Consider the following 230,686-nt stretch of genomic DNA (forward strand, 5'->3'; position numbering starts at 1 on the left):
ACGGCGTCGTGCCAGCGTATAACACGCAGTTGGAGCGGACGGTGATACGTCAACGCGTGCGCGCCGCAAGCATGGCGTGGCCATTGTGCGCTCGCGGCGCGCATGACAGGTCGGCGCGCCGCCGCTCAACTGCACGTTAGGCGTCATTCGAAATGGCGGCAGTAACTTTCGGCGGTAACCACCACGAGCGACTCGAAATCCTGGTCGCGGGGTACGAGCGGCCGACCGATAACGACAACTATTACGATGCCAATTGGCTCAAGGTGCAGGTGAAAGTCGCGGCGGGCGGCTTCCGTGGCGGTTTCGACGCGGCCTTTCTTACAGCCGAGCTGGATGACCTTCGCACGAAGATGACGGAGCTCTACGCTTCGCTTAAGGGCAAGAAGGAGTGGGAAACGATGGAGGGGCAGCTAAGGTTGTCTCGGTGGAATTGAGCTGCAAGGCGATGCGCTAGACCAAGCCGGAATTGGTAACCGTCTAAGTTTTAAGCTGCAGCTTGATCAGACTCAGCTTGCGCAGAGCGTGAGTCAACTCAATGAGCTGATGTCGAAGTATCCAATCCGTGACGTCTAACATTTCGCTGGAGCGGACCCGTGACAGATGAAGTGCCAAACTCAAACGTCGGCGTGCGCGCCGCTCAGCTCAATCGTTAGCCGCACGCTTACCATCACCGCATGACTTCAGCGACCAAAGAGCAACGCATCGCACAATTGGAGGGCTACGCGAAGACACTGGTTCAGGCGCTGCGCGTCATGGACGAGCGCCGACACATTCTGCAGCCTTTGCTTCGGGATGCCGAGATTGCCGCTGCTCTCGCTAACAAGTTCAGAAACACGTTCGGCGCACATGCGTATAACCACCTTGTGCCAATGATGGCTCAGGACCTGGTTCGTGATCTTGCGAGACTATTCATGGATGATGACCGCCGAGCTGCCAGCTTCGTGAACGTATATCGCAAAGCTGCAGAACCGTCATTGCACCGCGAGCTACGAAGAAGGTTTCGAGAAATTCCGGACAAGTGGCATGACCAGCCCGGACCGATACCTGGGCTCCCGGAGGAACAGTCAGATCAGGTTCGCGAACAGTGGCGTGATCGGGATCGGCAGGAATTCGAAGCGTCTTTCGACGAAGGGTGGACTCTTGTAACAGCAGCGGTAAAGGCACTCGAAACAGACGTCGTTGGTCAAAAGATCAAAACCTTCCGCGATAAGTTCCACGCCCATCTGGAAATGGCTCCACTGGGCGCGGATCCGGGTCCATTCGACGTTTCCAGCCTCGGCCTCACCTTCAACGACCTACTAGATTTTGCCGACCGCTACATGGAACCAGCCTTCGAGCTGATGCAGGTGATAACGGGAAGCGTGCACAACGTACAGGATTCACGGAGGTTCATAGTGGGTACGGTACTGACATGTGGCGTATCTTGGCCAGCTTAGGAGAATTGCGGCGTTAGGCGGCACCCATGCGTTACCTAATCATCTTGCTCGGTTCGCTGGCATTTGCTCCTTCGGCGTTCGGCGCGGCGCACGGCATCTTCTCCGGGCTATCGGATCTCATTGGTAATAGCCAGGCGATCGTCGTAGCGCTTGTCGAGTCGCCCCCGAAAACGCCGCGTACCCATTCTGGGAATAGCAGGGCAGTTCAAAAGGTTCGGGTGCTCTATTCGCTGAAGGGTAACTTCCAACCGGAGCAGCGCATCGATGTGGCGCTGGATAGCGAAATCCTATTTCCAGCGAGCACCTACCTGGCGGTGGACGACTATCCGGTCTACGAACGCTACGTGTTGTTCATAGCAAAAGACTCTTTGTCACCTGATGGGTATGGCATCGTGAACGCGGAGGGCGGTGCCTTTTGGGTTCCGCGAGAAGCTGATCTTTCACTGCTCACGCCTGGGAATCTGCGTGGCAATTTGGAAGTGCTGCTGCAGGCCGTGTCGAGTTACGCGGCATCGCGGGATAGAGTTCTTGGCGAACGGCTCCAGAAGTATTTCTCAGAAGAGCCGCAGCGGTGAGCATGCCGCTTGGCATCAAGCAGTTGGAGCGGACCGTGATACGTGACCACGGCGACACCGCGCGCGCTGCATGCGGCAGCGCGCGGCCGCTCAACTGCGGCGTTCGGCGGCACGGCTAGCGTGATCATTAATTCTGATCGATTTGGCCGGGTTCGGGCTGAGAAGCATCACATCGATGCTGAGAGCAATGCCAATCGTGGCGGCTGTCATTTCAGTCACTTTTCCGAGTCTCGGTCACTCCCAAGGAGTCGCCGACATGGAACGCATTGAGGCCGCGGTTCGTTCGTCCGCAGCGGCAGCGAGTGGTTGTCCGCGGCGGCGCCATTTCCGTATTCGCCGGAGTCCTTTCTTCGCATGTATACCGAAGCGTTGGAGAAGCGTGGTGCGTCCCAGTAGGATCGTCGGCGTCACCGCGGTGCCGTCGAACAAGCAGTTGCAGCCGACCGTGATACCGAATCGCATGCGCGCAGCAAGCGTGTCATGCCATTAACCGGCGTTCTTTACCAACTGCTGCGCCAGGCGCCAGTGAACCCAGCAGGAGTTGCCGCTGCGTTCGGTGACGGAGCGTAGCCGCCGCCCTCGAGGTCGAGCTCCTCGCAAACGACCTGCCGGACAGCGCGGGCGTGCGGACGCCGAGCACCGAGGCGCACGACGCTTACCTAAAAAGCCTGCACTACTCGCGAACGCTGCGATCCGAGGACATGCTGCGCGCGTGTGCGTCGTTCCTGCGCGCGATCGAGCTCGACCCCGGCTACGCGGCCGCGTGCGCGGGGACGGCCACGGCGGCCGTGGCGGCGCAGGGCGACGGGCAGCTGGATCGGGAGACCGCGCGCCCCGAGGCCGATCATGCCGTCGCGCGGGCGCTCGAGCTCGCACCGGAGTCGGTCGTCGTTCGATCGGTGAGCGGCGACGTGCTCGCGTCGACGGGCGACTGGGCGGTGGCGGACGCGGAGTACCGCCGTGCGCGAAGCGAAGGCCGTCACCGGCACTCGAAGTTGCCCTCCACCCAGTTCGCCGGATCGTTCTGGCCGCCCGCCGGCCCGACGTACACCGCGCGCTGCGGGTACGGGCAGACGCGGCGCTCGTTGTCGACGACGCCGTTCGTGCGATGCGCAGCCACGAGATACTCGGGCGCGGCGCCTTGCTCGACCCATGCGACGAGCGGCGCGAGCCGGTCCCATTCGCTCGGACCCGGACCGCCGCCGCAGTGCCCCATGCCGGGCACCATGAAGAGCCGGACCTTCTCGCGCGCCGCGTCGAGATCGCCGCCGAACGTCGCATCGACGATCTGCTCGTAGAAGTCGAGCGTCGGCTCGGCCTGGCCTTCGGGGTCGGCCCAGCCGTGATACATCAGCAGCCTGCCGTCCTCGCGGTGCAGGAAGCGCGAGAGGTCCGGGTCGGTCGCGTCGGTGATCGCCATCATGAAGTCGCCGGCGCCGGCGGTCACGTCGTCGACGTCGAACTCCCACCACGCGAACTCGGGCGGATCGGCGCTCTTGTCCGGCGTCTGCGTGACGTCCGTCGGGTTCGACATCGGCACGCCGGGCGACGTCTCGTAGAACAGGAAATTCACGTGGTCCAGGCCGTAGAGAAGCTTGGCCGGAAACATGCCGTTGCCGGCGTGCGGAAAGATCGTTCGGTCCCAGTCCCATTCCGAGCCGAAGTCCATGCCCTTGAAGATCCGCACGCCGCGGCTGTCGTGCGGGCCGCGGTAGAGCGCCTCGATGGTCTCGATCTGCCGCTCGGTGAAACAGTCGTCCGCGTCGGCTCCCGCGGGGCACATTCGATTCGCGAGATCGACGCGAGGCGCGAAGTCGCACGTGCGCGGGTCGTCGATGATGCCGTCGCGGATGCCGTCCTTCGCGTCGCACTTGGCCATCACCGCGTCGCGCAGGATCTCCCACTTCGTCAGGCTCTCGGGCACGCCGTCGCCGTCGGCGTCGAACGCGAGGTTGCCGGCGAACTTGTCCTTGAACACCTGCTGCGCCATCCAGACGTGCGTGACGTTCAGGCGCTGGTAATCGAAGACCGGCGCGCCGGCGACGATGCCGTCGAAGTCGGCCGGGTAGCGCTGCGCCTCCATGAGCCCCTGCCGCCCGCCGGTCGAGCAGCCTTCGAAGTAGGCGTAATCCTCGCCGCGGCCGTAGTAGCGGCGCACGACCGCTTTCGACGCGTTCGCCGTCAAGTGCACGGCGCGATGGCCGAAGTCGATCACGGCCTCGAGGTTCTCGTGCGCGAAGCTCGCGCCCGGCTCCGCGCCGCTGTCGTGGCCCGTGTTCGAGTTTGCGACTGCGTAGCCCTGCGCGAGGCGCTCGTCGGCGAAGTTGAGCTGGCCGTCCTTGCCGCCGTCGCCGATGTTCAAGAGGCGACCGTTCCACGCGTCCGGCAACGGCAGCTGCATGTGGAAGCGGATCCGCCCGCCGATGACGCCCTGCACGTAGCAGTGCTCGGGAGCGGCGCCGTCGGCGCCCTTCAGGACGGCGCGGGTGATCGACAGATTCGGCATGTCGGCGAGCGCTTCGCACGCAGCGCGAAGGTCGGGCTTCTCGCCCGGCGCTTGCTGGGCGCAGACCGGGGCGGCGGTCGCGGCGGCACTCACCGCGGCGGCGAGAGGTAGAAGACGAGCGTATCTCGGCATCGGCTCACTCCGGAGGATGGTCGGCTGACGGCACTGCGCGGGACGAGTCGAGCGGGTGGATCGCCCTCGCGCGCGCCCCGGCGCGGACCGGGGAAGCATGACGGGGAACCGGGGCGAGGCCAAGGGGGCTCGGCGCGTGGAAGTTGCCCGGGTCGCAGCCGCGCACGCCGGGCGGCCGGGGTTCGGGACGTCGGCCGGCGAAGCCTCAAGAGTCGTCGTCGGCGATCTCGGCACGAAGTCGACGCCGCTCGTCGCGGATCCGCGCGAGCCTCGCTCGAAATCGCCCGCGTACGTCACTCCCGCCGCCGTTCGACGTGCGGCAGCAGATCCCGGCAGCGAAGCATGAGCTCGCTGCGGCTGTGCACGCCGAGCCGGCGGTAGAGCCGCTGCACGTGTCGATTGACGGTGTGCAGGCTCAAGCCGAGATGCGCGGCCACCAGCTTCTCGGACTCGCCGGCAAGCAGATGACGAAGCACGTCCTGAAGCCGCCCCGGTAGACTCGTCAATTCCGCATCGCCGGTTCCCGGGAGCGTCAGAGGCCGACCCAGGAGCGGCACGAGATCCTCGTGAAAGAGGCGCACGAGGCGCTCCGCGCGCCGCGAATACGGCCCGTCGGCGGCCGAACGATGCAGCACGATGACCTGTGTCACGGGCGCAGCTCCGGCCAGGTTCACGGCCGACGTGATCCTGTCCTCGAGGCGGCAGGCGCGAACGTACTCGTTATAGTGGCGAGAGCGCCGCCACTCGGCCATGTCCACGACGGCTTCGAGCGAGCGCGTGGTGAGCGCTCCGCTGAACGCGCGGAAGTAACGAAGATGAAAAGGGTCATCGCGGTGTGCGTTCTCGCGCTGATAGTGCGCCCACAGGGCCTTGCCGGAGTCGTCGAGGAAGCCGCTGTCGAGCGCTGCGCCGATCTTCCCGTCGCTCGAACTGACGTCCTCGAGATGCAGATAGAGCGCCACCTGTGCGCCGGTGAGCTGCCTCAAGCCCTCCAGCATGTGGCGCCGCCAGGCGAGCGCATCGTTGCCGAGCTCGCGGCACTCGCCGAGCAGTCGGAACGCCGCACGCACGTCCGCGAGCCGCAGCCGATCTGATTTCGCCATGTCGCCCTTTCCGACGCCGGGCTCGGATGGGTTCGCGCGCCCGCCCGGCCGGGGCACCGGGTTGGTGTGTTTACGGTAATTGACCTTAGCCGTCTGCTGCAACCATCCTAGATTCACTAGCGCCCCATTTGCGAGACCTGCTCGCCTGCTGCTCGGCCTAACAACAACAAGGGGGGCACCGTGAAATCGCTTCGATCCACGATTTTCCTCGCGGCCGTCGCGTCGCTCATGACGGCGCCCGCGCACGCGATCTTCATCGACTTCGACCCCGCCGCGACGACGGTCGCGACGGGCGCCGCTTTCGAAGTCGACGTGGTCGTCGGCGATCTGGACGCGGCCGGCGAGACCGTCACGGCCTTCGACTTGCTGATCGGATATGACCCGCTGATCCTGACACCGACAGCCGTAGCGTTCGGACCCGGTGCAGACGCGCTGCTCGCGTCGGACGCGCTCACGGCACTCGGCGGCACGTTCGATCTCGGCAGCGCGCTCTTCGGTGCGACCGGATTCGGCACGGCCGGGCCTCTCGGCATCGGCGCGCTCGCGCTCGCGCCGCCGCTGCCCGCCGATCAGGCCGACACCGTGCTGCTCGCTCGGCTCACGTTCGACGCTCTCGCGGCCGGATCGAGCGAGCTCGCGTTTCTGACTCCGCTCACCGTCATCGGCAACGATCCGTTCGGCACGCTGACCTTCGACCGGCTGGGCGCCGGCACCGTGAACGTCGTCGCGCCGGTGCCGGTGCCGGAGCCGGGCTCGCTCGCGCTGCTCGCCGCGGGCGTCGCGCTGCTCGCCGCGCGGCGGCGACGATGAGACCTCTCGCACGCGCCCGGCCCAGCGCGCCGGCGGCGCTCGCCGCACTGCTCCTCGCGAGCCCGGCGGCGTTGGGACAAGCGCTCGTCTGCGACGCCGATACCGACGGCGACGTCGATCAGCTCGACATTCAAGCCATCTTCGCCGCACGCGGCACGCCGGCGTCGGGACCGAACGACCCTCGCGATTCGATCCGCGACGGCACCATCACGCTGAACGACGGGGCGGTTTGCGTACGGAGCTGCACGCTCGCGGGCTGCCCCGTGATCACGCCCACGCCGAATACCGCCCCGGTGGCAGACGCCGGCGACGATCAAACCGTCGTCGCGGGCGAGACCGTGACCCTCGACGGCTCGGGATCGTTCGATGCCGACGGCGACCCGCTGATGTTCAGCTGGTCTCTCGTCAGCGCGCCCCCCGGCAGCGCGGCCGGGCTCTCCGATGCCGCGGCGGTGACGCCGACGTTCGTCGCGGACTTGCCGGGCGCCTACGCGGCGCGCCTCGTGGTCAACGACGGCCGGGCCGACAGCATGCCCGACGAAGTCGTGATCGTCACCGAGCCGGTCAACACGCCGCCGGTGGCGGATGCCGGCCCCGATCAGACCGTGCTCGTGGGCGACACCGTGCAGCTCGACGGGTCGGGCTCGACCGACGTCGACGGCGATGCGTTGGCGTTCGCCTGGTCGCTGGTCACGGTACCCGCGGGCAGCGGCGCAGCGTTGTCCGATCCGTCAGCGGTCGATCCGACGTTCACGGCCGACCTCGCGGGCGATTACGTCGTCGAGCTCGTCGTCAGCGACGGGCTCGCGACGAGCCCGGCCGACAGCGTCACCGTCACCACCGGCAACTCCCCGCCGGCCGCGGACGCCGGCCCCGACCAGACCGTCGCGCTCGCCGCGCTCGTCACGCTCGACGGCTCGGCCTCCACAGACGCCGACGGCGATCCGCTGAGCTTCGCGTGGTCGCTGACGGCGGTGCCCGCCGGCAGCACCGCCGTGCTCGGTAGCGCCGACACGCCGGCGCCGACCTTCGTTGCCGACGTCGCGGGCACGTACGTCGCTCAGCTCATCGTGAGCGACGGCACTGCGTCGAGCGCGCCCGACACCGTCGTGGTCACGACGAGCAACACGCGTCCGGTGGCGGATGCCGGCGACGATCAGAGCGTCGAGGTCGGCGACACGGTTCAGCTCGACGGCTCGGGCTCTTTCGACGCCGACGGCGATGCGCTCACGTTCGCGTGGTCGCTCACCGTAACGCCGGCCGGCAGCGCCGCCGCGCTCAGCGACGACGCGGCCGTCGCGCCGACGTTCGTCGCCGACGAGGCAGGCACCTACGTCGCGCAGCTCATCGTGAGCGACGGCGAGCTTGCGAGCGATCCGGACACCGTCGTGATCACGACCGAGGCTCCGCCGGAGCTGCCCACGGTGACCGTCACCGCGCCGGACGACGTGGCCGCCGAGCTCGGCGGCGACACCGGCACGTTCACGATCACCCGCACGGGCGAGACCACCGATTCGCTGACCGTGCGCTATGTGATGCTCGGCACGCCGGTGAACGGTGTGGACTACGTCGCGCTGCCCGGCACGATCACGATTCCGGCCGGCGCCGCGAACGCGTCGATCACGCTCGAGCCGATCGCCGACACCGAGGTCGAAGGCACCGAGTCGGCGCTGCTCGAGATCCAGGCCGATCCGAGCTACCTGACGACCACGCCGTCGCTCGCGTCGATCCAGATCACGGACAGCGTCGTCGTGACGGTCGCGGCCACCGACGCGTCGGCGTCCGAGGCGACGCTCGATCCGGCGGGCTTCACGTTCACGCGCGCGGGCGGCAATCTCGGCGCGCCGCTGATCGTGTTCTACGCGCGCAGCGGCGCCGCCAACAATCCGCTCTTCCCGAACGACACGGCGCTGCCGCTCATCGTGACGATCCCGGCGGGCGAGACGTCGGTGGTCGTTCCGGTCACGCCGGTCCGTGACAACCGCGTCGAGGGCGACGAGGACCTCACGCTGACGATCTCGCCGAACGTCGCTTACGTCGTCGGCGCGCCGTCGAGCGCGACGATCACGATCGACGACGATCCGCCGATCGTGTCGATCGAAGCGACGACGGCGCTCGCAGCGGAAGCGGGGCCGGTAAGCGGCGTGTTCACGTTCACGCGCGTCGGCGGCGATCCGGCTGCCGCGCTCAACGTCCAGTGCGGCTTCAGCGGCACGGCGGGGAACAGCGCCGACTACGTCTTCACGGGCTGCAACACGACGATTCCCGCGAACGCGGCCTCGGCGACGCGCACGATCACACCGCGTGCCGACAACGTCGTCGAGGGCCCGGAGACCGTGGTCGCCACGCTCGAACCGAGCATCTCGCAGACGTATCTCGTCGGCTCGCCGTCGACGGCCACCATCACCATCGCGGACGACCCGGCCGTCGTGGCCATCACCGCGACGGATCCGAGCGCCGCCGAAGCCGGCAGCGACCCGGGCGTGCTCACGGTCACGCGCAGCGGCGGCAACGTCGCGGCCGATCTGCCCGTCGTCTTCTCCCGCGCGGGCACCGCCGCGGGCGCGGACTTCAGCGGCTTCACGCTGCTTCTCGACATTCCGGCGAATCAGGCGAGCGTGGAGATGGTCATCACGCCCGTGGACGACATGCTCGTCGAGGGCGACGAGACGGTGACGGTCACGGTGAGCCCTGCCAACCGCTACGTCATCGGCACGCCGGGCACCGCGACGGTGACGATCGCGGACGACGACTAGGCGGTTCGCGGCGCGCGGGAGGACGCGCGCGTCGCCTGCAGGTGTCTGGCGTCTGCACTTTCCACCTGCTCGTGCTGGATGGCGTCTATCGGCGAGCGGAACGGCATTCGCGTCCGCATCGCGGCCCGCTAGCACGGCCGGCGCCCTCAGGCGCCGCCCCACCCGAGCACGAGCAGGGAGCGCGCAGGAACTTTAAAGGCAGCTACGAGACGGTCAAGCGATTCGTAGCACCGTTGCGCAGCTTGGCCGAGCGCGCCGAGTTGACCGAGAGGCGCTTTGAGACGCCTCCGGGGAGCCAATGTCCAGCGATCGAGGTCGACACGTCGATCACTGGCGCCGGGTCGTCGCAGTGCTCGAGCGTCTCTGTCCGAAGCCGCCCGCGTGCTCTAGCCGACTCCTCGACAAAGCCGGTCGTGCTGCGTCTTGTGATTTCCGTCGTGTCTTGATGCTTCGATCTGCGACGAGCGGCACTGCTTCGGCGGCTTCGGCGCGTACGATGCGACCATTGCTTGCCAGGAACAGCCCATGAATAGCAACGGTCGCTTCTTTCCTCACGCGGCCGCGGCCATATGCGGGTTCGCCGTCTACGTGGCCATCACCTCGGCGACCAGTAAGAACGAGGCGTGGGACGACGGCTCGTACTACACGATCGGCATACCGCTCATGTCCGTCGTCGCTTTCGTGATCGGCTATCTGTTTCCGCATAAGCCGTGGCGATGGGCGCTGAGCATGGCCGGCGGCCAGGTGCTCGCCGCGGTGCTTCAAGGCAGCTCGCTCGACCTCCTGCCGATTGCCATGATCTTCATGGCGATCGTCTCGACTCCGCAGCTCCTCGCGGCGTTCATCGGTTCCAAGCTCTCGCGGAAAAAGATGGCGCAGTGACCACCGCGTTCTTGCACGCCGAGAGACCGTGCCGCCGCACGGCTGCTGCGCTCGATCGGATCTTGATCCAACCGAACGCACTCGCCACGGACCTGCTGCGCGTCATCGAGCGCTCGTCCAACCGATAGACCAGCTCGCGCCGCACCAGTAGCCCGAAAGTCCAATGGCGTGCACGTGGCATCTCGCTACGATTCGTCGGAGTGGGGGGTCTACTGAAGGTCGACTCGCGCACCCGCAAGGGGAGAGAGCACCCTCTGGGCGGAGCAGCCGGTCTACTTTCAGCTCCAGTTCGCGCTCGACCGCGTGAAGACCCTCGCGTCGGAGCGTCCGGAATGGAAAACGACCGAGCCCTTCAGCAGCCTGTTGGCCGGAGACTTGACGCAGGCTCTGGCCGGCGGTGAAGCGTCCGTCGCCGCCGTCCTTGCCGCTTCGCACGCGGGCATGACGACGGAGGAGTTCGCGCAAACCGCGAGAGATTGGTTGACGACGGCTACGCATCCCGAGACTGGCCGGCCCTATACGGAAATGGTCTATCGGCCGATGCTCGAGCTCTTGGCTTACTTGCGTAGCAACGGCTTCAAGACGTTCATCGTCTCGGGCGGCGATCGCCACGTTGTTCTTGTCGCCCGTCCTCGCATTCATGCCCACTCTGATTCGGGTTTGGCGACGCGGTACGTTCGAGTACGGCGCACTCGCCGACAAGCTCGGCCACCGCTTCGAGCGAAAATGGCTTCGACGTGACGTCGAGATCGACGAGGAGGCGCTCGAGGCGTCCGATTTCTCCGCGGCTGCCGATCTCTATTCCGTCGTGTCCAACGTTCACGCCATTCGCTTCGTTCCAATCGGGCTCAAGGATTTGTTCACCCTCGGCGTCGCCTTGTTGCTCCCGTTCGTGCCGGTCGTGCTGCTCGCCGTGCCGATTCAGGCGATCTGGGCGCAGATTAGGAATCTGCTGTTTTGACGCCTCGATCTGCCGGCGCTAGAGCGGGCGGGCGTGAACACGGTAATGCGGCCTGAGCGATCGTCCTAGTATTCATGCGACCGCGTCCGGTCGACGAGCACGAGATGGTCGACTAGGCGTTGCGCAGCTTGGACGCCTGCCTCGCCAACTCGATGAAGTCGAACGCCTCTCTACTGAGCGGCGGCTCGAGGGAACCATCCGCCGTCTTGGCGACCAGCGTCGCGGCCTCGGCCTTCATCTGGTCGTCAAGGGCCGCAACGAAAGGCGTGAGCAGCGCATTCCATCTCGCCAAGAAGCGCTGTGCGCTTTCGGAGGCTGGATCCAGCGGCAACGCCTGCTCGATCTCATGAGCCAGATCGCGCCACTTCTTCAGGTACCCGTCCGGATCTCCCTGTGCCGCTTCGAGCTTCGCCGCCATCCAACGCTCGTTTTCCTCCGGGGTGCAGTGCTTCTCCCAGTACTCTTTCCAAGTCTCGTTCGGCATTTGTCGTTCTCCTTGGTGAATGAGCTCGCACAGCGACTCCGCATCGAGAGTGGCTCCGGCTGCGAGCGCCGCCTTTACGCGCTTCAGGCCGCCGAGAGCCTTGTCGATGGCGGACCGTTCTGCCTCGAGAGCAGCGATTTGAGCTGCTATGATCTCTTTGGCATCGAACGTTGGGGCGCTAAGCAATAGCTTGATGTCGGAGAGCGAGAAACCGGCCCGCTTCAGGACCGTGATGTGATGCAAGGTTGTCAGCTCGGCACTTCCGTATACGCGTCGGCCTGATTCGGTTCGAGGGGGCGAGATGAGGGCATGCTCTTCGTAGAAGCGCAGAGTACGTTCGGTCAGGCCGGTGCGCTCGGCCACCTCGCCGATGTACATCCACTCTTTAGCCGCCATATGCGAAGTCTAGATCCTGACGTAACGTCAGAAGCAAGAGGTTCGTTGGCTCGGATAACACGTTTCAAGTAAGCATAGAGAAGGGGCTCTCGATGTCGATGGGGGCGGCGTTGCGATCCTTCATCGGGACTCCGGCGCGCCGATTGACGGTGAGCGACACCGATGGTGATGGTTTGAGCGATATCCTCACGTATGCCGTGCTCGATGAGAGCGAGCCGGACGGTTCTCCACGTCGTGGATTACGAGGCGGACGGCCAGCTCGACATGCGGCTCGACCACAGGGATGGGTCCTTCGAGATCCGGCACGTCGACAGGTGGTACGCGGTCGAGAGCCGCGATGGCCGCCGTGGAATCGTAGACGGAAAGTTCGTCGAGCTCGAGCAAGTGGACAACCGATGGGTTGTTCCCTGAGGGACGATGCGTGATCGGTCAGAAGCAGGTCCTGAGCCAAACGGAGGTGGAGGCGTTCATCGGTCGACTGCCCGATGCGCAGCGAGTGGACGCCTTCGGATACGCGCTCTACTTCGTCGGTGGCGATCGTCGCTTACCGTTTGCGACGATCGCAAGCTCGGACAGTGAATTCGATAACGTCTCGAACCTCGAGCGGGAAGGCGTGTACCGATTGAACATCGGTGTAAGCAAGGAGACCTTCAGGCGACTGTTCGGCGAACGCGAACCGCAGGTCGTGGACTATACCGAGCTCGACGTCTTCATGCCTCATCCGCACTACTCACGCCAGCACTTCATATGCATCCTGAATCCGCGCGGAGACAATGCGGAGCAAGCCAAACGGCTCGTCGAGGAGGCTCATTCCATTGCCGCGGCACGGTGGAAGCGAAAGCAGAAGGGCTCATGAGCGGCGGTCGCCCGTGCCGCGAAGAAGCCAGCCGGGCGATAGGGCGTGCAGCACGATCACAGCGAGGGAGCCGAGCGCGACGAGCAGAAAGAGATACGCCGGTCAGTGGATGCCGCTTCGATTGGGAAAGAGCACCACCACGCGCTTCCTGTATGATGGCACCGACTTTGTCGCTGAGTACGACGCGGCTGGCATACCGCTGCGACGCTACGTCCATGGGTCGTATGGTACGAGTTGCTCCGAAGAAGTGCCGTAATTGCGGGAACAATTTGGCAGCGGAGAGTTAATGAGAACGGCTATCGAGGTGAGCGCGGCGAGAAGCTCGTGATCGCACTCGCGAGGGGTGTACGAGTCTCGTTCGAACCGGCAACCGGGGAACGGTGCTTCGCGCTCGGCGCGAAATGCTGCCTCATCGCGAAGGCGAGGCGGGCACGCCCGCGGTGCGCGTCTGCTCGATCCACGCCTGCCAGCGCTCGTAATCGCGCTCGCCGAAGCTCTCGCCGCTGATCGTCCTCAGGATGTGGTAGGCGGGATCGTGGTTGTTCGGCTTCTCGAGGCGCAGCAGCCGCAGCACCGCCGGCGCGATCGCGAGAATGTCGTCGCGGTACTCCGGACGATCGGCGAGAGCTGCGATTAGAGACGCCGCCTTGTTGCGGCACCCGCTGTCCGGATCGTCGATGCGCCTTGCGAGCGGCGCGAACGGGATGGCGACCTCGCGGTCTCGCTGCGCGACCATCAGCAGCACGCGCATCGCGTTGTTGCGCACGAGCGAGGAGGGATCGTCGAAAGACGGGACGAGGTCGCGGACGAGCGCGTGAGCGTCCTCGACGTGGGCCAGCACGAACGCCGCGTGGCCACGTTTCTGCGGATCGGCATCCTCGCGCAGCACGCGCACGAGCGCGTCGTGGTGCTCGCGCGCGGCGCGATCGAAGCGCTCGAGGAACGGCGCGAGCGCAGGGTGCTCGAAGCCGAGGATGCAGTGATGCGCCGGGCAGTCCGCGATGGTCGGCTCGATCTGCCGTTTCTGCAGGAGCTCGATGCTCGTCCTCTCGTACTCGGCCCAGGACGCGAGCACGCCGTCGGGATCGGCCACCGAGCCCGTCGGCTCGGGGCCGAACGACAGCCGCGCCGCCGCGTCCGCGGTGTCCACGAGCTCGATCGTCGCGTTCAGCACGTTCTCGTCCACCGCGAACGTCGTCGTGATGTCGAGGGCCACGAAAGCGAAATCGCCGCTCTCCCTGAGCGACTCGACGATCTCGTCTTGGATGCGCGCTCCCGCTTCCTCGTCGTTCGCCGAGATCGCCGCGACGAGCTCGCGGATCGCGGGCGCGTAGCGTCGTTCGACGTCCTCGGCATCGAGCTGCGTCGTCCGGTAGACGTCGATGCTTGCGAGGCGGGTCGGGGGAAGCTGCGCGTCGGTCGGCGCGGCCAGAGCGCCGAGGGCAAGGGCCGCCGCGAGTCGGTATCGGAGCATACCCGGTAAGGGCATCGAGGGGATTCGTCTCGTCATCGGCCGTCTCCTCGCCTCAGGTTTCGATCGGGGCGGAGCGACGCTTCGGCGCTCATCGCCGTGCTACAATATTTTGTTATTGGCGAACGATAATTTTTGTTGGTTCCCGAAGTCAAGAGGACTTACGACTATGACCCGGCCCGCCGCTCCTCTCGCCGTCGCTCCGCCGGCCAAACGGTTGAGCGCCGCGCTGTCCGCGCTTTGCCTCGCATTCGCCGTCGTCCAGCCGGCACTGTCGCTCGCGCTGCTCGTGCTCGAGCCCGAGCTGCTCACGGAGGGACTCGGGCTGCCCGCATCGTCCGCGGGCTCGGCGATTCCAGCCTTTTCCGCGAGTCAGCGCGTCCTCATCGTCGTGATCGGCCTCGTGCCGATCGCGTTCATTACGTACGCCCTCGTGTGCGCGCACCGCTGCTTCAAGAGCTTCGCTCGCGGCGACTACTTCACGTTGCGCGTGGTCCGGAGCCTCAGGGGGCTCGCGGCGGGCATCGCGCTGTGGACGATCGCGGGCGGGCTCACGCAACCGCTCCTCGGCGTTCTGCTCACGCTCGCGGAGGAGGAGCTGAGGGTCAGTGTTTCGTTCAGCACGAGCAATCTCTTCACGCTGCTCTTCGCCGGCATCGTCTGGCAGATCGCGGACATCATGACGAAAGCGGTCGCGCTCGCCGAAGAGAACGCGCAATTCATTTGACGGGAGCCCTGTCCATGCCCATCGTCGTCAAGCTCGACGTCGTGCTCGCCGAGCGGAAGGTCAAGTCGAAGGAGCTCGCGCAGCATGTCGGCATCACGGAAGCCAACATGTCGCTGCTCAAGCAGGGCAAGGTGAAGGGCGTGCGCTTCGAGACGCTCGAGAAGATTTGCGAGTACCTGGACTGCCAGCCCGGGGACATCCTCCGCTACGAGCGCGCCGAGTCGCCCGCGCGCAAGCCTCGGACGCTGCGGCGGGCGTGAGCCGAGCTCCGGCGGTCCGGGAGATCCTCGAGCGACTTCCGCAAGCTCTCGAGCAGATGGAATTCCTCGTCGGCCGCTGCGGGACCGTCTAGCCGGAGCTGCATTGGTACTACGGTTATCCGTTCGTATGGAGCGTCATGCTCGCCGTCGTCCTAGCAATGCTCTGGTACTTCAAGCGCCGGCACTGGCTCTGACGGCAAGCGGGCAGCCGGGCGGCGTGGAGGCCCGATACACGGTCGTTGACGAACGTAGCCCATCTAAGTACTGTAACTAGAACGTCAAGATATTTGTGTATTTGCATAATATCGGCAATCGGAATCAACGTGTGCCGCGGGTCGGGGGGCAGATTCCGGTCGCACGGCCGACTCGAAAGCGGCGCTGCAGGACGATTCGCCGAGGAGCCGGAGATGCGAAGAGCCGAAGCGACAACATGGGGCGTTCGTGCGCTCGTGCTGAGCACGATGCTGCTTCAGACGGTCGCTCTTGCTCAGGACGACTACGATGGGCTGGTGGAGTACGTCTCTGCCGTCCCTTACGAGCTTTCGTTCGCCGGTCCCGATATGTCGGAAGAATCGTGCAGCCGCTTCTTGGCAGCGCTGAAGAACGAAGCTGGGGCAGTGGAGCTGCTGTCGCCCGACCGAAGGTTCGAAAGCTTGCAGGAAGTGCCGGCCGAGCTCCTGAAATACAACGAGGCCTTTACGGACAGGCACTACGAATACAACTACTTGTACAAAGCGACGCGCAGGCTCAGATACTTCGCAGTCGATGTCGACTTCGATGGCGCAGTCGAGCACATCTTCATCGGAGAGAACCTGCATACCGAAGTGGATGCTGTTCCCCGCTGGATTGGAACAAGCGTGTCAATTTTTCGGGACGAAGAGCTGGCGCATTACTATCGACGAACATTTTTCGATAGTAGTAGGTTCAATATTCCCCTTGGTCGTGATACGAACCATTGGAACGGCGTTCTGAAGTTCGAAGGGGATTACTACTTCTTTATCGTGAACGAGTACGACTGGGATCGGAAGCACGAGTCCATTGCCTTGCACAACATTACGCGGCCGTCTCGCACCGTCTCGTGCCGGTTTTGGATTGCCGGATGACGAACGCCCACCGGGCGAGATCTGCCTGGCGGGTTCTCGCCGCGCTCCAACGGTCTCGTGCTGCATCTCGGACCGGGATAGACAACGCCAAGCTCGTGGCGAAGCTCGGCAAATCATCCGTCCCAGTCCCGCGCTGAACGAAAAGCCCGCTTCTACGTCCTGTCCGCCCGCACCTCCTTGGATCGGCCACGGCTGGTGCCGGTCAGTGTGATCAGTGATCCGACAATCAAGATCACCGCGATGACCCATGTCGCGGCGCCGAATCCCGCCGGAGCAAGGCCCGATCAAGGAGCCGCTCTTCACGAACCTGGCCACTCTCGGGGCGCAGCGTCGGGTAAAATTCAACGCAAAATTCCGCGAACTCCAATTCACGATACGTGCACGAACTCACAAGGACCCGACTCATGCACCCGAGGAGACTCAATCGACGCGTCTTTCTGCAAAACGCCGCCATCGCTTTTCCTATCGGCTATGTCGTCATCGAGGGAGTCGCCCAGGCTCAGGATGACCTGCCGCACGTGACTCCGGACGATCCCATAGCCAAAGCGCTTTACTACGTCGAAGACGCCACGAAAGTCGACAAGTCGAATCCGCTAGCCGTGCGCTATACCGAAGGGCAGCATTGTGCCAACTGCGTCCAGCTCCAGGGCGAAGCTGGCGCCGCTTGGCGGCCCTGCAATCTGTTCCCGGGCAAGCTCGTGTCCGCGAACGGCTGGTGCTCGGCCTGGACGAAGATCCCCGACGCCTGAAAATCCGGGTGCCGGCAAGCCTGCGCGGTCGCTCCCAGGTCCGCGCGACCGATGAGCGCGCGATAGATCGTACCAGGCGCCACTTCACGAATCTTGAGACACGGGCGACTGTACCGGGCAGTCGCCCGGCTGGCTCGGCCGCCGGCCGGTTGCCCGTCGAGCCCTTGCCTGTTATACGATGGGGCCGGGAGAATCGCGCTATTTTGCGCTCAGACGTGGGGCTGTCTTCGAGTAAGGGTGCTTGATGCCATGAGAATACAATATCGCTCGTTCCGTCTCGGATTGCTCTTTCCAGCCCTTTTCCTCCTCGGCGTATCCGCGGAAGTTGATGCCCAGCAGGCCGACGGGGCGCTCTGGTCCGATCCTGCCACCTGGCCTTCCGGGAAAGTGCCAGGCGAAGCCGATCAGGTCACGATTGGGCGAGATATGAACGTGGTCCTCGATGTCAGTCCGCCGCCGCTGCACGGTTTGACGATCGACGGCAAGCTCAGCTTTGCAAACGATGCCGACATCGAATTGACCACGGAGTGGATCCTGCTCCACGGGGAGCTGGCGATCGGCAGCGAAAGCAACCCCCACACGCGCAAGGCGACCATCACCCTCACCGATAACGTCCCCAACGAAAACGTAAGTGGAATGGGTGACCGCGGCGTCATGATCGTGGGCGGAACCCTGAACCTGCACGGGGATCGGACGAATGCCTGGACCAAGTTGGCCAAGACGGCCGAAGCAGGCAGCAACACGATAGAAGTCCTGAACGCCGACGGCTGGCGGGTCGGTGACGTGATTGTCCTTGCGTCCACGGATTTCGATCCCTATCAGGCCGAGAGGCGGACCATTTCCGCCATCAATGGCAATACGATCACGCTGGACGAGAAGCTGGACTACATGCATTACGGCAAGATCACGTTCGGCGTGGATGAACGTGGCGAAGTCGGCCTGCTTACGCGAAATATCCTTATCCAGTCTTCGCCTGACTCGGAAGAGACACTCTTCGGCGGGCACGTGATGGCGATGGCCGGGAGCAAGATGTACGTCTCCGGCGTCGAGTTCAATCGCATGGGGCAGCACCTGCATCTGGCCCGGTATCCGATCCACTGGCATTTGGTCGCCGACGCGCAAGGGCAGTACATCGAGAACTCCGCGATTCACGACACCTTCAGTCGCTGCGTGACCGTGCATGGCACCAATTTCGTGCGCGTTGAAAACAACGTCACCTACAACAACATTGGTCATTGCTTCTTCCTCGAAGACGGCATCGAGCACGGCAACGAGTTCGTTCACAACCTGGGGATCCTGACCAAGTGTCATATGGACAAGCCGTGCGTCCCGACAGACCTCGGCCCGTTCGGCGTGGAGGGCGGCACGAACTTCAATACGGCCGGCCAGGACGCCGAGGACATCCTGATCCCTTCCGACAACACGGTGTCGACTTTCTGGATCACCAATCCGGACAACATTTACCGGGACAACGTGGCCGCGGGGTCCGAGGCGACAGGCTTCTGGTTCGCCTTGCCGGTGCATCCGACCGGCGCGTTCGAAGGCACGGATGTCAGCAAGGTAACCTGGCCACGTCGAACCCAGGTGCGGGAGTTCAAGGGCAACATCGCCCATTCGAACTTTGACGGTTTGATGTTGGACCGCGGCCCTCAGCCCGATGGCCATTTCAGGACCGGCGGGCATATCGCCTATGCCGATCCCGCCGACGAGAACGGCCCTCTCGCGGAGGCGGTCTTCGAGGATTTCACCGCCTACAAAAACCGGAATGGCGGCATCTGGGCCCGCGGTGAGATGCACCTGTTCAAGAACTTGAAGATGGCCGACAACGCCATCGGCTACACGCATGCGTCCGGCAACTTCGGTCGTTCCGCCTATACGTCACGGGTCGTCGACTCGCTGTTCGTGGGCGAAACCGACAACATCGGCAACCCCAGGACGCCGGCGGAAATGGCTTACGGCCGCAGCTTGCCGCAGCCCAAACTCCCGGATTTCCCGATCCGCGGCTACGAGTTCTACGACTACCATCACGAACTGGACAATGTCACGTTCGTGAATTTCGCGGACAACGACACTCGTAAGACGGGGGCGATCTCTTACCTGCTGTATACCAGCTTCGGAATGAGCTCCAACAACACGATAGAGGGCGCGAAATTCACGAACGCCAAGCCGGTGTATTTCCCGCCGTTGGAGTTCAAGTGGAGCAACGATGATTACGGCAATGGGAGCTATAAGACCTCGGTGTTCCACGACCTGGACGGCTCGGTGACCGGTGTCCCGGATTCCTTCGTTCTCGTCAACGACGAAGCAAACGGAATCGCAATCGACACGGATGCCTGTCAGATCAAGCCCAGCTGGAACGCTGCAGTGTGCACGGGCGATGTCGGGCGCTTGCGTGTTGCCGGCGGCGGCCCGGGCGGTCCCGGCGGCCCCGGCGCTCGTCGGGCAGGTGCCGGCTCCAGCGCGCCCGGTAGTTCGGGCGGTCCCCGCGGCGCAGCAGCCCGTCCTGGCGGAGCGGGTGGTCAAGGCGGCGCTCTCGCAGGCGTCAGCTTCGCGAGAGGACGGTTCAATGAGGATGGTGCCCGCGGAAGCGGCCAGCCGCCCATCGTTCTGAGCCGCAATGGCAAGGACTACAGCGTGAGCGGAGAAACCAACGTACGTGCGGGTACCGAGATCAAAGTGACCACCGAAAGGCCGTCCCTGTCCCTCAGCGTGAGGGAACTGGACGAAGGGTCATGGGTGATCTTCGAGCTGCCGGGATTCACTACCGCAGCCTCGGGGACGCAGGTGAACAGCCTGCGTGCGCTGCGCAAGGCCAGTGACACCTCATACTACAAGGACGACGGTTCGCTTTGGGTCAAGCTGGTGTCCAGCGGTGACATCCTTGGCAGCGGCCCCAACAGCGGCCCCGGTGGCGGAGCCAGCCTCCAGGTCAGCCGGTGAGCTGAAGTCTCTTGTCTGCGCAAGAGCCCCCGGCCTCGTGGCCGGGGGCTCGACCCCCGCCCAGATTCAAACTTATCCTGCGCCGACGCTAAGCCAAGAACGCTGTTCGCGCCCTCCCTCTCAGGCCATGGCCATGGCGCGGGGCGTGTAACGCGTAAGCGGCTAATTCGACGCCGGCAGCGATCCTCTCGAGCATGCCTATCCCTCTTGACCTCAAGTGCACTTGAAGTGGCACTGTGCAGGCTTTGCTGTGGAGGCAAGTGGAATGGGAACGATGATGGATTACCTGGTGTGCGTGGTGCTCGTCGGCGCCGGCGCAACGGCGACGATGGACCTCTGGTCGGTGGTGCGTACGCGGCTGCTCGGCATTCCGGCGCTCGACTACGGCCTGGTCGGGCGCTGGCTCGTCCACCTGCTGCGCGGCCGCTTCCGGCACGAGCGAATCGCCGCCTCGCCGCCGGTTCGAGGCGAGCGACGCATCGGCTGGACGGCCCACTACCTGATCGGCATCGTGTTCGCGGCCGTGCTGCTCGCCTTCTGGGGCATCGACTGGGCGCGCCGGCCGACGCTCGGCCCGGCGCTTCTTGTGGGTATCGGCAGCGTGGCGGCGCCCTTCTTCATTCTGCAGCCCGGCATGGGCGCCGGGATCGCCGCGAGCCGCACGCCGCGTCCCGCCGCCGCGCGGCTGCAGAGCCTTATCACCCATGCGGTTTTCGGCGTCGGACTCTATGCCGCCGGTCGCCTCGTGGCATTCCTCTATACTGGGTAGGCATGACTGCCGGGCCAGAAGCGTGCCTTTTGTCGGCGGCAGCGCTCTTCGCGGACCGGAACGGGAACGATTCCTACGCGGTTCACCATTCCTCAAAGGGGCCCGTCCAACGGACCCTGCATGGATGATTAGAGGAGGCAATGACCAATGACCGAGTCCGCTGATCCGTTGCCCGGCCTCGGGCTGACTGCGATCCTGGTTGCCGGCGCGCGCGCGTTCGAGAGCGATCAGCCGCATCGACTGTTCGATGACCCGTTCGCGCGCGTGTTCGTCGAGGCCGCCAGTGCAGCCTCGCCGAGGATCGCGCAGGCTTTGGTGCAGGGTTCCCCTGACGAGGCGGTCAATCAGGCGCGGCGTGATTCCGTTGCAATCCGTACGCGGTTCTTCGACGACTACCTGCTCGCCGCCGCACGCGCCGGCTGTCGGCGGGTGGTCCTGCTCGCGGCCGGCCTCGACGCGCGCGCGTTTCGTCTTCCGTGGCCGGCGGGCATCCGACTGTGGGAAGTCGACCTGCCCGAGGTGTTCGCGTTCAAGGAGCGCGTTCTCGCGGATCGCGGCGCGACACTGCGCTGCGAACGAACGGTCGTTCCGGCGGACCTGCGCGAGAACTGGCCTCGCACGCTGCGCGACGATGCAGGCTTCGACCCGGACGAGCCGACCGCATGGTTGACCGAGGGCTTGCTGATGTACCTCGATGAAGGCGAGCGCGACCTATTGCTGGATCGCGTGGCCGGGCTGTCGAGCGCAGGAAGCCGCATCGCGTTCGATCATCGGCCCGGCTTCTTTTCTCCGCCGCCCGTCATCAGTGCGGACGACCTGTCCGGCGATCACGCTGCTGCCCGCTTCGCCGCGCTCGCGGGAGCGGCATCCTCCGATCCGTCGCTGACATCCCCGGAGGAATGGCTCGGCCGCCACGGCTGGCACGCGCGGGTCGAAGAGCCCTCCTCGATCTTCGCGCGGTATGACCGACCGGTGCCGGCGTTGCTCCACTCCGCGGCGGGCTCGGCGCAAGGCTGGATGGCGACAGCCGAACGCATCTGACACACACTGAATCGGCGCCACGCCGATAATCAGATTCGGAGGACATCAATGAAGACACGCAAACTCGGTACGAATGGGCCTGTCGTGTCATGCATCGGGCTCGGCTGCATGGGCATGAGCGATTTCTACGGCGCCGCGAACGACCGGCAATCGATCGACGTCATCCACCGGGCGCTCGATCTCGGCGTTACTCTGCTCGACACGGCCGACATGTACGGCGTCGGCCGCAACGAAGAGCTCGTCGGTCGCGCGATCCAGGATCGGCGGGACGCCGTCGTCGTCGCGACGAAGTTCGGCAACGTGCGCGCGCCGGATGGGACGATGCTCGGGATCAACGGCAGGCCCGAGTACGTGAAGCAGGCCTGTGACGCGAGCCTGAAGCGCCTCGGCATAGACGTGATCGATCTCTACTACCAGCATCGCGTCGATCCGCAAACGCCGATCGAGGACACAGTGGGCGCGATGGCCGATCTCGTGCGCGAAGGCAAGGTGCGCCACCTCGGCCTGTCCGAGGCGGCGCCGGAGACGATCCGTCGCGCACACGCGGTCCATCCCATCGCTGCGCTCCAGACGGAGTATTCGCTGTGGAGCCGCGATCCGGAGGACGAGCTGCTGCCGCTGTGCGCGGAGCTCGGCATCGGCTTCGTCGCCTACAGTCCGCTCGGCCGCGGCTTCCTCACGGGAGCGATCCGCAGCATCGACGACCTCGCACCCGACGACTGGCGCCGCCATAACCCGCGCTTCCAAGGCGAAAATTTCCGTCGCAACCTTGCGCTCGTCGACGCCGTGCATGACCTCGCGAAAGACAAGGGTTGCACGGCGGCACAGCTCGCGCTGGCCTGGGTGCTCGCCCGAGACGAGCGCATCGTGCCGATACCGGGCACGCGCAGCATCGAGCGCCTCGAGGAAAACGTGCGCGCCGCCGACCTCTCGCTCAGCGACGACGAGTTGCGTCGCCTTGACGAGATCCTGCCGCCGGGGGCGGCGGCCGGCACCCGTTACCCGGAAGCCGGCATGGCGACCGTGAACCGATAGCGGCGCGGCGGTACATCACGCTGCCGAGTGGAGGCGTGGCCGACGCCGGTAGCGGCCACGTCTCCGCTCGGTGCTAATCCGCTCGGAGGGCGACGGTCGGATAATGGCCGTGATGCGCAGCCCGACGTCTATTCCGGCAAGTAGGTGACGTAGGGATCTTCGTTGATCAGCAGGATCACGCAGTCGATGTCCGACACGCAGGCATCGCCGTGCATTTGGTCGGCCTTCTGCGTCCAGTACGAGCCGGGGGGAAGCTCGATCCCTTCTCCCTCGCCGGTTTCGGGGACCCAATGTGTCCAGCGCCCCTCGATGACGACGCCGCGATAGTCCGCGGTATGAGCGTGGATCGGCGCTCGAAAGCCGGCCGGGACCTTGAGCAACGTACCGGCAGGCCCTTCCGCCCGGACGCCCCAAAGCGGACCGAGTTGCTGCGGCTGTCCCGGTGCCTCGTAGGAATAGGGGACTTGATCGGCCGGCACATAGACATTGTCGAAAGCGAGCGCGGAGAAAGAGATAGCGATGGTAACGGCGAAGGCCGCAAGGCGAAGGTTTCCGTTCACGTTCAGTTCTCCTGGGGTTTCACGGCCATCAAGTTGGGGAGGGTATGAGCGCCGCTCATCGGCGAATCTATCACAAACCGCTCGAGCGCCCAGCCGCGAACGGCCCGGGTTCGTTCAGACCGGTTCGATCGGCAATCGGAATCCTGGGTAGACGAACGCTGGCGCAATCGTCCTGCAATCCGCCTCGCTCACGCCTTCTCGCCGCGCGATTGTGTACCAGCGATTGCGAACGTGGTTCTCGAGGTCATCGATTATCGTTGCCGCCTCGCTCCGATCGAGCATGAAGCGCGCGCACTGCGACAGCAGATTCTCGGCGTTGGCATAGCGGCCCGCGTCGCCGATCGTCAAGGCAAGATCTCGACGCTCGGTGCTGACAGCCGGGAACGGCGTCAAATCGTAGGCAGGGGATAGCCGCCACTCACGCCCAGGGGCGAGGACTGCGTGATTCCGCGGATGATCGTCGGTGTTCGAGATCAGCGCGTTGAACACCATGCGCCTGAAGAGCTCGCGGGCGTCCTCGCGAGGCTTCGTACTCACCCGTCGAAGCTCTTCAACGAGAAGCGGATAGGACCAGCGGTCACGGTCGCGGTGTGAGTCTCCGGTCCGAAGGAGCGTGAGCGCGCTCAGCATCCGCGCGCGGGTGAAGCCGCTCGGCGTCGGTTCCCGATCGAAGCGCCTGACGAGCAGCACGTCGCGGCCGCCGATGTCGACGACGTGCGCCTCCGCGGAGTGGATGCCGCACTCCCGTGCGAGCTCGAGCATCGCGCGTTCGACACGCGCGTAGTTCCACTGGTCATCCGTGCGATTGAACTTCGCAACCCAAAGCAAGCCGTCGTCCTCGACCACCACCTTCGGCCGCGCTCCGCCCATGGACGTCCCGAGCAGGAGCAGCTCTTCGACCTGAGCGAGCTCGGCATGTTGCGCATCGGCAAACACACCGCCGTCGGCGATCAACTGATCGGCGAGCGCCTGAAGGCGCGGCAGATCGACCGTGCGATTGAACGCTCGAAGCGGGGCGGGCGGCTCGACGTGCAGGCCGAATCCAAGGGCGCCGGCCCGATCATCAGGGGACTGGAGCAGATAGTCGAGCTCGCCTGGCTGAGCGAAGCCCACATGTTTCTCGATGACCCGTCGGCCCCAGTAATCAGGACCCGCGTCGCGGAGCGCGCCAAAGATCCCGTTGAGCCGTGTGGTCTCGAACGTGCCGGCGATGAGGGGAAGCTCGATGGGATCGATCGGTACCGCGTCTGGTCGCTCGAGATACCGCCGACCGTATACGAAGCGCCCTCGGGCCACGCCGCTACGGTTCACGTCGTGGACAAACCGGCCGGCGGTCACAAATTCATGTGAGCCCGGCAGCATCACGTAAACGTAGCACTCAGAAGTCATCGTCAAGGGCGTCGCGGCCGGTAGGGTAGGCCCGCTGGCGAGTGCTCAGCGCCCGCATTGCCTCTGGATCTCGAGCCGGATCCGCGAGGTCATCGATTTGCGAAAGCAGCCCGTACACCCAGAGCAGCCCGAGATAGACTCCAATCGCAGTGCCAGGCTTGCCGGCCTCCGCCGCCGCGACCGCGCGGCGGCCGACACCGAGCTTTGCGGCTACCTCGTCCATCGAGAGATTGCGCACGAGACGTGCCGTGCGCAGATTCGCACCGAGACGCTTGAGACGCGCCTCGACCTCGAAGGGAGGCGCCTTGAAGACGGCGTTGGCTTTCGACACGGCGACTTAAAACACCCGAAAGAGCCTACTACGTACGTTTTAAAGTATAGCAATCCGGGCCGGCGTACTGAAGGGTTGTACGCGTCCTCCACCAGCTCGAAGCGGCATCGGGTTTCGCGGACGCGCAAGAAGCAGCAGCGAGGCGCCGAAGTGCCCATCGTTCGACCGCAAGCCGTGCTAGGACGCAACAGGGCGTCAAACCTTGCCAATCTTGAGATAAGGCGAATGGAGGAAATCTCGCCGACCGCGATCACTTGATAGTATTTGCGAATCCGCAGAATTTGCTTGATCGGAGATTGTTGATGCGCCTTTCCCCTCTGGGGCCGGCCCTGCTGTTGGCCGCCGCCGCATTCGTACGTGTCGCCTCGGCTCAGGACGAGCCGGCCGACTCCTTCGTGATTCGCGACGTCCGGCTCTTCGACGGTGCGCGGGTGATCGAGCATCGGAGCGTCGTCGTCATCGACGGGGAGATCGCTCGCATCGGAGGCCCGGAGCTCGATGACCGCGGGCTGGATGTGGTCGACGGGAACGGACGGACGCTCCTTCCGGGGCTGTTCGACGCGCACGTCCACGTCCCAGGGTTCGACCCGGCGGCCGCGCTCGCGCAGAGCGCGGCTTTCGGCGTCACCACGGTGATCGACATGTTCAGCGCGGGCGAGTCGCTCGAAAAGATCAAGCAGCTCGAGTCCGTGGACGACCCCAGGTATGCCGCGGTGCTGACCGCGGGCACCGGAGCCACCGCGCCGGGCGGTCACCCGTCGCAAATGATGCCGACGCGTTTCGAGACGATCGAGGCGCCCGAGGAGGCGCAGGCGTTCGTCGACGCCCGGATCGCGGAGGGATCGGATTTCATCAAGATCATCTACGACGATCTGCGCGACGGCGATCAGTCACGTCCGATGATCGACCGGGCGACGCTGGAGGCGGTCGTTGAGGCGGCGCATCGACGCGGCATGATGGCGATTGCGCATATCGCCACGGAGACTCAGGCAAGGGAGGCGATCGAGGCCGGGGTCGACGGCCTCGCGCATCTCTTCAACGGCGCTCGTGCGCCGGCCGATTTCGGGAGCTTCGCGGCCCGACACGAGGTTTTCGTCATTCCGACAATCACGGTGCTGCATCTGCGCTGCGGCAGATCCGACGGTCCGGCCATGGTCCAAGATCAACGTCTCGCCTCGCTCATAGCGCCCCAGTGGAGGGCCGCCGCCGGGGCGTCGTTTCCGGGCGCTCAGTCCTGCGCGTCGATCGAGGCGACTCTCCGGCAGCTGGCCGACGCAGAGGTGCCGATGTTGACCGGCACCGATGCCGCGGTTCCCGGCACCGCATACGGCGCGTCCGTCCATGTCGAGATGGCTTCAATGGTCGAGTACGGGCTGTCGCCGATCGATGCGCTGACCGCGGCGACCTCCGCGCCGGCCAGTGCCTTTCGATTGAGCGATCGCGGATCGATCGCGCCGGGAATGCGCGCCGACTTGCTCTTGGTCGAAGGCGATCCGACCGAGGACATCACGGACACGCGAAACATCGTGCAGGTCTGGAAGAAGGGTGTACCGGTGCGGCGGGAACGGCCGCAATAGGGGGCCCCCGCGCCGCCGCCGCGATCGTGGCTGCGAGCGCCGCGACGTAGGCGACAGGGTCCAGCGGCCCGACGCCGAACAACAACGACGTCATCAACCGTGCCAGCACGCCGGCCGCGACGAGGCCCGCGACGGCACCTCCGGCACTCAACGCGAGCCCCTGAAACACGAACATTCCCGCGAGCTGCTTGGGCTCGGCGCCGAGGGCCGAGCGAATTCCGATTTCGCGTGCTCGCTGCGCGACGACGTAGGCGACGACACCGTAGATCCAGACGATCCCGAGCACCAATGCCATGCCGCCGGCGATCGCGAGCAGCACCAGCACGAACGAGGTGCGCTCGAGCGAGCCCGAGTACAGGTCGGCCATCGTGCGCACGTGCGTGACGGGAAGACTCGCATTCACCGACCAAACGGCGTGCCGAACCTCCTCCATGAAGCTCGCCGTGCCAGCGCGCGATCTCGTCGACGATGTCGGCCTCGCGCTCCGGCTTCAAATCGAGCGGCTTGAGCCGCGCGCGGCCTTCGCTCTGCCAGTCATGCATGCTCGGCTCTCGTGATCCTCCGTACGGCCTCGACGAACGTCTCCCAGGTCTTGATTTGCGCGGCGAGCACGCGGCGGCCCTGCGCCGTCACCTTGTAGAAGCGGCGCCGCCGCTCGCCGGGCTTCTCGACCCACGTTCCTTTGATCCAACCGCGTTCCTCGAGCCGATACAGCAGCGGATACAGCGAATCGATGTGGAACGTGATGAGCCCGCCGGAGCGGATGTGAATCAGCTTGCTGAGCTCGTAGCCGTGGCGTGGCCGCGCCTCGAGCAGCGAGAGGATCAGCAGCTCGGCGGAGCCCTTCTTCAGTTCGCGGTCGAACGCGCGCGTGTCGATATCTGCCATAGCCAGATACTATACGCCGGATATAGGCCGTCAAAACGGTGGACGGCTCAAGCCATCGTCCCGGAGCTTCCACGGCGCTCCTGTCGCCTCCTCGTGCCGTATCATGGCGGGCGGCAGACGAAAGGCGCCCGATGATCAGGACGGTTACGGCAACCCGGTACGTGACGCCGCTGCGCGAGGGCGGCTCGCTGCCTGCGATCGTCGAGGCGGACGACGACGGCATGTACGTGCTGAAGTTCCGCGGCGCGGGCCAAGGGCCGAAGGCGCTGATCGCCGAGCTCGTGGCCGGCGAGATCGGCCGCGCGTTGGGCCTTGCCGTGCCGGAGATCGTGTTCGTCGAGCTCGACGGCGACCTCGCCCGCACCGAGCCGGATCCGGAGATCCAGGATCTGATTAAGGCGAGCGCCGGCCTCAACGTCGCGCTCGATTATCTGCCCGGCGCCGTCGCTTTCGACCCGGTGTCCGACCGGCCGTCGGCCGAGCTCGCATCGGCGATCGTGTGGTTCGACGCCTACGTGACGAATGTCGATCGAACCCCGCGCAACACGAACATCCTCACGTGGCACGACCGGCTTTGGCTGATAGACCACGGCTCGGCGCTGTACTTTCATCACGATTCGGCCGGGGACCCGATTGCGCACAGCCGCACGCCGTTCACGAGGATCAGGGATCATGTGATGCTGCCGTTCGCGAGCGCGCTGCCCGATACGAATGCCGAGCTCGCGGCGCATCTCGATGACGAGACGATCCGCCGCATCGTAGCGGTGATACCCGAGGTCTGGCTCCTTACCGGTGAGATCGCACCGGACGCGATGCGGCAAATCTATGTTCAGTATCTTTCGAGCCGGCTGACGGCCCGGCACGTTTTCCTCGAAGAGGCCATTCGTGCACGCTCACACCTATGACTATGCGGTGATCCGCGTCGTGCCGAAAGTCGAGCGCGCCGAGTTCGTCAACGCCGGCGTCATCCTGTCGTGTCCGAGCCTCGATTACCTCGATGCGCTGATCGAGCTCGACGAAGACCGGGTTCTCGCACTCGATCCCACGATCGATCTCGAGACGGTCAAGCGTCACCTCGACGCGATCCCGGTCATCTGCAAAGGCGGCGACGCGGCCGGTGCGATCGGCCGTCTGTCGCCGCGCGAGCGCTTTCACTGGCTGGTCGCGCCGCGCAGCACGATCATACAAGTCTCGCCGGTGCACACCGGACGTTGCAGCGATCCGGCGAAAGCGCTCGAGCGGCTGCTCGAGACCATGGTGCGCGTGCCTCCTCACAGATAGGAGCCCGTCCGACGGCCTTCCGAGTTGCGCTCGCGCGCGACCCGGCTTGCTCGGTCGCCACCCGGCCGAAAGGTTCTGATGTCTCGGAAGATGGATGCGACGGCGGTATCGGACTCCGGCGCGAGTGACCGGTGGGCGACCCGCCGGCTGGCTCTAACCTGGCGGTCGAAGCGCGTGGCGTACAATAGCGAGAACGCGCGTGGCCGCCATGCGCCACGACTCCGAGGTGATCATGCATCGCTCCCGACTGTGTGCAATTCTCATCGACTGCAACACGCCCGACATCGACGCGGGCGCCCGTTTCTGGGCCGACGCGCTCGGGCGCCCGGTGGATCCCGACCATCCCGGCACGCGCGACAACTACCGTATGCTGGAGACGCCGCCAAACGAGCCCATCGTGCAAATTCAACGCGTAGAGCACGAGAGCCGGGTTCACATCGACATCGAGACCGACGACATCCCGGCCGAGGTGGCCCGCCTGGAGAAGCTCGGCGCTCGCGTCGTGAACCGCCTGGAGCGTTGGGTCGTGATGCAGGCACCGACCGGGCAACGATTCTGCGTAGTCCGCGTCCAGCGGCCGGGTTGGCCGAAGAACGCCAACGAGTGGAGTTGACGCGCCCCTCGGCCGATCCCGGTATCGGGACGCTAACGGCGATTGCGGGACGGCCGCGCCGAGTGCAACACTCCCGTCGTTTGATCCCTTTCAGCTACATCAACGGCTTAAGCGGTTCGCCTGCGTTGGCACGTCCGTTGCGTGAACGGACGGCCATTTCGGCGAAGTCCCGTCGGTCGGCTCGCCCGCCCGCTCGGAATCGTCAGGCGGCATCGGGAGGAAATCCGTCGCTATGACCTCCGTCGTCCACGCGCTGCGCCAGATCAGGCTGCGCCCGGGCCTTTCGGCTATCGTGATTCTGATGCTCGCGATCGGCATCGGCGCGTCGACTGCGGTGTTCTCGGTTTTTCACGAGATCCTGCTTCGGCCGCTGCCGGTGCTTGCGGCCGTCGTGCTCGGCACGGGCTACCTGCCGGCGCGTCGCGCCTCGAATCTCGCGCCAATGGACGCGCTGCGCCATGAATAGCACAGTTATCTGCCCTCGCGCTCGTCTCGATCGCGATGACTCGAGCGGAAGCGCATTCATTGAAGGATAATCGGAAGCGTGCCTGACGGGCTCGAACGAGCGTGGGCCTCGATCAGCAGCTCCGCGCGCGCAATCGCTGTTGAATCGGTCATGAACCTCTCGACGAGCTCTCGCGCCGCCTCCTCGTCACGCACCAGCACGTTGTTCAGACTTGCCAGGATCGCGTCGTCGCGAGCCTTGTCGGAGGCGAACGCCTCGAGCAACGAGTGATCGAAGGTCCTCCCGGCCGATTCGAACCACCACAATCTGCCGAGAGCTTTGTCCCGAGCTTCGCCAGGAGGTAGGCCGAGCGCCCAGCTTCGCGCCGCAACGGCGTCCCGCCGCACCCACTCGGAGACCACCGCCTCCGCTGCGACGCCCTTGAGCTTCGGATCCTGAAACGTGCCGACCCAGCCGGCGGCGGCCTCGAATCCCTCCTGAATCCATGCGAACGCCAACCCGCCCACGGCGCGGGAGGCGTACTCGGAGGCGGCGTCGAGCTCGGCGACCAGGCGCGTGGCGGCCGTCAGGTCGTATGTTGCAGCGTACTCGACGAGCGCAACGACTGCGGCCTCGTAGCCGGGCCGGCCGCGCCGCCCCAGAATCCACTGCAGAGCTCCATCGGGATCCGTGTGCGCATAGCGACTGATCACGGCGTGCGTCCACTGAGCGATCGACTCCTCCGGAACGCGGTCCGTATAGGCGAGCGCGAGGGCGAGGTCCAGGTCCGCCACGTGAGGAGCGATCTGCGCGAACAGCTGCGGATCGATGCGATCCTTTTGCGACGTCAACCACGCGATCGCGCCCGAAGGGTCGGCTCGGGTCCAGGCGTCCGCGAGCGCCTGCATGGCATGGTTTCTGAGCTCGCCGTCGTTCAAATCGAATACACGCTGCGCGAGAGATGCCGCGTCGGTGCTGTTCGCGGCGTGCTGGAAAACCGCATCGAACGCGAAGTACTGCACCTCTGCACCCAGGGACAGCGCGAGATCCACCGCGCGCTCCGGATCGATTTGTGCGACGCCCGCCAGGGCCGCATGGATCACCGGCGCGTCGCCCGTGCGTCTCGCCCAATCGAATGCCTCATCCGGATGGAGCCGCGCGTAGCCTTCCGCGATGGCCGCGTATAGATCCCGGCGCTGCGCGTTGCTCGTCGCCCGGCGCTCGACCATCTCGATCGCTCGAAGGGGATCGTCGGCGGCGAGGCGCCTCAGGGCCACGCGCCGTACCCGCTCGGCGGGTTCGTGCGCGAGACCGTCCGCCAACTCGATGAGGCGCAAAGGCGAGATTGCGTCGAAGGGGCGGCCGAACATGTCGACCGAGCTCATGAGCCGCTCCTGCGATAAGGCATCGAAGGTCGCGACATACTGCAACATTGCCTCGCCGTCGGTTCTCATCCAGGTCGACAGCACGACCCCTTCGTAGGCCGACCTCAAGTTGCGATCGCGGATCGAAGCCGACGCCGACAACGCCCCGGCCGGATCCGCTTCCGCCCAGACGATTCCGACTTGTTGCACGAGCCGGAAGCGCACGTCCTCCGCTTCGAATGCCAGTGCATCCTCGAGCGCCGCGGCCGGATCGGCCGGAGCCGACGCGAGGATCGCATCGGCGCGTACCCATTTCCGATCCGCCACCGGCAGGGCAGCCAGGATGCGCCTTGCGATGCGCTCGTCGCCTTCGATCGTGTGGAGGAGCGCCGTCGCGACGCTCCGGCCGTCGCCGCGGTCTTCGATCTCACGCAGCGCGGCGAGCACGGCATCGGTCTCGGGGCGAATCCACTCCGTATAAAAAGAGACGAGCACTGCGCGTTCGACGTCGAGCTCACGAACGGCGCGCAGCGCGGCGTCGATGTCGAGCTCGGCGTAGCGCGTCAGCAATGCGTGCAACAGCAGTCGTCCGGACGGTGTGCGGATCGAAGCCGCGTCGCGCAGCAGCGCGTCGAGCTCGAAGAGCGTCGCGGAAGCGGCGAGCTGGTATGTCTGCATGGCGTCCTCGACGCCCGGCGGTTCGGTCCGGCGGAGCGCCGGCAAACGCGCTCGGATGCTGCTCGGAAGGTCGCGGCCGTCTTCGTCCAGGATCGTTGTCGGCCCGTTGCCCGAGTGACTGCAGATCGAACGGACCAACGCCGATACCATAATCCTGACAGGAGGCTTGTAGCGATGAGTGGCGACGCGAGCATTAAGTCGACATGGACTTCGATTTTCTCGCGGAAGGGTGGCTCAGATACCAGGATCCGCATGTGGGAAGACTGGGATGACGAGAGCAGAACCGAAGCTCTTCGCAGCATCAATCTCCAATCTGGAGAGCTTCCCGTTGTGCTGGCCAAGTCTCCGCTCGGCGCTCCGATCGTGCTCACGACTCGTCGGCTGTTTTGCTTGCCGGATGTCGCAGCCGTGCGAGATATCGTCAGTGTCAAACCACGCGAATTTACCAAGAAGAGCAAGGATCAGCTCAACGAGCTCAATGTCGAATTGGAGTCCGGAAAGACGCTTCGTATCTCAGCCGCGTCTGGACCATCATACTTCGCGCTCTGGAATGTATTACTGCACATCTCTAAGGGCAACGCTCGAAGACGATTAGCCTCGTGATCGCTGCAAGCCATCGGACCCGGTCAGCATTGGGCCGAAAGTATTCGGGCGGCTAGTAACCCGGTCTTGGAACCGGTCGCAAAATGCGGCCGGTTCGGGCGGTCCGGCGTTATCCGAAGAGCGTCGCGATCGTCTCGCGCAAGCGCTGCTGATCGGCGGCGGAGAGCCGTCCGAGGGTTTTGATGACGAGCGTTTGCTCGAGCGTGGCGACCACAGGCTTGATCGCAGAGGGCTTGAGCAGCTTCGCGGCCTGCCAATCCTCGACGACGAGCTCGCCGAAGGCGCCGCTGCCGCAAGGGAAGTTGGCGCGTTCACTGAAGTAGTAAGCGCAACTGCAGCAGGCTCTCGCTATGCCAACTTCGCGACAAATCTGACGGCTCGGGAATTTCAGGCGAACCTCCTATCGAATGGCTATAGGGTTTTACGGCAGACCATGGGGTCGAATGGCCCGGTGACAATCCTTACAAACCGCGAAAAGACCTACACAATCTACACCGGCTGTTCATCAGAGGTGTGCGAGTGGTGCATCTATTGTGAACGAAGCAACGACATGGCGGTGTTAGCAATCCGCCGCGGCGTTTCGACAGAACGCTACATTCCGGTGATCGCGCAATTCAAGGCTGTCCGGCTGGCGGAGGCGCTGAAACAGCCGCTGGCGTATGGATTCTCCCCGCAAGCACTGTCAGAGGCGTGGCGGAGAAAGCTTCTGGTCGAGTACGCAAGCCGCCGATAGATTCTTTCAGGTCTCGATTTCGATCGTGAACACGCGCGTGAGGCGCACGGGAGAACGTTTGTGTCCACGCAGTTGCTCTGGCGCGAGCGGCGAGCACGGCGCAGCGAAGCCTGTTCTATTGGCGTGGTCGGATTCGCGACGTGGCCTTTCTGTTCGACGTCGAGCCCGAATCGAGCTGTTCGAAGCAAATGTACGGAGCTTCCATCTGCGCCGACCCCGTGAATCTCGAGTTTGCGTGCAACGCCGTCGGCGCGGATCGAGTGGCCGGGGGCGCCGTGGTCTTCCGCCCGCGCAACAGCTTCCATTGTTCGGCGGTTTCAGAGGCGTGCCGGTGGGCGATCTCGCGTAGTCCGCCAAAGGAACGCCGGCGCTTGGTTGTTTCCGTTCGACGGCCATCGCTAGACTAGAGTTTTGCCCAAGGCTCGATGGAGCGAAGCGGGCGAGTGAAAGTCTTGCGTATGACGAACTCCGAAAGCGGCGGTACCCCACTCGCCTCGCGCTCGGCGCGTGTGCGGTCGCGCCGGATCGTATGGACGATGTGGGGCCTCGCTGCGCTCGTCGTCCTGCACCTCGTCGTGCCCGTCGTCATGGCGCTGCGATCTGCGGATCTCGCGGCGTCGATCAAGGCGGCGAACCCGGAGCTCTCTCCCGAGAACCTGCGCATCGCGACGTGGGTGGCGACGGGGGCGGCCGCCGCCTTTCATCTCGTATTCGTCGGCGCTTATGTTTGGCTCGGCCTCAAGGTCTGGGCCGGGAGACGCTGGGCGCGCCTCGCGCTGATCGCCGTCCTGCTCGCCGCTACCGCGCTGAGCGCCGTTTCCTTCGTGTCGTCGCCGATGTTTCGAGCCGTCATCCCGTTCGGCGACCTGCTTCAGATCGTGCTCGTCGTCCTGCTTTGGACTTCCGCGCGGGCCCCGGAGGAGGCGCGGGCCTGAAGAAGGTCCGGCGTTACGGGGCACCTCCGCTGGGATCACGTCCCGACTACATGTTCGTCTGATCCGGCGGAACCTCCTGCGGCAGCTCGGCTGCGCCGGCCCCATCTTCGGGGCGGTCACGCTCGACTCCTACGCCGTAGCACGTCATCGAGACCGCGCCGAGGCTGTAACCCCGGACGAGCGCTTCGGCGCCAACGCCTTCTTCCGCGGCGAGCGCCGCGATGTAGAGCAACGGGATGAAGTGATCCGGAGTCGGCACGGCGAGGGGATAGTCCGGATGCCGGGTCAGCTTCAGTATGTCGCCGGGGGCGCGCGCGAGCTGCTCGAGGACCGCATCGTCGAAGCGCTCCGCCCAGTCGAACGCGAAGTCCGGCCGGTCCCACAGCACGCGCCGCAGATTGTGCACGACATTGCCGCTGCCGAGGATCAACACGCCGCGATCGCGCAGAGGGGCGAGCCGCGCGGCAAGCTCGAGATGATATTCGAGAGGACGGAGCGCATTGATCGAAAGCTGAACCACCGGTACGTCCGCATTCGGATAGACGTGCGCGAGCACACTCCATGTCCCGTGATCGAGCCCCCACTGGTCGTGGTCGAGACCGACCCAATGGGGCTTCACGATCTCGACGACCTCTTGCGCAAGCTCCGGCGAGCCCGGCGCCGGATACTGAAACGCGAAGAGCTCGGGCGGGAAGCCATAGAAGTCGTGGATCGTCCGCGGCCGGGGCATCGCCGTGACCGCGGTGGCGCCGAAGAACCAGTGAGCCGACACCACGAGCAGCGCTTTCGGCCGCGGCAGCTCTTGCCCGAAAGTTCGCCACGCTTCCGTGAAGCCGTTGCGCTCGAGGGTGTTCATCGGGCTGCCGTGACCGATGAAGAGCGCCGGCATCCTGGTGCTCATGCGCGTCTCTGTGATCCGAGTCGATTCGTCGGATCACGATACACGTTCGCATGCCGCGGTGCGACGCGGAGGACGAAGGTGTGCAGGAAGACGAGCGGCGCTCGCCGCCCAGGCCGCTCTGCTCGAAGAGCCGCGGCTCAGCCGCCGACGACCGGCACGTGCCGTTCGCGGATTCGCCGCCTCGCCCGCTCAGCCTCGGTGCGCTCGCGCAGGCGCTTCAACGCGAGCGCCATCAGCCGCGCTTCGCCGTAAGGGTCGGGAATCACGCACGGGGGCCGCCGCCGCAGCTTGTGCCATTCGCCGCGCTCGCGCACCCGCAGCAGGAACGTGATGTTCTTGCGGATGAACATCACGTAAGGATTCTGCTCGCCGCCGAAGAACGGCTCGAAGTATCGATAGGCGCCGTTGAAGCCGCGCTCGAGGCGCAGATGCACCGAGCTTCGATAGAAGCCGAGCGTCTGCTCGAGCAGATCGCGGCCCGACCGATAGCGCACGCCGTTCCGCGTGGACTCCAGCGCGATGCCGCCGAGCACGAACTCCGGGTAGAGCCGGTCGCGGCACTTCTCGAGGTAGCACCGGTCCGCCAGCTGCGCGACGAGGTCGGCCGTGCCGAGCAGATGACCCACCGCGACGTCCTTCGGGTCGTCGAGCTCGATCTTGTCGAGCGCGATCTCGTAGCCGGTGAAGTGCACGACGCGCGAAACCACCGGAGTGAAGCGCTCGAGCCCCACCCGCTCGAGATAGCGCTCGAGGAACAGCCCGCTGCGCGTGACGTGCGTGCGGGTGAACTCCGCGCCGTTGGCCACATCGACGTCGCGGACTCGATGACGAAGGTAACCCGAGTCGTGAAAGAGCGACGCGACGAGCGCGAACGTGGCGCGCTCGGGCCCGAGGCGGGAACGCTCAGGAACGGTGGCTTCGAAGCCGGCGATCAGCCGGACGAGCGCAAGGGTCACGTCCAGGCTGTGCTGCATGTCGTGATAGCTCGTGTCGATCGCGTGGTACTCGGGGTCGAAGCCGCCGTAGTAACGCTCGAAATCGTGGAACGCGAGCCACACGCCGTCGAACGAGCTCGAGGGGTAAAGCGACGCGAACAGATCGAGGACGGCCGCCCTCACCCGGCGCGGCGAGCTGACGTTCACGGTGTTCGTGACGTCGTAGTCGTTACGGCGCTCTTGCAGCGCCTCGTCGCTGTTCAACATCGACCGGCCCACCCCGGCTGTTCGCGCGAGTGTACGAGATTATCCGTGCTTTACGCATCGGTCGATGTGACATAAACACTAAAACGCATCGAAAAATGCGACGACGATGTTCGGACGGTCGTTCCGATAGCCGGGTTCGGCGTCGATCGTGCACGGAGGACCTGCGCTTCCGGCTCGTGCAGCGAGTCGGAATCGTCGGCCTGGCCGTGCCCGGCTCCGCGAAGTCCAGCCGAGGCCCGGCGAGCCGTACGCGGAGGATGTCGCCCGGCCCGGCCGGCGATCGTCACCGCGCCGGATTCGGGACCATCCCGGACTGCGCGAGAAGGGGACCGAGCTCCGGGGGCCGCCCGCGGAAGGCGACGAACGCATCGAGCGCCGGCCGGCTGCCGCCGACGCGCAGAATCTCACGGCGAAAGCGCTCGGCCGTCGCGCGGTTCAGCACGCCTTCCTCCCGAAACGCCGCGAACGCATCCGCGGCGAGCACCTCGGCCCATTTGTAGCTGTAGTACCCGGCGGCGTAGCCGCCGCCGAAGACGTGCGAGAAGGTGCTCGGGAAGCGGTTGTATTCCGGCGCCCGGACGACGGCGACTTCGCGCCGGACGTCGGCGAGCAACGCGTAGATTCGCTCGAGGTCCGGCGGCGACTCGCCGCGGTGAAGCTCGAAGTCGAAGAGCGCGAACTCGAGCTGGCGCACCATCGCGAGCCCTGCCATGAAGCTGCGCGACGCCGTCAGTGTCGCGATCTTGTCGTCCGGGAGCGGGGCGCCCGTCTCGCGATGCGCGGAGATGCGCTTCAGCACGTCCGGCTGCCATGCGTAGTTCTCGAAGAACTGGCTCGGCAGCTCCACCGCGTCCCACGCGACGCCGTTGATGCCGGCGAGCGACGGGTAATCGACCTCGGTCAGGAGATGGTGCAGCGCATGCCCGAACTCGTGGAACAGCGTGACGACGTCGCCGTGCGTCAGCAGCGACGGCGAGCCGCCGACCGGAGGATTGAAGTTGCAGACGAGATAGGCCACCGGGTCCTGCGCGCGCCCGCGGAGACGCACGCGGTCGAGAGCCGTGTCCATCCATGCGCCGCCGCGCTTGTTCGGCCGGGCAAAAAGGTCAGTCAGAAGCGCGCCGACCCGCCGGCCGCCGCGGTCCCGGATCTCGTACGACGCGGCGCTCGCGTGCCACAGGCCCGCTGCCGGCGCCGGCGCGATCACGATCCCGAAGAGCGTCTCGGCGAGCTCGAACAGACCGCCGAGCACCTTCGGCAACGGGAAGTAGGCGCGAAGCTCCTCCTCGGAGAGCCGGAAGCGCTGCTGCTTCAGCTGCTCGGAGAAGTACGCGACGTCCCACGGCTCGAGCGCGCGACCCGCGTGCTTGGAAAGCTCTTCGAGATCGCGCTCGGCATAAGGCTTGCTCCGCGCGGCGAGATCGCGCAGGAACTCGACGACCTCGTCCGGCGACTTCGCCATCTTGGTCGCGAGCGAGAGCTCGGCGTAGCTGCGGAAACCGAGCAGCCGCGCCTCCTCGTGCCGGAGAGCGAGGATCTCGGCCATCAGCGGCCCGTTGTCCCAGCGCCCGGCGGAGGGCCCCCGGTCCGACGCGCGCGTGACCCAGGCTTCGTAGTAGCGCTCGCGGAGCGCCGCGGACTCGGCGTGGCTCATGACCGCGAGATACGTCGGCGGGTCGAGCGACAGCAGCCAGCCTTCGAGGCCCTTCTCCGCCGCGGCGGCGCGCGCCCGGTCGAGCACGACATCCGGCACGCCGGCAAGCGCGTCGCGGCGCGTCTCGTGATGCTCGAACGCGTCGGTCGCGTCCATCAGGTTCTGCTCGAACTTGGCCTGGCAGGCCGCGAGCCGCTGCATGATCTCGCGGAAGCGCTGCTTCTCGTCCGCCGGAAGCGCGACGCCGCCGAGCCGGAAGTCACGGAGCGTCTGCGCGACCAGCTCGCGCTCGACGGCGAGCTCCTGCGGCAGCGCCTTTTCGAGCTCGAGGAAGCGCCGGTAGAGCGCTTCGTTCTGCCCGATTTCCGTGTTGAACTCGGTCACGAGCGGCAGGCATGCGTTGTACGCATCGCGCAGGGCGGGCGTCGAGACGACGGCGTTCAGGTGCGAGACCGGGCCCCAAACCCGCTGGACGCGCTCGTGGATCCGCTCGAGCTCCGCGAGCCACTCGACGTCGGGGCGCTCGGCCGCCTCCGCGCGCCGGACGGCGTCGCGCTGCTCGGCGAGCGTCGCGCGCACGGCCGGCTCCACGTGCTCCGGGCGGATGCGGTCGAACCGCGGCAGCCCGTCGGCCGTGAGCAGAGGATTCGGTTCGGTTTCGGTCGGATGTGCCGTCATCGTCGTCGAACGCTCCTTCGATTCGGGCCGCCAATCTAGCAGACCGCAGCCGGCGTCGCCCCTTGGGGCGGCTGCGAGGTCGGCCTCGAACCGGCTCCCGGTGCACCATCATGGTGCACGTCCCCTCGACGGAGGCCGGTCGGATAGACTTCGGGACGCAAGCTCGCGGCGGTCACAAGAGGTTACCCGTGAAGTCTTTCGATCTGATCGTGCTCGGCGGAGGCAGCGGCGGGCTCGCCACCGCGCAGCGCGCGGCCGACCACGGCGCGAAGGTCGTGCTTTTCGAGCCCGGGCGGCTCGGCGGCACGTGCGTCAACGTCGGCTGCGTGCCGAAGAAAGTCATGTGGAACGCCGCAGAGATCGGGCACGCGCTCGCGAACGCCCCGCACTACGGCTTCGACGTCCGGTTAGCCGGACACGACTGGGCGAAGCTCAAAACGGGGCGCGACGCGTACGTCGCGCGCCTGAACGGCATCTATCAGCGCAACCTCGAGCGCCGAAAGGTCACGCTCGTGAGGCAGCGCGGCCGCTTCGTCGGTCCTCACGAGATCGCCGACGAGACGGGCGAGCGGTATTCCGCCGCGCACATCGTGATCGCGACCGGCGGCTATCCGCAAGTGCCGGACCTGCCCGGCGCCGAACGCGGCATCACGTCCGACGGCTTCTTCGAGCTCGAATCGAGACCGGCGCGCGTCGGGATCGTCGGCAGCGGCTACGTCTCCGTCGAGCTCGGCGGCGTGCTGCGTGCCCTCGGCAGCGAGGTCACGATCTTCGTGCGCTTCGACCGCGTGCTTCGGAGCTTCGACACGCTGCTGTCGGACCATTTGATGCGCCAAATGGAAGCCTCGGGCATTGAGATCGTGACCGGCGCCGCGCCGCGCGCGGTGCGCGGCGACGGCCCGCTGACGCTCGATCTCGAGGACGGACGGCGGTACGACGGGCTCGACACGCTGATCTGGGCGATCGGTCGAGCGCCGAACATTGCGACGCTCGACCTCGCGCAGGCCGGCATCGAGCCGACGGACCTCGGGCATGTCCCGGTCGACGACTTTCAAAACACGGCCGTCGACGGTGTGTACGCGGTCGGCGACGTGACCGGCCGCCCGGAGCTGACGCCCGTCGCGATCGCCGCGGGACGGCGGCTCGCGGATCGCCTGTTCGGCGGACAGCCGGACCGGCGGCTGAGCTACGAGATCATCCCGACGGTGATCTTCTCGCACCCGCCGATCGGCACGATCGGCCTGTCGGAGGCGGAGGCCTTGCGGCGCTACCCGGACGAGTCGGTCCGCACGTACGTGTCCGAGTTCGTGCCGATGTTCCACGCGCTCACGGAAGCGAAGCCGTTGTCGGCGATGAAGCTCGTCGTCGTCGGCGAGGAGGAGCGGATCGTCGGCTGCCACGTGATCGGCCCCGGCGCCGACGAGATGACGCAGGGTTTCGCGGTCGCGATGACGATGGGCGCCCGCAAGGCGGACTTCGACGACACGATCGCGATCCATCCGACGAGCGCGGAAGAGCTCGTGACGATGCGCTGACCTCAAAAAAATGGTGTCAGACACCTTTTCCGCGATGGGCTGATCTAAAAAATGGTGTCAGACACCTTTTTCGCGGAAAAGGTGTCTGAACCATTTTCTGGACACCTTTGTTTTAGGTGCCGAGATCCCGCGACAGCTGCCGGATCACGGGCGCGGTCTCCGGGCGCACGCCGCGCCAGATGAGGAAGGATTCCGCGGCTTGCTCGACGAGCATGCCGAGGCCCTGCACCGCCCGCTCGGCGCCGGCGCGCCGCGCCCACGCGACGAACGGCGTATCGCCCCGGCCGTAAGCGAGGTCGTAGCAAAAGGTTTCGCGCCCGACGATCTCGGCCGGGAAGGGCGGAGTCTCGCCACGCAGCCCCGCGGACGTCGCGTTCACGACGAGATCGAACGCGCCGGCGCCGGCGAGCTCGGCGAAGGTCACGATGCGGAGCTCGCCGAGCGCCTGGAACCTTTCGCGGAGCTCCGCGGCGCGTGCCAGCGTGCGGTTCGCGACGACGAGCTCGCGCGGCCGGCTCTCGAGGAGAGGCGGAAGGATCCCGCGCGCGGCTCCGCCGGCGCCGAGCACGAGCACGCGGCGACTCTCGATCACCGCGCCGAGATTCACGGTGAGATCGCGCAGGAAGCCGACGCCGTCGGTATTGTCCGCGCGAATCCCGCCGTCGAACGTCAGCGTGTTCGCGGCGCCCGCCACTTTCGCCTCGGGCCCGGTCCGCTGCGCGAGGCGAAACGCCGCCTCCTTGTGCGGCACGGTCACGTTGAGCCCCTTCCCGCCGGCCGCGCCGAAGCCGCGGACCGCAGTCTCGAAGCTCGCCGGGTCGGCCTCGATCAGCTCGTACGAAAGGTTCTGCCCCGTTTGCCGCGCGAACAGCCCGTGAATCAGCGGGGAGCGGCTGTGGTGGACGGGAAAGCCCACGAGTGCGTAGCGGTCGGGCGTCGGCGATGCATTCATGAGGCTTCTCCCGGCGGGGATTCTCCATGCCCCGCCCAGTATTGCCAAGCGCGCCCGGTTCCCGGAGCATTCTCGGCCCGGCGGCTCCGCGTGTTTTGCGAGGCGCCGAGCGGCTCGCGAGAAGCGCGGGCCGAGGCGGCCGAGACGAGGACGGTAAGACGATGAGCGAAATCGTTCGCTGCGCGTGGAGCGAGGGCTCCGATTCGGAATATCTCGACTATCACGATCGGGAATGGGGCGTGCCGGCGCACGACGACCGCACCCACTTCGAGTTCCTGATCCTCGAGGCCGCGCAGGCCGGCTTGAGCTGGCGCACGATCCTGCGGAAGCGCGAGCATTACCGGCGGGCGTTCGCGGGCTTCGATCCCGAGCGAGTCGCGCGCTTCAACCGCCGCTCCGTGGAGCGCCTCCTCGCCGACGCCGGCATCGTGCGCAACCGTGCGAAGATCGAGGCCGCTGTCGAGAATGCGCGCCGATTTCTCGACGTGCGCGAGGAGTTCGGCAGCTTCGATGCGTACGCGCGCCGGTTCGTCGACGGCCAGATCGTGAACCGCTGGCGCCGACAGGGCGACGTGCCCGCCACGACGCCCGAGTCCGACGCGCTCAGCCGTGATCTGAAGAGCCGCGGCTTCAAGTTCGTCGGCTCCACGATCGTCTACTCGCACATGCAGGCGACCGGTCTCGTCAACGACCATCTCGTCGATTGCTTTCGCTACGCGGCCTGCATCGAGCCCCGTGCCCCGGGCGCCCGGCCGGCTTCCCGCAGAGGTCAGGGCGCACGGACGTCGAGGATCGTCAGCGAATAAGGCCCCGAAGGCGTCGTGTGAGAGATCGCGCCGAGGTAGCGAGTGCCCGCCGCTAGACCGCCCCACTCGACGCCGAGCACCGCCCGGTCGCCGTCGACGACCGCCGTCGGCGCCGAGACGGTGAGGTTGCCGACCACGTCGGCCTTCCCGAAGGACCAGGCGAACAGCGTGTAGTTTGCACCGGGCCCGCCGGCCACGGGGTCGGTCTCGAAGCCGTGGACGAGCACGGTGTAAAGCCCCGCGTCGGGCAGCACGAGGTCGATCTCCTCCTCCGACGTGAAGCCGCCGCTCTCGCCGACTTGAACGCACTGGTTGCCCGGGCAGTAGAAGAGATAAAGGTCCAGATCGTCGGCGCCGTCCGTCAGCTCGTCGAACAGCGCGAAGCGCGCGTAGAGCTGCTCCGGGGGCACTTCGACCAAGTGCGCGGTGACGCCCTGCGCGAAGCGGAAGCTGAAATGGTTCGTCTCGTCCTCGTCGACGAAGCCCTGCTCGACGAACGGCGCGCGCAGCCCGTGAACGCCGGCGACATACTCGCCCGTGTACCCGAACGCGATCGGGACCTCGAAGAAGCCGGCCCCGCCGACGAGCGACACTTCCTCCGGAGCACGCAGCGTGACCGGCATGACGGCGATCGGGCTTCGCACCGTGTGCAGGCCGTCCGTCCATCGAAGCGCGCCGAACGTCCAGAGATCGCGCTCGGCACCGCGGCCGGTGAAGGTCAGCGCAAAGGTCGCCGAATCACCGGTGCCGAGGGTCAGCGTCGGCGGCGCGACCTCCACGTCGATCCCGAGCGGCGGGTCGATCTCGGCGCGGTACGTCCCCGGCGGCCCGACGTTCGTGACGCGCCGCGTGACGACGTCGCCCGTGATCAGCCGCGAGACGCCGACGGTCGGCAGGTTCAGCTCGCGCGGCGACAGCGAATACCCCTCCGACACGAGCGTCTCGCAGTCCTCCGGCGGGAAAGGCGGCCGCTCGAGCCCGCAAAGGAATGCCGCGTGGTCGAGCAGCGTGCTGTCGTAGACGAGGCCCGGGTCCACGGCCGCGTTCGGCTCCACGTGCCCGGCGCCCATCTCGAACGGATCGGCCGCGGTCTCGCCGTCGGACCGGACGACGTCCGTGCGCGCCGTCGTCGTCAGCGCGGACTTGATCATCGCCGGCGACCAGTCAGGGTGCGCCTCTTTCAGCAGTGCCGCAACGCCGGCCGCTTCCGGCGCCGCCATCGACGTGCCCGACAGGTACTGGAAGAGCTCCCCGCGCAGCCCGTTCGCGACGTCCGGAGTATGCCCGCCCAGAATGTCGACGCCCGGAGCCGTCACGTCCGGCTTCAGGAAATCCGGCTCGGACAGCGCCGGGCCCCGCGACGAGAAGTCGGCGATCTCGTTGCCGATCTCGCTGCCTTCGATCAGCAGCCCGCCGATCAGCCGAACCTCGATCTCGTCGCCGTCGACGAGCCGGTCCGCGAGCCGCTGCCCGTCGGCCGTGCCGATCATGACGGCGGGGATGTCGACGCTCCCGCGGCTGCCGTTCATCATGATCGGCGCACCGGTCGTGTTGTAGACGATCACGCCGACCGCGCCCGCGTCCTCGGCGCGGGCGATCTTGACCTCGAAGTCGCAGCCGCCGCGCTCGATCAGCGCGATCTCGCCGGCGAGGTCGTCGGCGTTCGCGAGCGGCTCGCACGCGTCGCGCGTGCTGCCCGGCACGCCGCCAGCGCTCGACTCGACCTCGTCGTCGACGAGCACGAGAGCGCCCTCGATCGCGCGGTTTCGGTCGAGCCGCGGCGTGAAGCTCGCCTCGCGCATCGCGATCCGTCCTTCGAGATCGTCGGGAGACGTGATCTCGATCGCCTCGTCGAAGCGGGTTCCCGTCTGCGTCGCTGCCGCGACCGTCAGCACCCACGGTGCGCTGCTCGGCGAGCCGATCGTGCCGTACGCCGGACCGTCGTTGCCGGCCGCGACGACCGTCAGGACGCCGGCGTCGAACGCGTTCAGCAACGCGAGGTCGTCGGGCGCCGTGAGGTCGGTCTCGAGGCTGCCGACCGAGTAGTTGATGATGTCCACGCCGTCGGCGACCGCGTCGTCGATCGCGCGGGCGAGATCGGAAGTGGCGCACGTCGCGCGCTGCTCGCCGGGCTCCAGCCAGCAGGCCTTGTAGACCGCGACCCGTGCCCGAGGCGCGATGCCGGCGACGCGGCCGATGCGCGTGCCGAAGAGCCGCGCCGAAGTCGGATTGCCGGCCGCGACCGTCGCGATATGCGTGCCGTGACCGTCCGCGTCGCGCGGCGAGCGGAACTCGTTCGGGTCGAGCTCGTGGCGCGCGAGAAAGCCGTCGATGTAGTAGCGGGCTCCGACGATCTTGTTGTTGCACGACGTTGCCGGAAAGCCTTCGCCTTCCTGGCAGATGCCGTGAAAGCCTTCGGGCGGGCCGTACTCGGACGTCGTCGGCGGATCGTGCCGGACCGAGTGGCACAGCCAGCGCCCGAGCCACGACGCCCGGGCCCAGCGGCTCTCGCAGGCGCGCGGCATGTGCGCCTCGACGTCGAGCAGCGACGGATGGCCGGGCGTGATGCCGCTGTCGATGAAGCCGATCACCACGTCCTCGCCGAGCAGGCCGAGATCGGCGCGCAGCCCGCCGACCGGGTTTTGCAGGCCGAGGAACACGGCGCTGTTGTTCGTGTTCAGCCGCTGGTCGGAGTCGAGCCAGATACGCTCGACCTCGTCGCGCTGCGCGAGACGCGACGCTTGATCGGGCGTGAGGCGCGCGGCGAAGCCGTTCATCGCGTAACGGAAGCTGTAGATCTTCGCGGCCGCCGCGCCGACGTCCGCGAGGAGCCGGTCGTGCGTCAGCTCGAGATGCTTCACGTAGCTTTCGACGGCCGCGGAAGTGGCGTCGAGCTTGCCGCCCGGCGCGGGCTTCGTGGCCGCGTACCCGGGCGTGCCGCCCTTGTACGCGGCCGCGCCGGGCCGCTTCAGCTTCACCAGATAGACGGCGCTTGCGCCCTTCGCCGGCCGCACCGGCGCCGCGAGCGAGAGAGGCCCGGTCGGCGTCGCCGGACGCACCGCGCCGCTTGCCGCCGGAAGGAGCACGGCGGTCGCGCAAACGGCGGCAAGCGAGAGACGCAAGACACCCCGTGTAAGCGGGCGGATCGCGCGCGGCACTTTATTAGTTATCGAAGTTTTTCGCTCGCGCGGACGTTACCACAGCTCTGTTGCAAGTCCTAATCATCCGGCGCGTGCCCGGGCGCTGGCCCGCGGGCGGCACCGCCGCCGCTACGGCCGCAGGACGCGGCCGGTCATGCCGTCGCGGATCGTCGTCGGCGACGACAGGCCGCCGAGCGGCCCGTCGAGAACGTCGTCGAGCTCGGCGCCGAGTGCCCGTCGAACCGCGAGCGCCGATCTCAACGGCGGCCGGCCGGACCGATTCGCGCTCGTCGAGACGAGCGCGCTGCCGGCGCGACAGCACAGCGCGCGCGAGATCGAGTGCGCGGTGAGCCGCACGGCAACCGTGCGCCGCCCGCCGGTGATCCACGCGGGCGTGCGCCGCCGCGCGGGGAGCACCCACGTGTGCGGCCCGGGCCAGCTCGCGAGGATCTCCTCCAGATGCGGGCTCGCGTCGATCACGGCGTAGCGGGCGAGCTGCTCGACGTTCGCTCCGACCAGCAGCACGCCTTTGCGCCAGGAGCGGCGCTTGATCCGCAACACGCGGCGAACGGCCTCGGCGTCGTCGGGCAGGCAGCCGATGCCGTACACCGCCTCGGTCGGATAGGCGACGACGCCGCCCGCGCGAACGCATCGCGCGGCGCGCTTCACGCGGAAATCCGCGGCCGGGTCCCGCAAACATCTGTACATGGTGCTTGCCGGGGCCGCCGTGAATGGGAGGCGATGTTAGAGGAGGTCTTCCGCCCGGGCCGAGCGCCGCGTCTTCTTCGCCTTCTTACCGGCGGCCTTCTTTCCGGCCTTCGCGGCCTTCTTTTTCCCGGCGCGCTTGCCCGTGGTCTTGCGCTTCGCCGCGCGCTTCACCGGCGGAGCCGAAGCGCCGTCCGCGCCGTCTTTCGCCGCGGGCGTCTTCGCGACCTTCTTCGTCACCTTCTTCCCTCGCGCGCGCCGCTCCGGCGCCGCGGCGAGCAACGCCTCGCATTCGTCGAACGATAGGCTCGAAGGCTCGCGGTCCTTCGGAATCTTCGCGTTCTTCTGCCCGTTCGTGACGTACGGGCCGTACCGCCCGTTCAGGACCTGAATGTCGCTGCCGTCGAACGTCTTGATGATCCTGTTCGCGTCCGCGCGCTTCTTCTCCTCGATCAGCTCGAGCGCCCGCTCGAGCGTGATCGTGTACGGATCGTCGCCGCGGATCGAGACGAACTTGTCGCCGTAACGGACGTACGGTCCGAAGCGCCCGATGTTCGCGGAGACCGGCTCGCCCTCCGGCGTCTCGCCGAGATCGCGCGGAAGCTTGAAGAGCTCGAGCGCCTCGTCCAGCGTGATGTCGTCCATCTTCTGGCCCGGCCGAAGGCCGGCAAAGAGGGGCTTCTCCTCGTCGTCCTTCGTGCCGATCTGCACGAACGCGCCGTAACGGCCCATGCGGACGCTGACGGGGCGGCCGCTCTTCGGATCCGTGCCGAGGACGCGGGCCTGCGAGGCCTGCTCCCGCGTCACGGAGCTTTCCGTGTGCTCGACCAGCCGGTGGAACGGCTCCCAAAACTCCTCGAGCAGCGGCACCCACTCGCGCTCGCCGCGCGAGATCGCGTCGAGCGAGTCTTCCATCCGCGCCGTGAACTCGTAGTCGACGTACTGGGCGAAATGCTCGGTGAGGAAACGGTTCACGACGCGGCCGACGTCCGTCGGCACGAAGCGCCGGTTCTCCATCTCGACGTATTCTCGATTGCGGAGCGTCGAGATGATGGATGCGTACGTCGACGGGCGGCCGATCCCGAACTCTTCGAGCGCCTTGACGAGCGTTGCCTCCGAGTACCGCGGGGGCGGCTCCGTGAAATGCTGCTCGCTGATCAGCTCGCGGAGCGTGAGCCGGTCGCCCTCGGCGACGGCCGGCAGGATGCTGTCCTGCTCCTCGGGCCCGGAGTCGTCACGCCCCTCCTGGTAGACCGCGATGAAGCCCGGGCTCACGAGCACAGAGCCCGTGGCGCGAAAGACGATCGCGTCGCGCGCCGCGCGCATGTCGGCCGGGCTGCCGTTCGCGGGCGGCGTGCCGGGCACGAGCTCCACGGCGACGGTGTCGTAGACCGCCGCGTTCATCTGCGACGCGACCGTGCGCTTCCAGATCAGCTCGTACAGCCGAAACTGATCATGGTCGAGAAATCGCCGCACGGTCTCGGGCGCCCTCGCGGCCGACGTGGGGCGGATCGCCTCGTGGGCTTCCTGCGCGTTGCGCGCCTTCGTCGTGTAGCGGCGCGGCTCGTCCGGCAGGTTCTCCCAGCCGTAGCGCTCGGCGATGACCGCCCGCAGCTCGTCGAGCGCCTCGTTCGCGATCGTGACCGAGTCCGTGCGCATGTAGGTGATCAGGCCCACCGACCCGTCGCCGACGTCGATGCCTTCGTAGAGGCGCTGCGCGACCGTCATCGTCTTCTGGGCCGAGAACCCGAGCTTGCGCGAAGCCTCCTGCTGGAGCGTCGACGTCGTGAACGGCGCGGCCGGGTTGCGGCGGCGCTGCTTCTTCTCGATGCCGGCGACGGTCAACGCGCCGTTCGCGCGGGCCTCGATCCGCCGCTCCGCGTCGCGCGTGACGCTCTCGTTCGTGAACGTGAATTGCTCGACCTTCGCCCCGTCGAAGACGGCGAGCCGCGCCGTGAAGGCTTGATCGGCCTGCGCGGTGACGGCTTCGATCGTCCAGTATTCCTGAGGCTTGAAGGCCGCGATCTCGTCCTCGCGCTCGACGATCAGGCGCAGCGCCGGGCTCTGCACGCGGCCGGCCGAGAGCCCGCGGCGCACCTTCTTCCAGAGCAGCGGCGAAAGATTGAAGCCGACGAGATAGTCGAGCGCGCGGCGCGCCTGCTGCGCGTTGATCAGCTCTGACGAGAGCGTGCGCGGATGCGCGATCGCCTCCTGGATCGCGCGCCTCGTGACCTCGTGGAAGACCACGCGGTGCACGGCCCGGGAGTCGAGGAGATTGCGGTCCTTCAGCACCTCGTAGACGTGCCACGAGATCGCCTCGCCTTCGCGGTCCGGGTCGGTTGCGAGGTAGACGGTGTCCGCGCGCTTGACCGCCTTCGCGATGCGCTCGACGTGCTTCTCGTTCTTGTCGATCAGCTGGTACTTCATCGCGAAGCCGCGGTCGGGATCGACCGCGCCTTCCTTCGGCACCAGGTCGCGCACGTGCCCGTACGAGGCGAGGACCTCGAAATCCTTGCCGAGGTACTTCTCGATCGTGCGCGCTTTCGCCGGCGATTCGACGATGACTACGTTCTTGCTCATGGCTGAATGGGGTGCGCGGGTCGGAGCATCCGAAGCTCGGGTCAGGCGCGGCGCATGCTCCCCGCGCGATGGACGCGACGGTGCCGGGGCGGAGCGTGCCTCCGCGGCGCGGGACAGGCTGAACCGACGAGACGTCGGGAAGGCGGGGTCAGTGGATCCAGCCCGGACCCTCGGCGAAGACGAGGTCCTCCATTTGCGCGTAGGCCTGCTCGTGGCCGGGCTGGCTGAACAAGACCATCATGACGACCCATTTGATCTGCTCGATGTCGATTTCATCCGTGTCGAGCGCCAGCAGGCGGTCGATCGCAAGTTCCCGTTGCGCCGGCGCAAGGATTCCCACCTGCTCGAGATGCAGGAGGTAGCCTCTCGCGACGGTGTCGAGCCGGTCAAGCTCGACCTGGTCGTAAATGCGGATGGCGGCGGAGCGCGGGGCATCGCCCGACGGGACGTCCGCGGCGTTCAAGCCGTCGAGCCAGTCGAGCGCGCGCTCGATTTCCCGGTGCCCGAAGCCCGCGCGGACGAGCTCCTCCTTCAGCTCGTTGCGGTTCGGCTCGGGCTCGCCCTCGCCCTCGGCGAAGGACTCGAAAAGGTACATCAGCACGTCGAGAACGCTTTCCTTCATCGGCTCCTCGCAGGTAGTCGGCAGTAACGGCCGCCGGGCAGCGCCTCAACGAGCCCCTCGAGTTCCAGCAGCAGGAGCATGGAGGAAAGCTCCGCCGTCGTCAATCCGGAGCGGGCTGCCAAATCGGTGATCGTGACGGGGTCAAAGCCCAAGCAATTCATCAGGTTGGCATACTCGGGATCGATCACGGGCGGCGCCTCGTTGGGTGTCTCTTCCGACGTCTCCGGCCACTCGAGCTCGAGCTGCGGCGCAAGCTCTACCAGCACGTCCTTGCCTTCCTCGACCAGCTTCGCGCCCTGCCGGAGCAGCCAGTGGCAGCCGCGTGCAAGCGGGTTGTGGATGGAGCCCGGGACCGCGAATACCTCGCGCCCGAAGTCGAGCGCGAAGCGCGCGGTGATCAGCGATCCGCTGCGGCGGCTCGCTTCGACGACCAAAGTTCCGAGAGACAACGCCGCGATGATTCGGTTCCGCCTCGGGAACCGATGGGCGGCCGGCGGCACGCCCGGCGGGTACTCCGAGACGAGCAGCCCCGAGGCCGCGATCCGCTCCGCGAGGTCTCGATGCCCGCGAGGGAAGATCGTGTCGATGCCGCAACCGAACACGGCGATCGTGCCGCCCGGCCCGTGCAGCGCGCCTTCGTGCCCGGCGCCGTCGATGCCGGACGCGAGGCCGCTCGTGATCGTGAGCCCGCGCTCGCTGAGGTACCGCGCGAGCTCCTCCGCGGTGAGGCACCCGCCCCGCGTGGGGCTGCGGCTGCCGACGATCGCGAGCTGCGGGGCGTCGAGCAGCTCCGGGCGCGCGCCGCGGATCCAGAGCGCGAGCGGGCGCTGCGGAATCTCCGCGAGCCGGCGCGGGTAGCGCGGCGAGCCAAGCGTGACGAGCGCATGCCCGGGCTGCTCGAGCCAGCCGCGCCAGCCGTCGAGCGTCCCCGGATCGGGGCACCGCAGCCGCGCAATCGCCTCGGCGTCGATGCCGGCGTCCGCGAGGGCGCGGTCGGAGAGCGCGAGCACCGCGTCCGCGCTCGGGGCCGCCGCGACGAGGTCGAGCCAGTTTTCGGGGCTGCGGGCGGCGTAAAGGACCGCGAGCCAGGCGTCGTGGGTCATTCGCCAAGCCGCCGCGGCGGCCGGCGATTCGGGCGCGTTGCCTCGCGGCACGGGCGGCCGGCGGCCGCCCGCGGGTTTCGGCGGCGATGGGGGCCGCGGCTCGCGCTCACCGCGCGGACGCGGGGGCGGCTACGGGTTGCGGACCGCGTCCAACACGCGGATCTCGCTGGTGGCCTCCATGACGAGCGCATAGCTGATGCGGTCGAATGTGCGGAACGTCATCATGAGACCCGCCGGCTCGTCCGGCAACTTCACTTTCTCCCCGAAACGGCGGCGTCCGCGGACCCGGTCCACGATCACGTCGCCGGAGCGGAACGCGCGCAGCACGTGGCCCGGCTCGAGGCCGTCCCGCGCTCCGCGGTTGATCACGACGACCTGGTACTGCCCGATCAGCGAGATCCCGTCGATGACGGAGATGATCCGCCCGTCGATCGGCTGCTCCGGCGCACGCGGCAGGAAGTCCATCGGAGGAATCGTCTCCTCCTCGATCAGGTAGTCGCCGACGAGCGCCTCGCGCTCCGACTCGGTGAGCAGCAGCGTGGCCGGATCGCCGGCCCGACGGATGCGCCCCCGCCCGACGTAGAGGCCCTCGTAGCCGACCACCTCGTCGTCGTCCGGATCGATCAGCGGGTCGCCGAGATGCACGAGGTCGTAGACGCTGCCGACTTCCGCGTCGTCGGTGCCGCGCACGTAGACGCTGCGGCCGGCGCTGCCCATCAGTCCCTTCTCCTGGGCGACGATGTAGGGCAACGTATCGAGCTCGTCGGGGTCCAATACCGCGGGCCGCGACAGGAATGCGCGCACGGCCTCGAACGGAATCGTGGGGATCGCTTCCTCGATCGGCTCGGAGCGCACCCGCGGCGACAGGCGCACGTCGTTCGCCGACGCGCGCTCGAGCTGAATGACCGGGCGCCCGTCCACGTACGCGAGCGACAGCACGTCGCCGGGATAAATGAGATGCGGGTTCTCGACTTGCGGGTTGATCTGCCAGATCTCGGGCCAGTACCACGGGTCCCGAAGGAACAGGGCGGCGATGTCCCACAACGTGTCGCCCCGCTGCACGACGTACGACTCGGGGTGCCGCGGGTTCAGGACGGGCGCCTCGCGGGCGCTTGCAGCCGTGTCGCCGGCCGGCGCCTGAGCCACGCCGGTAGAGGCGGCGATGACGCCGAGCGCGGTAGCCATCACGATGCTGACGGAACGGACGAGCGGCGAGTGCGCGTTGAACATGTCAAGCTCCGTAGGAGGCCGGCATCGATGCCCGGCCGAATCGGGCTGCTATACTGCGCACGCGGCCGCGCCACCCCTTCCCGGCGCGTGCCCGGCGCGTCGCGGCCACACACTATCCCTTTAAAGTCAGAGGGTTAAACTCCGAATTCGCAGCGTTATACACGAAACCGAGGTCCGACCACAATGGCACGACTCCCAATACTCGAGTATCCGGATCCGCGTCTGCGAATACGCGCCGAGCGCGTCACAGTTGTCGACGACGACGTCAAGCGCCTCGTGGCCGACATGTTCGAAACGATGTACGCGGCGCCCGGCATCGGGCTCGCCGCGACGCAGGTCGACGCCCACAAGCGGATCATCGTGATCGACGTGTCGGACGAGCGGAACGAGCCTTATTGCTTCATCAATCCCGAAATCCTCTCGGCCGAGGGCCGCACGAGCGTCGAGGAAGGCTGCCTGTCGGTGCCGGGACTGTACGACTACGTCGAGCGGGCCGAGCGGATCAAGGTCACGGCGCTCGACCGCAACGGGGAGCCGTTCGAGCTCGAGGCCGAAGGGCTGCTCGCGCAGTGCGTCCAGCACGAGATGGACCACCTCGAGGGCAAGCTGTTCGTCGATTACCTGTCGCAGCTTAAGCGCGAGCGGCTGAAGAAGCGCTACCTGAAGAAGGCTCGCCGCGAGCCGGCCGTCCAGAGCGGCGCGAGATCCGTGCCGTCGCTCTGAGCGACGCGGCCGGAGGGCCCCACTTGCCCGTCGGCACGGCGCCCCGCATCGTTTTCGCCGGTACGCCCGATTTCGCCGTCCCGAGCCTGCGCGCGCTCGCCGCATCGGGCGCCGAGATCCCTCTCGTGCTGACGCAGCCCGACCGGCCTGCCGGGCGCGGCCGGCGTCTGTCGCCCCCGCCCGTGAAGCGGGCGGCCGCCGAGCTGGGTCTCCGCGTCGCTCAGCCCGAGGCGCTGTCGGACGCGTCGGCGCCCGAGGCGTGGGGGCTCGCGGACGAACGGCCGGATCTGATGCTCGTCGTCGCCTACGGGCTGCTCCTGCCCCGATGGGCCCGGGACTGGCCGCGGCTCGGCTGCGTCAACGTGCACGCCTCGCTGCTGCCGCGGTGGCGGGGGGCAGCGCCGATCCAGCACGCGATCCTCGGGGGGGATGCGGTCACCGGCGTCACGTTGATGCGAATCGAAGCCGGGCTCGACAGCGGTCCGATCTACGCGGCGCGCGAGACGCCGATCGGCGCGGACGAGACCGCCGGCGAGCTGCACGACCGGCTCGCCGAGCTCGGCGCCGCGCTCGCGGCGGAAACGCTCCCGCGGATCCTTGCCGGCACGATCGAGCCGATCCCGCAGGACGACACGGCGAAGACGTATGCCCCGAAGCTCGACAAGCGGGACGCGCGTCTCGATTGGCGCGCTCCCGCGATCGACCTCGCGCGGCGCGTGCGCGCGTTCAACCCCTGGCCGGTCGCGTACACGGTCGCCGACGACGGCCGCGTGATCCGGATTCTCGCGGCCGCGGCGCGGCCGGCGGCGCCCGAGGCCGAGCGGATCGCTCCGGGCCGCATCGTCGCGGCGGGTCGCGACGGCATCGACGTGGCGACCGGCGAAGGCGTGCTCAGGCTCTTGCGAATCCAGCCGCCGTCGTCGCGCGTGATGGACGCCGCGGCCTATCTCGCCGCGCATCGGCTGGACGGGGTGACGTTTGTCTGAGACGAGCGCGGCCGACTCGGGCGCGACCGCCGGCGCAGCCGCCCGGGCCGCGGCCGCGCGCGCCGTGGCGCGAGTCGTGGCCGGTGCGTCGCTCGACGACGCGCTCGCCGCGCTGCCGCCGCTCCCGGAGCGGGACGCGTCGCTCGCGCGGGCGCTCGCGTTCGGCGCCTGCCGGTGGCACCACCGCCTGGAGTGGCAGGCGTCGCGCCTCCTCGACCGGCCGCTGCCGCGGCGCGAGACCACGCTCGCGGCGCTCATACGCGTGGGCCTCCTGCAGCTTCAATCGATGCGCGTGCCGGATCACGCTGCCGTGTCCGCGACCGTCGAGGCCGCGCGGCTCGTCGGCGCGCCGCGGGCGAAAGGCCTCGTGAACGCGGTGCTCCGCCGGTTCCTCCGCGAGCGCGCGCAGCTCGACGCGGAGATGGCCGCGCACCCGACGGCCCTCCACAGCCACCCGGCCTGGCTCATCGAGCGGATTCGCGCCGATTGGCCGGACGACTGGCCGGCGATCCTCGACGCGAACAACGCGGCGCCGCCGATGTGGTTGCGCGTGAACCTTGCGCGCACGACCCGCGAGCGCTACCTCGAGCGCCTCGAGGCCGCGGGCCTCCGCGCGGAGCGAGGCCCGCCGCCTCCCGGAGCGCCCGCGGCGATCCTTCTCGCCGAGCCGTTGCCGACGGCGCGGCTCCCGGGGTTCGCCGAAGGGGAGGTGTCGGTGCAGGACGCGTCGGCGCAGCTTGCGGCGGAGCTGCTCGATCTCGCGCCCGGTCAGCGCGTCCTCGACGCGTGCGCGGCGCCGGGCGGCAAGACCGCGCACGCGCTCGAACGGTGCGGCGCGCTCGCAGAGCTCTGGGCGGTGGACCGCGACGCTTCCCGGCTCGACACGGTCCGAGCGACGCTCACTCGGCTCGGGCTCACGGCGAAGGCGAAGCTCGTGCATGGCGACGCGGCGCGGCCCGACGAATGGTGGGACGGCCGGCCGTTCGATCGCGTGCTGCTCGATGCGCCGTGCACCGCCCTCGGCGTGATTCGGCGTCATCCCGACATCAAGCTGCTGCGGAAGCCCGACGACGTCCGGCGCGCCGCCGCGCTGCAAGCCGAGCTCCTCGCCGCCCTGTGGCCGCTGCTTCGGCCCGGCGGCCGGCTCGTGTACGCGACGTGCACGGTGCTGCGGGCGGAGAATGGGGAGCAGATCGAGCGCTTCCTGAGCGCCACGCCGGACGCGGAGATCACGGCCGGCCGGCCCCCTTTCGTCACCCGGCCCGGTGAGGCGAACCGTGACGGCTTCTATTATGCTTGCATAGACAAGCAGCGGATGCTCCCTTTGCGTGGATCAGGCTCGAAGCAATAGCGCTCGTGCGGTGAGCCGTCTCGTCAGCTCGCTGAAGCTCGCCGTCGTCCTGCTGCTCGGCGCCGCGATGCCCGCGATCGGGCAAGACGAGGAGGACCCCGGGCGGTTCGACGTTCGGGCCGCCAACGTCGAGCTCGTCAATGGCGTGTATTTTCTCGACTCCTGGATCGAGCTGCGCTTGCCTTCCGAGGCGAGCGAGGCGCTGCGCTCGGGCGTGCCGCTCACGATCCGGCTCGACGTCGAGATCACTTATCGCCGCCGCTTCTGGTTCGACGCGGACGCCCACTCGCTCGAGCAGCGCTATCAGCTCGACTACCACGCGCTCACGGAGCGGTACGTCGTGTCGAACCTGAACAGCGGCGACCGCACGTCGTTCTCGACGCTGTTCTCCGCGTTGAATTACCTGGGCCGCGTCGAGCACTTGCCGCTGATCGACGCCGCGCTGCTCGAGCCGGGCCGCGATTACCTCGTGCGGCTGCGGGCGGTTCTCGACATGGAGCGCTTCCCGGGCCCGCTGCGGCTCCTGGCCTTCTGGCGCCGTAACTGGGCCATTGCGAGCGATTGGTACGAATGGCGTTTGCGCGAAAAATAAAGCGGGCATTCGTCACGATGCTCCTCGCGTTCGGCGTGCTGCTGTGGCTCGTCGCGCTGCTGCTGTTCTCGCGCGTCGCCGAGAACTCGGACGACTTCGCCCGCCTGCAGAACTGGATCCTGCTGGTCAACTCGATCGGCGTCGCGGTCCTCGTCACGCTGATCGCCGTGAACCTGACGCGGCTGATCCGCGATCTCCGGCGTCACGTGCCGGGCTCGCGGCTGAAGCTGCGGATGATCACGCTGCTCGTCACGCTCGCCGTGACGCCGCTCGTCGTGGTTTACGTGTTCTCGGTGGCGTTCATCAACCGCGGGATCGACAACTGGTTCAACGTCGACGTGGAGCGCGGCCTCGACGACGCGCTCACGTTGAGCCAGACCGCGCTGGACGTGCAGAAGCGCCGCAACCTCGCCGAGCTCGAGCGCATCGCGGCGCGCCTGCCGCGAGACGCGGCGACCGCCGACCTCTTCACGCAGCTCGACACGCTGCGCATCGACAGCGGCGCCGACGAGCTCACGGTCTTCGGCGAGAACACGCGCATCCTCGCTACGAGCTCCGCAAACCCCGGCGTCGCGCCGCCGACGTATCCGACCGAGGAGATGATGATTCAGCTCCGCGAGCGGCGCCCGTACGTGAGCCTCGAGCCGCTCCGCGACGGCCATTACCGGGTGATCGCGGCCGTCTCGCTCGACGACGGGATGCGGCCGGATTCCCGGATCCTGCAAGGGCGCTTCCCCGTGGAGCCGCGTCTGTCCGCCCTCGCGAACTCCGTGCAGGAGAGCTACAACCAGTACTCGGAGCTGTCCTTCCTGCGCACGGCCCTGAAGTACAGCTTCACGCTGACTCTGAGCCTCGTGCTGTTGATCTCGGTGCTCGCGTCCGTCTACGGCGCGTTCACGTCGGCCCGGCGTCTCGTCGGGCCGATCCAGCAGCTGATGCAGGGCACACGCGCGGTGGCCCGCGGGGACTTCGACACGAAGCTTCCCGTCCCGGCCCGCGACGAGATCGGGTTCCTGATCAACTCGTTCAACGACATGACCCAGCGCCTCGCGGAGGCGCGGCAGCATGCGCGCTCGAGCGAGCAGAAGGTCGAAAGCGAGCGCCGCCGGCTCGAGGTGATCCTAGCGAGGCTCTCCACGGGCGTCGTGGCCCTCGAGCCCGACATGCGTGTCCGGACGGCGAACGCCGCCGCCGGGATCATCCTGAACATCGACCTCGAGGCGCACGTCGGCGACTCGCTCGTCGAGCTCGCGAAAACGCATCCGCTGCTCGGGCAGTTCCTCGAGGTCAGCGCCGCGAAGCTGGCCGAGGGCAAGAGCGAATGGCGCGAGCAGATCGTGCTCCGCGGCGACGTCGGGCGGCGCGTGCTGATGTGCGCGTGCACGGCGCTGCCCGGCGAGGCCGAGACGCCGAACGGATACGTGGTCGTCTTCGACGACATCACGGCGCTCCTTCAGGCCCAGCGGGATGCGGCCTGGGGCGAGGTCGCGCGCCGCCTCGCGCACGAGATCAAGAATCCGCTGACGCCGATCCAGCTCTCGGCCGAGCGGCTGCGGCGCCGTTATCTGACGTCCGAGGACGGCGGGCTCGACCTCCTCGACCGGGCGACGCGGACGATCATCCAGCAGGTCGAGGCGATGAAGGAGATGGTCAACGCCTTCAGCCAATACGCCCGCACGCCCGACGTCGAGCTCTCGCGCTTCGATCTGAACGAGCTGATCTCCGAGGTCACCGAGCTTTATCGCTCGCCCGAGAATCCGGTCACGATCAAGCTCTCGTTCGACGCTAATTTGCCGAAGATAGAGGCAGATGCCGGCAGAATGCGGCAGGTCTTTCACAACTTGATGCGCAATGCGCTCGAGGCGATGGAGCGCCAGAGCGACGCGCGGGTGGACATCTCGACCCGTTACGTGCTCCGCGGCGGCACGGACGCCGTCGAGATCAAGGTGGCCGACAACGGGCCGGGCTTCGGCGCGGACATCCTCCCACAGGCCTTCGAGCCGTACGTGACCGGCAAGGTCAAGGGAACGGGGCTGGGGCTCGCGATCGTGAAGAAGCTGATCGAAGATCACGGGGGCGAGATCAAGGCCGCCAACCGCGAGCACGGGGGAGCGGAGATCAGTATACTGCTTCCGATATCCGGCGAGGCAGGCGGCTCGGCGGGCCTTCACGGCGGCGAGAATAGGAGGGAGCGCGCATGAAAAATGCGCGGATCTTGGTTGTCGACGATGAAGCGAACATCCGCGCGCTGCTGGACGAGATCCTCAGCGAGGAAGGCTACGACGTCACCACCGCCGCCGATGCCGAGGAAGCCCGCCAGGCGCGCAAGCAGAGCGCCTACGACCTGATCCTGCTCGACATCTGGATGCCCGACACCGACGGCATCTCGCTCCTGAAGGAGTGGTCCGAAAGCGAGGCGTTGGGGCCCGTCGTGATGATGTCCGGGCACGGCACCGTCGACGCGGCCGTCGAGGCCACGCGTCTCGGCGCCGTCGATTTCATCGAGAAGCCGGTCTCCCTCGCGAAGCTGTTGCGCGTCGTGCAGTCCGCGCTCGCGGACCGGCGTGCGTCGGCGCGCCGCCGGAGCCTCGTCCCGCCGATGCTCGCGCCGGTCGGGAAGAGCCAGACGATGCGGCGGCTCCGGGAGCAGGTCGCGCGCGTCGCGCATCACGATGCGCATGCGCTCTTCACCGGCGAGCCGGGCAGCGGGCGCGAGGTCTTCGCGCGCTTCCTCGCGAGTCGCAGCGATCGGGCGCCGGGCCCGTTCGTGACCGTCATGGGCAGCGCGCTGTCGGAGGGCGGCTACCGGGCGCAGCTGCTCGGCGAGCCGGGGCAGCCCGGCGTGCTGAAGCGTGCGGCCGGCGGCCTGCTGTTCATCAACGAGATTCAAAACATGTCGCCCGCGGCGCAGCAGCAGCTGCTCGCGGTGCTCGAGCAAGGCGAGTTCCGCGCGGACGACACCGGGACGACGCACACCCTCGACGCCCGCATCCTCGCGAGCGCGCCGCCCGGCTTCGAGCGTAGCGACGAGTTCAACCGCGAGCTTTTGTCACACCTGTCGGTGATCGTGATTCGCGTGCCGCCGCTCCGCGAGTACTCCGAGGACGTGCCGGAGCTGCTGCGCTACCACGTGGACGCGTTCGTCGACTCCGAGAGCCTGCCGCTCCGCCGCTTCAGCGTCGCGGCGCAGAATCGGCTGCGGAATTATCCGTGGCCGGGAAACGTCCGCGAGCTCAAGAATCTCGTGAAGCGCCTGCTGATCCTGGACGGCAACGAGACGATCGAGCTCGAGGAGGTCGAGGCGCAGCTCGTCACGAACACACCGCAGAGCGAGCCGCTCGTGAAGCAGGATTTGCTCGCGATGCCGCTGCGCGAGGCGCGTGAGCACTTCGAGCGCGCTTATCTGCAGCAGCAGCTCTTGCTGTGCGGCGGCAAGGTCGGCCAGCTCGCGAAGCGCGTCGGCATGGAGCGCACGCACCTCTACCGCAAGCTCCGGTCCCTCGGCGTCGACTTCCGGCAGGCGCTGACGGACGAGTAGAACCAAAAAAAGGTGTCAGACACCTTTTTCCGGGTGAAAAGGTGTCTGACACCTTTTTTATTCGCTCACCTTCATCGTCAAGCTCTCGACGCCCGCGCGCTCGAGGTCGTTGCGGATGCGGTTCAGCTCGTCGAGGTCGGAGATCGGCCCCACGCGCACGCGGTGAAACTCGTCGTCGTCGATCGTGACCCGCTGGATCCGCGACTCGATGCCGAGAAGCGCAAGGCTCGCCTGCATGCGGTCGGCGTCGGCGTGCGATCGGAAGGACCCCGTCTGCAGCACGTAGCTTCCCGGCGTCTCGATCGGCGCGGACGGCGTGGACGGCCCGGAAGCCTCGGTCACCGTTTCGACCTCCGGAATCACGACTTCGTACTCGGGGAGGATCTCGTAGAACTCGAAGCGGGGCCGCCCGTCGTCGGCGGCGCCGGCCGCGGCCTCGCGAACCGGCGCTGACGCCGCGGCGCGGGTATCCGCGGGCCGAGACGCGGCCCGCTCCGGAGCGGCCTGCTCCGGCGCGGGCTCGCGACTCGGCACCGTGCGCGCGGCGGCCGGCGACTGCGCGGGCAGCGCGCCGCTGCGCAGATCGGAGAAGTAGATGCCGGCCGCGACGGCGAGACCCATCGCCAGCCCGACGAGCAGGTACGGCCAGCCGGAGGACCGGGCGCTTCGGGATCTTCGCGAGCGTCTCGTCATAGCTATCGGCGCGGGACGGCCTTGCCGTACACCTCGATCTGCGCCACGTCGGACCAGCCGCCCGGACCGTGACCGCTGCCCGGCATGAGGTCCACGAACCCGACCTCGTCCACTTTGCCGAGATCCGGATGCTCGATCCAGGTGCCCGTCGTCACGGCGCGCTCCGGGTCGAGCTTAAGCCACTTCATGCTCGCGAACGCGAGCTCGCTCTCGAGCCAGCCGATCGTGGATCCGCTCGTTTGATCGCCGACGAGCCAGGTGCCGTCGGCGAGCTTCACGACCGGCCGGATCGCATGCATGCCGGACACCTTCGTGTTCCACTTGATCGACGCGAGCCCGGTGAGGTCGACGTAGTTGTCCTTGTCGCGCAGCGCGGCTCCGCACGGCGTCGTGCAGAGGCCCGTCCAGACGTGCATCGGATTGCCCTTGTTCCCGGGTATTCCCGTGGCTTGGATGTCCGCGGCGCCCGGTCCGATGAGATCGAGCTCGAGATCGGCGTTGCCGACGTTCTGCTGCGTGACGGGCACCTCGGCGGTCTCGACGCTTCCGTCCTTCTTCGTGCCTTGCCGCCAGCTCTCGCTGAAGAAGAGCGGCGGAGGCGGCGTCCGCGGCAGATCGCGCACGGCGGCGTTCGCCGGCCCGGGGGCGCCGGTCTGGCCGTATGCGGCGGCGGCAAAAAGGAGCAGGAGCGATGGGACGGCGGCCCCGACGAGCGCGTGTCGTGACATGAGTGCCTCCTTAGGTGTTCTCTACAGCGCGAGGCTCCGAGCGAGCAGGCGCCGCCGCCGACTATAACTCGCGCCGGCGACGCGGTCAGGCGGCGCGAGGCGGCGGGCTCAGACCTCGAGCGGATCGACGTCGACGGACCAGCGCACGCGCCGCCCCTCGCGCCAATCGCGCGCTTCGGCCATCAGGCGGCCGAGCAACGCGTGCAGCGGGGCTCGCTCCGTGCAGGAGAAGAGGAGCTGCATTCGATAGCGGCCGCCTTTGCGCTCCATCGCTTCCGGCGCCGGGCCGAGAATCTTCACCGCTCCGGGCTTTGCCGCGGCGCTCGCGCGCACGCGGCCGAGGAACTCGGCGACCGGCGGCCGCCGTGCCGCTTCCGCGCGCCACAGTGCGAGATGCGAGAACGGCGGCCATCCCGCCCGCCGCCGCTCCGCGAGCGCGAGCTTCGCGAACTCCGCGTAGCCGTGCGCGAGGAGGCGTGTCAGGAGCGGATGAGTCGGATGATGCGTCTGGATCAGCACCTCGCCCGGCGTGTCCCGCCGTCCCGCCCGCCCCGCCACCTGCACGATCGTCTGCGCGAGACGCTCGCCGCTCCGAAAATCCGTTCCGAAGAGCCCCTGATCCGCGTTCAGCACGCCGACGAGCGTGACGCCGGGAAAGTCGTGCCCTTTCGCGAGCATCTGCGTGCCGACGAGGATGCGCGTCGCGCCGCTTCGAGCGCGTGCGAGCACACTGTCGAGCGTGCCCTTTCTCGACGTGGCGTCGCGATCGAGACGGCCGATGGGCTGGTCCGGGTAGAGCGCATTCAGCTCGTCGTCCACGCGCTGCGTGCCCGCGCCCACCGCAATCCGCTCGCTGCCGCATGCCGCGCAGCCCCAGGTCAAGGGCTTCGTCGCTCCGCAGTGGTGGCAGCGCAGCTCGCCGCTCGCCGCATGCACGGTGAGGCGCGCGTCGCACCGCCGGCACTGCTCGGCCTCGCCGCAGGACGGACAGAACAGGGCCGGCGCGAAGCCGCGGCGATTCAAGAACAGCAGCACCTGCCGGCCGGCTCCGAGATGCGTGTCGATCGCGGCGAGCAGAGGCGCCGACAGACCCCGGCGGCTCGGGTGCCGGGTCATGTCCACGACGCGAACGCAGGGCTCGCCGGCCGCACCGATGCGAGTCGGCATCTCGAGGAGCCGGTACCGCCCGGTCACCGCGTTGTGAAAGCTTTCGAGCGATGGAGTGGCCGACGCGAGCACGACAGGCACGTCGAGGCGGCGCGCGCGCAGCACCGCGAGGTCCCTCGCCGAGTAACGGAAGCCCTGCTGCTGCTTGTACGAGGTGTCGTGCTCCTCGTCGACGACGATCAGGCCCGGGCGCGCGAGCGGCGCGAATACCGCCGAGCGGGTGCCGACGACGACGCCGGCATCGCCCGCGCGCGCTCGCCGCCAAGCTTCGCGGCGCTCGCCGTCGGAGAGGCCGGAGTGCAGGATCGCGAGTCCCTCGCCGAAACGCTCGCGCAATCGCTGCACGAGCTGCGGCGTCAGGCCGATCTCGGGCACGAGGAGGAGCGATTGCCGTCCGGCGGCGAGCTGATCCGCGACGAGGCGCAGAAACACCTCGGTCTTGCCGCTGCCGGTCGCGCCGTGAAGCAGGAATGCGGCGTACGTCCGGCCGCTCGCGCGGACGGCGTCGAGCGCGCTGCGCTGCTCCGGCGTGAGCTCGGGCAGCGCGGGCGAGGAATGCGAATGCGGCGGCGGCGCGGCCGCCGCGGCTTCCTCGATCCAGCCCTTGTCCGCGAGGCGTTTCAGGGTGGCCGGCGCGATCCCAGCGCAGCGCAGCGCTTCCGACGGCAGCGCGCCTGCGGCGAGCAGCGCGAGCGCGTCGGCCTGGCGCGCCGCTTTCGCCCGAACGGCGTCGATCGACTGAGCGCGGCCTTCCGCCGTGAGCCGCCAGCTGCGCGCGGACGCGCCGGCGAGCGGCCGGCCCCGCCGCAGCAGGCCCGGCAGCGCATGGCTCAACACCTCGCCGATCGGGTGGTGGTAGTAGTCGGCCGCCCATCGCAGCGTGGCGAGCAGCTCGGAGGGCAGAAGCGGCTCCGGATCGAGCGCCGCCGAGACGCTCTTCAGCTTCCCGCTCGGCACCGCGGTGCTCTCGGGAAGCTCGAGCACGACGCCGACGCGGCGCCCGCGCCCGAACGGCACGTCGACCCGGCTTCCGGGCGCGGGCGGCGGCGTGTCGCCGGCCCACGCATAGTCGAAGCATTCGGGCAGGGGGACGGGGACGGCGACTCTGAGAAGCGGTCGGGTCATGGCGGGCGCAAGCGCGTGCACGATCTACGATTTCGGCGCGCGGGCGCAAGAGCGCCGCGGCCCGTCGCCGACGAGTGTTGCCGATCCCCCACACCTTCCGTGACCGCGACCACCGCGGCGCGCGGGTCGCAGAAATGCCGCGCTCGACGCCACAAGCAATTGAATGTCGTTCCGAACTCGGAGAAACTTGACTTGTCGGCAACAGCTCGACATGCAGCCATGGAGCGACGAAACCACACGCTGAGCCAGGAAGTGTTGCGAACGGATATCGCAGGCATGCCGCTCGAGTGGGTGGACTACCGCGTCGCGGCGATTCTCTACCACACCGGGCAGGTGGCCTACACCTGCGGGTCGCCGATCTACCGGATCCGCGGCGGTCACAATGCCCGCACCGGATTGCGGAGCTCGATCCAGGTCAGCTCGATCATCGCCACTACCGGCGAAATGCACTCCGCCGCGCGGCGCTCCGCGGATTACGTGCCCCCTCTGAACAATCGCACCTTGTTCCGGCGCGACGCGAATCTTTGCATGTACTGCGGCGTCGTGTTCCGCAGCTCCGAGCTCACGCGCGACCACATCACGCCGCTCAGCCTCGGCGGAACGGACTCGTGGACGAACGTCGTCACCGCATGCCGGCGCTGCAACAATCACAAAGGCGGCCGCACGCCGGAGCAGGCCGACATGCAGCTCGTGGCCGTGCCGTTCACGCCGACGTATGCCGAATACATTTATCTGAAAGGCCGGCGGGTGCTGGCCGATCAGATGGAGTACCTGCTCACGCATTTCCCGCGGACGAGCCCGCTGCATGCGCGGCTGCGGGGCGATCTCGCGCGGGCTGCCTCGTTCAACTAGCCCCCGCGGCCGCCGATGCCGGCCGACGACTCGCTCCTCGCTCTTCGCACGGTCTTGAGGCAATCGGGCCTCGACATCACCGGGGAGCCGCCGTGCGCCGTGGGCGGCGGCAGCATCAGCCGGACCGTGAAGGTCGAGACGACCGCCGGGCCGGTCCTCGTCAAGGTCGAGCCGGCCGCCGGCTTCGACTTGCTCGACGCCGAGGCGGCGGCGCTCGAAGCGTTGCGCGACGCGCGTGCGATCCGCGTGCCCGAAGTCGCGGCGAAAGGCTGCGCGGGCCGTTACGCGTTCCTCGCGATCGAATGGATCGACTTCGGCCGCCCGTCGCCGGCCGCCGAGCGCCGTCTCGGCACGGGCCTCGCGGCGCTCCATCGCGTCACGGCCGGCGACTTCGGCTGGCACCGCGACAACTACATCGGCCGCACGCCGCAGCGCAACGATCGGTCGGGCGACTGGATCGGCTTCTACCGCGAACGGCGCCTGCGCTTTCAGCTCGAGATCGCCCGCCGTAACGGCATCGGCGAGGCGGTTTCGAGCCGCGGCACGGCGCTGCTCGAGAATCTCGAGCGCTTCTTCGACGGCTACCGGCCTGCGCCGAGCCTGCTCCACGGGGATCTGTGGGGCGGCAACTGGGGCGCCGCGGCGGGGGACGAGCCGTGCGTCTTCGACCCGGCCGCGTACTTCGGCGATCGCGAAGCGGACCTCGCGATGACGCGGCTCTTCGGCGGCTTCGGGCCCGAGTTCTACCGCGCGTACGAGGAGGCGTGGCCCCTCGCGGAGGGGTGGGAGCGCCGCGTCGAGCTCTACAACCTCTACCACCTGCTGAATCACTTCAATCTGTTCGGCGGCGGCTACCGGCATCGGGTGGAGGCGACGCTGCGCAGCCTGCTCCGCGGTTGACGGTCGTCGGGCGCGCCCGGCCGCGAAAGCCGCTGCGCGCGGTCAGGCACCGGCCGGCTCTTCCGCGCGGTCGTCCTCGATCAGAAAGAAGCTGACGTCGCCGGGCAGGAACAGCGTGACCGAGCCGCTCGCGTCGGCCGTGATCGGCGCGCCTCGCCGGACCTCGAAGCCCTTCGCGCGAAGATACTCGGTACGGGCGTCGAGCTGACCGGCCCGAAAGGTCAGCGCGCGCGTGAAGCGGCGCGTCTCGTGGAGGCCGAGGACGAGCCCGCGGCCGGCGAGCGTCAGCCACGGATGGGGGGCGTCGCGCCGGGCGACAAAGGAAAGCCCGAGCGCGGTCCAGAAGCGCTCGGCGCGCGCGAGCGAACGGGTCGCGACGCTGAGCTCGACGAACGCGCCGCATGCCGAGACCGTCGTCGCGTGGTCGGCGACGGGCGGAAACGTTCTGGCCTCGAGCAGCAGGATCGGAAGACCGTCGGGATCGCAGAAGCGGACGCGATGGAACTCGTCGTCGCCGAGCTCGGTGCGCTCGAGCTCGATCCCGGCGGCTTCCAGCCTGCGCGCCTGCGCCTTCACATCCGGACGGACGAACGTCGGCACGGGGCCGTCGAGCTCGTTCTCGTGCAAACCGATCGTGAGCCGCCCGTCCGTGGCCGCGGCGTAAGGTTCCGAGACGAAGTCCGCGACCGGGACGCCGCGAAAGCCGAGCGCGGAGTAGGCTTCGACGGCTTCCGCAATCGGGCTCGCCGGCACGGCGAGCTCGAGCAGCTCGCCGATGTCGGGCAAAAGGGGCGCGGCGGCGCGGGCGGCCGTTTCACCGTCAGGACGCTTCGAGCTCATGGAATCCTCACGCTCGCGAATCTGTCAGAATCGCGGTCCCGCTCCGTCGTGAACGGCTTGCCATTTTGCCCTCCGGGACGCTTCGCGGCATCTCGAAGAGGGGTCTCGGGGGAATCGTGGTCGCCGAGCTCGCCGACATCCTGCTTCCGGTCTTCTGCCTCGCGGCCGCAGGGTATGCGTGGCAGCGGCTCGGCGTCCCGTTCGAGCGCGAGTTCGTGACGCGCGTGATCATGAATCTCGCGGGTCCCTGTCTGATCGTCGACAGCCTGTCCGGGCTCGAGCTGCCGCTCGACCTGTTCGCGACGATGGCGGCCGCGTCGGTCGCGATGCTCGCGACGACGCTCGCCGCCGCGTGGCTGCTCTTGAAGGCGCTGCGACTCCCGGTGCGCTCGTACCTGCCCGCCGTCAGCATCGGCAACAACGGCAACCTCGGGCTGCCGCTGTCGCTGCTCGCGTTCGGGCCGGAGGGCCTCGGGCTCGCGGTCGCGGTGTATGTGATCAATTCCGTCGGGCAGTTCACGATGACGCCGATGCTGCAAAGCGGCGTGCCGGTGCTGCGCACGCTCGTGACGACTCCGGTGATTTACGGCGCGGTGATCGGCGCGGGCCTCCTGGCCGGCGGAGTCTCGCTGCCCGACTGGCTCGCGGCCACGATCGGCCTCGTCGGCGACCTGATGATCCCGCTGATGCTGCTCGCGCTCGGGCACACGCTGGGCGGGCTTCGCGCCGGACGGCTGTCGCTTGCCTTCGGGCTCGGGGCGGCCCGGATCGCGCTCGGCTTCGGTGTCGCGCTCGCGACGAGCACGGTGTTCGGTCTCGAGGGCACGGCGCGCGCCGTGCTCGTTCTGCAGGGCGCGATGCCGGCCGCGGTCTTCAACTACCTTTTCGCGGCGCGGTACGGCCGTGCGCCGGACGACGTGGCCGGCATCGTGCTCGTGTCGACGCTGCTCAGCGCCGTGACGATGCCGTGGCTCGTCTCGTACACCCTTCGGCTCGCCGGCGCCTGACTACGGCGCTTCGAGGATCGCGGTGACGCCCATGCCGCCGGCGGTGCAGACGGAGATCAGGCCGCGGCCGCTGCCGCGCTCGTGCAGGAGCTTCGCCATCGTCGCGACGAGGCGTGTGCCCGTCGCGGCGAACGGATGGCCGATCGCGACGCTGCCGCCCTTCACGTTCAGCTTCGAGCGGTCGATCGCCCCCATCGGCTCGTCCCGGCCGAGCTTCTCGCGACAGAACTGCTCGGACTCCCAGGCCTTCAGCGTCGCGAGCGTCTGCGCGGCGAACGCCTCGTGGATCTCGTAGTAGTCGAAGTCCTGGAGCGCGAGGCCCGCGACTTTGAGCATGTCGGACACGGCGTAGGCCGGCGCCATCAGCAGGCCTTCCTTCGCGACGAAGTCGACGGCCGCTTCCCGCGCATACGTCAGATACGCGAGCACCGGGAGGCCGTGCTCGCGCGCCCAGTCCTCGGAGCCGAGCAGCACGGCCGACGCGCCGTCCGTCAGCGGCGTGCTGTTGCCGGCCGTGAGCGTGCCGCTGCCGCTCTTGTCGAACACCGGCTTCAGCTTCGCGAGCTGCTCGAGGCTCGTATCGGGCCGCAGGTTGTTGTCGCGCCGCACGCCTTTGAACTCGACGAGCAGGTCGTCGTAGAAGCCTTCGTCGTAAGCACGCACCGCGTTCCTGTGGCTCGCGAGCGCGAGCTCGTCCTGCTCGAGGCGCGTGATGCCCCATTCCTTCGCGGTGATCTCCATGCTCTCGCCCATCGAGAGCCCGGTGCGCGGCTCGACGACCGCCGGCAGGCTCGGCTTGAAATGCTTCGGGCGGAGCTTGAGCCACGGCCCGATCCGCTCCCCGAAGCTCCGGCCCCGCGAGCTTTCGATCAGGATCGAGCGATAGGCGTCCGAATAGACGATCGGCATGTCGCTGATGCTGTCCGTCCCGCCGGCGATGCCTGCGTCCATCAGCCCGAGCGAGATCTTGCTGCCGATCGCGATCGCCGCGGAGAGGCTCGTGCCGCACGCGCGTTGGATGTCGAAGGCCGGCGTCTCGGGCGCGAGGCCGGACGAGAGCGTCGATTCCCGCGCGAGGTTGAAGTCGCGCGAGTGCTTGATGACCGCGCCGAGCGAAACGTCGCCGAGCCGCTCGCCCCGCAGGCCGAAGCGCTCGACGAGGCCGCGCAGCGCGGCCGTCATCATGTCCTGGTTCGAGCAATCGCGGTAAGCCGTGTGCGCGCGGCAAAACGGAATTCGAACTCCGCCCAAGATCGCGACCCGCCGAGCCGATTGGTTCCGCATCCGTTGACTCCTTGATTCCTGAAACGGATTCCTGAAACGCGCGCTTCGATCCGCGCCGCTACTGGCCGAAGCTCGGGCCGCCGGCGTCGAGAAATTCCCGCTCCTCGGGTGTGTCCCCGCGTCCCAAGCTGCGGTTTCGATGCGGGAAGCGGCCGAAGCGCGCGACGATATCGCGATGCAGCTTCGCGTACTCCGCAAAGCTCTCGAGCTTCCGCTGCACGTGGTCGGGCGTGCCCGGAAGCTCGCACAGCGCGCGGAATTTCCGCACCGACAGCTCCTGGGCGACGAGATCCTCGGCGTGCTGCAGCGGCATGTAGAAGAACGCGCGGCGCAACGGGCCGAGCTCGAGATCCATTCCCGATTCGACTCCGTCGATCGCGAGCCGGAACGCCTTCTCGTCCGAGGCGAACGCGGCGGCGCTCCCGCGGTGCAGCTGCCGCGGAAGCTGATCGAGCAGCAGGATCAGCGCGAGGCGCCCTCGCGCGGTGGCGGCCCAGTCGTCCAGATCGCCGCGCGCGGCACGTTCCGCGAGAACGCCGAAGCGTTGCGCGACCTCGGCATCGGTGGCGCTGTCCGGGCGGAACCAACGCTCGAAGCGCCGATTCAACGCTTCCTCGGTTTCGGATTCGGGGCCGAACCAGTAGTCCAGCAGCCGCGCGATCGCGTCGTCCATCTTCGATTCCACGCCCTACATTACGTGCTGCCGGGGGTAACGCCAAGCCGGGCGCCCGGCAGCCGCTCGCCGCCGCGGGCTCCGTGCCCGAGACGCACGCCGTCCCCGGGCCCTACAATCGGCCCGCACGCTCCCGGAAGGGCCGCGAACCGCCGTATCGATGTCGCTCAGAGCTCAACTCCTCGCCTTCGGGCTGCTGACGCTCGTCCTCCCGTGGGCCGGGTACCGGTTCGTCCAGGAGATGGAAGCCGCGCTGCGCCGCGGATTGGAGCAGGCGCTGGTCGCGAGCGCGGGGACCGTCGCGGCCGCGCTCGACGGTCAAACGCGGTTGCTCGAGCCTCCCGCCGTCAAGTTCGGCGGTCCGCGGGGCGCGACGATCTACGGCCTGCCGCTCGCGGCCGAGCCCCGAATCGACGGACTGCGCGACGACTGGAGCTCCGGAGACGAGTCGGCCATCCTCCTCGACGGCGGGCACCGCTTGTGGGCCGGTGTGCACGAGCGCTCCGTCTATCTCTATCTCGCCGCCGCCGATGCCGACGTGGTCTACGAGGGCGCGCCGGAAGAGGGCCCGCACGGCGACCGGCTGCTGCTCGTCGTCGAGCCGTTCCCGCGCTTGATCCAGCGCTTCCTGCTCGCCACGCGGGCGCCGGGGTCGTTTCGCGCGCGGATCACGAGCCCTCCGCTGTTCGTGCCCGGGGAGGACTTCGAGGACCGGATCCAGAGCGCCTGGCAGGAGACCGAGGAAGGGTTCGGCGTCGAGATCCGGCTGCCGCTCGACCTCGCCGGGCAGGCGCTCGGAGTCGCGCTGATCGACGTCGATCGCGCCGCATCGCAGTACCGCGACGCCTCCGCGTACCCCGGCGATTCCGGCTACCGTGTCGCCGCCGTCGCGGCGAGCTGGCCGATCGGGGACGGCGCACCGGGGCCGTTCGTGTACCAGCGGCCGGACCTCGAGCGATTCGTCCGGCAGTTCAGCCAAGCCGGCGACCGCTTTCGCGTGCTCGACGCCGACGGCTGGGTGCTGTCGGACACGGGCTCGACGACCGAGCCGCTCGCGCAGCAAACGAGCGCGGGCGGCCTCGCCGGCACTCTGTTCCGGTATCTGCTGCGGCGCGACGATCCGGAGTACAGCAAGCTCGAGCATCCGCCGGGCCGGCTCGGCGACGAGACGCTGCGCCAGGCGCTGTCGGGAAGCCCGGCGACCGCGTGGTACCGCGCCGGGCCCGATCAGAGCGCGACCGTCGCCGCGGCGGTGCCGATCCGAGGCCCGGACGGCGTCCTCGGCGCGGTCCTCCTCGAGCAGCGCAGCGACCCGATCCTGACGCTCACGAATCGCGCGCTGCTGCGGCTCATGACGTTCACGCTGCTCGCGACCGTGGTTGCGGCGGTCGGGCTGCTCGGCTACGCCTCGCTCCTGTCGTACCGCGTCCGGAAGCTCGCGCGCGCCGCGGAGAACGCGCTCGGTCCGAAGGGCGAGATCGACGTGTCGCTCCCCGGCCGGAGCAGCCGGGACGAGCTCGGCGACCTGAGCCGCAGCTTCGCGGACCTGCTCGAGCGGCTGCGCGAGCACACGCAGTACTTGAAGACGCTGGCCGGCAAGCTGTCGCACGAGCTGCGGACGCCGCTCGCCGTCGTGTCGACGTCGCTCGACAACCTCGAGCACGAGGTCGACTCGCCCGGGGCGCGGCCCTACCTCGAGCGGCTGCGCGGCGGCGCGAGCCGCCTCGACTCGATTCTCGCGGCGATGAGCGAGGCGACCCGGATCGAGCAGGCGATAGGCGACACCGAGCCCGAGCGCTTCGACCTCGCCGCCGTCGTCGAAGCGTGCGCGCGGGCTTACGCGGACATCTACACCGAGCGGGTGATTCGCTGGCGGATCGCGGTCGACCGCGCCGAGACGATCGGGTCCGGCGAGCTCGTCGCGCAGATGATCGACAAGCTCGTGGACAATGCGGTCGGCTTCAGCACGGCCGGGAGCCCGATCGACATCGAGCTCGACGACGACGGCGAGCTCGTGCTGCGCGTCGCGAACGAAGGCCCGCTGCTGCCCGAGGAGATGCGCGACCGACTCTTCGACTCGCTCGTCTCGATGCGGGACGGGCATGACGACGGCCGTCCGCATCTCGGCCTCGGCCTACATATCGTCGCGCTGATCGCGGACTTCCACGGCGGCCGCGTGACGGCCGACAACCGGTCCGACGGCTCGGGCGCCGTCTTCAGCGTCCGCTTCCCGAAGAACGGGACGCGATACTAAGCCGTCGACGCGTACGGCACGCCGCACCCTTCGAGCCCGCAGTACCCGCCCGGGTTCTTCGCGAGATACTGCTGGTGGTAATCCTCGGCGTAGTAGAACGGCTGGTCGCCGCAGATCTCCGTCGTGATCTTGCCGAGGCCTCGCCCGGCCAGCTGCCGCTGGTAACGCTCGCGGCTGCGGACCGCCTCGCTTCGGCGCGCGTCGTCGCCGACGTAGATGGCCGAGCGGTACTGGGTGCCGAAGTCGTTGCCCTGACGCATGCCTTGCGTCGGATCGTGCGATTCCCAGAAGACTTGCAGGATCTTCGCGAACGGCAGCGTCTGGGGATCGTAGACGACCAGCACGACCTCGGCGTGACCCGTGAGCCCCGTGCACACCTCCCGGTACGTCGGGTTCGGCGTGAAGCCGCCGGCATAGCCCGCAGCGGTCGTGTAGACGCCGGGCAGCGACCAGAAGACGCGCTCCGCGCCCCAGAAGCAGCCCATGCCGAACAGCGCCGTCTCGAGGCCCGCCGGAAACGGCGGCTTGATCGGCCGGTGCAGCACGAAATGCTCGTTCGTCACCTCCATCGGCTCTTCGCGACCGGGGAGGGCCTGCTTTGCGTCGATCAGCGTTTGAGCTTTGCGGCCAAACATGTGTCGGTCCCGTCCCCGCTCTCTAGCGGCCGCCCGCCGGGATGCCGAGCGCGATGCCCGGGGCCGGCAGGCGGGTCGTGCCGCGCAGATAGAGATCCACGGCGCGCGCCGCGCCGCGGCCCTCGTTGATCGCCCAGACCACGAGCGACTGCCCGCGGCGGCAGTCGCCGGCCGCGAACACGCCGGGCACGCTCGTCCGGAAGTCGCCGTGCACGGCGCGGTAATTCGAGCGCTCGTCGAGCGCGACCCCGAGGCTTTCGGCCACGTAAGCCTCCGGTCCGAGGAAGCCCATCGCGAGCAGCACCATATCGGCATCGAGCTGTTGAAGGCTGCCTTCGATCTCGCGCATCTCGGGCCGGGCGCCGTTCGTCCGCCACTCGATCCGCGCGGTCTCGACGGCTCGGACGCGGCCGTTGCCGTCGTCGACGAAACGCTTCGACACGATCGCGTAGTTGCGCGGGTCGGCGCCGAAGCGCGCGATCGCCTCCTCGTGCGCGTAGTCGGTCCGCAGGATCTTCGGCCAGAGCGGCCAAGGGTTGTCCGGCGCGCGCTGCGCCGGCGGCTGATCGAGCAGCTCGAGATTCAGGATCGCGCGGCAGCCGTGGCGAAGGGCCGTGCCGATGCAGTCGGCGCCGGTGTCGCCGCCGCCGATCACGAGCACGGTCTTGTCCTTCGCGCTGATGTAGTCGCCGTCCGTGAGGTTGCTGTTCAGGAGGCTCTTCGTGTTCGCGGTGAGGAACTCCATCGCGAAGTGCACGCCGGCGAGCTCCCGTCCCGGGATCGCGAGATCCCGCGGCCGCGTGGCGCCCGTGGCGAGCAGCACGGCGTCGAACGTGCGCCGGAGCTCCTCGGGGTCGACGTTTCTACCGACGTCGGCGTTCGTGACGAACTCAATGCCCGATTCGCGCAGCACGTTCACGCGCCGGTCGACGACGGCCTTGTCGAGCTTCATGTTCGGGATGCCGTACATCAACAGGCCGCCGATGCGGTCGGCCCGCTCGAAGACCGTGACGGAATGCCCGACGCTGTTCAGCTGGTCGGCAGCGGCGAGCCCGGCCGGGCCCGAGCCGACGATCGCGACCCGCTTTCCGGTTCTCGATTCCGGACGCCTCGGCTTGACCCATCCCTCCGCGAAGCCGCGGTCGATGATCGCGTTCTCGATGTTCTTGATCGTGACCGGCGGGTCGGTGATGCCGAGCACGCACGCGCCCTCGCACGGCGCCGGGCACGTGCGCCCCGTGAACTCCGGAAAGTTGTTCGTCTTGTGCAGGCGCTCGAGCGCGTCGCGCCAGCGCCCGTGGTAGACGAGATCGTTCCACTCAGGAATCAGGTTGTCCACCGGGCAGCCGTTCGCCGACTGGCAGAACGGCACGCCGCAATCCATGCAGCGCGCTGCTTGGATCTTCAGGCTCTCCTCCGCGGGCTCCGTGAAGATCTCGCGGAAGTCGCGCGCGCGCTCGACCGCGTCCCGATAGGGGACGGCCTTGCGCGGGTATTCCAAGAAGCCGGTATGCTTGCCCACGCCGATCCCTCAGCTGCCGAGCGCCACGAACGTCGTGGTCTCGTCGTCGCGGACCGCGGCTTCCATCTCCTCGTCGTGGCGCTTGCGCTCGGCGAGGACGCGCTTGTAGTCCGTGGGCATGACCTTCACGAACTCCGCGAGCACGCCGGGCCACGCGTCGAGCACGGCGGCCGCGACGGTCGAGCCCGTGTAGTCCCGATGCAGCTCGATCATCTCGAGAAGCTCGGCGATATCCTCGTCCGCCTCGACGGCCTCGAGCCCGACGGTGCCGAGGTTGCACTTCGCCTCGAAGTCGCGGTCGCGATCCCAGACGTACGCGATGCCGCCCGACATGCCGGCCGCGAAGTTCCGGCCGGTGGGCCCGAGGATCACCGCGCGCCCGCCGGTCATGTACTCGCACGCGTGATCGCCGACGCCTTCGATGACGGCGCGCGCGCCGCTGTTGCGCACGCAGAAGCGCTCGGCCGACCGGCCGCGGAAGAACGCGCGGCCCGAGGTCGCGCCGTACAGCGCGACGTTCCCGATCAGCACGTTGTCCTCGGCCGCGAACCGGCTCTCGCGCGGCGGGTAGATGATCAGCCGCCCGCCCGAAAGCCCCTTGCCGACGTAGTCGTTGCTGTCGCCCTCGAGCTCGAGCGTGATGCCTTTCGCGAGGAACGCGCCGAAGCTCTGCCCGGCCGAGCCCTTGAGCTTCACGTGGATCGTGTCGTACGGCAGCCCGCGCTCGCCCCACTTCTTCACGAGCGTGTAGCTCAGCATCGTGCCGACCGTGCGGTTCGTGTTCACGATCGGCAGCTCGATCCGCGTCTTCTCGCCGCGCTCGATCGCGGGCTCGGCCATCTCGATGAGCCGGTTGTCGAGCGCGAGGTTCAGGCCGTGATCCTGCTTTCTCGTGCAGTACACGTCGACGTTCTCGTGCGGCTTCGCGGCAGGCTCGAGGATCGGCGTGAGATCGAGGCCGTCGGCCTTGAAATGGTCGATCGCGGCGCGCGTCTTGAGCACGTCAACGCGGCCGATCATGTCGACGAACCGGCGGAAGCCGAGCTCGGCCATGATCTCGCGGGCCTCCTCGGCCACCATGAAGAGGTAGTTCACGACGTGCTCGGGCTGCCCCGCGAACTTCTTCCGCAGCACCGGATCCTGCGTGGCGATGCCGACGGGGCACGTGTTCAGGTGGCACTTGCGCATCATGATGCAGCCGAGCGCGACGAGCGGCGCCGTCGAGAAGCCCATCTCCTCGGCGCCCAGGAGCGCGGCGATCACGACGTCGCGGCCGGTCTTCAAGCCGCCGTCGGTCTGCAGCACCGTGCGGCTGCGTAGATCGTTCATCACGAGCGTCTGGTGCGTCTCGGCGATGCCGAGCTCCCACGGCAGCCCCGCGTGCTTGATGCTCGTCAGCGGCGACGCACCGGTGCCGCCGGTGTCGCCCGAGATCAGCACGTGATCCGCATGCGCCTTCACGACGCCGGCCGCGATCGTGCCGACGCCGACCTCGGAGACCAGCTTCACGCTGATCCGCGCCTCGGGGTTCGCGTTCTTCAAGTCGTGAATGAGCTGCGCGAGATCCTCGATGGAGTAGATGTCGTGATGCGGCGGCGGGCTGATCAGCCCGACGCCCGGCGTCGAGTAGCGGATGCGCGCGATGTTCTCGTCGACCTTGCGGCCGGGCAGCTCGCCGCCCTCGCCGGGCTTCGCGCCCTGCGCCATCTTGATCTGCAGCTCGTCGGCGTTCGCGAGATACCAGATCGTGACGCCGAAGCGCCCGGATGCGACCTGCTTGATCGCGGAGCGCCGCGAATCGCCCGAAGGCAGCGGCTCGAACCGCGCCGGGTCCTCGCCGCCTTCGCCGGTATTGCTCTTGCCGCCGAGGCGGTTCATCGCGATCGCGAGCGTCTCGTGCGACTCCGCGGAGATCGAGCCGAAGCTCATCGCCCCGGTGCAGAAGCGCTTCACGATCTCGCTCGCGGGCTCGACCTCGTCGAGCGGCACGGGCGGCCCGGCGACACCGCGCTCGAAATCGAGAAGGCCGCGCAGCGTGCAGGTGTCGCGCGCGCTCTTGTTCACGTGCGCGGCGAACTCCCGGTACGCGTCGCGGCTATTGCGCCGCGCCGCGACCTGCAACGAGAAGATCGCCTGCGGATCCCACGCATGGCGCTCGCCGGCGCTGCGCCAGTGGTATTCGCCCGGGTTCGGCAACGTCGGCGAGCGGTCCTCTTCCTTCTCGGGGTAGCCGAGCGCGTGGCGCCGCAGCGCCTCCTGCTCGAGCACGTCGAAGCCGACGCCCTTGATGCGGCTCACGGTGCCGGTGAAGCAGCGGTCGACGACCTCGTCCGCGAGCCCGAGCGCCTCGAAGATCTGCGCGCCCTTATAGGACTGGAGCGTCGAGATGCCCATCTTCGCCATGACCTTGAGCATCCCCTTCGCGACGCCCTTTCGATAGGCCGACACGAGGCCCTCGACGTCGACGAGCCCGTCCTCGCGCGCCTTCCACAGCGCCTCGAACGCGAGATACGGGTTGATGCCGTCGGCGCCGTAGCCGACGAGCAGGCAATGGTGATGCACCTCGCGCGCTTCGCCGGTCTCGAGCAGGATGCCGATGCGCGTGCGCTTCGCGCGCGCGACGAGGTGATGGTGAACGGCGCCGCACGCGAGAAGCGCGCTCACCGGCACGCGGTCGGGGCCGACGTCCCGGTCGGACAGCACGACGAGGCTGTAGCCTTCGTCGATCGCGCGCTCGGCTTGATCGCAGATGCGGTCGAGCGCGGCCTCGAGGGCCCCCGGCCCCTCCGAGCGCGGAAAAGTGATGTCGATCGTCGCCGTGCGCCAGCCGCGGTGGTCGAGCTTCTTCAGCGACTGCATCTCCTCGTTCGTGAGGATCGGGTGGCGCAGCCGCAGCCGGTGCGCCTGCCGCTCGCTCGTCTCGAGGAGGTTGCCCTCGGGGCCGATGTAGCACTCGAGGGACATGATGATCTCTTCGCGGATCGAGTCGATCGGCGGATTCGTGACCTGCGCGAAGAGCTGCTTGAAGTAGTCGTAGAGCATGCGCGGCTGGTCAGACAGGCACGCGAGCGCGCTGTCGTTGCCCATCGAGCCCACCGGATCGCGCAGCTCCTTCACGAGCGGCTGCAGCATGAACTGCATGGTTTCGGTGGTGTACCCGAACGCCTGCATGCGCGCGAGCAGCGTGCCGCGGTCGAAGAGCCGTTCGCCGGCGCGCTCGACGACGTCGCGCAGCGAGATCCGCTGCTTGTCGAGCCACTTCGCGTACGGGCGGCGGTTCGCGAAGTCGTTCTTCAGCTCCTCGTCCGGCACGAGCCGGCCCTGCTCGAAGTCGATCAGGAACATCTTGCCCGGCTCGAGGCGCCCCTTTGCCTTCACGTTCGCCGGATCGACCGGCACGACGCCGACCTCGCTCGCCATGATCACGCGGTCGTCGAAGGTCAGGTAATAGCGGCTCGGACGCAGGCCGTTGCGATCGAGCACCGCGCCGATGTACTTGCCGTCGGTGAATGCGATCGACGCCGGGCCGTCCCACGGCTCCATGATGCAGGAGTGGAACTCGTAGAACGCCTTCTTGTTCTCCGGCATCAGCTCGTTCTTCTGCCACGCCTCCGGAATCATCATCATGACGGCTTCCTGAAGCGTGCGGCCCGTCATCAGCAGGAACTCGAGGACGTTGTCGAAAACGCCGGAATCCGAGCAGTCGGGCTCGACGATCGGGAAAAGCTCCGCGAGCTTCTCGCCGAAGAGCTCCGACTTCGCGATGCCTTCACGCGCGCGCATCCAGTTCACGTTGCCGCGCAGCGTGTTGATCTCGCCGTTGTGGGACATGAAGCGATTCGGCTGCGCGCGATCCCAGCTCGGGAACGTGTTCGTCGAGAACCGCGAGTGGACCATCGCGAGGTGCGACGTGTAGTCGGGGTCGGCCAGGTCCGGGTAGAACGTCATCAGCTGCCCGGGCGTCAGCATGCCCTTGTAGATCAGCACCTTCGTGGACAGGCTGCAGACGTAGAACGCCTTGCGCTCGGCGAGGCTCTCGTCCTCGCGCAGCCGCCGGCTCGCGCGCTTGCGGATCAGGTAGAGCTTGCGCTCGAACGCGTCGCCTTCGAGGCCGTCGGCGGCGGCGACGAAGAGCTGCTCGATGTGCGGGGCCGCGTCGCGGGCCGTGCGGCCGAGGTTCGCGCGTTCCGCGTCGGTCGGCACCTCGCGCCAGCCGACGAGCCGCTGGCCCTCCTCGGCGCAGATCTCCGCGACGACGTTGCGGCAATGCTCGCGCTCGCGAGGATCCCGTGGGAGGAAAACGAGCCCGGCCGCGAATTTGCCGGGCGCGGGCAGGGTTGCGCCGAAGGTCTGTTGCGCGACCTTCGCAAGAAACTCGTGCGGCAGCGCCGTGAGGATGCCGGCGCCGTCCCCGGTGTTCGGCTCGGCACCGCGGGCGCCGCGGTGATCCATTCGGCACAGCAGGTGGTCCGCGTCGCGCACGATCTGGTGGCTCCGCACCCCCTTGATATGGGCCACGAAGCCGACGCCGCAGCTGTCGTGCTCGAGCTCGGGGCGATAGAGCCCGCGGCGCTCCGGAGCGTGCGCCGGCCGGCTGTCGACCGCTCTCCGGGAAGGCGCGGGACGCGCCCGCGACGCGACCACTCCGCTGTCATTCTTTTCGCGTGGAGTCATGATTTTCCCTGGCGGAGCCTGGCGCTCCGCGGATGTCGTCTTTCGTCAGGCGGCCGTGAGCCGGGCGATGTGCGCCCGGCGCTCCGATGCTGCGCCGCTGAACCTCTTGATCCGCGCGGAGGAGCCCTCGTCGGGGGCCTAAGCGGACATGGGCCGACCGAGAACTATATGAAACGTCGCAATTGTGCGTCAACGCGGCGCTGCCGCGCGAGGCGCCGTCAACGAGCCGCGCAGGCCCGCCTCGGCCGGGCGCGCGGCGTCGCGTGGCGGGCGAAACGGCGCCGCGGGCGGCCGGGCGTGCCGTCCGTGGCGACCGGGCGAGCGAGTCGCGTGGCGGCCCGTTGTGAAGCGTTCCGCGCGCTACTGCTCGTCCCAGCGGTAGCCCATGCCGTAGACGGTCTGGATCGCCGAGAAGTCGGGATCGACCGCGGCGAATTTTGCTCTGATGCGCTTGATCTGCGACGTGACGGTGCTGTCGTCGAGAACGACGTTCGCCGCGCGCATCAGCTGCTCGCGGTTGCGCACGTGCCCGGGGTGCGCGGCGAGGGCGTGCACGACCCAGAACTCGGTGAGCGTCAGCGGAACGGGCCGATCCTTCCAGTGCGCCGCCATCCGGTCCCGGTCGAGCGACAGCGACCCGCGCACGAGCCGCTCGGCCTCCTCGTCCCCGGACTTGAGCGCCTCGACGCGGCGGAACAGCGCCGCGACGCGGGCGAGCAGGTGCTCCGTGCTGACCCGCTTCGTCAAATAGTCGTCGGCGCCGAGTCGCAGGCCCGAGACCGCGTCGAGCTCGCTCTCGCGCGCGGTCAGAAAGATGATCGGAAGCTGCGCGGAGCGGGCGCGGAGCGTGCGGCAGAGCTCGAAGCCTCCCTCGACCTCGGCGCCGAGGTTCACGTCGATGATCACGAGGTCCGGAAGGCGCGCGTCGAAGGCGGCGAGCGCCTCCTTGCGCGTGGCGTAGCCCGCCACTCGATAACCTTGGCGGCGCAGCGCCGCGGCATAGTTGTCGCGGATCGCGACCTCGTCCTCGACGATCGCGACGAGCTTGTCAGGCGTCGGCATCGGCTCACCTCCCGCCGGGAATGATGCCGGGTCGCGCCGCTCGCGTCATCGGCCGCGCGCCGCGCCGGACGTCCGCTCGAGCGCGAGCCTGAGAATACCGGCGGCCGAGATCGCGTCGGTGATGCGCCCGTCGAGCACCCACCGGCACGCCTCGGCGAACGGCAGCGCCTTGACCGCCAGCTCCTCCGTTTCCTCGAGCGCCTGCTCGCCGGGCGTAAGCTCCTCGGCGACGTAGACGAAGCCGAGCTCGTCGGTCACCGAGTTCGACGGGTGCACCTGCATCAGCTCGCGCCAGCGTTTGGCCGCGAGCCCCGTCTCCTCGCGAAGCTCCCGCTCCGCGGCGGCGCGCGGGTCCTCGTCGAGCGGCGCCCCGCCCATCGGCAGCTCCCACGAGTACTGTCCGAGCGTGTAGCGGTGCTGACCGACGAGGTAGAGGTTGTCCTCCGCGTCGAGCGCGAGCACCGCGACCGCGCGGTTCTTGAAGCAGACCTTGCCGTAGAGGCTGCGGCCGCCGGAAGGGTTGATGACCCGGTGCTCCTCGACCCGGATCCAGGGATTGTCGTAGACGACACGCGACGACAGCATCGTCCACGGGTTCCTTTCGTTGCGCATTGACGTTCCCGTGCCGCGACGGGGCCCTTGTGCCCGCCGTTCGGCGAGAGGTGAAACCGGAACACGGCCGGCGACCGCCGAGCCGAGTCGCGGAATGCCGACACCCGCCGGGCGCCGGCGGCCTGCCGTATGATGCGCGCCGAGCCGGCGCGGCGCCGCCCGCGCAGCCGCCGGTGCAGGGTCGGCCGCGCACGCCTTCGGTCTCGGCGGCGCTCCCCGGCCGCTTCGAGCATACAGCGTAGCGTAATCCGGGCGCCGGTCACGTTTCGTTCAGCTTCGGCCGGGCATCATGAGCGGCCTTCGGGAAAGTCCTTGTGCGAGGAGGATGTGAGTATGAGAACTGACTCGATCCGTGCGGCCGCGGCGGTCGTGGGCATCGCGGCGGTCCTGGTCGCCGGTTGCACGACGATCGACGCGTACACGCGGGAGGAGCGCACGGCGCGCGCGCAGCGCCAGGCCGTGATCGGCGCGGTCTCCGGCGCGGTCGCCGGCCTGATCACCGGCGACAGCTCGATGGAGCGGAAGAAGCGCGCGCTCGTCGGCGCGGGCCTCGGCGCGCTCGCCGGGGCGGCGGTCGGCTCGTACATGGACCGGCAGGAGGCGCGGCTTCGGGCGGAGCTCGAACGCACCGGCGTCAGCGTCACCCGCGACGGCGACAACATCACGTTGAACATGCCGGGCAACATCACGTTCGCGCTCGACAGCGCCGACCTCAACGCCAACTTCTACGACGTCCTCGGCTCGGTCGCGACGGTGTTGAACGAGTTCGAGCAGACCGTGATCGAGGTCGCCGGGCACACCGACAGCACCGGCAGCGAGGCCTACAACCAGCAGCTTTCCGAGCGCCGCGCGGCCTCGGTGGCGGCGTTCCTGCGCACGCGCGGCGTGCTCCCCGACCGGATCATCGAGGTCGGCATGGGCGAGTCGCGGCCGATCGCGTCGAACTCGACGCCCGAGGGGCGCCAGCAGAACCGCCGCGTGGAGCTGACGCTCGTCCCGCTGACGTTGAGCTGAGCCGCACCAAGAAAGGCACAAAAAAAGGTGTCAGACACCGAAAAGGTGTCGACACCTTTTTTGTTGCCGCGGCGCCGGTCAGGCGGCCGCGGTCATCATCGACTTCAGCTTGCCGATCGCGTTCGCTTCGATCTGCCGGATGCGCTCCGCCGAGACACGGTACTCGGCCGCAAGCTCGTGCAGCGTGGCCTTGTTGTCCGTGAGCCAGCGGCGCGTGAGGATGTCGCGGCTGCGCGGGTCGAGGCGCTCGAGCGCGCCGTCGAGCCGATCGTGCGCATCCGCCGCCCAGTCGTCGCGCTCCACGGTGTCCGCCGGGTCCGCATTCGGCGCCGGCAAATAAGCGGCCGGGGCAAAATCGTCGTCGTCGGCCGGATCCGGGTCGAGCGAGAGATCGTGCCCGGAGAGCCGCTGCTCCATCTCGGTGACCTCATGGGGGCTCACGCCGAGGTCCCTGGCCACGGCCTCCGTCTCGTCCTTCGTGAGCCAGCCCAGGTGCTTCTTCGCCTTGCGCAGATTGAAGAACAGCTTGCGCTGCGATTTCGTCGTGGCGACCTTCACGAGCCGCCAGTTGCGCAGCACGAACTCGTGGATCTCCGCACGAATCCAGTGCACGGCGAACGAGACGAGGCGGACGCCGACGCTCGGATCGAAGCGCCGCACCGCCTTCATGAGCCCGACGTTGCCTTCCTGGATCAAGTCGCCGAGCGGCAGGCCGTAACCCGCGTAGCCGCGCGCGATGTGCACGACGAAGCGCAGATGCGACAGCACCAGCCGCCGGGCCGCATCGAGATCGTTGTGATCCCGCAGCCGCGTGGCGAGCTCGTGCTCCTCCTCGGCGCTGAGGACCGGGACCGCGTTGACCGCTTGGATGTAATGCTCCAGGCTGCCGATCGGTCCGATCAGCTGCAAATCGCTGCTTCTCAGAGCTACCGCAGTCGACATGTTCCTCCTCCCTTGACGGGACTCATGTTAGCACTCTAGCCATTAGAGTGCTAAACGCCCCGACAGTTCGCGAACCGAGTGCACGAAATGCGCATTGGATCAAGGGGTTGACCCCTCAGCGGGGCTCGATCGCCCGGAGATGGCGAGCCGTCGCGAGCAGTGCTCCGGCCCATCCGAGGAACGCGCCGCCGCCGAGCAGAACGCCCGTTTCTGCGAGGGTTAGACCGGCGGGCCGGAAATTGCTCCCGTAAAGGTCCGCGAGCGCGACGGCCGGCGCTCGGAGCACGAGCAGGGCGGCGGCGACGAGAAGGGCGGCGACGGCCGCGCCGGCGAGCCCGTAGCAGAAGCCGAGGTACAGGAACGGGCGACGGATGAAGCCGTCAGTCGCGCCGACGAGCTTCATCACTTCGATCTCGGTGCTGCGGTTGTTGATCTCGAGGCGGATCGTGTTGCCGATCACGAGCACGACGCCGAGCCCGAGCACGGCCGTCGCGACGCCGGCGACCCGCGACGCGAGCGCGAGGATCGCGCGAAGGCGCGCCACCCACTCCGTGTCGAGCTGCACGAGATCGACGTCCGGCAGCGCCCGGAGCGCCTCCGCTATCGCTTCGACGTCGCCGCCCGCGCCGCGCGCCGGCCGGACGACGATCGTATGCGGCAGCGGGTTCTCGCCGAGCGCGTCGAGGGCCTCGCCGAAGCCGGACCGGGCCCGAAAGTCGTCGAGCGCCTCGGCGCTCGTGATCAGCATTGCCCGGCCGACGTCGGGCCGCGCTCCGATCTCGTCCGCGAGCGCCCGCGCCCGCTCCTCGGTCACACCGAGGGCGAGGTACACGCTGAAATCCGCGGCGCTCTCCCATGTGCCGCTCAGCTCGGCGACGTTCTCGACGACCACCCGCATGCCGGCCGGCAGCGCGATCGCGATCGCGATCACGAGGACGGTCATCGCCGTCGAGAAAGGCTGCCGTGCGATGCGCCCGACGGCGCCGACGAGGTTTTGCGCGTGGAGCGCCGCCAGACGGCGCACGCCGCCCCTCATGCGCGCGCGGCCCCGGACGGCATGTCCGTGCCGAGCTGCCCGTCGATCAGGCGCAGCCTGCGGCGCCCGAGCCGCTCGATCAGCTCGAGATCGTGCGTCGCGATCAGCAGCGTGACGCCGACCTCGTTGAAGCGCTCGAAGAGCCGCATGATCTCGAGCGAGAGCTCCGGATCGAGATTGCCGGTCGGCTCGTCGGCGACGACGACGTCCGGCCGGCTCGCGACCGCCCGCGCGATGCCGACGCGCTGCTGCTCGCCGGTCGACAGCGTGATCGGCGCATGCCGCTCCCGGCCGAGGAGACCGACCTGGTCGAGCGCGGCGCGCACGCGCCTCGCGATCTCCCGCGGGCGGAGCCCGATGATCACGAGGGGCAGCGCGACGTTGTCGAACACGGAGCGGTCGTAGAGCAGCTTGTGGTCCTGGAAGACGACGCCGATCCTCTGCCGGAAGCGGGGGATGCCGCGGCGGGAGACGCGCGACGTGTTCTGGCCGTTGACGATGATCGTGCCGCGCGTCGGCTTCTCGATCAGCGTGACGAGCTTGAGCAGCGTGCTCTTCCCGGCGCCGGAAGGACCCGTGAGGAACGCCATCTCGCCGCGCCGGAGCTCGAAGCTCACGCCGCGCAACGCCTCCCGTCCGCTCGGGTAGCGCTTGTAAACGTTCTCGAAGCGGATCAAGCCCGCCGCTCCTCGATCAGCGCGGCGCTGAACTGCTCGGCGTCGAACTCGTCGAGGTCGTCCACGCCCTCACCGACGGCGACGAAGCGGATCGGCAGCCGCAGCTTCCTCGCGATCGCGAGCACGACCCCGCCCTTCGCCGTGCCGTCGAGCTTCGTGATCGCGAGCCCCGTGACGCCGAGCCGCTGATGGAACTCGGTGGCCTGCGCGAGAGCGTTCTGTCCCTGGCTCGCGTCCACGACCAGGAGCACCTCGTGCGGCGCCGAGGCGTCGAAGCGGGCGACGACGCGGCGGATCTTCTCGAGCTCGTCCATCAGCCCGGCCGACGTGTGCAGCCGTCCGGCCGTGTCCGCGAGCACGACGTCGACGTTCCGCGCGCGGGCCGCGGAGAGCGCATCGTGCACGACGGCGGCCGGGTCGGCGCCCGGCGCCTGAGCGACGATCGGCACCTTCGCGCGGTCCGCCCATTCGCCGAGCTGCTCGACGGCGGCCGCGCGGAACGTGTCGCCCGCGGCAAGAAGCACCGAAAGCCCGCGCCGGCGCAGCCGGTGCGCGATCTTGCCGATCGTCGTCGTCTTGCCCGTGCCGTTCACGCCGACCACGAGGATCACGAAGGGCCGCTTCGCGGGATCGATCGCGAGCGGCGCCTCGACGGGTCGGAGCAGCTCGAGCAGCGCCTCGCGCAGCGCGCCGACGGCCGCCTCCTGCGATGCGCCCCGGACCTTGCGGAGGCGTGCGACGAGGGACGCGGTGACGTCGACGCCGACGTCGGCCGCGAGAAGGCGCTCCTCGAAGGCTTCGAGCGCCTCGTCGTCGAGGCCGCCGCCGAAGAGCCCTCCCGTGAGCCACGAGGTTCCGCGGTTCAGGCGGGACTTGAGCTTCGCGAAAAAACCGTTGCCCTTCCGAGCTTCAGCGTCGGCCACGTGGGTCTCGAGTGCGGGAGGTGAGCGTGAGGTGCCCGCAAAATTATACGGTGCGTCCTGCACAATGGGAGAGCAGGCGTCGGGAGAGCGGGGATCAGCAGTGAGCGCACGGCGCAAGAACGGCCGGCCGGGCAGCGTGCGGATCGTCGGCGGCACGTGGCGCGGACGGCGCATCCCGATTGCGGCGGGCGCCGACCTTCGACCGACGCCGGACCGCGTCCGGGAAACCGTCTTCAATTGGCTGCGCGACCGTGTGGCCGGCGCCCGCTGCCTCGATCTCTTCGCCGGCACCGGCGTCCTCGGCCTCGAGGCGCTGTCGCGGGGCGCAGCCGAAGCGTGGCTCGTGGAGCGCGATCCGGCGCTCGCCGACGGCCTCGTCGCGATGGTCGCGCGGCTCGCGGCGAACGCGCACGTCGTCCGCGACGACGCGCGGCGCTTTCTCGCCCGCGCGCCGGCGGCGGCGTTCGACCTCGTGTTCGTGGACCCGCCGTACCGCGAGCCGGTCGAGCCGCTGCTCGACGCGCTCGGGCCCGCGCTTCGGCCCGGCGCGCTCGTCTACGTCGAGCGGCCGCTCGAGCCGGGGCTCCCGGTGCCGCCCGGCGGCGGCTGGCTCAAGCGCGGCCGCGCGGGCCACGTCGAGTTCGGCCTCTGGTCGCTGGCGGCGGCCTCGTAGCGCTTCGGCGAAGGCCCGGTTCGCGAAATTGCCGGCGAGATCGCCGCGATTCGCGGCCGAATCGACGATCGTGCGCGTCACGACGGCCGGCCGCGCTGCACGGCCTCCAGGCCCGAGGCTACAATGGCCCCGGTTTTCGGCCGCCGGAGGGCACGTGAAGGTCGGCGCGATGTACCCGGGCACTTTCGACCCGATCACGCGGGGGCACGAGGATCTGCTCCGCCGCTCCGCGCGACTGTTCGATCAGGTCGTCGTCGCCGTCGCGGCGAGCCCTCGCAAGGCGCCGCTGTTCTCGCTCGACGAGCGCGTCGCGCTCGCGCGCGAGGTGCTGAAGGACATGCCGTCGGTCACGGTCAGCGGCTACGAAGGCCTGACGGTCGATTTCGCGCGCCGGCATCGGCTCGAGGTGATCATCCGCGGGCTGCGGGCGGTCTCGGACTTCGAGTACGAGTTTCAGCTCGCGACGATGAACCGGCACCTGACCTCGGACGTCGAGACCGTGTTTCTGACGCCGACCGAGCGCTACACGTTCGTCTCGTCGAGCCTGGTTCGCGAGATCGCCGAGTACGGCGGCGACGTGTCGCCGTTCGTGCACCCGTACGTGGAGCGGCAGCTGAAGGCCAAGTTTCCGGGCCCGCGGTGAGCGCGCGGGGCCCGCAATCGATGGAACGCGGCGTGCACGGCCGGAGCGTCCGGGGCGCGCCGGATGTGGCGCGCGGCAAGGAGTGAGCCGATGAGCGAGAGGCAAGGGGTTTCCGGCGGACGAGCGGCGGCGCGCGCGGCCTTGCGCGCCGGGGCGCTGGCTCGGGCGGCCGCGGTCCTCTGCGTTCTCGCGCTTCCCGTCGGCGCGGGCGCCGACGAGCCGGTGACGGCCAGGCACTTCATGGTCGCCGCCGCGAACCCGCACGCGGCGGAGGCGGGATATCGGATTCTCGAGGCGGGAGGCAGCGCCGTCGACGCCGCGATCGCCGTGCAGCTCGTGCTGTCGCTCGTCGAGCCGCAGTCGTCGAGCATCGCCGGCGGCGCGTTCATGCTGTTCTACGACGCGCCCGAGGAGGCCGGTGCGCCGGGCACGGTCGTCGCGTACTCGGGCCGCGAGACCGCGCCGGCCGCGGCCACGCCGGACATGTTCCTCGACGAGAACGGCAACCCAGAGCCCTTCTCGCGGACGGCCTTCGGCGGCCTTGCCGTCGGCGTGCCGGGCGTGATGCGGATGCTCGAGCAGGCGCACCGCGATCACGGCCGCCTGCCGTGGGCGGAGCTCTTCGAGCCGGCGATCGAGCTCGCCGAGAAAGGCTTCGAGGTTTCGCCGCGGCTCTATTTCCTGCTCGACCAGTTCGAGCGGTTCGCGCGCGCCGAGGGCTTTCTCGCGCTCTACTACGACGAGAACGGCAAAGCGCATCCGACCGGCTACCGCATCGTGAACGAGGCGTACGCCGACTCGCTGCGGCTCCTCGCGCAGGAGGGCGCCGACGCGATGTACACCGGCGAGCTTGCGCGCGCGATCGTCGAGAAGGTGCGCGAGAACCCGTTGCGCGCGGGCCGGATGACGCTCGACGACCTCGCCGCGTATCGCCCGGAGAAGTCCGAGCCGGTCTGCAGCCCTTATCGCGAGTGGCGCGTCTGCGGGCCGCAGCTGCCGTCGTCGGGCGGCATCACGGTGCAGCAGATCCTCGGGATGCTCGGCCGCTTCGATCTCGCCGCGTCGGCCGACGATCGTGTCCGCTCGATCCACTTGATCGCGGAGGCGTCCAGGCTCGCGTTCGCGGACCGCGCGCTCTATCTCGGCGACCCGAAATTCGTCGACGTGCCGGTCGCGGCCCTCCTCGATCCGGCGTATCTCGCGCGGCGCGCGGCGCTGATCGACCCGGAGCACGCGATGCGCGACGTGACGGCCGGGCGGCCGCTCGACGCCGCCGCATCGGTGTTCGCGCCGAGCGGGCCGCAGGAGGTCGTCTCGACGAGCCATTTCTCGATCGTGGACCGCTACGGTGACGCCGTGTCGATGACGACGAGCGTGCAGAGCACGTTCGGCAGCCAGCTCGTCGTCGGCGGATTTCTGCTGAACAATCAGCTCACGGATTTCTCGTACGAGCCCGAGCGTTTCGGGCGGCCCGTGGCGAACCGCGTGGAGGCGGGCAAGCGGCCGCTGTCGAGCATGGCTCCGACGGTGGTGCTCGACGCCGACGGGCGTCTCGAGCTCCTGATCGGGTCGCCGGGCGGGACGCGGATCATCAACTACGTGTCCCAGGCGATCGTCAACGTCCTCGACTTCGGCATGAACGTGCAGGACGCGATCTCCGCGCCGCACTTCGTCGCGCAGGACGACGGCCCGGTCGAGCTCGAGCAGGGGACGCCGATCACGACGTATGCCGCCGGGCTCGAGGATCTCGGGCACCGCGTCGTGCCGCGCACGTTGAACAGCGGCCTGCACGGCATCGTCGTCGAGTACGGCGACGACGGCCCCGTCCTCCTCGGCGGCGCCGACCCGCGCCGCGAAGGCGTCGTCCTCGGCGATTAAGTAAAAGCGAAAAAAGCGTGTCAGACACCATTTTTCCGCAAAAGGTGTCTGACACCTTTTTTCGTCAGCGCTGGCAGCGGGGACAGTAGTACGCGCGCCGCTGGCCGATGGCCTTCGCGCGGATCGGGTGTCCGCAGCGCCGGCACGGGTCGCCTTCCCGATCGTAGACGTCGAGGTCGAGCTGGAAGTAGCCGGGCCGGCCGTCGCTCCCGGCGAAGTCCCGCAGCGTCGTGCCCCCGCGCTCGATCGCGTCGCTCAGCACATTCCGAACCGCGTCCACGAGCGGGTCGAACCGCGGGCGCGCGATGCGCCCCGCCGGTCGCGCCGGGTGGATGCGGGCCCGATAAAGCGCCTCGTTCGCGTAGATGTTCCCGATGCCCGCGACGATGCGGCCGTTCATCAGGTGCTGCTTGATCGCGACCCGACGGCCGCGGCACGCGTCCGCGAGGTAGTCGGCGGTGAACTCGGCCGACAGCGGCTCCGGGCCGATTCCCGCGAGGAGCGGATGGCGTTCCGGCGCCGCCGAGAAATGCAGGCTGCCGAAGCGGCGCGGGTCGTGAAAGCGCAGGCACGCGCCGCCCTCGAAGCGGATGTCCACATGGTCGTGGGCTTGCGGCGGCGGAGGGGAGCCGGCGTGGAAGCGCAGGCCGCCCGACATGCCGAGGTGCACGAGGAGCGTGCCGCCGTCGGTGCCGAACAGCAGATACTTGCCGCGGCGCCCGAGGGCCTCGATGCGGCGTCCGGCGAGGCGGCGCGCGAGTGTCGGCCGGACCGGCCAGCGCAGGCGCGGCTCGCGTACCTCGACCCGCTCGATCGACCGTCCGACGACGAGCGGCGCGAGGCCGCGCCGGGTGGTCTCGACTTCGGGCAGCTCGGGCATCGCCGCGCAGCTTAGCGGGCGCCGGGGACGGCGGCCAGCGGCTGTGAGCCGCTGCTTGGTGCCGGTCCCGGCCATCGGCTATAGTGGCTCGGCCCTACCACTTCGGAATTCCCCGTGGACTTCTTATTCGCGTACTACAACGGCCTGCTCGACCTGGGTCCCGTCGGATACGTCGTCGTCACGCTGCTTTGGATGCACGTGACGATGATGGGCGTCACGCTGTACTTCCACCGGGACCAGGCGCACCGGTCCGTCGACCTGCACCCCGCGGTTCGGCACTTCTTCCGCTTCTGGCTCTGGATGAACACCGGGGCGCCGACGAAGGAGTGGGTCGCGGTGCACCGCAAGCATCACGCTCTCTGCGAGCGCGAAGGCGACCCGCACAGCCCGCGCATCTTCGGGCTCAAGAAGGTGCTGCTCGAGGGCGCGGAGCTCTACCGCGCCGAGGCGTGCAACAAGGAGACTCTCGAGAAGTACGGCAAGGGCACGCCCGACGACTGGCTCGAGCGCAACGTCTACGGCCGCTTCACGTACACGGGCATCGCGCTTCTCGTCGTCACCGACCTCGTGCTGTTCGGCGTCCCGGGGATCATCATGATCGCGCTGCAGCTTTCGAACATGCCGTTCCTCGCGGCGGGCGTGATCAACGGCCTGTGCCACGCGAAGGGCTACCGGAATTTCGAGACCGACGACGCGTCTACGAACCTGTGGCCGATCGGGCTGTTCGTCGCCGGCGAGGAGCTGCACAACAACCATCACGCGTTCCCGACGTCGGCGCGCTTCTCGATGCGCCGGCACGAGATCGACATGGGCTGGCTGCATCTGAAGGTGCTGACGTGGCTCGGGCTCGCGAAGATCCGCCGCGTCGCAACGCCGCCGGTCCTCGCCGACGAGGCGCGCACGATCGATCTCGAGGGTCTGCGGGCGGTGATCGTGAACCGCATGTACGTGCTTCGGCACTACACGCACACGGTCACGGTTCCGGTGCTTCAGCGCGAGATCGAGGCGATCGGCGGAAACGCGAACGCGGTCGTCGCGGCGGTGAAGCGCTGGCTCAGCTGGCAGCCGCACATGCTGGACGAGCACGCTCGGCGGCGCCTCGAGGAGCTGCGCGAGCGGCATCCGCACTTCCAGCGCGCCCTCGAGTTTCACGCGGAGCTGAAGGCGCTGTGGGACGGGGCGCACAAGAGCAACGAGCGGCTGCTCGCCGATCTGAAGGAGTGGTGCGCCCGCGCGGAGGCGAGCGGCATTCACTGCCTTCAGGAATTCGCGGCGTATCTGAAGTCGTTCGGCGCGGCGGCGCAGCCGGCGGGCTGAAGCGGCCTTTATCGAGCCGCCCCTCGTCCCTGGGACGCGGGGCGTGCCCCGGAAACGAAAAGCCCGCCGTTCGGCGGGCTTTCGAGGCGGTCGCGGCCCATGCGGGCGGGCCGTGCTATTTGATCTTCGTCTCTTTGTAGATCACGTGCTTCCGGACGCGGGGGTCGTATTTCTTGACCTCCATCTTTTCCGGATGCAGGCGGCGGTTCTTCGTGGTGGTGTAGTAGTGGCCGGTGCCGGCCGACGACATCAATCTGATCTTCTCTCGCATAGCGGCACCTCCTCGGAATCAAACCCTCTCGCCACGCGCGCGCAAGTTCGCGACGACCTTCTCGATGCCAAGCTTGTCGATGATGCGCAGCCCCTTGCTGGAGACGCGCAGCTTCACGAAGCGCCGCTCGCTCTCGAGCCAGAAGCGCTGCGTGTGGAGATTCGGCAGAAAACGTCGCCGGGTCTTGTTGTTCGCGTGTGACACGTTGTTGCCCGACATCGGGCCCTTGCCGGTCACCTGACAGACTCTCGACATTTCTCGCGGTTCCTTCGGACGGCGGAGAGCCGGCGACTATAGCCCGTCCGGCCACGGCCGGCAAGGCGCGGGCCACGGCAAGGCGCGGGCACGGCCGGCACGGCGCCGTCACGGCCGGCACAGGCACCCGCCGCTTCGCCGCCCGCCATGTGCATGCGTCGCGCCCGGTTCTCAGATCCACCCCCGCTCGGCCAGCGACACGTGGCCCGCACGGCTGACGACGACGTGATCGAGCAGCCTGACGTCGACGAGCGCGAGCGCTTTCGCGAGCTTCAGCGTGATGCTGCGGTCCGCCTCGCTCGGCTCCGCGACGCCGGACGGATGGTTGTGGCCGACGATCACCGCCGAGGCGTTGTGGTGCAGCGTGCGCTTCAGCACCTCGCGGGGATAGACCGTGGCGCCGTCGATCGTGCCGCGAAAAAGCTCCTCGTAGCAGATGATGCGGTGGCGCGTGTCGAGAAACAGGCAGCTGAACACCTCGTGGGGCAGATCGGCGAGCCGAGCCTTGAAGACGCGCGCCGCGTCCCCCGGCGCTTTCAACGCGGCCCGCGCTTCGGTGGGCGCCGCGAGATAGCGCCGGCCGAGCTCGACGGCTGCGAGGACTCGTGCGATGCGCGCCGGGCCGAGCCCCTTCACCTCCGCGAGCCCCGCACTGCCGCTGCGCAAGAGCCCCCCGAGCCCGCCGTGCCGGGCCAGAAGATCGCGCGCGAGGGTGACGGCATCCCCGCCGGCCGTGCCGGAGCCGATCAGCACCGCGAGAAGCTCGCCGTCCGAGAGCGCCTTCGAGCCCGCTTCGAGCAGCTTTTCCCTCGGCCGCTCGGAACGCGGCCACCGATTCACTCCCAACGCCGATCCCTCCCTGCGTCAGCGCGGAGTAACATACTGGGTCGCGGCGTGCCGAAACGCATGCGCGAAATGTCACCGGCGTCGAGAGAAACGGCTCTGGACCGCTTCGGTGGAAAACGAGCCTTCCCCGGCGTTAAGCTCCGAAGCGTTAGCCCGAATCCCGATGACTACTTCCCCGACACGCGAGTCCGCCGCGCGCGCTGCGGGCGGCGGCCCCACGCACGTCCTGCTCGGCGTCACGGGCGGCGTCGCCGCGTACAAGAGCCCGGATCTCGTGCGCCGCCTCGTCGAGCGCCACTGCGAGGTCCAGGTCGTGCTGACCCGCGGCGCGAGCCGCTTCGTCGCACCCGTGACGTTCCAAGCGGTGTCGGGCCGGCGCGTGCGCGACGAGCTGTGGGACGAGGCGGCGGAAGCCGCAATGGGGCACATCGAGCTCGCACGGTGGGCCGACGTCGTGCTCGTCGCGCCCGCCACCGCGCATTTCATCGGGAGTCTTGCGGCCGGTCTCGCCAACGATCTGCTGACGACGCTCTGTCTCGCGACCGCCGCGCCCGTCGTGCTTGCGCCGGCGATGAACCGGCAGATGTGGGCGCACGCGGCCGTGCAGGCGAACTGCAAGCTCCTCGAGAGCCGCGGCGTCCGGCTGCTCGGGCCGACGGCGGGCGAGCAGGCGTGCGGAGAGCACGGTATGGGCCGCATGATGGAGCCGGCGGAGATCGCCGCGGCCCTGCTCGAGATCGCGCACCGCCCGGCCGCGGGCCCGCTGGCCGGCCTCAAGGCGATCGTCACGGCCGGTCCGACGCGCGAGCCGATCGACCCGGTGCGCTACATCACGAACCGAAGCTCCGGCCGCATGGGCTTCGCTCTCGCCGCCGCGGCACGCGCCGCGGGCGCCGACGTCGTGCTGATCACGGGGCCGGTGTCCTTGAAGACGCCGATGGGCGTGCGGCGCGTGGACATCGAGACGGCGGAGGAGCTCTACAAGGCCGTTCATCGCGAGATCGCGGGCACGCATCTCTTCATCGCGTGTGCCGCGGTCTCCGACTACCGGCCGCACGAGATGGCCAAGGACAAGATCAAGCGTAGCGAGCCCGAGATGCACCTCGATCTCGTCCGCTCGCCCGATACGCTCGCGAGCGTCGCGGCGCTGCCGAACCCGCCCTTCACCGTCGGCTTCGCGGCCGAGACGCAGCACGTCGCGCGCCACGCGCGCGAGAAGCTCGAGCGCAAGGGCGTCGACATGATCGCCGCGAACAAGGTCGGGCCGGACTGCGGCTTCGACCGCGAGACGAACGAGCTCACGGTGTTTTGGCGAGGCGGCGAGACGCACTTCGGCGAGAGCTCGAAGGACGTCCTGGCCGAGCGCCTGATCGCGCTGATCGCGGAGCGCTACCGCGAACGGCGGAACGCGGCGCCCGCTCCGGAGGCGGGCGGGTGAGCGCGGCCTGGGCACGCATCGAGATCAAGATTCTCGATCGCCGTGTCGGCACGCAGTTTCCGCTGCCGCAACGGGCGACGTCGGGGTCGGCCGGCGTCGATCTTCGAGCGTGCCTCGACGCGCCGCTCACGCTCGCGCCGGGCGCCTGCGAGCTGATCCCGACCGGAGTCGCGATTCACATCGCCGACCCGGGCCTCGCGGCGATCGTCCTTCCGCGCTCCGGCCTCGGCCACAAGCACGGCATCGTGCTCGGCAATCTCGTCGGCCTGATCGACTCGGACTATCAGGGCGAGCTGATGATCTCGTGCTGGAATCGGGGCGCGGCGCCGTTCTCGATCGACCCCGGCGAGCGGATCGCGCAGCTCGTGATCGTGCCGGTCGTGCAGGCGGAGTTCGACGTCGTCGACGAGTTCGCGGCGAGCGAGCGCGGCGTCGGAGGCTTCGGCCACACCGGCACGCGGTAATCCCACCAAAAAAAGGTGTCAGACACCTTTTTCCCAGACACCCTTTCTCGGGAAAAAGGTGTCGAACACCTTTTTTCGACGTCAGCCGCCCTTCAGCTCCTTGAAGCGCTGAATGTCGCTGTCGAACTGGGCCCTGAGCGTCGCCTGCTCGTCGCGCGTGCGCTGGAGCTGGGCCTCGTAGCTCGCGATGGACGATTCCGTCTGGGAGATGTCGCGCGCGAGCTCATGCGGGATCTGCGGAGCGTCCTCGCGGTCGCTGTAGGGCTTGTACTTGCCGGCTTCGGCCTTCAGCGCGGCGAGCCGGTCGCGAAGGTCGGAAAGGTAGATCTCGGTGACCGTGATCTGCGACTCGAGCAGCTCGAGGCGCCGGTCCCGCAGATCCTCGATGTCCTCGACGCTCAAGTACGTCTCGAGGAGCATTCGGTCGCGCCGCGCGATCTCCGCTTTCGCCGCGGCTTCGGTCTCGGCGGCCTCGCGCTCCCGCTCACGCGCCGCACGCTCGGCTTCGGTGACCGCGCCCTGCTGATGGTCGACCGCGATGCCCTGGCTGTTCAGGACGGCCCGGTCGCGGTCGGCGTACTCGGGAGGGATGCGGTCGCCGTAGTGCACGACGCCGTTCTCGTCGATCCAGCGGTAGAGCTTCTGTGCAAACGCCGCCCCGGCCGCGAACGTCACGGCGGCGAGCAGCAGGATGCGCAGAGATCGGTTCACCTTATGTAAAACGCTTCGATATACCGACGACCGAGATATACCAGATTTCGAGCGGAATAGAACCCGCCCTCCGTCACATTCGGCTCGCGGCCGGCCTTCGGTCCAGCCTGAACGCACGGCGGCGACGCGCTTCCGCCTGCGTTTACGGATCGAACGTGACGCCGTATCGGTTCCGGTACGAGCGCATCGCCGGCAGATACGCCGCGTACTCCTTGTCCTCTTCGAGGTGATCGACGAGATCCGTCAGCGTGACGATGCTGTAGATCGGCACGTTCAGCTCGGCCGAGAGCTGCTGCACCGCGGAAATCCGGGTTTTCGTGCCGACCTCCTCCCGATCGAGCGCGACGAGCACGCCGGCAGGCCGGCCGCCGGCCGCCGCGATGACCTCGAGCGCCTCGCGCACGGCCGTGCCGGCGGTGATGACGTCGTCGACGATGAAGACCCGTCCGTCGATTCGCGCGCCGATCGTGGCGCCGCCCTCGCCGTGGTCCTTCGCCTCCTTTCTGTTGAAGGCGTAGGGGTAATCCAGGTCGTGATGCTCGGCGAGCGCCGCGGCCGCCAGCGCGACGAGCGGGATGCCCTTGTAGGCGGGGCCGAACAGCATGTCGAACTCGACGTCGAGCGCCGCGATCGCCGACGCGTAGCAGCGGCCGAGCTTCGCGGCCGCATAGCCCGTGTTGAACAAGCCGGCATTGAAGAAGTACGGGCTCACGCGCCCGGACTTGAGCTTGAATTCGCCGAACTGGAGCACGCCGAGCTCGAGCGCAAGCTCCAGAAATTCGGTCTTGTATGCCCGCATCGAATGCCGCCTCACGGGACGCTTATCATACCAGCGCTTCGTGCATGCCGATCGATCTTGTGCCGTCGCGAAAGCTCGGCCTTTCTCCTAAAGCAGAGTTGCACGGCGGCAACGCGAAAGGAAGCTCTTCTCTGGCCAAGGCCGCCGGGATCGCGTACGGTCTACGCCGCATGGGGGGGCAATTCTCAGGAGCACGAGCTTTGAGCGGAGCAGGGCGGTCGCTCGTCTCCAGCACCAATGGCGTCTGGGCCGCCATCCGTCCATACACCGAGAAGGAATCGCTCGCCGCTTTCTTCGTCGGCATCTCGTCCGGCTTCCCGTACGCGATGATCGGCGCCACGCTGACCACCCGCCTCGCGCAGGACGGCATCGACAAGCAGACCATCACGGCGTTCAGCCTCGCGTTCCTCGTCTACAACCTCAAGATGTTCTGGGCCTGGATCGTCGACGGCGTGCGCCTTCCGCTGCTCGGCAGGCTCGGACACCGCGTGTCGTGGTTGCTTTTCGTCGGCTGCGCCGTGATCGCCGCGGTCGTGAACCTCGCGCTCGTGGATCCCGCGGCCGGCATCGAAGCCACCGTCATCGCGGCGGTGCTGGTCGGGATCGCCGGCGCCACTTACGACATCGTGATCGACGCCTATCGCATCGAGACGCTGAAGCCGTATCAGCTCGGCGTCGGCTCCGGGATGACGCAGTACGGGTGGCGGATCGGCTCGGCGGCGGCAGGCGCGCTCGCGCTGGTCGTCGCGGCCCGCATGGGCTGGAGCGCGGCCTACGTGATCTGCGCGGCTTTCGCGCTGCCGGCAATGCTGACCGGGCTCATCGTCGGCGAGCCCGCGCGGCACGTCGTGAGGAACGAGAAGCAGAGCCTTGCCGCCGTGTGGAAGTCCATCGTCGAGCCGTTCACGGAGTTCCTGCGGCGCTCGGGCGCGTGGCTCGTGCTGGTTTTCATCCTCGTGCACAAGATCGGGGATACGCTCGCGAATCTCACGCTTCGGCTGCTGTTCAACGACCTGGGTTACAGCAACGACGAGATCGCCCTTTACGATGTCGGGTTCGGGTTCTGGGCCTTCCTCGTCGGCATCTTCATCGGCGGAATCCTCTATACGCGGTTGGGCCTGAAGCGATCCGTCCTGCTCGCGCTCGTATTGATGTGCGTCTCGAACCTGAGCTTTGCGCTGTTGGCGGCCGCAGGCCACAGCAACCTGGGCCTCGCCGGGGCCATCGGCTTCGAGAACCTCGCGAGCGGCTACGGCGGGGTCGTCGTCGTCGCGTACTTCTCGGCGCTCTGCAACCTGCAGTTCACGGCCGTGCAATACGCGCTGATCTCCGCGGCCGCGAGCGTTCTCGGACGCGTGTTGACCGGGACGACCGCCGGCGGCCTGATCGAGGTCATGGGGTACACGAGCTTTTATCTCTTGACCACGGTGCTCGCGCTTCCGGGAATCCTGCTGTTCTGGTTCATGATGCGCCGGGGCATGATCGACAGCGCGCTCGGCACGGCCGGCACGGAGAACGGGACGGGCCGCCCGGGCGGCGGGTCCGAGGGATAGTCTCGCCGCTGAAGTAGCCCTGTGCGCGCAGCCCGCTTTCGCCGCGGCCGAGCGGGAGCCCAGGGTCAGCGGCGCGCGCTCGGAGACGCCGAGGACCGGGTTTTCCGGTAACACAGATCCGCGATGTCGTGGCCCAACCGGCGGCCGCGCCGCTCGAACTTCGTCGGCGGGCGAAACGCGAGCGGATCGCCGGCGAGCGCTTCGATCGAAACCGGCTCGAAGAAGGGCGACGCGGCGAATGCGGCGCGTGTGTGCTCGGCGTAATCCGCCCAGTCGGTCGCGATGTGCATCAAGCCTCCGTGCTTCAGAATCCTGGCGCAGCGGGCCAGGAACTCCGGCTGCACGAGTCGCCGCTTGTGGTGCCGCTTCTTCGGCCACGGGTCCGGGAAGAAAATCGCGATCGCGTCGATTGCCTCGTCCGGCAGCATCGCATCGATCACCTCCACGACGTCGCGCATGATCACGCGCACGTTCTCGAGTCGCGCGCGCTCGAGGAGGAGCAGCAGGTGCCCGACGCCGGGCTCGTGGACCTCGACCCCGAGGTAGTCGATCCCGGGATGGTTCGCGGCCGCCGTGAGCAATGCCTCGCCGTCGCCGAAGCCGATGTCGAGCACGCGCGGCGCATCGCGCCCGAAGACCTCGACCAGGTCGAGCCTGCGCTCCTCGAACTCGATCCCCCAGCGCGGCCACAGCGTCTCGAGCGCCCGCCGCTGCGCCTCCGTCATGCGCCCCGGCCGCCGCACGAAGCTGCGCACCTTCCGCCGCGGGAGGCCCTGCGTGCATCTAATCCCGGACATGCGTCATGTACATAGATTGTCAAACATGCATCGAGCGCATCGGCTGCCGGACATGAATTAGGGCGTCGAGCGCATCGGAGGCCGGACATGGATTCGGACGTTGCGTGCATGCCGGACATGAATACCGGGCATGGTTTCGCCGGCAGCGTAACCGGCCGAGTGGACGGAGGCCACCCGCCCGGCGCCGGCGCCCCGCGAGATCGTGACGGCGCGCGCCGTTGCGCTGTAAAATCCGGCCATCCGGCGGGTGTAGTTCAATGGTAGAACCTCAGCTTCCCAAGCTGATGACGTGGGTTCGATTCCCATCACCCGCTCCAGCTTCCCGCCGCCGCGCCGGCCGAGCGGGTCCTGCTCACAGCTCCGGCCGTCGCTGACGAGCGGCCGGATTTCGACCCGCTCCCCCGACTCGACGCGCAGCCGCGCCGACGCGTCGCCGCCGCGCGACAATTCGTGACGCATGCGCCGCAAGGCGGCCGACGACTCGACCAGGCCGGGTCTGGCACTTCGTTTCCGCTTGCGGGATACTCCCTCGCCGTACCCGCGCCTCACCTTACTAGACGGCGTAGCGATCCGACGCAGCAGCGCGGCTCGTTTGCGAGCACGAATTCTCGCGAGCGCCGGCTCGCGCGGTCGAAACGGCGAGCGAGCGCGGAGACGGAGGAGAAAAGCCAGGGGCAGGCGAATCCATGAGCAACATGGAGCAGGCGAGCAGCCGCGAGCGCAGGGTATACATCGTCGACGATCACCCGATCGTCAGGAAAGGTTTGGCCGAGCTTCTCGAGCAGGAGCCGGACCTGACCGTTTGCGGCGAGGCGGCCGACGTCCGCGAGGCGCGCGTCGGCCTCAGTGAGGCTCGCCCGGACGTCGTGATCCTCGACCTTTCACTGAACGACAGCGACGGCCTCGAGCTCATCAAGGAGATTCGAGCCAAATACGGTCAGCTTCCGGTGCTCGTGCTGTCGATGCACGACGAGACGATCTACGCCGAGCGCCTGCTGAGCGCCGGGGCGAACGGCTACATCATGAAGCACGCGGGCAGCGATCAGCTCATCGTCGCGCTGCGGCGGGTGCTCAGCGGCGGCGTGTATGTCAGCGAGCGGATCGGCGCGAGCATGATCGAGCGCTTCGCGGCCGCGCGGCGCAAGCACGCGATCGATCCGATCGAGCGCTTGAGCAACCGCGAGGTGCAGGTGCTGAACCTGATCGGGCGGGGCAAGAGCACCCGCGAGATTGCGAGCGATCTCAGCCTCAGCGTGAAGACGATCGAGTCGCACCGGCAGCGCATCAAGAAGAAGCTGAGCCTGGACAGCTCGCCGCGGCTCGTGCAGTTCGCCGTGAACTGGTACGCGCGCCAGGATTGACGGCACACGGCCGTCGGTCATGCGCCCGCGGGGCCGCCCGCGTCGCCAGGGGCCGGTGCCGAGCGGAACCAGCGCCCCCAGCCCGTAAGCAAACCGGGGATCGGATCCCCTTCCGGCGGCAGATTTGAGCCCGCCGGGCTGCTACGATGGTCGCCTGACGGTCCACAGGTCCAGAGCCATGGGTCGATTACTCAAGCTTATCGGCATCGTCGTCGCGGCCGTCGTCGTGCTGCTCATCGTCGCTGTCGCGGGCGTGAGCCTGCTCGTCGACCCGAACGACTACAAGGACGAGATCGCGGCGGCCGTGGCGAACGCCACCGGACGCGAGCTTACGCTCGAGGGCGATCTCGAGCTCGACGTCTTTCCGTCCCTTCGCATATCGCTCGGCAATGCGCGCTTGAGCAACGCCGAAGGGTTCGGCGAGCGGCCTTTCGCCGAAATCTCCGGCGCCGCGCTCGAGCTCGAGCTGCTGCCGCTGCTCTCGCGACGGATCGCGATCGGCGAGGCCGAGCTCACCGGTCTCGTGTTGAACCTCGCGCGCGATGCGCAAGGCCGGAACAACTGGCAGGACCTCGGCGGCGGCGGTGCCGGCGCGGCCGAGCCGGCGCCGGCTACCGAGGAAGGCGGCGGGGTCGGCGCCGTCGACCTGAACGTCGACGTCCTGCGGATCACCGACTCCGAGGTCACGTGGACCGACGCGGCGAGCGACAGCGAGTGGACGCTCGGCAACTTCAATCTCGAGGCATCGGGCTTCGGTCCCGACGTCGCGTTCCCGGTCACGATGGACTTCACGCTGTCGGGCGAGGCTGTGAACGTCGCCGTCGGCGTCGAGACGCGCGCCACGCTCTCGCTCGCGGAGAATGCGTATCGCCTCGACGACCTCGCAGTCACCCTCGCCGGGGAAGGCGCGGGCTGGCCCGGCGGCGAGGGTGAAGCGCGGCTCAGCTTCGCGACGTTCGCTGCGAACCTGAACGAGGAGACGCTCGATCTCGACCAGCTCACGCTCGAGTTTCTCGGCGTCACCGCGCACGGCTCCCTCGAGGGGAGCGGCGTTCTGAGCGACCTCGCGCTGACCGGCAACGTGCAGATCGAGACCTTCGATCCCAGCGCGCTGCTCGAAACCTTCGACGCGGCCGTCGAGACCGCCGATCCGAGCGTGTTGAAGAGCGCCTCCGCCGAGGCCACGTTCGTCTACGATGCCGACCAGATCGGCCTGCAGGACATGCGGCTCGCTCTCGACGACTCGCAGCTCGTCGGCAGCGTCGGGCTGCAGAACGAGTCGATCCGTTTCGATCTCGCCGTCGATCGGATCAACATCGACCGCTACTTGCCGCCGGCCGCGGAGGAAACCGAGGCGCCGGCCGAAGAGGGCTCGCTCGACGAGGTGGATCTGCCGCTGGACGCGCTCCGCACGCTCGACGCGGCCGGGTCGCTCGAGTTCGGCGAGGCGCAGTTTGCCGGGCTCACGCTCACGGATGCCGCGTTCATGCTCGAAGCGGGCGACGGCGAGGTGCGGCTGACGCCGAGCGCGAGCCTTTACGGCGGCGAGCTCGCGGCCGACATCCGGATCACGGTCGAGCAAGACGCGGCGCGCGCGGCGCTCGAGTCCGAGCTCACGAACGTCGATATGCTGCCGCTCGGCCGCGATCTCCTCGACTCCGAGATGGTGTCCGGGCGCGGCAATCTCAGGCTGAACCTCACGACGGCGGGCTCGAACGTCGGCCAGATGCGCCGCGATCTCGACGGCGACGTCGCGTTCGACTTGTCCGACGGCGCGTGGGAAGGCTTCGACCTGTGGTTCGAGCTGGTCCGCGCGCGCAGCGTGTTCGAGGGCGAGGGGCGGCCGGAGCGGCCGGAAGGGGAGCGGCGCACGCCGTTCTCGTCCGTTTCGGCCTCTGGCGTCGTGCAGGACGCGATTCTGACGAACGAGGACCTGAACGCGACGCTGCCGTTCATGACCGTCGACGGCCAGGGTACGGTCAATCTGCTGACCGACGCGCTCGACTTCGATGTCGTCGCGACGTTCGTCGACGGCCCGCAGCTTCAGTCCTCGCCGCTGATGGCGGATCTCGCCGGCGATCAGCTGCCCCTCGAGGTCGGCGGCACGCTCGCCGCGCCCTCGGTGGTGCCGGACTTCGCGGCGATGGTCCGCGCCGAGGCGGAGGAGGCCGTCAGCGAGCGCGTGCAGGAGGAGCGCAGCGAGGCCGAGGAGCGCGTCGAGCAGGAGGCCGACGAGGCACGCGAGGAGCTGCGCGAACGGCTGCGCGGGCTTCTCGATCGGTGAACGGAGACGGTTCATGCTGAGAGGCGTCTTCCTGATCGCGGCGGCCGCGGTGAGCCTTCCGGCCTCGTCCGCCGAGATTCACTCCCTCGACATCACGCGCGAGAGCGGCCGCTACGAGCTCACGGCCGAGACCCACATGGCTGCGCCTCCGGACGCGATCTTCGAGGTTCTCGTCGACTACGAGGACGGCCGGTACCGGCGCATTTCGAGCGTCTACAAGGAAAGCGACTACTTGACCCCCGCTCCCGACGGCACGCCGATCGTGTACACGCGGATCAAGGGATGCTTGCTCTTCTTCTGCAAGAGCATGCGGCTCGTCGAGCGTCTCGAGGCCGAGGCGCCCAACTACATCCGCACCACGGGGCTGCCCGAGCGCAGCGACTTCTCGTACAGCCGCTCGGAGTGGATGCTCGAGCCGACGGCGGACGGAACCGACGTCACTTACCGGCTCGTGCTGGAGCCCGATTTCTGGATTCCGCCCGTGATCGGGCCGTTGCTGCTCAAGAAGACGCTGATGCACGGCGGGCCGCGCGTGCTCCGGCGGATCGAGCGGCTCGCGCGCGGGCTGCCGTCCGGGCTCGAGCCGGAAGGCGTGGAGCCGTCGAGCCTCGAGACGACGACCGCCGCCGCGCCATGAGCGCTTCCGCCGCGCGCCCGGCGCTTGCGCCGGCCACGGACGACTTCGCCCGCCGCCTGCTCGACTGGTTCGACCGCTGCGGCCGCCATGATCTGCCGTGGCAGAAACACCGCACCGCGTATGCGGTCTGGGTGTCGGAGATCATGCTCCAGCAGACTCAGGTCGCGACCGTGATCCCGTACTTCGAGCGGTTCGTCGCGCGCTTTCCGACGGTGCACGCGCTCGCGAACGCGCCGCTCGACGACGTGCTCGCGCTCTGGTCCGGGCTCGGCTACTACGCCCGCGCCCGCAACCTCCACCGCGCCGCGTGCATCGTCGTGGAGCGCTTCGGCGGCGAGCTGCCGCTCTCGATCGATGCACTGGCGGGCCTGCCCGGCATCGGCCGCTCCACGGCCGGTGCGATCCTCGCGCAGGCGCACGGGCTCAGGCATCCGATCCTCGACGGCAACGCGAGACGCGTGCTCGCGCGCTATCACGCGATCGAGGGCCGGCCCGGCGAGCGCGACGTCGAGCGCACGTTGTGGTCGCTCGCGGAGGCGCACACGCCGGCCGAGCGCGTCGCGGACTACACGCAGGCGATCATGGATCTCGGCGCGACGCTCTGCGTGCGCCGGCGGCCGGCTTGCACGGTGTGCCCCGTCGTCGAGGGTTGCCGGGCATGCGCGCTCGGGATTCAACCACGGCTGCCGTCGCCGCGCCGCAAGCGCGAGCGGCCGCGCAGGCGCAAGGCCGTGCTCGTGATCGAGGCGCCGGACCGCGGCGTGCTGCTCGAGCGGCGGCCAGAGCGCGGCATCTGGGGTGGGCTCTACAGCTTGCCGGAGCTCGCCGAAGGCGACAGCGCCGCGGACTGGTGCCGGAGGCGTCTCGGCATCGTGCCCGCGAGCGAGCGCGCGCTCCCGTGCATCGAGCATGCGTTCACGCACTTCGATCTCGAGATGGCGCCGTGCTGGGTGAGGCTCGCTACGGATTGCCGCATCGTCATGGAATCGGAGAACCTGCTTTGGTATAACGCAGCGGCGCCATCGAGCGTCGGCATCGCGGCGCCGATCAAGGCGCTGCTCGAAACGCTGCCGGAGCACGGCAAGGAGAGTGCGTGGCCCGAACCGTCCACTGCGTAGTGCTGGGCACGGAAGCCGAAGGCCTGGACCGGCCTCCGTATCCGGGCGACCTCGGCCAAAGGATTTACGAGAACGTCTCGAAGCTCGCGTGGCAGCGCTGGCTGATGCACCAGACGATGCTGATCAACGAGTACCGGCTCTCGCCTGTCGAGCCGCAGGCCCGCCGGTTCCTCGAGCGCGAGATGGAGAAGTTCTTTTTCGGCGAAGGCTCGCAGAAGCCGCCGGACTACCGGCCGGAGTAGCGGCGAAAAAGGTGTGCGAAAAAAAGGTGTCAGACACCTTTTTCTCGAGATACCGACGGGTACTGGCCGGCAAAAAGGTGTCAGACACCTTTTTCGCCACGGGCCGAAAAGGCGTCAGACACGTTTTCCTGTCGGCGAAAAAGGTGTCAGACACCTACCGATTCATCCGATGCTCGATCAAGTCGGCGACGACGCTCGGGTCGGCGAGGGTCGTGGTGTCGCCGAGATCGGCGTAGTCGTCGGCGGCGACCTTGCGGAGGATGCGCCGCATGATCTTGCCCGAGCGCGTCTTCGGCAGGCTCGGCGCCCACTGGATGAAGTCCGGGCTCGCGATCGGGCCGATCTCCTTGCGCACCCAGTCGACGAGCTCCGACCTCAGCGCGTCCGACGGCTCCTCGCCGGCGATCAGCGTCACGTAAGCGTAGATGCCCTGGCCCTTCAAATCGTGCGGGAAGCCGACGCAGGCCGCCTCCGCGACCTTCGGGTGCGCGACGAGCGCGCTCTCGATCTCGGCCGTGCCCATCCGGTGGCCCGAGACGTTGATCACGTCGTCGACGCGGCCGGTGATCCAGTAGTAGCCGTCGGCGTCGCGGCGTGCGCCGTCGCCGGTGAAGTACTTGCCGGGGAACTGCGTGAAGTAGGTCTCGACGAAGCGCTGGTGATCGCCGTAAACGGTGCGCATCTGCCCCGGCCAGCTGTCGAGCAGCACGAGATTCCCCGCCGCCTCGCCTTCGAGCAGACGGCCTTCGCCGTCCACGATCCCCGGCTTGACGCCGAAGTAGGGCCTCGTGGCGGAGCCCGGCTTCAGCGCCGTGGCGCCGGGCAGCGGCGTGATCAGGATGCCGCCGGTTTCCGTCTGCCACCACGTATCGACCACCGGGCAGCGCCCGTCGCCGACGACGCGGTGATACCACTCCCACGCCTCGGGATTGATCGGCTCGCCGACCGTGCCGAGGAGCCGTAACGTCTCGCGTGACGTGCGCTTCACCGGCTCCTCGCCTTCGCGCATCAGCGCGCGGATCGCGGTCGGCGCCATGTAGAGCGTGTTGACCTCGTGCTTGTCGACGACCTGCCACAACCGGCTCGCGTCGGGGTACGTGGGAATGCCCTCGAACATCACGAGCGTCGCCGCGTTCGCGAGTGGACCGTAGACGATGTAGCTGTGGCCCGTGACCCAGCCGACGTCGGCCGCGCACCAGTAGATGTCGCCTTCGTGGTAGTCGAAGACGTGCTGATGCGTGAGCGAGACCCAGACCAGATAGCCGCCGGTGGTGTGCAGGACGCCCTTCGGCCGCCCGGTCGACCCGGACGTGTAGAGAATGAAGAGCGGGTCCTCCGCGTTCATGACCTCGACCGGGCAGTCCGGCGAGGCGGCATCGATCAGCTCGTGGTACCAGAGGTCGCGGCCTTCCCGCCAGCCGATCTTGCCGCCGGTCCGCCGGACCACGACGACCGTCTCGACCGCGCCGCCGAGCTTCGCGCAGGCCTCGTCGACGTTCGCCTTCAGCGGGATGGTCTTGCCGCCGCGGACGCCTTCGTCCGCCGTGATCACGATATTCGACTTGCAGTCCTCGATGCGGCCGCGGAGCGACTCCGGCGAGAAGCCGCCGAACACGACCGAATGGATCGCGCCGATCCGGGCGCACGCGAGCATCGCGACGGCGATCTCCGGGATCATCGGCATGTAGATCGTGACGCGGTCGCCGCGCTTCACGCCGAGCCCTTTCAGCGCGTTCGCGAACCGGCAGACCTGGTCGTGCAGCTCGCCGTACGTGATCCGCCGATCCTGCTTCGGGTCGTCGCCTTCCCAGATGATCGCCGTCTGATTCGCCCGCTTCGGCAAGTGACGGTCGAGGCAGTTCGCGCAAGCGTTCAGCTGACCGTCCGCGAACCAGCGGATGTGGAGATCGCGCGCGTCGTAAGAGACGTCCTTGACCTCGGTGAACGGCTCGATCCAGTCGATGCGCCCGGCGTGCTCGCGCCAGAACCCTTCCGGGTCCTCGATCGATCGTCGGTAAAGCGCCTCGTATTTCGCCTGGTCGATCCAGGCCCTTTTTTCCCAGCCCGCGGGGACCGGGTAGACCTTGTCGTCGCTCATGGTCGGGATAATAGACCGAGGCCGCGACGTTTTCAGCCTGCCGGCGCCAAGGGGGCCCCCCGCCCCGCCGCTACGCCGCCCGCATGAAATGCACACTGAACAGTTTGCGGGCGTCGGTCCACGTGCGCTGCGGGTCGAACCCGGCCGCGCGCGCGACCGCATGGAACTCCTCGATCGAGTATTTGTGCGAGTACTCCGTGATGATGTACTCGCCCCGCCGGAACGGGACGACGCGGTGCGCCAGCGTCACGAGCTGATCCTCGAGGCTCACGAGGCGCATCTCGATCCGGCCCTGCTCTTCGTCGTAGATGGCTTCGTGCCGGAACGACCGGACGTCGAAGTTCGCCCCGAGCTCCCGGTTCAGCCGATGCAGCAGGTTCAGGTTGAACTCCGCCGTGACGCCCTCGCGGTCGTTGTATGCTGCGCGCACGATTTCCGCGTCCTTCTTCAGGTCGACGCCGATCAGCAGCACTCCGTCGTCCTTTGCCTCCGCGCGCATCACCGCGAGAAGGTCCGCCGCCTCCGAGCGCGTGAAGTTGCCGATCGTCGAGCCGGGGAAGAACACGAGATTGCGCTCGGGCATGACCGGGTGCTCGGGCAGCGCGAACGGCTGCGTGAAGTCGGCGAAGACCGGCTGGATATGGACGTCCGGGTAGTCGCGCGCGAGCTCCTCGGCCTGCTTCTTCAGGTAGTCGCCGGAGATCTCGACCGGCACGTACGCGGCCGGCGAGTCGAGCGCGTCGAGCAGCTGCCGGACCTTGAGGCTCGAGCCCGCGCCGAACTCGATCACGGCGGCACGGGGCCCGACGAGCTCCGAGATCTCGACGAGATGCTCGTCCATGATCGAGAGCTCGGTGCGCGTCGGGTAGTACTCGGGCAGCGTGCAGATGCGGTCGAACAGCTCCGAGCCCCGCTCGTCGTAGAGGTATTTCGGCGAGATCTGCTTCTGCTCCGCCAGGAGCCCCTCGAGGATCTCGGCTCGCTCCTCCACGAGGTCGGGCGGCGTCTCGTTCGCCGTCATGAGCTGGGTCAGTCCTTTGGTCATGCGATGATCCTTTGCCGGCTTGCGCGCCGGCGGCCGGCGGGTCAGAGGTCCTTCGCGAGCCTGAAGCCGAGGAACTGCCAGCGGTCGCGGGGATAGAAGAAGCTGCGGTACGTCGCACGGACGTGCTCGGCCCACGTGGCGCACGAGCCGCCGCGCACGACCATTTGATTGGCCATGAACTTGCCGTTGTACTCGCCGAGCGAGCCCGCGAGCGGCTTGAAGCCGGGGTAGGGGCCGTAGGGCGACGCGGTCCATTCCCAGACGTCGCCGTAGAGCTGCACGAGCGGCGACTGCGGGGCCTCGTCCGGCGGCCGGGGCGCGGCGGCGCCGCCGCGCGTGCCGCCCGCGGCGGGCGGGATCGAAGTCGGACGGAGCAGGCCAGTGTCGAGCAGATTCCCGGCGACCGGTTGCGATGCGGCCGCGAGCTCCCATTCCGCCTCCGTGGGCAAGCGCGCACCGGCCCAGCGCGCGAACGCGTCGGCCTCGTAGTAGCTCACGTGGCAGACGGGTGCATGCGGGTCGATCGGGCGCCAGCCGCCGAGCGTGAACTCCTGCTCGAGATCTTCCGACCAGCAGAGCGGGCGGCTCCAGCCCTCCTCGCGAATCGTGGCCCAGCCGTCGGAGAGCCAGAGCGCGGGCTGGCTGTAACCGCCTTGCTCGATGAATTCGCGGTACTCGGCGTTCGTGACGAGCCGGTGGCCGAGCGCGTGGTCGCGCACGAGGACCGCGTGGCGCGGCGTTTCGTTGTCGAAGCAAAACGTGTCGCCGCGGCTGCCGATCTCGCGCAGGCCGCCGGAGCGGGGAACGAAACGAAGCGCCTCGGCTTCCGCTTTCGGCCGCTCGGGAAGCAGCGTGTACGCGGGGCCGAGCGGGTTCGAGAAGAAGACGTGCTTGATGTCCGTCAACAGCAGCTCCTGATGCTGCTGCTCGTGGTGCAGTCCGAGCTCGACGAGAAAGCGGAACGCCGCGTCGTCCTCCCGCCGCGCGATCAGATCCGACATCGCATCGTCCACGCGGGCGCGGTAATCGTGGATCTCGGCGACCGTCGGCCGGCTCAGGAGGCCGCGCCGCGGGCGGCGATACATTTCGCCGACCGTGTAGTAGTAGGAGTTGAAAAGGTATTCGTAGCGCTCGTCGACGCGCGCATAGCCCGGCGCATGCTCGACGAGGCAGAAGCGCTCGAAGAACCACGTGGTGTGCGCGAGGTGCCACTTCGTGGGGCTCACCTCGGGGATCGTCTGGATCACCTGATCCTCGGGCGCGAGGGGGCTGGCGAGCGCGATGCTCGCGCTGCGCACACGCTGGTAGCGCTCCGCCAGCGCCTCGGACTCGAGGGCCGCGGCCGGTGCCGAGGGTGCGATGACCATTTGAATCTCCCTCCGGGCGGGCTCCGCCCGCGCAGAGGATGACCCGAGCCTAAAGCCCCGGTCGGCGCGATGTCAAAACGGGACGGCCCCAGAGTGGCCCGGCCGCTCGCCTTGACTCCGCTCGGAGGCCCCCGGTTTAATACTCGCCCCGCCGCTCCTAAGGCGGGCACGATCGCGCACGGCCAGGTAGCTCAGTTGGTAGAGCAGCGGACTGAAAATCCGCGTGTCGGTGGTTCGATTCCGCCCCTGGCCACCATCTCGCGTGGGTCCATTCCAGGGACTTAGGAAACAGTTAATTCCGGAAATATGGCTTACACCTGCTCCGGGGCGAAGGGGTTGGAGTCGGGTTTGATGCCCTCTCGTCCTTGTCGAAGGAGCCTAAGTCATAGTCGAGGAAGCTGACCAGCCAAGTCTGGTCGTCCACCTCCGGTATCGCAACCTTAAGCGTGGGTGCGGGCGAGCAACTACTGACCGCCTACGCATACGCCTTTGACCTCATCAGTCATCTACTCGCACAAATTGCTGTTCGCGGGGTCGGTTCAAACTGCTGGTGACGAGAAGGCGCGCTAGACGCCGCACGGTGATCCCGAGTCCGCCGTCGAATGGAGAGAGTAGTTCTATGCGGCTGTCGATACTCAAGCTCGAGGCGCGGCAACCGGAGATTCTCACGTCCAGCGTAACGCCTGATGTGACGCAGACCCGTGAATAGGCGCTCCCTTACCCTTACGATCGAGTCACGGCCTTCAACCAGCGGCAACGACGTCATTAGCCCCGCTACCGAGTCGTTCCGCGACAATCCGAGTACCGTCACTATCGCGAACAGATCCATGGAAGTCGCTTACTGGCAAATTTTCGTAATCGCAAGTGTTGCAACTTCCTACGGCCTTTGGGGGAAGAGGCCAGCGACGATAGTTGCAGGCGGTTGGACGGTATGGACGATCGTCGCGGTATACGCGGCTCCGCTGCTTATTTTTCAGGTGGGCTCGGCCTGGGCTACTTGGCTCGTCGCGAATTTGATAGCAGCGCAGCAACAGCGTCTGAATTCTCTCGAGAGCATTCTAAGGGCCTATAGTGTGGAGCGGCAGCGTGAGATTCGATCGCGGGCTGAAAACGCGGAAAGTATCGTTATCGTCAGCGGAACTCACCACTATGAAGAGTTACTCGCTGCCTTGAGGGCAGCGGAGAGCGAACTCTGCATCCTCTCCGGGTGGATCCGTAGCTGCGTCGTGAACAATAACTTCGAGAGGCTCGCGTCCGCCGCATTGCAGCGGGGTGCGTCAATCTGGATTGGATACGGATACAAAGATGGCCAAGGGCAACGTCAGGTGGATAAGAGAGCCAAACGGCGTCTGGAAGCGTTGGCAATGAAGGCTCGGAAGTGCAATTGGCCGGGGCGACTGCACTTTCGGGAATTCGATACCCACGAAAAGGTGCTGACGAAGGACGATCAATACGTTATTTACGGCAGTCATAACTGGCTCAGCAACCGAAGATTTAGAAACCGCGAGCGAAGCGCCAAACTGATGAACGCACCTGCCGCCATTGCAGAGCGTGACCGCATCATTGGAATAGTGGCGGGTGATGAGGCGAGCGGGGCTTGAGACTGTCTCGGCAGTACACGGCGACGTTCTAGCTGGTCGGTGCCCTTAGGCGAACTTTTCCAGCACACGATCGGTGCGACTAAGCACTCTATACGCAAAAGCTTTAGACTCTTCTTTATTCTACTTTCCCGTCAACGATCATTCTCGAAATGACTCCCGAGAGGAAGTTGCGTGCCCGCAGTACTCTGAGCGGGCGAAGTCGCCTGCGCAACCAATCCCGCTCCGAACGGCTTCATGTGACAACGAAGATGATCCTATTCGGCACAAGTCTCGGCAGATTTCTGCCATATGGCCCTGCCAAGCCTGTTGGTTGTACTGCAAGAGACAATTTACCCAAAAAGCCGTAGTTCACGGCTCCTGGTGCAGCTCGATCGGATTCCCGTCCGGATCCTCGATGAGGATTTGCGAGCCTCCCGGGCCCACCTCGACCGCGTTACGGAAACGCACGCCGGCTTGTCGAAGCCGCGCGATCTCCGAGTGCAGATCGTCGACCCAGAGCACGATACGGTTCCACCCGCCGGGCTGCTGCTTGCGACCGTCCGGCATGACGCGCGCACCCGAGGTGCCGGGGACCGCTCAAGATGAGCACGAGGCCGTCGCGTGAGACTTGCGCGAACGGGCCGGCTCGCTTGTCGACCTCGAAGCCGAGCTGTTTCGTGTAGAAGTCTATGGACGGCTCTACTGCCGTCACCTGATACCGCACAGTCGCCGTGGTCTTGTGCTTCCTCAGCATAGCCGCTCGCGAAGCTGGCTCGCTTCGCCGCTCGACCAGAGATCCGCAAGCGCGACATGCCGGTTGAAGAGCGCATCCAAGCGCCCGCCGAGAAAGGTCCGAGCACCGCCGGGCCGGAAGTGCACGCCTACCAAAGAGGCGTGCTCGCGCGTGTCGACCACGAAGCCCCGGCGGTAGGCGCCCGACACGACCACACCCGGGTAACGCGCTACCGCGTCGGCGTCATAGACGCGGATCTGGTCCTCGGCGAGGTTGATCACCAGCTCGAGCGTGCCGCTGGGCACGATGCGCTCTCGAGGGTGCGGCGGCGCATCCTGGAGCAGCCATAGGTATTCCACAAATGCGTCTATCGGCGGCACAGGGCGGTGTGTTACGTAGCGCATGCTCGAACCGCGCATCGCACGCTCACATTCGCTCGCCGGGCAACTCGTCGGCTTGCTTCTGCGATTTGCCGAACGTCTTGCTCACCATTGCGTACTGCCCCCACATGCCCGAGTCACGCAACTTAGGCGAAGGCTGCAAGCTTCAATTGTACCGCTGGCAAAACTTCGAGCGCCTTCGAGCCGAAGGCTTCGACCGCGCTCGCGCCGGCCAGAAGCGGCGCCGGGCCCCATTCCCGACGCACGTCGACGAGAATCGCCGATCCGGACTGACGCCAAATCGCGACATGAATGCAAGCCCACCTGTGCGCGCGGCAGGGAACGCTTCTGTGGAACGAAAGTCCGCTCTTTACGTGTAGATGGTTGCGCATGGCGTATGAAACGAAGGCGTGTTCTAATCGTAGACGACAGGGAAGACAACGCGCTTTCGCTTGCCGCAATACTCTCGTCGGTAGGATACGAAACGAGTGTTGCAACCGGCGGTCGCGCCGCGCTCGACATTGTCGACACGGAGCGTCCTGACGCGGTCGCTTTGGACCTCTGGCTTCCGGATTTGTCCGGCTACGAGGTTTGCCGGCAGCTTCGGGCACAACGTGGTGCGACGGTCTCTTGACCATCGCGCTCACGGGTTGGACGAGGGAGAGTGACCGGGAGGCGGCCGGCAACGTCGGGTTCGACCACTATGTTTTGAAGCCCGTGATGTTCGAAACTTTGGATGCGTTATTACGAGGCGTCGAGCGCCGAGGAGGTCCCGGATCAGCCTGAGGGCTGGATGGGCCGAAAATTCGAATCTTTCTCTCCTCCGGCCGAAAAACCAGAAATTGCGCGAACACCGCGGCTGCCCCTGCGGCGGCGGGTTCGAACGAGTAGAGCATTGAACGCGGTCTTCAGCGGGGTGTTTCGATCCCCGGCGCTCGGTGCAGCGACGATGTTGACGGCGGGCGGATTCGGTTTCGTCCTCGGCAACATCCTGCTCGCACGGCTCATGCTTGCGGAGGAGTACGGCGCGCTGACGCTGTTTTTCGCGCTGACGCAGGTCGGACTCACCGTCGGCCCCCTCGGCCTCGAGATCGTGATCAACCGCCATCAGCTCGACGCGGCCCCCCCGCTGCTCGCCCGCGCGCTCCCGTCGAGCCTCGCGGCCGGCGTCGCGATGTCGCTGATCGGCGCCGTCTTCTACGATCTCGGTTTCACCCTCTGCGTCTGCCTCGCGCTCGCGGCCGCGGGCGCCAGCATGACCCGCATCGCGAGCGCGTTCCTGCAATCGCACGAGCGCTTCGGACAATCGCTGCTGCTGCTCCAGTTGCACAACTACGTCGTCGTCGCCGGCGTCCCGGTGCTGATGGTGCTCGGCCGCGCGGACGCGCTGCCGGTCGGCGTGCTCGTCGCCTCCGCCTACGCCGCAACAGGCGCGATCGGCTGGATCGTCGGCTCCCGGTTGCCGGCCCGAGGCGGCAGCGCGCTGCCGCCCGGCGCGCTGTCGCGCGAGGGGCTCGCCACCGTCGGGATCGGTCTCGCGATTCAGCTGCTCTGGCAGCTCGAGCGGCTCGTGATCCCTCGGGCCCTCTCCGTCGCCGCGCTCGGCAGTTTCGCGGTGATCGCCTCGGTCGCGGCGTCGCCGTTTCGAATGATGCAGACCGGTGTCGGCTATACGCTGCTCCCGGGCTTGCGTCGAGCCGAAGACAAGGCGGCGATGAAGCGACTGATCTACCGCGAAGCGAAGGCGGTTGCGGCAGTCGCCGTGGCGGCGATCGCAGCGCTCTTGTTCGTCACTCCGTTCGTCATGGATCGCGTGCTTTCCGGACGGTACGACTTTTCGTTCGCGCTCCTGGCGGCGGTCATCGCTGCAGGCTTGTTCAAGCTTTGGAGCGGGTTCACGAGCGCCACGGTGCAAGCCGTCGGGAGCTCGCGGCAGCTCGCGATGCTGAACTTCGCAAGCTGGGGCGGCGTTGCGGTCGGCGTGCCGGCAGCGGTCGCCGGCGGCGCTTTCGGCTTGTCGGGCGTCGTCTGGGGGGCGGCTTCGGGATGGCTCGTGCCCGCAGCCGTCGGCACGGTCCTCTCGATCCGGGCGATCCGCCGCGCCGATCCTTATCTGGGCGCGCCCTCCGCGGTACGCGCGAGCGATTAGGCTCAGCAGCCGCGCCCCTCCCTGGGGTGGGTGATCGAAGGCCGGCCGAGAGTCTTGTCGACCGAGATCAGCTCCGCGCCGCGGCGCGCGAGCTGCAGGAGCGCGGAACATCGAGACTGCGGCCGGCGCGTCATCGCGCCGCCGTTCGGGTCACCGGACGGCGGCGGACGCTCGCTCGAAGGTCACCGGCACGCCGCCCTGAACGCTGCTCACGACGCCGACGATCTCGCCCTCGTCGGTGAGCTCGCCGGCGAAGCCCCACGGCTGCCAGTTCGGCAGCTCGAACCGCATCGAGCGGCCCTCGATGCTGACGCTTCGGAGCGGCTCGTCGATCTCCCCGAGGGTCGTGCCGACCAATCGGCCGACGACCGTACGGTCTCCCCTCTTCTCGAACTCGAGCTCGATATCGAGATCGAGCGTGACGACTCGCGGCCGGCCGACCCACCGTCCCGCCAGCGCGTCGGCGACTTCCGGCGAGACCTCGGCGGGCTCCTCCGGGATCGGCGTCGGGTGCGTCCTCTCGTAGCGATTCGTCTCGATGTAATTGCGGACGATCGTGTTGTCCTCGTGGCAGGCGTATTCCGGCATGAAGTAGTCCGGATCGTTGCGCATCGGATAGCGAACCGTGAACGGACGCTCGAGCACGACGGGATCCTCGGTCGTGATCTCGTAGAGCCACCAGTCGTCGTTCAGCCGGACGATGCGCTCCGTCGTCTTCATCCGGTCGCTATACGGGAAGCGGTTGCCCGGCGGCGAGCCGACGACCGCGAGGTTGATCATCGGCGGGCCTTCCTTGTAATGCGTCGTCTCGACGACGAGCGTGGTCCCTTCCCAGTGGCCCCGCGACTCGCCCATCCACTGCTTGATCTCCGGCGGCAGCTCGGCGACGTCGGTCGTCAAGATGACGCGGGCTTCGTGGATCATCTCGAGCTGGAAGACCACGTACCCCGGCGCCTGCATGATCCTGAACCCGCCGTTGTAGCGATAGGGCATCATCGACGAGGGCATGCCGCGCGTGATGCACCGGTCCCAGCTGTCGAAGTCCGTGGCCCAGTCGTACGTGTGGTTCTCGCCCGGCAACGTCCAGCCGCTGCGCATCTCGAGCGCGCGGCGCTTGCCTTCCGGCGTGATCGCGGGCAGCAGGCCGGTCGGCGGATCGACGATGAGGCTCGTCTGCCGTTGCGGAATGTTCGGGTCGACCAGTCCCGTGCGAATGGACGCGCCGAGATCACCCTCCGCGAGCGCCTGCCTGCTAGCGTCGGCTCGGCTGCGCCACTCCTGCATGCGCCGCTCGTATTCCTCCTCCGTGAGCCACGCTTTCGTCATGTCGCAAGGCCGCGCAATCGATCCGCCGCCTCCGGCTCCCGGCTCGGGGCCGAACAGGAACGTGGGTAGCCGCCGCACGGAGTAACGATCGGCGCACCGTTCGAGCGGCAGGCGCGAGGCTTGCATCATGTCGAGCGTCGCCTGAATGTCGGGCTCGCCCCAGGGCGTCATCGGGTGCCGCCACCCGGCCGGAGTCGCGATGAAGTGATTGGCTTCGCTCGGGGCGCCGCGGATGGAGTCGTCGATTTGGGCGTGCGCGGTCGCAAGGAATAGCGGCGCTATCCCGGCGCCGAGCAGGAGGCTCCGGATGGCTGACATGATCGACTGCATGGACGTTTCTCGAGGACGAGGATCAACCGTCTCCGCCGCTCGCCGGCATCTGCCGCTCGGCGGCGGAGTTGTGCGAATACGTCGGCCACGTGGGTACGTAAGACTCGGCTTGGTTGCCCCACGCGGTCCAACCCGGGCGCGTGCCGCGCGCGAAGAGCTCGATCCGAGGCGTGAAGCTGCAGGCTTCGATGATCTCGTAGAGCTCGTCGGGCTTGCGCGAATGCTCGCGCTTGCGGGCGCCGATGTAGTTGACCTGCCTCCTGCCGGGGCCGAGCGTTCGCGCGTTCTTCCCGCGCACGCCGAAGAGGACGAGCTCCGTGACGTTTCTGAAGTAGAACCCGACGCCCCGGCCGTCGCTGCCGCCGTCCTTCCGGAGCTTGTGCCAGACGATGTTCGACTTGTACTGGAATCCCCACGCCTGCAGGACTCGCAGCCCGTCCGGGAGCAATGCATTCGGCACCCACAGGTAGAGGTGGGCCGTGCTCGCCGCAATCCTCGACACGGGCAGGGCCGCAATCTCGTCGGGCGTCATCGTCCCGTAGCGCGACAGCCGGCGATGCTCGGGCGCCATCTTGCCGGTGCGGTTCACGAAGCGCCACGGCGGATCGGCGAGCACGGTTCCGAAGGACCGATCTCGTGCGACCTCGAGTAGGTCTTTCGCCGCATCGATGCCCGCTCGCATGGCGCGCAGAATGGCAGAAGGCTCCGCGGCAGGCAACGCGCGCAGCGACACCTGCGCAGTGTCGCCCCGACGCAACGCCGGGCGCACGCGGCGAGCGGCAAGGGACGCTGAGCGGCCAGGGAATAGACGGGGGTACGGCCACGTCAATACGTGGTGGTACCGATGCAACTTCGGCGCCGCCCGCACGTGTTTGTGTTGCGGTGGTGCGCGCCGAGACGTTCGTTCGGCCACTCGTTCTTCAATCGGAACCAGGGAAGATGAAAAACTTGAGCGTGGAACCCAAAGAAGAATCGCCCGACGCGGTCCTGCTGCGCTTCGTCGAGCGGCTGCCGACCACGATACGGGACATTGTCCTTGCCCGCTGCTGCACGGCCTTCGGACGTCTTCAAGCCGTGCCGAATCAGGATCTCTTCGCGACGTTTCGCGCGATCCTGACGGCGCCCGAGCGCGAGAACCGCGCCTATGTCTCCGCAAAGATGGCCGCGGTGCTCGAGCTGGCTCTCCACGAAGACTCCGCCGACGCCCACGCCGAGCTCGCGCGAGACCTGTACGAGATGACCCGTTCTCCCCGGTTCGAGAACCTGGATCTCGACGGGCCGCTCCCGCAGAAGCATTGGCGGGCGGCGAGGGAGGAGTTCCGCGTGCTTCGGAGGGAGTTCCTCACCGTCGAGGCGCTGCACCGCATGGTCGACGGCGGTCGTGCGCCTCGGCCCGAGGTGTCACAACGGCCCTAGAGCTTGCGGGCGGCATCGCGACGCCGGCCTGCCCGTGCGATCGCGATGCCTGCCCTTGCCGCGACATGCGGCGTCCCACACCGGGGCCGATCGCTGAACGTGCCTTTTTTCCTCGTCGGTCCGTGGTTTGAAAATTGCATGGGCCGTCGTTCCGTACGACCGGCTGCGCGGCCCACGAGACCCGTGCGCCGCGGCGAGGTAAAGGGAATTGCACCGTTTGTCGTTGGGCAGGGTCGAGCTCGCGGTCCTCGAGGACGGCACGTTACCGTTTGCGGCGAAGGCATTCTTCTCGAACGTCCCCGAGCGTCTGTGGCGCGACGAGGTGCGCCCGAACGCGGAAGGGAAGATCGAGGTCGGCCACAATTGCGGCCTCGTGGACACCGGCACCGAGCTGATCGTGATCGACACGGGCTACGGCGCCGACACCCACGGCGGCCGCACCGGACATCTGCTCGAAGAGCTCGCCCGCGCCGGACGCCGGCCCGAGGACGTCACGGCCGTGATCAACACGCACGCGCACGGCGACCACATCAAGGGCAACACGGTCGTGCGCGCCGACGGCGCTCGCGCACCGGCGTTCCCGAACGCCCGCTACGTGCTCGGCCGCGGGGATTGGCAGTGGTTCAACGGCCCTGCGGGCCGCGTTCACGAATTCGCCGAGCAAGTCGCGCTGCTCGACCGGCTCGAGATGCTGGCGCTCGCGGACGGCGAGCTGCAAATCGCGCCGGATGTACGCGTGCTCCCGACGCCGGGCCATACGCCCGGGCACGCGAGCGTCGTCGTCGAATCGGAAGGCCGAACGGCGATCTTCCTCGGCGATCTCTGCCACCACCCGCTCCATGTCTCGCAGCCGCAGTGGACCACCGAGCTCGATACGCACCCGGATACGACACCGCGCACGCGCGCCTCGCTCTTCGATTTCGCAGCCGAGCGCGAGGCCCTCGTGATCTTTCCCCACGCCGAGCCGCCCGGCCTCGGCCGCATCGAACGAAGCGATCGGGGGTTTCGATGGAATGCCCTCGCTTGACGGGGTAAGGAGGACGAAATGCCCGACGACGCGCCGACGATCCTCGGGATAAACCGCACGCAGGACGCGAGCATCACTATGATGCAGGGCTCGCGCGTCGTCTGCTCGGTCCAGAAGGAAAGGCTAACGCGGCAGAAGCATCACTGGGGGAAGCTGGACGATCTGCGCAGCTTCTATGCGCCGAACCTTCGGTGCCTCGACGAGCCGATCGACGTGCTCGTCGAATGCTACTCGTCGGACAAGGAGCTCGAGAGGCTGCCGGAATACGAACGCGAGATCGGTACGACGCTGAAGCTCGCGCCGGACGCGAAGCGGGCGCGCATCTCGCATCATCTCTCGCATCTCTACAGCGTCTTCCACACGTCGCCGTTCGACGAGGCGGCCGTGATGATCGTCGACGGGCAGGGAAGCCCGGTGCGCGATTTCACCGAGCCATGGTCGGACGCGGCGTTTTTTCCGGGCCATTGGCGCGAGGTGTCGTCCTTCTATGCGGCCGAGCGCGGCCGCATCTACTGCCTCGGCAAGCAGCTCTGGGATTGCGACGAGCGCCGGCTCGTCGGCCTCGGCATGTTCTACTTTCTGCTGACGCAGGCGATCTTTCCCGGCGAGGGCAACGAGGGGAAGGTCATGGGTCTCGCGCCGCACGGCGATCCGAACGCCCTCCGCCTGCCGGCGCTCGACATCGACGGCGCCATTGTCACGATCCCCGACGCTTGGCGCGGCATCCTCGGCGAACGCGAGCGCTTTCGTTATGCGGAGAGCGGACGCAGCCGCTTCGCCGACACCGCCAATCTCGCGGCGGCCGGGCAGCGCGCGTTCGAGGAAGCGCTGCTCGAGGTCGCGCGCTGGGTCTACGTGCGCACCGGCGCGAGCGATCTCTGCTTCGCCGGCGGCACGGCGCTCAACTGCTGCGCGAACGATCGGCTGCTGCGCGACACGCCGTTCCGCCGTGTGTTCATCCCGCCGGCGCCGAGCGATGCCGGGACGTCGCTCGGGTGCGCGATATACGGGCTGACCGAGCTTTGCGGCGTGGATTGCGGTTACCGCTGGGAGCACGACTTCCTCGGACCGGAGCCCACCGCAGAGGAGATCGCGGCGGCGCTCGGCGGCGCGGACGATCTCGTCGTCGAGAAGCCTACGGACCTGCTTGCGCGCGTCGTGGACCTGCTCTGCACGAGGAACGTGGTTGCCCTTTACCGGGGCGGCAGCGAGTTCGGGCCGCGCGCGCTCGGCCATCGGAGCATCCTCGGCGATCCGCGCATCGGAGCGGTCCGCGACTGGATCAACTCGAAGGTCAAGGGGCGCGAGTGGTTCCGCCCGCTCGCGCCGGTCGTCCTGCTCGAAGAGGCGCACCGCTACTTCGACATCGAGCGGCCGTCGCCCTTCATGCAGTTCGCGGCGCCGGTGCGGCCGGAGGCGGCGGACGTGATCCCGGCGGTCACGCACGTCGACGGCACGGCGCGGCTGCAGACCGTCGGCGAGAGGGACGATCCGTTTCTCCGCGCTGTGCTCCAGCTGTTCGCGGCGCGGACGGGCGTGCCGGTGCTGTTGAACACCTCGTTCAACACGAGGGACGAGCCGATCGTCGAGACGCCGGCCCAGGCCGTCGCGACGTTCCGCCGCACGCCGATGCACGCGCTCGTGATGCCGCCCTATCTCGTCACCCCGAAAAAGCCGTCAGACACCATTTTACGAAAAGGGGTGCCAGCCACCATTTTTGGCAACTGACGCCTGTTGCCCGCGATGATCCGCGGTTATCCCCGGCCGGCGAGCGTCGCGCCCGGCGAGACGCTCGTGCTGCACGTCGCGACCGACGCGCCGTGCTTCCGGATCCGGTTCTATCGCTTCGTCGATCGCTTCGAACCTGTGGGCGGCTCCGCGCGGCTGCCGGGGCGGCAGGCCGAGCCGCGCGGCGCGGCGGAGGACTGGGATTGGCCGGCGTACCCGTTCGAGATCCCGCGCGACTGGCCTTCGGGCGTGTACGTTGCGCATCTTCAGGAGCACGGCACCCACGAGCCGTGGACCGAAGCGGGTCCGGGCGCGTGGAGCGACCGGGGCGCCGCGCTCTTCGTCGTGCGCGGCGCCGGTGAGAGCGCTTTGCTCTACAAGATCCCTCTCGCGACGTATCACGCCTACAACTCGACCGGCGGCGGGTGCTTCTACGAGCATCAGACGCGCTCTGAGACGCCGCCGGGCAGCAAGGTGTCGCTGCATCGGCCGGGCGGCGGAATCGGCGGCGACGTCTGGGGCGCGGCCGATCATTACGATCCGACCTCGCTGCGGCAGACGTTCGCGCACTGGGACGCGCGCTTCATCCGCTGGCTCGCTCGCAACGGCTACGCGCCGGAGTTCTGCACCGACTTCGACATCCATGGAGATCCCGGTCTGCTCGAGCGCCACCGGCTGCTCGTCAGCGTCGGGCACGACGAGTACTGGACCGAGCCTGCGCGCGATGCGGTCGAAGCGTTCGTCGCGCGCGGAGGCAACGTCGCGTTCTTCGGCGCGAACGTCTGCTGGTGGCGGATTCACGCGGTCGACGCCGGCGCGGCGATCGTCTGTCATCAGGGCGGCCCCCGCGGTGCGCTCGATCATTGGTGGCCGGAGACCGGCGCGAATCGTCCCGAGGATTCGCTGACCGGCGTAAGCTACCGGCACGGCGGCGGTTGGTGGGACGGTCCGCGGCGCACCGGCGGCTTCGCCGTGCAGGACCCGACGCACTGGGCGTTCGCTGGGACCGGCCTCGGTCGCGGCGAGCGTTTCGGCGCGGACTCGTCGCCGCCGCTCGTCGGCTACGAGTGCGACGGCGCGCCGCTCGACGCGTTCGACGAGGCGACCGGCATCGCGCGCCTCGCGGCGGACAGCGAGCGCAGCGGCACGCCGCGAGCCTTCACGCCGCTCGCGGTCGGTGTGCTCGACGGCAATTGGCAGGAGCTGCCGCCGCGCGAGGCACATCCGGCCGGCGCCGGCATTCACGCCGCGACGATCGGTGTCTTCACGCACGGCGGCACGGTGTTCACCGCCGGCACGACGGACTGGGCGCAGGTGCTCGACGCGGGCGAGCCTCGCGTCGACCGAATCACGCGCAACGTGGTCGACCGGCTCCTCGCGGCTCGGCCCCGTCGATACCGCGTCAGCCCTCGATAGACACTGCGTGCCGGCCTGTAAAGCGCTGGGATCATTCGCTCGTGGCCGAGAATTTGCTCGACCAGGTCCGTCACTTGGCTCGAGACGATACACGCGCGCGTATCGCCGCGGTAAGCTCCGGGCCTGGCGGGAAGGCCCGCCCCGCGGGCGGAGTCGTTCCGGATTTCGAAGGAGCTTAAGTCAAATTTCTGGAACGCAACTTCTTTTCAGTCGTTTTAGCCATTAGGCAGACGCGGAAAAACAGCGCACCGACGTACGGCCTCGACGATAAGGAGACAAAAAAAAATGGAGTGGGTACGCATGATGGGGGTACCGTGCCTGGGGATGCTCGTCTGGTGCGGCTCGGCGCTCGCTCAGGAAGTAGACCCCGAGCTGACGATGACCCTGATAAAGGACCCCGACGACTTGCCGTCGGTCGTGACCCATACGCTGGAGCTCCCCGATCCGGCCGCCGAGGAGGGCGTGCTTCACAGTGCCGACGGTCTCGCCACGGCCAACGCGCGGCGCGCGGAAGCGGCCGCGCGGCGGGAAGAAGCGTTGCGGCGCGCGGAGGAGAACCGCGGGCGCGGCCTCGACCGGGCCGCGGCCGCTCAGGAACGGGGCGCCGAGCTTGCAGCGGAGATCGCCGAGACGGCACGAGAGAATCGCGAGAGCGTGGTTCGCGGCGCCGCCGATCGCGGCCTCGTGCTCCCCACGGATTCGCGGCCGGGTGTACCCCCCGTCGAGCGGCCCGAATTGCCCGAGCGGCCGGCCGCCGTGACGGGAGGGTCGGGAGGCTGACGCGACGCGGCCAGGCGGTCGGCAGCAAACGGCCGCCCGCACCGGAGTCCGCGCGGCCGCCGCCACCCGACGCCCTCGCGGCCGCCGCACGCGACGCCCACGCGCCCGCCACACGCGACCCCCACGCGCCCGCCACACCGACGCCCTCGCGTTCGCCGCACCGACGCCCTCGCGTTCGCCGCACCTGGCGACCTCGCGCTCGCCCCGCACCCCCGCCGCGCCTTCCGTCCGCGTTAATTAGCGCTGCTAAGATTTCGTCTGCGAAAAACCCCGAAGACGAAATCGTATGGCTTGCAAGGCCATCTTGACAGATGTAAAAAGGGCATAGAACAACACGATAACGTAGCTCGAAAGGGGGTCGCAGCTATGTACTATCGTTCCAGCCTGGCGGAAGCCGTGCGTTCGTTGTGCGTCCGCGCCCGCAAGCCAAGAACCCTCACCATCGGAGCGGTCGCTGCCCTGTCCGCGTGGGGAGGCGTGGCGGAGGCTCAAGAGCAAGCCCAACAGCAGGTCGAGGAAGTCCTGGTCACCGGATCCCGGCTGCGCCGAGACGGCATGTCGACGCCGACGCCGGTCACGGCCGTCCAGCGGGACGAGCTGCGCGTGATGGCGCCCACGCTGCTCATGGACGCGCTCGATCAGCTGCCGCAGTTTCGGGACAACGACACGTCGCAAACCGGCAGCATCTTCACCACCGGCGGCTCGAACAGCGCGAACCTGCGCGGGATCGGGTCGAACCGCACGCTGACGCTGCTGAACGGCCGGCGGATGGTCAGCGGCAAGCAGACCGCCACGACGGATATCGCGATGATACCCACGGCCTTGATCGACCGCGTCGAGGTCGTGACGGGCGGCGCGTCGGCCGCGTACGGCTCGGATGCGATCAGCGGCGTCGTGAACTTCATCCTCGACACCGACTTCGAGGGGTTCAGAGGCAATGTGCAGACGGGGCAGACGGCCCGCGATGACCACCAAAGCGAGCAGGTCGAGCTCGCCGCCGGCACTCGGATCGGCGACAACGGCCATCTGATCACGTCCTTCGATTACTACAACGTCGACGGCGTCTATGGCCTGCACGATCGCGATTGGGGGCAGCAGGGCTGGGCCCTGATCAACGAGCCCGGTCGAACGCCGCAGCGGTTCTACGCCCGCGACGTCCATTCGACCACGATCACGAAGGGCGGGATCATTCCTTCGGGGCCGCTCGCCGGCACGCAATTCATCGACGGCGAGGCCGTGGCGTTGCCGATGGGTGAGGTGCACGGCAGCGTGATGATCGGCGGCGGCGACCCCGATATGACCGTCGATTGGGAATCCCTCGCGCCGGACGACGAGCGCAAGAGTCTCTTTGCGTACTACTCGCACGACCTCGGCGGCGGCGATCGGCAGGTTTTCGTGCAGGCGCTCAGAGGGTATCACTCCGTCACTTCGACGCCCGTGCCGACCGGCTTCGCGCCGGCCTGGTCGACGGAGATCTTCGTCGACAATCCCTACCTGCCGGAATCCGTGCGGGAGCGCATGATCGATCTCGGGCTCGAGAGCGTGCCGTTCAATCGCGTCTACGACCAGTTCGCCGCCACGCGCCGGGTCGAGGACGATACGACCTCGCTCACGTTCGGGTTCGAAGGCGAAATCGGCAACGACCTGCTTCTGAGCGCGTACTACCAGTGGGGCGAGAACATCGAGTACGCCGATTACAACCCCAACTACCGGTTGCCGCGCACGGATCGCTTCTATCGCGCGCTCGATTCGGCCATCGATCCGGACACGGGCCGAATCGCGTGCCGCGCGAACATTCCTGCCTTCGGCGGCCTCACGCCCGAGGAGGAAGCGCAGGTCAGCCGGTTCATGGAGGGGCCGGACATCAACGTGTTCGCGGACCCCGAGAGCAACTCGAAATGCATCCCGTTCAATCCGTTCGGCCTCGACCTGCCGCAAGAAGTCGTCGATTACATCGCGGGGAGCGGCGCCTACCACCGGTTGAAGCTCAGGCAGGACATCTTCGACGTGACGCTGCAGACGACGTTGGGCGAGAACCGGTCGACGGGGCCGATCTCGCTCGGCGGCGGATTCTCTTACCGCGAAGAGTGGATGAAGCAGGCCGCATTCGGCACGGAGCGGGATCCGCGCAACATGGCGGCCTTCGGCGTCTTCAGCAGCTTCCTCGACCCCGCGGATCGGATACCGATCAGGGGCGTGCCGGGATTCGTTCGGGGGCGAGGCGTTTTCTACACCGGCAACCCGAACAGCGAAGGCGTGATTCAAGGCGAGTTCGACGTCTGGGAGGTCTATGCGGAGTCGATCATCCCGATCCTCGGCAGCACCCAGGGCGTCGGCGTGGACCTTCACCTGGCCGCGCGTTACGCGGACTACGCCGGCAGCGGCGGCGTCTGGGCCGGGAAGGCCGGTCTCGACTGGCAGGCGACCGATACGGTGCGCTTCCGCGGCACCTGGTCGCGGGATACGCGCGCCGGCACGTTGTCCGAGCGGTTCGACACGCAAACCGCAGGCGCCGCGATCGGCACCGGCGACGACCCGTTGCTGCCGAACGCGCCTCCCTATATTGCGGAGCTCACCGTGGGCGGCAACCCCGAGATCCGGCCGGAGCTCGCGGATACCACGACGATCGGCATGGTCTGGCAACCCGCGTGGGCGGACAACTTGAGCATGTCGATCGACTTCTACGACATCCAAATCACGGATGCGATCGATCAGCTCGGCCCGGATGAGATCATCGATCGGTGCTATATCCAGGGCGCTCAGGACATCTGTGCGTTGATCACCCGCCTCGACACGGATCCGCCGCTCATCCTCAACATCTTCGACATCTTCGTGAACGTCGCCGAGGCGGTCACGAGGGGCGCGGATCTCGAGGTCAGCTACGCGCGGCCGATCGAGTTCATCGGCGGCAACGACGAGTCGATCCAGCTCCGCCTGTTCGCGAACTATCTCGACGAGGTCTCGTTCGCTTTCGCGGGCGTCGAGCCGCTGAACCAAGCCGGGGAGCTGGAATATCCGCAGTGGCTCGCGACGGCCTCGCTCACGTACAACCGCGGTCCGTTCAGCTTGACGTGGCAGACCCGCTACCGCGATTCCACGGTCCGCAACATGTTATGGGTCGAAGGAATCGACATCGAGGACAACGGCGTGCCCTCGCGCGCGTATACGAACGTGAATCTGTCCTACGACTTCGAGTGGGGCGGCACGCAAGCGCAGGCGTATTTCTACATCGGCAATCTATTCGACAAGGATCCGCCGATGGTCGCGGGCGGCGTCGGCGGCACGAGCGGGCGTGCGAGCTATACGAACGGCGGCATCTTCGACGTGCTCGGCAGGACCTACAACCTGGGTCTTCAGGTCGGGTTCTAGGCTGGGTTTCGGCTTTTCCGAAAGCTGGAACCCGGCTTTCGTTTCGTCCGTGCATTTCCCGATCATCGCTCCTGCAGTCAATCGCAGCCAAACGCGGTTTCCCTCGACTTTTTGCGCTGGCACAAGACTTGCACCGGGTCCGTCCAACCAGAGGCCGGCCGCGTAGCGAGAAGCGTCCGAGGCACGGCCGCAAGGAGGATCGAGCCGGCCCGAATGAGACGAACACGTCGCTCCGCCCGTTCCCTCACCCGGCGCCGAAGAAGACAGGCTCATTGAGGGCGGCCGGCCGATGTACACGCTGGGAATCAACGCCGCGTACCACGATACATCGGCCTGCCTCGTCCGGGACGGCCGCGTAATCGCCGCCGCGGAGGACGAGCGGTTCACGCGCATCAAGCACGGCAAGCGGCCCCTGCCTTTCACCGCGTGGGAGCTGCCCTACCACGCGATCGATTATTGCCTCGCCCACGCCGGCATCGAGCTCGCCGATATCGATCGCGTCGCCTATTCGTACGACCCTCGCCTGCTGCTCGAGTCGCACGGCGAATCGATCTCGTTGCCGCTCGAGCCGAGCGCGCATCGGCACGCCGGGCTCGCCCCGTGGGAACCGCTCTTCCTCTCCTACATCGTCAACGCGGAGCGTCAGCTCGTCAACGGCGTTCCGCATCGCCTGCGTGCGCGTTTTCGACGCGCGAAGACGGATAGACGCTGGCATTGGCATTTCGTCGAGCACCACCTCTGCCACGAGGCGAGCGCGTTTCTCGCGTCGCCGTTCGACGAAGCCGCCGTGATGACGCTCGACGGCCGAGGCGAGCGGACCGCGACGAGCTACGGCCACTATGCGGGCGGCGAATACCGGCGCCTCGGGCAAGTGCCTTTGCCGCATTCGCTGGGTCTGCTCTACGAGGAAGTCACCGACTACCTGGGCTTTCTGCGATCGTCGGACGAGTACAAGGTGATGGCGCTCGCCTCCTACGGCGAGCCTCGGCATGCGGCCGCGTTCCGCGACATCCTTCGCGCCGGCCCCGCGGGTGCATACGAGGTCCGCGAGCCGCGCCTCGTCGAGCGGTTCGGAGCGCCGCGGCCGCCCGGTGCGCCGCTCGAGCGCCGGCATTTCGACGTCGCTCGCTCGCTCCAGCTCGTGCTCGAGGAGACGGTGCTCGAGCTCGCGGGCTGGCTGCGCCGCGAAACGGGGGCGGAGAACCTGTGCCTTGCGGGCGGCGTCGCGCTGAACTGCGTGATGAACGCGAAGCTCCGCGATTCGGGCCTCTTCCGCCGCATCTGGGTCCAGCCCGCCGCGGGCGACGCCGGCACGGCGCTCGGCGCGGCGCTCTGGATCGACTGGCGCCACAACGGCGGCACGCGCGGCTACCGGATGGACGACGTGTACCTCGGGCCGGAGTTCTCGCCGGCCGAGATCGAGTCGTCGCTGCGCCGCGGCAAGCTGCTGTACCGGCGAATGGACGACGTTGCCGAGGAGTGCGCGGCGCTCCTCGCCGCCGACAAGATCGTCGGCTGGTTCCAGGGACGAATGGAGTTCGGGCCGCGTGCGCTCGGCGCCCGCTCGATCCTGGCTTCGCCGATCAGCCCCGACATGCAGCGGCGCCTGAACGACATCAAGGACCGCGAGGACTTTCGGCCGGTCGCCCCCGCGGTTCTCGAGGAGGACGTCGCGGAGTGGTTCGTGAACGGCGAGCGCTCGCCGTTCATGCTCTTCGTGTTCGACGTCGCGGCGGACAAGGCCGACCGGATCCCGGCCGTTCGGCACGTCGACGGCACGGCGCGCGTGCAGACCGTGAGCCGCGCGCAGCATCCGCTCTATTACGATCTGCTGAAGGCGTTTCGGCGCCGGACCGGCGTGCCGGTTCTCGTCAACACGTCGCTCAACACGCGTGGGCGGCCGATCGTCTGCACGCCGCACGACGCGATCGAGTGTTTCTGGACGTCGCCGTTGGATGCGCTCGTGATCGGGCCGTGGCTGCTCGAGAAGGAGGCCGCGTGAGACCGCGCGTCTCGGTGGTCGTGCCGAGCTACCACCGGCCGGCATTGCTCGAGCGCTGCCTCGCCGCGCTCGCCCGGCAGGACTTCCCCGCCGCCGACTACGAGCTCGTCGTCGTGCACGACGGTCCGAGCGAGCCGGCGCGCCGGCTCGTGGCGGAGTGGGGCCGGCGCTTCGACCGCGACGGAGGCCCGGCGCTCCGCTACGTCGAGCCGGAGCACGGCGGGCCGGCCGCGGCGCGCAATGCGGGCTGGCGCGCGGCGGCGGCCGAGATCGTGGCCTTCACCGACGACGACACGCTGCCCGATCCGTCGTGGCTGCGTTGTGCGCTCGACGCGTTCTCGGCCGACGTCGACGCCGCATGGGGCGCCATCGTCGTGCCGCTGCCGCCGAACCCGACCGACTACGAGGTCGACGCCGCGCGTCTCGCTCGCGGTCAGTTCGTGACGGCGAACTGCTTCTGCCGCAAGCCGATCCTCGAAGCCGTCGGCGGCTTCGACGAGCGGTTCGAGCTCGCGTGGCGGGAGGATTCCGATCTTTTCTTCAGGCTGCTCGATTGCGACGCCCGCGTCGTGCACGTGCCGGACGCGCTCGTCGTGCATCCGGTCCGCACCGCATCCTGGGGCGTCAGCCTGTTTCAGCAAAGGAAGGTGCTCTACGACGCGCTGCTCTTCAAGAAGCACCGCAAGCTGTACCGTCAGTGGATTCGCCCGACGCCGCGCTGGGACTACTACGCGATCGTCGCCGCGCTCGGCGCCACTGCGCTTGCGGCCGCGTCGGGCGCCGTCGCCGTCGCGGCGCCCGCGGCCGTGCTGTGGCTGCTTCTGACCGGCCGCTTCTGCATCGCGCGCCTGCGGCCCGCGACGAAGCGCGCGCCGCACATCGCCGAGATGATCGTCACGTCGGTGCTGATCCCGCCGATCGCGGTGTTCTGGCGGATGGTCGGGGCGCTGCGCTTCAGGGTGGTTTTCCTGTGACTCTCGCCGCCCGCCATACGAGGCCCGACGCTCGATCCCGCGCGAGCGTCTTTCGCAAACGGCGGCCGCGATGAGCGCCGTCCACGCCGTCGCGCTTCCGGAGTACGTCCAGATCGAGCCCGTCGGTCAGTGCAACCTGCGCTGCCGCATGTGCGCCGTCGGGTTCCGCAAGGACGCTCCTACCCGGGGCCCCGCGTTCATGGACTTCGCCCTCTTCACGCGGATCGTCGACGAGATGAATCGGATGACGGCACTGCATCTCCAGGGCCTCGGCGAGCCGATGATGCACCCGAGATTCTTCGACATGGTGGCCTACGCCGCGGCGAAGGGCGTGCACGTCACGACGAACACGAATCTGACCCTGCTGACCCAGCGGCGCGCGGAGCGCTGCGTCGAGTCGGGGCTCGCCGAGCTGCACGTGTCCCTCGACGGCGCGACGGCCGCGACGTACGAGGCGATTCGCGTGCGCGCACGGTATGCGCGCGTCGTCGCGAATCTCGAGCGCTTGATCGCCGCGCGCCGCGCGTTCGGCAGCCCCAGGCCGAAGGTCGTGATCGTTTTCGTCGCGATGCGCGAGAACCTGCGCGAGCTGCCGGAGCTCGTCGAGCAGGCCGCGGCGTGGGGCGTGGAGGAGGTCTTCGTGCAGCACCTCTGTCACGACTTCGGGGAGCGGACGCTGCCGAGCGAGTACGCGCCGATGCGCGAGTTCGTCGCCCGCCAGTCGTTGCTCGGCGTCGAGCCGGCGCGGGTCGAGAGGCAGCTCGACGCCGCCCGGGCCAAGGCCGCGGCGACCGGCGTGAAGCTCCGATTGCCGCGCGTCACGGCGAAGGCGCGGCCCGGCTGCGACTGGCCGTGGCGCGGGGCTTACGTGAGCCATCAGGGCCTTGCGATGCCGTGCTGCATGATCGGCACGCCGGACCGGATGAGCCTCGGGGACATCGCGGCGAGCGGCACGGACGCGGTCTGGAACGGGCCCGCCTACCGGGCCTTCCGTGCGCGGCTCGTGAGCGACGATCCGCCGGACATCTGTCGTTCCTGCTCGCTCTATCACGGCACGTTCTGATGGCGACGGGGCTCGACATCTTGATTCCGACGATCGACCGCCGCGAGTCGCTGATCTACACGCTCGCCGGCGTCGCGCTTCAGGACGACCTCGCCCGGCGGCGCATCGTCGTCGCGGACCAGAGCGATCCCCCGGTCGAGCAATCGCCGGTCGTGCGCACGCTGCGCAGGATCATCGAGGCCCGGGGCGGCGAGGTCGAATGGCATCAACGCGGGCCGTCGAACGGGATCGCCGAGCAGCGCGATTTCCTGCTCGGCCGCGCACGGGCGCCCGCCGTGCTCTTTCTCGACGACGACGTGATCATGGAGCCGTGGGTCGGCCGGCGCTTGCTCGACGTGCTCGAAGCCGAGCGGTGCGGCTTCGTCGGCGCGTTCCCGGCCGGGCTTTCGTTCCGCGACGACGTGCGGCCCGCGCAGCAAGTCGTCGACTACTGGGACGGCCCGGTCGAGCCGGAGCAGATCGGGCCGGCGACGCCCGAGTGGCGCCGCGCGCACCTGCACCGCGCGGCGAACGCGTGGCACGCGAGCCTCGCGCTGCCGCCCGGCGTGCATCGCCTCTACAAGGTGGCTTGGGTCGCGTCTTGTGTGATCTACGACCGCGAGAAGCTGCTCGACGTCGGCGGTTTCGGGTTCTGGCGCAAGCTGCCCCGTTACCATTCCGGCGAGGACGTGCTCGTGCAGAACCTGCTGATGCGCCGTTGGGGCGGCTGCGCGATCCTGCCGTCCGGCACGTATCACGCGGAGGTGCCGTCGACGGTTTTGAACGCCGCGGGCACGGTCGACGGCCACGCGCTCGCGTTGCTCGACGACGCGGCGCGCGCGGCCGAGAGCGGCGCACGCCGTTCGACGAGGAGGCGGGCCTCGGCCCGGAGCTGACCGTGTTGTCGTCGCGAGAGGCTCAATGTCTCGTGACCGGAGGAGCGGGCTTTCTCGGCTCGCACCTCTGCGATCGGCTGATCGCCGACGGCCACATCGTTCTCTGCCTCGACAACTTCTTCACCGGCTCGCGGTTGAACGTCGCTCACCTGCTCGGCAATCCCCGCTTCGAGCTGATCCGGCACGACGTGACGTTCCCGATCCATATCCAGGTGGACCGAATCTTCAACCTGGCCTGCGCAGCCTCGCCCGTCCATTACCAGCGCGATCCGGTGCAGACGACGAAATCGAGCGTGCACGGCGCGATCAACATGCTCGATCTCGCCGTGCGCACGAAAGCGCTAATCCTGCAAGCATCGACGAGCGAGGTCTACGGCAATCCGCGGGTGCATCCGCAGAAGGAGGAGTATCTCGGCTGGGTGAACCCGATCGGGCCGCGCGCGTGCTACGACGAAGGCAAGCGCTGCGCGGAGACGCTCTTCTTCGACTATCACCGCCAGCATGGGCTGGCGATCAAGGTCGCGCGCATCTTCAATACCTACGGCCCGAGGATGCATCCGAACGACGGCCGCGTCGTCTCGAACTTCATCCGTCAGGCGCTCACAGGCAGCCCGATCACGGTGTACGGCAACGGCGCGCAGACGCGCTGCTTCTGCTATGTCACCGACATGATCGACGGCCTGCTGCGGATGATGGCGAGCCCGGACGACTTCACGGGGCCGGTTAACCTCGGGAGCACCGCGGAGCTCACGGTGCTCGAGCTCGCCGAGAAGATCATCGCACTCACCGGCACTCGGGCGAAGCTCCGGCGCATGCCGGCGCCGATCGACGATCCGGTACGGCGCTGCCCGGACATCGCGCTCGCGACCGCGCGGCTCGGCTGGCAGCCGAAGGTCGGGATCGACGAGGGCCTGCGCCGCACGATCGAATACTTCGACGATCTGCTTGGCGGCGGCCGCATCGGCGACTCCCGTTGGGCGGAGCCCGGCGCGAAGGCGGTGATGCCGCTTCCCCGTCCCGCGCCGCGGTGAACTGCCGCCGCGCATCGGCTCCGTCCGGGCCGCGCGGTCGAAGACGCGCCCCGCGGCCGCTCGCGCGGTCGGCGAGGGCCGGGGACGCGACGGTCCACGGCCCCCGGGGCGGACGTCACTTCGGCCGATAAGCCGTACGCGCGACCTCGCCGAGCGGCGCGGGCGCGACGATGGCACGGATCTCGGCCTGCGTGTGCCGTTCGACCGTCGGCTTCGTGGTTCCGCCGCCTTCCTCGCCCCACACGACGGTCACCTCGCGACCGACCTCGGCGTACGTCTCGTCGAGCATCGCGAGAGACACGACCGCGCGCTCGTTGTACGTGTAGCCGGTGTAGGTCGAAAGGCCGATCGTTTTCCCGCCTGCGACGACCTTGTCGTAAGGGAGGGTGGCGTAGTTCGACAGCGGCAGATCGATGTATTTTGCAGCAGGCCCGTTCGCGCGGAACAGCGAGGCGACGACGCGGGCCACATCGTCGCCGTTCCAGACGAGCGTGACCTTTTTTCGGCTCGGCGTACCGGCGCGCTTCTCGAGCGCTTCGCGCCCGATGAAGTCGTGATCGAACTTGATCAGCGGCCCGTAACCGAGATCGTGCGGCGTCAGGTAGTAGTCGGTGATGTCGTCGGAGACGAAGCTGCCGCCGAGCGAGGCCATGGCCTCGTAGCTCGTTCCGCTCAACCACTCCCGGTACGGCTTGAGCTTCTCGCCCGTGTAGATTGCAGGGAGCGGGGACGGGATCCATCCCGACTCGAGCGTGCTCGTCGGATACGTGCGGGAGCCGACCTGCCGGATGCCGAGGTCGCGGCCCGCTTCGAGGAGCGCGGCGCGCACGGCTTCGCCGTCGTCCCACGGCCCGAAGAGCTCCCAGCCGGGCTGCCCGACCATCCCGTGCCGCAGCGCCCGCACCTTGCAGCCGCCGATCACGACGAACTCCATGTTGAAGAACTTGATCTCCGGCGCCGGCTGCCCGGTGGCCTTCTCCATCACGGCGAGCGCGTTCGGCCCCTGGATCTGATAGCGGTACATCTTGCGCCGGCCCTGGTTGACGGCCGAGCGCTCGTCCCGCTCGGCGGTCACGTCGTACCCGCCCGTTTCCGCGTGGAACTGCACCCAGTTCGCCGCCGGCGGGCGGCCGACGAGGCTGTACGAGCGCTCATCCAGATGGAACAGGATGGCATCGCCGATCACGTAGCCGTCGTGATTGCATGCGACGAGCTGCTTGGCCTTGCCGACGCCGAAGCCCTTGAACGTGTTGATCGAGAGATTCGAAAGGAGCTTCTCCGCGTCCGGGCCTTCGACGTAGAGATCGGTCATGTGATGGGACTGATCGAAAAGCGCGCACGTCTCGCGCCACGAGCGTTGCTCGTCTCGCCAGTTCGTGAACTCGCTCGGCACGACCGGAAACGCGTACGGTCCGATTTGCGAGTTGCGCAGCATGGTCACCGGATTGCCGGCCGCCTGCAGGGCTTCTTCGAGATTTCGATGAGTCATTGGGCGCGGTCCCCTTCTCCCTGACGGTCTTCGGGCGAAAACCGGCAGTTTAACACCCGGGCGAAGCGTCGCGGCCGCTGCCGGCACGATGGATGAATGGCCGCGCGTCGAGGCGCACCGCAGCCGCGGCGCCGCAGAAAGCTAGAAGCCGCGCGCGGGCGATGTCTTTCGAGGTGAACGGGGCCGTTCGCGGATCGTCCGCGCGCCGCGCAGGTAAACCGTGCCGTCCACTTCGAGAGTGTCGAGTGCCGCTCGGTAACGGAATCCGTCCTCGAAGCGGACGGCTGCCTCGTGCGTGCGCTCGCGAACGGTGACGTCGCCCGGCGCCGGGCCCCCGCGCAGCAGCTCTTCGAGGACGCGTCCGCTCATGCCCTCGGGCGGCTCGACGCCGAGGAGGTGCAGGATCGTCGGCGCGAAATCCACGTTCCCCGTCGGCACTCGGCTGCGCACGCCGCTCTTGATGTCGGGACCGCTCGCAACGAGCGGGATGCGGAGCTCGTAGGGGCTGTCGGAGCCGTGCCCTGGCCGGCCGCCTCTGGAGCTCGTGCCCCGGAAGCCGTGCTCGTTGACGCCGTCGCTCCATGTGGGCGTTACGATCACGTCCGCGGCGCGCTCGTGATCCCACTGGATGACGGACGTCGAGAGCGAGCCCGGCACGACGCCCTCGTCGGAACCGGGGCGGGCTGCGCGCGTATAGACGTTGCCGACGGCCGGATCGCGCTGCAGCGCTTCCACCGCCCGCGCGAGAACCGCCGGATCGTCGCGGCGCATGAAGATCATGTTGGCGACGACCGTGAGATCGTTCGCACCGAGCCCGGCACCGCGGAGCGTGCGCGCGACATTGAAGCTGCCGGTGTCGGTCGAGAAGCCGTGATCGGCGGTGACGAAGATATTGACGCGGTCGGCGAGGCCGGTCCTCTCGAGCGTCGCAACGAGGCGGCCGATCTGGTCATCGACATGCGCGATCGCGTCGAGAGTCTCGGGCGCTCCGACGCCGTAGCGGTGTCCGGCGCCGTCCACCTCGTGGATCCACAGGATCACGGCGTCGGCCGGCGCTGCGCTCGCGGCTTCGCGCAGGTAGGCGTCGAACGCCCAAACGGTGCGGCCGGCATCGTCGGGCGGAAGCTCGCCGACTGCGCGCAGCGCCTTCTCGCGGGCGGACTCGGGGACGAACAGGCCGGGCGTCCAAATCTCCATTCCGCTGTCGCCGCCGGCGAAAGGGTTTTGCAGCAGCGAGTTGCCGCTGCCGCCGGAGCCGGTGACGAACAGCCGCAAGCCCCGCGCGTGGAGCAGCTCGCCGAGCGTCGGCGCCGTCAACAGCCGGCCGCCGGCGAATTTCGCGAACCGCCGCAGGTTGCGCGCGCTTCCGGTGCTGAACGCCTCGTCGGACATTTCCGCGACGAACATCGTGTTGTGCATCAGCCCGTGGCGCGCGGGATAGCTGCCGGTGCTGATCGACGCGCTGTTGACGCGTGTCACGCTCGGAAAGGCCGACGAATGCCGCTCGCCGAAGACGCCGCTTTCGCCGAGCGCGTACAAGTTCGGCATCAGCTCCGGCGTGACGTAGTCCGCCCGCAGGCCGTCGATCACGATCAGCAGGGACGAGTGGCGGGCGGCCGTGAGCTCGGGCGGGCGGCCGGAAGGAGCCAAGAGGGCCGCCGCGACGATCGAAAGGGCGGCGGCGGCGAGGACGCACAGCGCAAGAACGGCGAGAACGTAGCGCGAGAGAACGAGGCGTCTCGTCATGCCGTTTCCCGGGTCCGCGGCGTCAAAACGCGGCGTGGCCGGTCAGCTCCTTGCCGACGACGAGCGCGTGAACGGTCTCCGTGCCCTCGTACGTGATCACGCTCTCGAGGTTCAGCATGTGCCGGATCGGCGCGTGCTCCGCGCTGATGCCGGCGGCGCCGAGCATATCGCGGCAGTCGCGTGCGACGTCGAGCGCGGCGCGCACGTTGTTCCACTTCGCGAGCGAGACCTGGGTCGGGTGCAGTCGACCTTCGTCCTTCAATCGGCCGAGGCGCAGGGCGAGCAGCTGCGCCGCCGTGATGCGCCGCGCCGCGTCCGCGAGGCGCATCTGGATCGACTGCGTGTGCGCGAGCGGGCGGCCGAAGAGAACCCGCGACGCCGTGTAGTCGAGGAGCTCCGCAATGCACGCTTGCGCGGCCCCGACCGCGCCCCATGCGATGCCGTAGCGCGCCTCGGTCAGGCAGCGGAGCGCGCTCCCGAGGCCTTTCGTGCCCGGCAGCAGGTTCCCGGCCGGCACGCGCACGTCGTTCATGAACAGCGCCGACGTGACCGACGCGCGCATCGACAGCTTGTTCTCGATGTCGCGTGCCTCGAATCCCGGCGAGCCGCGTTCGACGAGAAAGCCGCGCACGCCGTCTTCCGTCTGCGCCCAGATCACGGCGACGTCCGCGATGCCGCCGTTCGTGATCCACATCTTCGCGCCGTTCAGCACGTAATCGCCGCCGGCGCGCCGCGCGCGCGTCGTCATGTTCGCGGGATCGGATCCGCCGTGCGGCTCGGTGAGCCCGAAGCAGCCGATCGCTTCGCCGCGGGCGAGAGCCGGCAGCCATCGGTCCTTCTGCTCGTCCGAGCCGAAGGCGTGGATCGGGTACATCACGAGCGAGCTCTGCACGGAGACGAAGCTGCGCAGGCCGCCGTCACCGCGCTCGAGCTCGCGACAGATCAGTCCATAGCAAATGGCGTCGAGGCCGGCGCACCCGTAGCCGTCGATCGAGCTTCCGAGCAGGCCGAGATTCGCGATCTCGGGGATCAGCTCGCGCGGAAAGCGGTGCGCCGCGAAGCATTCGCCGATGATCGGCAACGCCTTCTCGTCGACGAAGCGGCGCACCGTGTCGCGCACCATGCGCTGCGTGTCGTCGAGCTCGGCGTCGACGGCGAAGAGATCGAGCGGATCGAGCGCGTCCACGTCCTGCTCCTCGGGGCAAAGCGGCCCGACCCTCGTGCGGCCGGTCCGCGGCCGATCACTCCGAAGACTCTACCGGCTCGATGCGCAGGACAGTACCGTCCGGGTTGCCGCTGCCGTAGCGCACCTCGGTCGCGAAATACAGATAGCCGTCCGGTCCCTGCTCCACGTCCCGGAATCTGACGCCGAGCTCGGTCAGCATCGGCGAAGGCCGGCCGAGCAGGCCACGCTCGTTGAACGCGAGCCGGACCACCCGCTGGCCGCTCAGCGCGGTGACGAAGAGATTGCCCTTCCAGCGCGGGAAGCGGTCGCCGGTGTAGAACGCGAGGCTCGACGGCGAGATCACGGGCGTCCAGTGCAGCACCGGCATCTCCATGCCGGGCCGATACCACGGCTGGTCCGACACCCGCGTGCCGCTGTAGTTGCGGCCGAGCGAGACGAGCGGCCATCCGTAATTGCGGCCGGGCAAAAGGATGTTGAGCTCGTCGCCGCCGTTCGGGCCGATCTCGACGCTCCAGAGCTCGCCGGTCTCCGGATGGAAGGCGAATCCGTACGCGTTGCGATTGCCGTACGTGAAAATTTCCGACTTCGCGCCGGCCCTGCCGACGAAAGGATTGTCGTCCGGCACGCCGCCGTCGTCGGTGAGCCTCAGCACCTTGCCGATGTGACTGCCGAGATCCTGCGCCTTGATACGGATGCTGTTGTCGTCGTTCGGGCCGCAGCAGAGGCGGTCGCGATCTCCGACGGAGACGTAGAGCGAGCCGTCGGGCCCGAAGATCATCCGACCGGCCGTCGCGTTGCTCGCGGTCTCCCAGGCGTCCGCGGCGAAGATCTCTTCCGTGTCGACGAGACGGCCGTTCTCGAGGCGGCCGCGCGCGATCGCGAGCGTGAGAAGCGCATTCCGCTGACCCGACGCACCCGGTTGCCCCGAAGCCGACGCGCCGGCCGCCGCTGCCGAGTCGTCGGCCTTCGTGTAGGAAACGTACACGAGCCGGTTCTCGTCGAAGTCCGGGTGTGCGACCACGCCGTGCAGCACGTCGCGGCCTCCGGGCGGCGGGACTTCCCAGACGGGCTCGGGCTGCAGCGTACCGCCGCGGATCAGCCGCAGCCGTCCCGGGCTCTCGGTGACGAGAATGCCTTCGTCGTTCGGCAGGAACTCGATGTCCCACGGCCCGACGAGACCGCCGGCCACGAGCACGACGCTGATCTGCTGGCGGCCCGCGTCGAGCACGAGCGGGCTTCCGGGCTCGGGGAGGCGGACCTCCTGCGCGGCGCCGAATCCCGGCTGCGCGAGCGCGAGCCCGGGCGCCGCGGCCGCAAGCGCCGAGACGGCCGTCACGATCATCGTCCCGCGGGTGAGTCTCATCGGTGAATCCCTCCGTCGGTAACGCGCGGCGTGCGAGCGCGCGGTGTAGAGCCGGGTCGATGCTACAACTTACGGGCCCCTGCCGACCACTGCCGGCGGGCGGCCGTCCCGCCGCTCGACGGCCCGACCCGGCCGCGTCAATATCGACCTTCTCGCCGGAATCGGAACGTCGGCCGAATGCCGCAGCAACGGGAGCTGTTCGATGCGACGGGCCGGCTGCCCGCAGGCTTCACGTATCTTCCGGACTTTCTTTCGCGAGCGGAGGAGGCGCCGCTGCTCGAGGCGCTCCGAACGCTGCCGTTCGACGAGGCGCGATACAAGTCCTGGCGCGCAAAACGCCGGATCGTCAGCTATGGCGGGCAATACGATTTCGACAGCAACGAGCTCGTCCGCGCCGGACCGGTCCCCGATTTTCTCGAGCCGCTGCGCGAGCGCGTAGCGCCGCTTCTCGGGGTGCCCGCGGCGGAGCTCCGGCACGTGCTGGTCGCCGAGTACCGTCCCGGCGCGCCGCTCGGCTGGCATCGCGACGTGCCGAGCTTCGAGCGGGTCGCGGGGGTCTCGCTCGCCGGACCGGCGCGGATGCGCTTTCGGCCGTATCCGCCCGGCCCGAGCCGGCGGACGGTTTTCGCGCTCGATCTCGCCCCCCGCTCGGCCTACTCGATGGTGGGCGAGGCGCGCTGGAAGTGGCAGCACGCGATCTCGCCGACGAAAAGCCTGCGCTACTCGATCACCTTCAGAACCCTCGCCCCGATGGACCGCAAAAAAGGTGTCTGACACTTTTTTTGCGGACACCTTTGCGGGGCTACGGGACGACGACGGGCTCGCCCGTCACCGGATTCGGATAGTGGAACGGAGGCAGGAAGGTCTCCGGGTACATCTCGAACGCGACCGACGGCGGCCGGTCCGGAGGGTTCGAGTCCGAGATGCCGGGCGGGTCGCGCTGCGGCACGTCCTTGAAGCCGACGTCGTACGGCACGAAGTACGTGTTGAACACCTGGTCCTTCTTGACCTTCCAGACGCCGTCCTCCTTGACGAACTCGTTCTCGTAAACGCCGCCCATGAAGAACCCGGTCTGGCCGTAGTTCCCCATGATGCTGAACGCCCGCGAGCGCATGTTCGCCGTACGTCCGTCCGGCGCGACGTGAATCACGGGCTGATACTGCATGTGGTTGTGCTGCACCCCGTAATGAATGCCCTGCTCGCCGTACAAATTCAGGTTCCGGCGCACGCTGGCCTTTCCGACGTACACGCCGCGCTGCGCGATCTCGATCGTGCCGTCGTCGGCGAAGATGCCGGCGAGATCGTCCCATTGGTTGCGCGCGAGGTAGTAGCCGTAAACGGAGTGCAGCCGCTCGATCGCCTCGACGTCCTCGAGTCTCTCGATGCGGCCGGCGATCGAATCGATCGCGGCCGCAACCGCATCGAGGCTCGAATCTTCCGGCACGGCCGCGAATCGGGACGGCGATTCGGCATAGACCGGGCCGCCCGTGACCGGATTCTCGTAGTGGAACGGCGCCGTCGGCACCGCCGGATAGAGCGCGTGCGGGACGGTCGGCGGCCGGTCCGGCGGGAGATCCGACGCGAACGAAGGCGCGGGCAGCGCGGTCTTGCCCCAACCGTCCTCGTAGGGCGTGTACATCCGCGGGAAGACGCGGAGGGCGGCGATCTTCCAGACGCCGCCTTCCTTCACGTAGTCGTTCTCGTACCAGCCGACGCCCCATTCGCCGAACTCGCCGTGCTCGGCTTCTTGCGCGAACAGCCGCCAGCGGCCCTTCGCCGTGCGCCCGTCGGGCGCGACGTGGACGATGGGCTGAAGCTGCATGCGGTCGAACAGCCGCCCGTATTGCGGGTACTCGTCGCCGAGCGAGCGCAGGTAAGCGAGCACCCGCGCCTTGCCGACGTAGACGCCCCGGCCGCCGACCTCGAACGTGGCGTTCTCAGCGAAGAGGTTCGCCGCCTGCGTCCACAGCCCTTCCTCGATGTAGAAGCCGTACGTGCGTTGCAGATTCTCGATCGCGTTCTCGTCCTCGAGAAGCTGCACTTCGTGTGCGAGCACCGCCGCGCGCCACGCGAGCGCGTCGCCGCTCGCGGCGTCGGCGCCGTCGACCGGCGACTCGCGGCCGCCGGCGGCCGCGGACGCCGAGGCGCCGGTGACCGGGTTCGGGAAATGGAACGGCGGCAGGAACGTGGCTGGCCACGTGTCGTACTGCACGGAAGGAGGCGCGTCGGGCGGCAGGCGCTCGGAGACGTACTTGGCGCCCGTCGCGTCTTCGTTGGCCGCCCAGCCGCCTTCGTACGGCACCAGGAAGCTCTGGAACCAGTGCAGCTTCGAGATCTTCCAGACGCCGTCCTCCTTGACGTACTCGTTCTCGTAAGGGCCTTCGCCCCACAGCGCCCCATCGCCGAGCCGACCCGCCATGATCAATCCGCGCCAGCGGGCTTTGGCCGTCGTGCCGTCCGCAGCGATCGTCACGACCGGCATCAGCTGCATGTGCTCGTTCAGCTCGCCTTCGGCAAGCCCCGAGCGGCCGTTGCCGAGCGCATAGAGGTACTCGCGCACCCGTTCCTTGCCGACGTAGACGCCGTCGAGCCCGATCTCGATCGAGCCGTTCTCGGCGAAGAGATCGGCGACCTCGTCCCACAGGCCGCGATCGACGTAATAGCCGTAGGCGCGCTGCAGCCGTCTGATCGCGTTCGCATCCTCGAGCCGCGTCTTGCGGATCTCGAGCGCGTCGAGCCGCCGTTCGAGCGCCGCGGCGCGCGATGCGCCCCCGGATCTCGCCCCGGCGCTCGCGGCCGCGCCGTCCGCGGTCTGCGCCGTCGTCGGGTCACCGCAGCCAAAGAGAGCGAAAGCGAGGCCGGCGACCATGAGCGCAATCGGATATCGGTGCTTTTCCACTGTCAGCCTGCCCGGCGTTCGCCGGCACCGCCCTCGAAGCGGCGTCGGCGCGCGCCATCCGGTGCTTCCCAGCCGCTTCTCGCGCGCGCGTCCGTGCGGCGCAAATCTTTCCCCCGCGTCTAGAGAGCGCGGCGCCCCGCTGCCGCTCGGTCGCGATCAGGTCGGTATCGGTAGCCGGCTCTCCGGCACCCACCATCCGTGTACCTGTCCGACCGCGCGCATCGGCAGCTTGACGACGGCCACGGGGCCTTCGTCGAGGTGCTCGGCGTCGAGGATCAGAAGATCCGCGCGCCCGTTTTCGTTGTTGCGCGTGGCGACGCCGAGGAGATAGCCCTGCGCTTCCGGGGCATCGGCGCTCTTCGGCGCGAAGCAGCATTCAGCGAGATCGGTATCGGGCCCTGCGTTGAACAGCGTGGCTTTGCGGGTCTGGTGGTCGAAGCGCGCGTAGCAGGCGCCGGCGCGGCGCGGATCGGCCGCCGCCGGATCCGGGCACGGCAAGAACCCGTAGCGGTACGGCATCGTGTTGTAGCGGTCGTCCTGCCGCGGCAGCGCGCCGACGTGATCGGGGTACAGCGTCTCGATCCCGTAATTCCGCGGCCGCCGCTGCGACAGATCCGCCGAGAGACGCGTGATGTGACTCGAGCCCGCCACGGGATCCCACGGCGCGCCGTCCCGCATCGGCATGAACGGGAACGGGTTCGACATCGACATCTCGACGTCGACGTACACGCGGTTGCCGTCGTCGAACGCGCCCATCACGTGCGTGGCGCTACGGGTCGGGCCTTCGATCCACACGAGATCCTTGCCGTCGCCGCCGCGGCGCATCGCTCCGAAGTACGTGGGCTTCGTCGAATCCCACGACCAGTGGATGCCGCCGTTGCGCATCTGCTCCTCGTCGATCGCGAGCGGGATCACGTAGAACACGATGTGACGCTGCGTGACGGCGAAGTCGTGCAGCATGCCGACGTACGGCACCTGGATCATCGCGTTCCACACGAGCTTGCCGTCCGGCGTGAACTCGAAGACCGAGACGTCGCGGCTGCCGTGCCCGGTGGCCTCGTACCCGAACGCGACCATGTTGCCGGTCTCCGAGTCGGTCTTCGGGTGCGCCGTGAACGTCTTGCTCGGGAGCTGGCCGTCGAACGTGTAGCTCGCCGCCACCGTCTCGAGGGTGAGAAGATCGAGCGCCGAGGGCGGGCTGTCCTCCTTCAGCGCGAGCAGAACCTTGCGGTGGTCGATGATGTGCGTGTTCGCGGTGCTGCGCGACAGGCCCTTGACGCTCGGATCGTCCATGTACGGGTTGCGGTACATCGGAAAGAGGATGCGCCGCGCCTTGTCCTGGGCGAGGTAGCGGTCGTTGCGCACGTAACGGCTGCGATAGTCGACGCGGCCGTTCTTGATGCGGAACATGCTGACGTGGCCTTCGCCGTCGAACGGGATGTTGCCGGGACGCAGCGGATACTGCGGATCGGGGCCGACGCGGTAGAAGGCGCCGTTCAGATCGGCCGGAACCTCGCCTTCGACCTCGCAATCGTGGACGTCGGCCTCGAGCCGATAGAGCCTCGTCGGGCGCCGCATCGACGGGCGAAGCTCCTCCTCCGGAGGGCCCGCGGGCCGCGCCGGGGCGGCATTCGGCGCCTGCGCCCGTGCCGCGCCCGAGAACACGGCCGCGCCGACCCCGGCCGCCGTGCCCAGTGCGCCCATGAATGAGCGCCGGTCGAGCTTGTCTCGTTCCTCGGTCATCGCGCTTCTCCCGACAACGACGCGGGAAACTATAAACCCCGCTCCGCGGACAGGGAAACCGCGCTTTCCTCCTTCGGAATCGTCGGCGCGCTCGAAGACAACACGGCGCCGACGAAGGCCGAGCTCGAGCGCGAGCGGCTGCTCGAGCGGAGCAGGCCGCCGCTGTTCATCGCGCGCGGACTTCGGCACAATCCGCTGCCCATGCGGGGGGCGATGGGATTCGCGCTGTGGTGTCTCGCGGCGAGCGCGCTCGCGTCGACGCTGCCCCCGCCCGTCGCGCGCGTGCTGCAAGGCCACGGTATCCCGGAGGACGCGGTCAGCGTCGTCGTGCAAGCCGTCGACTCGGCGGAGCCGGTGCTCGCGCATCTGCCGGACGTGCCGCGCAATCCGGCCTCCGTGATGAAGCTCGTGACCACGTGGTCCGCCCTCGAGATTCTCGGGCCCACCTACCGGTGGCCGACCGAGGTGTATTTCCTCGGCCCGCTCGACGACGGCAAGCTCGATGGCGACCTGCTCCTGAAGGGATACGGCGATCCGTATCTCGTGCTCGAGGAGTTCTGGAAGCTCTTGCGCGCGCTGCGCCGCATCGGGCTCGAGGAGATCGCCGGCGATCTCGTGATCGACGACAGCTTCTTCGCGGTGAACGAGCCCGCTCCGGGCGAGTTCGACGGCCAGCCGTTTCGAACGTACAACGTGCTGCCGAGCGCGCTGCTCGTGAACTTCAAGGCGGTGCAGTTCCACTTCTTCGCGAATCCGGCCGACGGCCGCGTCGACATCGTCGCCGAGCCGCCGCTCGCGAATCTCGACATCCGCAACCGCATTCGCCTCGCGGAGGGTCCGTGCCGAGGCTACCAGGCGGGCATCAGTGTCGACGTCGTCGGCGATGATCTCGCGGAGGTCGTCTTCGGCGGCGCCTTCCCGTCGCGCTGTGAGACGTACCGGATGGCGCGCACCGTGCTGCGGCACGACACGTACGTTCTCGGGCTCTTTCGCACGCTGTGGGAGGAGCTCGGAGGGCGATTCGAAGGCAGTTTGCGACGGGGCGTCGCCGCAGCGGGCTCCGAGCCCGCGCTGACGTGGCTGTCGCCGCCGCTCGCCAACGTCGTGCGCAGCATCAACAAGAACAGCAACAACGTGATGACGCGCCAGCTGCTCTACACGCTCGGCGCCGAGAAGCTCGGGGCGCCCGGCACGCGCGAGAAGGGCAAGCACGTCATCGAGGATTTCCTCGTCGCGAACGGCTTCGACACGAGCACGCTCGCGATGGACAACGGCGCAGGGCTGTCGCGCGACGCGCGCGTCTCGGCGGCGCTGCTCGTCGACGTGCTGCGCGCGGCCGCCGCGAGCCCGTACGCGCCGGAATTCTTGTCGTCGCTGTCGCTCGGAGGCCTCGACGGCACGACCCGCGACCGCTTCGACGGCTACTCGGCGGTCATGCACGTGAAGACCGGAAGCCTCGACCACGTGGCCGCGCTCGCCGGTTACGTCCGTGCCGCGAGCGGGGCGGATTACGTCGTGGCGATACTGCTGAACGCCGAGGACGCCCATCGCGGTCCGGGCTCCGAGCTCGAGGAGGCCGTGGTGCGTTGGGTCTATCGAGAGCTCTGAGCGGAGCTTGATCGCGGCCCGCGACCGATGGATTCTTCTTTCAAAAGATCTGCCGCCGCCCGGCCCCGAGTCGATCCATGGAAATAGGCTTGAACAAGGTCGTCACGCTCCACTACAAGCTGACGGACGCGGAAGGCACGTTCGAGGAGAGCTCCGAGGAGCGCGGGCCGATCGCCTATCTTCACGGCCGCGGCAACATCGTGCCGGGCCTCGAGGCGCAGCTTCGCGGCAAGCGCGCGGGCGACGCGCTGACGGTCACGGTCCCGCCCGAGGACGCGTACGGCGAGCGCCGTTCGGACGCGGTGCAGCGCGTGCCGATCAAGCACCTCGTGCGGCCCGGCAAGCTCGGGGTCGGCAAGGTGGTGACGGTCAACACGGACTCCGGCTATCGCACGGCCACCGTGCTGAAGGTCGGCCGTTTCAACGTCGACCTCGATTTCAATCATCCGCTGGCCGGCAAGACGCTCGTGTTCGACGTGAAGATCGTGGACGTGCGCGACGCGACCCGCGAGGAGATCGCGCACGGCCACGCTCACGGGCCGGGCGGCGCGCACGGCTGAGCGGGCTCGAGAGGCACGAGGGCGAGGGCTTCCACGGCGTCGGCGCGCGTTTCACGCCTCGCCGTGCGACCGGCGGCCGCCTCAGCTGCGCGCCGGTCCCGCTTCGAGCGCGCTTCGCACGATCGCGTCGAGCCGCGCGCGATGCGATCCCGACCAATAGACGCGCCCGCATCTGCCGCAGCGCACGAACTCCCGATGAGCGGCGTGAACCCGTGCGGGCACGAGCGGTTTCGCGGCCTCGCGCGACAGCGGCTCGAGAAGACCGTTGCATTCGAGGCAGCGCGTGTACGGCCGCACACGGCGCGCGAGATCGAGCGCGCGCACGAGCTCCTCGAACTGCTCGCGCGGATCGACGGCTCGCAGCCAGTAGCCGTGCGTCACGCGTCCGTCCCGGAGGATGCCGCGGTCGCGCGTCAGGATGATCCTGTGCTCGCGGGCGGCGATCGCGATGATCTCGTCGTCGCCGAGATCGTTGCGCCAGACGGTATCGAAGCCGACGAGGCGCAGATACCGCGCGAGCGTGCCGAGATGAACGTCCGCGACGAAGCGCGTGACGCGCAACGGCTCCGGCCGCAAGCGGGTGAGCCCGGCGACGTCGAGCGTTTCGAACGCCGGGTAGACGGCGACGCGGGCGCCGGCCGGAACGGGATCGTCGAACGCGGCCGAGCGACCGTCGACGAGAATCAGATCCACCTCCGTGTGCGGCACGCCGAGCGCTTCGATCGCGTCCTTCAGCGACGGCGACCCGGTGTACCGGTAAGAGAACGAGCGCTGTCTCCGGGCCTGCGGCAGGAAGTCGTTGAGCTCCGCGTAGAAGCGGAACTCGGCCGCGTGAATCGGCGCGGCGTGCAAGTCCTCGCCGACGCTCATTGCGGTGCGAGCCACCTTGCGCGGTGCGTCCCGGCCCCGCCCGCGAGGACGCGATCGAGCCAGGGCAGCAGTCGCTCGAGCTCGGCGTCCACTCCGAACGGCAGGTTCGCAATGACGAGGCCCGATCCGCGTAGGCCGGATGCCGCCGGGGAGATCTCGAGCTCGACCTCGAAGAGCCGCGGCAGCGGCAGCGCACGCAGCGCGCGGGCGAGCTTTGCGGCGGCGGGCTTGTCGATCAGTGGGTACCACACCGCGTAGACGCCGATCGCCCAGCGGCGGTGCGCGGCGCCGAGCGCGTCGGGCACGCGGACGAAATCATCCCGGGTCTCGTACGAAGGATCGACCAGGACGACGCCGCGCCGCTCCGGCGGCGGCACGACGGCGACGAGGCCTTCGAGGGCGTCGCGCCGGTGAACGTGAGCTTGGCGGTCGCGGCGAAACCGCGTGGCAAGCGCGGCGAAGGCTTGCGGATGAAGCTCGAACAGCTCGAGGTGATCCTGCGGCCGGAGCAACGCACGCGCGATTGGCGGCGAGCCGGGGTAACGGCGCAGCTCGCCGTTCTCGTTGAAGGCTTCGACGACCTCGAGGTAGCGCGCGATCTCGGGCGGCCGCGCGCGCTGCGCGAGCACGCGCGCGATCCCGCCCTCGTGCTCGCGTCGGTGCAGCGCGCGCTCGTCGTCGAGATCGTACACGCCCGAACCGGCATGCGTGTCGATGACGCGGAGCGGCGCGGGCTTCCTCTGCAGCGCACCGATCAGCAGCGTCAGCACGCAATGCTTCAGCACATCGGCGTGATTGCCGGCGTGATATTCGTGTTGGTAGCTCAGCACATCCCGCCCCGCTACGCGTACGGGCGGGACGGTAATCGGTCGGCGAGTCGCCGGGCAAGCGCGCCGGACCGCGGGGACCGGTCACGCCGCCCTTGCGCAACATTTATAGGGCGCGATTATAGGGCGCGATCCCGGGAGGGCTCGCCCGCCCGCTCAGTTGCGCTCGTCCGCCTCGTCTTCGATCGCATCGCCGGCCGCTTCGACATCCTCGCCCACGCCCTCGACCGTGTTGCACGCCGCGATGCCGAGCGTCATGGCTGCGAAGCTCGCAATTGCGAGACGGTGCATCAATTTTTCCAACGTCATCTCTCGCTCCATCCCTGACCTTGAATGACGGCCGCCCGGCGCGCCTCTCCGCGGTCCGCGACCGGCCAGGACGGGCGAGTGCAACTTCCATGCCACGCGATTTTTGGATTACCGGCGCCGTCCGCGCCGCGGCGCACGAAGCGCGGCGTCAATTCCGGTGGCCGCCGTTGCCGTGCGACGGCGCGTAGAAGCAGAACTGCTTTTTTCCCTTACGCTTCGCCACGTACATCGCCTTGTCCGCAAGCTCGAGCAGGGTCTCGGAGCTGTCGGCCTGATCGGGGAATACCGCAACGCCGATGCTCGTCGAGACCGGCACGCAGCGCCCGTTCACTTTCAGCTCGTAGCTCGTCGTCTCGCTCGCTTTCTTCGCCGCCGCGGCCGCGTCCTCGCGGCTGCGCAGCCCCTCGAGGATCAGGACGAACTCGTCTCCGCCGATGCGGCCGATGCTGTCCCCGGCGCGCGCGACGGCGGAGAGGCGCGCGGCGATGTCCTTCAGGACGAGATCGCCGGCCTGGTGGCCGTAGCCGTCGTTGATCTGCTTGAAGTCGTCGATGTCGATGATCATGACGGCGCCGCGATACACGCTGCGGGTCGCGTGGCTGATCGCCTTCGCGAGCTGCCTGTAGAGCTCCGCGCGATTGAGCACGCCCGTCAGCGCGTCGAAGCACGCCTGGCGGCGGAGCGCGGTTTCCTGCCGATGGCGCTCCACGGCGAGCTGCAGCACCTGGTGGATCCGCTGCACGGACGTGTTGCCTTTTTGCAGGAAATCCTGAACGCCGATCCTGACCAGCTCGAGAGCCACGGCCTCGAAGTCCTTTCCCGTGAGTGCGACCAGGGGCAGGTCGGGGGCGACACGGCGAAGTGTGACCGCCGCGTCACACCCGTCGGCGTCAGGCAGCGTGAGATCGATCAAGGCGACCTCGAGAGGCTCGTCCCGCACGACCCGCTCGGCGTCCTTGAGCTGCGTGACGCGGCGGATTTCGTAGCTCTCGTCGAGGTACGTCAGTGCCTCCGCGAGCGACGCGGCGGCATCGACGTTGTCCTCCAGCAATAACAGGCGCACCGAGCAAAGTGGGGCTTCATTTTCCGCTCGCGGAGCAAGAATCGTACCAGGCGTGTGGCGCGCGCGAGACGGCCCGCGGCGGCGAGATGAGCCGCTCGTTCGCTCCCCGGGGAACGGGGTCGGGCGCTGTCCGTGTATGACTCAGGGAGACCGACAAGGGTGGATTGGATGAGCATGTTCGGGATTTGCGCGATGGTCGCCGTTCCTGTCCGTGAAGGCATACCGGGGTGGCCCCTCGAGTGGGTGTCGGGCAGCGGACGCTACTCAGGGAAGACGGAGTCGCTGGTGTTGATCCGCTCCACGGCGATGTCCGTGGAGCCCGGCAAGAAGAGTCTGCTGCTGACGGCCAGGGACCGAAGAAGGCGCGCTTGGTCGAGCGTGCTCACGCTCGAGAGCGGACCTCTGCTCGATGCGTTCGAAGCAGAGCTCGCGCGCAGCGCGAACGTCCCGCTCCGCGAGATCGGCGACGCGATCCTCGATCCGCAACAGTTTCTCGTAAACAAAAGTCTGGATGCTGCGATTGTCTCAAAAAAATTAGAAACCGCCAATCCGCGGCGTCGAGCCCGTGCACGCGCGCGCGATTCCTCGGTGCAGGATGTCGCTCCACGCCCCTCACAATCTGTGTAAACGCCCCCGGGGGCGCGACCGCTCAGAGAGCGTATTGAAGGCGCAGGGTCAGGACGTCGAGGCCGTCGGCCTCGATCGGCAGCGCGCTCGATGCATCGGTATCGGTCACGCGCGTCCAGTCGAGCATCATTCTGACATTCGTGTTCGCGTACCAGCTCGCGCCGATCGTGAACGTCCTCTCGCTTCCGCCGGCGAGCCCGCCGTCGTTCAGGTCGATCGAGGCGGTCCGCGCGGCGAGCTCCCAGGAGCGCGCGAAGCCGGGAGCAGAGCTCGGGTTCCGAAACTCTCCGGCGCCGATGTCGTAGGCGCCGGCCGGCGTGGCGCCCCCGAGGCTGAGCGTGACCGCGGCATGCCATGCCGTGAACGTCGCGTCGGCGCCCGTTCCCTCGAGCCTTGCGCGCGTGTGCTCCGCCGCGACGGAGAAAGGGCCTGCGGCAAACGCGACCTCGGGCCCGAGCAGGGTCACGGTTTCGGCGGACGGGATCGGCCCGGTGTCGACGACGTGCACGCCGGAGGAAGGTGTCGTCTCCGCGCGAATCCGCACGGCGTCGTCCGGCTCGCGGCGCGCGGCGCGGAAGCCGAGATGCAGCACGCGGCGCCCGTCGAGAATCGGCGCATGGACGAAGCGGCCGCTCGCCCCCCAGCCGGACTCCCGATCGCCGGTCGATCCGCCGAACACCCCGGCCGCGGCGAACCAGCGCTTGCCGGCGGCGTCGGCGCGCACGCCGATCGCACGATCGACGAAGGGCGCGAGCAACGCGTTGTCGATGCCGCGCTCGACGAAAGGCAGGTCGTTCGAGCTCATTTCGAGCGCGAGGCTGTAGGGCTGCTTCTGCTGGCCGGCCGTCACCGCGACCCGTGTCCAGCCGTGATAGCCGAGCGAGAAGTCCTTGACGGCGACCGCGTCGCCGGCGAAGTCGGTCTCGGCCGTCCAGCGCCAATCGCGCTCGAGCCGTCCGCCGAGCGCGATTCGAGCACGTCGGATCCGCGCGCCGTCGTCGGCCCCGCCAGCGAGGCTGCCGTGCCGGACCCAATCGGCATGCAGGCGTCCGCCGATCTCGAGCGAGAAGTCGCCGTCCGGGGACAGGATCTCGACGCCGTCCCGGCCGACCGACACGAGCGCGGGCCGCCCGGCCGTCCCGCCGGCTTCGGCGTTGGCGGCGGACGGGCCGTCCGCCGCGGTTTCGGGAAGCGCGGGGGGCGAGGCGCTCTCGCCGGCCGCCGCGGCGAGCGGCGCGGCGAGGACGAGGGCGACGACCGATGAGCCTGGCGTGAGATGCATTTCATGAGTCCTCGAGCCGAATCCCGGCCCGCTTCGGGGAGCGTTCCGGAAGCCACCCGGACGAGCCTATGGCCGGACCTGTGACGGACGCATGACGGCGCCGAGCGGCGCGCATCGGCCGAGCGGCGGCGGCCGGGCCGCGAGCGACGCCGGCGGCCGCGCCTGCCTGGAAGCTGACGCCGACCGCGGTGATCATTCCGGCGGTGGTGATCACGCGCGCCGCGGTCATCGTGCCGAGCGCCGCGGTCATCGTGCCGAGCGCGTAGTCGGCGTCGCCGTCACGGGTCGGGGCGGCGTTCGGCGCGAGGTTGTCGCCCGGCTTCACCACGCCGAGCTGCCAGACCGAGGCCGCCTTGGTCCCAGGCCTCGCTGCGGGCCCGCCTGTCCTCGCCGGAACGGCCGCCCGGCGGCCCGCGCTCGCCGCATTTCGAGCCCTGGCGGGGCGTTGCGAAGCACATTGGAATTTCGGTCGCATTTTTTGCAACCGAATTCCAATTTCTGGGTCGATAGATGTTAGTATCCCCGTCGGAATCCTGATGCCGTGCCGCGGGTTCGCCGCGCAAGTCTTTGGGGGGGCGGAGAATACTTCGGGCTAGAAGCGCGTCGGCGCGGCCGATTGCGGACGCCGCGTGCGCAGCTCGACGACGAACGGAGGCCAGTACTCACGTGGTCGGAGAAGGCACCAAGACGCGCGGCCCGTTGCGTCGCTTCGCCCATGCGGCGGGCGGGCACGGCGGGTTCCGCAGCCTCGCACGACGGCTCCTGCGGGCCGCCGCAGCCGCCGCGTGCCTCGGTGCCGCCATCGGGGCGCAGGCGGCCGAGCTTCCGCCGGACGTGCTGCGCCTGCTCGATGCGCCGCCGCTGCCGAACCTCGCCGAGGGGCCCCGCCACCACTACGCGCTCCTCGTGCACGAGCGCGAGCTCGTCTCCTCCGAGCACCTCGCGAAACCGGTGGTCTCGGTCGTCGGCCTGAAGGTCGACCCGCGCACCTACGGGCGGCATGCTCCGATCGCCTATTACGGCCTGACGCTGGTCGACCTCGCCACCGGCCGGCAAACGCCGCTCGACGTGCCCGACGGCGCCGTGCTCGGCTTTCCGATGTGGGCGGCGGACGGCTCCCATTTCGCGTTCACGGCCACGGTGGCCGACGGCATCGAGCTCTGGGTCGGCGATCCGGTCGAGGGAACCGTGCGCCGGCTCGTCGGGCCGACGCTGAACGGCACGCTGAGCGCCCCGTGCACGTGGATGCCGGACAATCGCCACGTGCTCTGCCGCCTGATCAACGGCGAGAAGCGAAAAGTCGTCGTGCCGACCGCCGACGCGTTGTTCCGACTCACGGCGCCGACGACGATGCAGGCGCTTTCCCAGCACCAGGCGCTCGATCAGTGGACGATCCGCCACCTGATCGAGGCGAACCTGACGATGATCGACGTCGAGACCGGCGAGCGCCGCAAGATCGGCGGGCCGGCCGCGATCGAGGACGTCGAGCCGGCGCCGAGCGGCGCGTTCCTGCTCGTCTCGAGGATGCTGCCGCCGTACCCGCAGGTTTCGGGCGTCACCGAGCCGCTGCGGACCGTCGAGGTCTGGGACCGCTTCGGCCGCGTCGTGAAGACCTTCGCGGCGGCAGGCACGCAGCCGAATGCGCCGCGGGCCATGCAGTGGCATGCATCGATGCCGGCCACGCTCGTCTGGGTCCAGCGCTACGACGGCGGGGACCGGATCGTGATGCAGGGCGCGCCGTATATCGAGCAACCGCGGGAGCTGTTCCGTACTCAGCATTCCTACGCGGGTCTCGAGTGGCTCGAGGGCACCGGGGACGTGCTCGTCTCGGAATACGACTCCCTGCGCCGACTCCGCCGCCACTGGCTCGTTCCGAGCGACGGCGGCGATCCGCGGCTCGTCGCGGAGAGCAGCGTCGACGCGGCGTTTTCGAGGTTCGGCCGGCCGATGCTGAAGATCAATCCGTGGGGCAAGGAGGTCGTCGCCGTGCACGACAACGGCATCTTCCTCCGCGGTCATGTTGCGACGGAAGGCGGCGTTCACGCGTACCTCGACTACATGCGGCTCGATACCCTCCAGACCGAGCGCTTGTGGGAGTCCGACGGCAAGGCGAACGAGGGGATCGTGGGCATGCTGGCCCCCGACGGCAGCGTGCTGATCACGCGCCGCGAGACGTCGCGGGAGCCGCCGAACTATTTCGTTCGCAGCCCGGGCGGCATGCGTGCGTTGACGCATTACGATCATCCGGCGCCCGGGCTGAAGGACGCCCGGCGCATCCCGCTGCGGTTCGAGCGTCCCGACGGCCTCGGGCTCTCGGCGAACCTCTACCTGCCTGCCGCGCACGAGTCGGCCGGCCCTCTGCCGCTGATCATCTGGGCCTATCCACGGGTCTACGGCGAGGACACGCAGGCGATCCAGCCGGTGACCGCAGAGCAGTTCCCGGACTTCGAACGTGCCTTCAAGCTGTTCTACCTGCTCAAGGGCTACGCGGTGCTCGACGAGGTGTCGATGCCGGTGATCGGCTCGGCGGCGACCGCGAACGACACGTTCATCGAGCAGATCGTGACGAACGCGTATGCGACGATCGAGGCGGCGGCGGCCACCGGCTTCATCGATCGCGACCGCGTCGGCGTCGCGGGCCACAGCTACGGCGCGTTCATGGTCGCGAACCTCCTCGCGCACTCCGACCTCTTCAGGGCCGGCGTCGCGCTGAGCGGTGCGTATAACCGGACCCTCACGCCTTTCGGCTTCCAGACCGAGAGGCGGTCGCTGTGGGAGGCCCGCGATACCTATCTCGCGATGTCGCCGTTCCTGTACTCGAACCGGATCCAGGAACCGATCCTGCTCGTGCACGGGCTGCTCGACGAGAATGCCGGCACGCCGCCGATCCAGTCGATCCAGTTCTACGAGGCGATCCGCCACAACGGCGGCGACGCCGAGATCCTGCTGCTGCCTCGGGAGGGGCACTCGTACCGCGGCCGCGAATCGGTTCTGGCCACGGCCGCGGCGATGCTCGAGTTCTTCGACGAGCATTTGAAGGGTGACGACGTTCGGGTGCCGCCGGGCACGCTGCGCGCGTCGACGGCGGCGACCGAGCAGGTGAAGCTCGCGCGCTGACGCGCGACAGCGGGACGGCAGAGCGAGCACGTCCTTGTGCTCTTGAGCTGTTCGTCCTAGCTGATCAGCATGACTCCGATACCCACGGTCTCACGTTAGCCGGCCGCCCGGGACGGTCAACCTGTCTGCCCGCGGCGACATCGGGACCGCCGCCCGGGGCGTCGTCGTCCCCGGCGCGGATGACGGCAGCCGCGCCGCTGTGCGAGCATCGCTTCGAGTCACGGGCGATGCCTCGCGCTCGGCGTTCGGGGCCGGGCGTCGCGAGGTTCGGGCGGAGGCGGCATTGGCGAGCGGCTACTGGCAGGATCTGACGTCCCGCGATCTCGCGGAGATCGACCCCGAGTCCACGATCGGCGTGCTGCCGGTCGCCGCGATCGAGCAGCACGGCCCGCATCTCCCGCTCGCGACCGATGCGCTGATCGCGGCGGCGATCGTGCGGGCCGCCCTCGAGCGCATCCCGCACGGCGTGTCGCTGCTCGCGCTGCCCGGCGTCCCGATCGGCCACAGCCCGGAGCACGCCGCGTTTCCCGGCACGCTCACGGCGCGCGCGGAGACGCTGCTCGCGCTGTGGACCGAGGTCGCCGCCAGCGCGGCGCGCACGGGGTTGCGCAAGCTCGTCATCCTGAACGCTCACGGCGGGCAGCGCAGCCTCGTCGACGTCGCGGCGGTGCGGCTCCGCGCGATGCACGGGCTCCTCGTCGTCCGTGCGAGCTATTTCTCGCTCGGTGCGCCGCCGGGACTGTTCGACGACCGGGAGCTCCGCTACGGTCTCCACGGCGGCGACGTCGAGACGTCGCTGATGCTCCATCTCCATCCCGATCTCGTGCGCATGCATCTCGCCCGCGACTTCGCGGGCTTGCCCGAGCAGCTCGCGGCCGAGCGTCGCGTGCTCGGGGCCGAGAAGCCGGCCGGAATCGGCTGGATGAGCCAGGACCTCCACCCGGAAGGAGTCTGCGGAAACGCGGCCGCCGCGACTGCGGCCAAGGGCAAGGCCTATCTCGACCACGTCGCCGAGCGCATGGCGACGCTGATCGCCGAGGTCGCGGCGACGCCGCTCGCGCTCCTGCGCCGCGGCCCGTTGGACGACTGAGCGCGGCGGAGGATCAGGCCTCCGACTCGTCGGCCAGGTGGCCGGCGCGTTCCCGCTTGGCCCTCAGATAGCGCTCGTTGTGCGAGTTCGTCCGGCCGACGAGCGGCAGGCGGCCGGCGACGTGAATGCCGTGCGCGGCGAGCGCGGCGATCTTTTGCGGGTTGTTCGTCAGCAGCCGGACGCGCGAGACGCCGAGGGCTTGCAGCACCGCCGCGGCCACGTCGTAGTTGCGCTCGTCGGCGAGAAAGCCGAGGTGGCGGTCCGCGTCGATCGTGTCGAGGCCGTCGTCCTGCAACGCGTACGCCCGGAGCTTGTTCGCCAGGCCGATTCCGCGCCCTTCCTGGTCGAGGTACAACAGCACGCCGCCGCCGAGTTCGGCGATCCGGCGAACCGCGGTGCGGAGCTGCTCGCCGCAGTCGCAGCGAAGGCTGCCGAGGAGATCGCCGGTCAGGCACGCCGAATGCAGCCGGACCGGCACCGGCTCGGCGAGGTTCGGCTCGCCGATGATCACCGCAACGTGCTCGCCCAAGCGGTGCTCGTCGCGGAACAGCGCAAGCTCGCAGTGGACCGCGTCGGCGAGCGGCACGCGCGACTGCCCGATCTGCTTCAAGCTGTGCCGCGCGAAGCGCGCCTGGCTCTCGATGTCGTCGACGTCGAGCGACAGCAGGGACGCGTCGGGCGGAGCGTCGGACTCGATCGCGACGAGCGCCGGCAGCAAGCGGCCGGCCTTCGCGAGCTTGAAGCCGGCGGCGGCGAGCGGACCGCAGCGCGGCGCGTGCTCGACGCTCGCGAGCCGCAGATCGGGCTGCCCGGGGCTCGCGCCCGCGAGCGCCCGCAGATACTCGATCTGAGCACCCGGCGGCAGCGCGACCGCGACCGGCCCGCGCGCGTTGCCGGCAATGCCGATCGAATGCGCCCGCTCCTCGGTCAGCAGCACGATCAGCCGGCGTCCGGTGAATTCCAGCCGGCGGACGAGCGGCGCCTGCGCGGTCTCCGCGGCGGCCGTCACGAGCCCCGCGGGCGCGCCGCTCGTGCTCCGCCCGGCGATGTGAATCGCCCGCCCGCGGCGCATCTCGCCGACCGCTCGGTCGATCCCGAGCGCCGCCGGATCGCCGTTGATTTCGCGCGCGCGCCGCACGTCTTGCCTTCGGTATTCGCTCACCGTAGTGCTAGGATACCAACAACCCGCGCCGTCACGGCCGCAACCTCTCGCTGATACCCGCCACGGAGCCGAGCCTCTGTCCGTTCGCCGCCCTACCTCGAGCGAGTCGCCGACGCCGTCCGCGTCGGGGGAGGCGGGCGCGGCGGACGCCGCGCCGGCCGCGGTCCGCGAAGCCTGGAGCCTGCTCCTCGCGCTGCGCGACGCGCGCCTCGACGGCACGGCGCGCGGCTACGCGATCGGCGCCGACGGGCACGCCGCGGAGGTGTCCGCGGACGACGGCCGATGCATGGTCGTGCGCGACGACGGAAATTGGCGGCCGGCCGACGCGCTCGCGCCGGCGGCCCGCGCGCTGCTCGATCTCTATCTGCCCGTCTGCCGCGCGTCGGCCGGCCGGCCGTTCACGGTCGCGCACCTCGGGCAAAGCCTCGACGGCTACATCGCGACCGACTCCGGCGACTCGTATTACGTGACGGGTCCGGACAACGTGCTGCATCTGCACCGGATGCGCGCCCTTTGCGGGGCCGTCGTCGTCGGTGCGGAGACGATCTCGATGGACGACCCGCGCCTCACCGTGCGGCTCGCGAGCGGGCCGAATCCGCTTCGCGTCGTGCTCGATCCGCGCCGCCGCCTCGCCGCGCACTACCGCGTCTTCGCCGACGGCGAGGCGCCGACGCTGCTGATCTCCGCCGAGGACCGCGTCGAGCAGGAGGGCGCCCGGCACGGCCGAGCCGAGGTCGTCGGCATCCCGGCGCCGGCGGGCCGGCTCGCGCTCGACGTGCTCCTCGACGTGCTGCGCCGGCGCGGGGTCCACTCGGTGTTCGTCGAAGGCGGCGGGGCCACGGTCTCGCATTTTCTGCAGGCCGACCTCCTCGACCGGCTGCAGATCGCGGTGGCGCCGCTCGTGACGGGTCACGGCCGCCCCGGCATTCGCCTCGTCGCGCGCCATCACTTGAGCGAGTGCCTGCGCCCGGCGCACCGCGTCTTCCGTATGGGCGCCGACATCCTGTTCGACTGCGATCTCCGCGGCACGGCCGACGAGCCTGCGAAGCCCGGAGACGCCGCCGGCCTGACGCGCGTGCTTTGATCCTCGGCCCCGGAACCCGGGGCCGGGCCGGTCACGGAAGGTAGCCGGCGACGTCGGTGTGCCCGACGACGATTCGCAGGCGCCCGGCGGCGAGATCCGCGTGCCGGCGCCGCTGCCACCGATCGAGCGCGTCCGCCTCGTCCGGTGCCGCCTCCCGTGCCGCGCTGAGCCAGCCGTCGACGAGCGCGCGCTGAAGGGCGGCGTGCTCCGGGCCGAGCCGCCAGTCGGAACGCGACGACGACATGACGTAGCCCTCGCCCGCGAAGCAATCGAGCGCCGCGGCCGGAGCCGACGGGCCGAGCGCCGGGCCGAAGCCTTTGTCGCGGCGTTGATGTCTATTGACGAGAGCGCGGAGGCGCGCGTCGCCGTCGTCGGCGGGCTCTAGATCGATCCGCCCGTCATAGGTCAACGCGAACAGGACCGCGGCCTTCGCCTTCGCGCAGCGCGCGGCGAGCGCGCGCAGCCAGCGCTCCGACACGAGATCGAGCAGCGCCGACGCCGTGACGAGACTTCCGCGCGGGAGCTCCGGGGCGACGACGTGCGCGAGGTCGACGGCGACCGTCGCGACCCGGCACTCGAGCTCCGGGCCGCGGAGCACGAAGCCCGGCGCGCTCTCGCCGCCCGCGTCCTCGACCGCGATCCCGTGCGCCGCGGCCCACTCGGCCGTCGCCGAGCGGGCGAGCGCGAGCAGGTGCGGGTCGTCGTCGGCCAGCGTCCAGCGCTGGCGGCGCGCGATCCACGGGCCGAGAAAGCGCAGGTTCGCGCCGGTGCCGGCTCCGAGATCGACCACGTCGAGGGCGTCGTGCTCGCGGTTCGCGCCGACGGCCTCGACCGGGGGCAAGGCGGAGCGGGCCGCGCGGTCCGCGGCCTCCCGCTGGGCCAGCCACTCCGCCGCGAAGCCGCTCATCGGATCCGGGCCCCTGGAGGGGCGGAATCGGAGGCCGCGCTCACGGCCGCGCCCGTGCCGGTTCCGGCGCGTCGGCCAGATCGGCGATCGCGGCCGCGAAGCGCGCCGCCGCATCCGCCCAGGTCGGCAGACGCTCCCCGGCGGCCCGCGCGCCGGCGGCGAGCCGCGCGCGGAGCCCCGCGTCGTCGAGCAGCGCGCGCAGCGCGTCCGTCAGGGCCGCGCGGTCGCCCGGCGGAACGAGGAGCGCCGCCTCCCGCGGCACCGTCGCCGGAATCGCGCCGGCGGTCGTGCTGACGACGGGCAGGCCGTGCGCAAGCGCTTCGGCAAGCGCCATGCCGTAGCCCTCGAGGTACGACGGCAGGACGAACGCGTCGGCTTCCGCGTAGCACGCCTCGAGCCGGTCGGCCGGCATCTCGCCGTGCACGACGATGCGCCCCTCGAGCCCGAGCCGCTCGATCCGTTCGCACACGGCGCGGGCGGTCGCGGGCTCGCGGGTTACGCTGCCGACGCAGTCGAGTCGCCACGGGCGGTCCTCGAGTGCCGCGAGCGCGTCGAGCAGGAGCGCATGCCCTTTCCGCTCGGTCAGCGTCGCGACGCACAGCAGACGCACGGGGCGCGGCTCCGCGGCGGAGCCGTGACGCGCGCCCGGCTCGACGCCGCCCTGTTTCGCCAGGGGGCCCGCGCCGTTGGGCGGCCGGGCGGGCTCCGCCGGGCGAGACGGCCGGTCGGTCCCGGGCTCCACGACCCGGATGCGATCGGGCGGAACGCCGTCGTCGGCCAGGCGGCGCGCGGTCCAGCGGCTCGTCACGACGACTCGCTCGGCCGCCGCGAGCGCCGCGCGTTCCGCGCGCCGGCAGCTCGAGCGAAGCTCCGGCGAAAGCGACGTCTCGTCCGCGACCGGATGATGCACGAGCGCGACGATCCGCAGCCGCTTCGCGGCGGCCGCGAGTGGCTCGGCGAGGCCCGGCAGCGCGAGGCCGTCGACGATCACGGCGCGTGCGGCCGGGATCGCGGCGAGCGTCCGCTCGGCCGCCGCGACGGCCGCCGCCGTCGGCCGCGGAAAGCTCGCGTCGAGCGCGAGCACCCGGACCGCCCAGCCCCGGGCGCCAAGCCCTTCGACGATGCGCCGGTCGTAGAGGTACCCGCCGGTCGGCGTGGCCGGGTCGCCGGGCACGAGGAGGTCGGCGGCGGCCAAACGCTACGCTCCCGCCGAATCGACGAGACGGCCTTCGTACGACGCCCACGCCGCATGCGACTCGTGCAGCGTGACCCGCAGCGAATGCAGCGACCGCGCGCCGGGGCCGAGCGCTCCGGCGCGAATCCGCTCGGCGAGGCGCTCGAAGACGACCCACGCGAGGAACTCGGTCGTCGTGTTCCGGCCCGCGAAGGCGGGCTCGTCGTCGAGGTTGCGGTAATCGAGATCGGCGAGCACCGCACGGAGCGCGTCGCCGGCCTTGCCGATGTCGACGACGAGGCCGTCGGTGTCGAGCTCGCCGCGGCGAAACTCGGCGTCGACGACGTACGTCGCCCCGTGCAGCCGCTGTGCAGGCCCGAACACTTCGCCCCGGAAGCTGTGCGCGATCATGAAATGGCTGCGGACCGTCACGCTGAACATGGTCACCTCCCGGCCGCGTAGCGGATCCGATGACACAGCGCGCCGGCCGGCGAGCGGCTGAGCTCGCTCATCACGGCCGGCAGCGACTCGAACGGGCTCTCGCCGGTGATCAGCGCGTCGAGGCGCGGGTCGCGCAGCAGCTCGAGCGCGAGCGCGAGGCGCTGCGCCGGCGTCCGGCGGGCGCGCCGGCGCATGGCGACGGTGCCGACCTGGGACGAGACGAGCGCCAGCCGGCGGCTGTGGAAGGCCTCGCCGAGCGGCGCGGCGACGGGCCCGGCGCCGTACCAGCTGAGCTCGACGACCTTCGCCTCGAACGCGGCGAGCCCGAGCGCGACCGTGAGGCCGCCGGCAGTGCCGCTCGCGTGAATCACGACGTCGGCGTCGCCGGCAGCCTCGTCGGGCGAGGCGAAGCGCACGCCGAGCGCGGCCGCCGCCGCGGCCTTGCCGCCGTCGATGTCGACGAGCTCCACCGCGCAGCCCCGGATGCCGGCAGCGAGCCAGGCCGCAAGGCAGCCGACGGTCCCCGCGCCGACGACGGCGATCCGGTCGCCGATGACGGGTGCGGCATCCCAGAGCCCGTTCACCGCCGTCTCGAGGTTCGCCGCGAGCACGGCCCGCTCGGGCGGCACGCCGTCCGGCAGCGGATGCACGGCCGCGGCCGGCACGACGAATCGAGTCTGGTGCGGGTGGAGGCAGAAGACCGTGCGGCCCTCGAGAGCGGACGGTCCCGCCTCGACACGGCCGACGCTTGCGTAGCCGTACTTGACCGGCCCCGGGAAATCGCCGTTTTGGAACGGGGCCCTCATTCGCCCATGCTCCGACGGCGGCACGCGCCCTTCGAAGACCAAGACCTCGGTTCCCCGGCTGATGCCGGAGTACAGCGTCTCGACGAGCACCTCCTCCGTGCCCGGCGCCCGCAGCGCCTCGGCTCGGATTTCGCCGCGCCCGGGCGCCGCGACCCAGAACGCGCGTGCTTCGCCGCCGGGCGCCTTCGTCGTCATCTCTTCTCGGGCTCGCTTCGGAACGAATCGGTAGCAGGCAGGAGGGCCGAGCGGCGCGAGGCTCGCCGCTCGACGCACGGCGATACTTGCAAGCGGCCCTCGAACATGCAAGCGTTTCCGCGCATGTACGCCCGCTCATCCGTCGCGTTCGACGCTCTTCGCCGGCTTCACGATGCCGTCGTCGCCGTGGCGTTGCTGACGGCCGTCCTCGCCGTCGTCGCCGTGGTCGCGCAACGCGGCTTCGCGTTGCGCGGCCTGTACGTGCCGCTGGTCCTCGCGGCCTTTCTCGCCGGCGCCGTCGTCGCGCTGCTCACGGCCGCCCGGCAGCTGCACGGAACCTTCGGTGCGGCCAACCACGTGACGCTCGCGCGCGGCGCGCTGACGTCGCTCGTCGGCGGGCTCCTCGTCGCCGAGAGCTCGACGCCGGTCCTGTGGTTCGCGATCGCCGTCGCGGGCGCGGCGCTCGCGCTCGACGGCCTCGATGGATCGCTCGCACGGCGTCGAGGCGTCGTCACTGCGTTCGGCGCCCGCTTCGACATGGAGACGGATGCGCTCACGATTCTCGTGCTCGCGGCGCTCGTCTGGCGATTCGGCAAGGCGGACGCATGGGTGCTGCTGATCGGTCTGATGCGCTACGCCTTCGTCGCGGCCGGCAGCCGCCTGCCGTGGATGCGCGCGCCGCTGCCGCCGAGCCGGCGCCGGCAAACGGTGTGCGTCCTGCAGGTCGCGGCGCTGCTGCTGTGCCTCGCGCCGTTCACGTCGCCGGCCCGAAGCACGGTGCTCGCGGCGGCCGCGCTCGCGGCGCTCGTCGCGTCGTTCGCGATCGACACCGCCTGGCTCGCCCGCCGAGCCGCTTCGGCCCGCGTCTGATCGCGGCCGAGCGGAGCCGGTGATCCGATCCGCGATGAGCTGGGCCGGCCTCGCCGCCGCGCTGGCGCTGCTCGATTTCGCGCTCACGTTCGACAACGTCTGGCCGACCCTCTGGATCGTCCCGCGAGCTTCGCTGTCGATCGAGATCGCGCTGCTCGTGCTCGGGCTCGCCGCGGCCGGGGCGATCGGGCGGGGTCCGTCGCGTCGCGTCGTGACGGTGCTCGCGGCCGTGCTCTGTGCGATGGCGGTCGGGCGTTACGCCGAGGTGACGACGGCGGCGCTGTACGGTCGGCCGATCCATCTCTATTTCGACGCACCGCATGTTCCGCACGTCGCCGCGATGCTCGCGAAGGTCGCGGCCCCCTGGCAGCTCGGCGCCGGCTTCGCCGTGGCTGCCGTGCTCGTCGCGGCGGTGTTCCTCGGTTTGCGGCGCGCGATCGGGCGCGTCGCGGCCGCCGCCTCGGCGCCGGAAGAGCGGCGCGTGCTCTTTGTTTCCGCGGCCGCGGTCGCCGCGCTCTACGCGCTCGTCCGCGCCGGCCTGCCGCTCCCGGATCCGTTCTCCTCGCCCGTCACCGGCACTTGGGCCCGGCAGGTTCGGCTCTTCGCCGACGCGATGGCCGCGGACCGCGAAGGCCGGCTGCTGCCGCCGCCGGTCGATTTCGGCGACGGTCCGCTGCCGGCCGTTCGCGGCGCCGACGTCGTCGTCGCGTTCGTCGAGTCGTACGGCGCGGTGGGCTTCGACCGGCCGGACATCGCGGCCGCGGTGACGGATGCCCGCCGCCGGCTGGCGGACGCCGTCGCCGGCACCGGCCGGCAGGCCGTGTCCGCGTTCGTCGAGTCGCCGACGTTCGCCGGCGCGTCGTGGCTCGCGCATGCGAGCTTTCTGTCCGGGCTTCGCGTCGACAACGGCGGCGCTTACGAAACGCTGCTCGCGCGAGGCGGCGACACGTTCGCCGCGCGGCTCGAGCGGAGCGGCTACCGCACCGTCGCCGTGATGCCGGGGCTGCGCGAGAGCTGGCCGGAGGGCGACGCCTTCGGCTTCGACACGATCGCGGACGCCGAGGCGCTCGATTGGCGGGGGCCCGAGTTCGGCTGGTGGCGTATCCCGGATCAGTACGTGCTCGGGAAGCTCGACGATCTCGGCGTCGGCGACGGCCGCGGACCGGCGTCGTTCGTGCTGCTCGCGACGATCAGCACGCACGTGCCGTTTCGGCCGACGCCGCCCTATCAGCCGGACTGGTCCCGTCTCGAGACCGGCCGTCCTTACGACGAGGCGCCGCTCGGCGCGAGCCTCGCCGCGCGGCCCGAATGGCTGAACCTCGGGCCGGCCTACGCCGATTCGCTCCGCTATGCGTACGACGTGTGGGCCGGCTTTCTGGCCGAGCATGCCGGCGACGACCTGGTGCTGATCCTGCTCGGCGATCATCAGCCCGCCGCGAGCGTCGCCGGCCGCGGCGCGCGTCGGGACGTGCCGATGCACGTGATCACGAGCCGCCCCGCGATCCTCGCGTCGCTCCGCGACGCCGGGTTCACGCCCGGTCTCGAGCCGCGCGGGTCGGCGATCGCCGAGATGCACCGGATTCCGGAGTTGCTGCTCGACGCGTTCGCGGCGGAAGCTTCGGTCGCGGCGCCGCGGAAGCCGCCGCCCGCGCCGGATCTTCCGCCGGCTTACGCTCCCGGCGGCCCCTGAGCGGCGCACGCGCCGCGAGCCGTGCCGGCGACGAGCAGGCTCGCGTGCCTCCGTATTCGCGCGGGCGCCTACCCGCCGCCGGCGCCGCCGAGCAGCGCGGCGGCGGACACGACGAGGATCGCGATCAGCACCCACCGGACGAACGGCGCGCCGCGGGCGACCGCGAGATGCGCGGCCGTCCATGCGCCGGCCGCGCTGCCGCCGGCGAGGAGCGCGCCCACACCCCACCGGACCTGATCGTTCACGACGAACACGGCGAGCGCCGCGAACGTGAACACGAGCACGATCAGATTCTTCACGGCGTTGCCGCCGACGAGGTCGTAGCCGGCACCGAGCACGAGGCCCGCGAGCAGAAAGATGCCGACGCCGGCTTGAATGAACCCGCCGTACACGCCGATCGCGAAAAAGAGCGGAACCTGAATCCACGCGCTCGCTTCGCGTCCCGTCGCATGGCTCTGGAGCCAGCGGCCGGGACGCAGCAGCACGACGGCGAGCATCACGAGCATCAGCACGCCGATCGTGCGCCGGAGCAGCACCTCGTCGAGGTCGACGGCGAGAGCGGCGCCGACGCCGGCACCGAGCACGGCGGGGACGACGAGCTTCACGGTCCCGACGACGTCGAGCGCGCCCCGCCGGCGGAAGGTCGCCACGGAGACGATCGACTGAACGACGATGCCCACCCGGTTCGTGCCGTTCGCGACGTTCGCCGGCAGCCCGAGAAGGATCAGCAGCGGGAGCGTGATCAGCGAGCCGCTGCCGGCGAGCGTGTTGATGAATCCCGACGCGAAGCCGACGACGGGGACGGCGACGAGGAACAGAAAGTCCGTTTGCTCCATCGCGTGGCCGTCTCCGTCGCCTGCGCCGCGCACGTCGCGGCCGACCCGGACTCTACGGTGCGCGCGGCCGCGTGACCAGTGCGGCGCGAGGCCGCGAAGCATCCGCCGCGGCAATGGCCGCGCATCGCGGCGCGCGGCAGCGGGAGCGCGCAACGCGGGCGAAAGCGCTCCGCGAGGTGTTACCATCGCTGCGATACTTCAAGAAAACGCAACGGGAGGTGATCGCTATGGCCCTCAGACCAGTCGCCGTCGCCGCCGTGGCGGCCTTGATCGTCGGCTGCACCGACGAGCCCGAGCCCACGAGCCCCGCCACCGAGCCCGAAGCCGAGTCGCCCCCGCCGGTCGCCTCTCCTCAGGCCGCCTCTCCGCAGGCCGAGCCGCCGGAGGCCGGCGAAATCCCCGAGATGATCGTCATGGAGCGCGGCGGCGTGATCCCGGAGGGCATCGAGTACGATCGGACGAACGCCCGCTTTCTCGTCGGCTCCCTCGCCGAAGGCACCGTGTTCGAGGTCGGCAACGACGGCAGTCTCACCCCGTTCGTGATGGACGAGCAGCTCGTCTCGTCCGTCGGCATCGAGGTCGACGAGGAACGCAACCGCCTGCTCGTCGCGAACTCCGACAGTGCCGTCTTCCAGGGGCAGGGGCCGGGACAGGCGATGCTCGGCATCTACGATCTCACCACGGGCGAGCAAACCGCGATGGTGGATCTCACGCAGGCGCTCGGCGAGCTGCCGGAAGACGCCGCGTTCTTCGCGAACGACGTCGCGGTGGGCGACGACGGCACTGCGTACGTGACCGACACGCGGATGAACGTCGTCTACAGCGTCGCGATGGACGGGACGGCGTCGGTGCTCCATCGCTTCGAGCCGGAGACGCAGCCGAACGGCATCGTCTACGACGACGGCGGTTTCCTGCTGGTCGTCGCCGCCACCGGCCTCCACAAGATCCCGGTCGACGCTCCGGACACGGCGAGCACCGTGATGCTGGCCGAGCCGCTCGAGGGTGGCGACGGGATGGTGTGGACCGACGACGGGCGCCTCGCGGTCGTCAGCAACAGCCAGAGCCGCGTCATCGCGTTGACCAGCAACGACGACTGGGCGACTGCGGAAGTCGCGGCCGTGGGGCCGTTCGAAGGGCAGGGCACGACCGCGGCCGTCGCCGACGGCGACGTCTACGTCGTGAAGCCGCACTTCCAGGACCAGGAGCCGCCGTCGATCGAGCGGGTCACGTTCCAGTAGCGCCCAAAAAGGTGTCCGCCCAAAAAGGTGTCAGACACCTTTTCCAAAAAAATCGTGTCTGACACCTTTTTTCCGCGACACCCTTTTTCCGCGACGACCAAAATCACGCCGGACGCCTTTTCGATCAGTCCGCTGATCGGGGCGGCAGAAGCCGGTACTCGTCCACCGTCTCGCCGGCGAGAAAGGGCGTCGGCGCGCCGTCGACCCAGTCCTTCTGAAGATCTCGAAAGTGCGGCGACAGGAAGTGGCCGCTCTGACCTTCGGGCATCTCGAGAATCCCGTTCTCCGGCGCCGACGGAGAGACGGCCATTCTCATCACGGCGCCGCGGCGCGGCTCTGCGACGCGCAGCGTGACGGCCGCGCCGGGCTGCGGTACCGGCGGCAGCCGAAACAGGTTTCCGACCAGCGGCAACGCCGAGAACGGATGGCCCACGTCCAGGCGATTCGCGTCGCCCCACGCGGTTTCCGGGCCGAGCCCGGCGGGCGCATGCTCGAGCGCTTGGATTGCATCGACGACGACGTCGCGCAGGAACGCATCCCAGTCGTCGAAGCCTTCCGGCAACCAATCGAGCGGGCGCTCCTCGAGGAGCCGCCGCATCGGCTCGTCGGACAGCGGCCAACGATAGACGAAGGCGGGATCCGCCGCGCGCACGGGCGCGAGCAGCGGCGCGAGCACGCGCTCCCGCAGCGCCCGGTAGCAAACGTACACGAGCCTGAAGCCGACCTCGGTCGCGTCTGCGCGTCCGTTCCAGTCCGCGATCCGTTGCCTCGCCGCCGCGAGCACGGGGTCGGGCTCGGCCTCGTCGAGCACGCGGAGCGCGACGTCGCGCACGATGTCGTAGGCCTCCGCGCGCGTGTCGAGCTGCATCGCGAGAAAGTCGCGCTCCGCGAAGCGCGGACGCGCGGCCAGCAGATCGGCGATGCGGTGCGCGCGGAACGGCGCCATCCACGCGCGGCCGAGCGCTTCGGCTTTCGCGGCGCCCAATGCGCGGTTGTTCGCGTTGAACAGCGCACCGCTTTCCGGCGCGACGATCGACGGAGGCTCGCGATAGCCGATCCAGGCCCGAGCGCCGTCCGCCCACGACTCGGGCACCGACCCGTCGAAGCCCGTGCGGATCGGCAGCGGGCCGGTCGTGATCCAGCCGATGTCGCCGTCTGCGTCGGCCAGCACGTAGCTCAACGACGGCCCGGCCCAGCCGGACAACGTTTCCACCGCTTCCCCGACCGAGTCCGCGAGCATCAGCCGCAGCACGTCGAGATCGACGCCGCCCGGCTCGAGCCACGTCGCGTGCAGCACGAGCGGGCGCCCGAGCCAATCGCGGGCGACGACTGGACCCCACCGGGTCGAAGCGACCTCGACGACGACGGGCTCGTCGCGGCCGCGCACGACGATCTCCTCGCGCTCGATTCGAAACGGCTCGATGCCTTCCGGGACGCGGTACGCGCGATCGCCGTCGGCCGTCTCGACGACGACCCAGTCGCTCTGGTCCGCGTAGCTCACGGTCACGCCGTACGCGATGCGGTCGGTCGCGCCGACGAGGATCCCGGGCACGCCCGGGATGCCGAGGCCTCGGGCGACTCGGCCGCCCCAATAGAGCTCGGCGCGGTGGAAGACGTTCGGCAGGCGCAGCGTGAGGTGCGTGTCGTTCGCGACGATCGCGGTCCCGCTCGCGGAGCGCTCCGCGGCGACGGCCCATTGGTTCGACGCCGCGGCGGCGAGCGGCGGTGCGACGAGCGTACCGGACGGCGGCGCCGGCGCGCCGGGCTCGAGCGATGCCGCCCGAGGGACCGGCAGCGGCGCGTAGCCGCCGGTCGGATCCGGCGAGCCGATCGCGTCGAGCGGACGATCGAAGCGCGACATCGCGGGCGTCAGGAACGCGTACACGTCGTCCGGCAGGGTCGCCCGCATCACGCCTTGCGAGCGCTCGTAGCGGTGATTCTCGGAAAGCATCGTATAGAACGCGTAGACGACGAGGAGCGAGTCCTCGAGGGTCCACGGCTCGGGCTCCGCGCGGAGCACCCAATACTCGGGGGGCCGGCTGCCGAGATCCTCGAGGCCCGCGTTGACGCCCTCGACGTACGCCGCGAGCCAAGCGCGCTGCTCGGCGGGCAGCGATGCCGCGAGCGCTCGCGCGCGCTCGCGGTATCGAAAACGGCGCCGCTCGCGGTCCCGGTCGAGCGCGATCTCGCCGAACAGCTCCGCGAGCTCCCCGGCCGCGTCGCGGCGCGTCAAGTCCATCTGAAAGAAGCGCTCCTGCGCGTGCACGAAGCCTTGCGCGCGGAACGCGTCGGCGAGCGTCGCGGCCCGAATGCGCGGGATCGCGTGCGCGTCGAGCTCGATCGTCACGGGCGCGGACAGACCGCGGACCTCCGCGGCGCCGTCGCGGCGGGGAAGCGACGCCGTCAACGTCGCGGCGACGGTGCCGGCCACGGCCAGCAGGACGGCGAGGAGCAAGAGGAGCGGCTTCTTCATGAGCGTGGGCAATGCGGCACGGACGGCGGTCGGCGCGGGGCACGGCGCCCGCCGACGCGCCCCGGCCCCGCCCTTTGCATCGGCAACGCCCGGCAGCATACTTGACGCGGCCGCGGCTCGCGCGGCCGCAGCGCGCCATTGGCGGCACCACGGCGGCGGAGCGCTCACATGCCTTCGACGACGCTGAAGACCCTCGCCTTTCTGGCCGCGGGGCTCGCGGCGGGCTTCGCCATTGCCACATGGCTCCCGCCGGGACGGGGGGCGGCCGCCCCCGGGGCTACAGCCGACCCTGCCGCCGACGCCTCGCTCCGGGAGCGCGTCGCCGCGCTCGAGCGCCGCCTCGGCGAAGAAGCGGAACGCCGCGCCGCGCTCGAGGCCGAGGTCGGCGTGCTGCGCGAAGCGCTCCGGCAGCCGAGCGGTTCGGCACGGAGCGCTGCCGATCGCGAGCAGATATTCCTCGACGACGCGTTCGACGCCGCCGACGGCGGCGGCGAAGCCGGAGAGGATCGAAGCCTCGGCAGCGAGCGGCGCTTCCGGAACGGACCGACGCAGGCCGAGGTCCAGCAACGGCGCATCGACCGCCTGGTCGAAGCCGGCTTCACGCCGGACCGCGCGGCGTGGATCGATCGCCGCGCGGCAGAGCTCCTGGTGCAGGCGCTGCAGCTCCAATACGACGCGTCGCGCAACGGCGAGGACACGGACTTCTCGCCGGACGACGCGCTTCGGGCCGAGCTCGGCGACGACGAGTACGAGCGCTACCTCGAGGCGCTCGGGAGACCAACCCGGGTCCGCGTCGGCCGCGTGCTGCCGACCTCGCCCGCGGAGCGCGCGGGGCTTCTCCCGGGCGACGAGGTCGTGGCCTACGCCGGTCGCCGCGTCTTCGACATTCGCGAGCTGAACCGCTTCACGCTCGAAGGCCGGCCGGGCGAAACCGTCGTCCTCGACGTCCTTCGCGACGGTCAGCCGATTCAGCTCTACCTGCCGCGCGGCCCGCTCGGCATCACACCCGGCGGCCGCTTCGTCCGCGGCCGCTGACTTCGTCGGCTCGAGCCTTCCACGCGCTCTCGAGGGAAGCCCCGGCCGCGAGCTCGAAGCGCTCGGGCCTACGCGCGCCGCCCGGGTCGCCGTCCCGCCGCGTGTGCCGTGTCGGCCCAACCGCTAAAATGAGCCGCTTTAGCCGGATTTCCGAATGTCGCTCCAGCAGAAATTCCTACGTCTCGAATCTCATTTGAAGACGCTCGTGGTCGGGCAGGAGCGGCTTTTGAACCGCATGCTGATCGCGCTGCTCTGCGACGGCCACCTGCTCGTCGAGGGCGCGCCGGGGCTTGCGAAGACGCGCGCGATCAAGGTGCTGAGCCACAACGTCGAAGGCGACTTCCATCGTCTTCAGTTCACGCCCGATTTACTGCCGGCGGATTTGACGGGCACGGAAATTTATCGTCCGCAGGACGGCTCGTTCGTGTTCCGCGAGGGTCCGCTGTTCCACAACCTCGTGCTGGCCGACGAGGTGAACCGCGCGCCGGCGAAGGTGCAGTCCGCCCTGCTCGAGGCGATGGCCGAGCGGCAGATCACGGTCGGCTCCGTCACGTACCCGCTGCCGAAGCTGTTCATGGTGATGGCGACGCAGAACCCGATCGAGCAGGAAGGCACGTACCCGCTCCCCGAGGCGCAGCTCGACCGCTTTCTGCTGCACGTGCTGGTCGGCTATCCCGACGCGGCCGGAGAGCGCGCGATCCTCGCGCTGAACCGCGCGGAGAGCCGCCACTCCACCGGCGACCGCGAGCTTTTCCGCGCCGCGAATCCGCTGACGCAGGAAGAAGTCCTGGCCGCGCGCCTCGAGGTGCTCGATCTGCATCTCGCCGAGCCGCTCGAGGAGTACATCGTGCAGATCGTGCTCGCGACCCGCGATCCCGCGCGCTACGGCGACGATCTCGCCGGCGTGCTGCAGTACGGCGCGAGCCCGCGCGCGACGATCGCGCTCGATCGATGCGCCCGGGCCCGCGCGTGGCTCGCGGGCCGCGACTTCGTCACGCCGGAAGACATCCAAGACGTCGCGCACGACATCCTCCGGCACCGCATTCTGCTCAGCTTCGAGGCCGAGGCCGCCGGGCGCGCTCCGGACGAGATCGTCGACACGCTCCTCGGGAGGATCGGCGTGCCGTGATCGGCGTCGCCGCCAAGCGGGCCCCGGCCGGGCGGTTGCCGCCATCCGGCGAGCCGTCGGCGGCGCCGGACCGCGTGACGCTCGATCGCCTGATCCGGCTGAAGGCGGCGGGCGAGACCCTGACGCTCGCGACGCCGCGCGTGCGCGCGCTCGCCGCGGGCGGGCACCTCTCCGCGTTCAAGGGCCGCGGCGTCGAGTTCGACGAGTCGCGCCCTTACCAGCCCGGCGACGACCTGCGCACGATGGATTGGCGCGTGACGGCGCGCACCGGCAAGCCGCATACGAAGGTCTTTCGCGAGGAGCGCAATCGCCCGGTCATCGTCTGGCTCGATCTTCGCGCGCCGATGCTGTTCGGAACGCGGGGGGTGTACAAGGCCGTGCGCGCGGCCGAGGCCGCGGCGCTCGTCGCCTGGAGCGCGATCGGGAACGGAGATCGTCTCGGGGGGCTCGTATTCTCGGAGACCGAGCACCACGAGCGCCGGCCGCGCCTCGGCCGGCGCGCCGCGCTGACGCTGCTCCAGCTCATCGCGGAAAACGGCTTCTGGTCGCCGGCCGCTTCCGCCGACGCGGCCTCGAGCGGCGCGGCGGATCACGCGCTAGTCCGACTCACGCGCGTCGCGCGCCCGGGCAGCCTGGCCTTTCTGTTCTCCGACTTCCATGCGCTCGGCGACGACGCCGACCGCCACCTGCGCCAGCTCGCGAGCCATGGCGACGTGTTCCTCGTGCACTGCTTCGACCCGGTCGAGGCTGAACTTCCGCCGCCCGGCCGCTATCGAATCCTGGTCGGCGGCCGGTCGGTCTCGATCGACACGTCGGATCAGGCGCTGCGTGCCCGCTACAGGCGGCAATTCGAAGCGCGGCGGGCGCGGCTCGGCGCGCTCGCGCGGGTGCCGGGCATCCACGTGATCGATTGCGCGACGTCCGACGACCCGCGAGCAGTGCTGGCACAACGATTCAAGAGCCGCCCGGCATGAGACGTTTCGAGGCGACGACGCGATGAATCAGGGCATCGATCCCGCGAGCTTGCCCCTGCGGGACATCCATATGCCGGACCCCGTCTCGTGGTGGCCCCCGGCGCCCGGCTGGTGGCTCCTGATCGCCGCCGCCGCGGCGGCCGTCGGCTATGCCCTGTGGGTCCGCCACCGCTACCGCGGCCGCCGCGTCGCGCTCGCGGCCGTCTCCCGCATCGCGGCCGATCTCGAGCGAGGCGCCGAGCCGGTCGCGTGCTTGCAGACGCTCTCGGTCGTGCTGCGCCGGTTCGCGATCACCGCCGCGCGAGGCGACGGCGGCCTGCCCGGACTGATCGGCGACCGCTGGCTCGAGTACCTCGACGCGCGCTCGCCGGCCGGGGGCTTCGTCCAGGGCGCCGGGCGGAGGCTCGTCGAGGCGCCGTACGCGCCCGCGGGAAGCGTCGGCCGGGCCGAGGCGCTCGAGCTCACGCGGCTGTGCGGCGACTGGATCAAGACGCAACGGCTCGGAGACTGAGGCCGTGTGGACGCTCGCCTGGTGGTGGATGTTGCTCGCGCTGCCCGTGCCGTGGCTCGTCCGGCGCAGGTTGCCGCCGGCCTCGATGGAGCGCGACGTCGCCCTCAAGGCGCCGCCCGGAAGCGCGTTCGCGGATCTCGCCTCCGCGCGACTCTCGGGACGGGGTCCGACGCGTCGTCTGGCGCTGCTGTGGATCGTCTGGACGCTCGCGGTCGTCGCCGCGGCGCGCCCGCAGTTCGTCGGCGATCCCGTGGCCGTGCCGATGACCGGCCGCGACCTCCTGATGGCCGTCGATCTCTCCGGCAGCATGGAGGAGCAGGACTTCCAGCTCGACGGCCAGTGGGTGGACCGCCTCGCGGCCACGAAGGCAGTGGCCGACGACTTCATCGAGCGACGCATCGGCGACCGCATCGGCCTGATCCTGTTCGGCCGTGAGGCCTACCTGCAGACGCCGCTGACGTTCGATCGGGCGACGGTGCGCACGCTGCTCGACGAGGCGGTGATCGGCCTCGCCGGCAAAGAGACCGCGATCGGCGACGCCATCGGGCTCGCGATTCGGACCTTCGACGATGCGGGAATCGAAGAAGGCCGCCGCGTGCTGATCCTGCTGACCGACGGCGCGAACACCGCCGGGGCGGTCGATCCGCTGAAGGCCGCGGAGCTCGCGGCGCAGCGCGGGGTCGTGATCTACACCGTCGGCATCGGCGCCGACGCGCTGACTGTTCGGTCGCTGTTCGGCCTGCGGCAGATCAATCCGTCCGCCGACCTCGACGAGAAGACGCTGACCGCGATCGCGAACATGACCGGCGGGCGGTATTTCCGCGCGCGCGACACCGAGGAGTTCGCCGAGATCTACGAAATTCTCGACGCGCTCGAGCCCGCCGAATCCGAGGCCGACGGCTTCCGCCCGGTGAAGGAGCTTTTCTTCTGGCCGCTTGCGCTCGCCGCCGTGATCGCGCTCGGGGCGGCGTCGGCGGAAGCGCTTTTCGCCGCGCGGTGGCGCTTCGGTACGGGCAGCGAGGCCGCCCATGGCTGACTTTCATTTCTTGAGGCCGTGGTGGCTCGCCGCGCTGCCGTGCGGAGTGCTGCTGGTGCTCTACTTGTTCCGCATGCAGGCGAACGGGGGCGGCTGGCGCAATGTCGTCGACCGCGTGCTTCAGCCGCTCGTGCTCAGCACCGGAGACGCGTACACGGGCCGCCGCTGGCCGCTCGCCGCGGCCGTTGCCGCGTGGATTCTGGCTTCGCTCGCGCTCGCGGGGCCGACGTGGGAGCGCGTGCCGGTGCCGGCGTTTCGCTCCGACGAGGCGCTCGTCGTCGCGCTCGATCTGTCGAGCTCGATGGATGCGGCGGATCTCCCGCCGAGCCGGCTGGCGCGCGCGAAGCTGAAGCTCTTGTCGCTGCTCGAGCGGCGCCGCGGCGGCCAGACCGGCCTCGTCGTGTTTTCCGCGCACGCCTTCACGGTCACGCCGCTGACGACGGACACCGACACGATCAGCGCGCTCGTCGGCGCGCTCTCGAGCGACATCATGCCGAGCCGCGGGAGCTACATCGAAGCGGGGCTCGAGAAGGCCGCGGAGCTGCTCCGCCAGGCGAACGCGACCGACGGCCGCATCCTGGTCATGACCGACGCCGTGCCGTCGGATGGTGCGTTCGAGGCTGCAAAGAACCTCGCGTCGGAAGGCATCGAGATCAACGTGCTCGCCATCGGCACCGAGGACGGCGCGCCGATCCCGCTGCGGGAAGGCGGCTTTTTGACCGACCGCGCGGGCAACGTCGTCGTGCCGAAGCTCGACCCCGGCGCGCTCGCGCGCCTGGCCGACGCGGGCGGCGGGCGCTTCTCGCGGCTCACGGCGAGCGATGCCGACCTCGATCGGCTCGCGCCGCCGCAGGCCGCCGGGAACATCGACCGCTCCACCGACGACGACGCAGAGCTCGCCGAAGCATGGCGCGACGCAGGCCCCGTGCTCGCCGTGCTGCTGCTGCCGCTCCTTGCGCTCGGCTTTCGCCGCGGGATCATCGCGGCGTGCTGCATCGCGCTGTTCTTGCCGATGCCGCAGGCCGAAGCTCAGGACGCTTCCGCGGCCCCGGACGGCGGCGTCGCGTCGGCCGAGGCGCCGTCGTGGCGCGACCGCTGGCTCTCGCTGTGGCAGCGGCCGGACCAGCTCGGCGAGGACGCAATGGCGGAGCAGCGGCCCGCGCGCGCGGCGCGGCTGTTCGAGGATCCGGAATGGCGCGCCGCGGCGCAGTATCGGGCGGGGCAATTCGCCGAAAGCGCCGCGTCACTCGCCGGGATCGACACGGCCGACGCGCAGTACAACCGAGGCAACGCGCTCGCTCGCGCCGGCAAGATCGAGGAGGCGATCGCGGCCTACGACCGTGCGCTCGAGCTCGAGCCGGGGCACGAGGATGCGCGCTTCAACCGGGATCTCCTGCAGGACCTCCTCGACCGCAACCCGTCCCCACAGTCGCAGTTCTCGTCGACGGGCAACGAGCAGAGCGAGCAGCAAAGCCCGACGGAGCCGTCGGGCGGCCAGCCCGAAAGCTCGGAGGAGGGCGAGGCCGGCGACGCCGGTCAGGAGCAGCGCCAAGCGCAAGCGTCGTCGACCCCGGGGCAGACGCCGCAGGACGAGAGCGGGCAGGGCTCGGACGAGGAGACCACTGCGGATTCGCAGACCGAGCGCGGCGTCGGCGACGGCGAGCGGCGGGAGTCGGACGGCGAGCCCGAGGACGCCGAGGCCCTGCAGGCGGCCGAAGCGGAAGCCGGCGCGCCGGGCGCCGACGACGTCGAGCAGTGGGCGTCGGATCAGGCGGCCGAGCAGTGGCTGCGGCGGATCAAGCAGGATCCGGGCGGCCTGCTGCGCCGCAAGTTCCTCTATCAGTATCGACGTCTCGGGGTGGACCAGGACGGCAACCCGGTGTGGCCCGGCGACGAGGCCGAGCCATGGTGACGCGTCTCGTTCTCGCGCTGGGGCTGTGGCTCTCGGCCGCCGTGCTCGCGTCCGCGCAGGACGTCGCCGTGACCGCGAGCGTCGACCGTGCGATGCCGCGCGTGAACGAGTCGTTCACGTACATCCTCCGCGCCGAAGGGCGCGTTCGCGGCGAGCCGAACGTCGCGCCGCTCGAGCAGCTCTTCGAGATCCTGCATTCGTCGCAGAGCACGCAAATTCAGATCGTGAACGGCCAGGCCGAGCAGGTCGCCGAGTGGATCTTTCAGCTGATGCCGCGCAACCCCGGGAAGACGCTGATCCCGCCGATCGAGGTCGCCGGCCGATTCTCGAATCCGGTCGAGATCGAGATTCTTCCTGCGCTCGCGGACACCGGCGTGCCGGACGACATCTTTCTCGAGGTCGACGTGGATCCGGAGACGGCCTACGTGCAGTCGGAGGTCGTCTACACGCTGCGCCTCTTCGTCGGCGTCGCGACCGGGCGCGCGGCGATCACGCCGCCCGAGGTGACCGGCGGCGAGGCGATCGTCGAGCGGCTCGGCGAGGACCGGCGATACCGCGCGACGCGCGGCGGCCGCGACTTCGAGGTCAACGAGCGCCGCTACGCGATCTTTCCGCAGCAACCGGGCAAATTGACGATCGGCCCTGCGACGTTCGAGGCGATGGTGATCCCGAGCCGCGGCTTCTCGCGTGTGCAGCGCTACCGCTCGGAGCCGGTCGAGGTCGAAGTGCGGCCGGCCGTGCCGCCGCCGCCGTCGCATCCGAACGCGGTGTGGCTCCCCGCGAAGCGCGTCGAGCTGCACGAGATGTGGAGCGACGATCCGCCCGAGCTCATGGTCGGCGTTCCCGCGACGCGCACGCTCACGATCGAAGCCGTCGGCCTGCTCGAGACGCAGCTTCCCGAGATCGAGATGGCCCGGACGGATGGGGTGCGCCAGTACGCCGATCAGCCCGAGCTCGAGCGCAACGTGACGCCCGACGGCCTCGTCGCCACGCGCACCGAGCGCTACGCGGTGCTGCCGCAGAGGTCGGGCGAGGCGGAGCTGCCGGGGGTCGAGCTCCCGTGGTTCAACGTCGAGACGGGGCGCTGGGAGGTCGCGAGTCTCCCGCCGCGCTCGGTCGTGATCGCGCCCGGCGCGCCGACGCCGACCCCGGAGCCGCAGGTCGAAGCGCCGCGCGACGCGCCCCCGGCGGCGGCGCCGGCGCCGAGCGCGGGAGCGTGGCCGGCGCTGTCCGCGCTGCTCGGCGCCGGCTGGCTCGCGACGCTCCTTTTGTGGTGGCGGAGCGGTCGGGCGCCTCGCGCCGCGGTTCCGGCCGCGGAAGAGCCGCCGCGCCGACCCGCCAATCGCCGCCTGCTGCGGCAGCTGCGCGCGGCTTGCGAGCGCGGTGACACCGCCGAAGCCGGCCGGACGTTGCTCGAGTGGGCCGCGGCGCGGTTCGCATCCGCGCCGCCGCGGACGCTGGGGGCGCTGGCCGAGCGCCTGCCTCCCGCGGTCGCGATCGAGGTCCGCGAGCTCGAAGCCGCGCTCTACGGCCCCGAGCGCGAGCGCTGGGACGGGGCGGGCCTTGCCGCATCGCTCGGCGAGATCGACGCCGCGGCCCGTTCCGACGGCGAGTCGCCTCGGGACGACGGCCTGCGCCCGCTCTATCGTTGAGCCGCCCCCGCTCCCGGTGCGCACCCGGCCGCGCCCGGACGGGACCCGCCCCGATTATTGGGAATCGGGTCCCAAAACGGAGCCGCGGAACGCACTGCCGGCGCGGGTCCCGGCGGAGTGTGATCTGCGTAAGGGAATCCCGCGTGACTTTGGTCGCATTCTGCCGGCTTCCTTTATCGAACCGATCCACGCGATGGACCTACCCGCCCTCGACCGCGCGAACGTCAGGTCGCCGTATGCGGAGCAGTTGAACGCCGGTTTTCGCCGCCTCCGCTTTCACGGCCCCCTGGAGAAGGAGTTCCGCGAGTTCTATCTCGCGCAGAACTTGCCGCGAGGCCGGCTCGCGATGCTGATCGCGCTGCTCCCGCTCTTCGCGGTCACCGTCCTCGCGTCCATGCTCGAGCCGTCCGCAGCCACGCCTCACATGAATCGGCTGCGGCTCTTCGTGCTGTTTCCGCTCCTCCTCGGCACCGTGATCTCGATGCACCTCGAGATCGCGAAGCGCTGGTACACCGAGCTTGCGGCCACGAGCATCACGCTGGCCGGCATCGTCGTCACCTACATCTGTCACGTTGCCGCGCTGAATGGCGCGTCGTATTTGCTGAGCGGCCAGGTGCTCGTGATCCTTTACGCGTGCCTGTTCCTCGGCCTGCTCTTCGACGTCGCCACCGTCGTCGGCGGCGTGCTCGTCGTGTGGCACATCGTCATCGGCCTGATCGTCGACTTGCCGGTCGAGCAGCTCTGGTACTCGTGCGCAATTCTCGGCACGGCCGCCGCGACGGCGTCGATCACGACGTACAAGCTCGAGCACGCGATCCGCACGAACTTCCTCGAGACGCGCCTGCTGCACGACCTCGCCGAGCGGGACGGCATGACCGGTCTCTACAACCGACGGATTTTCGACGACCACGCGAAGCGGGTGTGGCGCCAATCGCGGCGGGAAGAGCAAACGCTTGCGATCGTGTTCGTCGATATCGACGACTTCAAGGTCTACAACGACCTCTACGGCCATCAGGCCGGAGACGACTGCCTGAAGAAGGTGGCTGCGACGATCGCGCGCTCCGCGAAGCGGCCGTTCGACTTCACGGCACGATACGGCGGCGAGGAATTCGTCGTGCTGCTGTACGGGCCGCCGAGCGACTACGCGCGCTCGATGCCGGAGCGAATTCGCCAAGACGTCGCCGCGCTCGCGATCCCGCACGAAGGGTCTCGCGCGGCCGACGTCGTCACGGTCAGCGTCGGCGTCGCGCTCGCCGGTCCCGGCTCGGCGCGCAGCCTCGCCGGAGCGATCCAAGTGGCGGACGAGGCGCTCTACGAGGCCAAGAAGGCCGGGCGCAACCGCGTCGTCTTCAAGACGACGGACGACTGGGAGGTCGAGACCGGCAACTTCCGGACGCTGTTTCGCAGGCCGGCGTGATCACGCGCGGGCGCTCACCACTTGCCGACGTTCGGCATCGAGCGCCACGGCTCCTCGAGCGGCTTCGGTGAGCCCTTCTGCAAGAGCTCGATCGAAATGTTGTCCGGCGAGCGCACGAATGCCATGCGTCCGTCGCGCGGCGGCCGGTTGATCGTGACGCCTGCTTCCATCAGACGACGGCACGTGGCGTAGATGTCGTCGACCTCGTAGGCGATGTGGCCGAAGTTACGCCCCTCGCCGTACTCCTCCGGATCCCAGTTGTAAGTCAGCTCGAGCGCGCAATCTTCCTGACCTTCCGCAGCGAGAAACACGAGCGTGAACCGGCCCGCCTCGTGCTCGGAGCGGCGCAGCTCCTTCAGCCCGAGCTTGCGGCAATAGAAATCGAGCGACTCCTCGAGGTTGCTGACCCGCACCATTGTATGGAGATAACGCAACACCTATCCTCCGCTGCGGCGCGCGCGGCGCACCGCTCATTGTGACGACGTTTGCGTCGAATATACCCTCACGGTACGTCCGTTCGAAGCGTTCCAGTTGACGGCTCCACGCATCATCTTCGTGCCGGGCATGAAGCCGAAGCCTCCGCCCGGGCCGCACAAGCGCGAGCTGCTGCGCACGCTCGTCGCGGGCCTCGCATGGGAGCGGCCGGACGCGGCCCGGCGGCTTCGGGCGAGCCCGGACGTTTTCACGCTCGTGCCGTGGACCTATCGGTTCTATCACCGCTACCGCGACGTGGCGCTCGACATCCCCGGCATCGATCGAATTCTTCAGCAGCCCGACCCCAGCGAGGAGGATCGGCGCGAGATCGACTCCGCGGCGCGCCGGGTGCGCCGCCTCTGGCACCTCGTCGGGGATGCGCTCCCGTTCCTCGGACGGCTGATCGCGCGGCCGGAGCTGCGTCTGACGATGACCGAGGTGCATCGCTACTTCAGCGACGAGCACGGCTTCGCGAGCGAAATACGCGGCTTGCTCAAGGCCGCGCTGCTCGAGGCGTGGTCGGCGGACGAGAGAGTGCTGCTGATCGGCCACAGCCTGGGCTCGGTCATCGCGTACGACACGCTATGGGAGCTGACGCGCGAGATCGGCCGCGAGAGCCGCGTGGAGCTCTTCATGACGCTCGGAAGCCCGCTCGCCACGCATTTCATTCGCCGGTTGCTGCGCGGCAGCGGCCAGGAGGGCGAAGCGCGCTATCCGGGGAACATCGTCCGCTGGGCCAACTTCGCCGCGAAGGGCGAGCTCACGGCGCTGCGTCCGATCGGGCCCTACTTCGCGCCGATGCTCGAGCTCGGCCTGATCGAGTCGATCGAGGACCACACCGATCTCTACAATCACTTTCGCGGCGACATCGGGCTCAACGTGCACAAGTCGTACGGCTATCTCGCGAACCGGCTCGTCGCCGAGCGGATCGGCGATTGGCTTCTCGGCGCCGAGGTCGAGCGGGCCGAGCAGGCGGCGTCGTGACCGCGCGGGGCCGACGGACCGGAGGCTCGATGGGGCTTCGATCGCGCGCCGCGCTCGGACTACGCGGCGCCGCGCGTCATTCGATCTGCGGCTCGATGCGGATGTCGATGCGGCGGTTGCGCTCGCGGCCCTGCTCGGTCTCGTTGTTCGCGATCGGGCGCGTTTCGCCGTAGCCGACCGCGCTGATGCGGAACGCCGGCACGCCGATCTCGTTCGTCAGATAGGTGCTCACGGCCTCCGCGCGACGGCGCGACAGCGCCATGTTCGATTCGTCGCCTCCGTACGAATCCGTGTGGCCTTCGATGATCACTTGCGAGTTCGGGAACACGGCGATCGCGCGCCGTACTTTGTCGAGAAGCTCGCGGTGCGAGTCGTCGATCTCCGCCCGGCCGCTCGCGAAAGTGAGCCCGACCATGCGCAGCACGATGTCGTTGCCTTCCCGGGAGACGCGCGCCTCATCGCGCGTGAAGAGGTTCTCGATGGTCGCGAACTGCTCGCGGACGCGCTCCTCGGCCTCGAGGCGCTGGATCAGCGCGATGCGCTCCTGAGAGACGCCGCCGAGCTGCTCGTCGAGCTGGCGAATCTCCTCCTCGAGCTCGGCGATGCGCGTGCGGCTGTTCTCGAGATCGAGAGAAGCCTCGCGGGCCTGCTCGCGCAGCTCCTCGATGTACGCCACGAGCTCGTCGGCAACGGCCTGCGTGCCCCGATCGAGCGCGGGCACCTTGTCAGCCGCCGCGGCGATCTGCGTGAGAGGCTCCTCGTACGCCAGGATGATGTCCTCCTCCTCCCAGTCCTCCTCGCGAATCATGCGGATGCGATCGGCCAAATGGATCGCGTGGCGGGCTTCGTAGTTCGCCTGCTGCGCGAGGCTGCGCGGCAGGTCGGTATCGTAGCGGTTCTCGTTGAGCTCGCGCTCGGCGCGCGCGAGCAGCTCCTCCGCGCGCGCGAATGTCCGCGGCGCGTAGCGGGGCACGCGCGCTTGCTCGGCCTGCAAGAGGAGCGCCCGCGTCTGGCTGAGATATTGCGCCTTGATCGCCGTGAGCTCCGCGTCCCGGTACACGGTCTCGGCCTCGTCGGCGCGGCTGCGCGCTCCGCGGATATCGCCGTTCTCGAGACGGCGGACCGCCGCGTTGAACGTCTCCTCGGCCTGCATCCACATTTCCGCGGCGAACGTGTCGGCGCTCGCGTTCAGCGCATCGTCCCGAGTCTTGATCAGCGACGCCAACGTGATCTTCGCGATCTCGGCGGCTTCCACGGCCTCGTTGAAGGCCGTGGTCGCGTCCTCGAGCTCGTTCCGGATCCGCTCCATGTTCCGACCGCGTGCCAGATCTTCCTCGGCGCGCATGTACGCCTCCGCGCCGCGCTCGAAAGCCTGCGGGGCCAAGAGCTCCGCTTCGGCGGCGCCGGCCGCCTCACGTGCGGCGTCGGCTTCGGCGAACAGCGTGGCGCGCAGATCCTGCTGTGCAACGGCATGGCAAGAGAGAGCCGCGGCGAACACGAGAGCGATGAATCTTTTCATGCTGTAGAGCTCATGGGCGAACGATGCACGCCCTTAATGAAGCGGTGCTGAAAATATGTCAACCCCGATGCATCACGAAAAAGCTCGCGACGATATTGTGCGGCCAATCACAGACGCCGGGCGGGCCGTGCATTAGAGTGCCTTCGCATGGGCGTCAAGTACTACACGCACTTCGTTCTGACGGGCTCCGCCCTCGAAGGCGCGGAGCAGGAGTTCAGCGGGGTCGTGGAGCTCAATCAGCCTACGGAGCAGCGCTACGGCGTCAAGGACATCGAAGCTCTGCTCGCACGAAACTTCGATCTGCGATCGCAGGACGTTCGGCTGATCAATTGGGCGCGCCTGCAGTAGCGATTCCTTCATCTGCTTTTTCCCCCTGTAACTCACCCGGCTTCGTGCCGGGTTTTTTTCGGCGAAGGGAATCGCGCCTGCTCATGCGCGGCTCGTCCGCGTCGTGTAACGGACGTCCACGATCGTATAGACCCGCTCGCCCTCGGGCGTGCGCACGGTCACTTCCGCCCCGACCGGCTTCGAGACGACCGCCCGGCCGAGCGGCGAATCGATGCTCACGTAGCGCTCGTCGTCGCCGACCTCGTCCGGCCCGACGATGCGATATTCGCGCACGGCGCCGCTCTCGTCCTCGAGCTCGAGCCATGCGCCGAAGTACACCTTGCCGGGGTCGGCGGGCGGGCTGTCGACGATCTGCATGCCGTCGAGCCGCTTGCGCAGATAGCGCACCCGGCGGTCGATCTCGGCGAGCTGCCGCTTGCCGTAGATGTACTCGGCGTTCTCCGAGCGATCGCCTTGCGCGGCCGCCTCGGCCACGGCTTTCGTGACTGCCGGCCGCTTGCGCTTCCAGAGCTCGTCGAGCTCCTCCCGCAGCTTCGCCGCGCCTTCCGGCGTGATGTACTTCGAGCTCGGCGGGCGGGGCGGGCGATAGCGGCTCATAACACGCTGCCGGCAAACATGAGATACTTGCGGTCGTGCGAAGCGACAAGTCTAGCAGCATCGCGGGCAGTCTCCGCGGCATCCCCGTCGTCGTCACCGGCGCGAAATACCGCACGCCGCAAGGCTTCTCGGCGATCAAGAACGGCGTCAAGGTCCGCGAGGATCGGCACGCGGTTGCATCTCCGGCGAAGCCGCCATGGCTCAGGGCCAGGCTGCCTTCGGGGCCGCGCTACGAGGCCGTGAAGGCCATAGTGCGCGAGCATCGCCTCGCCACCGTCTGCGAGGAGTCGATGTGCCCGAACATCGGCGAGTGCTGGTCGCACGGCACGGCCACGCTGATGGTCATGGGCGCCGTCTGCACGCGCGCGTGCCAGTTTTGCGCCGTCGATACCGGCAACCCGCGCGGCTGGCTCGATCCCGACGAGCCGGAGAACGCCGCGCGCTCCGTCGAGCTGATGGGCCTCCGGTACGTCGTGCTGACCTCGGTCGATCGGGACGACTTGCCCGACGGCGGCGCCGCGCACTATGCGGCATGCGTGCGGGCGATCAAGGCGCGGTGCCCCAACACGGTCGTCGAGGCGCTGACCCCCGATTTCTCGGGCCGCAAGGCGGACGTCGAGACGGTCGTCGATTCCGGGCTCGAGGTGTTTGCCCAGAACGTCGAGACGGTCGAGCGGCTGACGCGCCGCGTTCGCGATCCGCGCGCGGGCTACGGCCAGACGTTGTCCGTGCTCGAGCACGCGAAGCGGTACCGTCCCGACGTGCTGACGAAGACGAGCCTGATGCTCGGTCTCGGGGAGACCGACGACGAGATCCTGCGCACGCTCGACGACCTCGCGGCGATCGGCGTCGACATCGTGACGTTCGGGCAATACCTGCGCCCGACCCCGAACCATCTTCCCGTCGAGCGTTACGTCACGCCCGAGGAGTTCGCCCGATATCGGGAAGCGGGGCTCGCACGCGGATTCCTCGAGGTCGTCTCGGGCCCGCTCGTACGCTCGAGCTACCGAGCCGACCGCGTGTTCGAGCACAACAACGTCGGGCTCTAGAGCCCGGACCGCTCCTGGTGGCCGAGTTCTTCGCGGATTACGCCCTCTTCCTCGCTCAGCTGATCACGATCGCGGTCGTCGTGCTTCTCGGCGCCGCCGCGATCGTCGGAATGACGCGCCGCGGCGCGCGGCCGGAAGGGCTCGAGGTCCGCCACTTGAACCGCGAGCTCGAGGAGCAGGCGGACGTGCTCCGGCGCGCGGTGCATGGCAAGGATCGCTTCAAGAAGCTCGTGAAGGCGCGCGCGAAATCGCGCAAGAAGGAGCGCCGCGATCAGACGCGGCCCGAGCGGCGCCGGGTGTTCGTCATCGATTTCAAGGGCGACCTGCGCGCGACGGCCACGGCGTCGCTGCGCCGGGAAGTGTCCGCGGTCCTCGACGTCGCCACCGAGAACGACTGCGTGCTCGTGCGGCTCGAGAACGCGGGCGGCACCGTCCACGATCACGGTCTCGCCGCGTCGCAGCTCATGCGGATCAAGCGGCGCGGCATTCCGCTCTACGTCTCCGTCGACAAGGTCGCCGCAAGCGGCGGCTACCTGATGGCCTGCGTCGCCGACCGCATCATCGCGGCGCCGTTCGCCGTGATCGGCTCGATCGGCGTGCTCGCGCAGCTGCCGAACTTCAACCGCCTGCTGGAAAGCAAGGGCATCGACTTCGAGCAGATCTCCGCCGGGCGCTACAAGCGCACCTTGACGATGTTCGGCAAGAACACGGAGGAGGGGCGGGAGAAGCTCAAGGAGGAGCTCGCGGAGGTCCACGAGCTCTTCAAGCGGCAGGTTGCGGAGCATCGTCCCCAGGTCGACCTCGAGAGCGTATCGACCGGCGAGCACTGGTACGGCGCCAAGGCCGTGCAGCTCAAGCTCGTCGACGAGATCGCTTCGAGCGACGACTGGCTGCTCGCAGCCGCCAAGGACCGCGATGTGTATCTCGTGACCTACAAGCGCCGGCGGCACCTGCCGGAGCGCCTCCTCGGCAGCGCGGAAAGCCTGTTGTCGCAGTGACCGGCCGGCGCCGTCGCTCACGAGCGACGGCGCGAGCGCGCAAGTCCGGGAATTGCGCGCGCGGCGGCAGTGTGCGCCGCCCGAGGCATTGCGGGCGGAGGCACCTCGCGCAGCCCGGCTGTTCCGAAGGGCGGGAAGATCGGTATACTCGCGGCGCGATGTCGATGATAAGTAAAACGGCGCGCGCGAGCGCCGTCCTCGCCTTCGGCTTGGCCGTCTCGGGCTGCATCTTCGTCGTACCCGCGGAGGAACTCGAAGCCGCGCGCGACCGCGTGCCGGCCGCGCCGGATCCGACCGCGCCGCGTCTCGACGCGCTCGAGACGAGCGTGTTCCCGTCGGTGCCGGCCGACGCCGAGATGGTCGGCGCCGTCCAGGTGCTCTTCACGCGCTACGAGAACACGTTTTCGGCGATCGCGCGCGAGTACGACCTCGGCTACGAGGCGCTGCGCCGCGCGAATCCCGGCGTCGATCATTGGCTGCCGGGCGAAGGCACGCCGGTCTATCTGCCGACCCGCTCGATTCTGCCGGACGCTCCGCGTGACGGCATCGTGATCAACCTGCCGAGCATGCGGCTCTACTACTTCTCGGACCGGCGGGACGAGGAGGGCGGCGAGGTGATGACGGTCACGACGTACCCGATCGGGATCGGCCGGCAAGGCTGGGGGACGCCGGTCGGCACGGCCACCGTCACCGAGAAGGTCGTCGACCCGGTCTGGTACGTGCCGGCCTCCGTGCGCCAGGAGCATGCCGAGCAGGGCGATCCGCTGCCGGCCGTCGTGCCGCCCGGCCCGGAGAATCCGCTCGGTCGCCACGCGATGGCGCTGTCGATGCCCGGGTATCTGATCCACGGCACGAACAAACCCGCCGGCGTCGGGATGCGCGTGAGCCACGGCTGCATTCGGTTGTATCCGGAGGACATCGAGGCGCTGTTCGAGCGCGTCCCCCGCGGCACGCCGGTGCACATCGTCAACCAGCCCGTGCTCGCCGGCTGGAACGACGGCGAGCTCTACCTCGAGGTGCACCGGCCGCTCGACGAGGACGAGCGCGACCTCGCGCGGGAAGCCGACGAGGCGATCGCGGCCGCCCTCCGCCGGTCGGGCCGCGCGGATGTGGAGCTCGACCGCGCCGCGATCGCACGCGTCGTCGCCGAGCAGCGCGGCATACCGTTTCCGATCGGCATGTCCGCAATGCCGTTCGACGAGTACCTCGCAGCGTCGAGGATCGTCGAGAACACGACGCCGCTGCCGCAGTCCGAGACCGCGGCCGCCGCCGACGTGCCCGACGCGCTTCCCGAGGACTGAGCACAATGCTTGCGCGGCCGTCCGCTCCGCCCGTTCGATGGCGGTCGAGCCGATAGCGTTTCCCGCAGAGGGCGGCACGCCCGGAGGCGTACGCCCGCAAGCGATCGGGCTGCCGGAGCTGACGGTCGCGGCGTTCCTCGGCCGCACCGAGCGCGGTCCCGTGGACGAGCCGGTCGCCGTCGAGAGCTTCGACGAGTACCGGCGCGCCTTCGGCGGGCACACGCCGTTCAGCTTCGTCTCGTATGCGGTCGAGCATTTCTTCCTGAACGGCGGCGAACGGGCCGTCGTCGTCCGCCTCGCGAACCGCGCGACACGGGGCGTGATCGAGATTCCGGCCGAAGGCGACGTGATGCGCCTGATGGCGCGCCGGCCGGGCAGCCGCGAATGCTTGCGCGTGTCGATCGACTACGACGGCGTCGAGCAGGATGCTGCACGATTCAATCTGGTCGTGCAGCGGGTCGCGAAACCGGGCTCGCAGCTGGTCGAGGATCAGGAGCTTTACCCGGCGATATCGATCGATCCGGACGACCGCCGCTTCGTCGTCGACGCGCTGCAGGACTCCGAGCTCGTGCGGGTCGTCGGGCCGTTGCCGCGAGCGCGGCCGTCCGCGACGCGCGCGAAGCATCCGGGCCAGCCGATCCCGTATCTCGACATGTCGCGCCCCGGCACCGACGGCGTGGAGCTGACGGACTACGACGTGATCGGGTCGAACGAGGAAGGCACGGGCCTGTTCGCGCTCGACCGCGTCGAGCGCATCGACTTGCTCGCCTTGCCGCCGCCGCCCGGGCGCGATCTCGGCAACACCGCGTTCCTCGCGGCGGAGCGCTATTGTCGCCGGCGCCGCGCGATGCTCGTGTGGGATCCGCCGAGGGCCTGGCGATCGACCGACGCCGCCGTGCTCGGTATCCGCGCGGCCGGCCTCGTGAGCCACAACGTGCTCACCTGCTTTCCGCGACTGCGCCCGCGCGCTCAGTTCGCGCGCTTTCCGGCGGAGATTCCCGCAAGCGGAGCGGTCGCCGGTCTGCTCGCGAGAATGGATCGCGAGAACGGCGGCTGGCCGGCGCACGGCGCCGCTCAGCTCAAGTCGAGCCTCACGACGATCGTCGACGTCGGCGATGGACAAGCCGCACTGCTGCGGCGCTTCGGCGTGAACGCGCTGGTGCGCGCCCGCGGCGGCGGCGTGATGCTCACGGGCAATACGTGCCTCGCTCCGCAGGATGCGGTCGCGACGTTGTCGCGTCGGCTCGACACGCGGCGCGCGACGCTGCGCGTGCTCGGGGCGCTCGAGCGCGGGACGCGCTGGGTGCCGTCCGCGCTCGGCGCGCCCGAGACCATCGTGCAGGTCGAGCAGCAGGCCTACGCTTTCCTGCGCAAGCTGCGCGAGCGCGGTGCGCTGGCCGGCCAGCGCGACGATCAAGCCTTCTTCGTGAGAGCGAGCCGGTCGCGCGCCGACGAGGCGTCGGCTTTGACGCTCCGTTTCGGCTTTGCGCTCTGCACGCCCGGCCAGTTCCAGACCTACGAGATCCTGTACCGCCCGGACGGCGCCGTCACCCACGCGGTCCCGCCCCTCGATACCGAGCAGCTCGCCGGCTGAAGCGGCGCCGCGATTCGCGCGTGCCGCGGCTCACGTCCGGCGACGACCGAAGCCGCCGCCGCCGGGCGTTTCTATACGGAAGCGGTCGCCCGGGCCGAGCTCGAGGGCGGCGATCGGTCCGAGCTCGACGACCTCGCCGCTCGACCGGATCACGGCGTTCCGGCCGGGAAGCCCGGCGCTGCCGCCTGCGACGCCGAACGGCGGGACACGGCGTCGGTTGGACAGGATCGCCGCATGCATCGGCTCGAGGAACTCGATCTCGCGGACGATCCCGTCGCCGCCGCGATGACGGCCGTCGCCGCCGGACCCGGAGCGGATCTCGAAGCGCCGCAGCCGCACCGGATAGCGCCATTCGAGCACTTCGGGATCCGTGAGCCGCGAGTTCGTCATGTGCGTGTGCACCGCGCTCGCGCCGTCGAACGAAGGGCCGGCGCCCGCCCCGCCGCAGAGCGTCTCGTAGTATTGGTAGCGCGCGTTGCCGAACGTGAAGTTGTTCATCGTGCCCTGCGAGGCCGCGCAGGCGCCGAGCGCGGCGAGCAGCGCGTCGGTAATACACTGCGACGTCTCGACGTTCCCGGCAACGACCGCGGCCGGGTACCGCGGATTGACGAGGCTCTCCTCGGGCAGGACGATCGTGAGCGGCTCGAGGCACCCGGCGTTCAACGGAATGTTTTGACGCACGAGCGTGCGGAAGACGTAAAGGACCGCGGCGCGGGCGATCGCCGGCGGCGCGTTCAGATTGCTCGGGCTCGTCGCGGAGGTCCCGGTGAAGTCGACGACCGCCGTCCGCCGCGCGCGGTCGACGCGCACCTCGACCGCGATCCGATCGCCGCTGTCGAGCTCGAGCGACCATGCGCCGTCGTCGAGCCGCTCGATCGCCGCGCGCACGCATTCTTCCGCGTTGCGCTTCACGTGCGCCATGTACGCGTGCACGACGTCGAGGCCGTAGCGCGCGACGATCTTGCGCAGCTCCGCTGCGCCGCGGGCGTTCGCCGCGAGCTGGGCCTTCAGGTCGGCGACGTTTTGCTCCGGATTACGCGCCGGGTACGGACCGCCGGCGAGCAACTCGCGGACCTCGTCCTCGAGGAATCGGCCGGCGGCCACGATCTGCATACCGTCGACGACGACGCCTTCCTCGTGGATCGAGCGGCTCATCGGCGGCATGGATCCCGGCGTGATGCCGCCGATATCCGCGTGGTGTGCGCGGCTCGCGACGATGAAGTCGATGCGCCGGTCCGCGCCGAACACGGGCGACACGACCGTGACGTCCGGCAGATGCGTGCCCCCGTCGTACGGCGCATTCAGCATGAACGCATCGCCCGGCGCCATCGACGCGCCGAACCGCTCGAGCACGCGCACGACGCTGTCTCCCATCGAGCCGAGATGTACCGGCATGTGCGGCGCATTCGCGATCAGGGCGCCGCCCGGATCGAAGAGCGCGCACGAGAAGTCGAGCCGCTCCTTGATGTTCACCGAATGCGCGGTCTGCTCGAGCACGACGCCCATCTGCTCCGCGACGTGCATGAAGAGGTTGTTGAACACCTCGAGCATGATCGGGTCCGCGGACGCCGCCACGCGCTCCCGCGCGGCACGCGCGACGACGCGGCGCAACACCAGCTCGCCGGCGTCGCCCACGCTCGCCTGCCAGCCGTCGTCGACGAAGGTCGTCGCGTTCGCCTCGACGATCAGCGCCGGGCCGCGGATCACGCTGCCCGCCGCGAGCGAGTCGCGCGCATGCACGGGCGTTCTCGTGCGGCCGCCGCCGACCCACACGTCGCGCACGTCGATCGGCTCGGCCGAGGCGGGCGAGCGCGGCCGCTCGAAGCGCGGTCGTGCGCTTCGAGCGACGCACTCGACTTCGACCCACTCGGCGATCACCGCCCGGCGCGCCGCGCCGAAGCCGAAGTGCCGAGCGTGGGCGTCCGCGAAGTCGGCGAGCGCCTGCTCGGCCGGGCGTCCCGGCGCCCACGCGATCGGCAGCGCCGTGTCGGAGCCCTCCACCTTGAGGCCCAGGCGCCCTTCGACCTCGACGGCTTTCGCCGGCGCGCCCTGAGCGAGCAGCTCGTCGCGCGCCTCGCGCAGGAGCGCGTCGAAAGCGTCCGAGATCGCGCTCATCGCCTCCGGCTCGACGCGACGCTCGACGGCCCGCCGGCGGAGCGTGCGCAGATCCGCGAGCCCCATCCCATAGGCCGACAGCACGCCGGCGAGCGGATGAATGAAGATCGTCTCGATGCCGAGCGCATCGGCCACCTGGCAGGCGTGCTGCCCGCCGGCTCCGCCGAAGCTCGACAGCGCGAACGACGTGACGTCGTGGCCGCGCTCGATCGAGATGCGCCGGATCGCGTTCGCCATCCGCTCGACCGCGATCCGGATCGCCCCGGCCGCGATCGATTCGGCGTCCTGCGCGACGCCGGTCGCGGCCGTCACCTCGCGGGCGAGGGCCGCAAACCCCCGCCGCACGACGTCGACGTCGATCGGCTGATCGCCGTCGGGCCCGAACGCTCGGGGGAAGAAGTCCGGCTGGACGCGGCCGAGCAGCACGTTCGCATCCGTCACGGTCAGCGGCCCGCCGTTGCGGTAGCAGGCGGGCCCGGGCGACGCGCCGGCGGACTCGGGGCCGACGACGAGCCGGCCGCCCTCGAGCCTGACGATCGACCCGCCGCCGGCCGCGACCGTGTGAATCCGCAGCATCGGCGCCGCGACGCGCACGCCCGCGATGGCGACGTCGCCGGTGCGCTCGAGCTCGCCCGCGAAGAGCGAAACGTCCGTCGAAGTTCCGCCCATGTCGAAGCCGAGGACGTTCTCGAAGCCGGCTTCACGCGCCGTCGCGACCATTCCGATCACGCCGCCCGCGGGTCCGGAGAGGATGCTGTCCTTGCCGCGGAAGAAATCGGCCTTCGCGAGGCCGCCGTGGCTCTGCATGAACGAGAGCGGCGCTCCGGCCCCGAGCAGCGCGTCGAGGCCGTCGCGCAGCGACGCGACGTAGCGCCGCAAGATCGGCGACAGGTACGCGTCGACGAGCGTGGTGTCGCCGCGCGGGATCAGCTTCATCAGCGGGATCGTCTCGTGCGACAGCGAGACTTGCGAGAACCCGAGGCGACGCGCGATCTCGCCGGCCTGCCGTTCGTGCTCGGGATAGCGATAGCCGTGGAGCAACACGATCGCGACGCTGTCGATGCCTTCCGCCCGCACGCTCGCGAGATCGGCCGCGAGGCGCTGCGCGTCGAGCGGCTCGACGACGTCGCCCTGCGCCGACACGCGCTCCCGCGCCTCCACGACGCGGGCATAGAGCATCTCCGGAAGCCTGATGTCGAGCGCGAAGAGCTCGGGCCGCTGCTGCGTCCCGATACGCAGCGCATCCTTGAGCCCGGCGGTCACGACGAGCGCGGTCGGCTCGCCGCGGCGCTCGAGGAGGGCGTTCGTCGCGACCGTCGTTCCCATCCGGACGGCGGCGACGCGCCGCTCGCCGGCCGGCGCGTCGGCGAGGAGCCGGCGTATGCCTTCGACGGCGGCATCGCGGTAGCGCTCCGGGTTCACGGAGAGCAGCTTCAGCGAGCGCACGATGCCGTCGGGATCGCGTGCGACGACGTCCGTGAACGTCCCGCCGCGATCCACCCAGAAGCTCCACGCCCGCTCGCTCACGCGGCCCTTCGTCCCCGTCGTCGCGCCGTGCGCATTTCGGTTTGTACCACTGGCCTGGAAGCCGACAGCGATGCAGTCTTACCGCGCCGTCGGGCGTTCTTTCCTCCCCCGCAAGCTCGTTCCGACCCGACGTCCGACGGCGACAGGCGTTGCGGGCCGGCCTCGTGTTTTCCGGGACGCCGGTGGCAGGGACGCCGCCGCGACTCGTACGGACGATGCGGCGGCGTTCCGGGAAACACGAGGCCGGCCCGTGGCGGCCTTGCGGCGGCCGGCCCGTTCCGCGGTGGATCGCCCGTCCGCGCTATTCCTCGGCCGACGGCTTGAACTGGCTCTCGAGCTGCTTCTGCACGTTCGGCGGCGCGACGGCGTAGTGATCGAACTCCATCGTGAACGACCCCTCGCCGCCCGTCAGCGACTTCAGCGTCGTCTGATACTCGCCGAGCTCCGCGAGCGGCACCTCCGCCTGAATGCGCGTCAGCCCGCGGGCCAGCGAGTCGTTGCCGTTGATGCGTCCGCGAATCCCGGAGAGATGGCCGGTGATCTCGCCGACGTACTGACTCGGCGTCGTGATCTCGAGCTTCGCGATCGGCTCGAGGACGATCGGGCCGGCGTTCTTGATCGCATCGATGAAAGCGCGCTTGCCTGCCGTGACGAACGCGACCTCCTTCGAGTCGACGGGATGATGCTTGCCGTCGTACACGATGACGCGCACGTCCTCGATCGGGTATCCGGCGATCGCACCTTCGGCCAGCACCTGCCTCACGCCCTTCTCGACGGCCGGGATGAACTGCCCCGGGATCGCCCCGCCGACGACCTCGTTCAGAAACTCGAAGCCCTGCCCCCGCGCGAGGGGCTCGACCTTGAGGAACACCTCGCCGAACTGACCCGCGCCGCCGGTCTGCTTCTTGTGCCGGTGGTGGCCTTCGGCGTTGCGGGTGATCGTCTCGCGGTACGCGATCTTCGGCGGGCGGGTCTGCAACGTCAGGCCGAACTCCTCCCGGATGCGCTCGAGGACGAGCCGCAGATGCAGCTCGCCCATGCCGCGCAGCACCGTTTCGTTCGTGGTCGCGTTGTGCTCCACGACGAGGCTCGGATCCTCCGCGGTGATCTTGTGCAGCGCGTCCGAGAGCTTTTTTTCCTGGCCGTGCTGCTCGAGCTCGAGCGCGAGACCGTACATCGGCGGGGGAAGCTCGACCGACTCGAGCCGGACCTCGTCCTCGTCGTGGCTCGAATGCAGCACGTCGTCGAAGCGGATCTGGTCGATCTTCGCGACCGCGCAGAACTCGCCGGCCCCGGCGCGCGGAATCTCCTCGAGCTCCTTGCCTTGCACGCGGTAGAGGTGCGCGATCTTCACGGCCTTGCGACGGTCCCCGACGAATATCTGATCGCCGGCGCGGACACGCCCTTGGTGGACGCGGAACGACGCGAGCCGGCCGACGTACGGGTCCACCGTGACCTTGAACACGTGACCGAGGAAATGCGCATCGCCGTCGGCCGGGTCGATGGCGACCGGTTTTTTTTCCTCGGCCGAGTAGAACTGTGGGGGATTCCCTTCGAGCGGGCTCGGCATCAGCTGCGTGAATACGCGCAGCAGCTGGCGCAGCCCCGCTCCCGTCTCGGCCGAGACGAAGCAGACCGGCACGAGGTGCCCGCGACGGAGCGCGCGCTCGAAAGGATCGTGAAGCTGCTCGAGAGAGATCTCGTCGCCTTTCTCGAGGTAGAGCTCCATGAGCTCGTCGTCGAGCTCGATCACGCGGTCCGTGATCTCCGTGTGGGCCGCCTCGACGCTCGAGAAATCGGGCGTCTCCTCCGCCGGCTCGAAAAAGCAGTCCGCCACGGCTTGGCCGTTTCGCGCCGGCAGATTGATCGGCAGGCATTGCGCGCCGAAGGTCTCCTTGAGCTGGCCGAGCACGCCTTCGAGGTCGGCTCCCTCCGCGTCGATCTTGTTGACGACGATCAGACGGCACAGCCGTCGCGCCGCGGCATAGCTCATGATCCGCCGCGTCACGAGCTCGACGCCGAGCTGCGCGTTCACGACGACGGCGACGGTATCGACGGCCGGCAGCACGGCGATCGTCCGGCCGATGAAATCGGGATAGCCCGGGGTGTCGAGCAGATTGACGAGAGTGTCACGATGCTCCAGGTGACAGATCGCGACGTCGAGAGAATGCTTGAGGCGCTTTTCCTGGTCGCTGAAATCGCAAACCGTGTTGCCCTTGGCCACGCTTCCGGGCTCGCGAATCGCGCCGGCCTTCGCGAGCAGGGCCTCGATCAGGGTCGTCTTCCCCGCGCCCGCGTGGCCGACGACTGCAATGTCGCGTACGTCGGCGGGCGCGTAAGCCCGGTGCGTCTGCGCCATAAAGCACCCCCGAGTTGATTTCGTTATGCAGCTGAGGCGTTCTCGTCGATCCTATCCTACCGGCATTGAATCGGGAGCGCACAGCCCTGCGTGAAGCGGGATGCACCACCGGCGGGCCCACCGCGCTCGGCGCGCCGCCCGGAAGCCCAGGTTGTTCCTCGGCGCCCGACTATGACAACCTAGAGCATTCGCCAAGGGCCGTAGCGCGGCCGGGCCGTCGTACGCGATGAGGGGAGCTCGATGACGACAAATCCGCCAACGGGCGGCGGCAAATTGGATCCGATCAAGACCTTGTGCTGGCTCGGCATCGGCCTCTACCTCGGGTACAAGGCTTTGGCCCTTTTCCGCGGCGCAACGCTCGGCGCGCTCTTCGATTTCGCGAACCCCTCCTTGGCCGGCCTCGCCGCCGGCGCCTGCGCGCTGGGGCTCATCCTGCGGTCGCCGAGGATCCGCCAGTCGGCGACGATGATCGAGGCGAACGAGACACGCGCCGTCACGCTGTCCTTCGTATTCGTGTTCATCCTGATGGCGGCTTACTACACGCTGCGGCCCGTCCGCGACTCGATGGCGAGCAACTGGAGCGATTCCGAGATCGCGGTGCTCTGGAACATCCAGTTCTTCCTGAGCACGGCGGTGGTGGCCGTCTACGGGGTCGCGTGCTCGCGCATCAAGTTCCGTTTGCTGGTCCCGGCCGTCTACATCTTCTATGCCGTGACCTTCGCCGGCTTCTACTTCGGAGCCGCGCTCGTTTCCGATCGCGAGCTGCTCGACAAGTGCTTCTACGTCTGGGTCAGCCTGTTCAGCCTGTTTCACCTTTCGGTGTTCTGGAGCTTCATGGCCGACCTGTTCAACAAGGAGCAGTCGAAGCGGCTGTTTGCCTTCATCGCCGCCGGCGCGAGCGCCGGTGCGGCGGCCGGGCCTTTGGTCGCCGCCGTCATGGTCAGGGACGTCGGTAACGACAACTTGATGCTGTTCGCAGCGGTCATGCTGGCGGCTGCAACGCCGCTGATCTTCTACCTCCAGCGTTTGAAGGTTACGGATCTGCGTAACGAGACGGTGCAGTCCGACCTCGCCGCGGCGCGTCTCGGCGGAAAATGGTGGATCGGCTTCAAGGACTTCGTGACCAATCCGTTCTTGCTCACGATAGGGGCCTTTATCCTGCTCTACACCGCGATCAGCTCGTTCGTCTACTTCGAGCAAACGAATCTGCTGCGGCCGTATGCGGACGAGGAGCGCACGGCGATCCTCGCGTCGCTCGCGGCGGTCGTGAACATTCTGACTTTCGGTCTCGGTCTTTTCGTGACGGGCAGGCTGGTCACCAGGCTCGGTATGCCGTCGACGCTGGCTTTGATGCCCTTCATCATTTGTGCCGGGCTTCTGATTCTCGCGTTCGCGCCGATTCTGACGGTCCTGCTGGTGCTGCAAGTCACGAGACAAGCCGGCAACTACGGCGTCACGAGGCCCGCTCGGGAGATGCTGTTCACGAGCGTCGATCGCGAGACGCGGTTCAAGGCCAAACCCGTCGTCGACGTCGCGCTCTACCGCGGCGGCGATGCGGTTTGGGGCACCGCGTTTGCGGCGTTGACCGACGTCATGGGGTTCGGTATGGCGGCGATGGCCGGCATCGGAGCCGGGATCGCGGCCGTCTGGGCCGCCGCGGGCATCTATCTGGGGAGAGTGTTCAATCGGCGCGACGTCCCGGCTCAGGAGGCGCCCGCGCAGGTCCAGCGGGCCGAGGTCACGGCTTGACGGCTTCGTTCGCCGCTGGAATCGCGGCCGGCGCACAACCCTGGCTCGGCGCCGATCGAGAAGAGATCAGCGGTACCCCAGGAGCCGCCGGAGGCCGAGAAACGCCGGCAGCGGGTTCGTGATCACGTACGTCGGGATCCGCTCCATGTACCAGCGGTAGCGCCCCTTCGCCTCGAACCGCTCGCGAAACGCCGAGTCGCGAAAGGCGTCGAGGAATTTCGGGACGATGCCGCCGGCGACGTACACGCCGCCCCGCGCGCCGACGGTCAACGCGAGGTTGCCCGCCACGGTGCCGAGCATCCCGAAGAACATCGCCCGCGTGCGGCGCGCGAGCGGCTCGCCTTGCTCGGCCAATCCGGTGACGTCGTGCGGCGTGGCCGTGGGCGAGCCCCGGCCCGCGAGCCGGCCGAGCGCCTGGTAGAGGTTCACGAGCCCCGGGCCTGAAAGAGCGCGCTCGGCCGAGCAGTGCCCGTGCTCGTCGCGGATCAGCTCGATGACCCGCGCCTCCTCGTCGTTCGCCGCGGCGAGCGTCGCGTGGCCGCCCTCGCCCTGGATCACCATCCAGCCGTCGCCGGACGGGACGACGCAGGAGACGCCGAGGCCCGTGCCCGGGCCGAGAGTGGCGAGCGGGGCGTCGGGGGACGGCTCGCCGCCGCCGATCTTGACGATGTCGGCCGGCGCGAGCGACGGCAAGCCCCAGGCGATCGCGGCGAAGTCGTTGACGAGGATCAGCTGCGACAGCTTGAGATCCGACTCGAGCCCGTTGCGGCTGAACCGCCAGCCGCGGTTCACCATCTCGACCTCGTCGCCGACGATCGGCGCGGCTATCGCGATCGCCGCCCGCCGGGGCTGATCGCTAGACCGCCGCCGCGCGAGATAGGCCCGAAGCACCGGCTCGAGGCCGTCGAAGTCCTCGTTCTTGAAGTGCTCGGTGGCGAGGACGTTCCCCTTGTCGTCGACGAGCGCACAGCGGGTATTCGTGGCGCCGACGTCCGCGATCAGGTCCACGCCGGGACTCCCTGCCGAGATGGATGACCGTCCGATGATACCGTGGCCCGGTGTCGGCCGCTTTGCGCGGCGTCGCAACGGGTGAACCGCTTCGGCGGGATCGACGACCCCCTCCGGGTTTCGGCCCCGGCGGCCCTGGGACGCGTTGCGCCGCGGAGCTACGCGTTCAGATCAGGAATTCTGGCGCTCTCGAGCTGCGCGATCATGTCTTTCAGCATCAGCTTCCGCTTCTTCAAGCGGCGCAGCATGATCTGATCGACGTACGGATCGTGCACGAGCCGAGAGATGACCTGGTCCAGGTCCTGATGCTCCAGGCGCAACTGCTTGAGTCGCTCGACGCTTCGGCGCTTGTCGGTGATGGCGTTGCGGTCCACTAGTCGCTTTGCAATGGTGCCAGCCAGTCGCGAGTCCGGTCACCAAAAGCCAGGAAATGTGGATTCAGCAAGCTGTCCTCTAGGTTGTAACGGAGCGGCCGGCCGACGGTGTCCATCATACATCCGCCGGCGCCCTCGAGAACAGCCTGCGCGGCCGCGGTATCCCACTCGGACGTCGGCCCGAAGCGCGGATAGACGTCCGCTTCGCCTTCGGCGACGAGACAGATCTTCAGCGAGCTGCCCATCGTCTTGAGGACGTGAGGGCCGATCGCGTCGAGGTATCGATCGAGCGCACTGCCCGACGCGTGACTGCGGCTGCCGACGACGCGCACCGGGACGGCGGCCGGCGAGACGCGGATCGGGTGCGCGGCGCCGCTGCCGTTCGCCCGCCATGCGCCGACCGGCGGCCCGCCGAAGTACTCTCGGCCGAGCGCCGGAGCGAGCACGGCGCCGAGCATCGGCCGGTGAGACTCGATCAGCGCGATGTTGACCGTGAATTCGCCGTTGCGCTTGATGAACTCCTTCGTCCCGTCGAGCGGATCGACGAGCCAGTAACGGTCCCAGGCGCGCCGGTCCCGGTGCTCGGCTTCGCCGGCTTCCTCGGACAGCACGGGCAGTGCCGCCGGCAGCGCCCGCAGGCCGTCGACGATGATCCGATGCGACGCCCGGTCCGCTTCCGTGAGCGGCGACCGGTCCTCCTTCGTCTCCACCTCGAAGTCGCGCCCGTAGACGTCGAGCACCGCCTCGCCGGCCGCGCGCGCGATGGCTCGGATCTCGTCGAGAAGGGCGGTGTAGTCGGTGCCCGTTGTATCATTCGCGCTCATGCCTGAGCTTGCGCCCTCCATGCCTTGGCGAAGCATCGACACCGTCCTGCTCGATATGGACGGGACGCTCCTCGATCTCGCGTTCGACAACTACTTCTGGCTCGAGCTCGTGCCGTCGCACTATGCGGCCCGCGCCGGCCTCGACGTCGGGGAAGCGAAAGAGCTCGTCGCGCGGCGCTCCGCGGAGCTGGCGGGCCGCCTCGAGTGGTACTGCCTGGACCACTGGAGCCGGGAGCTCGACCTGGACATCGCCGCGCTCAAGTGGAGCCACCGGCATCTTATCAGCTATCTGCCGGGCGCGGCCCGGTTCCTCCGCGCTCTGCGCGCCGCGGGCAAGCCGCTCGCGGTCGTGACGAACGCCCACCCCGGGACGATCTCGGTGAAGACGGCCCAGACGCAGCTGAACCGTCGCGTGGACACGGTCGTGTGTTCGCACGACCTCGCGGCGCCGAAGGAGAGCCCGGAGTTCTGGGCGGAGCTCGCACGGCGCCGGCCGTTCGACCCGGAACGCACGCTGCTGGTCGACGACAGCGTGCCCGTGCTCGAAACCGCACGCGCGTTCGGCGTGCGCCACACGGTCGCGATCAGACGGCCGGATTCGCGGCTCCCGGCGCGCGACATCGAGGGCTTCCCGGCAGTCGACGGCGTCGCCGACCTGGCTTGAGTTACTCCCCGGCGCCCCGCCCGCGCCGGCGAGGGCCGGAGCGGCGGCTGCCCCCGCGCCCGCCCCGCGGTTTCTTGCTGCCGCTCCTCGGTCTCCCGCTGCCGCTCTTCGGACGCGGCGGGCCGGCCGGCACCTCTTCGGAAACCTTCGCGAGCTTCTCGTGGTCGAAGGTGGCGACAGGGATCTTGCGGCCGATGAAGGCTTCGATGTCCGGCAGGGACACGACGTAGTCTTCGCACCCGAAGCTGATCGCATCCCCGGACGCGCCGGCCCGCGCCGTGCGGCCGACCCGGTGCACGTAGTCTTCCGGGTCCTGCGGCAGGTCGTAATTGAACACGTGGCTCACGTCGGGGACGTGCAGCCCGCGCGACGCGACGTCCGTGGCGATCAGGATCGGCAGCTCCCCGGTCTGGAAGTCCCGCAGCATCCGCAGGCGCTTGCGCTGCGGCACGTCGCCGGAAAGCGCCGCCGCCTGGATGCCGTACCGCGCGAGATGGTCGCGTAGCCGGTCGGCCTCGCGCCGCGTGTTCACGAACACCATCGTGCGCGTGGCTTGCATCTCCCGGAGCAGCGTGATCAGCAGCGGCAGCTTCTCCTGATTCGACGGGAAATAGATCACTTGTCGAACGCGGTCGACCATGAGCTTGTCCGGCTCGATGCGCACGAGCTCGGGATCGTTCATGTGCTCGTAGGCGAGCTCGAGGACGCGGTACGACAACGTGGCCGAAAAGAGCATATTCAGCCGTTGCGGGGCCGGCGGCAGGCGCCGCAGGATGTAGCGGATGTCGCGAAGGAACCCCAGGTCGAACATGCGGTCGGCCTCGTCCAGAACCGCCACCTGCACGCGCCGGAACGCGTACACGCGTTGCTTGAAGAAGTCGATTACGCGCCCGGGCGTGCCGATCAGCACGTCCACGCCCGCGGAGAGGTGGCGTTTCTGCTTCTCGTAATCCGTGCCGCCGAACGCGAGCCCGAGCGAGAACGGCAGGTGTGCGCCGAGGACCGCGGCGTCATTGTGGATCTGCACGGCCAGCTCGCGGGTCGGGGCGAGGATCAGAGCGCGCGGGCCGGGTTCGCGGGCCTCGAGCGGCTCGCTTCGGAGCAGGTACTGGTAGAGGGCGATCAGGTAGGCGGCGGTCTTCCCCGTGCCGGTTTGCGCCTGTCCGGCCACGTCGCGGCCCTCGAGAGCGATCGGCAGCGTCTTGCTTTGGATCGGGGTGCAATATGTAAACCCCGCCTCGGCGATGCCCTGCTGGATCTCCGGCGCGAGCGGCAGTGCCGAGAAGCGCAGCTCGGTCAGATGCTCGGCGCGGCCGGTGTTTTCACGAGAGGACTCTAGCGCTTGCAAATTCACTTACCAAAGGGTCAAAATAAGGCATCGGGCGAGGACTCTCGCTTTCCCAGATTTCCACAGTACTCCCGCGAGCCTCGAAAAAAGCGACCAGCTGCAGATTGTGCCCTACGGGCCGCGCTGCGTCACTCGGATATGCCTCCATGGACCGCGACCAGGAGTGATGGTTCGGGGTCGGTGCGGAACGTCCCAAGAAACACGAGGACGGAGGGACTAACGACGTGAGTGATCGGATTATTCACACCAGCGACGCGGCCTTCGAGCGCGACGTCTTGAGCGCGGATCGTCCGGTGCTGCTCGACTTCTGGGCCGAGTGGTGCGGACCTTGCAAGATGATCGCCCCGGTTCTCGACGCGATCGCCGACGAGTACGAGGACCGGCTGCGCGTCGTGAAGCTGAACATCGACGAGAATCCGCAAACGCCCCCGAAGTACAACATTCGAGGCATTCCGACCCTGCTGCTCTTCCGTGACGGGGCCGTCGCGGCCCAACAGGTGGGAGCCGTCTCGAAGTCGCAGCTCCAGGCCTTCATCGACGCGAACCTCGGAGCCGAGTCGAAGCGCGGAGCCGAGCGTTGACCGCCGGGAACGAACACGACATCGGGAATCATCAACGAGCCTTTGGTAGACATCCGTGAGGGGTTATTTGGGCAATTCAGCACGCGCCCGCGTGAAGAGCGGCTCTCGTCAGCCGCGAGAGGGCAATGGTAAACGGGCTTCGCGCCGCAAGAAGGCGGTGCGGGAGGAATTTCCCGACGATGAGGAGCTTGACGTGATTCCCGCCGCCGAATTCGAGCTCTCGCGCAACGCGATGAATCTTTCCGAGCTCAAGACGCGCGCAGTGGCGGATCTCGTGGAGCTCGGCGAGTCGATGGGGCTCGAGAATCTCGCCCGCTCCCGCAAGCAGGACATCATCTTCTCGATCCTCAAAGCCCACGCCAAGAACGGCGAGAACATTTTCGGCGAGGGCGTCCTCGAGATTCTGCAGGACGGTTTCGGTTTCCTGCGCTCCGCCGACAGCTCCTACCTTGCAGGGCCGGACGACATTTACGTCTCTCCGAGCCAGATCCGGCGCTTCAATCTACGCACCGGAGACACGGTCTCCGGCTTGATCCGTCCGCCCAAGGACGGCGAGCGGTACTTCGCGCTGCTCAAGGTCGGGCAGATCAATCACGACGCGCCGGAGAACGCGAAGAGCAAGGTCCTCTTCGAGAATCTAACGCCGCTGTTCCCGAAAGAGCGGCTGAAGCTCGAGCAGGGTAACGGCAGCACGGAGGATCTGACGGCGCGGATCATCGACATGGTCGCGCCGATCGGCAAGGGCCAGCGCGGCTTGATCGTGTCCCCGCCGAAAGCCGGCAAGACGATGCTGCTGCAGAACATCGCGGCGTCGATCGCGGCCAACCATCCCGAGTGCAGGCTGATCGTGCTCCTGATCGACGAGCGGCCCGAGGAGGTCACCGAGATGGAGCGCACCGTCCGCGGCGAGGTCGTCTCGAGCACGTTCGACGAGCCGGCCACGCGCCACGTGCAGGTCGCGGAGATGGTCATCGAGAAGGCGAAACGCCTCACCGAGCACAAGCAGGACGTCGTGATCCTGCTCGACTCGATCACTCGCCTCGCACGCGCTTACAACACGGTGGTCCCGTCGTCGGGCAAGGTGCTGACCGGCGGTGTCGATGCGAACGCGCTGCAGCGGCCGAAGCGATTCTTCGGAGCCGCCCGCAACATCGAGGAGGGCGGAAGCCTCACGATCATCGCCACCGCGCTGATCGACACGGGCTCGAAGATGGACGACGTGATCTACGAGGAGTTCAAGGGCACCGGCAACATGGAGATCCATCTGGATCGCCGCATCGCCGAGAAGCGCGTCTTCCCCGCGATCAACATCAACCGCTCGGGCACCCGCAAGGAAGAGCTTCTCACGTCGCCGGACGAGCTGCAGAAAATGTGGGTGCTGCGCAAGGTGCTGCACCCGATGGACGAGCTTGCCGCCATCGAGTTCCTGCTGAGCAAGCTCCAGGATACGAAGACGAACGCCGAGTTCTTCGAAGCCATGAAGCGCTGAGCCGCCGGCCGCAAGCCGGGCTTCGCTCAGCCGCCCGCCGAGGACGCGGCCGCCTCCCGGGCCAGCGCGCGATACGCGATGTCGCGGCGCCAGAAGGCGCCTTCCCAGCCGATTCGACTTACCGCACGGTAGGCGCGATCCCGCGCCTCGCGAACGCCGTTACCGAGGCCGACGACGCACAGCACGCGGCCTCCGTCCGTGACGATCCGGCCGTCCGCGAGCCGGGTCCCCGCATGGAAGACCTTCGTGAGCTCGGTATTCGCCGCGTCGAGCCCCGAGATCGGCAGGCCCTTGCGGTAGCTGCCGGGATAGCCGGCACTGGCCATGACGACGCCGATGGCCGCGCGCGGGTCCCAGACGACCGGCTCCGCGCCGAGCGTGCCGTCGAATGCGCCGAGACAGAGCTTCACGAGGTCGCTCTCGAGCCGGAACAGGATCGGCTGCGTCTCCGGGTCGCCGAGCCGGCAGTTGAACTCGAGGACGCGCGGCGCGCCGGCCGCATCGATCATGAGCCCGGCGTAGAGGAACCCTCGATAGCGGATGCCGTCCGCCGCGAGGCCTTCCACGGCGGGCGTCATCACCTCGTCCATGATGCGGCGGTGCACCGCGGGAGTGACGACGGGCGCAGGCGAGTACGCGCCCATGCCGCCGGTGTTCGGCCCGCGATCGCCGTCGTCGCGCGTCTTGTGATCCTGGGAGCTCGCGAGGGGCACGATCCGCGTGCCGTCGACGAGCGCGATGAAGCTCGCTTCCTCGCCTTCGAGAAACTCCTCGACGACGACGCGGCTGCCGGCCTCGCCGAAGGCGCGATCGCGGAGCATGGCCGCAAGGGCGGCTTCCGCTTCATGCGCCGTGCGGGCGACGACGACGCCCTTGCCCGCGGCGAGGCCGTCCGCCTTGATCACGATCGGCGGCTTCTGCGCGCGCACGTGCCGGAGCGCGGCCTCGTAGTCGTCGAAGCTCGCATAGTCGGCCGTCGGGATCGAATGCCGCGCGAGGAACGCCTTCGCGAACGCCTTCGAGCCTTCGAGCCGCGCGGCGTCCGCAGTGGGGCCGAAACAGCGGAGGCCCGCCGCCTCGAAGCGATCGACGAGGCCCGCCGCGAGCGGCTGCTCCGGGCCGACGATCGTCAACGCGACGGATTCGCGGCGCGCGAGCGCGAGCAAACCTTCGGCATCCGCGGCCGGCACGTCCACGTTGCGCGTCTTCGGCTCGGCCGCCGTGCCCGCGTTCCCGGGCGCGACGAGCACCTCGTCGACGAGCGGCGACCGAGATGCCTTCCACGCAATCGCGTGCTCGCGCCCGCCGGCGCCTACGACGAGTACTTTCACGCGTTCCTCAATGTCGGAAATGGCGCATCCCGGTGAAGACCATCGCGATGTCGCGCTCGTCCGCGGCCGCGATGACCTCGGCGTCGCGCACCGAGCCGCCCGGTTGGATGACCGCGCTCACGCCGTGCTCCGCCGCGACGTCGATGCCGTCCCGGAACGGGAAGAAGGCGTCCGAGGCCATCGCGGCGCCGTGCAGCGAGAAATTGCGCTCGCCGGCCTTCGTGATGCCGATCTGGGCGCTCATCACGCGGCTCGTCTGGCCGCCCCCGATGCCGAGCGTCCGGCCGCCGCGGGCGTAGACGATCGCGTTCGACTTGACGTACTTCACCACCGTCCACGCGAAGAGCAGATCGCGCAGCTCGTCCGGCGTGGGGCTGCGCTTCGTGGCCGTACGCAGGTCGGCTGCCGTGATCGCGCCGCGATCGCGCTGCTGAACGAGCACGCCGCCGTCGATCGAGCGAAGCTCCACCTCGGGCTCTGCGCCGCTGCGGGGACCCGTGGCGATCACGCGTACCCGGCTCTTTTTCGCGAGCGCGGCGCGCGCGCCGTCGTCCACCGCGGGGGCCACGATCACGTCGACGTGCTGCCGATCGACGATCTCCGCGGCGCACGCTTCGTCGAGCGGACGATTGAAGGCAATGACGCCGCCGAATGCGGATACCGGATCGCAGTCGTAAGCGGCCCGATACGCGGCGAGCGGCCCGTCGGCGACGGCGACACCGCATGGCGTCGCGTGCTTCACGATCACGCACGCGGGCGCGTCGAACGCCGCCGCGCACTGCATCGCTGCATCGGCGTCGAGCAGGTTGATGTACGAAAGCGGCTTGCCTTGCACCTGCGTCGCTTGCGCCACGGAGCCCGGCCTCGGCACGGCGCCGACATAAAGTGCAGCGCGCTGGTGCGGGTTCTCGCCGTAACGGAGCGCCGCGGCCTTGTTCCACGCGAGCACCAGACGATCGGGAAGCGTCTCCGGCGTGCCCGCTCGGCCGGCGAGAAAGCGGCTTATTGCCGCATCGTAACGCGACGTATGCGCGAAGGCCTTGACCGCGAGCCGGCGCATCAGCTCCGCGCTCGGACCTCCGGATCGATAAGCTTCGATCACGGCGTCGTAGTCGTCCGCGTCGACGATCACGGTGACCCGCTCGTGGTTCTTCGCCGCCGCGCGGATCATCGCGGGCCCGCCGATGTCGATGTTCTCGATCGCGTCGGCGAAGGTCTTTTCCCGGTCGGCGGCGACGCGCTCGAAGGGATAGAGGTTCACGGCGAGCAGGTCGAACGGTGCGATGTCGTGGTGCGCGAGCACGTCGTCGTCGATGCCGGCGCGCGCGAGGAGACCCGCGTGGATCCGCGGATGCAGCGTCTTCACGCGGCCGTCCATGATCTCGGGAAAGCCGGTGACGTCGGCCACGTCGACGACGGGGACGCCGGCGTCGCGCAGGGTGCGGGCGGTCCCGCCCGTGGACACGATCTCGAAGGAAAGCTCGGCGAGCGACTTCGCGAACGAGACGATGCCTTGCTTGTCGGAAACGCTGAGCAGGGCGCGGCGCTTTTCCGTCATCGAGCCGTCAGTCGCCCCCCAGCTCGTAGCTCTTGAGCTTCTTGCGAAGCGTGCCGCGGTTGATGCCGAGGATCTCGGCCGCGCGGCTCTGGTTGCCCTTCGTGTAATTCAATACCGCCTTGAACAGAGGCTTCTCGACCTCGCCGATCACGAGTTGATACAGGTCGCCCGGCTTGTGCCCGTTCAGGCTTGCGAAATAGCTCTTCAGTGCTTCGTCCGTGAGCGCGCTCAGCGGCTTGATGCGTGCGCTCACCTGCGCGGTGGCCGCGGCCGGCTTCTTCGCCTTTTTCTTGGTGATTTTTTTCCTGCTGGTTGCGTTCACGACGTCCTCCCCACCGAACGTGTTCCCACCGAAGTGCCGCTTGGCTTTGCCGTCTTCACGCCGCCGACGACCCCCGCATCGCGCGTGAAACAGCCGCTCACCCGGAATGTGCTACCAGGTGCCGAGCTCGACAATGCTAACCCCTGCTTACCGCCGCAAGAACTACCGACTCAGGGCGGCTCATCATAGCATGGAACGAACGCGGAGATGACGCCGTCCGGACATATCGAAGCGTTCTAACGCGCGCTACCGGAACACCGCGTCCGCGGCGCAGCGCAGCGCATGCGCTTCACCTTCGACGCAAACGTCGAGCTCGAATCCGTAGGCGTCCGGGCCCGGGTCAACGATGTCGAGCTCCGCGCGCGTGATCGCGCCGGGAGGCATCAGCAGATCGGCGCGCGTGTCCTCGCCCAGATATTCGTCGGGCGCGAAGATGCGACTGCCTATGGAATTTTCCCAGCGATCCTTCAGCTGGACGTGCACGTGGGGGAACGGTTGCGCGCGCGGTCCTTCGTTGCGGATCTGCGCGGCGATCTTCAGGCTGCCTTGGCCTCGCGCGCTCGGCTCGGCGACGGCGACCCAATCGACGATCTCGTACTGATCGAGATTCCACCTCGGCGTGACCTCCGTGCCGAGCATCGCGTACGCGTCCTGCAGCAGCGGACCGACGAGCTGCGTTCCCGCGATCTCGGCACGAAAGTGATGCGTGATCTGCGCTGCGAGGAATGCGAGCGCGAGAGCGCACCCGACCGCCCAGCGGCGCGTCGTCGACTTCGTTTCCGGTTCTGCAAGAATCCACCGCGGCGCTTCCCGCTCGAGAATCGCTTCGGCTTCCCGATCGTCGAGACTCGACGAACCGGTGACACCGGCCTCGGACGTCCCGCTCGCGTCGTCATCGACGCTGCTCGACTCGAGCTGTGCGATCACCTTCGCGATCGTCATGTCGTCGAGTGCCGAGGAATCGCTCTTCGGCGGCCGCAGCGACGTGACGACGTCGCGCGACGGCTTCCGCACCGACGCGGCTGCGCGAGCTTCCGGCGGCGGCACCGACGGGCCGCGTGCCGGCGTGCCCGGAGGCGCCTTCGGGTCGGCGGCCGCGCGGCGGTGCACGGCCGGCGCGCTCACGGGGCGAGGATCATCCGGCGCCGGTGTGGCCGCCGCGGCTCGGGCTCCTGGCGCCGGCTCCGCGCCCGGTACGAGGAGCGGCTCGGCCGGGGTAGCCGCCGCGGCGTCCGTGGGAACGGCTTCGGCGCCGGCAATGGTCGCGGGCTCCGGGGACGGATCGGCGGCCTCCGGGGCGGTGCCGTCATGCCGGTGAAGCTCGGTGTAGGCATTGAACACGCACGCGCAGCGGCCGCAGCGCACTTGCCCGCCCGCCTTTTGCAGCGCGTCCGCAGTGATTCGGAACGTGGTTTCGCAGTCGGGACAGCGAGTGAGCAGCATCGGCGTCTCCGGTCCCGGCGCATTCTATAGTCAAACCGCGCCGGCAGCGCGGCGAATCGGTCAACAGCGGATGCGCCGACGCGCGACGATCCGGACCCAGCCGTCGCGCTCGGCCGTGTCGAACCCTTCGAAGTGGGCCGCGTAAGCCGCGATGACGTCCGCCTGCTGTGCCGAAAGCACGCCGCTCAGCACCGCGGCCCCGTTGCCGACGAGCCGATCGGCGAAAAGCGGGGCCCGCTCGATCAGCGGGCCCGCGAGAATGTTCGCAAGCAGCACGTCAGCTCTGAAAGCGGGGAGGTCCTCGGGCGGCCCGATCCACATCCGTGCCGCGCAGCCGTTCAGCGCGGCGTTGCGCGCCGTCGCCGTCAACGCCTGCGGATCGTTGTCGACCGCGAAGGCCTTCGCGGCGCCGAGGCGCAGCGCTGCGAGGGCGAGCACGCCCGAGCCGCATCCGTAATCGACGACCACGCAGCCGGGCTGCAGCATCGCGTCGAGCCACTCGAGGCATAGCGCCGTCGTCGGATGTTCACCGGTGCCGAACGCGAGTCCCATGTGCAGCCGGACGACGGCCGCTTCGTCGTCGGCGCACGTTTCCCCGTCGGCCGGCGCGAGCCAAAGACGCGCGCCGAAGCGGCGCGACTCGATGCGCCGCGCGGCGGCATCCCGCCAGTCCGCGTCCTCGGCCGGCGCCACGACGATGTCGCGCGCATCCGCGATCAATCCGGAGAGCGCGCGGCAGAGCGGCTCGAGGTCGGCGTCTCGGTCGAACAGCGCCTTCACGCGCACGATCGGCCACAGCGGCGTTTCGCCCGGGCCGGGCTCGAGCAGCGGCGCGTCCGCCGCATCCTCGAGCGATATCGATTCCGCGCCGGCGAGCTCGAGCAGCGATTCGACGACGGGGACGTTCTCTCGCGGGACGCGCGCGATCAGCTGCTCGCGAGGCACTCCATGAAACCCTACTTCAGGCCCAAGCGCTTCTCGAGGTAATGGATGTCGGTCCCGCCCGCCTTGAAGGCCGCATGCTGGAAGATCTCCTCGTGCAGCGGGATGTTCGTGCGAATACCGTCGACGACGATCTCGTTCAGCGCCGTCGTCATGCGCGCGATGGCCGATGCCCGATTCTCGCCGTGGGCGATCAGCTTCGCAATCAGCGAATCGTAGTGAGGCGGCACCGCGTAGCCGCTGTAGAGATGGCTGTCGACGCGAATGCCCGGGCCGCCGGGCGCGTGCCACAGCGTGACGGTCCCGGGAGACGGCATGAACGTTCGAGGATCCTCGGCGTTGATTCGACATTCGATCGCGTGGCCGCGCCACTCGACGTCGTCCTGCGTGAACCGCAGGGGCTCCCCGGCCGCGATCAGGAGCTGCGCCTTCACGATATCGATGCCGGTGACCATCTCGGTGATCGGATGCTCGACCTGAATGCGCGTGTTCATCTCGATGAAGTAGAACTCGCCGTCCTGATAGAGGAACTCGAAGGTGCCGGCGCCGCGGTATCCGATGCGGCGGCACGCTTCCACGCACAGCTGACCCATCTCCCGGCGCTGCTCCGGCGTGATGCCCGGAGCGGGCGCTTCCTCGACCACCTTCTGGTGGCGGCGCTGCATCGAGCAGTCGCGCTCGCCGAGATGGATCGCGTTGCCGTGGCTGTCGGCGAGCACCTGGAACTCGATGTGGCGGGGCCGCTCCAGAAACTTCTCCATGTAGACCTGATCGTTGCCGAACGCGGACCCGGCCTCGTTGCGGGTGATCGAGATCGCGTTGAGCAGCGCGGCCTCGCTATGCACGACGCGCATGCCGCGCCCGCCGCCGCCGCCGGACGCCTTGATGATGACGGGGTATCCGAGCGCGCGCGCGAGGCGCATGTTCTCGTCCGCGTCGTCGCCGAGCGGACCGTCGGACCCGGGGACGCACGGCACGCCCGCCTCCCGCATCGCGCGGATCGCCGAGACCTTGTCGCCCATCAGTCGGATCGTCTCCGGGCGCGGGCCGATGAACACGAAGCCGCTCTCCTCGACGCGCTCCGCAAAGTCCGCGTTCTCGGACAAGAAGCCGTAGCCGGGATGAATCGCGACCGAATCGGTGACCTCGGCGGCCGCGATGATCGACGGCATGTTGAGATAGCTCTGCGGCGACGGCGGCGGCCCGATGCAAACCGTCTCGTCGGCGAGCAGCACGTGCTTCAAAGCCGTGTCGGCGGTGGAATGCACCGCGACGGTCTTGATGCCGAGCTCCCGGCAGGCGCGGTACACCCGCAGCGCGATCTCGCCGCGGTTCGCGATCAGCACTTTGTCGAGCACCGGCCCGGCGTTCGGCTGTGTCATCGGGGCGCTACCGGCCGGATGCGACGCTGCGCGCCCCGGCCGCGCCGCGCCCGAAGGCGGCGCGGCGCACGGGGACGCCGCGAACGGTCACGTTCGTCGAGGATCTCATCGGCGCCTATTCTTCGACGATGAAAAGCGGCTGACCGAACTCGACGGGATCGCCGTTCTCGACGAGGATGCTGACGATCCGCCCGGCGACGTCGGACTCGATCTGGTTCATCATCTTCATGGCCTCGATGATGCAGAGCGTGTCGCCTGGTGCGACTTGGCTGCCGATCTCGACGAACGGCTTCGCGCCGGGGCTCGGGGCCGCATAGAACGTGCCGACCATCGGCGCCGTGATTTGATGGCCTTTCGGCGCAGGCTCGGGGGGCGGCTCGGACGGGGCTTCGGGATGCGCGGCGGCGGGCGCTTGCGGGACGGCCGGCGGCGGCGCGAACGCCATCGCTCCCGGGTGAGGATAGCGACTGATCCGCACCGATTCTTCGCCCTCGGAAATCTCGATCTCCGAGATCCCGGATTCCTCCAACAGCTCGATCAGCTTTTTGACCTTCCGTATGTCCACTATCCCCCCTCACGCGCGAGGTGACGCGCGGCGGCCGTGACCGCGAGCTCGTAGCTCACGGGACCGAACCCCGCGATGGTGCCGACGGCAATGTCCGAAAAATACGAGCGGCGTCGGAAGTCCTCGCGCGCCGCGATGTTGGACAGGTGCAGCTCGATGAACGGGATCGCGGCGGCGAGCAGCGCGTCCCGCAGCGCGATGCTCGTGTGCGTGAAGGCCGCCGGATTGAACAGGATAAAGGCCACGTTCTCGCCGCGGGCCGCGTGGATGCGGCGGATCAGCTCGTGCTCGGCGTCGCTCTGGAAGGCCGCGAGCGTATGGCCGGCCGCCTCCGCGAGCGCCTTCGTCTTCGCTTCGATGTCGGCCAGCGTCGTCCGGCCGTAGATGCCGGGCTCCCGCGTACCGAGGAGGCCGAGGTTCGGGCCGTTCAGCAGGAGTAAGCGCGCCATCGTCGTTCCCGGAAATAACGGGCAAGTTTACCCGTTTTTCGGCGAAGTTGGCGGCTGTTGCGGAGATTTCTGTGTTGGCCGCGCTTATCTCGTGCCCGCGATCCGCGCGCGGGCGTCCTCGAGACTCGCGCGCCCGCTGCGAAGATCGCCGAGAACGGCAAGCAGGTTGTCGAGGTGCTCGGGGTGCAGCTCGCCGGTGTGCACACCGAGGGTTCGCCCTTCGGCGTCCGTGAAGATCGTGAACGGCAGCGCGACGAATTCCACGCCGAAGCTCGCAGCGGCATTCACCGCGTCGGCCTCGCCCATCAGGATCGGATAGTTGAAGTCCATGTCCTCGGCGAAAGCTCGGACGGGCTCCTCACGGTCGACCGCGATCCCGACGACGGTGAGCCACGGATTGGCCTCCTGAAACGTCTTGAGCATCGGGATCTCGCGCAAGCACGGCGCGCACCACGTGGCCCAGAAATTCACCACGAGCGGCTTCCCGGGCCAGCTTCGAATCGACTGCTGCTCGCCGTCGAGGTTCTCGAGCGTGAAGCTCGGCAGTGTGTCGCGCAGCCCGGCGGGAGCGGTGTCGGCGGCCGGATCGTCGCCGCTCGGCGCGTGCAGCGTGACGCGGTATGCGAGATAGCCGAGAACGGCCGCGCCGCTCAGGGCGAGCGTGACCAGCGTGGGTTTCGCCAACTTGCGCATTCCGCCGGTCATCGTGCCCGCTTTTGGCGCGGTTTGAAAGAGGCGGCGCGCAACCCGCCCCGCGCGGCGCGAGTTGGGACGCGCGTCAAAGGGCCGCGACGCGCTCGACGTGCGCGGCGAAGTCGTCCGCGGGCACGAAGCCGACGAGCTTGTACCGCTCCTGCGGCCGTCCCGAGTCGTCGAAGAACGCGATCGTCGGCGGGCCGAAGCTGCCGAAGTACTCGAGCAGCGCCTTGTCGTCGGCGTCGTTCGCCGTGACGTCGGCGCGCAGGAGCGTGAACGGCTCGAGCGCCGCGACGACGGCCGGATCCGGGAAGGTGTACTTCTCCATCTCCTTGCACGACACGCACCAGTCGGCCGTGAAGTCGACCATGACGGGCCGCCCGGCTTCCCGCGCGGCGGCGAGCGCGGATTCGAGCGCCGCAACGGACTCGACCGGGCGGAACTCGAGTGCCGGCGCCGCGGGCGCCGCGCTGCGGGCGAGCAGGCCGCCGCGCGGGATCGGCCGCAGCGGATCCTCGCCGCCGAGCGTCGCGCCGATCAGCATCAGTGCGCCGTAGAGGCACGCGAGAACGCCGAGCCCCTTCGCGAGCCGCCGGATGGGCGAGGGCTCGGGCGGCAACGGCTCGAACGCGCCGAGGAACACGCCGGTCAGGAACACGAGCAGCGCCCAGAGCACGAGGACGACGGTCCCGGGCAGCACGCGCTCCATCATCCACAGCGCGAGGCCGAGCAGCATGACGCCGAAGGCCGCCTTCACCGTGTTCATCCACGGCCCGGCCTTCGGCAGCAGCTTGCCGGCCGACGCGCCGACGACGAGCAGCGGCGCGCCCATGCCGAGGCTCAGCGCGAACAGCGCGCCGGCGCCGCGCGCGACGTCGCCGCTTTGGCCGATCACGGCCAGCGCCGCGAACAGCGGCGGCGCGACGCACGTGGTGACGATCAGCGCCGACAGCGCGCCCATGATGCCGGTGCCGACGAACGTGCCGGCCTTCTGCCGATTCGCGAGGCTCGCGAGCCGCGTCTGCACGGCCGCCGGCATCTGAAGATTGAACACGCCGAACATCGAGAGCGCGAGAAGCACGAAGAACCCGGCGAACAGCGAGATGATCCACGGCTTCTGGAAGATCGCCTGGGCCTGCTCGCCCGCGAGCGCGGCCAGCGCTCCCGCGACGGTGTAGGTCACCGCCATGCCCAGCACGTACGTGAGCGACAGCGCGAAGCCGCGCCCGGCCGACGTCTGCCCGCCCTGGCCGACGATGATGCCGGACAGGATCGGGACCATCGGCAGCACGCACGGCGTGAACGCGAGCAGCAGGCCGAACCCGAAGAACGCCCCGCCGACCGCGAGCCATGATCCGCCGAGGATCAGCGCCGCGAGCCGGTCCTGCTCGGAGACCGGTGCGGCGCTCGACCCCGGTGGTTCATCCGATACGGCGAACTCGCTCGTCGCCGGCAGGATCAGCGACATCGTCTGCTCGGTGGGCGGGTAGCAGATGCTGTTCTCGCGGCAGCCCTGGAAGCGGGCGCGGACCTCGACCGGGATCTCGTTCGGACCGGCCCGGGCGAACGGCACGGTCGCCTCGACGTAGTCGTAGAAAACGCGGACGTCGCCGAAATTCTCGTCGGAATGCGCGACGCCTTCGGGCAGCTCCGGCTCGCCGAGCTCGATGTCGCCCACGGCCGAGATCTCGAACTTGTCCCGATAAAGGTAGTAACCCGGGGCGATCTGCCAGCCGACGACGAGCTCGTTCGGTCCGTCGAAGCGCGCATTCATCACGAACGCCTGATCGACGGGCAGGAGCGCGTCCGGCTCGGGGGAGAAGAGACTCGACAGGGCGCCGCCGAGGCCTTCGCCGGGGAGCTCGACGTCGCGCGACCAGTGCTGCGGCGGGTAGCACAGGCCGATGTCCGCGCAGCCCTGGAGGCCCATCTCGAGGACGAACTCATCGACGTCCGCGGTCAGCGTATACGGAATCGAGATCTCGAACGCTCCGCGGTAGATCTCCTGCTCGCCGAAGAACTCGTCCGAGTGAATCTCGCCTTCTGGAAACTCGGGAGCGCCGAGGGACACGCCCGGCGTCGACGTTTCGAAGCTGAATTTCGCCCGGTAGAGGTAGTAGCCGTCGAGGATGTCGAACCGAACGCGCAGGCGGCCGCCTTCGGCCTCGGCGGTGTACGGGTAAGCGCGCTCGGGCCGGAGGACGTCCTGCGCGACGGCCGGCGCGAAGCGCGGCGGCGCGACGAGGGCCGCGAAGGCGGCCAGGGCTGCTGCCGCGGCGAGAAGTGTGCGAAGGCGTCGCATCTATTCGGAATCCCGTTGCACGGACGCGGCGATCCAGTCGAGATATTCGCCGAGGCCGCCCGCCACTCGGACCGCGAGGACCTCGGGGAGTTCATAGGTCGACGTCTCGCGGATCGCCTCCTCGAGGGCCGCGTACCGGTCGCTCGTCGTCTTGATCAGCAGCAGGCTCTCGGTTTCGCGCGCGACCTTCCCCTGCCAGCGGTATGTCGATACGATGCCATTCACGGCGTTGACGCAGGCCGCGAGCCGCCGCTCGACGAGCGCGGAGGCGATGCGCTCGGCATCCGCGGGGCCGCCGCAGGTCGTCAATACCAGCATTGACTCGGATCGCAAGCTCGTTCCTCGAGTGTGCCGAACCGGCAGACCGCCCGTAACGCCGGCGGCGCCGGAGCGTCTCGACGGACCGGCACAGGATAGCCGCGGGCCGCACGCGCTGTCATGACGCGCGTCGGCACTCTTGAAATCCGCGCGGCCCGTCCTATGATTAGCACTCCATGCGGCCGAGTGCTAACGACCGATCCGGCCGATCAATTTTCGTTCCATACCAAAGGCTTAGAGGGAGAACTCCATGAAGCTGCGTCCTTTACACGATCGTGTCGTCATCAAGAGGACCGAAGAAGAGCGCACGTCGCCCGGCGGGATCGTGATCCCGGACACGGCCGCGGAAAAGCCGATTCGGGGCGAAGTGATCGCTGTCGGGCAGGGCAAGATTTTGGAGAACGGCGAGGTTCGCAAGCTCGAGCTGAAGAAGGGCGACAAGGTGCTCTTCGGCAAGTATTCGGGCACCGAGGTCAAGGTCGAGGGCGAAGAGTTGCTGGTCATGCGCGAGGACGACGTCATGGCCGTCATCGAAGGCTGAGCCGCCCGCGATTCGGCACACGATCGAAACACAAATCACCAAAGCACGGAGACTGATTCATGGCGACTCCTAAGGAAGTCAGATTTTCCGACGAAGCGCGGCAGCGGATGCTGCGCGGCGTGAACGTGCTGGCCAACGCCGTCAAGGTCACGCTCGGCCCGAAGGGCCGCAACGTCGTGCTCGAGAAGAGCTTCGGCGCCCCCACCGTCACGAAGGACGGCGTGTCCGTCGCGAAGGAGGTCGAGCTCGAGGACAAGTTCGAGAACATGGGCGTGCAGATGGTCAAGGAAGTGGCCTCGCAGACGTCCGATGCGGCCGGCGACGGCACCACGACCGCAACGGTGCTCGCCCAAGCCATCCTGCGCGAGGGCCTGAAGCAGGTCGCGGCCGGCTTCAACCCGATGGATCTCAAGCGCGGCATCGACAAGGGCACGGCCGCCCTCGTCGAGGAGCTGAAGAAGCTCTCGAAGCCGTGCGAGGACGACAAGTCGATCGCGCAGGTCGGCACGATCTCGGCGAACGCCGACGAGGAGATCGGCAAGATCATCGCCGAGGCGATGGGCAAGGTCGGCAAGGAAGGCGTGATCACGGTCGAGGAAGGCTCGGGGTTGGAGAACGAGCTCGAGGTCGTCGAGGGCATGCAGTTCGACCGCGGCTATCTCTCGCCTTACTTCATCAACAATCAGCAGAGCCAGTCGGCCGAGCTCGAGAACCCTTACATCCTGATCCACGACAAGAAGATCTCGAACATTCGCGATCTGCTGCCGTTGCTCGAGGCCATTGCGAAGTCCGGCCGGCCGCTCCTCGTCATCGCCGAGGACGTCGAGGGCGAGGCGCTCGCCACGCTGGTCGTGAACAACATCCGTGGCATCGTGAAGGTCGCGGCGGTGAAGGCCCCCGGCTTCGGCGATCGGCGTAAGGCCATGCTCCAGGACATCGCGATCCTGACCGGCGGCCAGGTGATCTCCGAGGAGGTCGGTCTGGCGCTCGAGAAGGCGGGCCTCGAGGATCTCGGCGAAGCGAAGAAGGTGCAGGTCTCGAAGGAGAACACGACCATCATCGACGGCGCCGGGCGCACGGAGGACATCAAGGCGCGGGTCGACCAGATCAACAAGGAGATCGAGGAGTCGACGTCCGACTACGACCGCGAGAAGCTCCAGGAGCGTGTCGCGAAGCTCGCGGGCGGCGTTGCGGTGATCCGCGTCGGTGCGGCCACCGAGGTCGAGATGAAGGAGAAGAAGGCCCGCGTCGAGGACGCCCTGCATGCGACGCGTGCGGCCGTCGAGGAAGGCGTCGTGCCCGGCGGCGGCGTGGCGCTGGTCCGCGCGGTCAAGGGCATCGAGAAGCTCACGGGCGCGAACGACGACCAGAACGTCGGCCTCAACATCCTGCGCCGCGCGGCCGAGGAGCCGCTCCGTCAGATCGTCGCGAACGCCGGGGCCGATCCCGCCGTCGTGCTGAACGCGGTCGTGGCCGGCAAGGGCAACTACGGCTTCAACGCGGCCACGGGCGAGTACGGCGACATGGTCGAGTTCGGCATCATCGACCCGACGAAGGTCACGCGGCTCGCGCTCCAGAACGCCGCGTCCGTCGCCGGTCTGTTGCTGACCACCGAGGCGATGATCGCCGAGCAGCCGAAGGAGGAGAAGGAGGGCGCCGGCATGCCGCACGACATGGGCGGCATGATGTAAGCGTCTCTCGAGTCTCTTCGATCCACGGAAAGCCCCGCCTCGCGCGGGGCTTTTCCGTCTCCGAGCCCGTGTGCTGCCGCTGATGCCCGCGACCGCTTGCGGCGGCTTCTCCGGGGAGCGGGCCCGCGCGCGATGTGCACCGGAACGAGGTGCAGTACCATTCCGATCGTTCGCAAGGGCCACTCGGGAGACATCCGCATGCGCGCCGTGAAGGTCGCTCTCGCCGTTTCGCTGCTCGCGTCGATCTCGTCGATCTTCACCGGCGCCGCTGCCGAGGACGGCGACGCGTGCGACCGTGCCTGCCTCGTCGACGCGATGTCGCGCTATCTGCGCTCGCTCGTCGAGCACGACCCGTCGATCGCGCCGCTCGCCGACGACGCGCGCTTCACGGAAGACGCGGGGGAGATGCCGATCGGCGAAGGCTTCTGGAAAACGGCATCGAAGCTCCGGCCGTATCGCGTCGACTTCGTCGACGTTCCCGCCGGCACCGTGGCCGTGCACGCGGTCATGGAGGAGCAGGGCGAGCCGGTGCTCTTCGCGGCCCGGCTGCGCGTCGTCGACCGCGCGATCACCGAGATCGAGACGATGGTCGTGCGCAACGCCGAGGAGGGCGTGCTCTTCGCGCCCGACGCGCTGGCAGAGCCCTCGGCCGCGATGACGACGTTTCCGCCCGAGTCGGAGCGCATGTCCCGCGACGAGATCCTCGAGATCGCGTTGCGCTATCCGGCGGGCCTGCGCGCCGGAAGCTTCGTCACCGCCGACGTCCCGTTCGCGCCGGGCGCCTATCGGCTCGAGAACGGCGTCAGGATGGCCGGCCCCGGATGCACGTTCAGGCCGCCGAGCTGCGAGAACCTCCGGACGCAGCAGATCCCGACCCTGCCCGACGTCGAGGAGCGCGTCGTCGCGGTGGACGAGGAGAACGGCACCGTGCTGCTGCGGCTCGATTTCGGACGGGGATCGCTTCCGGGGCCGAGCAATGCCGGGCAGTCACTGGTCACGTTCGAGGCGTTCAAGGTTTACGGCGGGCAAATTCATGCGGTAGAAGCCGTGTTCGAGGCCATGCCGCTCGGCGGCTCGTCCGGATGGGAGTGAGCCCGGCATGCGCGCGCCGAGGCCCTCGCGCGGCGGGCGCCGGCGGGCGCAAAGGGCGCCGCCGCGCGCCGCGGTCCCCACAGCGCTTCGACAGCCGTGACCTCGCTGGACCTGCCGCCGCTCCTCTCCGCACGCTACCGCCGCGCAGCCGAGCGCGTCGCGGGGCTGCCCGCCGCGCTTCGCGATGACGCGGCCCGGGTCGGCGTCGTCAGCGACTTCGTGCTCGGCGTTCTCGAGCGCCAGCCCGACGCGCTCGCCGAGCGGCTTGCCGACCCGGCCGATCTCGACGCCGGCACGCTCGCCGCGCGCCTGAGCCTCGAGGGCCTGAGCGAAGCCGAGGCCATGGCGCGCCTGCGGCGCGTGCGCAGCGTGGAAGCGGCGCGCCTGGCTTGGCGCGATCTCACGGGCGCGAGCAGCGTCGAGCAAAGCCTCGCGGATCTCTCGACGCTCGCGGACGCGCTGATCCGCAGCGCCCTCGCGAACGCCGCCGAGCGCCTCGCGCCGCGGCTCGGCGTGCCGGTCGACGAGACGGGCGAGGCCGCGCCGCTGCTCGTCGTCGCTATGGGCAAGCTCGGCGGCCGCGAGCTCAACTTCTCGTCCGACGTCGACCTCGTGTTCCTTCGGCCCGACGACGCCGTGCTCGAAGGCGGGGGGGACGTCGAGGGCTACTACCGGCGGCTCGCGCAGCACCTGATCCGCCTCCTCGACCAGCCCACGGACGACGGCTACGTGCTGCGCGTCGACACGCGGTTGCGCCCGTTCGGTCAGAGCGGCCCGCTGGTCGTCGGCGTCTCGGCGTTCGAGTCCTACCTCGTGCAACACGCGCGCGATTGGGAGCGCTATGCCTATGTGAAGGCGCGACTCGTCACGGGCGAGCGTTACGCCCCGGTGCTCTTCGACGAGATCCTGACGCCGTACGTGTACCGCCGATACCTCGACTACGGCGTCTTCGATGCGTTGCGGCACATGAAGCGCCTGATCAGCCAGGACGTGACGCGCAAGGATCTGGCCGACGACATCAAGCTCGGCCCGGGAGGTATTCGCGAGATCGAGTTCGTGGTGCAGGCGTTTCAGCTCGTGCGCGGCGGCCGCGATCCGCTGCTGCGCACGCCGTCGCTGCTCGAGGCGCTGCCGCGGCTGGCGGACGAGCGGGGCATCGGCCACGAGGGCGTCGAGCAGCTCGCGCGCGCGTACGCGTTTCTCCGGACGGTCGAGAACCGCCTGCAGGCGATGGACGACCGGCAGACCCATGCGCTGCCGGCGGACGGCGAGACGCGCGCGCGCCTCGCCTACGCGCTCGGGGAGGCCGATTGGGCGCACTTCGCGGCAGGGCTCGATCGTCACCGCCGTGCGGTCGAGGCCGTGTTCGACCGCGTCGCGTGGGACGGCCGCGGCGACCGCGCGGCGGGCGCGGACGCCGCGTTCGAAACCGCGATCGAGGCGTGGGACGCGCGCGACTACGCGGCGCTCGTCGCCGGTACCCCGCTCGCCGGCCGCGAGGAGACCGAGCGGCAGCTCGCGGCGCTGCGCGAGGGGAGCCTCTATCGGCGGATGGACGAGCAGAGCCGGCGCCGCCTCGCGGCGGCGGTCGTCCGAACGATCCCGCTCGCGGCTCGCGCGGCGAATCCCGACGCGGCGCTCGCCCGCGTCTTCTCGGTCTACCGGGCGATCTGCCGCCGCAGCGCCTACCTCGCGCTGCTGAACGAGAACCCGCCCGCGCTCGAGCGCCTCGTCACGCTGGCCGCGCAGAGCGCGCTGTTCGCGCGGCAGATCGCGGAGCATCCGCTGTTGCTCGACGAGCTGCTCGACGCGCGGATCTTCGACACGCCGCCGAGCCGCCCGGAGCTCGCGAAGATGCTCGAGCAGCGCCTCGCCCGCGCCGGCGACGACGTGGAAGCGCGGCTCGAGGCGATGCGGCAGTTCCAGCGCACGGCCGTGTTCCGCGTCGCGATCGCCGACCGCCTCGGGCATCTGCCGCTGATGAAGGTCAGCGATCGCTTGACGGACATCGCCGAGCTCGTGCTCGAGCTCGCGCTCGATATGGCCTGGCGCGAGCTCACGGCGAAGCACGGCCGGCCGATGTACGGCGAGCCGCCGAACCTGCGCGAGGCGGGCTTCGCCGTCATCGGCTACGGAAAGCTCGGCGGTCTCGAGCTCGGCTATGCGTCCGACCTCGACCTCGTGTTCCTGCACGACTCGTCGGGCTCGCACCAGGAGACGAGCGGCGATCGGCCCCTCGACAACACGCGCTTCTTTTCGCGGCTCGTCCAGCGGCTGATTCACTTCCTGACGATTCAGACGAGCTCCGGGCGCCTCTACGAGGTCGACACGAGGCTGCGGCCGAGCGGACGCGCGGGCTTGATGGTCGCGAGCCTCGAGAGCTTCCGGCGCTACCAGCGAACCGAGGCCTGGGTCTGGGAGCATCAGGCGCTGCTTCGCAGCCGGTCGCTCGCGGGCTCGCGATCGATTCGCGACGCCTTCGAGCGCGAGCGCCGCGAGATCCTCGTCGGCCACGTGAACCGCGCGCGGCTGAAGGAGGAGATCGCCGGCATGCGTGCGCGGATGCGCGCCGAGCTTTCGCAAAGCCGCGACGGCGAGTTCGATCTGAAGCAGGATCCGGGCGGCCTGACGGACGTCGAGTTCCTCGTCGACTACCTGGTGCTGCGGCACGCGCCGGAGTTTCCGGCGCTGGTCGAGTACCCCGACAACGTGCGTCAAATCGAGGCGCTCGAGGCGGCCGGGCTCGTCCCGGCCGAGCGCGCCGAGAGGCTCACGAGCGCCTACCTCGCGCTTCGCCGCCGCCTGCACGAGCTCGCGCTCGACGAGCGCGGCCGCGTCGTCTCCGCTGAGGAGCTCGCGGACGTGCGGGCCTTCGTGACGGCCTGCTGGGAGGAAGTTTTCGGCTGAGCGGGGCTGCGCGATGCGGGGAGGGCGGGGCTCCCGGCCGCGCGTCTGTATAATCCGCAGCTCCCGAAGGCCAGGAGAACCGAGCGGTGCGCGAGCGTCACGGCAGAGTGGACGAGAATCTGCAGCCCCCGAACGCGGAGCGGGTGTACACGGTCACGCCCGACGACCTTCCGCTCCATTGCCCTCTGCCCGAGATGTATCTCTGGAACTCGCATCCGAAGGTGTATCTGCCGATCGAGGCGACGGGCGAGGCGAAGTGTCCTTATTGCAGCGCGAGCTACCGGCTCGTCGCGGATTGATCGACGGAACGTCGAAGCCGTAGGGGCGCATGGAGCGCATCCTGTGCCACATCAACCTGGCGCACACCTTCCGGGGCGGTGAGCGGCAAACGGAGCTGCTGATCCGCGGCCTTGCCGAGCACCTTCCGCGCCAGCGCGCGATCGTCCGGGAGGGCCGCCCTCTGGCCGCCCGGCTCGCCGACGTCCCCGGCGTCAGCGTGCGGGGCGTCCGCGGGCGGCTTTCGGCCGCCCGCGCGGCCGCCGGAGCGGTGCTCGTGCACGCGCACGAGACCGGAGGCGCGCAGGCCGCGCTCGTGCGCCACTGGCTGTCCGGCACGCCGTACGTGATCACGCGCCGCGTCGACAACGTGCCGAAACGCGACCGCTTCACGCGCGCGATGTACCGCCGCGCGGCCGGCGTCGCGGCGCTTTCCGACGCCGTGATCGCGAGCCTCGCGGGCTACGACCCGGCGATTCGGGTGTGCAAGATCCCGAGCGCCGCGAGCCCGATCTCGAGCGATCCCGACTGGGTGCGTGCGTATCGCGAGCGGTTCCCGGGCATGTTTCTCGTCGGCCACATCGCCGCGCTCGACATCGCTCACAAGGGGCAGCTCACGCTGGTTGCGGCTGCGGCGGCGCTCGAGCGCACGCATCCGCGGATCCACTTCGTCGTCGTCGGCTCCGGCCGCGACGAGCGCCGCATCATCGAGGCCGCATCCGGGCTGTCGAACATGACGTTCACCGGCTGGGCGGAGAACGTCGGCGACTACCTCGCCGCGTTCGACGTGTTCGCGCTGCCGTCGAAGCGCGAGGGTTTGGGCTCGATTCTGATCGATGCGATGCAGTTCGGTTTGCCGATCGTCGCGACGGCCGTCGGCGGCATTCCGGATCTGATCGTCGACGGTGTGAACGGCCTGCTCGTTCCGGAGGACGACGCCGAGGCGCTCGCCGCCGCGATCGCTCGCTTGTGCTCGGACCGGGCGTTGCGCGATGCTATGGCGCGCGCCAATCCGGAGCGCGCCCGCGAATACCAGCCGGAGATCATGACGCGGCGATACCTCGAGCTGTACCGCGATCTGATCCCCGATCTCGTGCCCGAGCACGGAGCTGCGGCGTGATCGTCGTCACGGGCGGGGCAGGCTTCATCGGCAGCAATCTCGTCGGCGGGCTGAACGCGCGCGGCGAGACGGAGATCGTCGTCGTCGACGACCTCACCGACGGGCGCAAGTTCGCGAACCTCGTCGGCCGCGAGATCGCGGATTACTGGGACAAGGACGCGCTCTTCGATCGGCTGCGCCGTCCGGGTGCCCCGAAACCGCGCGCCGTGTTTCACCAGGGCGCGTGCGCCGTGACGACCGAATGGAACGGCCGCCTCATGATGGACGCGAACTACCGCTACTCCGTCGAGGTCCTCGACTACTGCCTCGCCGAGCGCGTGCCGCTGATCTACGCCTCGTCCGCCGCGGTGTACGGGACGAGCCGGACGTTCGCCGAGAACGACGCCGTGGCCGAGCGCCCGCTGAACGTCTACGGGTGGTCGAAGCTCGTATTCGACCGCCACGTCCGGCGGCGGCTGGCCACGGCCTCGTCGCAGGTCGCCGGCCTGCGGTATTTCAACGTGTACGGACCCGGAGAGGCGCACAAGGGACGCATGGCGAGCATCGTCTATCACCTCCACCATGAGGTCATGGAGGACGGCCGCGCGCGACTCTTCGGTGCATACGACGGCTACGCGGCCGGCGAGCAGCGGCGCGACTTCGTGCACGTCGACGACGTCGTCGCCGTCAACCTTTGGCTCCTCGACCATCCGGAAGTCTCCGGCGTCTTCAATGTCGGGACGGGTCGTGCCGCCACGTTCAACGAGGTCGCGCGGGCCGTGATCGCCTGGCACGGGGAAGGCGAAATCGAATACGTGCCGTTCCCGGAGGAGCTGAAGAGCCGCTACCAGAGCTTCACGGAAGCGGACCTCGCCGCGCTGCGGCGCGCCGGGTACGCCGGGGAATTCCGAGGCGTCGATGCCGGCGTGCCCGCCTATCTGGACGTCCTCGGCCGCCGTCCGTGACCGGCCTTTCGAAGATCCTCGTGGTCGGCCCGTCCTGGGTCGGCGACATGGTGATGGCGCAATCGCTGTATAAGCTGCTGCGCCGCCGGCACGACGGCGCGGAGATCCACGTCGTCGCCCCGCGCTGGTCCCTGCCGATCCTCGAGCGCATGCCCGAGGTCGCGCGCGCGGTGGAGCTTTCCGCCGGCCACGGCGAGCTCGCGCTCGGTGCGCGCTTTCGCCTCGGGCGGAGGCTGCGCCGCGAAGGCTACGGCCGGGCGATCGTGCTGCCGCGATCGCTGAAGTCGGCGCTCGTGCCATTCTTCGCGTCCGTTCCGGTGCGCACGGGCTTTCGCGGCGAGGCCCGCTACGGCCTGATCAACGACGTCCGGCCGTTCGATCCCGAGCGCCTCGATCAGACCGTCAAGCGCTTCGTCGCGCTCGGCCTCGAGCCCGGCGAGGCCTTGCCGGCGGAGATCGAGCCGCCGGCGCTCGAAGCGCGCAAGGAGTCTTTCAGCGCGCTCGCCGCGCGGCTCGGGTTGTCCGGCGAACGCGACGGCGTCGCGATGATGCCGGGCGCGGAATACGGTCCCGCGAAGCAGTGGCCGGTCGAGCGCTATGCCGACGTGGCGGCCCGTCTCGCGGCGGCGGGGCTCGAGATTTGGGTGCTCGGGTCCGCGAAGGAGCGGCCCATAGGGGAGCGCATCGCGTCCGCGGCGCCCGCGAGCGTGCGCAATCTCTGCGGCGCGACGACCCTCGACGAGGCGGTGGACGTGCTCGCGGCCGCGCCGGTCGCGGTGACGAACGACTCCGGTCTGATGCACGTCGCGGCGGCCGTCGGCACGCACGTCGTCGCGATCTTCGGGTCTTCGAGCCCGGACTTCACGCCGCCGCTGACCGCGGCGAGAACGATCGTCCGCCTCGGCCTCGACTGCAGCCCGTGCTTCGAGCGCCGCTGCCCGCTCAAGCATCTGCGGTGCCTGCGGGACATTTCGGCCGACGCGGTTTTCGACGCGGCCGTCGCGGCGTTGGGCGGCCGAGGACGAACCGGCCCGGCCGGCGAGAGCGCGCCTTTCGGCCGGACGGTCGGCCCGCTGCGCGGCGAACGGCCTGCCGGCGGCGGCATGATCCCGGGCGGCGGCACGACTGCCGGCGGCGGAACGACCGCGGGCGGCGAACCGGCTGCCGGCCGCGGAGCGCGAGCGGGGGACCGTCGGGCGTGATCGACGGGCGCACGGTCGAGAGCGCGGGCGAGGCGATCCTGCGCGACGCGGGCTTGAGCGAGCCCGACGCAAGGCGCCTCTTCGACGAGGCCTACTGGCAGCGCGAGGGCCGCCGCCTGGACGAGCGGACCGGGCGGGGATCGGTCCTCGTGCTCGATCGAGGCGACGAGAAATGGGTGCTGCGCCACTACCGCCGCGGCGGGATCGTCGCCCGCTTCATCGACGACCATTACCTCTGGACGGGGCTCGAGCGGACGCGATCGTTCCGCGAGTGGCGCCTGCTCGCCCGGCTGCACGCGGCCGGATTGCCCGCGCCGCGCCCCGTCGCGGCGCGCGTTCGTCGCGAAGGCTTGATCTACCGCGCCGACATCATCACGGCATACCTGCCGGACACGAGGCCGTTGTCGGCGCTGCTGCACGACGGCACGCCCGTCGCCGAGCGCTGGCGCAGCATCGGGCGCATGCTGCGGGCGTTCCACGACCGCGGCGTCGACCATCCCGACCTGACGGCGCACAACATCCTTCTCGGTGCCGACGGGCGCGTGTTTCTCGTGGACTTCGACAACGCGCGGCTGCGCGAACCGGGCGGCTGGCGCGATGCGGGGCTCGCCCGCCTCGAGCGCTCGCTGCGCAAGGTCGCGCTCGAGACCGGCACGCGCTTCGACGCCGAAGGCTGGCGCCTGCTCGAGGAAGGCTACCGGACGCCCTGAGCGCCCGAAAAAGGTGTCAGACACCATTTCCGCCCAAAAACGTGTCAGACACGATTTTTGCGAAAAAGGTGTCTGACACGATTTTTCTAAGCGTAGAGATCCGGCAGCGGCGCGGGACGGTTCTTGAACTTCTTGTAGAGCCACAGGTACTGCTCCGGCGCGACGCGAATGTGGCTCTCGAGGACGGCGAGCCACTCGAGCGTGTCTCGGACCGGGTCGCCGCTCGGAACGCCGGGGAGCGGCGGCATGATCGTCACGAGGTAGCCGGCGTCGTCGGGCAGCCGGCGGAACAGATAAGGCAGCACGACGGCGCCCGCGATCTGCGCGATCTTCGGCGTCGCGATGTTCGTCATCGCCGGCTCGCCGAAGAACGGCAGCAGCTCGCTCTGATTGCCGAGATAGGTCTGGTCCGGCATGTATGCGACGGTGCGTCCGGCCTTCAGCGCTTTCACCAGCGCGCGCACGTTGTCGCGCGGAATCTGCTCGGCCGCGAACCGGCTCCGTCCGCGGCGCACGAGCGCGTCCATCAACGCGTTGCGCTGAGTGCGGTACATCGCGCTGACGCCGGGCCACACGTCCTCGAGGATCGCGAACCCGACCTCGAGCGGCGTGAAATGCGCGCTCAGCAGAATGATGCCGCGGCCCGCCGCGCGCGCCTGCTCGAGGTGCTCCCGACCTTCGACCCGCACGAGGGCGCGCAGCCGCTCGATCGGCGTGAACCACCCGATCCCCATCTCCACGAAGGACATTCCGACGGCCGCGAAATGACGATCGAGGAGCCGGGCCCGCTCGCGGTCGGTGAGCTCCGGGAAGCAGGCGGCGAGATTCGCGCGCGCTATCCGAGCGCGGCTCCTCATCAGAAGCCGCAGCAGCCGCCCGAAGCCGAAGCCGGCGGCGAGCTGCCAGCGGTAAGGCAGCGTCGCGGCGGCGCGCATCGCGAAAAGCAGCAGCCAAGTCGGCCAGTACCGGGGCCCGGCGAGCCCGCGAAGCGAGACGGCCGGCCGCTCGGCCCGCGGCCGAGCAGCGCCGTCGCCGCCCGGTGTCCTGGGGCCGTCTTCGGTTCGCGCGGTCGCGCTCCGACGGCTCATCGGCGTGCCTCCGCGGGCTCGCTCGAAACCTTCATGCCGGCCCCGCCCGAAATCGTCACGCCGGCCGCTCGAGCGGCGCATAGACATCCGGGTACGGTTCCGGACGCCCCTTGAACCGCTGGTGGATCCACCAGTACTGCTCCGGGCATCGGCGGATGTAATCCTCGAGCAGCCGGGTCAGCCGTGCGACGTCCTCGGCCGGATCGTCGCTCGGGAAGCCCGGAAGCGGCGGGCCGATGTCGACGACGTAAGCGGAATCGCCCGGCAGCCGCCGGTAGAAATACGTCAGCACGGTCGCGCCGCTGCGCTTTGCGATTCGGCAGATCGCCGTGTTCGTCATCGCCGGCTCGTTGAAGAACGGGATCAGCGCGCTGCCTTTGCGGCCGTAGCTCTGGTCCGACGCGTACCAGACCACGGAGTTGCGCGCGAGGTTGCGCATCATCGCGCGCACGTTGTCCTTCGCAAAAATCTCGTCGACGTTCCGTCCGCGGCCCCGGTTCATGAGCCGATTCATCGCCGGATTGCGCTGCGGCTTGTACATCCCGGTTATCCTCGGGCAGAGCGGCCGCAGCGCGGGGAAGGCGAACTCGAGCGGCGTGAAGTGCGCGGAGAAGAGGATGACGCCCTTGCCCTTCGCGAGCGCGGCATGCAAGTGCTCGACGCCTTCGAAGCGCACCCGCCTGGCGATCTCCTCGGGCGGGCCGAACCAGCCCATCGCCGTCTCGGCCAGCGAGGCGCCGAGCGACTCGAAATGGCGCCTCACCAGCTCCTCCCGCTCGGCCGGGGACAGCTCCGGAAGGCAGATCTCGATGTTTCGCAGCGCGATACGACGCCGCCTGCGGAGCAGCCGCCAGGCTGCCCGGCCGAGCACGCGGCCGATCGCGAGCTGCCGCTCGAACGGCAGCCGCACCAGGACCTTGAGGCCCGCATGGAGGAGCCAGACGGCGGCGAGCCGCGGCGCGGCGAGCGGCATGCTCCAGAACGGGCGGTAGGAGGACATGGACGGCAGCGTGATCGGAAGCGACGCGAATTCTAGCGGGTCACGTCTTGAATTTCCCGCAAAGAACCGCATTCTGCGCGATGAGCCCGGACGTTGCCCGGGCGCCGACGTCTCCGGAGACCTTTATGAAGCGAATCTTGCTGTTCGTTGCGACGAACGTCGCGGTGCTCGTCGTGCTGAGCGTGGCCCTGCAGGTGCTCGGAATCGAGGACTTGCTCGCCGCGCGGGGCACCGAGCTCGACCTCCAAGCCCTGCTCGTTTTTTCCGCGATCATCGGCTTCGCCGGCTCTTTCATCTCCCTCGCGATGTCCAAATGGACGGCGAAGTGGCTCACGGGAGCCCAGGTCATCGAGACGCCGCGCAACGCCACCGAAAGCTGGCTGCTGAACACCGTGCAGCGCCAGGCGCGGGAGGCCGGCATCGGCTGCCCCGAGGTCGCGATTTACGATTCGCCGGACGTGAACGCGTTCGCCACGGGGATGACGCGCAACAAGGCGCTCGTCGCGGTGAGCACGGGCCTGCTCGGGCAGCTCGATCGACGCGAGGTCGAGGCGGTGCTCGGCCACGAGGTGAGCCACGTCGCGAACGGCGACATGGTGACGCTCGCGCTGCTGCAGGGCGTCGTGAACACGTTCGTCGTGTTCCTCTCGCGTATCGTCGGTTTCGTCGTCGATCGGGTCGTGTTCAAGACCGAGCGCGGCTACGGGCCCGGCTTTTTCATCGCGACGATCGCAGCGCAGATCCTTCTCGGCATCCTCGCGAGCATGATCGTCATGTGGTTCTCGAGACGACGGGAGTTCCGCGCCGATGCCGGCGGCGCCCGGCTCGCGGGCCGCGACAACATGATCGCCGCGCTCGAGGGGCTGAGACGCGTGCACCGGCTGGACGACAGCGGCCTGCCGGAGTCGATGCAGGCCTTCGGGATCGCCGGCGGGCATGTATCGGGGCTGAAGCGCCTGTTTCTCTCGCACCCGCCGCTCGAGGAGCGGATCGAGGCGCTGCGGAACGCGGCCTGACGCGCGCGCCCGCGTCGATCTCACCCGACGGCCGGCCGCGCCGATGCGCGACATCGTCTTCGATCTCGGCGGCGTGCTGATCGATTGGGACCCGCGTTATCTGCTGCGGGACCACCTCGGCGGCGCGCCGGACGAGGTCGAGCTGTTCTTGCGTGAGATCTGCACGCCGCAATGGCACGCCCGGCTCGATGCGGGCATGCCCTTCGCGACGCTCACGCGGGAGCTCGCGGCGCGCTTCCCGGAGCATTCGGCCTGGATCGAGCGTTACGGCGCCGACTGGGAGCGCATGTTCCGGGGGGCGTTCCCGGAGTGCGTGGCGTACCTCGAGGGGCTCCGCAGACGGGGGTATCGCCTGCATGCGCTTTCGAACTATCCCGCGGAGCGGATCCGGTTTCTTTACGATACCTTTCCGTTCATGGCCGAGTTCCACACCGTGGTGCTGTCCGGCCTCGTTCGCGCCACGAAGCCGGACGAGAGCCTGTACCGCTACCTCCTGCGGAGAATTGGCGCCGCGAGCTGCCTGTTCATCGACGATCGTGAGGAAAACGTGATCGCGGCACGGCGCTGCGGGATGGAGGCGGTGCTGTTCCGTCGCGAAGACGGCGTCGAAGCCCTGTCGCGGATCGTCGACGCCTTCGGCCGAGCGGAACAGGGCTCTCGGCGCCGGACGCGGCAATGCGGCGACACGGCGCGTTGAAATCGGCCATTCGATTGAATAGAGTCCGAATCCGATGAAAGGATTCGGCTCGACCTCGCTCCTCGCGTCGCTCGTCCTCGTCTTTTGGAGCGGCGCGGCTTTTGCTCAGGCGAGCCTCGTTCGCCACCACGAGATCGCCGATTCCGTGCTCGTCGTGAAGTCGGAGCGCAAGCTCTACCTGATGAAGGGCGGCGAGGTGCTGCGCGAGTTCGACGTGTCGCTCGGGCTCGCCCCCGAGGGGCCGAAGGAGCGGGAAGGAGACTTCAAGACGCCGGAAGGGCACTATTATCTCGAAACGCGCAATCCGTCGAGTGACTACTTTCTGTCGATCCAGATCTCGTATCCGAACGCTTCGGATCGCGCCCGGGCCCGGGCGGCCGGCGTCGATCCGGGCGGTCAGATCATGATCCACGGCCTGCCGAACGAGCCGAAGCTCGACGAGAGAAGCTATGTCGGCTGGGATTGGACCGACGGATGCATCGCCGTGTCGAACTCCGACATGATCGACATCTGGCTGATGACGCGCGAGCACACGCCGATCGAGATCCGCCCGTAGCTCCCGGGACTGGCCGCCGGGCCGCCGCCGCAGGGATCATGTTCTCGCAAATGAAGGCGCGCCGCGGCCGGCGCGAGGAGAAAGTCGTCGAGATGACGCCGAGGACGAGAAAGGCCGCGCCGGTTGCCGATCGAGACGGAAGAACGGATCGTTAACGCATGGATGCGACGATAGCCCCCGAAGGCATTCTCCAGGTTCTCTCGCGGTCCGAGGTCAATCAGCTTCGGGGCGCGGGCGGCGGCAGGCTCTACGAGATCTGGCGCCAGTGCTCGCTCGCGGTGCTGAACTCCGGCGTTGAAGACGACGACGTGCGGGAGATTCTGCGCCGCAATCGCGACTTCCGGATCTCGATCATTCAGCACGAAGGCGGGATCGCCCTCGAGCTCCAGAACGCGCCCGAGTGCGCGTTCGTGGACGGCGTCATGATCCGCGGGATCCGCGAGCACCTGTTCGCCGTGCTGCGCGACCTTCTCTACGTGCACGGCGACGTCGTCATCAGCGACCGTTTCGACCTGACGTCCTCCGGCGGCATCACCGACGCGGTCTTCCACATCCTGCGCAACGCTCGCGTGCTCAACGCGCGCGCCGACCCGCGCCTCGTCGTCTGCTGGGGCGGCCATGCGGTGAGCCGCGAGGAGTACGACTACTCCAAACGGGTCGGATACGAGCTCGGGCTTCGCCTCATCGACATCTGCACGGGCTGCGGCGCGGGCGCGATGAAGGGGCCGATGAAAGGCGCAACCGTCGGCCACGCGAAGCAGCGGCTGCGGTCCGGCCGCTATCTCGGCTTGACGGAGCCGACGATCATCGCCGCCGAAGCGCCGAATCCGATCGTCAACGAGCTCGTCATCCTGCCGGACATGGAGAAACGGCTCGAGGCGTTCGTGCGCCTCGCGCACGCCGTCGTCGTGTTTCCGGGCGGCGTCGGCACCGCGGAGGAGATTCTCTACCTCCTCGGCATCCTGCTGCACCCCCGCAACGCGCACATCGCGCTTCCGGTGATTCTTACGGGGCCGCCCGATAGCCGCTACTACTTCGAGCGGCTGCACGCGTTCATCGGCGAGACGCTGGGCGAGGCCGCGCAATCGCGCTACAAGATCATTCTGAACGATCCCGCGGCCGTCGCCCGAGAGGTGGCGGCCGGCCTCGACGTGGTGCACCGCGTCCGGTCCGAGACGGACAATGCGTATTTCTTCAACTGGCAGATCGAGATCGGCATCGACTTTCAGCAGCCGTTCGAAGCGACGCACGAGTCGATGGCGGCGCTCGAGCTGCATCGCGATCAGGATCTCTCTTCGCTCGCGATCAACCTCCGGCGTGCGTTTTCAGGCATCGTCGCGGGCAACGTCCGCGAGGCGGGCATCCGTCTGGTGGAAGAGCACGGGCCTTTCGAGCTGCGCGGCGAGCGCGCGGTCACGAATGCGCTCGATCGGCTGCTGAACGACTTCGTGGCGCAGCGCAGGATGCGGCTCACGGACCCCTGCAATTACGTGCCGTGCTACCGCATCGTGAGCTGATGGAGCGGCGCTTCGCGTCGATTACGTTAACTGCTTGTAAGCAACTGTCCTACAAAGACAAATCGACGCGTTTGACTGAGACCCAGTTCCTGGCGAATTGCGGTCTCGCGGATTACCTTGCGCTCGTCCGCACCACACGACTCCCGAAGCCGGATGAGCGATCAGAAGTCCCACCAGTTCCGTCCGCCTCTCTATCACCGTAAGCCCGAGCGCGACGCGGACCAGAAGGCGCCGGGCCGCGGCGACGTGCAGAAGGAGCAGCAGGGCTGGGACGCTTACCGCAAGTGGCTCACACACGTGAGCCGCAAGCCGTCGGTGCAGCGCTCGCCGGTCGACCATTCGATCTACAGCTGGAAGGGTTACCAGAACTGGGCGGACAAGGTTCGCCAGAGCTGGAAACCGGACGACGGTTAAATCGTGTCCCGCAAGTATCTATGCATGGTGCTTGCCGGGGCCGCCGTGAATACATCCCTGTAGGCTCGCTCGCGGGCGTCCCTGCCCGCGAGCGCCCCGACAAGCACCATGCATAGATGCTTGCGGGACGTCACAATATCGCCGTTCACGTGGTCGTGGCTTTCGTGGCGAGCGCGGTCACGACGCTCGGACGCTGCGCGACCTCGCGCCGCTCGGCGAGCCACGCGAGCAGCTTCTCCCACTCGTCGAGGTCCTGCCAGACTTGCCATCGCGGCATCTCGAAGATCCCGACGCCGGTTTCCGCCGAGCGAACGTAGTTCTGGCTGTCGCGGAACGTCGCGACGAGCGGGATGTCGAGGCTGTCGAGGAAGCGCATCAGCGCCTGCGAGACCCGCGTATTCGCGCGCACCCGGTTTGCGATGATGCCGAGGCGCCCCTCCGAGCGGCGGATCTTCGCGACGAGCAGCAGGTCGGCAATGCATTTCGCGGTGGCATGAATATCGATCTCGGACGGCATGACGGGCACGAGCACCGCGTTCGCGCCGCGGGTGACCTCCGGAAAGTAGCGGCTGTCGATCGCGGCCGGAGTGTCGACGACGAGCGCAGAGCATTCCGGAGGTACGCGCAGCTGCCAGCTTCGGGTCACGGAGGTCGCCTTTTCGAACCCGGCGATGCCGTGAATCGCCGGGCGCTCGTTGCCGCGCTTGCGCAGCCAGCGCACGGCGGAGGCCTGCGGATCGAGATCCATCAATGCCGGACGCTTGTCGGCGATCGCGTAACACGACGCCAGATTGACTGCGATCGTCGTCTTGCCTGAACCGCCTTTCGGATTGAGAATGACGATTCGTTGCATCGGCTAACAGCCCGCTAATACGCGTAAAGATCGCACCGTTTTCAACGCGCAACAATAAGTTAAACTCTTCGCCGTCGATCGGATGAGAGTTCCCTCACAGCGATCCCGGACGGGGAAAACTACTATAACCGCGATTGCCGTAGCGGGGATTGTTACGCAATGGACGCAAAAGACAACGGCACCTGCAACCCGTTCGCCGACACGCTCTGCTCCCTGGAATGGATTGCCTCGGCAATGGACGCCGCCCGCCGACATAACGAGCAGAAGCGCGACCCTCAGGAGCCGGCCGAAGAGCCCGACCGGCATGCGCCTTCGTGCGGCGACCCCGGCTGAGCTGATCTGCCGCCTCCCGTTTCGCCGATCCCCGATGGAGATCGTTTTGCAGTGGCTCGACGAGCTCGATGACGTCGTGTTCGCCGGCCTTCTCGCCTGGGAGAGGCTGCGGGCCGCCTGCCTCCGGGTCGGCCTCCTATCGGCGCTGCTGGTCGCGCCTTACGCAAACCGCGAAGGGGCGACCTGGACTCCATTCTTCGCGGCCGTCGCCGCTTCCTGCGTCTTGGCCGCGCTGCTCGGCGCCGGTCTCGCCTTTCTCGCGGAGCCTTCCGCGCGGATCACCCGCCGCGCTTGAAAAATCGCCGCCCGTCCCTATCGTAGCCCGGTACGTCGGGAGCGTTGGGCATTCGGAGCATGGAGAACTCGGCCGCGAGCACGTTCGGGTTTCAAGCGGAAGTGAAGCAGCTGCTTCACTTGATGGTTCATTCGCTGTACAGCAACCGCGAGATCTTCCTGCGCGAGCTGATCTCGAATGCTTCCGACGCATGCGACAAGCTGCGCTTCGAGGCGCTCGCGCAGCCGAGCCTGCTCGAGGAGGCCGGAGAGCTCGGAGTCGAGGTCGCGATCGACGGCGCGGCGCGCGTGCTTTCTGTCGCCGACAACGGCATCGGGATGTCGCGCGACGAGATCATCGAGCAGCTGGGCACGATCGCCCACTCCGGAACGGCTCGATTCGTCGAGAAGCTCACCGGCGACCAGCGCGAGGACGCGCAGCTGATCGGGCAGTTCGGCGTCGGATTCTATTCCGCCTTCATCGTCGCGGAGAGCGTCGAGGTGCTGAGCCGCAAGGCGGGCGTCCCCGCGGCGGAGGGCGTACGGTGGACGTCGGACGGGCAGGGCCAGTTCACTGTCGAAAACGCGGTCAAGCCCGAGCCCGGCACGGTCGTCCGCTTGAAGCTCAAGTCGGACGCGGACGAGTTCCTGGGTCCGGAGCGCGTTCGGGCGCTGATCCGCAAGTATTCCGATCACATCGCGTTCCCGGTCCGGCTGCGCACCGACGGTGCGGAAGCCGAGACCGTCAATCGGGCCAAGGCGCTGTGGACGCGGCCCCGGTCCCAGGTGAGCGACGAGGAGTACGTCGAGTTTTACAAGCACATCTCGCACGACTTTTCCGAGCCGCTCGCGTGGACGCACAACCGCGTCGAAGGCCGGCGCGAGTACACGTGCCTTCTGTACGTGCCGTCGTCCGCACCGTTCGACCTGTGGAACCGGGAGGCGCCGAGGGGCGTCAAGCTTTATATACAGCGCGTCTTCATCACCGATGCGGCATCGCAATTCCTGCCGCTCTACCTCCGGTTCGTCCGCGGCATCGTCGATGCGGCCGACCTTTCGCTGAACGTGTCGCGGGAGCTGCTGCAGCAGGACCCGCGGGTCGCCGCCATTCGCGCCGCGCTGACGAAGCGCGTCCTCGACATGCTCGATCGCCTCGCGAAGGAGGAGCCCGACAAGTACCGGCGCTTCTGGCGCGAGTTCGGCGCGGTGCTCAAGGAGGGGCTCGCGGAGGACTCGGCCAACCGCGAGAGAATCGCCGAGCTCCTGCGCTTCAGCAGCACCCGGTCGGAGGGCGAGGAACAGGATCGCTCGCTGTCGGAATACGTCGAAGGCATGAAGCCCGAGCAGGACGTCATCTACTACCTCCAGGCCGAGATGCTCGCGGCCGCGCGGTCGAGCCCGCATCTCGAGGTGTTTCGGGACCACGGTATCGAGGTTTTGCTGCTGACCGACCGGCTCGACGAGTGGGTGATGCAATTCCTCGACGAGTATCGAGGGAAGCGGTTCAAGGACGTCGCGCGCGGCTCGATCGATCTCCGCAAGCTCGGCGCGGAGCCGAGCGTCGTCGGCGAGCCGGGCAAGGAGGAGAAGAGCTTGCTGAAGCGCATGAAGCGCGTTCTGCGCGACCGCGTGGACGAGGTGCGCTTCAGTGACCGGCTCACGGAATCGGCGGCGTGCCTCGTGATCCGCGAGGGCGACATCGGGCACCAGATGCGCGAGCTGCTGCGGGCCGCGGGTCAGGACGCCCCGGCCGCCGTGCCGACCCTCGAGCTGAATGCGCGGCACCCGCTGATTCGGCGTCTCGGGTCGGAGACCGACGACGAGCGGTTCGAGCGTCTGTCGCTGCTGATCTTCGACCAGGCGACGCTCGCGGAAGGCCGTCAGCTGCAAGACCCCGCGGCCTTCGTGAAGCGTCTCAACAGCCTGCTCGTCGAGCTCGGAGGTGCCGCGGCCTCGTGACCGACCCCGGCGGCCCGGGGCGCTCGGTTTCCCCTACCGTGCCTCGGGCAATGCGCTTGCGCTACCATGGGGCGCAACAGGGATAGGAGGGCGTTATGAACCAGGACAAGCCGTCGGCGGAAGAGCTCCGGCGCAAGCTCACGCCCGAGCAGTTCCACGTAACCCAGGAAGGCGGCACGGAACGGCCTTTCACCGGCGAGTACTACGCGAACAAGGCGAAGGGCGAGTATCTCTGCGTCGTCTGCGGCCAAGACCTCTTCAGCTCCGAGACGAAGTACGAGTCCGGCACCGGTTGGCCGAGCTTCTGGGAGCCCGTCGCCCGCGACGCGGTCACGACGAACGAGGACCGAAGCCTCGGCCGCGTTCGCGAGGAAGTGCGATGCGCGCGTTGCGGAGCGCATCTCGGGCACGTGTTTCCGGACGGCCCGGAGCCCACGGGGCTTCGTTACTGCATCAATTCGGCGGCGCTGACGTTCGAGCCGAGCGAAGACTGAGGTCGGGCTCGCTTCTTGCAGGCCTCCCGTCGCTGACATCGCTGAACCGGAGCAGTCGGATGACACAGCATTCCGAAAGTCTCGGCGCCAATGTCGAGTCGGAGCGAGCTCTCGTGCTCGTGGCTTACGTTCTGCACCTCATCGGCAGCGTCTCGGCGTTACCGAGCATCGTCGGCCTGATCGTCAATTACTTGAAGCGGCCCGACGGAGATTCGCTGCTGCGCAGCCACCACGACTGGATGATCCGGACGTTCTGGTGGGCGTTGTTCTGGGTCGTGATCGGCTGGATCGCGAGGTTCGTGCTGATCGGTTATGCGATCCTCGCGCTCGTATGGCTGTGGTTCGTGTACCGCCATATCCTCGGCCTGATCCGCCTCGCCAACGGCGAGCCGCCCCCGCAGCGCTGAGCATCGTCCAGCGTGAAGCAAAGCGCCCGGCATGCCGAGCGGGTCGAGATCGGCGGGCCGGCCGGCACGCTCGAAGCGCTCGTCGAGACGCCGCGTGAGCCGATCGGCGCGGTGGCGGTAGTCTGTCATCCTCACCCGCTGCACGGCGGCACGATGCAGAACAAGGTGGTGTACACGCTGGCGCGCACGTTCACCCGCCTCGGGATCGAGGCGGTGCGTTTCAATTTTCGCGGCGTCGGCGAATCCGCCGGACGGTATGCGGAAGGCGTGGGCGAGCGCGACGACGCGATCGCCGCGGCGGAATGGGCGCTCCGACGGGCGCCCGGTGCCCCGCTTCACCTCGCCGGGTTCTCGTTCGGCGCGGCCGTCGCGGCGCAAATCTCGACGCAGCTTCGTCCCGCGAGCCTGGTCACGGTCGGGCTGCCGGTCGCGCGTCTGTCCGGCGAGTTCACGCCGCCCGATTGCCCGTGGCTGATCGCGCACGGCGAGCGCGACGAGTTGATCCCGCTCTCCGAGGTGCTCGCGTGGCGCGATGCTCGGGCACCGGAATCGCGCCTTGCGGTCGTTCCGGGCGCGACCCATTTCTTCCACGGCAAGCTCAATCCGCTGGCGCAGGCGGTCGAAGCCTTCGTGCTGTCGGCTTCGGAGGCGGGAAGCTCGCCGAACGAGGGCGTCGCCGCCCGGAACGGCCGGCCGTGCTGAAGGCGCTCGCGGATCTCTTCGATCGCGCATTGGGCGGAGGCGGCGCGGCCGAGGCCTCGCCGGAGCAGCGGCGCCATGCCGTGCAGGTCGCGACTGCGTTGCTGCTCGTGGAGGTCGAGCGGGCGGATTTCTCCGAGGACGTGACCGAGCGCGACGAGACTTTCCGGCTCGTCAAGCAATTTTTCGAGCTTTCCGACGAGGACGCCGCGATGCTCGTGGCCGAGGCGCGCGCCGAGGCGGACCATGCCGCGTCGCTCCAGACCTTCACCCGGCGCCTGCACGAGACGCTGACCGTCGACGAGAAGCACCGCATCGTCGAGATGCTTTGGAGGGTGGCGTTAGCCGACAACCGGCTGGACAAGCACGAGGACCACCTCGTGAGGAAGATATCGGAGCTCCTCTACGTGTCGCACAGCGACCTCATACGGATACGCAACCGCGTCAGGGAAACGGCCGGGCGCTGAGCCTGCGTCGACCCGCGCGATTCGTGCAGCGCTAATCGTCGACGAAGAACTGCTTCTTGAAGCGAACCGTGAAGCGGCTCGCCTCGTTGATCGGCGTGGCGTCGACGGTGAAGATCAGGGTTTCCCCGTCGGTGATCGTCGTCTCGCCGATGTAGTAGACCGCGTTTCCCTCCTTGATCTCCCTGAGCGTGAGGTTCTTCAGCTGCCCCGTGAGATTGATGGCCGACGCGGATACGCTGCCGGTGACCGGCGTACCCATCGATTCTCCATCCTTGCGCAGAATGCTCACGTTCAGCATCGCGCGGTTTCGGCTTCTGACGATGCCGTATTGCCGCGCCACCTCCGGCGTCAGCTGATCGGTGCCGATGGCGTTGAAGTGCACGACGTAGTCGCCGAAATCCTTCGTGCTGACGGTGCCCGGCAGGATCACGTCGTCCTGCTCCTGCGCGGCGGCGGTCTCTGCGGGCTGCTCACAACCCGCGAGGAAAGCGAGCGTGCTGAACAACGGGAGCAGTCGCAACGGGTAGTTCATACGAGCCCTCCTCCGGTCGCCGCCCCCAATGTACACCGAATTACTTTCCCTGGCACCTGCGTGCGGCCGGCGGTGCGGCGACGCGGGAAGCCGCCCGGACGCGCTCGCTCGGCGCCGCCCGCCGGCGACGCTTCGCGGTCGAAGGCGGCGACGGGCGATCGGTCGGGAGCCGGCGGAACCCCGCCGCTACCGCAGCACTCCGGGCAGCGGCAGGGCGATCACGATCGCCTGAAGCAGGATCAGGACGAGCACCGGCGACAGATCGAGGCCGGCGATCGGCGGAAGAATACGGCGGGCGGGGCGAAGGACGGGCTCGACCAGGTCCGCGAGGATCTCGCCGAGCGGGCTGTATCTCCCCTGGCCGATCCAGCTCAAGATCACGTACACGAAGATCGCGATCGTGTAGAACCACAGTGCGAGGTCGATGAGCCGCAGCACGACGTACGCGACGAACGTGCCGGCAGGGACCGCCGCGCCGACGAGCGCGAGCAGCAGCAGGATTGCAAGCGCCTCGAGGAGCAGCAGCACGACGAGCGTCGGCACGTCGACGCCTCGGATGGAGGGAAGCAGGCGCCTCGCGGGCACCACGAGGGGGTTCGTCACCTTGACGATGAGCTGCCCGAACGGATTGTAAAAATCCGCTCGCGTCCACTGCATGATGAAGCGCAGCAGATACGTGAGCAGGTAGAGGTCGGTGATCGTCTTGACGATGAAGATGAGCGCGTTCTGCATGCCGTTCTCAGCGTGAAGCCCGCGGAAAGATAACACGCGCCGGCCGCGCCCGCCGTTCGGGCAGCGGCCCCTCGCGGCCCCGGCCGCTCCGCGGACACCCGAAGGCTCAGCTCCGGGGCCCGAAGATCGCCGTGCCGATGCGCACGCAGGTCGAGCCCGCCTCGATCGCGAGCTCGAAGTCCGCGGTCATGCCCATCGAGAGTGTGTCCATCGGGTGACCCGCGCCGGCCAGGCGCTCGGCGAGCGACCGCAGCGCCGCGAAGTGCTCACGGCTCTCCGCCGGCCGGAGGTCGGCCGGCGGGATCGTCATCAGCCCGCGAAGCCGCAGGCGCGGCAAGCGGGCGACGAGCGCCGCGAGCTCGCCGGCCCGTGCCGGCGGCACTCCTCCCTTCTGCGGCTCGCCGCCTTGATTCACTTGGATCAGCACGTTCAAAGGCGGCGCGTAGTACGGACGCTGGGCATCGAGACGCAC

The 230,686-nt window shown here is 68.6% G+C and carries 206 protein-coding genes, 2 tRNA genes and 2 pseudogenes (1 of these 210 cut by a window edge); 116 read left to right on the forward strand and 94 right to left on the reverse strand.

The genetic code is table 11. The features are described 5' to 3' along the window. The first annotated feature begins 152 nt into the window (after window positions 1-152). The 3 genes from VF329_01895 to VF329_01905 all read left to right on the forward strand — a co-directional run bounded on the left by VF329_01895 (window position 153) and on the right by VF329_01905 (window position 2,011). Window positions 153-434, forward strand: a complete 282-nt coding sequence (locus VF329_01895; protein ID HEX7079750.1) for a hypothetical protein — start codon at window positions 153-155, stop codon at window positions 432-434. A gap of 240 nt (window positions 435-674) precedes the next feature. Then, window positions 675-1,436 (forward strand): hypothetical protein, encoded by a 762-nt coding sequence (locus tag VF329_01900; protein ID HEX7079751.1) that lies wholly within the window; start codon window positions 675-677, stop codon window positions 1,434-1,436. A gap of 26 nt (window positions 1,437-1,462) precedes the next feature. Next, complete coding sequence (locus VF329_01905) at window positions 1,463-2,011, forward strand: hypothetical protein (GenBank protein ID HEX7079752.1); 549 nt, start codon at window positions 1,463-1,465, stop codon at window positions 2,009-2,011. Between the two features lie 979 nt (window positions 2,012-2,990). Here VF329_01905 and VF329_01910 read toward each other — a convergent pair. Both VF329_01910 and VF329_01915 read right to left on the reverse strand, forming a co-directional pair. Beyond that, window positions 2,991-4,649: a tannase/feruloyl esterase family alpha/beta hydrolase gene (locus VF329_01910; protein ID HEX7079753.1), complete on the reverse strand. Its 1,659-nt coding sequence runs from the start codon at window positions 4,647-4,649 to the stop codon at window positions 2,991-2,993. Between the two features lie 293 nt (window positions 4,650-4,942). Further along, window positions 4,943-5,752, reverse strand: coding sequence for a helix-turn-helix transcriptional regulator (locus VF329_01915; protein HEX7079754.1), 810 nt, complete (start codon window positions 5,750-5,752; stop codon window positions 4,943-4,945). A 180-nt stretch (window positions 5,753-5,932) separates the two neighbouring features. Here VF329_01915 and VF329_01920 point away from each other — a divergent pair, with 180 nt between their 5' ends. The 5 genes and pseudogenes from VF329_01920 to VF329_01940 all read left to right on the forward strand — a co-directional run bounded on the left by VF329_01920 (window position 5,933) and on the right by VF329_01940 (window position 11,161). Next, a complete protein-coding gene (locus VF329_01920; protein ID HEX7079755.1) occupies window positions 5,933-6,562 on the forward strand; it encodes a PEP-CTERM sorting domain-containing protein in 630 nt (209 codons plus the stop codon). Further along, complete coding sequence (locus VF329_01925) at window positions 6,559-9,318, forward strand: PKD domain-containing protein (GenBank protein HEX7079756.1); 2,760 nt, start codon at window positions 6,559-6,561, stop codon at window positions 9,316-9,318. Before VF329_01920 ends, VF329_01925 begins: the two co-directional genes overlap by 4 nt. A 525-nt stretch (window positions 9,319-9,843) precedes the next feature. Continuing rightward, entirely contained in the window at window positions 9,844-10,200 is a 357-nt protein-coding gene (locus VF329_01930; protein ID HEX7079757.1) for a hypothetical protein, read from the forward strand. Between the two features lie 243 nt (window positions 10,201-10,443). Continuing rightward, window positions 10,444-10,803 (forward strand): annotated as a pseudogene (locus tag VF329_01935) (haloacid dehalogenase-like hydrolase). A gap of 37 nt (window positions 10,804-10,840) precedes the next feature. Then, complete coding sequence (locus VF329_01940) at window positions 10,841-11,161, forward strand: hypothetical protein (protein ID HEX7079758.1); 321 nt, start codon at window positions 10,841-10,843, stop codon at window positions 11,159-11,161. A 112-nt stretch (window positions 11,162-11,273) separates the two neighbouring features. On the opposite strand, the gene VF329_01945 is transcribed toward VF329_01940, so the two are convergent. Then, window positions 11,274-12,041 (reverse strand): MerR family transcriptional regulator, encoded by a 768-nt coding sequence (locus tag VF329_01945; GenBank protein ID HEX7079759.1) that lies wholly within the window; start codon window positions 12,039-12,041, stop codon window positions 11,274-11,276. A 204-nt stretch (window positions 12,042-12,245) separates the two neighbouring features. On the opposite strand from VF329_01945, the gene VF329_01950 reads away from it, so the two are divergent. Both VF329_01950 and VF329_01955 read left to right on the forward strand, forming a co-directional pair. Next, window positions 12,246-12,452, forward strand: coding sequence for a hypothetical protein (locus VF329_01950; protein ID HEX7079760.1), 207 nt, complete (start codon window positions 12,246-12,248; stop codon window positions 12,450-12,452). Between the two features lie 10 nt (window positions 12,453-12,462). Next, a complete protein-coding gene (locus tag VF329_01955; GenBank protein HEX7079761.1) occupies window positions 12,463-12,897 on the forward strand; it encodes a DUF6194 family protein in 435 nt (144 codons plus the stop codon). Window positions 12,898-13,306: 409 nt separating this feature from the next. Here the strand turns inward: VF329_01955 and VF329_01960 are convergent, their stop codons facing one another. Beyond that, window positions 13,307-14,407 carry a HEAT repeat domain-containing protein gene (locus tag VF329_01960; protein HEX7079762.1) on the reverse strand — a complete coding sequence of 367 codons (1,101 nt, stop codon included), beginning with the start codon at window positions 14,405-14,407 and terminating at the stop codon, window positions 13,307-13,309. A gap of 130 nt (window positions 14,408-14,537) precedes the next feature. Between VF329_01960 and VF329_01965 the strand changes: the two genes are divergently transcribed. From VF329_01965 to VF329_02005, 9 genes and pseudogenes are all read left to right on the forward strand, one after another. Continuing rightward, a complete protein-coding gene (locus tag VF329_01965) occupies window positions 14,538-15,095 on the forward strand; it encodes a DUF2975 domain-containing protein (protein ID HEX7079763.1) in 558 nt (185 codons plus the stop codon). Between the two features lie 14 nt (window positions 15,096-15,109). Then, window positions 15,110-15,355: a helix-turn-helix transcriptional regulator gene (locus VF329_01970; protein ID HEX7079764.1), complete on the forward strand. Its 246-nt coding sequence runs from the start codon at window positions 15,110-15,112 to the stop codon at window positions 15,353-15,355. Between the two features lie 92 nt (window positions 15,356-15,447). Continuing rightward, window positions 15,448-15,549, forward strand: a pseudogene (locus VF329_01975) (magnesium and cobalt transport protein CorA). A 213-nt stretch (window positions 15,550-15,762) separates the two neighbouring features. After that, window positions 15,763-16,458 (forward strand): hypothetical protein, encoded by a 696-nt coding sequence (locus VF329_01980; protein HEX7079765.1) that lies wholly within the window; start codon window positions 15,763-15,765, stop codon window positions 16,456-16,458. 404 nt (window positions 16,459-16,862) lie between these two features. Further along, on the forward strand, window positions 16,863-17,207 hold the full coding sequence (locus VF329_01985) for a high-potential iron-sulfur protein (protein HEX7079766.1): 345 nt from the start codon (window positions 16,863-16,865) through the stop codon (window positions 17,205-17,207). Window positions 17,208-17,444: 237 nt separating this feature from the next. Beyond that, the gene (locus tag VF329_01990; GenBank protein HEX7079767.1) at window positions 17,445-20,147 is read left to right on the forward strand and encodes a G8 domain-containing protein; all 2,703 of its coding nucleotides are present in this window, start codon (window positions 17,445-17,447) and stop codon (window positions 20,145-20,147) included. A gap of 265 nt (window positions 20,148-20,412) precedes the next feature. After that, the gene (locus tag VF329_01995) at window positions 20,413-20,916 is read left to right on the forward strand and encodes a DUF2938 domain-containing protein (GenBank protein ID HEX7079768.1); all 504 of its coding nucleotides are present in this window, start codon (window positions 20,413-20,415) and stop codon (window positions 20,914-20,916) included. Between the two features lie 168 nt (window positions 20,917-21,084). Then, the gene (locus tag VF329_02000; protein ID HEX7079769.1) at window positions 21,085-21,957 is read left to right on the forward strand and encodes an SAM-dependent methyltransferase; all 873 of its coding nucleotides are present in this window, start codon (window positions 21,085-21,087) and stop codon (window positions 21,955-21,957) included. Between the two features lie 48 nt (window positions 21,958-22,005). Continuing rightward, a complete protein-coding gene (locus VF329_02005) occupies window positions 22,006-22,992 on the forward strand; it encodes an aldo/keto reductase (protein HEX7079770.1) in 987 nt (328 codons plus the stop codon). A gap of 128 nt (window positions 22,993-23,120) precedes the next feature. Here VF329_02005 and VF329_02010 read toward each other — a convergent pair whose 3' ends face one another. The 3 genes from VF329_02010 to VF329_02020 all read right to left on the reverse strand — a co-directional run bounded on the left by VF329_02010 (window position 23,121) and on the right by VF329_02020 (window position 25,272). After that, window positions 23,121-23,552: a DUF4437 domain-containing protein gene (locus VF329_02010; protein ID HEX7079771.1), complete on the reverse strand. Its 432-nt coding sequence runs from the start codon at window positions 23,550-23,552 to the stop codon at window positions 23,121-23,123. A 114-nt stretch (window positions 23,553-23,666) separates the two neighbouring features. Next, window positions 23,667-24,941 (reverse strand): HipA domain-containing protein, encoded by a 1,275-nt coding sequence (locus VF329_02015; protein HEX7079772.1) that lies wholly within the window; start codon window positions 24,939-24,941, stop codon window positions 23,667-23,669. Continuing rightward, on the reverse strand, window positions 24,931-25,272 hold the full coding sequence (locus VF329_02020) for a helix-turn-helix transcriptional regulator (GenBank protein ID HEX7079773.1): 342 nt from the start codon (window positions 25,270-25,272) through the stop codon (window positions 24,931-24,933). The genes VF329_02015 and VF329_02020 overlap by 11 nt, the downstream gene beginning before the upstream one ends. Window positions 25,273-25,574: 302 nt before the next feature. Here VF329_02020 and VF329_02025 point away from each other — a divergent pair, with 302 nt between their 5' ends. Beyond that, the gene (locus tag VF329_02025) at window positions 25,575-26,849 is read left to right on the forward strand and encodes an amidohydrolase family protein (GenBank protein ID HEX7079774.1); all 1,275 of its coding nucleotides are present in this window, start codon (window positions 25,575-25,577) and stop codon (window positions 26,847-26,849) included. Here VF329_02025 and VF329_02030 read toward each other — a convergent pair. Together VF329_02030 and VF329_02035 are read right to left on the reverse strand one after the other, a co-directional pair. Next, the gene (locus tag VF329_02030; protein HEX7079775.1) at window positions 26,779-27,282 is read right to left on the reverse strand and encodes an FtsX-like permease family protein; all 504 of its coding nucleotides are present in this window, start codon (window positions 27,280-27,282) and stop codon (window positions 26,779-26,781) included. The two genes, VF329_02025 and VF329_02030, sit on opposite strands and share 71 nt — an antisense overlap. 101 nt (window positions 27,283-27,383) lie before the next feature. Continuing rightward, on the reverse strand, window positions 27,384-27,737 hold the full coding sequence (locus VF329_02035) for a PadR family transcriptional regulator (protein ID HEX7079776.1): 354 nt from the start codon (window positions 27,735-27,737) through the stop codon (window positions 27,384-27,386). 131 nt (window positions 27,738-27,868) lie between these two features. On the opposite strand from VF329_02035, the gene VF329_02040 reads away from it, so the two are divergent. The 4 genes from VF329_02040 (at window position 27,869) to VF329_02055 (ending at window position 30,097) form a co-directional block, all read left to right on the forward strand. Further along, window positions 27,869-28,642, forward strand: coding sequence for a HipA family kinase (locus VF329_02040; protein ID HEX7079777.1), 774 nt, complete (start codon window positions 27,869-27,871; stop codon window positions 28,640-28,642). Then, window positions 28,623-29,018 (forward strand): DUF3037 domain-containing protein, encoded by a 396-nt coding sequence (locus VF329_02045; GenBank protein ID HEX7079778.1) that lies wholly within the window; start codon window positions 28,623-28,625, stop codon window positions 29,016-29,018. Before VF329_02040 ends, VF329_02045 begins: the two co-directional genes overlap by 20 nt. A 232-nt stretch (window positions 29,019-29,250) precedes the next feature. Further along, complete coding sequence (locus VF329_02050) at window positions 29,251-29,631, forward strand: VOC family protein (GenBank protein HEX7079779.1); 381 nt, start codon at window positions 29,251-29,253, stop codon at window positions 29,629-29,631. Window positions 29,632-29,863: 232 nt separating this feature from the next. Continuing rightward, window positions 29,864-30,097 carry a hypothetical protein gene (locus VF329_02055; protein HEX7079780.1) on the forward strand — a complete coding sequence of 78 codons (234 nt, stop codon included), beginning with the start codon at window positions 29,864-29,866 and terminating at the stop codon, window positions 30,095-30,097. Window positions 30,098-30,153: 56 nt separating this feature from the next. Here VF329_02055 and VF329_02060 read toward each other — a convergent pair whose 3' ends face one another. Continuing rightward, complete coding sequence (locus VF329_02060) at window positions 30,154-32,118, reverse strand: hypothetical protein (protein ID HEX7079781.1); 1,965 nt, start codon at window positions 32,116-32,118, stop codon at window positions 30,154-30,156. A 252-nt stretch (window positions 32,119-32,370) separates the two neighbouring features. Between VF329_02060 and VF329_02065 the strand changes: the two genes are divergently transcribed. From VF329_02065 to VF329_02075, 3 genes are all read left to right on the forward strand, one after another. Further along, window positions 32,371-32,721, forward strand: coding sequence for a hypothetical protein (locus VF329_02065; protein HEX7079782.1), 351 nt, complete (start codon window positions 32,371-32,373; stop codon window positions 32,719-32,721). 193 nt (window positions 32,722-32,914) lie between these two features. Further along, window positions 32,915-33,454: a hypothetical protein gene (locus VF329_02070; GenBank protein ID HEX7079783.1), complete on the forward strand. Its 540-nt coding sequence runs from the start codon at window positions 32,915-32,917 to the stop codon at window positions 33,452-33,454. Window positions 33,455-33,990: 536 nt separating this feature from the next. Then, window positions 33,991-34,389 carry a hypothetical protein gene (locus VF329_02075; protein HEX7079784.1) on the forward strand — a complete coding sequence of 133 codons (399 nt, stop codon included), beginning with the start codon at window positions 33,991-33,993 and terminating at the stop codon, window positions 34,387-34,389. A 46-nt stretch (window positions 34,390-34,435) separates the two neighbouring features. Here VF329_02075 and ygiD read toward each other — a convergent pair whose 3' ends face one another. The 3 genes from ygiD to VF329_02090 all read right to left on the reverse strand — a co-directional run bounded on the left by ygiD (window position 34,436) and on the right by VF329_02090 (window position 38,824). Continuing rightward, window positions 34,436-35,290: a 4,5-DOPA dioxygenase extradiol gene (gene ygiD / locus VF329_02080; protein ID HEX7079785.1), complete on the reverse strand. Its 855-nt coding sequence runs from the start codon at window positions 35,288-35,290 to the stop codon at window positions 34,436-34,438. 137 nt (window positions 35,291-35,427) lie between these two features. Beyond that, window positions 35,428-36,492 (reverse strand): hypothetical protein, encoded by a 1,065-nt coding sequence (locus tag VF329_02085; protein ID HEX7079786.1) that lies wholly within the window; start codon window positions 36,490-36,492, stop codon window positions 35,428-35,430. Window positions 36,493-36,775: 283 nt separating this feature from the next. After that, window positions 36,776-38,824, reverse strand: coding sequence for a M3 family metallopeptidase (locus tag VF329_02090; GenBank protein HEX7079787.1), 2,049 nt, complete (start codon window positions 38,822-38,824; stop codon window positions 36,776-36,778). 188 nt (window positions 38,825-39,012) lie between these two features. Between VF329_02090 and gorA the strand changes: the two genes are divergently transcribed. Then, window positions 39,013-40,359 carry a glutathione-disulfide reductase gene (gene gorA, locus VF329_02095; protein ID HEX7079788.1) on the forward strand — a complete coding sequence of 449 codons (1,347 nt, stop codon included), beginning with the start codon at window positions 39,013-39,015 and terminating at the stop codon, window positions 40,357-40,359. Between the two features lie 112 nt (window positions 40,360-40,471). On the opposite strand, the gene aroE is transcribed toward gorA, so the two are convergent. Continuing rightward, entirely contained in the window at window positions 40,472-41,311 is an 840-nt protein-coding gene (gene aroE, locus VF329_02100) for a shikimate dehydrogenase (GenBank protein ID HEX7079789.1), read from the reverse strand. A gap of 161 nt (window positions 41,312-41,472) precedes the next feature. Between aroE and VF329_02105 the strand changes: the two genes are divergently transcribed. Then, a complete protein-coding gene (locus tag VF329_02105; protein ID HEX7079790.1) occupies window positions 41,473-42,117 on the forward strand; it encodes a DNA-3-methyladenine glycosylase I in 645 nt (214 codons plus the stop codon). Here the strand turns inward: VF329_02105 and VF329_02110 are convergent. The 6 genes from VF329_02110 to VF329_02135 form a co-directional block, all read right to left on the reverse strand. After that, on the reverse strand, window positions 42,081-45,176 hold the full coding sequence (locus VF329_02110) for a S8 family serine peptidase (protein HEX7079791.1): 3,096 nt from the start codon (window positions 45,174-45,176) through the stop codon (window positions 42,081-42,083). The genes VF329_02105 and VF329_02110 overlap by 37 nt on opposite strands. A 210-nt stretch (window positions 45,177-45,386) precedes the next feature. Then, window positions 45,387-45,965: an L-threonylcarbamoyladenylate synthase gene (locus VF329_02115; GenBank protein ID HEX7079792.1), complete on the reverse strand. Its 579-nt coding sequence runs from the start codon at window positions 45,963-45,965 to the stop codon at window positions 45,387-45,389. A gap of 36 nt (window positions 45,966-46,001) precedes the next feature. Further along, window positions 46,002-48,542: a DNA topoisomerase I gene (locus VF329_02120; protein ID HEX7079793.1), complete on the reverse strand. Its 2,541-nt coding sequence runs from the start codon at window positions 48,540-48,542 to the stop codon at window positions 46,002-46,004. A gap of 148 nt (window positions 48,543-48,690) precedes the next feature. After that, window positions 48,691-49,164, reverse strand: coding sequence for a DUF494 domain-containing protein (locus VF329_02125; protein ID HEX7079794.1), 474 nt, complete (start codon window positions 49,162-49,164; stop codon window positions 48,691-48,693). After that, window positions 49,161-50,267, reverse strand: coding sequence for a DNA-processing protein DprA (dprA, locus tag VF329_02130; protein ID HEX7079795.1), 1,107 nt, complete (start codon window positions 50,265-50,267; stop codon window positions 49,161-49,163). Before dprA ends, VF329_02125 begins: the two co-directional genes overlap by 4 nt. Before the next feature lie 129 nt (window positions 50,268-50,396). Further along, window positions 50,397-51,497 (reverse strand): LysM domain-containing protein, encoded by a 1,101-nt coding sequence (locus VF329_02135; protein HEX7079796.1) that lies wholly within the window; start codon window positions 51,495-51,497, stop codon window positions 50,397-50,399. A gap of 183 nt (window positions 51,498-51,680) precedes the next feature. Here VF329_02135 and def point away from each other — a divergent pair, with 183 nt between their 5' ends. From def to VF329_02165, 6 genes are read left to right on the forward strand one after another with little or no spacing between them, the layout of a single operon-like run. Then, window positions 51,681-52,220 (forward strand): peptide deformylase, encoded by a 540-nt coding sequence (gene def, locus VF329_02140; GenBank protein ID HEX7079797.1) that lies wholly within the window; start codon window positions 51,681-51,683, stop codon window positions 52,218-52,220. 23 nt (window positions 52,221-52,243) lie between these two features. Beyond that, a complete protein-coding gene (fmt, locus tag VF329_02145) occupies window positions 52,244-53,206 on the forward strand; it encodes a methionyl-tRNA formyltransferase (protein ID HEX7079798.1) in 963 nt (320 codons plus the stop codon). After that, a complete protein-coding gene (gene rsmB, locus VF329_02150) occupies window positions 53,199-54,557 on the forward strand; it encodes a 16S rRNA (cytosine(967)-C(5))-methyltransferase RsmB (GenBank protein HEX7079799.1) in 1,359 nt (452 codons plus the stop codon). The genes fmt and rsmB overlap by 8 nt, the downstream gene beginning before the upstream one ends. Before the next feature lie 10 nt (window positions 54,558-54,567). Then, window positions 54,568-55,149 (forward strand): DUF4390 domain-containing protein, encoded by a 582-nt coding sequence (locus tag VF329_02155; protein ID HEX7079800.1) that lies wholly within the window; start codon window positions 54,568-54,570, stop codon window positions 55,147-55,149. Further along, entirely contained in the window at window positions 55,128-57,350 is a 2,223-nt protein-coding gene (locus VF329_02160; GenBank protein ID HEX7079801.1) for an ATP-binding protein, read from the forward strand. The genes VF329_02155 and VF329_02160 overlap by 22 nt, the downstream gene beginning before the upstream one ends. Next, window positions 57,347-58,687: a sigma-54 dependent transcriptional regulator gene (locus VF329_02165; GenBank protein HEX7079802.1), complete on the forward strand. Its 1,341-nt coding sequence runs from the start codon at window positions 57,347-57,349 to the stop codon at window positions 58,685-58,687. Before VF329_02160 ends, VF329_02165 begins: the two co-directional genes overlap by 4 nt. Before the next feature lie 57 nt (window positions 58,688-58,744). Here the strand turns inward: VF329_02165 and VF329_02170 are convergent, their stop codons facing one another. From VF329_02170 to VF329_02180, 3 genes are all read right to left on the reverse strand, one after another. Next, a complete protein-coding gene (locus VF329_02170; GenBank protein ID HEX7079803.1) occupies window positions 58,745-59,380 on the reverse strand; it encodes an SPOR domain-containing protein in 636 nt (211 codons plus the stop codon). Between the two features lie 2 nt (window positions 59,381-59,382). Next, window positions 59,383-60,108, reverse strand: coding sequence for a hypothetical protein (locus VF329_02175; GenBank protein ID HEX7079804.1), 726 nt, complete (start codon window positions 60,106-60,108; stop codon window positions 59,383-59,385). Between the two features lie 108 nt (window positions 60,109-60,216). Further along, window positions 60,217-62,400 (reverse strand): primosomal protein N', encoded by a 2,184-nt coding sequence (locus VF329_02180; GenBank protein ID HEX7079805.1) that lies wholly within the window; start codon window positions 62,398-62,400, stop codon window positions 60,217-60,219. Between the two features lie 219 nt (window positions 62,401-62,619). On the opposite strand from VF329_02180, the gene VF329_02185 reads away from it, so the two are divergent. Both VF329_02185 and VF329_02190 read left to right on the forward strand, forming a co-directional pair. Beyond that, on the forward strand, window positions 62,620-63,252 hold the full coding sequence (locus VF329_02185; protein HEX7079806.1) for an HNH endonuclease: 633 nt from the start codon (window positions 62,620-62,622) through the stop codon (window positions 63,250-63,252). 15 nt (window positions 63,253-63,267) lie between these two features. Further along, a complete protein-coding gene (locus tag VF329_02190; protein HEX7079807.1) occupies window positions 63,268-64,152 on the forward strand; it encodes a fructosamine kinase family protein in 885 nt (294 codons plus the stop codon). Window positions 64,153-64,194: 42 nt separating this feature from the next. Here VF329_02190 and VF329_02195 read toward each other — a convergent pair whose 3' ends face one another. Next, window positions 64,195-64,992 carry a hypothetical protein gene (locus VF329_02195; GenBank protein HEX7079808.1) on the reverse strand — a complete coding sequence of 266 codons (798 nt, stop codon included), beginning with the start codon at window positions 64,990-64,992 and terminating at the stop codon, window positions 64,195-64,197. A 116-nt stretch (window positions 64,993-65,108) separates the two neighbouring features. Between VF329_02195 and VF329_02200 the strand changes: the two genes are divergently transcribed. Next, window positions 65,109-65,999 (forward strand): AEC family transporter, encoded by an 891-nt coding sequence (locus VF329_02200; GenBank protein HEX7079809.1) that lies wholly within the window; start codon window positions 65,109-65,111, stop codon window positions 65,997-65,999. Here the strand turns inward: VF329_02200 and VF329_02205 are convergent, their stop codons facing one another. Both VF329_02205 and VF329_02210 read right to left on the reverse strand, forming a co-directional pair. Continuing rightward, window positions 66,000-67,460, reverse strand: a complete 1,461-nt coding sequence (locus tag VF329_02205) for an acetyl-CoA C-acetyltransferase (GenBank protein HEX7079810.1) — start codon at window positions 67,458-67,460, stop codon at window positions 66,000-66,002. After that, the gene (locus tag VF329_02210; protein HEX7079811.1) at window positions 67,342-67,956 is read right to left on the reverse strand and encodes a DUF924 family protein; all 615 of its coding nucleotides are present in this window, start codon (window positions 67,954-67,956) and stop codon (window positions 67,342-67,344) included. Before VF329_02210 ends, VF329_02205 begins: the two co-directional genes overlap by 119 nt. A 160-nt stretch (window positions 67,957-68,116) precedes the next feature. On the opposite strand from VF329_02210, the gene VF329_02215 reads away from it, so the two are divergent. Then, complete coding sequence (locus VF329_02215) at window positions 68,117-70,210, forward strand: ATP-binding protein (protein ID HEX7079812.1); 2,094 nt, start codon at window positions 68,117-68,119, stop codon at window positions 70,208-70,210. On the opposite strand, the gene msrA is transcribed toward VF329_02215, so the two are convergent. The 5 genes from msrA to VF329_02240 all read right to left on the reverse strand — a co-directional run bounded on the left by msrA (window position 70,207) and on the right by VF329_02240 (window position 78,715). Continuing rightward, entirely contained in the window at window positions 70,207-70,845 is a 639-nt protein-coding gene (gene msrA, locus VF329_02220; GenBank protein HEX7079813.1) for a peptide-methionine (S)-S-oxide reductase MsrA, read from the reverse strand. The genes VF329_02215 and msrA overlap by 4 nt on opposite strands. Before the next feature lie 22 nt (window positions 70,846-70,867). Further along, window positions 70,868-72,367: a glutamate synthase subunit beta gene (locus tag VF329_02225; GenBank protein ID HEX7079814.1), complete on the reverse strand. Its 1,500-nt coding sequence runs from the start codon at window positions 72,365-72,367 to the stop codon at window positions 70,868-70,870. A 9-nt stretch (window positions 72,368-72,376) separates the two neighbouring features. Beyond that, a complete protein-coding gene (gene gltB, locus VF329_02230) occupies window positions 72,377-77,041 on the reverse strand; it encodes a glutamate synthase large subunit (GenBank protein ID HEX7079815.1) in 4,665 nt (1,554 codons plus the stop codon). 360 nt (window positions 77,042-77,401) lie between these two features. Next, a complete protein-coding gene (gene pdsR, locus VF329_02235; GenBank protein ID HEX7079816.1) occupies window positions 77,402-78,103 on the reverse strand; it encodes a proteobacterial dedicated sortase system response regulator in 702 nt (233 codons plus the stop codon). Window positions 78,104-78,148: 45 nt separating this feature from the next. Next, entirely contained in the window at window positions 78,149-78,715 is a 567-nt protein-coding gene (locus VF329_02240) for an NUDIX hydrolase (protein HEX7079817.1), read from the reverse strand. A 333-nt stretch (window positions 78,716-79,048) separates the two neighbouring features. Here VF329_02240 and VF329_02245 point away from each other — a divergent pair, with 333 nt between their 5' ends. Continuing rightward, a complete protein-coding gene (locus tag VF329_02245) occupies window positions 79,049-79,729 on the forward strand; it encodes an OmpA family protein (GenBank protein HEX7079818.1) in 681 nt (226 codons plus the stop codon). Window positions 79,730-79,807: 78 nt separating this feature from the next. Here VF329_02245 and rpoH read toward each other — a convergent pair whose 3' ends face one another. From rpoH to ftsY, 4 genes are all read right to left on the reverse strand, one after another. Next, a complete protein-coding gene (rpoH, locus tag VF329_02250) occupies window positions 79,808-80,671 on the reverse strand; it encodes an RNA polymerase sigma factor RpoH (protein HEX7079819.1) in 864 nt (287 codons plus the stop codon). A gap of 115 nt (window positions 80,672-80,786) precedes the next feature. Next, window positions 80,787-81,695, reverse strand: coding sequence for a permease-like cell division protein FtsX (gene ftsX, locus VF329_02255; protein HEX7079820.1), 909 nt, complete (start codon window positions 81,693-81,695; stop codon window positions 80,787-80,789). Between the two features lie 8 nt (window positions 81,696-81,703). After that, window positions 81,704-82,384 (reverse strand): cell division ATP-binding protein FtsE, encoded by a 681-nt coding sequence (gene ftsE, locus VF329_02260; GenBank protein ID HEX7079821.1) that lies wholly within the window; start codon window positions 82,382-82,384, stop codon window positions 81,704-81,706. Then, window positions 82,381-83,307, reverse strand: coding sequence for a signal recognition particle-docking protein FtsY (ftsY, locus tag VF329_02265; GenBank protein HEX7079822.1), 927 nt, complete (start codon window positions 83,305-83,307; stop codon window positions 82,381-82,383). The genes ftsE and ftsY overlap by 4 nt, the downstream gene beginning before the upstream one ends. Window positions 83,308-83,407: 100 nt before the next feature. On the opposite strand from ftsY, the gene rsmD reads away from it, so the two are divergent. The 3 genes from rsmD (at window position 83,408) to ggt (ending at window position 86,501) form a co-directional block, all read left to right on the forward strand. Beyond that, on the forward strand, window positions 83,408-83,980 hold the full coding sequence (gene rsmD / locus VF329_02270) for a 16S rRNA (guanine(966)-N(2))-methyltransferase RsmD (protein ID HEX7079823.1): 573 nt from the start codon (window positions 83,408-83,410) through the stop codon (window positions 83,978-83,980). Window positions 83,981-84,149: 169 nt separating this feature from the next. Then, window positions 84,150-84,623, forward strand: coding sequence for a pantetheine-phosphate adenylyltransferase (gene coaD, locus VF329_02275; GenBank protein HEX7079824.1), 474 nt, complete (start codon window positions 84,150-84,152; stop codon window positions 84,621-84,623). A gap of 90 nt (window positions 84,624-84,713) precedes the next feature. Next, on the forward strand, window positions 84,714-86,501 hold the full coding sequence (gene ggt / locus VF329_02280) for a gamma-glutamyltransferase (GenBank protein ID HEX7079825.1): 1,788 nt from the start codon (window positions 84,714-84,716) through the stop codon (window positions 86,499-86,501). Between the two features lie 64 nt (window positions 86,502-86,565). Here ggt and mutM read toward each other — a convergent pair whose 3' ends face one another. Further along, window positions 86,566-87,381 (reverse strand): bifunctional DNA-formamidopyrimidine glycosylase/DNA-(apurinic or apyrimidinic site) lyase, encoded by an 816-nt coding sequence (gene mutM / locus VF329_02285; GenBank protein ID HEX7079826.1) that lies wholly within the window; start codon window positions 87,379-87,381, stop codon window positions 86,566-86,568. Between the two features lie 114 nt (window positions 87,382-87,495). Between mutM and VF329_02290 the strand changes: the two genes are divergently transcribed. Next, the gene (locus VF329_02290; GenBank protein HEX7079827.1) at window positions 87,496-88,698 is read left to right on the forward strand and encodes a fatty acid desaturase; all 1,203 of its coding nucleotides are present in this window, start codon (window positions 87,496-87,498) and stop codon (window positions 88,696-88,698) included. Window positions 88,699-88,813: 115 nt separating this feature from the next. On the opposite strand, the gene rpmG is transcribed toward VF329_02290, so the two are convergent. The 3 genes from rpmG to radC all read right to left on the reverse strand — a co-directional run bounded on the left by rpmG (window position 88,814) and on the right by radC (window position 90,070). Beyond that, a complete protein-coding gene (gene rpmG / locus VF329_02295) occupies window positions 88,814-88,969 on the reverse strand; it encodes a 50S ribosomal protein L33 (GenBank protein ID HEX7079828.1) in 156 nt (51 codons plus the stop codon). Between the two features lie 18 nt (window positions 88,970-88,987). Then, the gene (gene rpmB / locus VF329_02300) at window positions 88,988-89,224 is read right to left on the reverse strand and encodes a 50S ribosomal protein L28 (GenBank protein HEX7079829.1); all 237 of its coding nucleotides are present in this window, start codon (window positions 89,222-89,224) and stop codon (window positions 88,988-88,990) included. Window positions 89,225-89,395: 171 nt separating this feature from the next. Further along, window positions 89,396-90,070, reverse strand: coding sequence for a DNA repair protein RadC (gene radC / locus VF329_02305; protein HEX7079830.1), 675 nt, complete (start codon window positions 90,068-90,070; stop codon window positions 89,396-89,398). A 163-nt stretch (window positions 90,071-90,233) separates the two neighbouring features. On the opposite strand from radC, the gene coaBC reads away from it, so the two are divergent. Next, window positions 90,234-91,508, forward strand: coding sequence for a bifunctional phosphopantothenoylcysteine decarboxylase/phosphopantothenate--cysteine ligase CoaBC (gene coaBC, locus VF329_02310; protein ID HEX7079831.1), 1,275 nt, complete (start codon window positions 90,234-90,236; stop codon window positions 91,506-91,508). After that, on the forward strand, window positions 91,505-91,972 hold the full coding sequence (gene dut / locus VF329_02315; protein ID HEX7079832.1) for a dUTP diphosphatase: 468 nt from the start codon (window positions 91,505-91,507) through the stop codon (window positions 91,970-91,972). Before coaBC ends, dut begins: the two co-directional genes overlap by 4 nt. Window positions 91,973-92,053: 81 nt before the next feature. On the opposite strand, the gene VF329_02320 is transcribed toward dut, so the two are convergent. Then, window positions 92,054-92,683, reverse strand: coding sequence for a DUF4124 domain-containing protein (locus VF329_02320; GenBank protein ID HEX7079833.1), 630 nt, complete (start codon window positions 92,681-92,683; stop codon window positions 92,054-92,056). A gap of 142 nt (window positions 92,684-92,825) precedes the next feature. Continuing rightward, window positions 92,826-93,482 carry an orotate phosphoribosyltransferase gene (gene pyrE, locus VF329_02325; protein ID HEX7079834.1) on the reverse strand — a complete coding sequence of 219 codons (657 nt, stop codon included), beginning with the start codon at window positions 93,480-93,482 and terminating at the stop codon, window positions 92,826-92,828. A gap of 200 nt (window positions 93,483-93,682) precedes the next feature. On the opposite strand from pyrE, the gene VF329_02330 reads away from it, so the two are divergent. Next, a complete protein-coding gene (locus VF329_02330; GenBank protein ID HEX7079835.1) occupies window positions 93,683-95,035 on the forward strand; it encodes an MFS transporter in 1,353 nt (450 codons plus the stop codon). A 65-nt stretch (window positions 95,036-95,100) separates the two neighbouring features. Here the strand turns inward: VF329_02330 and trmB are convergent, their stop codons facing one another. Then, window positions 95,101-95,760, reverse strand: a complete 660-nt coding sequence (trmB, locus tag VF329_02335) for a tRNA (guanosine(46)-N7)-methyltransferase TrmB (GenBank protein ID HEX7079836.1) — start codon at window positions 95,758-95,760, stop codon at window positions 95,101-95,103. A gap of 315 nt (window positions 95,761-96,075) precedes the next feature. Here trmB and VF329_02340 point away from each other — a divergent pair. From VF329_02340 to VF329_02365, 6 genes are all read left to right on the forward strand, one after another. Then, window positions 96,076-96,149 (forward strand) — tRNA-Gly (locus VF329_02340). A 369-nt stretch (window positions 96,150-96,518) separates the two neighbouring features. Then, window positions 96,519-97,193 (forward strand): response regulator transcription factor, encoded by a 675-nt coding sequence (locus tag VF329_02345; protein ID HEX7079837.1) that lies wholly within the window; start codon window positions 96,519-96,521, stop codon window positions 97,191-97,193. 178 nt (window positions 97,194-97,371) lie between these two features. Then, window positions 97,372-99,477 carry an AsmA family protein gene (locus tag VF329_02350; protein ID HEX7079838.1) on the forward strand — a complete coding sequence of 702 codons (2,106 nt, stop codon included), beginning with the start codon at window positions 97,372-97,374 and terminating at the stop codon, window positions 99,475-99,477. A 13-nt stretch (window positions 99,478-99,490) separates the two neighbouring features. Next, window positions 99,491-100,114: an SRPBCC family protein gene (locus VF329_02355; protein HEX7079839.1), complete on the forward strand. Its 624-nt coding sequence runs from the start codon at window positions 99,491-99,493 to the stop codon at window positions 100,112-100,114. Then, window positions 100,111-101,232: an A/G-specific adenine glycosylase gene (gene mutY, locus VF329_02360; GenBank protein HEX7079840.1), complete on the forward strand. Its 1,122-nt coding sequence runs from the start codon at window positions 100,111-100,113 to the stop codon at window positions 101,230-101,232. The genes VF329_02355 and mutY overlap by 4 nt, the downstream gene beginning before the upstream one ends. Beyond that, complete coding sequence (locus VF329_02365; protein ID HEX7079841.1) at window positions 101,208-101,474, forward strand: oxidative damage protection protein; 267 nt, start codon at window positions 101,208-101,210, stop codon at window positions 101,472-101,474. The genes mutY and VF329_02365 overlap by 25 nt, the downstream gene beginning before the upstream one ends. A gap of 154 nt (window positions 101,475-101,628) precedes the next feature. Here the strand turns inward: VF329_02365 and acs are convergent, their stop codons facing one another. The 3 genes from acs to egtB all read right to left on the reverse strand — a co-directional run bounded on the left by acs (window position 101,629) and on the right by egtB (window position 105,984). Further along, complete coding sequence (gene acs / locus VF329_02370; GenBank protein HEX7079842.1) at window positions 101,629-103,572, reverse strand: acetate--CoA ligase; 1,944 nt, start codon at window positions 103,570-103,572, stop codon at window positions 101,629-101,631. Window positions 103,573-103,642: 70 nt separating this feature from the next. After that, window positions 103,643-104,617 carry an L-histidine N(alpha)-methyltransferase gene (gene egtD / locus VF329_02375; protein HEX7079843.1) on the reverse strand — a complete coding sequence of 325 codons (975 nt, stop codon included), beginning with the start codon at window positions 104,615-104,617 and terminating at the stop codon, window positions 103,643-103,645. A 41-nt stretch (window positions 104,618-104,658) separates the two neighbouring features. Beyond that, the gene (gene egtB / locus VF329_02380; protein ID HEX7079844.1) at window positions 104,659-105,984 is read right to left on the reverse strand and encodes an ergothioneine biosynthesis protein EgtB; all 1,326 of its coding nucleotides are present in this window, start codon (window positions 105,982-105,984) and stop codon (window positions 104,659-104,661) included. Between the two features lie 180 nt (window positions 105,985-106,164). Here egtB and VF329_02385 point away from each other — a divergent pair. Further along, window positions 106,165-106,240: transfer RNA gene (locus VF329_02385), tRNA-Phe, on the forward strand. Window positions 106,241-106,811: 571 nt separating this feature from the next. Continuing rightward, window positions 106,812-107,585 carry a hypothetical protein gene (locus VF329_02390; GenBank protein ID HEX7079845.1) on the forward strand — a complete coding sequence of 258 codons (774 nt, stop codon included), beginning with the start codon at window positions 106,812-106,814 and terminating at the stop codon, window positions 107,583-107,585. 348 nt (window positions 107,586-107,933) lie between these two features. Here the strand turns inward: VF329_02390 and VF329_02395 are convergent, their stop codons facing one another. After that, entirely contained in the window at window positions 107,934-108,131 is a 198-nt protein-coding gene (locus VF329_02395; protein ID HEX7079846.1) for a VOC family protein, read from the reverse strand. 180 nt (window positions 108,132-108,311) lie between these two features. After that, window positions 108,312-108,716: a DUF6597 domain-containing transcriptional factor gene (locus tag VF329_02400; GenBank protein ID HEX7079847.1), complete on the reverse strand. Its 405-nt coding sequence runs from the start codon at window positions 108,714-108,716 to the stop codon at window positions 108,312-108,314. Between the two features lie 856 nt (window positions 108,717-109,572). On the opposite strand from VF329_02400, the gene VF329_02405 reads away from it, so the two are divergent. Next, complete coding sequence (locus VF329_02405; protein HEX7079848.1) at window positions 109,573-110,826, forward strand: oligosaccharide flippase family protein; 1,254 nt, start codon at window positions 109,573-109,575, stop codon at window positions 110,824-110,826. Between the two features lie 150 nt (window positions 110,827-110,976). On the opposite strand, the gene VF329_02410 is transcribed toward VF329_02405, so the two are convergent. Both VF329_02410 and VF329_02415 read right to left on the reverse strand, forming a co-directional pair. Further along, complete coding sequence (locus tag VF329_02410) at window positions 110,977-112,482, reverse strand: hypothetical protein (protein ID HEX7079849.1); 1,506 nt, start codon at window positions 112,480-112,482, stop codon at window positions 110,977-110,979. Between the two features lie 22 nt (window positions 112,483-112,504). Next, window positions 112,505-113,164, reverse strand: a complete 660-nt coding sequence (locus VF329_02415; GenBank protein HEX7079850.1) for an MT-A70 family methyltransferase — start codon at window positions 113,162-113,164, stop codon at window positions 112,505-112,507. A 272-nt stretch (window positions 113,165-113,436) separates the two neighbouring features. Here VF329_02415 and VF329_02420 point away from each other — a divergent pair, with 272 nt between their 5' ends. The 11 genes from VF329_02420 to VF329_02470 all read left to right on the forward strand — a co-directional run bounded on the left by VF329_02420 (window position 113,437) and on the right by VF329_02470 (window position 128,163). Then, on the forward strand, window positions 113,437-113,898 hold the full coding sequence (locus VF329_02420; GenBank protein HEX7079851.1) for a hypothetical protein: 462 nt from the start codon (window positions 113,437-113,439) through the stop codon (window positions 113,896-113,898). A gap of 208 nt (window positions 113,899-114,106) precedes the next feature. Further along, window positions 114,107-114,925, forward strand: coding sequence for an MBL fold metallo-hydrolase (locus VF329_02425; protein HEX7079852.1), 819 nt, complete (start codon window positions 114,107-114,109; stop codon window positions 114,923-114,925). A gap of 18 nt (window positions 114,926-114,943) precedes the next feature. After that, window positions 114,944-116,653 carry a carbamoyltransferase C-terminal domain-containing protein gene (locus VF329_02430; protein HEX7079853.1) on the forward strand — a complete coding sequence of 570 codons (1,710 nt, stop codon included), beginning with the start codon at window positions 114,944-114,946 and terminating at the stop codon, window positions 116,651-116,653. 15 nt (window positions 116,654-116,668) lie between these two features. Next, on the forward strand, window positions 116,669-118,069 hold the full coding sequence (locus VF329_02435) for a N,N-dimethylformamidase beta subunit family domain-containing protein (protein ID HEX7079854.1): 1,401 nt from the start codon (window positions 116,669-116,671) through the stop codon (window positions 118,067-118,069). 285 nt (window positions 118,070-118,354) lie between these two features. Beyond that, on the forward strand, window positions 118,355-118,849 hold the full coding sequence (locus tag VF329_02440) for a hypothetical protein (GenBank protein HEX7079855.1): 495 nt from the start codon (window positions 118,355-118,357) through the stop codon (window positions 118,847-118,849). Window positions 118,850-119,326: 477 nt separating this feature from the next. Next, complete coding sequence (locus tag VF329_02445; GenBank protein HEX7079856.1) at window positions 119,327-122,218, forward strand: TonB-dependent receptor; 2,892 nt, start codon at window positions 119,327-119,329, stop codon at window positions 122,216-122,218. A gap of 289 nt (window positions 122,219-122,507) precedes the next feature. Further along, window positions 122,508-124,220: a carbamoyltransferase C-terminal domain-containing protein gene (locus VF329_02450; GenBank protein HEX7079857.1), complete on the forward strand. Its 1,713-nt coding sequence runs from the start codon at window positions 122,508-122,510 to the stop codon at window positions 124,218-124,220. Next, window positions 124,217-125,194: a glycosyltransferase gene (locus tag VF329_02455; GenBank protein HEX7079858.1), complete on the forward strand. Its 978-nt coding sequence runs from the start codon at window positions 124,217-124,219 to the stop codon at window positions 125,192-125,194. Before VF329_02450 ends, VF329_02455 begins: the two co-directional genes overlap by 4 nt. A gap of 70 nt (window positions 125,195-125,264) precedes the next feature. Next, complete coding sequence (locus VF329_02460; protein HEX7079859.1) at window positions 125,265-126,257, forward strand: radical SAM protein; 993 nt, start codon at window positions 125,265-125,267, stop codon at window positions 126,255-126,257. Continuing rightward, window positions 126,257-127,132, forward strand: coding sequence for a glycosyltransferase family A protein (locus tag VF329_02465; protein ID HEX7079860.1), 876 nt, complete (start codon window positions 126,257-126,259; stop codon window positions 127,130-127,132). Before VF329_02460 ends, VF329_02465 begins: the two co-directional genes overlap by 1 nt. Before the next feature lie 2 nt (window positions 127,133-127,134). Then, window positions 127,135-128,163, forward strand: coding sequence for a UDP-glucuronic acid decarboxylase family protein (locus VF329_02470; GenBank protein HEX7079861.1), 1,029 nt, complete (start codon window positions 127,135-127,137; stop codon window positions 128,161-128,163). Between the two features lie 115 nt (window positions 128,164-128,278). On the opposite strand, the gene VF329_02475 is transcribed toward VF329_02470, so the two are convergent. The 4 genes from VF329_02475 to VF329_02490 all read right to left on the reverse strand — a co-directional run bounded on the left by VF329_02475 (window position 128,279) and on the right by VF329_02490 (window position 133,947). Further along, a complete protein-coding gene (locus tag VF329_02475) occupies window positions 128,279-129,652 on the reverse strand; it encodes an aminomethyl transferase family protein (protein ID HEX7079862.1) in 1,374 nt (457 codons plus the stop codon). 141 nt (window positions 129,653-129,793) lie between these two features. Continuing rightward, window positions 129,794-131,398, reverse strand: a complete 1,605-nt coding sequence (locus VF329_02480) for an alkaline phosphatase family protein (GenBank protein HEX7079863.1) — start codon at window positions 131,396-131,398, stop codon at window positions 129,794-129,796. Between the two features lie 22 nt (window positions 131,399-131,420). Beyond that, on the reverse strand, window positions 131,421-132,521 hold the full coding sequence (locus VF329_02485; GenBank protein HEX7079864.1) for an acyl-CoA dehydrogenase family protein: 1,101 nt from the start codon (window positions 132,519-132,521) through the stop codon (window positions 131,421-131,423). Window positions 132,522-132,639: 118 nt separating this feature from the next. Further along, entirely contained in the window at window positions 132,640-133,947 is a 1,308-nt protein-coding gene (locus VF329_02490) for a PQQ-dependent sugar dehydrogenase (protein HEX7079865.1), read from the reverse strand. Window positions 133,948-134,124: 177 nt separating this feature from the next. Between VF329_02490 and VF329_02495 the strand changes: the two genes are divergently transcribed. Next, complete coding sequence (locus VF329_02495; protein HEX7079866.1) at window positions 134,125-134,721, forward strand: alpha-ketoglutarate-dependent dioxygenase AlkB; 597 nt, start codon at window positions 134,125-134,127, stop codon at window positions 134,719-134,721. Window positions 134,722-134,749: 28 nt separating this feature from the next. On the opposite strand, the gene VF329_02500 is transcribed toward VF329_02495, so the two are convergent. Together VF329_02500 and VF329_02505 are read right to left on the reverse strand one after the other, a co-directional pair. Then, window positions 134,750-136,846, reverse strand: a complete 2,097-nt coding sequence (locus VF329_02500) for a nuclear transport factor 2 family protein (protein ID HEX7079867.1) — start codon at window positions 136,844-136,846, stop codon at window positions 134,750-134,752. 156 nt (window positions 136,847-137,002) lie between these two features. Further along, on the reverse strand, window positions 137,003-138,589 hold the full coding sequence (locus VF329_02505) for a carotenoid oxygenase family protein (GenBank protein HEX7079868.1): 1,587 nt from the start codon (window positions 138,587-138,589) through the stop codon (window positions 137,003-137,005). A 201-nt stretch (window positions 138,590-138,790) separates the two neighbouring features. Between VF329_02505 and dacB the strand changes: the two genes are divergently transcribed. Both dacB and VF329_02515 read left to right on the forward strand, forming a co-directional pair. After that, window positions 138,791-140,197: a D-alanyl-D-alanine carboxypeptidase/D-alanyl-D-alanine-endopeptidase gene (gene dacB, locus VF329_02510; protein ID HEX7079869.1), complete on the forward strand. Its 1,407-nt coding sequence runs from the start codon at window positions 138,791-138,793 to the stop codon at window positions 140,195-140,197. A 77-nt stretch (window positions 140,198-140,274) separates the two neighbouring features. Then, window positions 140,275-140,757 (forward strand): peptidylprolyl isomerase, encoded by a 483-nt coding sequence (locus tag VF329_02515; protein HEX7079870.1) that lies wholly within the window; start codon window positions 140,275-140,277, stop codon window positions 140,755-140,757. Window positions 140,758-140,838: 81 nt separating this feature from the next. Here VF329_02515 and VF329_02520 read toward each other — a convergent pair whose 3' ends face one another. The 4 genes from VF329_02520 to VF329_02535 all read right to left on the reverse strand — a co-directional run bounded on the left by VF329_02520 (window position 140,839) and on the right by VF329_02535 (window position 143,826). After that, window positions 140,839-141,627 carry a Mut7-C RNAse domain-containing protein gene (locus VF329_02520; GenBank protein HEX7079871.1) on the reverse strand — a complete coding sequence of 263 codons (789 nt, stop codon included), beginning with the start codon at window positions 141,625-141,627 and terminating at the stop codon, window positions 140,839-140,841. Beyond that, window positions 141,624-142,457 (reverse strand): 23S rRNA (adenine(2030)-N(6))-methyltransferase RlmJ, encoded by an 834-nt coding sequence (rlmJ, locus tag VF329_02525; protein HEX7079872.1) that lies wholly within the window; start codon window positions 142,455-142,457, stop codon window positions 141,624-141,626. The genes VF329_02520 and rlmJ overlap by 4 nt, the downstream gene beginning before the upstream one ends. 153 nt (window positions 142,458-142,610) lie before the next feature. After that, window positions 142,611-142,745, reverse strand: coding sequence for an entericidin A/B family lipoprotein (locus tag VF329_02530; protein ID HEX7079873.1), 135 nt, complete (start codon window positions 142,743-142,745; stop codon window positions 142,611-142,613). Between the two features lie 166 nt (window positions 142,746-142,911). Continuing rightward, the gene (locus VF329_02535; GenBank protein HEX7079874.1) at window positions 142,912-143,826 is read right to left on the reverse strand and encodes a GGDEF domain-containing response regulator; all 915 of its coding nucleotides are present in this window, start codon (window positions 143,824-143,826) and stop codon (window positions 142,912-142,914) included. 159 nt (window positions 143,827-143,985) lie between these two features. Between VF329_02535 and VF329_02540 the strand changes: the two genes are divergently transcribed. After that, window positions 143,986-144,453 carry a hypothetical protein gene (locus VF329_02540; protein HEX7079875.1) on the forward strand — a complete coding sequence of 156 codons (468 nt, stop codon included), beginning with the start codon at window positions 143,986-143,988 and terminating at the stop codon, window positions 144,451-144,453. A gap of 22 nt (window positions 144,454-144,475) precedes the next feature. Here VF329_02540 and VF329_02545 read toward each other — a convergent pair whose 3' ends face one another. Both VF329_02545 and VF329_02550 read right to left on the reverse strand, forming a co-directional pair. Continuing rightward, window positions 144,476-145,735 (reverse strand): porin, encoded by a 1,260-nt coding sequence (locus VF329_02545; protein ID HEX7079876.1) that lies wholly within the window; start codon window positions 145,733-145,735, stop codon window positions 144,476-144,478. Window position 145,736: 1 nt separating this feature from the next. Further along, on the reverse strand, window positions 145,737-146,063 hold the full coding sequence (locus VF329_02550) for a hypothetical protein (protein HEX7079877.1): 327 nt from the start codon (window positions 146,061-146,063) through the stop codon (window positions 145,737-145,739). A 338-nt stretch (window positions 146,064-146,401) separates the two neighbouring features. Here VF329_02550 and VF329_02555 point away from each other — a divergent pair, with 338 nt between their 5' ends. Both VF329_02555 and VF329_02560 read left to right on the forward strand, forming a co-directional pair. Next, the gene (locus VF329_02555; GenBank protein HEX7079878.1) at window positions 146,402-148,852 is read left to right on the forward strand and encodes a prolyl oligopeptidase family serine peptidase; all 2,451 of its coding nucleotides are present in this window, start codon (window positions 146,402-146,404) and stop codon (window positions 148,850-148,852) included. Window positions 148,853-149,135: 283 nt separating this feature from the next. Beyond that, the gene (locus tag VF329_02560; protein ID HEX7079879.1) at window positions 149,136-149,942 is read left to right on the forward strand and encodes a creatininase family protein; all 807 of its coding nucleotides are present in this window, start codon (window positions 149,136-149,138) and stop codon (window positions 149,940-149,942) included. A 13-nt stretch (window positions 149,943-149,955) separates the two neighbouring features. Here the strand turns inward: VF329_02560 and ribA are convergent, their stop codons facing one another. Continuing rightward, a complete protein-coding gene (gene ribA, locus VF329_02565) occupies window positions 149,956-151,104 on the reverse strand; it encodes a GTP cyclohydrolase II (protein ID HEX7079880.1) in 1,149 nt (382 codons plus the stop codon). A gap of 4 nt (window positions 151,105-151,108) precedes the next feature. Between ribA and VF329_02570 the strand changes: the two genes are divergently transcribed. Further along, on the forward strand, window positions 151,109-152,188 hold the full coding sequence (locus VF329_02570; GenBank protein ID HEX7079881.1) for a RibD family protein: 1,080 nt from the start codon (window positions 151,109-151,111) through the stop codon (window positions 152,186-152,188). A 31-nt stretch (window positions 152,189-152,219) separates the two neighbouring features. Here VF329_02570 and VF329_02575 read toward each other — a convergent pair whose 3' ends face one another. Genes VF329_02575 through VF329_02590 form a run of 4 tightly spaced genes read right to left on the reverse strand, consistent with a single transcriptional unit; the run spans window position 152,220 to window position 155,711 of the window. Then, window positions 152,220-153,095 carry a class I SAM-dependent methyltransferase gene (locus VF329_02575; GenBank protein ID HEX7079882.1) on the reverse strand — a complete coding sequence of 292 codons (876 nt, stop codon included), beginning with the start codon at window positions 153,093-153,095 and terminating at the stop codon, window positions 152,220-152,222. A gap of 40 nt (window positions 153,096-153,135) precedes the next feature. After that, window positions 153,136-154,290, reverse strand: a complete 1,155-nt coding sequence (locus tag VF329_02580; GenBank protein ID HEX7079883.1) for a glycosyltransferase family 4 protein — start codon at window positions 154,288-154,290, stop codon at window positions 153,136-153,138. A gap of 3 nt (window positions 154,291-154,293) precedes the next feature. Next, window positions 154,294-154,710 (reverse strand): 6-carboxytetrahydropterin synthase, encoded by a 417-nt coding sequence (locus VF329_02585; protein HEX7079884.1) that lies wholly within the window; start codon window positions 154,708-154,710, stop codon window positions 154,294-154,296. Window positions 154,711-154,712: 2 nt separating this feature from the next. Next, window positions 154,713-155,711: a zinc-binding alcohol dehydrogenase gene (locus VF329_02590; GenBank protein ID HEX7079885.1), complete on the reverse strand. Its 999-nt coding sequence runs from the start codon at window positions 155,709-155,711 to the stop codon at window positions 154,713-154,715. A 123-nt stretch (window positions 155,712-155,834) separates the two neighbouring features. Here VF329_02590 and VF329_02595 point away from each other — a divergent pair, with 123 nt between their 5' ends. After that, window positions 155,835-156,581, forward strand: coding sequence for a CDP-alcohol phosphatidyltransferase family protein (locus tag VF329_02595; protein ID HEX7079886.1), 747 nt, complete (start codon window positions 155,835-155,837; stop codon window positions 156,579-156,581). A 19-nt stretch (window positions 156,582-156,600) separates the two neighbouring features. After that, window positions 156,601-158,271: a sulfatase-like hydrolase/transferase gene (locus tag VF329_02600; protein ID HEX7079887.1), complete on the forward strand. Its 1,671-nt coding sequence runs from the start codon at window positions 156,601-156,603 to the stop codon at window positions 158,269-158,271. A 68-nt stretch (window positions 158,272-158,339) separates the two neighbouring features. Here the strand turns inward: VF329_02600 and VF329_02605 are convergent, their stop codons facing one another. Further along, window positions 158,340-159,107 carry a sulfite exporter TauE/SafE family protein gene (locus VF329_02605; protein HEX7079888.1) on the reverse strand — a complete coding sequence of 256 codons (768 nt, stop codon included), beginning with the start codon at window positions 159,105-159,107 and terminating at the stop codon, window positions 158,340-158,342. Between the two features lie 227 nt (window positions 159,108-159,334). On the opposite strand from VF329_02605, the gene VF329_02610 reads away from it, so the two are divergent. Continuing rightward, entirely contained in the window at window positions 159,335-160,345 is a 1,011-nt protein-coding gene (locus VF329_02610; protein HEX7079889.1) for a hypothetical protein, read from the forward strand. 124 nt (window positions 160,346-160,469) lie between these two features. Here the strand turns inward: VF329_02610 and VF329_02615 are convergent, their stop codons facing one another. Beyond that, window positions 160,470-162,818 carry a penicillin acylase family protein gene (locus VF329_02615; protein ID HEX7079890.1) on the reverse strand — a complete coding sequence of 783 codons (2,349 nt, stop codon included), beginning with the start codon at window positions 162,816-162,818 and terminating at the stop codon, window positions 160,470-160,472. Between the two features lie 168 nt (window positions 162,819-162,986). Here VF329_02615 and VF329_02620 point away from each other — a divergent pair, with 168 nt between their 5' ends. The 8 genes from VF329_02620 to VF329_02655 all read left to right on the forward strand — a co-directional run bounded on the left by VF329_02620 (window position 162,987) and on the right by VF329_02655 (window position 172,484). Beyond that, complete coding sequence (locus tag VF329_02620) at window positions 162,987-163,853, forward strand: PDZ domain-containing protein (protein HEX7079891.1); 867 nt, start codon at window positions 162,987-162,989, stop codon at window positions 163,851-163,853. Window positions 163,854-164,007: 154 nt separating this feature from the next. Then, entirely contained in the window at window positions 164,008-164,982 is a 975-nt protein-coding gene (locus VF329_02625; GenBank protein ID HEX7079892.1) for a MoxR family ATPase, read from the forward strand. After that, entirely contained in the window at window positions 164,979-165,956 is a 978-nt protein-coding gene (locus VF329_02630) for a DUF58 domain-containing protein (GenBank protein ID HEX7079893.1), read from the forward strand. The genes VF329_02625 and VF329_02630 overlap by 4 nt, the downstream gene beginning before the upstream one ends. Before the next feature lie 22 nt (window positions 165,957-165,978). Continuing rightward, window positions 165,979-166,467, forward strand: a complete 489-nt coding sequence (locus VF329_02635; GenBank protein ID HEX7079894.1) for a DUF4381 domain-containing protein — start codon at window positions 165,979-165,981, stop codon at window positions 166,465-166,467. Window positions 166,468-166,471: 4 nt separating this feature from the next. Further along, window positions 166,472-167,503: a VWA domain-containing protein gene (locus VF329_02640; GenBank protein ID HEX7079895.1), complete on the forward strand. Its 1,032-nt coding sequence runs from the start codon at window positions 166,472-166,474 to the stop codon at window positions 167,501-167,503. After that, window positions 167,496-169,415: a VWA domain-containing protein gene (locus tag VF329_02645; GenBank protein ID HEX7079896.1), complete on the forward strand. Its 1,920-nt coding sequence runs from the start codon at window positions 167,496-167,498 to the stop codon at window positions 169,413-169,415. The genes VF329_02640 and VF329_02645 overlap by 8 nt, the downstream gene beginning before the upstream one ends. Further along, entirely contained in the window at window positions 169,409-171,067 is a 1,659-nt protein-coding gene (locus tag VF329_02650; GenBank protein HEX7079897.1) for a BatD family protein, read from the forward strand. Before VF329_02645 ends, VF329_02650 begins: the two co-directional genes overlap by 7 nt. Window positions 171,068-171,260: 193 nt before the next feature. Beyond that, window positions 171,261-172,484, forward strand: a complete 1,224-nt coding sequence (locus VF329_02655; protein HEX7079898.1) for a diguanylate cyclase — start codon at window positions 171,261-171,263, stop codon at window positions 172,482-172,484. 14 nt (window positions 172,485-172,498) lie between these two features. Here the strand turns inward: VF329_02655 and VF329_02660 are convergent, their stop codons facing one another. Beyond that, window positions 172,499-172,918 carry a VOC family protein gene (locus VF329_02660; protein HEX7079899.1) on the reverse strand — a complete coding sequence of 140 codons (420 nt, stop codon included), beginning with the start codon at window positions 172,916-172,918 and terminating at the stop codon, window positions 172,499-172,501. A 97-nt stretch (window positions 172,919-173,015) separates the two neighbouring features. Between VF329_02660 and VF329_02665 the strand changes: the two genes are divergently transcribed. After that, window positions 173,016-173,942: a hypothetical protein gene (locus VF329_02665; GenBank protein HEX7079900.1), complete on the forward strand. Its 927-nt coding sequence runs from the start codon at window positions 173,016-173,018 to the stop codon at window positions 173,940-173,942. A 76-nt stretch (window positions 173,943-174,018) separates the two neighbouring features. On the opposite strand, the gene VF329_02670 is transcribed toward VF329_02665, so the two are convergent. Next, window positions 174,019-175,461 carry an OmpA family protein gene (locus tag VF329_02670; GenBank protein HEX7079901.1) on the reverse strand — a complete coding sequence of 481 codons (1,443 nt, stop codon included), beginning with the start codon at window positions 175,459-175,461 and terminating at the stop codon, window positions 174,019-174,021. A 147-nt stretch (window positions 175,462-175,608) separates the two neighbouring features. Between VF329_02670 and VF329_02675 the strand changes: the two genes are divergently transcribed. Next, window positions 175,609-175,809, forward strand: a complete 201-nt coding sequence (locus VF329_02675; GenBank protein ID HEX7079902.1) for a hypothetical protein — start codon at window positions 175,609-175,611, stop codon at window positions 175,807-175,809. An 81-nt stretch (window positions 175,810-175,890) separates the two neighbouring features. Here VF329_02675 and greB read toward each other — a convergent pair whose 3' ends face one another. Then, window positions 175,891-176,406 carry a transcription elongation factor GreB gene (gene greB / locus VF329_02680; protein ID HEX7079903.1) on the reverse strand — a complete coding sequence of 172 codons (516 nt, stop codon included), beginning with the start codon at window positions 176,404-176,406 and terminating at the stop codon, window positions 175,891-175,893. A 35-nt stretch (window positions 176,407-176,441) separates the two neighbouring features. Between greB and lipA the strand changes: the two genes are divergently transcribed. The 4 genes from lipA (at window position 176,442) to VF329_02700 (ending at window position 181,348) form a co-directional block, all read left to right on the forward strand. Beyond that, entirely contained in the window at window positions 176,442-177,455 is a 1,014-nt protein-coding gene (gene lipA, locus VF329_02685) for a lipoyl synthase (GenBank protein HEX7079904.1), read from the forward strand. 17 nt (window positions 177,456-177,472) lie between these two features. Then, window positions 177,473-178,453: a protease SohB gene (gene sohB, locus VF329_02690; protein HEX7079905.1), complete on the forward strand. Its 981-nt coding sequence runs from the start codon at window positions 177,473-177,475 to the stop codon at window positions 178,451-178,453. Window positions 178,454-178,617: 164 nt separating this feature from the next. Continuing rightward, window positions 178,618-179,754, forward strand: coding sequence for a L,D-transpeptidase family protein (locus tag VF329_02695; protein HEX7079906.1), 1,137 nt, complete (start codon window positions 178,618-178,620; stop codon window positions 179,752-179,754). A 37-nt stretch (window positions 179,755-179,791) separates the two neighbouring features. Further along, window positions 179,792-181,348: a hypothetical protein gene (locus VF329_02700; protein HEX7079907.1), complete on the forward strand. Its 1,557-nt coding sequence runs from the start codon at window positions 179,792-179,794 to the stop codon at window positions 181,346-181,348. A gap of 30 nt (window positions 181,349-181,378) precedes the next feature. On the opposite strand, the gene VF329_02705 is transcribed toward VF329_02700, so the two are convergent. Then, window positions 181,379-184,990 (reverse strand): hydantoinase B/oxoprolinase family protein, encoded by a 3,612-nt coding sequence (locus VF329_02705; protein ID HEX7079908.1) that lies wholly within the window; start codon window positions 184,988-184,990, stop codon window positions 181,379-181,381. Window positions 184,991-185,291: 301 nt separating this feature from the next. Beyond that, a complete protein-coding gene (gene fusA, locus VF329_02710; protein HEX7079909.1) occupies window positions 185,292-187,349 on the reverse strand; it encodes an elongation factor G in 2,058 nt (685 codons plus the stop codon). Between the two features lie 240 nt (window positions 187,350-187,589). Between fusA and VF329_02715 the strand changes: the two genes are divergently transcribed. Further along, complete coding sequence (locus VF329_02715; GenBank protein ID HEX7079910.1) at window positions 187,590-189,098, forward strand: MFS transporter; 1,509 nt, start codon at window positions 187,590-187,592, stop codon at window positions 189,096-189,098. Between the two features lie 66 nt (window positions 189,099-189,164). On the opposite strand, the gene glk is transcribed toward VF329_02715, so the two are convergent. The 3 genes from glk to cysQ form a co-directional block, all read right to left on the reverse strand. After that, the gene (gene glk, locus VF329_02720) at window positions 189,165-190,106 is read right to left on the reverse strand and encodes a glucokinase (GenBank protein HEX7079911.1); all 942 of its coding nucleotides are present in this window, start codon (window positions 190,104-190,106) and stop codon (window positions 189,165-189,167) included. Window positions 190,107-190,264: 158 nt separating this feature from the next. Then, a complete protein-coding gene (locus VF329_02725) occupies window positions 190,265-190,480 on the reverse strand; it encodes a YdcH family protein (GenBank protein ID HEX7079912.1) in 216 nt (71 codons plus the stop codon). Next, entirely contained in the window at window positions 190,480-191,304 is an 825-nt protein-coding gene (cysQ, locus tag VF329_02730) for a 3'(2'),5'-bisphosphate nucleotidase CysQ (GenBank protein HEX7079913.1), read from the reverse strand. The genes VF329_02725 and cysQ overlap by 1 nt, the downstream gene beginning before the upstream one ends. Before the next feature lie 19 nt (window positions 191,305-191,323). On the opposite strand from cysQ, the gene yrfG reads away from it, so the two are divergent. Continuing rightward, window positions 191,324-191,968 carry a GMP/IMP nucleotidase gene (gene yrfG / locus VF329_02735; protein ID HEX7079914.1) on the forward strand — a complete coding sequence of 215 codons (645 nt, stop codon included), beginning with the start codon at window positions 191,324-191,326 and terminating at the stop codon, window positions 191,966-191,968. A 1-nt stretch (window position 191,969) separates the two neighbouring features. Here the strand turns inward: yrfG and VF329_02740 are convergent, their stop codons facing one another. Next, window positions 191,970-193,322, reverse strand: coding sequence for a DEAD/DEAH box helicase (locus tag VF329_02740; protein ID HEX7079915.1), 1,353 nt, complete (start codon window positions 193,320-193,322; stop codon window positions 191,970-191,972). 218 nt (window positions 193,323-193,540) lie between these two features. On the opposite strand from VF329_02740, the gene trxA reads away from it, so the two are divergent. After that, on the forward strand, window positions 193,541-193,897 hold the full coding sequence (trxA, locus tag VF329_02745) for a thioredoxin TrxA (GenBank protein ID HEX7079916.1): 357 nt from the start codon (window positions 193,541-193,543) through the stop codon (window positions 193,895-193,897). A 232-nt stretch (window positions 193,898-194,129) separates the two neighbouring features. After that, window positions 194,130-195,386, forward strand: a complete 1,257-nt coding sequence (gene rho, locus VF329_02750; GenBank protein ID HEX7079917.1) for a transcription termination factor Rho — start codon at window positions 194,130-194,132, stop codon at window positions 195,384-195,386. Window positions 195,387-195,412: 26 nt separating this feature from the next. Here the strand turns inward: rho and purD are convergent, their stop codons facing one another. The 11 genes from purD to cutA all read right to left on the reverse strand — a co-directional run bounded on the left by purD (window position 195,413) and on the right by cutA (window position 206,709). Beyond that, the gene (gene purD, locus VF329_02755) at window positions 195,413-196,717 is read right to left on the reverse strand and encodes a phosphoribosylamine--glycine ligase (GenBank protein ID HEX7079918.1); all 1,305 of its coding nucleotides are present in this window, start codon (window positions 196,715-196,717) and stop codon (window positions 195,413-195,415) included. A 7-nt stretch (window positions 196,718-196,724) separates the two neighbouring features. Beyond that, a complete protein-coding gene (gene purH / locus VF329_02760; GenBank protein HEX7079919.1) occupies window positions 196,725-198,275 on the reverse strand; it encodes a bifunctional phosphoribosylaminoimidazolecarboxamide formyltransferase/IMP cyclohydrolase in 1,551 nt (516 codons plus the stop codon). Between the two features lie 7 nt (window positions 198,276-198,282). Then, window positions 198,283-198,597, reverse strand: coding sequence for a DNA-binding transcriptional regulator Fis (gene fis, locus VF329_02765; protein ID HEX7079920.1), 315 nt, complete (start codon window positions 198,595-198,597; stop codon window positions 198,283-198,285). A gap of 246 nt (window positions 198,598-198,843) precedes the next feature. Next, a complete protein-coding gene (locus VF329_02770; protein ID HEX7079921.1) occupies window positions 198,844-200,040 on the reverse strand; it encodes a DUF3426 domain-containing protein in 1,197 nt (398 codons plus the stop codon). A gap of 60 nt (window positions 200,041-200,100) precedes the next feature. Continuing rightward, window positions 200,101-200,985: a 50S ribosomal protein L11 methyltransferase gene (prmA, locus tag VF329_02775; GenBank protein ID HEX7079922.1), complete on the reverse strand. Its 885-nt coding sequence runs from the start codon at window positions 200,983-200,985 to the stop codon at window positions 200,101-200,103. Window positions 200,986-200,996: 11 nt separating this feature from the next. Continuing rightward, window positions 200,997-202,340: an acetyl-CoA carboxylase biotin carboxylase subunit gene (gene accC / locus VF329_02780; protein ID HEX7079923.1), complete on the reverse strand. Its 1,344-nt coding sequence runs from the start codon at window positions 202,338-202,340 to the stop codon at window positions 200,997-200,999. A 139-nt stretch (window positions 202,341-202,479) separates the two neighbouring features. After that, window positions 202,480-202,929 carry an acetyl-CoA carboxylase biotin carboxyl carrier protein gene (gene accB, locus VF329_02785; GenBank protein ID HEX7079924.1) on the reverse strand — a complete coding sequence of 150 codons (450 nt, stop codon included), beginning with the start codon at window positions 202,927-202,929 and terminating at the stop codon, window positions 202,480-202,482. After that, window positions 202,929-203,378 (reverse strand): type II 3-dehydroquinate dehydratase, encoded by a 450-nt coding sequence (aroQ, locus tag VF329_02790; protein HEX7079925.1) that lies wholly within the window; start codon window positions 203,376-203,378, stop codon window positions 202,929-202,931. The genes accB and aroQ overlap by 1 nt, the downstream gene beginning before the upstream one ends. A gap of 84 nt (window positions 203,379-203,462) precedes the next feature. Continuing rightward, the gene (locus tag VF329_02795; GenBank protein ID HEX7079926.1) at window positions 203,463-204,071 is read right to left on the reverse strand and encodes a TlpA disulfide reductase family protein; all 609 of its coding nucleotides are present in this window, start codon (window positions 204,069-204,071) and stop codon (window positions 203,463-203,465) included. 85 nt (window positions 204,072-204,156) lie between these two features. Beyond that, complete coding sequence (dsbD, locus tag VF329_02800; protein ID HEX7079927.1) at window positions 204,157-206,376, reverse strand: protein-disulfide reductase DsbD; 2,220 nt, start codon at window positions 206,374-206,376, stop codon at window positions 204,157-204,159. Then, the gene (cutA, locus tag VF329_02805) at window positions 206,377-206,709 is read right to left on the reverse strand and encodes a divalent-cation tolerance protein CutA (protein HEX7079928.1); all 333 of its coding nucleotides are present in this window, start codon (window positions 206,707-206,709) and stop codon (window positions 206,377-206,379) included. A 235-nt stretch (window positions 206,710-206,944) separates the two neighbouring features. Here cutA and groES point away from each other — a divergent pair, with 235 nt between their 5' ends. The 9 genes from groES (at window position 206,945) to VF329_02850 (ending at window position 217,177) form a co-directional block, all read left to right on the forward strand. Next, window positions 206,945-207,235 (forward strand): co-chaperone GroES, encoded by a 291-nt coding sequence (gene groES / locus VF329_02810; protein ID HEX7079929.1) that lies wholly within the window; start codon window positions 206,945-206,947, stop codon window positions 207,233-207,235. 59 nt (window positions 207,236-207,294) lie between these two features. Then, the gene (gene groL / locus VF329_02815) at window positions 207,295-208,926 is read left to right on the forward strand and encodes a chaperonin GroEL (GenBank protein HEX7079930.1); all 1,632 of its coding nucleotides are present in this window, start codon (window positions 207,295-207,297) and stop codon (window positions 208,924-208,926) included. A 198-nt stretch (window positions 208,927-209,124) separates the two neighbouring features. Continuing rightward, complete coding sequence (locus VF329_02820; GenBank protein ID HEX7079931.1) at window positions 209,125-210,018, forward strand: hypothetical protein; 894 nt, start codon at window positions 209,125-209,127, stop codon at window positions 210,016-210,018. 96 nt (window positions 210,019-210,114) lie between these two features. Beyond that, a complete protein-coding gene (glnE, locus tag VF329_02825; protein HEX7079932.1) occupies window positions 210,115-212,925 on the forward strand; it encodes a bifunctional [glutamate--ammonia ligase]-adenylyl-L-tyrosine phosphorylase/[glutamate--ammonia-ligase] adenylyltransferase in 2,811 nt (936 codons plus the stop codon). 119 nt (window positions 212,926-213,044) lie between these two features. Further along, window positions 213,045-213,224, forward strand: a complete 180-nt coding sequence (locus tag VF329_02830) for a zinc-finger domain-containing protein (GenBank protein ID HEX7079933.1) — start codon at window positions 213,045-213,047, stop codon at window positions 213,222-213,224. Between the two features lie 29 nt (window positions 213,225-213,253). Beyond that, the gene (locus tag VF329_02835; GenBank protein HEX7079934.1) at window positions 213,254-214,321 is read left to right on the forward strand and encodes a glycosyltransferase; all 1,068 of its coding nucleotides are present in this window, start codon (window positions 213,254-213,256) and stop codon (window positions 214,319-214,321) included. Further along, the gene (gene rfaD, locus VF329_02840; protein HEX7079935.1) at window positions 214,318-215,265 is read left to right on the forward strand and encodes an ADP-glyceromanno-heptose 6-epimerase; all 948 of its coding nucleotides are present in this window, start codon (window positions 214,318-214,320) and stop codon (window positions 215,263-215,265) included. Before VF329_02835 ends, rfaD begins: the two co-directional genes overlap by 4 nt. Next, window positions 215,262-216,467 (forward strand): lipopolysaccharide heptosyltransferase II, encoded by a 1,206-nt coding sequence (gene waaF, locus VF329_02845; protein HEX7079936.1) that lies wholly within the window; start codon window positions 215,262-215,264, stop codon window positions 216,465-216,467. The genes rfaD and waaF overlap by 4 nt, the downstream gene beginning before the upstream one ends. Next, window positions 216,464-217,177, forward strand: coding sequence for a 3-deoxy-D-manno-octulosonic acid kinase (locus VF329_02850; protein ID HEX7079937.1), 714 nt, complete (start codon window positions 216,464-216,466; stop codon window positions 217,175-217,177). The genes waaF and VF329_02850 overlap by 4 nt, the downstream gene beginning before the upstream one ends. Before the next feature lie 86 nt (window positions 217,178-217,263). Here VF329_02850 and VF329_02855 read toward each other — a convergent pair whose 3' ends face one another. Together VF329_02855 and VF329_02860 are read right to left on the reverse strand one after the other, a co-directional pair. Beyond that, on the reverse strand, window positions 217,264-218,265 hold the full coding sequence (locus VF329_02855) for a lipid A biosynthesis lauroyl acyltransferase (protein ID HEX7079938.1): 1,002 nt from the start codon (window positions 218,263-218,265) through the stop codon (window positions 217,264-217,266). 55 nt (window positions 218,266-218,320) lie between these two features. Next, window positions 218,321-219,265 (reverse strand): lipid A biosynthesis acyltransferase, encoded by a 945-nt coding sequence (locus tag VF329_02860; protein HEX7079939.1) that lies wholly within the window; start codon window positions 219,263-219,265, stop codon window positions 218,321-218,323. 125 nt (window positions 219,266-219,390) lie between these two features. Here VF329_02860 and htpX point away from each other — a divergent pair, with 125 nt between their 5' ends. From htpX to VF329_02885, 5 genes are all read left to right on the forward strand, one after another. After that, window positions 219,391-220,281 (forward strand): protease HtpX, encoded by an 891-nt coding sequence (gene htpX / locus VF329_02865; protein ID HEX7079940.1) that lies wholly within the window; start codon window positions 219,391-219,393, stop codon window positions 220,279-220,281. Between the two features lie 43 nt (window positions 220,282-220,324). After that, entirely contained in the window at window positions 220,325-220,978 is a 654-nt protein-coding gene (locus VF329_02870; protein HEX7079941.1) for an HAD family phosphatase, read from the forward strand. Between the two features lie 34 nt (window positions 220,979-221,012). Next, on the forward strand, window positions 221,013-221,534 hold the full coding sequence (locus VF329_02875; protein ID HEX7079942.1) for a L,D-transpeptidase family protein: 522 nt from the start codon (window positions 221,013-221,015) through the stop codon (window positions 221,532-221,534). 158 nt (window positions 221,535-221,692) lie between these two features. Beyond that, entirely contained in the window at window positions 221,693-223,051 is a 1,359-nt protein-coding gene (gene ppnN / locus VF329_02880) for a nucleotide 5'-monophosphate nucleosidase PpnN (protein HEX7079943.1), read from the forward strand. Window positions 223,052-223,204: 153 nt separating this feature from the next. Then, window positions 223,205-223,465, forward strand: coding sequence for a hypothetical protein (locus VF329_02885; GenBank protein HEX7079944.1), 261 nt, complete (start codon window positions 223,205-223,207; stop codon window positions 223,463-223,465). Between the two features lie 145 nt (window positions 223,466-223,610). Here VF329_02885 and VF329_02890 read toward each other — a convergent pair whose 3' ends face one another. After that, window positions 223,611-224,318 (reverse strand): ParA family protein, encoded by a 708-nt coding sequence (locus VF329_02890; GenBank protein HEX7079945.1) that lies wholly within the window; start codon window positions 224,316-224,318, stop codon window positions 223,611-223,613. Window positions 224,319-224,477: 159 nt separating this feature from the next. Here VF329_02890 and VF329_02895 point away from each other — a divergent pair, with 159 nt between their 5' ends. The 7 genes from VF329_02895 to VF329_02925 all read left to right on the forward strand — a co-directional run bounded on the left by VF329_02895 (window position 224,478) and on the right by VF329_02925 (window position 228,950). Beyond that, window positions 224,478-224,651 (forward strand): hypothetical protein, encoded by a 174-nt coding sequence (locus tag VF329_02895; protein ID HEX7079946.1) that lies wholly within the window; start codon window positions 224,478-224,480, stop codon window positions 224,649-224,651. 34 nt (window positions 224,652-224,685) lie between these two features. Continuing rightward, window positions 224,686-224,946: a hypothetical protein gene (locus VF329_02900; GenBank protein HEX7079947.1), complete on the forward strand. Its 261-nt coding sequence runs from the start codon at window positions 224,686-224,688 to the stop codon at window positions 224,944-224,946. Between the two features lie 59 nt (window positions 224,947-225,005). Beyond that, window positions 225,006-226,883 (forward strand): molecular chaperone HtpG, encoded by a 1,878-nt coding sequence (htpG, locus tag VF329_02905; protein ID HEX7079948.1) that lies wholly within the window; start codon window positions 225,006-225,008, stop codon window positions 226,881-226,883. 95 nt (window positions 226,884-226,978) lie between these two features. Next, on the forward strand, window positions 226,979-227,377 hold the full coding sequence (gene msrB / locus VF329_02910; GenBank protein HEX7079949.1) for a peptide-methionine (R)-S-oxide reductase MsrB: 399 nt from the start codon (window positions 226,979-226,981) through the stop codon (window positions 227,375-227,377). Window positions 227,378-227,436: 59 nt separating this feature from the next. Then, window positions 227,437-227,784: a hypothetical protein gene (locus tag VF329_02915; GenBank protein ID HEX7079950.1), complete on the forward strand. Its 348-nt coding sequence runs from the start codon at window positions 227,437-227,439 to the stop codon at window positions 227,782-227,784. Between the two features lie 12 nt (window positions 227,785-227,796). After that, complete coding sequence (locus VF329_02920; protein ID HEX7079951.1) at window positions 227,797-228,486, forward strand: alpha/beta family hydrolase; 690 nt, start codon at window positions 227,797-227,799, stop codon at window positions 228,484-228,486. After that, the gene (locus VF329_02925; GenBank protein HEX7079952.1) at window positions 228,480-228,950 is read left to right on the forward strand and encodes a TerB family tellurite resistance protein; all 471 of its coding nucleotides are present in this window, start codon (window positions 228,480-228,482) and stop codon (window positions 228,948-228,950) included. Before VF329_02920 ends, VF329_02925 begins: the two co-directional genes overlap by 7 nt. A gap of 31 nt (window positions 228,951-228,981) precedes the next feature. Here the strand turns inward: VF329_02925 and VF329_02930 are convergent, their stop codons facing one another. From VF329_02930 to VF329_02940, 3 genes are all read right to left on the reverse strand, one after another. After that, a complete protein-coding gene (locus VF329_02930) occupies window positions 228,982-229,482 on the reverse strand; it encodes a DUF4426 domain-containing protein (GenBank protein HEX7079953.1) in 501 nt (166 codons plus the stop codon). Between the two features lie 186 nt (window positions 229,483-229,668). Continuing rightward, the gene (locus VF329_02935; GenBank protein HEX7079954.1) at window positions 229,669-230,214 is read right to left on the reverse strand and encodes a YggT family protein; all 546 of its coding nucleotides are present in this window, start codon (window positions 230,212-230,214) and stop codon (window positions 229,669-229,671) included. Window positions 230,215-230,320: 106 nt separating this feature from the next. After that, window positions 230,321-230,686 carry the 3' portion of a YggS family pyridoxal phosphate-dependent enzyme gene (locus VF329_02940; GenBank protein ID HEX7079955.1) on the reverse strand. The gene runs 318 nt beyond the window's last position, so only the last 366 of its 684 coding nucleotides appear in the window; its start codon lies off the right edge, out of view; its stop codon occupies window positions 230,321-230,323.

The sequence above is a fragment of the Gammaproteobacteria bacterium genome (assembly GCA_036381015.1).
Lineage (GTDB): Bacteria > Pseudomonadota > Gammaproteobacteria > Steroidobacterales > Rariloculaceae > ZC4RG20.

Coding starts and splice junctions, on each gene's coding strand:
- VF329_01895 (HEX7079750.1), top strand. CDS start 153: ATGGCGGCAGTAACTTTCGGCGGTAACCACCACGAGCGACTCGAAATC.
- VF329_01900 (HEX7079751.1), top strand. CDS start 675: ATGACTTCAGCGACCAAAGAGCAACGCATCGCACAATTGGAGGGCTAC.
- VF329_01905 (HEX7079752.1), top strand. CDS start 1,463: ATGCGTTACCTAATCATCTTGCTCGGTTCGCTGGCATTTGCTCCTTCG.
- VF329_01910 (HEX7079753.1), bottom strand. CDS start 4,649: ATGCCGAGATACGCTCGTCTTCTACCTCTCGCCGCCGCGGTGAGTGCC.
- VF329_01915 (HEX7079754.1), bottom strand. CDS start 5,752: ATGGCGAAATCAGATCGGCTGCGGCTCGCGGACGTGCGTGCGGCGTTC.
- VF329_01925 (HEX7079756.1), top strand. CDS start 6,559: ATGAGACCTCTCGCACGCGCCCGGCCCAGCGCGCCGGCGGCGCTCGCC.
- VF329_01930 (HEX7079757.1), top strand. CDS start 9,844: ATGAATAGCAACGGTCGCTTCTTTCCTCACGCGGCCGCGGCCATATGC.
- VF329_01940 (HEX7079758.1), top strand. CDS start 10,841: ATGCCCACTCTGATTCGGGTTTGGCGACGCGGTACGTTCGAGTACGGC.
- VF329_01945 (HEX7079759.1), bottom strand. CDS start 12,041: ATGGCGGCTAAAGAGTGGATGTACATCGGCGAGGTGGCCGAGCGCACC.
- VF329_01950 (HEX7079760.1), top strand. CDS start 12,246: ATGAGAGCGAGCCGGACGGTTCTCCACGTCGTGGATTACGAGGCGGAC.
- VF329_01960 (HEX7079762.1), bottom strand. CDS start 14,407: ATGACGAGACGAATCCCCTCGATGCCCTTACCGGGTATGCTCCGATAC.
- VF329_01965 (HEX7079763.1), top strand. CDS start 14,538: ATGACCCGGCCCGCCGCTCCTCTCGCCGTCGCTCCGCCGGCCAAACGG.
- VF329_01970 (HEX7079764.1), top strand. CDS start 15,110: ATGCCCATCGTCGTCAAGCTCGACGTCGTGCTCGCCGAGCGGAAGGTC.
- VF329_01980 (HEX7079765.1), top strand. CDS start 15,763: ATGCGAAGAGCCGAAGCGACAACATGGGGCGTTCGTGCGCTCGTGCTG.
- VF329_01985 (HEX7079766.1), top strand. CDS start 16,863: ATGCACCCGAGGAGACTCAATCGACGCGTCTTTCTGCAAAACGCCGCC.
- VF329_01995 (HEX7079768.1), top strand. CDS start 20,413: ATGGGAACGATGATGGATTACCTGGTGTGCGTGGTGCTCGTCGGCGCC.
- VF329_02005 (HEX7079770.1), top strand. CDS start 22,006: ATGAAGACACGCAAACTCGGTACGAATGGGCCTGTCGTGTCATGCATC.
- VF329_02015 (HEX7079772.1), bottom strand. CDS start 24,941: ATGACTTCTGAGTGCTACGTTTACGTGATGCTGCCGGGCTCACATGAA.
- VF329_02025 (HEX7079774.1), top strand. CDS start 25,575: ATGCGCCTTTCCCCTCTGGGGCCGGCCCTGCTGTTGGCCGCCGCCGCA.
- VF329_02030 (HEX7079775.1), bottom strand. CDS start 27,282: ATGGAGGAGGTTCGGCACGCCGTTTGGTCGGTGAATGCGAGTCTTCCC.
- VF329_02035 (HEX7079776.1), bottom strand. CDS start 27,737: ATGGCAGATATCGACACGCGCGCGTTCGACCGCGAACTGAAGAAGGGC.
- VF329_02040 (HEX7079777.1), top strand. CDS start 27,869: ATGATCAGGACGGTTACGGCAACCCGGTACGTGACGCCGCTGCGCGAG.
- VF329_02050 (HEX7079779.1), top strand. CDS start 29,251: ATGCATCGCTCCCGACTGTGTGCAATTCTCATCGACTGCAACACGCCC.
- VF329_02055 (HEX7079780.1), top strand. CDS start 29,864: ATGACCTCCGTCGTCCACGCGCTGCGCCAGATCAGGCTGCGCCCGGGC.
- VF329_02060 (HEX7079781.1), bottom strand. CDS start 32,118: ATGCAGACATACCAGCTCGCCGCTTCCGCGACGCTCTTCGAGCTCGAC.
- VF329_02065 (HEX7079782.1), top strand. CDS start 32,371: ATGTGGGAAGACTGGGATGACGAGAGCAGAACCGAAGCTCTTCGCAGC.
- VF329_02075 (HEX7079784.1), top strand. CDS start 33,991: ATGTGGGGCCTCGCTGCGCTCGTCGTCCTGCACCTCGTCGTGCCCGTC.
- ygiD (HEX7079785.1), bottom strand. CDS start 35,290: ATGAGCACCAGGATGCCGGCGCTCTTCATCGGTCACGGCAGCCCGATG.
- VF329_02085 (HEX7079786.1), bottom strand. CDS start 36,492: ATGTTGAACAGCGACGAGGCGCTGCAAGAGCGCCGTAACGACTACGAC.
- VF329_02090 (HEX7079787.1), bottom strand. CDS start 38,824: ATGACGGCACATCCGACCGAAACCGAACCGAATCCTCTGCTCACGGCC.
- aroE (HEX7079789.1), bottom strand. CDS start 41,311: ATGAATGCATCGCCGACGCCCGACCGCTACGCACTCGTGGGCTTTCCC.
- VF329_02105 (HEX7079790.1), top strand. CDS start 41,473: ATGAGCGAAATCGTTCGCTGCGCGTGGAGCGAGGGCTCCGATTCGGAA.
- VF329_02115 (HEX7079792.1), bottom strand. CDS start 45,965: ATGTACAGATGTTTGCGGGACCCGGCCGCGGATTTCCGCGTGAAGCGC.
- VF329_02120 (HEX7079793.1), bottom strand. CDS start 48,542: ATGAGCAAGAACGTAGTCATCGTCGAATCGCCGGCGAAAGCGCGCACG.
- VF329_02125 (HEX7079794.1), bottom strand. CDS start 49,164: ATGAAGGAAAGCGTTCTCGACGTGCTGATGTACCTTTTCGAGTCCTTC.
- dprA (HEX7079795.1), bottom strand. CDS start 50,267: ATGACCCACGACGCCTGGCTCGCGGTCCTTTACGCCGCCCGCAGCCCC.
- VF329_02135 (HEX7079796.1), bottom strand. CDS start 51,497: ATGTTCAACGCGCACTCGCCGCTCGTCCGTTCCGTCAGCATCGTGATG.
- def (HEX7079797.1), top strand. CDS start 51,681: ATGGCACGACTCCCAATACTCGAGTATCCGGATCCGCGTCTGCGAATA.
- VF329_02160 (HEX7079801.1), top strand. CDS start 55,128: ATGGCGTTTGCGCGAAAAATAAAGCGGGCATTCGTCACGATGCTCCTC.
- VF329_02165 (HEX7079802.1), top strand. CDS start 57,347: ATGAAAAATGCGCGGATCTTGGTTGTCGACGATGAAGCGAACATCCGC.
- VF329_02170 (HEX7079803.1), bottom strand. CDS start 59,380: ATGACGAGACGCTCGCGAAGATCCCGAAGCGCCCGGTCCTCCGGCTGG.
- VF329_02175 (HEX7079804.1), bottom strand. CDS start 60,108: ATGTCACGACACGCGCTCGTCGGGGCCGCCGTCCCATCGCTCCTGCTC.
- VF329_02180 (HEX7079805.1), bottom strand. CDS start 62,400: ATGACCCGACCGCTTCTCAGAGTCGCCGTCCCCGTCCCCCTGCCCGAA.
- VF329_02185 (HEX7079806.1), top strand. CDS start 62,620: ATGGAGCGACGAAACCACACGCTGAGCCAGGAAGTGTTGCGAACGGAT.
- VF329_02190 (HEX7079807.1), top strand. CDS start 63,268: ATGCCGGCCGACGACTCGCTCCTCGCTCTTCGCACGGTCTTGAGGCAA.
- VF329_02195 (HEX7079808.1), bottom strand. CDS start 64,992: ATGAGCTCGAAGCGTCCTGACGGTGAAACGGCCGCCCGCGCCGCCGCG.
- VF329_02210 (HEX7079811.1), bottom strand. CDS start 67,956: ATGGACGACGCGATCGCGCGGCTGCTGGACTACTGGTTCGGCCCCGAA.
- VF329_02215 (HEX7079812.1), top strand. CDS start 68,117: ATGTCGCTCAGAGCTCAACTCCTCGCCTTCGGGCTGCTGACGCTCGTC.
- msrA (HEX7079813.1), bottom strand. CDS start 70,845: ATGTTTGGCCGCAAAGCTCAAACGCTGATCGACGCAAAGCAGGCCCTC.
- gltB (HEX7079815.1), bottom strand. CDS start 77,041: ATGACTCCACGCGAAAAGAATGACAGCGGAGTGGTCGCGTCGCGGGCG.
- pdsR (HEX7079816.1), bottom strand. CDS start 78,103: ATGCCGACGCCTGACAAGCTCGTCGCGATCGTCGAGGACGAGGTCGCG.
- VF329_02240 (HEX7079817.1), bottom strand. CDS start 78,715: ATGCGCAACGAAAGGAACCCGTGGACGATGCTGTCGTCGCGTGTCGTC.
- VF329_02245 (HEX7079818.1), top strand. CDS start 79,049: ATGAGAACTGACTCGATCCGTGCGGCCGCGGCGGTCGTGGGCATCGCG.
- rpoH (HEX7079819.1), bottom strand. CDS start 80,671: ATGTCGACTGCGGTAGCTCTGAGAAGCAGCGATTTGCAGCTGATCGGA.
- coaD (HEX7079824.1), top strand. CDS start 84,150: ATGTACCCGGGCACTTTCGACCCGATCACGCGGGGGCACGAGGATCTG.
- ggt (HEX7079825.1), top strand. CDS start 84,714: ATGAGCGAGAGGCAAGGGGTTTCCGGCGGACGAGCGGCGGCGCGCGCG.
- mutM (HEX7079826.1), bottom strand. CDS start 87,381: ATGCCCGAGCTGCCCGAAGTCGAGACCACCCGGCGCGGCCTCGCGCCG.
- rpmG (HEX7079828.1), bottom strand. CDS start 88,969: ATGCGAGAGAAGATCAGATTGATGTCGTCGGCCGGCACCGGCCACTAC.
- rpmB (HEX7079829.1), bottom strand. CDS start 89,224: ATGTCGAGAGTCTGTCAGGTGACCGGCAAGGGCCCGATGTCGGGCAAC.
- coaBC (HEX7079831.1), top strand. CDS start 90,234: ATGACTACTTCCCCGACACGCGAGTCCGCCGCGCGCGCTGCGGGCGGC.
- pyrE (HEX7079834.1), bottom strand. CDS start 93,482: ATGCGGGCATACAAGACCGAATTTCTGGAGCTTGCGCTCGAGCTCGGC.
- trmB (HEX7079836.1), bottom strand. CDS start 95,760: ATGACGGAGGCGCAGCGGCGGGCGCTCGAGACGCTGTGGCCGCGCTGG.
- VF329_02345 (HEX7079837.1), top strand. CDS start 96,519: ATGAGCAACATGGAGCAGGCGAGCAGCCGCGAGCGCAGGGTATACATC.
- VF329_02350 (HEX7079838.1), top strand. CDS start 97,372: ATGGGTCGATTACTCAAGCTTATCGGCATCGTCGTCGCGGCCGTCGTC.
- VF329_02355 (HEX7079839.1), top strand. CDS start 99,491: ATGCTGAGAGGCGTCTTCCTGATCGCGGCGGCCGCGGTGAGCCTTCCG.
- mutY (HEX7079840.1), top strand. CDS start 100,111: ATGAGCGCTTCCGCCGCGCGCCCGGCGCTTGCGCCGGCCACGGACGAC.
- acs (HEX7079842.1), bottom strand. CDS start 103,572: ATGAGCGACGACAAGGTCTACCCGGTCCCCGCGGGCTGGGAAAAAAGG.
- egtD (HEX7079843.1), bottom strand. CDS start 104,617: ATGACCAAAGGACTGACCCAGCTCATGACGGCGAACGAGACGCCGCCC.
- egtB (HEX7079844.1), bottom strand. CDS start 105,984: ATGGTCATCGCACCCTCGGCACCGGCCGCGGCCCTCGAGTCCGAGGCG.
- VF329_02390 (HEX7079845.1), top strand. CDS start 106,812: ATGGAAGTCGCTTACTGGCAAATTTTCGTAATCGCAAGTGTTGCAACT.
- VF329_02395 (HEX7079846.1), bottom strand. CDS start 108,131: ATGCCGGACGGTCGCAAGCAGCAGCCCGGCGGGTGGAACCGTATCGTG.
- VF329_02400 (HEX7079847.1), bottom strand. CDS start 108,716: ATGCGCGGTTCGAGCATGCGCTACGTAACACACCGCCCTGTGCCGCCG.
- VF329_02410 (HEX7079849.1), bottom strand. CDS start 112,482: ATGCAGTCGATCATGTCAGCCATCCGGAGCCTCCTGCTCGGCGCCGGG.
- VF329_02415 (HEX7079850.1), bottom strand. CDS start 113,164: ATGCGAGCGGGCATCGATGCGGCGAAAGACCTACTCGAGGTCGCACGA.
- VF329_02430 (HEX7079853.1), top strand. CDS start 114,944: ATGCCCGACGACGCGCCGACGATCCTCGGGATAAACCGCACGCAGGAC.
- VF329_02435 (HEX7079854.1), top strand. CDS start 116,669: ATGATCCGCGGTTATCCCCGGCCGGCGAGCGTCGCGCCCGGCGAGACG.
- VF329_02440 (HEX7079855.1), top strand. CDS start 118,355: ATGGAGTGGGTACGCATGATGGGGGTACCGTGCCTGGGGATGCTCGTC.
- VF329_02450 (HEX7079857.1), top strand. CDS start 122,508: ATGTACACGCTGGGAATCAACGCCGCGTACCACGATACATCGGCCTGC.
- VF329_02460 (HEX7079859.1), top strand. CDS start 125,265: ATGAGCGCCGTCCACGCCGTCGCGCTTCCGGAGTACGTCCAGATCGAG.
- VF329_02465 (HEX7079860.1), top strand. CDS start 126,257: ATGGCGACGGGGCTCGACATCTTGATTCCGACGATCGACCGCCGCGAG.
- VF329_02475 (HEX7079862.1), bottom strand. CDS start 129,652: ATGACTCATCGAAATCTCGAAGAAGCCCTGCAGGCGGCCGGCAATCCG.
- VF329_02480 (HEX7079863.1), bottom strand. CDS start 131,398: ATGACGAGACGCCTCGTTCTCTCGCGCTACGTTCTCGCCGTTCTTGCG.
- VF329_02485 (HEX7079864.1), bottom strand. CDS start 132,521: ATGGTGCGCGACACGGTGCGCCGCTTCGTCGACGAGAAGGCGTTGCCG.
- VF329_02490 (HEX7079865.1), bottom strand. CDS start 133,947: ATGAGACTCACCCGCGGGACGATGATCGTGACGGCCGTCTCGGCGCTT.
- VF329_02495 (HEX7079866.1), top strand. CDS start 134,125: ATGCCGCAGCAACGGGAGCTGTTCGATGCGACGGGCCGGCTGCCCGCA.
- VF329_02505 (HEX7079868.1), bottom strand. CDS start 138,589: ATGACCGAGGAACGAGACAAGCTCGACCGGCGCTCATTCATGGGCGCA.
- dacB (HEX7079869.1), top strand. CDS start 138,791: ATGCGGGGGGCGATGGGATTCGCGCTGTGGTGTCTCGCGGCGAGCGCG.
- VF329_02515 (HEX7079870.1), top strand. CDS start 140,275: ATGGAAATAGGCTTGAACAAGGTCGTCACGCTCCACTACAAGCTGACG.
- VF329_02520 (HEX7079871.1), bottom strand. CDS start 141,627: ATGAGCGTCGGCGAGGACTTGCACGCCGCGCCGATTCACGCGGCCGAG.
- VF329_02530 (HEX7079873.1), bottom strand. CDS start 142,745: ATGCACCGTCTCGCAATTGCGAGCTTCGCAGCCATGACGCTCGGCATC.
- VF329_02545 (HEX7079876.1), bottom strand. CDS start 145,735: ATGCATCTCACGCCAGGCTCATCGGTCGTCGCCCTCGTCCTCGCCGCG.
- VF329_02575 (HEX7079882.1), bottom strand. CDS start 153,095: ATGAGCGGCTTCGCGGCGGAGTGGCTGGCCCAGCGGGAGGCCGCGGAC.
- VF329_02585 (HEX7079884.1), bottom strand. CDS start 154,710: ATGTTCAGCGTGACGGTCCGCAGCCATTTCATGATCGCGCACAGCTTC.
- VF329_02590 (HEX7079885.1), bottom strand. CDS start 155,711: ATGACGACGAAGGCGCCCGGCGGCGAAGCACGCGCGTTCTGGGTCGCG.
- VF329_02595 (HEX7079886.1), top strand. CDS start 155,835: ATGTACGCCCGCTCATCCGTCGCGTTCGACGCTCTTCGCCGGCTTCAC.
- VF329_02605 (HEX7079888.1), bottom strand. CDS start 159,107: ATGGAGCAAACGGACTTTCTGTTCCTCGTCGCCGTCCCCGTCGTCGGC.
- VF329_02610 (HEX7079889.1), top strand. CDS start 159,335: ATGGCCCTCAGACCAGTCGCCGTCGCCGCCGTGGCGGCCTTGATCGTC.
- VF329_02615 (HEX7079890.1), bottom strand. CDS start 162,818: ATGAAGAAGCCGCTCCTCTTGCTCCTCGCCGTCCTGCTGGCCGTGGCC.
- VF329_02620 (HEX7079891.1), top strand. CDS start 162,987: ATGCCTTCGACGACGCTGAAGACCCTCGCCTTTCTGGCCGCGGGGCTC.
- VF329_02625 (HEX7079892.1), top strand. CDS start 164,008: ATGTCGCTCCAGCAGAAATTCCTACGTCTCGAATCTCATTTGAAGACG.
- VF329_02635 (HEX7079894.1), top strand. CDS start 165,979: ATGAATCAGGGCATCGATCCCGCGAGCTTGCCCCTGCGGGACATCCAT.
- VF329_02645 (HEX7079896.1), top strand. CDS start 167,496: ATGGCTGACTTTCATTTCTTGAGGCCGTGGTGGCTCGCCGCGCTGCCG.
- VF329_02650 (HEX7079897.1), top strand. CDS start 169,409: ATGGTGACGCGTCTCGTTCTCGCGCTGGGGCTGTGGCTCTCGGCCGCC.
- VF329_02655 (HEX7079898.1), top strand. CDS start 171,261: ATGGACCTACCCGCCCTCGACCGCGCGAACGTCAGGTCGCCGTATGCG.
- VF329_02670 (HEX7079901.1), bottom strand. CDS start 175,461: ATGAAAAGATTCATCGCTCTCGTGTTCGCCGCGGCTCTCTCTTGCCAT.
- VF329_02675 (HEX7079902.1), top strand. CDS start 175,609: ATGGGCGTCAAGTACTACACGCACTTCGTTCTGACGGGCTCCGCCCTC.
- greB (HEX7079903.1), bottom strand. CDS start 176,406: ATGAGCCGCTATCGCCCGCCCCGCCCGCCGAGCTCGAAGTACATCACG.
- VF329_02695 (HEX7079906.1), top strand. CDS start 178,618: ATGATAAGTAAAACGGCGCGCGCGAGCGCCGTCCTCGCCTTCGGCTTG.
- VF329_02700 (HEX7079907.1), top strand. CDS start 179,792: ATGGCGGTCGAGCCGATAGCGTTTCCCGCAGAGGGCGGCACGCCCGGA.
- fusA (HEX7079909.1), bottom strand. CDS start 187,349: ATGGCGCAGACGCACCGGGCTTACGCGCCCGCCGACGTACGCGACATT.
- VF329_02715 (HEX7079910.1), top strand. CDS start 187,590: ATGACGACAAATCCGCCAACGGGCGGCGGCAAATTGGATCCGATCAAG.
- cysQ (HEX7079913.1), bottom strand. CDS start 191,304: ATGAGCGCGAATGATACAACGGGCACCGACTACACCGCCCTTCTCGAC.
- yrfG (HEX7079914.1), top strand. CDS start 191,324: ATGCCTTGGCGAAGCATCGACACCGTCCTGCTCGATATGGACGGGACG.
- rho (HEX7079917.1), top strand. CDS start 194,130: ATGAATCTTTCCGAGCTCAAGACGCGCGCAGTGGCGGATCTCGTGGAG.
- purH (HEX7079919.1), bottom strand. CDS start 198,275: ATGACGGAAAAGCGCCGCGCCCTGCTCAGCGTTTCCGACAAGCAAGGC.
- VF329_02770 (HEX7079921.1), bottom strand. CDS start 200,040: ATGCTGCTCACTCGCTGTCCCGACTGCGAAACCACGTTCCGAATCACT.
- aroQ (HEX7079925.1), bottom strand. CDS start 203,378: ATGGCGCGCTTACTCCTGCTGAACGGCCCGAACCTCGGCCTCCTCGGT.
- VF329_02795 (HEX7079926.1), bottom strand. CDS start 204,071: ATGCGCAAGTTGGCGAAACCCACGCTGGTCACGCTCGCCCTGAGCGGC.
- dsbD (HEX7079927.1), bottom strand. CDS start 206,376: ATGCGACGCCTTCGCACACTTCTCGCCGCGGCAGCAGCCCTGGCCGCC.
- groES (HEX7079929.1), top strand. CDS start 206,945: ATGAAGCTGCGTCCTTTACACGATCGTGTCGTCATCAAGAGGACCGAA.
- groL (HEX7079930.1), top strand. CDS start 207,295: ATGGCGACTCCTAAGGAAGTCAGATTTTCCGACGAAGCGCGGCAGCGG.
- VF329_02820 (HEX7079931.1), top strand. CDS start 209,125: ATGCGCGCCGTGAAGGTCGCTCTCGCCGTTTCGCTGCTCGCGTCGATC.
- VF329_02835 (HEX7079934.1), top strand. CDS start 213,254: ATGGAGCGCATCCTGTGCCACATCAACCTGGCGCACACCTTCCGGGGC.
- VF329_02855 (HEX7079938.1), bottom strand. CDS start 218,265: ATGAGCCGTCGGAGCGCGACCGCGCGAACCGAAGACGGCCCCAGGACA.
- VF329_02860 (HEX7079939.1), bottom strand. CDS start 219,265: ATGTCCTCCTACCGCCCGTTCTGGAGCATGCCGCTCGCCGCGCCGCGG.
- htpX (HEX7079940.1), top strand. CDS start 219,391: ATGAAGCGAATCTTGCTGTTCGTTGCGACGAACGTCGCGGTGCTCGTC.
- VF329_02870 (HEX7079941.1), top strand. CDS start 220,325: ATGCGCGACATCGTCTTCGATCTCGGCGGCGTGCTGATCGATTGGGAC.
- VF329_02875 (HEX7079942.1), top strand. CDS start 221,013: ATGAAAGGATTCGGCTCGACCTCGCTCCTCGCGTCGCTCGTCCTCGTC.
- ppnN (HEX7079943.1), top strand. CDS start 221,693: ATGGATGCGACGATAGCCCCCGAAGGCATTCTCCAGGTTCTCTCGCGG.
- VF329_02885 (HEX7079944.1), top strand. CDS start 223,205: ATGAGCGATCAGAAGTCCCACCAGTTCCGTCCGCCTCTCTATCACCGT.
- VF329_02890 (HEX7079945.1), bottom strand. CDS start 224,318: ATGCAACGAATCGTCATTCTCAATCCGAAAGGCGGTTCAGGCAAGACG.
- VF329_02895 (HEX7079946.1), top strand. CDS start 224,478: ATGGACGCAAAAGACAACGGCACCTGCAACCCGTTCGCCGACACGCTC.
- VF329_02900 (HEX7079947.1), top strand. CDS start 224,686: ATGGAGATCGTTTTGCAGTGGCTCGACGAGCTCGATGACGTCGTGTTC.
- htpG (HEX7079948.1), top strand. CDS start 225,006: ATGGAGAACTCGGCCGCGAGCACGTTCGGGTTTCAAGCGGAAGTGAAG.
- msrB (HEX7079949.1), top strand. CDS start 226,979: ATGAACCAGGACAAGCCGTCGGCGGAAGAGCTCCGGCGCAAGCTCACG.
- VF329_02915 (HEX7079950.1), top strand. CDS start 227,437: ATGACACAGCATTCCGAAAGTCTCGGCGCCAATGTCGAGTCGGAGCGA.
- VF329_02930 (HEX7079953.1), bottom strand. CDS start 229,482: ATGAACTACCCGTTGCGACTGCTCCCGTTGTTCAGCACGCTCGCTTTC.
- VF329_02935 (HEX7079954.1), bottom strand. CDS start 230,214: ATGCAGAACGCGCTCATCTTCATCGTCAAGACGATCACCGACCTCTAC.